Consider the following 230686-nt stretch of genomic DNA (forward strand, 5'->3'; position numbering starts at 1 on the left):
GGTTCTTTGTTTTGATTCGCCTCCACTAACCCCCCCCCCCCCCCCCGCCCTCTCCCCCCCCCCCCCCCCCCCCCCCCCCCCCCCCCCCCCCCCCGCCCGTGTGCAACCGGCGTCAGCAGCCCAGCAGTCGGCTGCCCAGGTAGGTCTCCACCTGGTCGAGCGACACGCGCTCCTGCTTCATCGTGTCGCGCTCGCGGACCGTCACCGCGTTGTCCTCGAGCGTGTCGAAGTCGACGGTCACGCAGAACGGCGTGCCGATCTCGTCCTGGCGGCGGTAGCGGCGGCCGATGGCGCCCGCGTCGTCGAACTCGATGTTCCAGTTGGCGCGCAGGGCGGTGGCCAGGCCCTTGGCCTTCGGGGACAGCTCGGGGTTGCGGGAGAGCGGCAGGACGGCGACCTTGACCGGCGCGAGGCGCGGGTCGAGCCGCATCACGGTGCGCTTCTCCATGACGCCCTTGGCGTTGGGCGCCTCGTCCTCGTTGTACGCGTCGAGCATGAAGGCCAGCATCGCGCGGTTGACACCGGCCGCGGGCTCGATGACGTACGGGAACCAGCGCTCGCCCGCCTCCTGGTCGAAGTAGGAGAGGTCCTGGCCGGACGCCTTGGAGTGCGAGGAGAGATCGTAGTCGGTGCGGTTGGCGACGCCCTCCAGCTCACTGAACTCCTGGCCGCCGAAGTTGAAGCGGTACTCGATGTCGGCGGTGCGCTTGGAGTAGTGGGAGAGCTTCTCCTTGGGGTGGTCGAACCACCGGATGTTCTCCTCCCGGATGCCCAGGCCCGTGTACCAGTTCCAGCGCTCCTGCATCCAGTACTCGTGCCACTTCTCGTCCTCGCCGGGCTTGACGAAGAACTCCATCTCCATCTGCTCGAACTCGCGGGTGCGGAAGATGAAGTTGCCCGGCGTGATCTCGTTGCGGAACGACTTGCCCATCTGGGCGATGCCGAACGGCGGCTTCTTGCGCGAAGTGGTCTGCACCTGGGCGAAGTTGGTGAAGATGCCCTGCGCGGTCTCGGGCCGCAGGTACGCCACCGAGCCCGCGTCCTGGGTCGGGCCGAGGTGGGTCTGGAGCATGCCGGAGAACTGCTTGGGCTCGGTGAAGGCGCCCTTGGTGCCGCAGTGCGGGCAGTTGATGTCGGCGAGGCCGTTGGCCGGGGGCTTGCCGTGCTTGGCCTCGTACGCCTCCTCCAGGTGGTCCGCGCGGTAGCGCTTGTGACAGGAGGTGCACTCGGTGAGCGGGTCGGAGAACGTGGCGACGTGGCCGGAGGCCACCCAGACCTCGGGGGCGAGGATCACCGACGAGTCGATTCCCACCACGTCCTCACGGGAGGTCACCATGGCGCGCCACCACTGGCGCTTGATGTTCTCCTTCAGCTCGACGCCCAGCGGCCCGTAGTCCCAGGCGGCCTTGGAGCCGCCGTAGATCTCACTGCTCGGGAAAACGAAGCCACGGCGCTTGCTCAGGCTGACGATGGTGTCGATCTTGTCGGCGGCCACGGTGCTCTCTTCAGTACGACGAAGCGGTCAGTTGCCTCAGATTACCGGCGGGTGCGGTCCCCTTATCAAATCCGTTCCGGAACCCGGCTCCAGGAACCCGGCCGGGAGCGGATCGCGGACCCCGCCCTACGGATATTGACAATCGTTTCCACATCAGATGAAAATGACAGTCATGAACATCCATCGCCGCCCGATATCCGCCGTCTCCGTCGCCGCCGCGGCCGTGCTCGGCCTGCTGGCACTGTCGGCCTGCTCCGGCGCCGACGCCTCCGAGAACACCTCGGGTGACTCCAAGAGCGGCGGAAAACTCAAGGTCACGGCCGCTTTCTACCCGCTGGAGTACCTGGCGGCGCAGATCGGCGCCGACCATGTCGCGGTGACCGACCTCACCAAGCCGGGCGTGGAGCCGCACGACCTGGAGCTGACGCCGAAGGAGACCGGCAGGCTCGGCCAGTCCGATGTGATCGTCTACCTCAAGGGCCTCCAGCCCGCCGTGGACGACGCCGTGAAGCTCTCCGGCGTCAAGCACAAGGTCGACGCCGCGTCGCTGACCACCCTGGAGTCCCACGGCACCGAGGTGGACGGCACGCACCACACGACCGGCGACAACGGCACCGGCGGCGGCAGCGAGGAAGGCGCGGGCGCCGACCCGCACATCTGGCTGGACCCGGTGAAGTACGCCGAGGTCGCCAAGGGCGTCGGCAAGGCGCTGGAGCAGGCCGACCCGGCGAACGCGGCGGCGTACGGCAAGAACACCGACGCGCTGGTCGCCCGGCTCACCGCCCTGGACACCGCATTCCGCGACGGCCTGAAGAACCGCGCCTCCGACACCTTCGTCACCACGCACGCCGCCTTCGGCTACCTCGCCGAGCGGTACGGGCTGGTCGAGGAGGCCATCAACGGCATCGACCCGGAGAGCGAGCCCAGCGCGGCGCGGGTCAAGGCGCTGCACGACCTGGTGAAGAGCAAGCACGTGTCGACCGTCTTCTTCGAGACGCTGGTCAGCGACGCCACCGCGAAGACCCTCGCGGGCGACCTGAGGCTGCGCACCGACGTCCTCGACCCGATCGAGGGCATCACCGACAAGTCCAAGGGCACCGACTACTTCCAGGTGCAGCGGAGCAATCTGACGGCCCTGCGCGCGGCGCTCGGCGCGAAGTGACGGAGGTCACCGCCATGGACCAGCAAGCCGTCGAAGCGGCCGGGGACACCGGCGCGGTCACGGACCCGGTCATCGCGCTCAGCGGCGCCACCGCCACCCTCGGCGCTCGCCCCGTACTGCGCGGCATCGACCTGACCGTCGGGCGCGGCGAGGTCGTGGCGCTCCTCGGCGCCAACGGCTCGGGCAAGTCCACGGCGGTGCGCGCGGTCATCGGCCAGGTGCCGCTGACCGGCGGCTCGCTGGAGCTGTTCGGTACGCCGCTGCGCCGCTTCCGGCAGTGGGCGCGGATCGGGTACGTGCCGCAGCGCACCACGGCGGCCGGCGGCGTGCCCGCGACCGTACGCGAGGTGGTCTCGGCCGGGCGGCTGGCCCGTACCCGGCTGCGGCCGATGCGCCGCGCCGACCGGGCGGCCGTGGACCGGGCCATCGCCGTCGTCGACCTCACCGACCGCGCGGGCGACTCCGTGGACGCGCTCTCCGGCGGCCAGCACCAGCGGGTGCTGATCGCCCGCGCGCTGGCCGGGGAGCCGGACCTGCTCATCATGGACGAGCCGATGGCGGGCGTGGACCTCGACAGCCAGCGCATCCTCGCGGCGACCCTGCGCGCCCAGGTCGCGGCGGGCACCACCGTCCTGCTGGTCCTGCACGAACTGGGGCCGCTGGAACCGCTGATCGACCGCGCGGTCGTGCTGCGCGACGGCTGCGTGACGTACGAGGGCGCGCCGCCGCGGGCACTGGGACAGCACGCCCTGCCGGGCCACGACCACGTACACCCGCACGCGGACACCTCGGCCGCGCCGGTCAGGACGGGACTGCTGAGCTGATGGAATTCCTCGACTACGCCTTCATGCAACGGGCCCTGATCGCCGCCGCGCTGGTCGGCCTCACCGCGCCGGCCATCGGGATCTACCTCGTGCAGCGACGGCAGGCCCTGATGGGCGACGGTATCGGCCATGTCGCGCTGACCGGCGTCGGCCTCGGCTTCCTCCTCCAGTCCAACCCGGTCTGGATGGCCACCGCCGTCTCGGTGGCGGGCGCCGTCGCGATGGAGCTGATCCGCTGGTACGGCAAGACGCGCGGCGACATCGCGCTGGCCATGCTCTTCTACGGCGGCATGGCGGGCGGTGTGATGCTGACCAGCCTCGCGCCGAACGGCTCCAACGCCAACCTGGAGACGTACCTGTTCGGTTCGATCACCACCGTCTCGCCGTCCGACATCACCACGATGTGCCTGCTGGCGGGCTTCGTCATGCTGGTGACCGTGGGCCTGCGGCGGCAGCTCTTCGCGGTGTCGCAGGACGAGGAGTTCGCGCGGGTCACCGGGCTGCCGGTGCGGCTGCTGAATCTGCTGGTCGCGGTCACGGCCGCGCTCACCGTCACGGTCGCGATGCGCGTGGTCGGGCTGCTGCTGGTCAGCGCGCTGATGGTGATCCCCGTCGCGGCGGCGCAGCAGGTCACCCGCAGCTTCCTGGTCACCTTCGTCAGCGCGGTGGCCATCGGCGTCACCGTGACGCTGTCCGGCACCGTCACCTCGTACTACGTGGACGTGCCGTCCGGTGCGACGATCGTCCTGATCACCATCGGGCTCTTCATCGTGCTCACCGCGCTCGCCACTCCGCTGGCCAGGAAACGCGCCAGGCGGGCCGCGGCGGAGCGGGAACGGTGCACCCTGGAGGTGGAGGTGCCCGCCGCCCGCGGCGCCGCCGACGAGGTACCCGCCTGAACGGAACGGCCTGGCACAATGGGCCGTCCGGACAGGTGCACGAAGCGACCCAGAAGGAGGCACCGGTGACCACCCATCCCGTACGTGGCCGCTCCACCCGGCAACGGGCCGCCGTGTCGGCCGCTCTCTCGGAGGTCGACGAATTCCGCAGCGCGCAGGATCTGCACGACATCCTGAAGCACCGCGGCGACTCCGTCGGGCTCACCACGGTCTACCGGACCCTTCAGTCGCTGGCCGACGCGGGCGAGATCGATGTCCTCCGGACCGGTGAGGGCGAGTCCGTCTACCGCCGCTGCTCCGGCGGCGGCCACCACCACCACCTCGTCTGCCGCGTCTGCGGCAAGGCCGTCGAGGTCGAGGGGCCCGCCGTCGAGAAGTGGGCCGACGCCGTCGCCGCCGAGCACGGCTTCGCCGATGTCGCCCACACCATGGAGATCTTCGGCACCTGCTCCGACTGCGTCGAGCACCCCCAGCCCTAGCCCACCCCCAAGGGCCTCCCCCGCCCTTCCCCGACCCCGCCCGGACGGCTCTTCCACCGGGGCGGTAGGCCGGTCTTTCCCGGGCGCGGCCCCCGGACGGCTCTTCCACCGGGGCGCCGGCCACGTGTTTTCAGGGGCGCGGGGAACTGCGCGCTCAGCCCCCAACGGTGGCGCGCCTTTGAGAACCGGCCCCAGCGGGGCAGTTGCTGTGTGTTTTCGGGCGAAAGCCCGGTGGGGGCTGGTCGCGCAGTTCCCCGCGCCCCCAAAAAAGCAGGCCCTGCGCAAGGGCACCGCGCGGCCGGGAAGATCGGGCCGCCGTCCGGGGCGGAGGAACCGTCCGGGGGCGGCCCCGGGAAGGATCGGGTCACCCCGCCCGGGAGGGGCTAGGCGCGTTGGTCGCCGGCGAGCTGGGCCTCGTTGGGGATGGCCCCGCCGAAGCGACGGTCGCGCGAGGCGTATTCGACGCAGGCCCGCCACAGATCGCGCCGGTCGAAATCGGGCCACAGCACGTCCTGGAAGACCATCTCGGCGTAACTGCTCTGCCAGAGCAGATAGTTGGAGGTGCGCTGCTCACCACTGGGACGCAGGAAGAGATCCACGTCGGGCATGTCGGCGTAGTAGAGATACTTGGCGAAGGTCTTCTCGTTGACCTTGGACGGGTCGAGCCGCCCGTCGGCGACATCACGGGCGATGGCCTGCGCCGCATCGGCGATCTCGGCGCGCCCCCCGTAGTTGACGCAGAAATACAGCGTCATCGCGTCATTGTCGACGGTCTGCTCCTGGGCGACCTGGAGCTCCTGCACGACGGACTTCCACATCTTGGGCATGCGCCCGACCCACCGGATGCGGATGCCGAGTTCGTCCATCTCGTCGCGGCGCCGCCGGATCACGTCCCGGTTGAAGTTCATCAGGAAGCGCACCTCCTCGGGCGAGCGCTTCCAGTTCTCGGTCGAGAAGGCGTACAGCGAGAGGTTCTTGACGCCGATCTCCAGGCAGCCCTTCAGCACGTCCAGGACGACGCCCTCGCCGACCCGGTGGCCCTCGGTGCGCGGCAGGCCGCGCTCCTTGGCCCAGCGGCCGTTGCCGTCCATGACGACGGCCACGTGCTTGGGCACCAGCTCGCTCTGGAGCTTCGGCGGACGCGCCCCCGACGGGTGCGGGTCGGGTGTCCGGTACGAGCTTCGGGAACGGGCCAGAATCCCGTGACGTGCCATGGTGGTACTTCTCCTCATGCCTTCTCGGCTCAGGTCTTCTCGACGAACCGCAGGGAGCGCAGTCCGCGCTCCAGGTGCCACTGGAGGTAGGCCGCCACCAGCCCGCTGCCCTCACGGCAGTGGCGCGGCTCGCAGGCGTCCGCGGTCTCCCAGTCGCCGCCCAGCAGCGCGCCGAGCAGTTCCAGTGACTCCCGTGAGGGTACGACGCTTCCCGGCACCCGGCAGTCGCCGCAGACGACTCCTCCCGCGCCGACCGAAAAGAACCGGTTGGGACCGGTCATACCGCATTTGGCACAGTCGTCGAAGCTGGGCGCGTATCCGTTGACGGCCAGCGACCGCAGCAGGAAGGCGTCGAGCACCAGCCGGGGCTCGTGGTCACCCGCCGCGAGCGTCCGCAGCGCGCCGACCAGCAGCAGATACTGCTGCACGGCGGGCTCGCCCTCGTGGTCGGTGAAGCGCTCCGCGGTCTCCAGCATCGCGGTGCCCGCGGTGTAGCGGTCGTAGTCGGTGACGATCGAGCCGCCGTACGGCGCGATCGTCTCGCCCTGTGTGCACAGCGGCAGACCGCGGCCGACCAGTTCCCCGCCGCGGACGAAGAACTGCACGTCGACGTGGCTGAACGGCTCCAGGCGCGCGCCGAACTTCGACTTCGTCCTGCGCACACCGCGGGCCACCGCCCGTACCCGTCCGTGCCGCCGGGTGAGCAGCGTGATGATCCGGTCCGCCTCACCCAGCTTCTGGGTGCGCAGCACGATGCCGTCGTCGCGGAACAGACTCATGGGCCCATTCTCGCGTACGGCGGGAGCGGTACGGCGACGGACGGCCGACCGGCCGCCGCCGGGCCCCGGCTCAGCGGTCGGCGCCGGGCGCGACCAGGCCGGACTCGTAGGCGGTGATGACGAGTTGGGCGCGGTCGCGGGCGCCGAGCTTGCCCATGATCCGGCTCACGTGCGTCTTGGCGGTGAGCGGGCTCAGGCCCAGCGCCTCACCGGTCTCCGCGTTGTTCAGGCCGCGCGCGACCAGCGTGAGGACTTCGCGCTCGCGCTCGGACAGCCCGCCGAGCCCGGCCGGGGCCGGGGCGCTGACCAGCGGCCGGTCCGGCAGCCGCAGCACCCGGGCGATCAGCCGCGCGGTGGGGCCGGGTGACAGCAGCGAGTCCCCGGCCGCCACGGTACGGATCGCGTCCAGCAGCTCCGCGGGCCTGGTGTCCTTGACCAGGAAGCCGGACGCGCCCGCGCGCAGCGCCGACACCACGTGCTGGTCGTCGTCGTAGGTGGTCAGTACGAGGATGCGCACACCCGCCAGGTCGTCGTCGGCGGCGATCCGCCGGGTGGCCTCGATGCCGTCGAGCTCCGGCATGCGGATGTCCATCACGATGACGTCGGCGCGGGCGCTGCGGGCCTGCTCGACCGCCTCCAGGCCGTTCGCCGCCTGCCCGACCACCTCCATGTCGCGGGCGGACTCCACCAGCATCGCGAACGCGGCCCGCACCAGCGTCTGGTCGTCGGCGAGCAGCACGCGGATCGGCGGCGGCGAGGTCATCTGTGGTCTCCCTGGTGATCGACGGTGAGCGGCAGCACGGCGCTGACCGCGAAGCCCGTACGGTCCTGGCGCGGCCCCGCGGTGAGGGTGCCGCCCACGCTGCGGGCGCGCTCGCGCATCCCGGCGATGCCGAAGCCCTCGGTACGCCCCTCGGCGCGGTTCGCGGGCGCGGGACCGCCGCAGGATCCGTCGTCCTCGATCAGCAGGTGCAGGGCCGTCTCCCGGCGGTCCACCCGTACGGTGATCAGCGGGCTCGGCACCCCCGCGTGCCGTACCGCGTTGGTGAGCGACTCCTGGACGATCCGGAAGGCCGCGGCGCCCACCGCGGGCGGCACCGGCGCGACGCCCACGGCGTCGCCCAGGTCCACCCGGGCCCCCGCCGCCTCGGCGGCCTTGGCGAGCGCCGGTATCCCCGCGAGGTCGGGCAGCGGGCCGTCGCCGTCCGCGCGCAGCACCCGCAGCGTCGTCCGCAGCTCGGCGCGGGCCTCCCGGCAGGTGTCGGCGATCGTGTCGAGCGCGGCGGCCACCGCCGTACGGTCGAGCCGGTCGGGGTCGGCGACCAGGATGTGCGCGGCCACCGACGTCTGCACGCCGATCAGGGTGATGCTGTGCGCGAGCAGGTCGTGCAGGTCGCGGGCGATCCGCAGCCGCTCCTCCGCGACCCGGCGGGCCGCCTCCTCCTCGCGGGTGCGCTCGGCGCGCTCGGCCCGCCCGACGATCGCGGCCACGTAGTTGCGGTGCATCCGCACCACCTCGCCCGCCACCGCGACCGCCACGATCCAGCCGGCGCTCTTGAGCATGTCGGTGCCCGCGTGCGGCGCGCTGATCGTCGACATGATGGCCGCCATCAGCGCGATCACCGTCGGCAGCAGCAGGAACGTACGCAACGGCGGCCCCGCGACCGCCAGCGCGTACAGCGCCACCATGCTCGACGGGATCGGCGCCACCTGGATGTTCTCCAGGTAGTGGTACGGCGCCACGAACGCCAGCATCCCGAGCATGCACACCAGCGGCGAACGCCGCCGCCACACTAGCACCAGCGCGCTGCCCACCAGCAGCGCCCAGCCCGCCAGGTCCGGCCGCCCGCTGGCCGGCTCCTCCGGCAGACAGCACGCCAGGAACGCCTCCACGGCGAACACGAGCGCGGCGAACGCCACGTCGGCGGGGGCGACCCGCGGTCCCGGCGCCGCCGGGATGCGCGGGGCGCGCAGAAGGTCCATGGTGAGCGCCACGGACCCATCCTCCCGGACGCGGGGTGCGCCGAGCCAGGTCACGGGGTCGCGGCGGGGCGCAGACGGGCCAGCGGTACGGCCCTGAGCCGCGGTACCGCCCACGGACGTGTGGTGACGTTCATGGGCTCCTCCGAAAGCCGAGGTCTTCTCCTACCGTCAGCTTCCTCCGCCGGGCTCGCCTTCCTCGTCCCGCCCAGGACCGATCCGGGGGCTACTCCCCCAGGAGTACGCCCCCCTTCACGCAGGGCCTCGGCTCCGTCAGGGGCGCTGGGGGGGCACCTTGAGAACTGGCCCTGCGCCAGGGCGCCCGCGGGCGGACCGCAGGTCAGAGGGCCGCGGCGGCTCCGGCGAGGAGGCGGTCGATGTCGGTGAGGGGCAGGGAGAGACAGCGGCCGACGGCTTCGAGGACTTCGCGTTCCGCAGGAAGGTAGGGCCCGTCGGCGAGGGCGATGTGGGCGCCCTGGAGGAGAACCCGCTCGCGCCCGAGCGGCTCGAGGTGGTCGGCCAGCGGCTCGAGCGCCTCGTGGAGCTCGATGGACAGCCAGCTCCCGCACCCGTCGACCTCGTCGGCGAAGGAGTCGGGCCCGAGGGGGGCACCCCCCGAGCCGGAGGCGCCGTACCGGCCCTCGTCGGCGACGATGGCGGCGAGCAGCCCGAGCAACTGGTCCTCGGTGCAGTCGGAGAACCCGGCGGAGCGCACGGCGCCGACGGCGGCCTCGCGGGCCGGGCGGCCGGTGGCGCCGCCCGCGGTGAGGACGGCGAGCGCGATGGTGTGCACGGCGTCCCGCAGCATCGCGGAGAAGCGGGTGGTGGTGGGCCGCAGCAGGACGTCGGAGGCGTACTGCCGGTGGCAGGCGGTGCACTCGATGACGGTGCCCGCGGGGCCCCGGCGCAGGACCGGCACATTGAGCACGGTCAGTCTGCGGGTGCCGGTTCTGCGGTGGTAGGCACGGTCGCCGCCGCAATCAGGGCAGAAGAACTCACCGTCGTCCTCGGTGTGCCACGCCGTTCGCACACCCCAGATACACAGCCTCAGCTTCATCACGCTGCACCCTCCGGCCGTTCGGCAACGCTGCCGCACTGCCGTGATGTTAGCCACAGTCGGCGGTCGCAGTCAGTACCGCGTAAGGGGCAATTGCCTTGCGAGGGTGCTCGAACCGGTCCGCCCGGGGGTTTTCGCCCCTCGGACGGACCGGGTGAACCGGGTCAATCCCGTCAGCGCGCGGCCCGGTTGACGGCCGAGACCAGCGCCTGCAACGACGCGCGGGTGGTGTTGGGGTCGACGCCGATCCCCCACAGCACCTTTCCGTCGATCGCGCACTCGATGTACGAGGCGGCCCGCGCGGAGGCGCCCTCGCTCATGGTGTGCTCGGAGTAGTCCAGGACACGGGCGTCGATGCCCACCCCGGCGAGCGCGTCGACGAAGGCCGAGATCGGGCCGTTGCCCGTACCGCTCAGGGTGGTCTCGACGCCGTCGACCACGGCCTCGACGGTGAGGGCGTCGGTGCCGTCGCTGGAGGTGGACGTCTGGGCGGAGCGCAGGGCGACCCGGCCCCACGGGTTGTCGCTGGTGGGCAGGTACTCGTCCTGGAAGACCGACCAGATCTGCGCGGGGGTGACCTCGCCGCCCTCGCTGTCGGTCTTGGCCTGGATGATCCGGGAGAACTCGATCTGCATGCGCCGCGGCAGGTCCAGCTTGTGGCCGTTCTTCAGCACGTACGCGACGCCGCCCTTGCCGGACTGCGAGTTGACGCGGATGACGGCCTCGTACGAGCGGCCGACGTCCTTGGGGTCGATCGGCAGGTACGGCACCGCCCACTCGATGTCGTCGACGGTCTTGCCCTCGGCGGCGGCGGTGGCCTCCATCGCCTCGAAGCCCTTCTTGATGGCGTCCTGGTGGGAGCCGGAGAAGGAGGTGTAGACCAGGTCGCCCGCGTAGGGGTGGCGCGGGTGGACCTCCATCTGGTTGCAGTACTCGGCGGTACGACGGATCTCGTCGATCTGCGAGAAGTCGATCTGCGGGTCGACGCCCTGGCTGAACAGGTTCATGCCCAGCGTCACCAGGTCGACGTTGCCGGTGCGCTCGCCCTGCCCGAACAGGCAGCCCTCGACCCGGTCCGCGCCGGCCATGAGCGCCAGTTCGGCGGCGGCCACGGCCGTACCGCGGTCGTTGTGCGGGTGCACGGACAGGCACACGTACTCGCGGCGGGACAGGTTCCGCGACATCCACTCGAAGCGGTCGGCGTGCGTGGAGGGGGTGGAACGCTCCACGGTGGCGGGCAGGTTGAGGATGATCTCGCGGCCCGGCTCGGGCTGCCAGACGTCCATCACGCCCTCGCAGACCTCCAGGGCGAAGTCCAGTTCGGTGTCGGTGAAGATCTCCGGGCTGTACTGGTAGCCGAAGACGGTGTCGTCGCCCAGGATCTTCTCGGCGTACTCCATCACCAGCCGGGTGCCGTCCACCGCGATCGCCTTGACCTGGTCACGGCTGCCGCGGAAGACGACGCGGCGGAAGACCGGCGCGGTCGCGTTGTACAGGTGGACGGTGGCGCGGGGTACGCCGCGCAGGGCCTCGACGGTGCGCTCGATGAGTTCCTCGCGCGCCTGGGTCAGGACGGAGACCGTCACGTCCTCGGGGATCGCGTCGCCCTCGATCAGGGAGCGTACGAAGTCGAAGTCGGTCTGGCCCGAGGACGGGAAGCCGATCTCGATCTCCTTGTAGCCCATGCGGACCAGCAGGTCGAACATCTCGCGCTTGCGGGTGGGCGACATGGGGTCGATCAGCGCCTGGTTGCCGTCGCGCAGGTCCGTGGAGAGCCAGCGGGGCGCCTGGGTGATGCGGGCGTTCGGCCAGGTGCGGTCGGCGATGTCCACGGCCTCGTAGTGGCCGTACTTGTGGACTGGCATCACGCTGGGGCGCTGGCGCGCGGTGGCCGTGGTGATGGGCGTGGGACGGCCGACGCGATTGGGGGTTGTCATGGGGCTCTGGCTCCTCGGGGGTCCGGCTGAGTGTCGGCCGACGGCGATGGCACGCCTGAACTCCGCGGGGAGGGGGTCGGCCTACGACTACAGGCCCTCGCCGCGGCAGCTAAGGAGAAGCAGCCCGAAACGCATGATGGGACGACCATAACCGAGGCGGCCGGAATCACGTAGCCGGTACGAAGATCCTCTCAGCATGCAAGATGCACGGTTCTGTCCACTCAAACCATGATCCTTCGCTCCTTTTCGTCAATCATCGTCGCAACCCGTGACAGCGACTGTGACGCGTGCCACATTGCCGCCATGACTGCCACGCATGCGCCCAACGCCGTCTTCTGCACGATCGTGCCGCCGCACGTGCTCGACAAGCTGTCCCGTTCCGAGGACTCCGGGGTCTCGGGACCCGCCCGCCGCACCCTGGAGCAGGACGCGCTGCAACGCACCAGGCGCCGCCTGACCACGGTGATCGGCGCCACCGCCGTCACCGGGGCCGCCGCCTCCGACCAGCCGCGACGGACCGTTCACGACGCCAAGCACCAGGACACGCTGCCGGGGCGCAAGGTGCGCGCCGAGGGCGCCAAGCCGTCCAAGGACGTGAGCGTCAACCGGGCGTACGACGCGCTCGGCGCGACCTTCGAGACGTATCTGAAGGCGTACGGGCGTCACTCGATCGACGACGCGGGCCTGCCGCTGGTGGCCAGCGTCCACTACCTACAGGGCTACAACAACGCCTTCTGGAACGGCCAGCAGATGGTCTTCGGGGACGGCGACGGCGAGATCTTCCTGGACTTCACCCTTCCGCTGGACGTGATCGGCCACGAGTTGACGCACGGCGTCACCCAGTACAGCGCCAACCTGGACTATTTCGGGCAGTCCGGCGCGCTCAACGAGTCCGTCTCCGATGTCTTCGGCAGCCTCATCAAGCAGTTCACACTCGGGCAGAGCGCGGAGCAGGCCGACTGGCTGATCGGCGCCGGGCTGCTCGCACCGGGCGTCGACGGCCACGCGCTGCGCTCGATGAAGGAGCCCGGCACCGCCTACGACGACCCGCGGCTCGGCAAGGACCCGCAGCCCGGCACGATGGACGGCTACGTCACCACCTCGCGCGACAACGGCGGCGTGCACATCAACTCGGGCATCCCCAACCACGCCTTCTACCTCCTGGCGGCCGAGCTGGGCGGCAACGCCTGGGAGCAGGCCGGGCAGATCTGGTACGACACCCTCACCGGCGGCTCGCTGTCGCCGCACGCCCAGTTCGCGGACTTCGCCGCGGCCACCGCCGCGGCGGCCAAGGCCCGCTACGGTGAAGGCGAGCAGCACCAGGCGGTGCTCTCGTCCTGGTCCCAGGTGGGCGTCGCTCCGGCCGCCGCCCCCGCGGCCGAGGTCCCCCGCCAGCAGCCCGGCCAGCCGCAGGAGGCGTGACACAGCCCATGCGTATCGAGGTGGTCCGCTCCGGCGGCTTCGCGGGCATCCCCCGCCACGCCGCCCTCGACACGGCGGGCCGCCCCGACGCGGGCCGCCTCACCTCCCTGGCCGAGGCCGTCCTGGCCGCTCCGCCGCCCTCGGGCCCCCCGGTCCCCGACGGCTTCACCTACGCCATCACCGCCGACGGCCGCACCGCCCACTGCGCCGACCCCCACCTGACCCCCGCCCAACGCGAACTGATCGAGGCGGTCCTGGGCGAGGGCGCGTAGGGTACCGGCGGAGCCGACCCGCTGAGCGGAGCCGCCCTGTGGAACCGACCCGCGAAGCCGACCCGCGAATCGATCGGAGGCGATCACCCTGCTCACGCTGGACCTGCACCCGATCTTCCGCAACAACCGCGACATCGACCTCGCCCTGCGCGAGACCCTCTTCAGGGCCGCGCGCACCGGCGTCGGCGTCGTCCAGATCATCCCCGGCAAGGGGTCGGGCCAGTTGAAGAAGCGCGTCCTGGCCTTCCTCGCCCAGAAGCACATCAAGAAGCTGTACGTCCGCGTCGAGACCGACGCCACCAACACCGGCCGCGTCCTGGTGCACTTGCGCTAGGTCTGGATCCGTCGGGTCGACCGCCGGTGCCACCCCGGCAGTAAATACGGTGCGGGCGGTATCACGGGCCGCGACGCCTGATCCGCCTTGCCTCGGAATTCCCCGTCGCCCACCGATCTCGCGCGTAAACTGAGTCCTTCCGCTCAGGCAATGGGCGCGGGTAGGGGGAAGACCGAGCGTGGATCAGCAATTTCGCGACTTCGCCAAGGCGTCGCCGAACTTCGGGCTGCTGTATCAGCACCAGCCGCTGCTCTCCCTCTACGGCGCCCTGGCCGAGGCGACCGTCTTCAGCAACCCCAACGCCTCTCTCGTCCAGGCGGGCCAGTTCGGCGAGATCCTCAGCGAGGAGCTGATCAACAAGATCGGCATGCGGGTCGAGGGCGACCGGCAGATCGACCGGCTCAGCGCGCTGACCCGCGCAGGCGTCCTGGTCGCGGAGATCCGCGACGACTTCGACCAGCTTCGCCGCGACCGGAACAAGGCCGCCCACAGCCACCTCTTCGACCGAGCACGAGCGCTCGCAGCCGTCCGCACCTGTTACAAGCTCGGGCTGTGGTTCCACGACGCCATTGAGGGTCGCAGGACGGTCGCCGAGTTCGTACCGCCGACCGAACCCGGCGGCAGTATGCAGGTCACCGACCCAGCCGAACTGACCGAGCTGCGAGAGGCGTTGAACGGTCACCGGCAGGCCCTCACTCAGGCCCGTACCCGGCTCGTCGCGTCCACCGACGCACTCGAAGCGGAGCGCAAGGCCCGCGCCGAGGCGGAGAATCTGATCGCCAGCGCCGAGGCCAACCGGACCGAACTCGAAACCCGGGTCGGGCAGCTCACCGCCCAGATCGCCGCGCTGCGGACTGACCAGCAGATCACGTACAAGACCCTCCGCCGCGAGCCGCGCAAGGTCGATCCCCAGCGCCGCGACGCGATCATCCACCGCGCACAGCGCCCGGCCCCGCTCAACGAGGTGCAGGCACGCGAGACCATCGACGCGATGCTGTCCACCGCGGGCTGGCTCGTCCAGGACCGCGCGGATGTCAATCCGCTCGCCGGCGAGGGCGTCGCCGTGCGGGAGTTCACCCTGTCCACTGGCCGCGCCGACTACGTCCTCTATGTGGGCGGGAAGATCGTCGGTGTGATCGAGGCCAAACGCGAGGGCGACCACCTCTCCAGCGCCGTCGAGCAGAACGACCGGTACGCGTCCGGCGTCCGCAAGGAACACCGCCTCGCCGTGTGGCGCGACGACGAGCCGTTCGCGTTCCGCTACGCCACCACCGGCACCGAGACATACTTCGTCAACCGCCTCGACCCCGACGCCCGCTCCCGTGAGGTCTTCTCCTTCCACCAGCCGGAGACCGTAGCCGCCTGGATGCGCCGCGCCGACGAGTCGCGCACCGCCCCAACCTTCCGCGCCGCCCTACGCCAACTGCCGACGCTGGAGCCCAACGGTCTCCGCCTGGCGCAGATCGAGGCGATCTCGGGCCTTGAGGAGTCGCTCGCGCACGACCGTCCCCGTGCCCTCATCCAGATGGCGACCGGTGCGGGCAAGACATTTGTCGCCGTCGCCGAGACCTACCGCCTGCTGAAGTACGCCAAGGCCCGCCGCGTCCTCTTCCTGGTCGACCGCAACAACCTCGGCAGGCAGGCGTTCGACGAGTTCAGGAAGTTCACCACCCCGGACGACGGCCGCAAACTCTCCGACATCTACAACGTGGACCGGCTCGGCGCCGCCGGTCTCAAAGACACCTCCTCCGTCGTCATCTGCACCATTCAGAAGATGTACTCGCTACTCCGGGGTGAACCCCTCGTCGATGACGACGAGGCGGACGACATCGCCGACAGCCTCGACACCGAAGCCTCCTACGCCACCGAGAAGCCGATCGAGGTCGCCTACAACTCGGACGTGCCGATCGAGTCCTTCGATCTGATCATCGTCGACGAGTGCCACCGTTCGATCTACGGACTGTGGCGTGGCGTGCTCGAATACTTCGATGCGCACCTGGTCGGGCTCACCGCCACCCCGACGCTCCAGACCCTGGGCTTCTTCGGCCGGAATCTGGTCTCCGAGTACACCTACCCGCAGGCCGTCGCGGACGGCGTGAACGTCGACTTCGACATCGTCCGCATGCACACCGACATCCGCGACGCAGGGTCCGTGACCATCGAGTCGGGGACCACCGTCAAGATCAAGGACCGCAAGACCCGCCGCCAGCGCTACGAAGCCCTGGACGACGACTTCTCCTACTCCACGCGGCAGATCGGCCGGTCCGTGGTGACCGTGGACGAGATCCGAGCGGTGCTCACCGCATACCGCGACAACTGGCAGCGCTGGTTCCCGGGCCGCGCCGAGCTGCCGAAGACGCTGATCTTCGCGGTCGGCGAGGACCACGCCGAGGACGTGCTCGCCCAGGTCAAGGAGGTCTTCTCCAAGAGCGACGATTTCGCGAAGAAGATCACGTACAAGTCTCGGCAGGCGGGTGACGACCCGGACGATCTGATCCGCGCGCTGCGCAACTCCCCGAGCCTGCGGGTCGCCGTCACCGTCGACATGATCGCCACAGGGACGGACGTGAAGGCCCTGGAGTGCGTGATCTTCCTGCGCGAGGTGCGCAGCGCCGTGCTCTTCGAGCAGATGAAGGGGCGCGGGGCTCGGACGATCGATCCGACGGAGTTGCAGGAGGTCACGCCGCAGGATCCAAAGGCCGGCGTGTCGGTGCCCGTACGGAAGGACCGCTTCGTCCTGGTGGACGCGGTGGGCGTGACGGATTCCCCTCTCGTCGACGCGAAACCGCTCGTCCCCGCAGGCGAGCGGCAGGTCTCGCTGGCCAAGCTGCTGGACAAGTCCGGTACCAGGTCCATCAGCGCCAGCGAGGCGGAGATCCTGGCGGGACGGCTGGCCCGCCTCAACCAGCAGCTCACCGCCGAGGAACGGGACGTCCTCACCCGGGCTGCGGACGGACGCACGCTCTCCGAGATCGCGGGCGCCATCGTCAAGGCGGTCGACCCCGACCGGCAGGAGGCCGCCCTTGCCGACGGGGGCCGCTCGGCAGCTCGGCAGTTGGTCGAGGACGCCATCGCCCCGCTCACGGCCAGCCCTGACCTGCGCCGCCACATCATCGAGATCCGCCGGGACAAGGACTACCTCATAGACGAGGTCACCGCCGTCAAGCTGACGGACGTGGTGGAAGTTCCCCGTGAGGAGCGCGCCCGGGAAGAGGTCGGCAAGTGGCGCAAGCTGCTGCACGACGAGCGGGACCGGATCGCGGCGGTCAACATCGCCCTGACCAGCCCCCGTTCCGTCTCCCCCGCCGAGGCCTACACCGCCCTGTCCGAGCTGGCCCTGGAGATCCACCGACCCCAGTACGCCTGGACCCCGCAGTCTCTCTGGACGTACTACGAGGACCTTGGCGTGGCAGCCCACCGCGCGGACGGCGAAGCCGGACCACCCGATCTGATCGCCATGATCCGCTTCGAGCTGGGCGTCGACGCCGAGCTCCGTCCATACCGAGATACGGTGGAGGCCCGCTTCGAAGGGTGGCTCCTCCGGCAGGAACAGGCGGGTGCGCGATTCTCCGAAGAGCAACTGTGGTGGCTGCGGTCCATCCGCGATGTCGTCGCGAGCGACGCGGGTATCAGTACCCGCGAGTTCAACGCGGAGCCTTTCCGCGCACGCGGCGGCGGCCGAGGCTTCGCGGCGGCTTTTGCGGAGCGGGACCCTCGGTCGTTGGTCAATGAGCTGAACAGGGAACTGGCTTGAGTGATATGGAACTTCCGGCGGGGTGGGAGTGGGCAACGCTTGGAGAGGTGGCCCAATCCGTCAAGAACGGAATGTACGTATCTCGCCCGGGCACCGTTCCCGACGGGGTGCCGATCCTACGCATCAGCGCGGTGCGCCCCATGCATCTGCGAACTGACGATCTTCGCTACACCGGACTGTCCTTGGATGAGGTCGAGGCGAAGGATGGAATCGCCAGACCAGGGGATCTTCTGTTCACCCGGTACAACGGAAACATCAACCTCGTCGGCGCCTGCGCCCGCGTTCCAGACCATGCACCCGTCGTGGCCTACCCGGATAAATTGATCCGGGTTTCAGTACGCGACGGAATCGACAGCCATTTCCTCTGCTATGTCTGGTCATGGGCGGATACGCAAGCCCAGCTGCGACAGCACGTGAAAACCACCGCAGGCCAGGCCGGGATCTCGGGCAGCTCCCTGAAAAACATCCGCCTCCCCATCGCACCCCTCGCCGAACAGCACCGCATCGTCGAGACCCTGGAGGACCACCTCTCCCGCCTGGATCAGGCCAGCGCGAACCTTGAGCATGCAAACGGATGGTCTCTTCCGCTCCGCCGGTCCCTGCTCTGGAACTTGCGCCAGCACGCGCTGCGCTCAGGTGCAACATGCCTATCCCTCGATTCCGTAGCTGACACGTCGCTAGGAAAGATGCTCGACTCCAAGAGAAACACCGGGCCCGAGACACCTTACCTTCGCAATATCAACGTCCGATGGGGCGACTTCGAGTTGGCAGATATCTCAACAGTTCCCATGCCAGCGGAGCAGTCAGAAAAATTCTCACTACGTCCCGGAGATTTGCTCGTATGCGAAGGCGGGGAACCCGGACGGTGCGCGATCTGGCCCGGATCGAAAACTCCGATGACATACCAAAAGGCCCTCCATCGCGTGCGTCCCACGGGCACGGTCAGTTCTAGATGGCTAGCCCTCATGATCGAGGAAGCCGTTCGCAACGGCCGTACAGCCCGCATGCTCACTGGCACGACAATTAAGCATCTACCTCAGGAGAAATTGCGCCGCCTTGAGATTCCGATCCCAACACGGGCCGTGCAGGATTATCTGATCGATAGCTACTCGAATTCCGAGCTACATATGGCTCGCCTTCAAACTGCGGCAGTAACAGCCACCCATCGCTCAAAGCACTTGCGAGCTGCCCTCCTCAACCGCGCGTTCGCTGGGCGCCTCGTCCCCCAAGACCCCGCCGACGAACCCGCGTCCGTGCTCCTCGACCGGATTCGGGCCGAGCGTGAGACCCAAGGCGGCAAGCCGAAGCGCACCCGCCGGGCCGTACCGAAGCAGCCCACCGTCGGCCCGGCGCCCGCCGCGAAGGCGAACCCCATTCCCACCGACGCCGTACAGCTGGAGTTCTAGGTGACCGCCGAAGCCCCCGAACAGGCCGCCACGCAGGCAAACGCCCAGGCAACTGCTCACACGAACAGCCTGGTCGCCAAGCTCTGGAACTACTGCAACGTCCTGCGGGACAACGGCCTGTCGACGATCGAGTACGTCGAGCAGCTCTCGTATCTCCTCTTCCTGAAAATGGCAGACGAGATCGCCAGCGACCCCTTCACGGAGGAGGAGGCGAAGGCCGTCGTACCGGCCGCGTACGACTGGCAGTCGCTTGTCACGAAGAAGGGCATCGAGCTTGAGGTCCACTACCGCAACACGCTGAGCGCACTCGCGCAGAACCCCGGCACCACGCTCGGCACGATCTTCGCGAAGTCGCAGAACCGCATCACCGAGCCCGCGCTGCTGGAAAAGCTGGTCGTGGATCTGATCGGTAAAGAGGACTGGACGATCCAGGGAACGGACCTCAAGGGCGACGCGTACGAGGGCCTGTTGGCGAAGGGTGCCGAGGACACCAAGACGGGCGCCGGTCAGTACTTCACCCCACGTGCGCTGATCGACGCGATGGTGGACGTGATGCAGCCGGGCCCCGACGACACCATCACCGACCCTGCCTGCGGGACGGGCGGGTTCCTGATCGCCGCGCAAAGCTACATCCGTGAGAACCACAAGCGGATGTCCCGCGAGCAGCGGCTCGGCCTCGGCGCGGGCAGCATCTGGGGCAACGAGCTGGTCACCGGCACCGCCCGGCTCGCCGCGATGAACATGCTGCTGCACGGCATCGGCGACGCCGACGGGGACTCCCTGATCACGGTCGGCGACGCCCTCGCCGACAAGCCCGCCCGGCATGCCTCCCTCGTTCTGGCAAACCCGCCGTTCGGCAAGAAGTCCGCGATCACGGTCGTCGGCACCGACGGGAAGGCCGAGCGCGAGGACATCTCTTACGAGCGGGACGACTTCCGCGCGACGACGACCAACAAGCAGCTCAACTTCCTTCAGCACATCATGTCGACGCTGGAGATGAACGGCCGCGCTGCAGTCGTACTGCCCGACAACGTCCTGTTCGAGGGCGGCGCCGGCGAGAAGATCCGCCGCCGCCTGCTGGACGAGTTCGACCTGCACACGATCCTGCGCCTGCCGACCGGCATCTTCTACGCGGGCGGGGTCAAGGCCAACGTCCTGTTCTTCGAGAAGAAGCCCCCGAAGGTCGACGGCGGCCACAACACCACCAAGACCTGGATCTACGACTTCCGCACCGGCAAGCACTTCACGCTCAAGCAGAACCCGCTCCGCCGCGCGGATCTGGAAGAGTTCGTCCATGCGTACGCGCCGGGCCAGCCCCGGTCCGCGCGTGAGGAGTTGGAGCCGAACGAGCGCTTCAAGGCCTACTCCTATGACGAGCTGATCGCCCGCGACAAGGTGAACCTCGACATCACGTGGATGAAGGACCCGTCCCTCGACGACGCTGACAGCCTGCTGCCGCCCGAGGTGATCGCCAAGGAGATCGTCGAGGACCTTCAGGCGGCGCTGAGCGAGTTCGCCGCCATCGCGGAGGCTCTCGGCGGTGAGGTCCTGGCCGATGCCGATGTGATCGAGCCCGGCGTCCCGGACTGATCGATTCAGCGAGTCGACTCGTCAATCGCCGTAGATCGGGAGGCCCGCGACGACGGACTTGCCCTGGGCGGAGCGCGGGACCACCGCCCACTCGGCGGTCAGGGCATCGACAAGCACCAGGCCCCTTCCCCCGCAGGAGTCGGGCCCTGGCGGCGAGAGCGCGGGCGTTCCAGCGCCTGGGTCCGATACCGCAATCCAGTAGTGGTTGTCGGCTGTCCAGAGGACGAGTTCGACCAGTTCCTCGTCCTCGGACCGAGCCCCGTAGCGCAGGGCGTTGGTGACGAGTTCGCTGGTCACCAGCCCCAAGTCGTGGCCGAGTTGGGACCGCAGGCTACCAGGCAGAGCTTCGGCCACGGCATGTCGGGCGCGACGTACCGAGCCGGCTTCCGCAGGAAACCGCCACAGGGCCGGTACGGGGGGAATGGACGGTAAGGCGGAGGCCGGCAGCGGCTGATACGGGAATCCGGGCATGGCTGACTCCTCTGTGAGCGTTTGGGTGTTGGTGGCGAGCCGCTGAGGCCGTGCCGGTGGCCTACCGCCCTGGTCGCGGGCACACCCGTCCCAAGGCAGGCAGGCATGCTCGCGCGGTGCGTTTCCGGTGTTGCCGTGTGCGAACTACGCGCTACCGCATGGGGCGCCAGAGCATTCTGGACGACAGCGCGCGTTCCTATGTGGGATACATCCACGAAGCGGCCCTCCGCATGCAGTTCGGCGGACGCGAGATCACGCAGGTACAACTCGACTACCTCTGCACCATGTCCGAACGCGAGAACATCACCCTGCGAGTAGTGCCATTTGAGTGCGGCGCCTTCCCCGGCGCAGGCCACGCCCTGCTCTACGCCGAGGGACCGGTACCTCAGCTCGACACCGTGCAACTCGACTCCGCGCACGGACCCGAGTTCACGCACGCCGAAGCCCAACTCGCCAAATACCGCGCACACCTCGACTGGATGGACGAACACTCCCTGAGCTCCGAGAAGTCCCGGGACTTCATCCACACCTTCGCGCGCCAACCCTAAGGAGCCCCATGTCGGACATCACTTGGGAAGACCCCTTCTGCGGCGAAGGCAACAACTGCTTCCGCCTCGGCACCGACTCCGACGGGAACGCGTACATCGCCGTCGCCGGCGACGAGGACCGTTACCTTACGGACTCCATAGAGGCCCTGCGCACCCTCATCCGCGAGGTCAAAGCGGGCAAGGCCGACCACTTGCTGTAATGGCCCAACGTCCTGATGACCTGGATTGCCTCGCCCTGCGGAGCAAGAGTCAGCTTGATCGGGACGGCCCATTCCCCAATCAGGTTGACTTGGCCTGGCTCCCACCAGGAACCTTGATGCGCAGATCTTGGTGAGGCAGGGGGAGCGAAGGCCCGTGGCAGTTCCGTATCCACAGACGCGCGAGTTCCAGGCGTTCAGGACCAACATCGAGTACGCCCGGAAGATGGTGGTGGCCGGGAAGAGCCTGGCCGCCTTCCAGTCGCCGCTGTTCGACATCGGGGACTTCTACCGCGCCGCGTGGGTGCAGGCAGTCAGCGCCATCGACCACTGGTTCCACGAGGAGTTGTACCGGCGGGTGGCGGAGCTGTCCGGACAGGACAGTCCTGGGATGCCGTATCAGCTCACGAAGTTCGAACTGCCTCTGGAGAAGGTCGAGGAGGTGCGGCGGGGTACGACGACCCTCGCCGACGCGGTCTCGGAACATGTGAGGGCGAAGTGGGCCAACGCCTCACTCCAGAACCCCCGCAAGATCAGTGAAGCGCTGAAGCTGGTGACCGAGGAGGACGTCTGGGCCAAGGCGGCCGTCCAGATCAACGCCTGGAACCACGGCCGTACCGCGATGACCGCCCAGAGCGTGAAGAAGCAGCACCTGACGATCACCGACCGCCGCAACAAGATCGCCCACGAGGCGGACCTTGTGGACGGAAGCCTCAAGCAGCGCCGCCCGATCACCGACGCGGACGTCACCGACGCCATTGACTGGACCGAGCGGATCGCGCTGGCCATCGCCACCGTTCTCGCCTAGGTCGGCATCCCCCTCCGTGCCGGTGCACCCCGGCGGCAACGGGCTTGCCCCCTCCGGGGTTGGGGTACGACCGTCCGGACGCGGCAAGAGCGGCCACCGGAACAGGGGCGGCGCCGCCCTGGCCTGAAGCGCCCTGTTCCGGGATAAACCGCGATCACGCTACGGTCTATACGGCCGGGTCCGGGCGGGTGCCGGAGGACCCTCGGACGTCGCTTGAGGAGACTGATGGCCCGCATCAACTTACGCGCCGCGTTCATGAGTGGCGTGGCCTCAACCGTGGCCGCACAGCAGGTGTTCACCAATCGGTCGGACGAGATGGCCGCGTTCACCCGATCATTGGAAGGCTTACACGCGTCGCTCGACGCGGCGGAGATCTCACCGGTAGCGGATCGGGCGCAGGGTCGGCGGAACGTTCTGACGTTCTACGGTGTCGGCGGCATAGGGAAGACCACGCTCTCGCATGAGTTGGAGCGACGCTTTCTAGCCGACAGCGATGCCCTGTCCGTACGAGTCGACCTGTCGGAGGACGGCGCCTGCGACATCGAGAGCCTGCTGCTGAGACTGCGCGCAGGGCTCGGTCGGCTCGGAAGCCGCTGGCCAGCGTTCGATCTGGCGCTGGCATCGTACTGGGCGCGTGCTCATCCCGGTGAGTCGCTGCAGGAGTTCCTCGACTCGTCACCCGCAATCCGCCGGGCATCGCGGAGCATCGGTCTCGGCGACCAGATCACCGAGAACGTCGGTGCGGTCGTCCCGGATCTCGGCGGCTTGACCGGGCTGGCGCAGCGCGCAGCGCTGCTGACCTACCGGGCTATTCGCGACCGCGTGCGTGAGGGTCGGCTCCTGACCGAGTGCGAGTTGTTCGCCGAACTGGTCGAGGCGGACGCCGACTACGAGACACTGTCGTTCTTCCCGTACCTCCTGGCCTGGGACTTGGAACGACAACGGCGACACGCGGAGCGACCACGGGTCTGCGTGTTCCTCGATACCTTCGAGGTGATCGACAGTCGTGCTGATCGCTCCGCCGCACGGTTCCTGCAGCGCTGCGTATACCTGATGCCCAACGTTCTGTTCGTTCTCACCGGCCGTAACCGAGTTGACTGGGCAGACACCGCTACGGGCGACGAACTCGACTTCACCGGAGCCGAGTGCTGGCCCAACCTGCACTTCAGCAACAACACGTCCGAGCCGCGCCAGCACCTCGTGGGCTACCTGTCGGACTCCGACGCCGACAGTTACCTACGAGAAGCGCTCACCCGAGACGGCGACCCGGCGATGTCGACGGCAGTACGCGAGCGCATCGTCTCCGGGGGCCAGGGACTCCCGTTGTACCTGGACCTGTCTGTCTCACACTTCGCCGAACTGTTGGCGCGCGAGCGGCAACCCGTCGTTGAAGACTTCGGCGGATCATTCACGGCGGTCGCCACGCGATCGATCAGGGATCTCCCACGCGAGGAGCGCGATCTGGTCCGTACGGCTGCGCTCATCGACCGTGTCGACGCGGAGTTACTCCGGGCGGGACAACCCTCGCTCCCGGACGGCCTTGTGGCGCGGTTCCTGCGGCGCCCCTTCCTGACACACGACGACGCATACGACCGTCCTTACTCGCTGCATCTGGCTCTCCGGCGCGCCATCCGAGAGGCGGACCGGGCCTTGCCGGACGGCTGGTCGGACCGGGACCGTGCCGAGGTCGCCGCCCGGCTGCTGCACCGATTGGGTGAAAGGCTCGGAGAGTCCGCCAGCCGGACGGTAACCGCGCGGGCCCTCGAATCCGGCCTCAAACTCTCCGGCGAATACGGCGTCTTCAGCGACTGGATGACACGGGCCGCACAGCGACTGGCAGAAGCCGGGCAGTGGATGGAACTCGGAGCAGGTCTCGCTCCGCACGAGTCCGGTGCCGCCGAGTTCCGTGCCATCCGTGCCGCCATACAAGGCGTACGGCTCCGCAGAACCGGCCACGCCAGCCAGTCCATCAACGTCCTGGACAGCGCGGCTATCGGTGTCGCACCGGGCAGCCTCACGGCTCAGATGGTGCGGCTGCATCTCGCGCATGCGCTCCGGAACCACGGCGACTACACCAGGGCGGCAGAGATCTACCGCAACCTGCTCGGCGGGGAGTTCGACGGCGCCGCCCGATACTGGCTTTCGGACTACGACTACCTCAACGGCCGGTTCACCACGGCTCTGACCACGTTGGAGACGCATCCCGGCCGAGACGCTGCCGACGAGGGTGAGCGGCTACGACTGATCGGGCACATCTGGCGAGTGAACGCCCGCTTCGACAAGGCCACAGAGGCATACACAGAGGCCGTCGCCCTGGCCAGAGCCGAGGGGCTCGCCGCCGCTGAGGCGAAGGCCCTGGCCAACCTGGCACAGACAGCCTGCTGGTCCGGGACTCTGGAAACCGTGGCCGAAGTTGCTGCCCAAGGGCGGGAGTTGCTCGATGTCGTGCCCAACCCAGTGGAGTTGGTCAAAATCCGGTCCGCCGAGGCTGTCTGCCACGCGATGGCAGGTGACTCCGCCGCCGCGCGAGCGGCGGTAACGCACACACGTGAGCTTGCAGACAGCATCGGCTACAGAGGCGGCCACAACCTGGCTGACGTGGCACAGATCCTGATCAGCACACTGACGGGCGACGCGGTTGGCGCACGCCGTACGCGTACCGATCTTGACGAGCGCACACGCACTTCAGGCGGCAACACATACTGGGTGCCCATCGTCACTACGTGGATCGAAGGGACGGAGCCGGCCGCCGCCCGACGCCCGGCAATCGACTGGGTCGATGGTTCTGCTGCTTCCTTGGGGCGTTGGGAGCAGCTCGTGAGGAGGGCGCTGTGAGCGGACGCGTGCGGGTCGGACTCGTCGGTGTGGGGGTCATCGCACAGACGCATCTCCAGGTCCTCGCCGACGACGACCGGTTCACCCTGGAGTTCACCGTCGACCCGAACCCGGGTGAGCCGGTCGACTTCCGGGGTGCGCAGCCGCCGCACTACGGGACGCTCAGCGCGGCACTGGAAAGGCACGATCCAGACCTCGCGGTGATCGCGACGCCCACCCATACTCATGGTGCGCTGACAATCGAGGTGCTCTCCCGGTCTACGGCCCGCGTGCTGGTCGAGAAGCCGCTCGTACACGATCTCGACTCGCTGGCCCGGCTGCGGGCTCTCGACGGCACGGTGGATGTCCAGGGCCGGGTGTTCACCGCGCACCACTTCGCCTTCTCCCCCGAGGTGCGTTGGGCGGCCGGGCAGATCACGGCACATCCCGACTGGGGTCCGGCCACCGGCATCACCATGGCCTTCTACGACCCGTACATCCTGCTCGGGCAACACGCCTTCGACTCGTACGGGACCAGTTGGATGGACTCAGGGGTCAACCAACTGAGTGTGCTCGCATGTCTCGTGGATCTCGGATCGCTGACGTCCGCCCAGGATTCGGACGGCGGTGTCAGCGCCTGGCACACCGTCTCGTACAACTCCCGAGGGACGACCGGGATGGCCCGGCTGCGCAGCGACTGGCGTACGGGGTCAAGCAGCAAGGAGACGGTCCTGACGTTCGCCGAATCCGGTGTGGATCTGTGGATCGACCACACCGCGATGACCGGCTTCGCAGCCCTGGGCGGCGAGTTGATCGCCTCGCACGGCAACGACGGCCGGACGCCAAGGAAGATCGCGCACTACCGTCCGCTCTACGAGAGTCTCATCTCCCCGTCCCCTGACCCGGTCCTCGGATTCGCCACGAGCGTGACGATCACCGAACTCCACCACGCGACGCCGAAGTGACCGAGTCGAGTGTCACGGATGTCATCGGCTGGACCGAGCAGATCGCGCTGGCCGTCGCCACGGTGCTCGGCTGAGGACGCGGAAAGGGCGGCGGGGCCGTGGGGCCTCGCCGCCCTTCCGGGGTGCGGTGGGTGGTGAAGTGCGCGATCAGTACGCGGAATTCACGTTGTCCATCGAGCCGTAGCGGTCGGCCGCGTAGTTGCAGGCGGCGGTGATGTTGGCTACCGGGTCGTAGATGTCCCACGAAGTACCGGACACGTGGTAGGTCTTGAAGGTCGGGTCGATCACCTGGAGCAGGCCCTTGGAGGGAATGCCGTTCCGGGCATTGATGTCCCAGTTGTTGATGGCCTTCGGGTTACCGCTGGACTCGCGGATGATGTTCTTGTGAATCCCGTTGTAGCTGGCGGGAATTCCCTTGGAGTGCAGGATGTCCAGCGACTGCTTGATCCAGCCGTCGAGGTTGTTCGAGTAGGACTTGGCGGCGGCCTTCACGGGCGTGGCGGCGGCGGCCTTCTTCGGCGCGGCGACGGGGGCGCGCTTGGTCGAGCGGTTCGCGGCGGACTTCTGCTTCGCGCGGTCGGCGGCGTCGGCCGCGGCCTTCTTCTTGGCGGCCTCGGCGTCCGCCTTCTTCTTCGCGGCGTCGGCCTGCTTGGCGGCCTCGGCCTTCTTCGCCGCGTTGGCCTGGTCGGTCTTCTTCTGTGCGGCGTCCCTGATGGACTTCTGCGACGCGAGGCCGGTCTGCGCGTTCAGGTCCTTGACCTGCGTACCGGTGGAGACCGAGAACCCGGCCGGGTTGCTCGCCGCGGTCGCCGAACCGGCACCTGCGGTCGCTTCCAGACCGGTCACGGTCAGCACGACCGCGGCAGCGGCGACAGCGCCGGCGGCCGTGATCTTGTGCTTCTTCGGCATCCGGTTGAACGCGGTGAACGTAGGGAGCTTCTTCGGGATCGTGGGGAGCTGCATTCGGGAATTACCTCTTCCTCCGTAGCGGACCAGTGAATTGTTAGAGGCGGGCAATTCAGAGGTCAAAGACCCCGTCTACGGATTGCATTCGTAGACGGGGTCGGGAGGAGGCGTTTTCCCGTCAATACGGGAGGCGCGGCGTACTAAGCGGCTTCGTATGTGACCTGCGTCCTATCGAGGGGATCACAAGGGGGTGCCCCCTCTGTCGCGGTGCGTGAAAGAGGGGGCACTTTGTGTGTCCGTCATATGTGGCGCCGGTCACTCAAAAGCGGGTGAATCGGGTGAAGCGGTCGCCAGCCGTCATCTCAGGCCGGTGGCGACCTCCTCCACCGCGCTGACCTGGGGCTTTCCCTCAGCCTCGGCCGAGGCGTCACCGTCAGCGGCCGGAGCGGGAGCAGAGGCGGCAGCGGCGGGGCGGAGCGTGGCCAGGACGAGCACGGCTCCGGCCAGCGCGGCAACCGCCGCGTAAAGGGAAATGCGGTCCAGGCCCGAGGCGTATCCGGCCCGCAGCGAGCCGCCGCCCGCGGTCGTGTCGCGCAGCCGCGAGGTGAAGACGGCGCCGAATACCGCGATGCCGAGCGTCATTCCGAGCTGGCGGAAGGTGTTGACGGCTGCGCCCGCCATGCCCGCGCGCTGCGGGGGCACGGCCTCCACGGCGGCCGAGACCAGGACGGGGGTGGCCAGCCCCGCGCCCACCCCGACGACCGCCAGGCCCGCGAAGAGGGCGGACTGCCCGGACGAGGCGTGCACGGACAGCCACAGCACCGCGCAGCCCGCCGCGATCAGGACGAGACCGCCGGCGATCGGCAGCCGGGGCGCGACGCGGTGCATGTGCCGGCCCGCGACGGCGGCTGCCAGGAAGGACGCTCCGGCCAGCGGCATCAGGGCCAGACCGCCGCGGATCGGGCTGAGGCCGAGGACGTTCTGGAGCCACAGCGAGAGGTAGACCAGGCCGCTGAAGGCCGCCGCCTGGTAGAGCAGGGCGCCGCCGAGCAGGCCGGAGAAGCTGGCGCGGCGCAGCAGCGCCAGGTCGAGCATGGGGTGCGCGGACCTGGCCTCGGCGACGACGAAGCCGATGACGGCCAGGGCGGCGACCGCGAAGGCGGTCAGGGTCAGCGACTCGGTCCAGCCGTGCTCGCCGCCGCGGATCAGCGCGTACGTGAGCGAGGCCGCCGCGAGGGTGAAGGCGGCGGCGCCCGGCAGGTCCAGGCGTCCGGCGCCGCGCCGCCCGGCGGGCAGCACCTTCAGGGTGAGCGCGACGGCGACGACCGCGATCGGCAGGTTGACCAGGAAGATCGCCTGCCAGCCGAAGCCCTGGGTGAGCAGGCCGCCGAGGATGGGCCCGGCAGCGGCGGCGGCGCCGTTGACCGCGCCCCAGACGCCGAAGGCGGTGCCGCGGTCGCGGCCGTGGTAGGTCGCGGACACCAGCGCGGCCGAGGTGGCGAACATCGCGGCGCCGCCCACGCCCTGCACGGCCCGCGCGGTGATCAGCGCGGCGGTGTTCGGCGACAGGGCAGCCGCCAGCGAGGCGAGGGCGAAGACGACGAGCCCGGCCGCGTAGATCCGCCGGTGTCCGAAGAGGTCGGCGAGCGAGCCCGCCACCATCAGCAGGGCGGCGAGGGCGAGCGCGTAGATGTCCATCACCCACTGCAAGGAGGTGAAGGACGCGTCGAGGTCGGACGCCATGCTCGGCAGGGCGACGTTCACGATGGTGACGTCGACCAGCAGGATGAAGGCGCCCAGGCAGATCGCCACGAGGGGCAGCCATTTGCGCATGGGTGGAACTCCGTTCGGGAGCGGACCTCGCGGGCCTGACGGACCTCAAGGGGTCCGCGAGTCCGGCGGATCGTGCGGATCGTGGGGTGCAGCGGTTCCCACGATCCGTGACGCCCGGTCCGCGCCACAGTCAGCGGCACCTTGGCGGCGGAATCCGACATCCCCTAGCCTTGTCCGATGGAATCCGACACGACATGGGACATGCTGGAGGGACTCGACGAGCTGGACCACCGGGTCGTGCACGCCCTCCAGATCGACGGCCGGGCGCCGTTCCGCCGGATCGGCGAGGTGCTCGGCGTCTCCGACCAGACCGTGGCCCGCCGCTACGGCCGCCTCCGCTCCAGCGGACTGCTGCGGGTGGTGGGCCTGACCGACCCGCACCGGATCGGTGTGACGCCGTGGTTCGTACGGGTGCGGTGCACCCCGGACGCGGCGGCCTCGGTCAGCGAGGCGCTGGCCCGGCGTACCGACACCCGCTGGGTCAGCCTCATCTCGGGCGGCACCGAGATCTTCTGCCTGGTGCAGGCCGCGCTCCCCCAGGGGGACGACTCGCTGCTGCTCCAGAAGCTGCCGCGCACACCGCGCGTGGTGCAGGTGACCGCGCAGGCGATGCTGCACGTCTTCTTCGGGCAGGATCTGAGCCCGGTGACCAAGGCGGGCTGGCTGAGCCCGGACGAGGCGCGGGCGCTGGTCGTGGCGGACGCGCAGGCCCCGGCCCCGGAGAGCACGGCGCCGTATCCGCTGGCCCCCGACGACCAGCCGCTGCTCGACGCGCTCGCGGTGGACGGCCGGACGCCCGCCGCCGAACTGGCCGAGGTCACCGGCTGGTCGCAGACGACGGTACGGCGGCGCATGTCGGAGCTGCGGGCGGCCGGGGTCCTCTACTACGACCTGGACTTCGACCGGCGCGCGCTCCAGCCCGCGCTGCGGACGGGGCTGTGGCTGGAGGTCGAGCCCGCCCGTCTGGCCGAGGTGGGGGCGGCGCTCGCCGCCCACCACGAGATCGCCTTCGCGGCGGCGACCACCGGCACGGCCAACGTCTACGCCTCCGTGAACTGCCAGGACGCCAGCGCGCTCTACCGCTATCTGACCGGGCCCGTCGCCGAACTGCCCGGCATCCGGCGCACCGAGACCTCGCCCCTGCACCGCACGATCAAGGGCGCGAGCCCCCTGCCCGCCCCCAGTGCCAGGACCCGCCTGGCGGACGCCGACCGCACCTGACCCGCCGCGGGCGGCCTACGGTCGGCGAACCGCGAGCCGGCCGCGGGTCAGAAGCCGAGCTTGCGGAGCTGCTTCGGGTCGCGCTGCCAGTCCTTGGCGACCTTCACATGGAGGTCGAGGAAGACCGGGGTGCCCAGCAGGGCCTCGATCTGGGTGCGGGACTTCATGCCGACCTCCTTCAGGCGGGCGCCCTTGGGGCCGATGATGATGCCCTTCTGGCTGGGCCGCTCGATGTAGAGGTTGGCGTGGATGTCGAGCAGCGGCCGGTTCTCGGGGCGGCCCTCGCGCGGCAGCATCTCCTCGACGACGACCGCGATGGAGTGCGGCAGTTCGTCGCGTACGCCTTCGAGCGCGGCCTCGCGGATCAGCTCGGCGACCATGACCTGCTCGGGCTCGTCGGTGAGGTCGCCCTCGGGGTAGAGCAGCGGGCCCTCCGGCAGCAGCGGCACCAGCAGGTCGGCCAGCAGCTCGACCTGGTCGCCGCCGGTCGCGGAGACCGGCACGATCTCGGCCCACTCGATGCCGATGTCGCGGCCGAGCTTGTCCACGGCGAGCAGCTGCTCGCGCAGCGTCTGTCCGTCGACCAGGTCGGTCTTGGTGACGATGGCGACCTTCGGCGTCTTCTTGATCCCGGCCAGCTCGCGCGCGATGAAGGTGTCGCCGGGGCCGAGCTTCTGGTCGGCGGGCAGGCAGAAGCCGATCACGTCGACCTCCGACCAGGTGGTGCGCACCACGTCGTTGAGCCGCTCGCCGAGCAGCGTGCGCGGCTTGTGCAGCCCCGGGGTGTCGACCAGCACGAGCTGGGCGTCCGGCCGGTGCACGATGCCGCGCACGGTGTGCCGGGTGGTCTGCGGCCGGTTGGAGGTGATCGCCACCTTCTGGCCGACCAGAGCGTTCGTGAGGGTGGACTTCCCGGCGTTGGGGCGGCCGACGAAACAGGCGAAACCGGACCGGTGCGGGGTGTCTGCGGGCTGGGTACGAGCGCTCATGCGCCCATTCTCCCCGAAGTCGGGGGTGCCTGAGCCCGCCCCCGCCCGTACGGCACCCGCCGGGGCCCTTCTCCGGCGGCCCGCGGGTGACGGCACGGTGATCCGCCGGAAACCCTCGCGCAACACGAAACACGGCGGAAACACGTATGCCCACAACCGGAAATACGCGCCCGTGACGCTCTTCCCCAGCCGTCCATGGAAGGGACTCCCCCGTGCTGCTCCTGTCCGCCGGTCAACCCGCGGTCGACGCGGGCGACACCGCCTGGCTGCTGGCCGCCACCGCGCTGGTCCTGCTGATGACCCCCGGCCTCGCGCTCTTCTACGGCGGCATGGTCCGCAGCAAGAGCGTCCTCAACATGTTCATGATGAGTTTCGTGTCGATCGCGCTGGTCACCGTGGTCTGGCTGACCGCCGGTTACACCCTCGCCTTCGGCCCCGACGCGGGCGGCCTCGGCCTGATCGGCGGCCTGGACCACCTCGGGATGCACGGCATCACCCCGACGACCGTCACCGGCCATGTGCCGACCCTGCTCTTCGCCGCCTTCCAGCTCACCTTCGCGATCGTCACCGCCGCGCTGATCAGCGGCGCCGTCGCGGACCGCGCGCGGTTCGGCGCGTGGGTGGTGTTCGTCCTGGTGTGGACGCTGGCCGTATACGTACCCGTCGCGCACTGGGTGTTCGGCACCGGCGGGTGGATCGTCGGCGAACTGGGCGCGCTGGACTTCGCGGGCGGCACCGTCGTGGAGGTGTGCTCGGGCTCCTCCGGGCTCGCGCTGGCGATCGTGCTCGGGCCCCGGCTCGGCTTCCGCAAGGACTCGATGCGCCCGCACAATCTGCCGCTGGTGCTGCTCGGCGCGGGCCTGCTCTGGTTCGGCTGGTTCGGCTTCAACGCCGGGTCCGCGCTCGGCGCCAACGGCCTGGCCGCCGCCGCCTTCGTCAACACCCAGGCGGCGGGCTGCGCCGGGCTGCTCGGCTGGCTGCTGGTCGAGAAGCGCAGGGACGGGCACGCCACCACCCTGGGCGCCGCGTCCGGCGCGGTCGCCGGTCTCGTCGCCATCACCCCGTCCTGCGGCAGCGTCGACATGGTGGGCGCGCTGGTCGTCGGGCTCTGCGCCGGGGTGCTCTGCTCGTACGCCGTGAGCTGGAAGTTCCGCTGGGGCGTGGACGATTCGCTCGACGTGGTCGGCGTCCACCTCGTCGGCGGCGTGGTCGGCACCCTGCTCATCGGCCTGCTCGCCACCGCCACCATGACCGGCGGCCCCGAGGGCCTGTTGTACGGCGGCGGCCTCGGCCAGCTCGGCAGACAGGCCGTCGCGGTCGCGGCGGTCGGGGCGTACGCCTTCGCCGTGACGTACGGCATCGGGCGGGCGATCGACCGGCTGATGGGCTTCCGGGCGAGCGAGGAGGAAGAACGGACCGGCCTCGACCTGACCGTGCACGCCGAGACCGCCTACGATCACGGCGTACTGACGCACGGCACGTCGCTCCCCGCGCACAAGGCCGCTGCTCACGTCCCGGACAGGAGCACCCTCGGATGAAGCTGGTCACCGCGGTCATCAAGCCGTTCAAACTGGACGACGTGAAGACCGCACTCCAGGAGATGGGCGTGCACGGCCTCACCGTCACCGAGGCCAGCGGCTACGGGCGCCAGCGCGGCCACACCGAGGTCTACCGCGGCGCCGAGTACCGGGTCGACCTCGTCCCCAAGGCCCGGGTGGAGGTGCTGGTCGAGGACGCCGACGTCGAGGCCGTCATCGAGACGCTCGTGGCCGCGGCCCGCACCGGCAAGATCGGTGACGGCAAGGTGTGGGCGGTGCCGGTCGAGACGGCCGTACGGGTCAGGACCGGGGAGCGCGGACCCGACGCGCTCTAGGGTGCGTCCCGCCACGCCGGACAGGCCCCAGGGCCTGTCCGGCGGATCACGAACGGCCCCTTCGACTCCTAGCCCGCGGTGACCGTGCTTCGGACCGTGCCGTCCGGGGCCGCGAGGATCACCGGCGTGGCCGGGCCGCCCAGGTCCCCGACGACGGCGCGGTCCCGGTCCGCGGCGGCGGTCTCCGCCGTGACCACGACGGCCGCCTCCAGCGAGGTCGCCCCGCTCGCCACCGCCATCGCCACCGCCGTCTGGAGCGCGCTGAGATTCAGCGACGCCAGCGCCACGGGGCCCGCCACATAGGTCCGGCCCATCTCGTCCCGTACCGCCGCGCCTTCCGGCGCGCCGTTACGGGCACGGACCGACCGGGCCAACGTGATGAGTTTCCGGTCTTCCGGGTCCACGGTCGCATCGCTCATGCGCCGACCTTATCCGCCGCCCCGCACACGCCTTCGCGGAGGTGGCCCCCGGTGTCGTCACCCTGGGTGGCCGAAGATGCGCGGACAGCGAACCGCGCTTAGCGTGGGTCGTGCAGTCCTCCTCGTCTGAGGTGATTCGATGCTTCTGCACCTGCCCTTCGTCATCGTCCTCGCCGTCGCGGCCTTCTTCCTGAAGCGGAAGGGCTCGATGAAGGCGACCCACGCTCTCGTCTGCGGTGCCTTCGGGTTCTATCTGGCGGACACGAGCCTGGCCACGTCGATCCAGGCGGCCAGCGCCAACCTGGTCTCGATGATCGGCACCTTCGGCACCTGAGGTCCCGAGAGCCTGAGGTCCCGAGAGCCTGAGGTCCCGAGTGCCCGAGAGCCCGGGTGCCCGAGTGCCCGAGACCCCGGCGATCCGGACCCGTCCGGGGGACCCGCGGGCCCGGAAATCCTCAGGCCCCCGCGGTCAGCTCGCCCGCTCGTCCACCGAGCGGAACGACCCGCGCCGCTGCTCCGGTGACGCCAGCCACTGGAGCTTGGCGGCCGTTTCGGTGTCCGGCAGCGGATTGTGCATCACGATGGTGAGGTCGGGGCGGGCCGGGATGCGCAGTTGGGTGCTCTCGAAGTGGAGGTCGCCCACGAGCGGGTGGCTCAGCTCCTTGACGAGCTGGCCGCTGGGCTGGACGTCGCCGAGCGCCCACAGCTCGGCGAATTCCGTGCTGACCGCCGCCAGTTCGGAGACGATCCGGTGGAAGCCCTCGTCGTCCGGGTACTCCGAGGCGGCGGCACGGTACTGGGCGACGATGGTCGCCGCCAGCGTCGCGTGCCGGTCGGCGCGGCCCCGGTAGACGGGGTCAGTGAAGAAGCTGACCAGGCAGTTCGTGTCGCGCGCGGTGAAGGCGAAGGTCTGCCGGGCCGGCTCGTTGAACGCCAGGATGTTCCAGTAGGCGTCCATGATGTGCGCGGGGAACGGCGACCAGGACTCGATCAGCCGGTAGAGCCCCTCGCAGAAGTCGGCGTCGGGCACCGCTTCCGGCAGCGGCGGATTGAGCCCGGCGAGCACGTACAGATGGCGCCGCTCCGGACCGGTCAGGCGCAGCACGCGCGCGACCGCGTCGAGGACCTGCGGGGAGACGGTGATGTCGCGTCCCTGTTCGAGCCACTGGTACCAGGACGCGCCGACCCCGGCCAGTACGGCGACCTCCTCGCGGCGCAGCCCCGGTGTGCGGCGCCGGGCGCCGCCGTCCGGGAGTCCGGCCTGCGCGGGCGAGATCCGGGCCCTGCGGGCCATCAGGAAGTCCCGCAGTTCCCGGCGGCGGTGCGGCTTCGACGACAACGGCGCGGACACGGTCTGTTCCACTCGCTCCCCCTCGGCCTGCGGCCTGGCTGGTGGTCCGGCCACCAGCATAAAGGGCGGCTCCCCACCGGCCCGTGGATCGCCGGAAGGTGGTCGCATGGCAACCGACACCACCGCGTCCCCTTCGAGCACGTCCGCCTCGGGCCCCGCCTCTTCGAGCACGTCCGCCTCGGGCCCCGCCTCGGGCACGACGGGCGCCCTGCGCGCCCCGGCTCCCCAACACCTCGGCATCCGCGCCAAACTGGTGCTCCTCGTGCTCTGCGCCGCCCAGTTCATGATCTCCCTGGACTTCTCCATCCTGAACGTGTCGCTGCCCGTCCTCGGCTCCGACCTCGGTATGAGCAGAGCCAATCTCCAGTGGGCGGTGACCGCCTTCGCGCTGCCGTCCGGCGGATTCCTGCTGCTCTTCGGCCGGATCGCCGACCTGTACGGGCGGCGCCGGCTGTTCCTGACCGGTCTCGCGGTCTTCGCCGCCGCCTCGCTGCTGGCCACCCTCGCCTGGAATCCGGCGGCCTTCCTGGCCGCGCGGGCCGTGCAGGGCCTGGGCGCGGCGGCCGTGGTGCCGACCGGCATGTCGCTGCTGACCACGACCTTCCCCGAAGGGCCGCTGCGGGAAAGGGCGTTGGGGATCAGCGGCACGCTGCTGTCGCTGGGCTTCACCATCGGCATGGTGATGGGCGGCACGCTCACCGACGCCTTCGGCTGGCGGTCCACGATGGCGCTGCTGGCCGCCGCGGGGGTCCTCGTCCTGGCCGCCGCGCCCGCGCTGCTCACCGAGTCGCGGCACCCGCGCCGCCCGCGGATCGACGTACCCGGCGCGGTCACCGTGACCGGCGGGCTGCTCGCGGGGATCTACGCGCTGTCCACGGCCGCGCAGCGCGGCTTCGGCGGCGCCGACGTGATCGCCGCCCTGGTGCTGGGCGTCGCGCTGCTGGCCGCCTTCGTGGCGGTGGAGTCGCGGGCCGCCGAGCCGCTGGTGTCGCTGCCGATGCTGCGCCGACGCACGGTGGCCTGGGGCAATCTGGCCGGGCTCGCCACCTTCTCGATGATGAGCACGGTGGTCTTCCTGCTCACCCTCTACCTCCAGGAGATCCGCGGCCTGTCGGCGTTCCGCACCGGCCTGGTCTTCGGTGTCCAGGGCGTGGCCGCGGCCGTCACGGGGATGACCGCGGCGCGGGTGATCGGCCGGATCGGCACCCGCGGCACGCTGCTGGCCGGTCTGGTCGTGCAGGGCGCGCTGACCGCCGTGCTGGTCCTGCTCGGCCCCGGCTCCTCCGGCACGTGGCTGGCGATGGCCGGGGTCACGCTGGCGTGCGTCGGCCACCTGTGGGTGATCGTCTCGTACGGGATCACCGCGACGTCCGGGCTGCCGGACCACGAACAGGGCCTGGCCACCGGACTAGTGACGAGCAGTCAGCAGATTGGTCTGACGGTCGGCATCCCGCTGCTCTCCGCGCTGGCGTCCAGCCGGGCGCACCTGCTGTCCGGTATCCACCTGGCGCTGGCGGTGGACGCGGCCGTACTGCTCGCGGTGGCGGTCATGGTCGCGGTGGGGCTCGGCCGCGGCCGTACCGCCGGGGTCTGAGCGGCCAGGGCTCAGCTCTCCGGGCGGTCCAGGACGCGCAGCCAGCGGCCGTCCGGCTGGCGGCGGGCGACCTGGACCCGGCCGCCCGTGCCGTCCTTCGGGCGGGTGGAGGTCAGCGCGAGGTCACCGCTGATCAGGGTGGGCAGCGGCTCCTCGACCTCGAAGACCGGCTTGGCGGCGAGCAGCCCCGCGTACAGCTCGCGCAGCGCCGCCGTGCCCCGCGACGGGCGGTCGATCGGGAAGGCGACCACCGCGTCCGGTTCGAAGAGCTCCAGAATCCCTTCCAGGTCACCGGAGTTGACCCGCTCCACGAACAGCCGGGCGATGTCCTCCGGGTGGGCGGCGTAAGCGCGGTTCTCGGTCATGGTGTGGCGCTCCCTCGTGTGCTCCTCGGTTCCCCCGCTGTCCATTCTCGACGGCCCCCGTCCATAAGTCCAAGATCTGGATCTTCTGCGAGCTAGCATGCCTGGTTATGGAACTGCGGCAGCTCGAATACTTCGTGACGGTGGCCGACGAGGCGGGATTCACCCGGGCGGCGACCGCCTTGCACGTGGCGCAACCGGGGATCAGCGCGCAGGTCAGACAGCTCGAACGGGAGCTGGGGCAGCCGCTGTTCGACCGCTCGGGCCGTACCGTGCGGCTCACCGAGGCCGGGCGCGCGGTGCTGCCGTACGCGCGGGCCGCGCTCGACGCCGTCGCCGGGGCGCGGCTGGCGGCGCAGGAGCTGACCGGGCTGGTACGCGGCCGGGTCGCGATCGGCACCGTCACCTCGCTGGGCGCCGACATGGACGTGCCGGGGATGCTCGCCGGTTTCCACGACGCGTATCCGGGCGTGGAGATCACGCTCGGCGAGGACACCTCGGACCGGCTGCTGGCCGGGCTGCGCGACGGGCGCTACGACCTGGCCTTCGCCGGGATCGCCGGGGAACCGCCCGAGGGCATCGGGACGCAGACGGTCATCGACGACGCGCTGGTGGCGGCCGTCGCGCCCGGCGACCCACTGGCCGGGCGCCGGACCATGCCCGTCAAGGCGCTCGACGGGCGGCCCCTGATCGTCCTGCCCACCGGCACCGGGCTGCGGGCCGCCGTCGACACCGCGTGCGCGGCGGCGGGCTTCACGCCCCGGATCGCCTTCGAGGCGGGCAACCCTGAAGTCCTCGCCGCCCTCGCGGAGCGCGGCCTCGGCGTCGCGCTCCTGCCGGCCGGTCTCGCCGCCTCACGCCCCGGCCTGCGCGTCCTGCCGCTGACCCGGCCCGCGGTCCGCTCCCGGCTGGCGCTGGCCTGGCGGGAGCACGCGGGCGCGTCCCCCGCCGCCAAGGCGTTCCTCGCCCACGCCCGCCGCTTCCTCGCCGAGCGCAGCCGCCCCTGACCGGCCGACCGTCCTCAGGAGCCCGGGGGTCTCAGGGCCCGGGGGTTTCAGGAGGCCGGGGGTCTCAGGGGCCCGGGGGTCTCAGGAGGCCGGGACCTCCGCGACCGGGTCGACCCGGACGGTGTGGATACGGTTGCGGCGGCCCGCGGGCGCCTCGGCCGTCAGCCGCAGCGCGGCCGTACCGCGGTCGCCCGACCCGTCCTCCGGCAGCGGCACCACCGTGGTGGCACCGGGGATCGGGACCCGGCCGAGGGACTTGGCGAGCAGCCCGCCCACCGTCTCGACGTCGTCGTCGTCGAGTTCCACCCCGTACAGGTCACCGAGGTCGCCGATGTCCAGGCGGGCCGTGACGCGGTACGAGCCCTCGCCCAACTCCTCGACCGGGGGCGTCTCGCGGTCGTACTCGTCGGTGATCTCGCCGACGATCTCCTCCAGGATGTCCTCGATGGTGACGATCCCGGCGGTCCCGCCGTACTCGTCGATCACCACGGCCACGTGGTTGCGCTCCTGCTGCATCTCGCGCAGCAGGTCCCCGGCGTTCTTGGTGTCGGGCACGAAGGACGCGGGCCTGATCAGCGTCGAGACCGGCTCGGACTCCGACTCCCGGTTGATGTGCACCCGGCGCGCCAGGTCCTTGAGGTAGACGAAGCCGACGACGTCGTCCTCGCTCTCCCCGGTCACCGGAATACGGGAGAAGCCGCTGCGCAGCGCCAGCGTCATGGCCTGACGGATCGTCTTGAACCGTTCGATCATGACCAGTTCGGGCCGCGGCACCATCACCTCGCGGACGATGGTGTCACCCAGTTCGAAGACCGAGTGCACCATCCGGCGCTCCTCGTCCTCGATCAGCGACTCGGACTCCGCGAGGTCCACCATCGCGCGCAGCTCGGCCTCGCTCGCGAACGGGCCGCGCTTGAAGCCCTTGCCGGGCGTCACCGCGTTGCCCAGCAGGATCAGCAGCCCCGGCACCGGGCCCATGACGCGGGCCAGCGGCAGCAGGACGTACGAGGCGGCGGTCGCGGTGTTCATCGGGTGCTGGCGGCCGATGGTGCGCGGCGAGACGCCGACGGCCACGTACGACACGAGCACCATGACGCCGATCGCGACGGCGAGGACTTCCCAGGTGCTGTCGAAGTGCCGGTCGCACACGACGGTGATCAGGACGGCCGCGGCCGTCTCGCAGCCGACCCGCAGCAGCAGGGCGACATTGAGGTAGCGGGTCGGGTCGGAGGCCACGGCCAGCAGATTGGCGGCGCCCTTGCGGCCGGAACGCAGCGCGTCCTCGGCGCGGAAGCGGGACACGCGGGCGATGGCGGTCTCGGCGCAGGCGGCGAGCCAGGCGACGACGACCAGGACAACAGCGGAGACGATCATGCGGAAGTCACCGTCGGCGTCAGTGGGTGGTGGGCGCGGGCGACGGGCCCTCGGCCCCTTGCTCGTCGCGCCAGCCGTCCAGAATGGCCTTCTGCAGACCGAACATCTCGGCCTTCTCGTCGGCTTCCTCGTGGTCGTAGCCCAGCAGGTGGAGGACGCCGTGGACGGTGAGCAGTTGCAGCTCCTCGTCCATGGAGTGCTTCGTCGGCGCCTCCTCCGCCTGCTTCTTGGCGACCTCGGGGCAGAGCACGATGTCGCCGAGCAGCCCCTGCGACGGCTCCTCGTCCTCTTTCCCCGGACGCAGCTCGTCCATCGGGAAGGACATGACATCCGTCGGCCCCGGCAGGTCCATCCACTGCATGTGGAGCTGCTCCATGGCGTCGGCGTCCACCACGATCACCGACAGTTCGGAGAGCGGGTGGATTCGCATGCGCTGAAGGGCGTAGCGGGCGGCGTCCAGGACCGCCCGCTCGTCGATCTCCCAGCCGGACTCGTTGTTGACGTCGATCGCCATGATGGTGAAGTGGTTACTTTCCGTTGGCACCGGTCGCGCCGGCGATGCTGTCGTCGTAGCGCTCGTAGGCGTCCACGATGCGTCCGACCAGCTTATGGCGCACCACGTCCGTGCTCGTCAGCCGGGAGAAGTGGATGTCCTCGATATCGGTGAGGATGTCCTGGATCTGCCGCAGCCCGCTCTTCGTCCCGTTCGGCAGGTCGACCTGCGTCACGTCACCGGTGATGACGATCTTCGAGTCGAAGCCGAGCCGGGTGAGGAACATCTTCATCTGCTCGGCGCTGGTGTTCTGCGCCTCGTCGAGGATGATGAACGCGTCATTGAGCGTGTTGTGCGTCAGCAGATAGTCCTCGGTGACGTAGAGCGAGTCGGCCGCCGCCACCTGGATGCACACCGCTTCCTCACGGCCCGCGGGCTCGATGCTGTCGATGAACCGCATGGGGCGGCCACCCCCGCCGGCCGCGTCATACGTGTCGCGCTTGCGGGCCAGCCGAAAGGGCTCGATGCCCTCGGGGAGCCGGATGTCGATGATGTGGGCGTCCCGGCGGTGCTGGATGTCCCGTCCCCCGGCCCTTCCGGGCTTCCGACCCTCGGCCGCACGTCGACGGGTGTACGCGACTCCGCCGAGCGACTGGACCAGCGCGATGACATCGTCCCTGAGCAGGATCGATGTCGTCGTGTACTGGATACGGCAGGTGCGATCCGACTGAGTGACCGGCCCTCCGTCGGAGTCCAGCAGACCCTGGAGCAGGGCCAGCCGGATCTCGGCGGAGTTGTTGAGATAACTGTCCGGCACGAACTTCGAGCCCGACGTGTTGCCGAGGAGGTCAAGGGTGCGCAGCGCCGCGGTCACCGGGTTCACGGTGGTGATGACATCGCCGGGTGTCCTGACACGGTTGAGCGTGTAGTCAGGCCCGCCCTTGTGCCGGACGGTCACGCCGGGCAACGCCGCTTCCAGAGCGGTGACGAGTTCCGGGTCGGCGGTGGCGAACGACGGTGTGGTGGAGCCGGTGAGGCACCCGTCTCCGAGCAGGAGACCGAGGGCGTACGGGTCCATCGGGACGTCGCGCTCCGGGAAGCACACCGGCGCCGTGAGCAACGGAAGCTCATACCGGCGGGCGTGGGCCGCGCGGAGGCTGCCGATCATCTCCTTGGTCTCCAGGACTCGCCACGGCTTGTCGCGGCGCTTGTCCGAAGCCGTCCTGACCGTCCACAAGTGGTCCCCGCAGGCCAGTGTCGAAGCCCCGTCCTGGGCCGTGACACGGTAGATGTCCTTCTCGCCCTGCGGGTAGACGCCGAGAACCGGGGTCGGTTCGCCGTCGGATCCGACGACGAGGTCACCGACCTGGAGGTCGCCGATCGGACGCCAACCGTCCGGTGTCAGCACCTTCGTGAAGACCGGCTGCGCCCTGCCGCGCATGTATGCCAGCGGGGCGACCTCGATCGTGCCCGCTGCCATCAGGCGGGGGATGGAGTCGGCGTCGAGCATGTCGTGCAGGGCGTCGTAGAGCGGGCGCAGGTACGGGTCGATCTTCTCGTAGAGGGTGCCGGGCAGGAAGCCGAGGCGTTCGCCGGCCTCGACCGCGGGGCGGGTGAGGATGATCCGGCTGACCTGCTTGGACTGGAGGGCCTGGACGGCCTTGGCCATGGCCAGGTAGGTCTTGCCGGTGCCCGCGGGGCCGATGCCGAAGACGATGGTGTGGGTGTCGATCGCGTCCACGTACCGCTTCTGGTTGAGCGTCTTGGGGCGGATCGTGCGGCCGCGGCTGGACAGGATGTTCTGCGTGAGGACCTGGGCGGGCGTCTCCGCGTCCGGGTCGACCGCCGTGCCGTTGGCCCTGAGCATGGCGATGGAGCGTTCCACCCCGTCCTCGGTCATCGGCTGGCCGGTGCGCAGCACCAGCATCATCTCGTCGAAGAGCCGCTGGACCAGGGCCACCTCGGGGGCTTCGCCGACGGCGCTGATCTCGTTGCCTCGGACGTGGATGTCGACGGCCGGGAACGCCTGCTCGATCACGCGGAGGAGAGCGTCTCCCGATCCCAGGACGGTCACCATGGGGTGCTTGGCCGGTACGACGAAGTGGGCGCGCGCCTGCTGCGGCGGCTGCGGCTGCTGCTTGGTCGGTGTCTGAGTCATGGGCCGGCGCTAGGGCCTGCTCATCCCGCTTTCTGCTGATCGGCAGGCCCGGAGGGGCCTGGGGGTTCCAAGCGTACGACGCCGCGCCGCGCCCGCCGAGGGGATTTGGCGGTGTGCCCGCGGCGGAAGGGGCACGGGGAGCCGCGTGGGCAGGGGCGCGGGCGAGGGTCCGGGCGGGGGCGCGGGGAGCGGCCCGCGGGCCGGGGCTCAGGCGGGGCGGAAGCCGACGGTGGGGACCGCGCGGCGCAGCGGCCAGGGCCGGGGGTCGGTGGGCAGCAGGGCGTCGAGGAAGGCGTAGCGGCCGAGCGGGGAGGCGGGGTCGCAGGGGCCCGGGTCCGCGGCGGCCCGCGCCCGCGCCTTCGTCTGCTGCCACCAGGCGGCGATCTCGGCCCAGCCGGGCGCGGACAGCGAGCCGCCGAACTCCTGCACGGACAGCGCCGCGCACAGCGACGCGAAGGCCAGCCGGTCGGCCAGCGGCCAGGCGGCGAGCGTGCCGGTCACGAATCCGGCGACGAAGACGTCGCCCGCGCCCGTGGGGTCCAGGGCCTCCACGATCAGGGCGGGCACCTCGGCCGTCTCGCCGCTGCCGGAGTCCACGGCGAAGGCGCCCTCGGAGCCGAGGGTCACCACCGCGAGCGGCACCCGTTCGGCCAGGGCCCTGGCGGCCTCGCGCGGGCAGGCCGTCCGGGTGTACCGCATGGCCTCCTCGGCGTTCGGCAGAAACGCGGCGCAGTGCCGTAGCCCATCCAGGTCTGCCGGGTCCCAGCGGCCGGTCTCGTCCCAGCCGACGTCCGCGAAGACCTTCGTCCCCGAGGCGGCGGCGGCCCCGATCCACTCCTGGTCCCGCTCCTGGTCGCCCGCCCTGCCGTGGTGCCCGAGCGACGCCACCGCCGCCCGCGCGGGCGGCGGGCAGGCGGGCACCGACTCCTGCGCGGGCGGCGCCTCGTGCCCGTGGCTGACCATCGTCCGCTCGCCCTCGTACGCCATCGACACCGTCACCGGCGAGTGCCAGCCGGGGATGCGCCGCGACGGCGCCAGGTCGATGCCCTCGCCCGACGACAGGCTGTCCCAGCAGTAGTCGCCGTACACGTCGTCCCCGAACGCCGCCGCCAGCGTCGTCCGCAGCCCGAGCCTCGCCAGCGCCGTCGCCATGTTCGCGATCCCGCCGGGGCTCGAACCCATCCCCCGCGCCCACGACTCGGTGCCGCGTACGGGCGCGCTGTCCAGTCCCGTGAAGATGATGTCCAGGAACACGGTGCCGGTCAGGTAGACGTCGGTCGCCGGGTCGCCCGCCGCGCGGAGCGTGCCGAGGGGGTCGAGAACGGGCATGTCGTCCATCCCGTCACTGTGCCACGGCGTCCGCGCCCGGGGCTGCACGTACCGCCACCTGATGTCGGTTGACGCACCGCGGGGCCGGTGGGCGCGGCGAGCCCCCGCCGGGGGAAGATCCGGGGGACGACATCAGCCAGGCAGGACGGAAGGTCACCGCGCATGCGCCTGACGATTCTGGGAGGCGGCGGCTTCCGCGTCCCCCTCGTGTACCGAGCCCTGCTCGACGACCCCACGGTCAGTGACGTCGTGCTGTACGACACGGACCCGCGGCGGCTGCGGGTGATCACGGCGGTGCTGGCGACGATGCCGGGCGGCCCGCCGGTGCGGGCGACGACGGACCTGGACGACGCCCTGCGCGGAGCGCGGTTCGTCTTCTCGGCGATCCGCGTCGGCGGCACCGCGGGCCGCGTCTCGGACGAGCGGGTGCCGCTGGCCGAGGGCGTGCTGGGCCAGGAGACGGTCGGCGCGGGCGGGGTGCTGTACGGGCTGCGGACGCTGCCGGTCGCGACGGCGGTGGCGGAACGGGTCAAGGCGGTGGCGCCGGACGCGTGGGTCATCAACTTCACGAATCCGGCCGGGATGGTGACCGAGGCGATGAGCCGGGTGCTGGGCCCGCGGGTGATCGGGATCTGCGACTCGCCGGTGGGGCTGGTGCGGCGGGCGGCGCGGGCGGCGGGCGCGGACCCGGACGGACCGGGCTTCGGCTACGACTACGTGGGCCTCAACCACCTCGGCTGGCTGCGGAAGTTGACGGTCGACGGTACGGACCTGCTGCCGGGCCTGCTGGCCGACCCGGCGGCGCTCGGCACCTTCGAGGAGGGCCGGCTCTTCGGCCCCGAGTGGCTGGGCGCGCTGGGCGCGCTGCCCAACGAGTATCTGCACTACTACTACTTCCGGCGCGAGTCGCTGGCCGCGGTGCGCGCCGCGGACGCCACGCGCGGTGAGTTCCTGGACCGGCAGCAGGGCGCGTTCTTCGTCGCGGCCGATGAACAGCCGGGCCGGGCGCAGGAGTTGTGGGAACGGACCCGGCTGGAGCGCGAGGAGACGTACATGGCGGACAGCCGTGCCGCGTCCGGCGGTTGGGAGCGCGACCCGCACGATCTGGACGGCGGCGGTTACGACCGGGTGGCGCTCGCGCTGATGCGGGCCATCGCGCGGGACGAGCGGACGACGCTGATCCTCAATGTGCCGGGCGGCGGGGCGGTGCCGTTCCTCGACCCGGAGGCCGTGGTCGAAGTGCCGTGCGAGGTCGGGGCGTTCGGGGCGAGGCCGCTGCCGGTGGCGGCGCCGGACGAGCACCAGGCGGGGCTGATGCTGGAGCTGAAGGCCGTGGAGCGGGCGGCGATCGAGGCGGCGGCCACCGGTTCGCGCCGGGCCGCGCTGCGGGCGCTCGCGCTGCACCCGCTGGTGGACTCCCCGGCGGTCGCGGCGCGAATCCTGGCGGCGGCGCTCCCCGACGACGGCCGACGCTGACGGGCGGGCGCCCGGCCGGCCCCATCCGGGCCGCCCGGCCCATCCGGCCCGCCCGGCGCAACGGCCTCTGAACTGCGGGTTAACTCAAGGGAAACGAGTTGACGGACCCCGCACTCGGTGCCACGCGCGTAGACCTCCCTTGACCAGCCAGGATCGACGGGTCTAGGTTCACCGGCACCAACCGAGCGTTGAAGGAGCACCGTCATGCCCCGAGCCCGACTCTCCGCCCGCACCCGCACCTTGGCCGTCGCCGTGGTCGCGGCGTCGCTGGGCGCCACGGTCTACGGAGTCGGCGTCGCCGGCGCCCACGATTCCGTGCCGCGCAGCGACAAGCAGATCCCCAACCTCACCGACGTGGTCAGTGAGATCAAGGCGTACTACGGCGACACCGTGGACGCCTCGGGCGAGCACTTCGCGTCGCCGAGCAGCAACTACGCCAAGCAGGTCGCGGGCATCGAGGCCAAGGCCAAGCAGTATCTGGCCCACGAGGTCGGCCACGGCGGCCACGGCGGCCACGCGGCCAAGCCCGCCATCGTGCTGGACGTCGACGACACCAGCCTGAACACGTACAACTACGAGCTGGAGGTGGGCTTCGCCTACACGCCCGCCAGCAACTCGGCGTACATCGCGAACAAGAACATGGACGCCGTCTTCGGCATGGAGAAGCTGACCAACTGGGCGGCGGACCAGGGCATCACGGTCTTCTGGGTCACCGGCCGCCCGGAGGCCCAGCGCGCCGACACCGTACGGAATCTGGCCGCCGTCGGCTACAAGCCGGCCGCCGACGCCGCGCACCTCTACCTGAAGAACGCGGCCAGCCCGCCGTCGTACCTGCCGTGCGGCTCGACGTGCACGACCATCGAGTACAAGTCCGGTACCCGCAAGCACATCGAGTCGCTCGGCTACAACATCGTCGGCAACTTCGGCGACCAGTACAGCGACCTGACCGGCGGCTACGCGGACAAGTCCTTCAAGCTGCCGAACCCGATGTACTTCCTGCCGTAGGACGCGAAGAGGCGTCAGCCGAACGCGTACGCCTCCACCTCGGCCAGGCACGCCGCCCTGCGCGGCTCGTCGTGGTCGAGGAAGGCGGCGAGGAACGAATTGCGGGCCAGGGTGCGCTCGTCCTCCTCGGTGAGAGCGAGGGCGGCGCGCACCGCCGCGAAGTTGTCGTCCGCGTAGCCACCGAAGTAGGCGGGGTCGTCGGAGTTGACGGTGACGCGCAGGCCCTCCGCGAGCATGCGCGGCAGCGGGTGGGCGGCCAGTGAACCGACGCAGCGCAGGCGGACGTTGGACAGCGGGCAGACCGTCAGCGGCACCTGCTCGCGGACCAGCCTGGCCACCAGCGCCGGGTCCTCAAGGCAGCGGATGCCGTGGTCGATCCGCTCCACGCCCAGCACGTCGAGGGCCTCGCCGATGTACGCGGGCGGCCCCTCCTCCCCCGCGTGCGCGACCCGCCGCAGCCCGGCCGCCGCAGCCCGGCCGCCGCAGCCCGCTCGTACACCTCGCGGAACTTCGCGGGCGGGTGCCCGACCTCCGCCGAGTCCAGGCCGACGCCGGTGATGAGGCCGGGGCCGGCGCCCGAGCCGAAGTACGGGCGCGCCGCCTCGAAGGTGTCCAGCGCCGACCGTTCGGACTCGTCCCGCAGGAAGCACATGATCAGGCCGCCGCTGATCCCGTGCCGCCGCCCCTCGCGCTCCAGCGCCCCGGCCAGGCCCTCCACGACCGTCCCGATCGGCACCCCGCGCGCGATGTGCGCCTGCGGGTCGAAGAACACCTCCGCGTGCCGTACGCCCTGCTCCGCCGCCCGCGCCAGATACGCGCCCATCAGCTCGGCGAAGTCCTCCTCGGTGCGCAGGACGGCCATCAGCGCGTAGTACAGGTCGAGGAAGGACTGGAGGTCGGTGAAGGAGTACGCCTGCCGCAGCGCCTGGGCCGTCGGGTACGGCAGCGCGACCCGGTTGCGCGCGGCGAGCTCGAAGGCCAGCTCGGGCTCCAGGGTGCCCTCGATGTGCAGGTGCAGTTCGGCCTTGGGGATGGGGAGCATGCCGGGGTTCGCTTTCAGGGGGTTCGGGCTCAGCGGCGGCGCGGGACCGGGACGCGGATCAGGTCGTGGGCGACGGTCAGCTCGCCCTGGTAACCGGCCGTCCTCGCCTGCCGTTCGAAGACGGCGGGATCGCCGTAGCGCTGCGAGAAGTGGGTGAGGACGAGGTGCCGTACGCCCGCGTCCCGTGCGACGGCGGCGGCCTGACCAGCCGTCAGATGGCCGTAGTCGGCGGCCAGTCCCTCGTCCTCGTCCAGGAAGGTCGACTCGATGACCAGCAGGTCGCAGCCCTCGGCGAGGGCGTGGACCCCGTCGCACAGCCGGGTGTCCATGACGAAGGCGAAGCGCTGGCCGCGCCGCACCTCGCTGACCTGGTCGAGCGTGACGCCGTTGAGACCGCCGTCGCGTTGCAGCCGGGCGATGTCGGGACCCGCGACACCGTGCTCGGCCAGCCGCTCGGGGAGCATCCGGCGGCCGTCGGGTTCGACGAGCCGGTAGCCGTACGACTCGACCGGGTGGGAGAGCCGGCGCGCCTCCAGCGTGAAGGCGGGGGTCGTGGCGAGCACCCCGTCGGCCGCGACCGGCGCCTCGCGCAGGTCGGCGGCCTCGTGGTAGGCGGTGGCGTACCGCAGCCGCTCGAAGAAGCGCTGCCCACTGGCCGGGTAGTGCGCGGTGACCGGGTGCGGGACGCGGTCGAGGCTGATCCGCTGGAGCACACCCGCCAGGCCCAGCGAGTGGTCGCCGTGGAAGTGCGTGACGCAGATCCGGGTGAGGTCGTGCGCCGCGACGCCCGCGTGCAGCATCTGCCGCTGGGTGCCCTCGCCGGGATCGAAGAGGATCGCCTCGCCGTCCCAGCGCAGGACGTACCCGTTGTGATTGCGGTGCCGGGTCGGCACCTGGCTGGCGGTGCCGAGGACGACCAGTTCGCGTACCGACAAAGGCCGGACCTCAGACCAGCCGCTGGAGGTCGCGCCCGCCGAGCACGTGGGCGTGCGCGTGGAAGACGGTCTGTCCGGCGCCGGGGCCGGTGTTGAAGACGATCCGGTAGCCCGTCGTGTCGACCTTCTCCTGCGCCGCGACCTCGCCCGCCTCGCGCAGCACGTCGGCGGCCACCAGGGGTTCGGCCGCCGCCAGGGCGGCGCCGTCCGGGTAGTGCACGCGGGGGATCACCAGGACGTGGGTCGGGGCCTGGGGGCTGATGTCGCGGAAGGCGACGGTGGTCTCGGTCTCACGCACGATCGTCGCGGGGATTTCGCCGGCCACGATCTTGCAGAACAGGCAGTTGGCCTGCGGCTCTCCCGCCATGGTGGCGGCCCCCTTTTCGTACGGATACGGGTCGTGTGCATGCTATCCGCCGCTTGTGGGTCGCCGCTGTGCGGCTTGTCTTTCCCGCCCACCCGCCCACCCGTGCGGGTGCTTTCTTCGTCTGCGGGTGCCGCTTGTGCCTCGTCGGTCCCGGCCCGGGGCACCTCCTCGGGCGACGAACCTGCGGCCACCTGCGCCTGCTTCTGCCCCTGCCCGTTCGTCCCCCTGCGGGGGCACCCCGCACCGACCCCTCCGGTCCGTCGGCGCCCGCCTGTCCGGTGGGGGTGGCCGGGGAAGGGGGGTGGGTGGCCTCGGGTACGTCGGCGTCCGACCCTCCGGCGGGGGTGGGCCGAGGGGGTGGGTGGGAGCCCGAACTCTGTGGATGCAGCTCCCGGCCGGGTTTGCGGTGCGCCAAGGTATCTCATAGCACCCGAATGGAAGTGGTACGTGGCGACGAATCACGCGCGCAAGACGGACAGCCACGCGGCGATCGTGGACCTGTTCGCGGGCCATCTTCCGGCGGCGGACCGGCGGTAGGGCTTCTCCCGGGTGGCGCCCGTGCCGGAGCTCTTCGCGGGGCGGCCCACGAAGGCCGTTGTCAGAGGAGATTGGCAAGATTGCGGCCATGAATGTCACTCCCGTCACTCCGCCACGGCCGATCGACGTTGTCGCGGTCTTTCCCGAACTGGCCCCACTGGCCCGCACGGCGACCCGCCTGCACCCCCGTCCCGGTGCGCCGACGCGGCACGACAGCTCGATCGGCGGGCCGCTGCTGTGGCCCGCCGACGAGCCGTGGCCGTACTGCGAGGAACCGCATGTGGTGGACGGCGTCAACCCGGTTCGGTCCCCAGCGGATCTGCGGCAGGAACGCCGGATCTTCGCCGGCGCGTACGGCCGGGACCTGAACGCCGAGGAACGGGAGGCCCTTGAACGGATCCGGCCCCCTCGGACGCGTCCAGTGTGGCTGGCGGTTCAGTCGTACGACGGCCCCATAGAGATGCTGCCCGTCGCGCAACTGTACGCACGCGACGTGCCCGATCTGCGGCCGCCGGAGGGCAAGGACCTTCTGCAGGTGCTGTGGTGCCCCTTCGATCATCCGATCATGCCCAGGACCCTGCTCGTCTGGCGCTCGGCAGCCGCTGTCACCGACGTCCTCGACACGCCCCCCGAGCCGCCCGCAGTGCAGTTCGACGGCTATCTGCCGGAGCCGAGCGTGCTCGAACCGGAGCAGATCACCGAGTATCCCGACCATCTGGAGCTGAGCGAAGAACTGCGGGAGCGGATCAGGCAGTGGAACGTGCCGCAGGCGGCGGAGGAGGACATGGACCCGGACACGTACTACGACTGCGCGCTGTCCAACGCACCCGGCTGGAAGGTCGGCGGCTGGCCCGCCTGGGACTCCACCGACCCCGACCCGGAACGCTGCTCCGAGTGCGGTACCCGTATGGAGGTCCTGATGACCGTCGCCACGTTCGAGGAAGGGGACGACGCCGGGAACAGCTGGTCTCCGCACCCCCACCCCGGTGCCGGACCGTACCCGGGCCACCGCGGCTACAACGCGACCGGGGTCCAGATAGGCAGCGGCTACCGGCAGCATCTGTTCGTCTGCACGGCGAATGCCGAACATCCGCACATCGAGTTGATGACGTAGCCCGCCCGCAGTGTGCTGCCGGTGCGTCACCGTGGGGGCATGCCGTGATGCAGGATGTCCGCGAAGCTCGCGGTCCCGGACACCCGACGGATTTGTTGACCTGCAGGAACGTGACCTCCGACGCATGGAGTTCCGCGCAGGTGAGCGCTTGTGTCTGAGCCTCGGTTTTGGGTAGCTCTGGGTCCTGGGCTGGGGCTGCGGGAGACGGTTGCCGTCGGTGGCTCCGGCTTGGACGAGGTTCTGTTCGTCGGCCTGCCGCGGTAGGAAGTGGCGGCAGGATCAGCGGTTTCGGAAACGTGTGGCCGCGGAGTTGAGCGGGGCCGACCGGGCTGAGTGCGTGGAGTGCGGGGCGACGTGGGTCGTGGGGGTGGATCGCCGTTCGAACGCGATCTACTGCTCGCGGCGGTGTGTGACCCGAACCTGGGGGGCGTGAAAGGAACCGTGTTCGTGATGGCCACCCCGGCCGACATGACCGACCGCAACGCGGCCAAGGAAGTCCTCTCTCGGCTGCGGCTCATGCGTCCCGAGATCACCATCGTCGGGGCCGACGGAATCGCTGATCACATGGGCCGCGATCACGCTCATGACCAGGCGCATCACCCGCCGAAGCTCCCAAGGAAGCGGACAGCCAGCTTCTCGCGAAGCCTCACGCGACTGATCATCTTCAACACGCCGGTCGGCGTGTTGACCACTACCTCGCCGGAGCCCGGCTGATCCCACCGGCGGAGGCGACCCACTCCCGCTCTGGCTCTGGTCGTCCGCCACCGGCCTGGACAGCGAGGACGTCGACGTGCGCTGGCAGGCGTTCTTGAGGAGGTTCGACATCGAGCACCTCCTCAGGCTGATGAAACAGACCCTCGGGTGGACCCGTCCGAAGCTGCGAACCCCCGAGGCCGGCGAGCGCTGGACCTGGCTGATCATCGCCGCCCACACCCAGATCCGCCTCCTGCGCGAGGCCGCCGCCGACTTACGCCACCCCTGGGAGAAGCCCGCCGGGCCCGGCCGACTCACCCCGGCCCAAGTCCGCCGGGGGTTCAGGAACCTCCGCCCGAACCTGCCTTGCCCGGCGCATGCACCCAAACCAAGCCAGCCGGGCCCCGGCAGGCCACCCGGCTCGAAAAACCGGCACCCCACCACCCGCTACGACGTGGGCAAGACCACCAGACGCCCCGAAAGCATCATCGAACGCGATCAACTCAGAGACGGAGTACAACGTCAGAATGGAACAGCCAGCCCGGCCTCGCGCAATCGAAGCAGTGCCACGTCCATGCACTCGGCGACCGAGGCCCCGTCCGCCCTCATCCCACCGCCCAGCGGCCCACCTGAAGCAGCGAACGTCCACGCCGGCTGACCGTCACGCATGCGCTCCGCGTCGACCCGGATCATGGCACCGACTCCCTGCTCGCCAAGCCACTCCAGGATGGACAGCGTCACGTCCTCGATGCCGCTGTCCAGATCCGCCTTGGGCCGCCGCCCCATCCCCTTGGCCATGACCACAACCCTACTCAGCAGCTGAACGAGTCGTGTCACGCACTCTCAAAGCGGCTCAGACCATAAAGAACAAGCTGAGCTTGCCATTTAATGTCCGGGGGATCATCGAGTCGGTGTCCCGGAAGCTCGAACCGGTATTGCGGTGTGCCCGAGAGTGTTGTGGTCACGCCAGTGGGCATCGCTACTGCTGGCGGGCGGGCCCTGGGCCCGGATCCTGTATCGCGGCTCGGTAGCGTCACCCTGGTGGACCTTAATCTTTTCAACAGCGTGCCCAATGGCCTGACGCCACGCGCCCGGTCGTTCGTCAGCTCGCACGGCGTCAAAGTAGACCTCCGATCCGTCGAGGTGCACAGGCAGTGGTGGCTGGAGCGAGCTATTCCAGCAGCGACGATCGACCGGATGGCGGCGTGTCAAGAACGTTGGGGCGGTCTGCTCCTGCCGCCTGCATCGCAGTACGACGGCGGCCCCAAGTTCTTCGATCCGGACTCGCCGGAAGGCTCTGCCTCCGAAGGGTGGTGGTTCGAAGCCGGACCGCAGCGTACCGCCGTCCCTTACTCGTTCATGATCGGACCAAATGATGAGTTCGGCATCCATGCGGACCGTTGGACGCCACTCCACGCGACCGTCGAGGGCTGGGTGGAGTCGCTCGCGCTGACTCACCACGCATCCATGTGGGCAAAGCAGATCACCAAGGTCACGGGCGATGATGTCGACGGCATCGACCTGGACGCCTACGAGCCGGTAGTAGAGGTGCGGGGCCTGGCCGACACGTGGTGGCGGGGAAGCGAATCGTTGGTGGCGATGTACACGGGTGAGGCTGAATCCCTCTCCTTTCCCAGAGCACGCACCGCGCTGATCTACTCGGGCCTTGACGACTGGGGACTGCGAGGTGGTTGAGGACGTCAGTGCCTGAGCGCTTCAAGAGGGGCGGCTTCCACCCAAACGGGGATTCTCCGGATAAAAGGTCGGCCTTCGCACAATCCTGAACTCAGCTACGGGGAACAGGGTTCGACTGGAGGCCGCAGTGCCGGGTTTGCTCCACCAGGACGCCCGCCAGCAGGCATTCGCGAGACTGTCACGTTTTCGGGGCGATTTCTACGACTCCCTCACCGCGCGGGGTGATGCGCTGTTCGAGCTGGCGGACGCGTTGCTGTGCACGGACGGACCGGTCAAGACCTCGGTGGACCTGTCGCTGGCGCCCGAGCACCGACGCGGACACGGCTCCCTCTATGCCGCGCTGAACAACGGTGCAGTCGACAGGGACCGGCTGCGACGGCGGTTGGCCGAGCTGCCGCGGGCGGCCGACGGCCGCCTGATCTTGGCGGTGGCCGTGAGCCCGTGGCTGCGGCCGGACGCCGGCACCGCGCCGGACCGTTCGTTCTGCCACACCTACGGACGGGACAAGGACGAGCACCGGATGATCCCAGGCTGGCCCTACTCGATCGTCGTCGCCCTGGAGAGCGGCCGGACCTCGTGGACCGCACCTCTGGACGCGGTCCGCCTCGAACCCGGCGCCGACGTCTGCGCCGTCACGGTCGCCCAGCTCCGCCGAGTCGTGGAGGAACTGGTCACAGCCGGGCGACCGCCCAAACATGGTGGTGAGTTCGTCTTCGGACAGCCCGACACCTGGGGCCAGGAACACGCGGTGACCGTCACCGAGACCCGACTCTACGGGAAGGCCACCGCCCGGGCCTGGGACCGGCTCCATCCCCGCCTCACGAAACGGGCGGCCTGGCTCGACCACGACGGCGAGCTGCCCCGTGCACCCAAACCGACCCGACCAGGACCAGGACGCCCTCCTGCCTCGAAGAACAGCACCATCGCCACCCGCCACGACGTGGGAAGAGTCCTCGCAACCGGCGAGCCGCACCAACGACCGGCCCATGCCGGCGTTTCGTCACTCGGTAAGGCCCATTTCGTCGGTACCTCTGGGTGGGGTCCGGGCCCTGCGCGACTGGCCGTCCGCCCAGGGCAGGCGAGGGGTGCGGGCCGGGCGGGGAGGGGTGGAGGGTTATGAGGGAGGCCGGGGATCGGGTGGGGGTGTCGGGGGCCAGCCGTGGAGGGAGATTGCCAGGCCGCCGTCGAGGTAGGAGCGGAGGGCGAGGTCGGTGGACGGGACCATGGGGGTGGGGAGGTCGGTGACGGGCGTCCAGCGGACCTGGCTGTGCTTGCCGGGCTCGCGGTTCTCCGGCTGGCCGTGCCAGGTGCGGGTGGCGAAGACCACGGTGAGGAATCCGGCCGGGGACTCCACGCCCCACGCGCCGTGCACGACGTGAGCGAGGGTCAGGTCGCCGGGGTCGACGGTGAGGCCGGTCTCCTCGTACAGCTCCCGGACGGCCGTGGCGGTGACCGGCTCCCCCGGGTCGCTCTTGCCGACCGGGAGGTCCCACATGCCCTGGCCGAATTTGGACCGCTCACCGCGCTGGAGCAGCAGGACCCGGTCGGCAACGGTGTCGTGGACGATGACGGCCGCGACGAGCAACGTCATGGAGTCGACAGCGGGCGGCAGCGCCGGGGGTCGGTCGCCAGGCTGAGACATCGAGGCTCCCTTCATACGGACCGGCACGAACAGATGAGGCATGCGGGGACCTCGGGTCCTCCCCTCCTGGGCCCCCCTCCCCCGGCAACCCCCACCGGACAGGCGGACGCCGACGGACCGGGAGGGGACGGGCCGGGGTGCCCCCGCAGAAATGCGGTGACAGGGAGGGTGCCGGATACAGGAGAGCAGGTAGCCGCGTTTCGAGGAGGTGCCCCGGACCGGCACCGACCAGGCACAAGCGGCACCCGCAGACGACAAAACACCCGCACGGGTGGGCGGGCGGGCAAAACCAGGCCCGAAGGGCCAACCGCCACCGACCCGATCAACCGCCCATACCCGGCAGCGCCGGCGGCCTCTTGGCCGGAGACTCCTCCAGCGCGGCAAGCGCCATGCCCACGGCAGTGTCAAGCTGCGGATCCCGCCCGCCAACCGAATCCTGCGGAGCGTGAACGACCTCGACGTCCGGATCAACCCCATGGTTCTCGACGCCCCAGCCGTACCCCTCCAACCAGAAGGCGTACTTCGGCTGCGTGACAGCCGTCCCGTCGACCAGGTGGTACCGGTTGTCGATGCCGATGACCCCGCCCCAGGTGCGGGTACCGACCACAGGCCCGATGCCGAGAGCCCGAATCGCGGCGTTGACGATATCCCCGTCGGACCCGGAGAACTCGTTGGCGACAGCCACAATCGGCCCCCGCGGGGCATCCTGCGGATAGCTGACCGGGTGCGCGTCGCGCGGCAGGTCCCAGCCGACGACCCGACGCGCCAGCTTCTCCACGACGAGCTGCGACGTATGGCCGCCGCGGTTCTCGCGGACGTCCACGACCAGGCCCTCGCGGGCGACCTCGACGCGCAGGTCGCGGTGGAGCTGCGCCCAGCCGCTGCCGACCATGTCGGGCACGTGCAGATAGCCCAGCCGGCCGCCGGACGCGCGGTGGACGTGGGCGCGGCGGCCGGCGACCCAGTCGTGGTAGCGCAGCGGTTCCTCGTCGGCGAGCGGTACGGCCACGACATGGCGTACGGGGCCGCCCGCGGCGGGGGCGACGGTCAGTTCCACCGGCTTGCCCGCGGTGCCGACCAGCAGCGGTCCCGGTCCCGTCACCGGGTCGACGCGGTGGCCGTCCACCGCCAGCAGGAGGTCGCCCGCGCGGACGGCGACGCCCGGCGCGGCCAGCGGGGAGCGGGCGTACGGGTCGGAGGACTCGCCGGGCAGCACCCGGTCGATCCGCCAACCGCCGTCCTCCGTACGGGAGATGTCCGCGCCGAGCAGACCCTGCCGGTGCAGCGGGTCGAAGTGGCCGCCGGACGGGATGACGTAGGCGTGCGAGGTGCCCAGTTCGCCGTGCAGCTCCCACAGCAGGTCGATCAGGTCGTCGTGGGTGGCGATCCGGTCGAGCAGCGGCCGGTAGCGCTCGCCCGCCGCCGCCCAGTCGACGCCGCCCATGTCGGCGCGCCAGAAGTTGTCGCGCATGAGCCGGTGCGTCTCGTCGTACATCTGCCGCCACTCGTCCTGCGGGCGGACGGTGACCCGGACCCGGGTCAGGTCGACGGTGACGGAGCCGCCGGACTCGTCGTCCGCGTCGGACTTGCTGTCGGCGGGCGTGATCCGCAGCCGCGATCCGTTGGTGAGCAGCACCTTGGCGCCGTCGCCGGTGACCGCGAAGGCGTCGGCGTCGTCGGCGATCTCCTCGATACGGAGCTGCGCCAGGTCGTACCGCTCCAGCACGGTGTTGGGCGGCTGGGCGTCCGGGGTGGCCAGGGCCGCGCCGAGCGCGCCGACCAGCGGGTGGCGCAGCCACAGCACACCGCCCTTGGCGGCGCGCAGCCCCGAGTAGTGCCCGGCCTCGACGGGGAAGGGCACGATCCGGTCGGCCAGGCCCTCCAGGTCGACGCGGGTGACGGGCATACGCGGCCGGTCGTCCTTCTTGCCCTCGCCGCCGCTCTCCTTCCCCGCGCCGTCCTGCTCCTCCTTGGCCGGGCCGTCCTGGTCGTCCTCGTCGGCGTCGTACGGGCGGCCGTGGCGCTGCGGGCCGAACGGCGAGGGCGTCGTCGCGCACAGCGTGATCAGGTGCGGGCGGCAGGCGTTGGGGAAGGACAGGTCGAAGACGTGCGCGTCGTAGACAGGGTCGAAGGCGCGCTCGGACAGGAACGCCAGGTGGCGGCCGTCGGCGGTGAAGGCGGGCGCGAAGTCGTTGAACCGCAGCGGGGTCGCGTCGGCCACCGACAGGTCGGCGGTGGCGGCGATCTTCAACTGCCGCAGTTCGCCGGGGCCCGGCTGCGACCAGGCGAGCCAGGCCGAGTCGGGTGAGAAGGCGAGGCCGGACGCGTCGCCCGAGTCGCCCGCGATCACCTCGCGCACCTCGCCGGTCTGCGTCTCGACCAGCAGCACCCGGCCGTCGTGCGAGGCGACGGCGATGCGGTGGCCGTCCGGCGAGACCTCCATGTGCAGCACCCGGCCCAGGCGGCCCGCGGCGAGCCTGCGCGGCGCGGTGCCGGCCGGCAGGCCGACGGCGGGGGCGACCTCCAGGGCGTCCTCGCCGTCCGCGTCGGTGACCCACACCACCTGCTGCTCGCCGTCGGCGCCGCCCTGCCCGAACACCCGCGGCAGCCGGGTACGGACGCCGGGGTCTGCCGCCAACGCCCGTGCCGGGCCGCCGCGGTGGGTCAGCCAGTGCGTGGTGCCGCGGATCTCCAGGGCGCTGCCCCGGCCGGTGTGGTCGGGGCGCGCGTCCCCGAGGTACCGGGCGGCGCGTACGGGGTACGGCCGCAGGTCGGCGCGCTGGCCGCCGAGGCGCACCTCGATCTCGCGCGGTGCCGCGTCGGCGTCGGTCAGGTCGTCCAGCAGGTGGACGCGGCCCCCGGCCATGTACGCCACGCGGGCGCCGTCGGTGGCGGCCTGCCGGGCGTAGAAGCCGTCGATGCCGTCCGCGGGGGTGTGGCGGCGCAGGCCGGTGCCGTCGGGCAGGCTCGAATAGAGCGCTCCGGCGCCTTCGTGGTCGGACAGGAACGCGATGCGGTCGCCGACCCACATCGGGCACTCGATGTTGCCGTCGAGGTCCTGGTGCACCCGCTCGAAGGCGCCGTCGCCCGCGCGGTCGATCCACAACTTGCCCGCCGTGCCGCCGCGGTAGCGCTTCCAGTGCGCGGCTTCCCTGCTCATCGTCGGCGACTGGATCAGCACCGCGCCGTCCGGGCCGTACGCGAGATCGCCGACCGGGCCGTACGGCAGGGTCCGCGCGGGCCCGCCGTCCAGCGGCACCGCCCGCGCCCATGTCCGCCGCGAGGACGCCTCGCCGTACGGCGTGACCGCGACCAGCTCGCCGTCCGGCGTCCACGTCCGCACGGCCGTCCGTACGTTGCCCCAGTACGTCAACCGGCTGGCCTGGCCGCCCTCCAGGGGCGCGGCGTGCACCTCGGGCGCCCCGTCCCTGGTCGACGTCCACGCCACCCACTCGCCGTCGGGCGAGACCCTGGGCCGTCCGACCGGCATGTTGTCCGCGCTCACCCGCCACGCCCGGCCGCCGTCCAGCGGCGCGACCCACACGTCGTCCTCGGCGGCGAACGCGAGCAAGTCGCCGTGCGGGTGCGGGTGTCGGAGGTAGGAGGGCTGCGGCGCGCTCGGGCGCGGCTGCCGCGTCACGTGCTGGTCGTGGTCGGTCACCACGCCAGCCTAGCGACGGCGATCATGTCTTCGCCGAGCAGTTTCCGAGACCTCGTACGTCGAAGACGGTCTTCTTTCCGACCCCCGCGGTCAGGTGGCCCTGGACGCACTTGTCGTCCAACTGCTTGGTCACCGTGCCCTTTACGGTGATCTTCTCGTCGTGGTCGGTCCGGCCGAGGCAGTCGACGTCGTCCTCGGTCCTGCCCGTCGTCGCGCTGCACGACAGCCAACTCACGTCAATGTTGTCCTTCTTGAGCGCCCGCGTCGCCAACTGGTCGGTCGTCGCCGACACCGCGCTCGCCCCCAGCCCGTCCGCCGGGTCGCATCCGCTGATCGTCATCGCCATCAGGGCGGCCGTCACGGCCATCCCCCCGGCTCCCCATGTCCCCATTCGTCCCATCCCCCCAACCTCCGCCCGCGACCGCCCTCCCGTAAATCCCCCGAAGGCAGGACCTTCCCCTTACGGGTGGCTGCCCCGCCCGTAAGGCCGGGTGGGTCGGAAGGTCAGGACCAGCGGCCGGTGCGGGCGAGGAGGACGGAGGCGGCGGCCACACCGGCGGTGGAGGTGCGCAGGACGGTGGGGCCCAGGCGATAGGCAGTGGCGGCGAGCGTGGCGATCTCCTCGGCGCAGACCCCGCCTTCCGGCCCGACGACGAGCACGACGGACCCGGACGCGGGCAGCGCGGCGGAGGCCAGCGCGGCCGAGCCCTCCTCATGGAGGACCCCGGCGAATTCGGCGCCGGCCAACAGCCCGGCGACCTGACGGGTCGTCATCAGGTCCGCCACGGAGGGAAATCGCAGGCGCCGCGCCTGCTTGGCGGCCTCCCGCGCGGTGGACCGCCACTTCGCCAGGGCCTTGGCGCCCCGGTCACCGCGCCACTGGGTGACACAGCGGGCCGCCGCCCAGGGAACGACGGCGTCGACCCCGGCCTCCGTCATGGTCTCGACGGCCAGCTCCCCGCGGTCCCCCTTGGGCAGCGCCTGGACGACGGTGATCCGCACGGCGGGCTCGGGTTCGACCCGCGTCTCGCGTACCTCGACGTCGAGCACGTCCTTGCCGGAGACGGCGGCGACCACCCCGTAGGCACCGCGCCCGCCCCCGTCCGTGAGGACGATCGCCTCGCCGGGCGTGAGGCGGCGCACGGAGACCGCGTGCCGCCCCTCAGGCCCGGTGAGGGTGACGGTGGACGGGGAGCCGTCCAGCGCGGCGGGTTCGACCAGGAAGACGGGGGCCGTCATGCGAGCGCCTCCCGGGCGGCGTGGAGTTCTTCGACGAGGAGTTCGACCAGGCGCCCGGCGGAGACGTCACGGGCCAGCCGATGGCCCTGACCGGCCCACAGGGCCATGCCCTGCGGATCGCCCGCCGCGGCGGCGGCCTTGCGCAGCCCGGACGTGAGGTGGTGGATCTGCGGGTATCCGGGCGGCGCGTACGGCCCGTGCTCGCGGATGAAGCGGTTGAGCAGCCCGCGCGCGGGCCGCCCGGAGAAGGCGCGGGTCAGTTCGGTGCGGGCGAAGACCGGATCGGTGACGGCCCGCTTGTGCAGCGGACTCGCCCCGGACTCCGGGCAGACCAGGAACGCCGTGCCGAGCTGCGCCGCGTCCGCGCCCGCCGCGAGCACCGCCGCGACCTGCCCGCCGCGCATCAGCCCGCCCGCCGCGATCAGCGGTAGCTGCACGGCCTCGCGTACCTGCGGCACCAGCGACAGCAGCCCGAAACCCGCGCCGTCGAGCTGCGGGTCGTCGCGGTGGGTGCCCTGGTGGCCGCCCGCCTCCACGCCCTGGACGCACACCGCGTCCGCCCCCGACCACTGGGCGGCCAGCGCCTCGGACGGCGAGGTCACCGTCACGACGGTGTACGTACCGGCCTTCGCGAAGGCGTCGAGCACCGAGCGCTCCGGGCACCCGAAGGTGAAGCTCACCATCGGCACCGGGTCCTCCAGCAGGATCGCGACCTTCGCGTCGTACGCGTCGTCGGTCCCGCTGTCCGGGTCGCCCAGCGGCGTCCCGTACCAGGCGGACTCGCCCGCCAGCTGCTCGGCGTACACCGCGACCGCGGACGGATCGGCCGTCGCGGGCTGCGGCATGAACAGATTCACCCCGAACGGGTGCGAGCTGAGATGCCGGACCTGCCGGATCTCCTCGTACATCGCCTCGGACGTCTTGTACCCGGCGGCCAGAAAGCCCAGGCCGCCCGCCGCCCCCACGGCCGCGGCGAGCTGCGGATTCGACGCGCCTCCGGCCATCGGCGCCTGAATGATCGGATACGCCGAGAACGACGAGAGATCGGTCAACGCGGACATGACGTTCATCGTGCCATGCCGCCTCCCGGCGAGGTGCGGTACCCCGTGCGGGGCGCGGCCCCCGCGTCCGCCTCACGTGAGGCGGTGCCTCGTTTTTCAGGGGCGCGGGGAACCGACAAGCCCCCGCCGGGCCGGTGGTCCGAGGACATACCGATCCGCCCCTCTGGGGCCGGTGGTGACCCGCGGGAGCCATTCGGCCGGTCCGCGGTTCCCCGCGCCCCTGAAAAGACCGGCTCACCCCCCCGAAGGGGGCACCCTCGTGCGGAGCGCGGGCGCGCTACCGCCCGTTGAAGGCGTCCTTCAGCCGGGAGAAGAGGCCCTGCTGGCCCGGCGCGAACTGCCCCAGGGGCCGCTCCTCGCCGCGCAGCACGGCGAGCTGCCGCAGCAGATTCTCCTGCTCGGCGTCGAGCTTGCTGGGGGTGAGGACTTCGACGTGCACGACGAGGTCGCCGCGCCCGCCGCCGCGCAGGTGCGTCACACCGCGCTGGTGGAGCGGGATGGACTGGCCGGACTGCGTGCCGGGCCTGATGTCGATCTCCTCCAGGCCGTCCAGCGTCTCCAGCGGGCACTTGGTGCCGAGGGACGCGGCCGTCATCGGGATGGTGACCGTGCAGTGCAGGTCGTCGCCGCGCCGCTGGAAGACCGGGTGCGGGACCTCGCGGATCTCGACGTAGAGGTCACCGGCCGGGCCGCCGCCGGGGCCGACCTCGCCCTCGCCCGCGAGCTGGATACGTGTGCCGTTGTCGACACCCGCGGGGATCTTGACGGTGAGCGTACGGCGGGAGCGGACCCGGCCGTCGCCCGCGCACTCGGGGCAGGGGGTGGGCACGACGGTGCCGAAGCCCTGGCACTGCGGGCAGGGCCTGGACGTCATGACCTGGCCGAGGAAGGACCGGGTGACCTGGGAGACCTCGCCGCGACCGCGGCACATGTCGCAGGTCTGCGCGGCGGTGCCGGGCGCGGCCCCCTCGCCGTTGCAGGTGCCGCAGGTCACGGCGGTGTCGACCTGGATGTCCTTGGTGGTGCCGAACGCGGCCTCGTCCAGCTCGATCTCCAGCCGGATCATCGCGTCCTGGCCGCGCCGGGTGCGCGAGCGCGGCCCGCGCTGCTGCGACTGCCCGAAGAAGGCGTCCATGATGTCGCTGAAGTTGCCGAAGCCCGCGCCGAAGCCGCCCGCGCCGCCTCCGCCACCGGCGGCCAGCGGATCGCCGCCGAGGTCGTAGACCTGCTTCTTCTGCGGGTCGGAGAGCACCTCGTAGGCGGCGTTGATCTCCTTGAACCGCTCCTGCGTCTTGGGGTCCGGATTGACGTCCGGGTGCAGCTCGCGGGCGAGCCGGCGGAACGCCTTCTTGATCTCGTCCGGGCCTGCGTCGCGGCGCACGCCGAGAACGGCGTAGTAGTCCGTGGCCACTTACGACTCCGCCAGGATCTGTCCGACGTAACGTGCCACTGCGCGTACCGCTCCCATCGTTCCGGGGTAGTCCATGCGGGTCGGTCCGACCACGCCGAGTTTGGCGACTGCCTCGTCGCCCGAACCGTAGCCGACCGCCACCACCGAAGTGGAATTGAGCCCCTCGTGAAAATTCTCATGACCGATCCGTACGGTCATGCCCGAATCCTTGGCCTCGCCGAGCAGTTTGAGGAGCACCATCTGCTCTTCGAGGGCTTCGAGCACCGGCCGGATCGTCAGCGGGAAGTCGTGGTTGAACCGGGTGAGATTCGCCGCGCCGCCGAGCATGATCCGCTCCTCGGTCTCCTCGACGAGCGTTTCGAGGAGCGTGGCGAGCACGGCGGTGACCGCGGGGCGGTCGTCCGGGTCGAAGCCGTCCGGCAGGTCCTGGACCAGCGGGGGCACGTCCGCGAAGCGGCGGCCGACGACCCGGCTGTTGAGCCGGGCGCGCAGGTCGCCGAGCACGGTCTCGCCGATCGGCGCGGAGCAGTCGATGAGCCGCTGTTCGACGCGGCCGGTGTCGGTGATCAGCACGAGCATCACGCGGGCGGGCGCCAGCGGCAGCAGTTCCACGTGCCGGACCGACGAGCGGGTCAGCGACGGGTACTGCACGACGGCGACCTGCCGGGTGAGCTGCGCGAGCAGCCGTACCGTACGGCCCACGACGTCGTCGAGGTCGACCGCGCCGTCCAGGAAGTTCTGGATCGCGCGGCGCTCGGCCGACGACAGCGGTTTGACGCCCGCGAGCTTGTCGACGAAGAGCCGGTAGCCCTTGTCGGTGGGAATGCGGCCAGCGCTGGTGTGCGGCTGGGCGATGTATCCCTCGTCCTCCAGGACCGCCATGTCGTTGCGCACGGTGGCGGGCGAGACGCCCAGCCGGTGCCGTTCGGTGAGCGCCTTGGAGCCGACCGGCTCCTCGGTCCCGACATAGTCCTGGACGATGGCACGCAGCACTTCGAGCCTGCGTTCGCTCAGCATCGCGCACCTCCAGCCGTATGGCCTCGTCCGTCTACCGGTCCTTAAAACCGCCCTGGCCTGGCACTCCTGCGTTTCGAGTGCCAGCCGCCCCGCAGCAAGTGTACGGCGAGGTAGCGAGGGCGAGGCAAGGGCACCGTACGGGTGGGCGAAGTGTGGCGGGATGGGCGGCGGTACGAGGCGACGGAGCGGCGGTCGGCGACGGGCGGCAGGGGACGGCGGCGGACGACGGGCGGCGCGGGCGCGGCGGCGATAGCGTCGGTCACGTGAGATCTGCGGAACCGGCGGAGCCGGTGGAGGGCACGGGGTGGGAGCAGCTGGCTCCCGGTGTCGCGCGGCGGCGGCTGCCGCATCTGGATGTGACCATCGGACTGGTGGTCGGCGACGACGGTGTGCTGCTGGTCGACACCGGCTCCACGCTGCGGGAGGGCGCCGAGCTGCGGGCCCAGGTCGAGGCGCTGACCGGCCGGACCGTCACCCATGTCGCGCTCACCCACGGCCATTTCGACCACGTCTTCGGCACGGCGGCCTTCCCCGGCGCCGAGGTGTACGGGCAGACGTCGCTGGCCGCGCTGCTGCGGCGCGAGCGGGAGGCGCTGCGCGAGTCGGCGGTCGCCTTCGGCACCGACCCGGCGGAGGCGGCGCGGGCCGCCGAGGCCCTGGTGCTGCCCGGCCACCCGGTCAGCGGTGAGTACGCCCTGGACCTGGGCCGCGACCGTCCGGTGCTGCTGGTCCACCCCGGCCCCGGCCACACCCGCAACGACCTGGTGGTGGTCGTGCCGGGCGCCACCCCGAGCGATCCCGCCGTGGTCTTCTGCGGCGACCTGGTCGAGGAGTCGGGCGAGCCGCAGGCCGACGACGACGCGGCGCCCGACCGCTGGCCCGGCACCCTGGACGCGCTGCTCGCCCTCGGCGGCGAGACGGCCCGTTACGTGCCCGGCCACGGCGCGGTGGTCGACGCCCGCTTCGTACGGGCCCAGCGCGACGCGCTGGCGGCCCGCTTCGGGTCCGTCGCGTAGCCGCCCTGGTTACGATCTCCCTCATGCGCAGCAGGAGTTACGACGACCCCGACCTCACTCCCCCGTGGAAGCGGAGTACGCCCGCGCCCGAGGTGGCCGCGGAGCGGGATCTGGTGGTCGAGGAGGTCGGCACCGGTTTCTGCGGGGCCGTGGTGCGGGTGGAGAAGACCGCCGAGGGGCTGACGGTCACGCTGGAGGACCGCTTCGGCAAGCACCGCGTCTTCCCGATGGAGCCGCGCGGCTTCCTCATCGACGGCAAGCAGGTCACCCTCGTCCGCCCGCAGGCGCCGGGCCCGCGCGGGCCCCTGCTGTCCGCCTCCGGCTCGATCGCGGTCACCGGCGCGAAGGCGCGGGTGGCGCGCGCCGGACGGATCTACGTCGAGGGCCGGCACGACGCCGAGCTGGTCGAACGCGTCTGGGGGCACGACCTGCGCGTCGAGGGCGTCGTGGTCGAGTACCTGGAGGGGGTGGACGACCTCCCGGCCATCGTCGACTCCTTCTCGCCGGGGCCCGACGCCCGCCTGGGCGTCCTGGTCGACCACCTGGTGCCGGGCTCCAAGGAGTCCCGTATCGCGGCGGCGGTCACCGGGGCGGACGTCCTGATCGTCGGCCACCCCTATATCGACGTGTGGGAGGCCGTGAAGCCGTCCTCCGTCGGCATCCGCGAGTGGCCGCGCGTCCCGCGCGGCGAGGACTGGAAGACGGGGGTCTGCCGCAGCCTCGGCTGGAACATGACGACGGGTGAGGCGTGGCAGCGCATCCTGGCCTCGGTCCACACCTACAAGGACCTCCAGCCGGAGCTGCTGGGCGCGGTCGAGCACTTGATCGACTTCGTGACGGCGCCGTAGGGAAACCGCCCCCCCGGGGCGGCTCCTAGTCGACCAGGTCCCTGACGACGGCGTCGGCCAGGAGTCGGCCGCGCAGGGTGAGGACGGCGCGGCCGTCCGCGTAAGGACCGGCCTCCAGGAGGCCGTCCGTTACCGCGCGGGCGGCGGCGCGGGCGCCCTCCTCGGCGAGGAGGTCGAGGGGGCAGCCGTCGGCGAGGCGCAGTTCCAGCAGGACGCGCTCGACGCGGCGGTCCTCCGCGGTGAGGATCTCCCGCCCGGCGCCGGGTGAGCGTCCTTCGCCGAGGGCCTGCGCGTAGGCGCCGGGGTGCTTGACGTTCCACCAGCGCACGCCGCCGACGTGGCTGTGGGCGCCGGGCCCCGCGCCCCACCAGTCGGCGCCGGTCCAGTACAGCTCGTTGTGGGTGCAGCGCCCGGCGGGGGTGGTGGCCCAGTTGGAGACCTCGTACCAGGTGAAGCCCGCGGCGGCCAGCCGCTCGTCCGCGATGAGGTAGCGGTCGGCGTGCACGTCGTCGTCGGTCATGGGCACCTCGCCGCGCCGGATCCGCCGGGCGAGCCGCGTGCCCTCCTCGACGATCAGCGCGTACGCGGACACGTGGTCGGGACCCGCGGCGACGGCCGCGTCCAGGGAGGCGCGCCAGTCGTCGTCGGACTCCCCCGGCGTGCCGTAGATCAGGTCGAGGTTGACGTGCTCGAATCCGGCGGCGCGCGCCTCGGCGACGCATGCCTCGGGCCGCCCAGGGGTATGGGTGCGGTCCAGCACCTTCAGTACGTGCTGCCGCGCGCTCTGCATCCCGAACGACACCCGGTTGAAGCCGCCCGCGCGCAGTTCCGCGAGGTAGCCGGGGTCGACGGACTCCGGGTTGGCCTCCGTGGTGATCTCGGCGCCGTCGGCGAGGCCGAATTCCTCGCGGATCGCGGCCAAGGCGCGGACGAGGTCGGCGGCGGGCAGCAGCGTCGGGGTGCCGCCGCCGACGAAGACCGTCTCGACCGGGCGCGGGTCGTCGCCCAGGACCTTCCTGGCCAGCCGGATCTCGTCGGTGAGCACGTCCGCGTAGTTCTCGCGGGAGGCCAGGGCGCCGCCCGAGCCGCGCAATTCGGTGGCGGTGTAGGTGTTGAAGTCGCAGTAGCCGCAGCGCGTCGCGCAGTACGGCACGTGCAGGTAGAAGCCGAGCGGCCGGTCCGCCGCCCCGTCGAGCGCGTGCGCGGGCAGCGTCCCGTCCGCGGGCACGGGCTCACCATCAGGCAGTACGGAAGGCATCTGTCCAGTATCCGGTACGCGCGAGGTGCCCGAATCCGCACGGTCGCCGGCCTCGCTCGGGTCGCGGTCCCGATCCCGCTCGGATGCCGGTCGCGGCCCCGCTCGGGTCCCGGTCCCGGCCCCGCTCGGACGCCGGTCCCGGCGCGCTCACCTCGCCTGGAGGACCAGCAGCGCCAGGTCGTCGGCGGGCGGCGCGTCGTCGTACTCGTGGACCGCGCGCCGGATGCGTTCCGCGACGGCGACGGCGTTCAGCCCCACGCAGCCGCCGAGCGCCGCCGCCAGGCCGTCGTCGTCGTCGAACTGCCGGTGCCCGCGGCGGCGTTCGGTGACGCCGTCGGTGACGCACAGCAGTGTCTCGCCGGGGGTGAGGTCGAAGGACTCGCAGTCGTACCGCGTGTCGTCGCCGATGCCGAGCAGCATCTGCGGGCTCGCGGCCTCGCGTACCCGCCCGTCCGGGGTGAGGACCAGCGGCAGCGGGTGGCCTGCCGAGGCGAGCGTGCAGCGGGCGCCGCGGCCTGTGGCGTACGGCACGATCTCGCCGTAGAGCAGCGACAGGAAGCGGGCCTGGCCGCCCTCCCAGTCGCCGGTCTCGCCGATCAGGGCGGTGGCGGCCTCGTCGGCGAGCGCCTTGTTGAGGCGGTCGAGGACGTCGGGGACGCCGTAGCCCTCGCGGGCCAGCAGCCGCAGGACCGGGCGGGCGATACCGGTCAGCGAGGCGGCCTCGGGGCCGTTGCCGCAGACGTCGCCGAGGGCGAAGCACCAGCGGCCGTCGCCCGCGGGGAACAGGTCGTAGAAGTCGCCGCCGACCCAGTCGCCGGCCGTGGGCTCGTACACCACGGCGTGGTCGACGCCGGGGATGCGGCCCGCGGCGGGCGGCAGCAGGCCGCGTTGCAGGACGGTGCTGATCATCGCCTGGCGGGCGTACTGCCGCGCGGTGTCCACGGCGAGCGCGACCCGGCGCCCGAAGTCCTCGACCAGGCCGACGACCTCGCCCGGCAGACCGAGCAGGCCGGTGCGGCCGAGCAGCAGCGTGCCGTGCCAGCGCCCGGCGGCGACCAGCGGTACGGCCAGCGCGCCGCCGTGCTCCCACATGTCGTCGGTGGCCGGCCAGGGCCACGGCATGGCGCCGCCGAGGCGGGTGCCGGAACGCAGGCCCGGCGGGGGCGGGGTTTTCTCCAGTACGGCGCGCAGGCCGTCGATACGGTGCTCCGCGCCGTGCCAGACGCTGGACAGCCGTGGCCGGCCGCCGGTCCCGTAGAGCCAGACCGCGCACCAGTCCGCGAGCCGCGGCACGAGGAGCTGGGTCGCCAGCACGGCCACGTTGTCCTCGTCGAGCTGGCCCGCGAGCAGGTCGGACGCCTCGGCGAGGAAGGACAGTGAGCCGCGGTTGATCCAGTCGGAGTCCGCTTTCCGGGCGGAGCCGGAGGGCGCGGGCGCCAGGATCTCGGCGGCCCGCAGGCCGCGCCGGAGCGGCTCCTCGCTCTCGTCTTCGCTCTCTTCACTTCCTGCGGCCGGGGGCGGGCCGGTGAGGTCGAGGCGGCACCAGACGGTTTTACGGTCGCGGCGGTAGCTGATGCCCCAGGCGTCGGACAGGGCGGCGACGAGTTGCAGGCCGCGACCGCCTTCCCTGTGGTCGCCGGGGTCCGGCCGGTCGTCGCCGCGCAGCACCCGTGCCGGGTACTGGTCGGACACCTCGATCACCAGACCGGGCTCCCGCGACCCGCTGTCCCCGAACGCCTCCGCCGCCGCCTGCGCTCTCGTCTCCAGTCGGCACAGGACGTCCACGGTGGTGCCCGCGTGGATCACCGCGTTGGTCACCAGCTCGCTGACCAGCAGGATCGCGTCGTCCACGACCTGTTCGGTGAACGCGGCGGCCTCCGGCAGGCCCTGGCTCGTCCAGTCGGCGAGCGCGGCCCGCAGGAAGCGCCGGGCGGCGCCCGCCGCGAGCTGATTGCCGGGCAGCGTGGTGCCGGAAGCGGTGCAGGTGCTGATACCGGCGCCGGTACGGGTGCTGGCGGTACGGGTGCCGGTGCCCTCGCGGGGGCGTGGCGGGTCGAGCCTCACAGGCGGCTCCCGAGGATGCGGCGACAACGCACACACCGTGACACACCGAACCCGTCCGAACGCGCCGCGTGACCCCCGGGGTCCCCCGAATCGGTCCCCGCCCGGCCAACTCCGGGCGCGGCGCGCCCGCGAGGGGTACCCTGCGCGCCGCTCGCGGAGGCTCTCGCGGAGGCTTACGCCTCGCGCGCTCCGGCGTACATCTCCTCGATCAGCGGGGCGAATTCGCGCTCGACGACCGGGCGCTTGAGCTTCAGGCTCGGGGTGAGGTCGCCGTGCTCGATGTCGAGGTCGCGCGGCAGGACGCGGAATTCGCGGATCTGCTGCCAGCGCTGGAGGTTGTCGTTGACGCGCTGGACGTAACCGGCGATGAGTTCGCGGACCTCGTCGGTGCCGACGACATCGGCGTACGAGCGGCCTTCGAGGCCGTGCTCCGCGGCCCAGACGAGGATGGTGGGCTCGTCGAGGGCGAGCAGCGCCGTACAGAAATTCCGGCCGCCGCCGACGACCAGGACGTTGCTGACGAAGGGGCACACCGCCTTGAACTGTCCCTCGACCTCGGCGGGCGCGATGTACTTGCCGCCCGAGGTCTTGATCAGGTCCTTCTTGCGGTCGGTGATCTTCAGGAAGCCGTCGGGCGACAGTTCGCCGATGTCGCCGGAGTGGAACCAGCCGTCGGACTCCAGCACCTCGGCGGTCTTCTCCGGCAGCCCGTGGTAGCCCTGCATGATGCCGGGGCCGCGCAGCAGGATCTCGCCGTCCTCGGCGATCCGGACCTCCAGGCCGGGCAGCGCCTTGCCGACGGTGCCGGTGCGGTAGGACTCGCCGGGGTTGACGAAGCTGGCGGCGCTGGACTCGGTGAGGCCGTAGCCCTCCAGGATGTGGATTCCGGCGCCGGAGAAGAAGTAGCCGATCTCGGGGGCGAGCGCGGCCGAGCCGGACACGCAGGCGCGCAGCTTCCCGCCGAACGCCTCGCGGATCTTGGCGTAGACGAGCTTGTCGGCGATCGCGTGCTTGGTGCGCAGGCCGACCGGCACGGTCGGGACACCGGTCAGCCGCATGCTGTTCTGCGCGGCCTTGGCGTACTCGCGGGCGACCTCGGCCGCCCACAGGAAGATCTTGTACTTGGCGCCGCCGCCCGCCCTGGCCTTGGCGGCGACCCCGTTGTAGACCTTCTCGAAGATCCTCGGCACGGCGGCCATGTAGGTCGGCTGGACGACCGGCAGATTCTCGATGATCTTGTCGACGCGGCCGTCGACGGCGGTGACGTGGCCGACGGTGATGTGCCCGGCGGTCAGCACCTTGCCGAAGACGTGCGCGAGGGGCAGCCACAGGTACTGCACGTCGTTCTCGTCGAGCAGCCCGATCGCCTCGATGGCGCGCGCCATGTACGCCCAGCAGTCCTGCGGCAGCCGGACGCCCTTGGGGCGGCCCGTGGTGCCGGAGGTGTAGATGAGGGTGGCGAGCTGGTCCTTGGTGATGGCGGCGACGGCGTCGGTGACGGCGGCCGGGTGCTGCTCCAGGTAGGCGGCGCCGCGCTTGATCAGCTCGTCGAGCGACAGCACCCAGCCGTCGCCGTCCGTGTCGGCCGCCCCGGCCGCGTCCATGACCACGACATGCGTCAGCTCGGGCAGCTCCGCGCGGCGCTCGCGGGCCTTGGCGAGCTGCGCCGCGTTCTCCGCGATCAGGACGCGGCTGCCGGAGTCGGCGAGGATGAACGCGGTCTCGTCGGCGTTGGTGCTCGGGTAGACGGTGGTGGTGGCCGCGCCCGCGCACAGGATGCCCAGGTCGGCGAGGATCCAGTCGACCGAGGTGTTGGACGAGATCGCCACCCGCTCCTCGGGCCGGATGCCGAGGTCCATCAGGCCGGCGGCGATGGCGTAGACCCGCTCGGCGGCGGCGCCCCAGGTGAGCGCCTGCCAGGTGTCGGGGCCCTGGCCGCTCTCGGACGGGACGGGGAAGCGGTACGCCTCCGCGTCGGGGGTCGCCGTCACGCGCTCCAGAAAGAGCGTCGCCACGGAGGGCGGCCGATTCTCGATCAACGTCTGTGTGTCGGTCACGACAACCTCCGGGCCCGCGCCTGTGTTCTTAACTCACCAGTAACCTACGTCGGATCAGGGTAGAGGGCCGACGCCCGGCGCGTAAGAGGGGAAGGCCCGCCGGTTGCCCCGGATGCCCCGTTCGCCTCATCCCCTGCCGCTTCGGCCCCGGACCCCGCCCCTCACCTGCTTCTTCTACTTCTTCGCCTTCGACTCGCCCTCGGAGTCGGTCGACAGGACGGCGATGAACGCCTCCTGCGGCACCTCCACGTTGCCGACCATCTTCATCCGCTTCTTGCCTTCCTTCTGCTTCTCCAGCAGCTTGCGCTTACGCGAGATGTCACCGCCGTAGCACTTGGCCAGCACGTCCTTGCGGATGGCGCGGACGGTCTCGCGGGCGATCACGCGGGCGCCGATGGCGGCCTGGATCGGCACCTCGAAGTTCTGCCGCGGGATCAGCTCGCGCAGCTTGGCCACCAGCCGGACGCCGTACGCGTACGCCTTGTCCTTGTGGGTGATCGCGGAGAAGGCGTCCACCTTGTCGCCGTGCAGCAGGATGTCGACCTTGACCAGGTCGGCGCTCTGCTCGCCGGTGGGCTCGTAGTCGAGCGAGGCGTAGCCGCGGGTCTTGGACTTCAGGTTGTCGAAGAAGTCGAAGACGATCTCGGCCAGCGGCAGGGTGTAGCGGATCTCGACCCGGTCCTCGGAGAGGTAGTCCATGCCGAGCAGCGAGCCGCGCCGGTTCTGGCACAGCTCCATGATCGCGCCGATGAACTCGGTGGGCGCCAGCACCGTCGCCCTGACCACCGGCTCGTAGACCTCGGCGATCTTGCCCTCGGGGAACTCGCTGGGGTTGGTGACCGTGTGCTCGGTGCGGTCCTCCATGACGACGCGGTAGACCACGTTGGGCGCGGTCGCGATCAGGTCGAGTCCGAATTCGCGCTCCAGGCGCTCGCGGATCACGTCGAGGTGCAGCAGGCCGAGGAAGCCGACGCGGAAGCCGAAGCCGAGGGCGGCGGACGTCTCCGGCTCGTAGACCAGCGCCGCGTCGTTGAGCTGGAGCTTGTCCAGCGCCTCGCGCAGCTCGGGGTAGTCGGAGCCGTCCAGCGGGTAGAGGCCGGAGAACACCATGGGCTTGGGGTCCTTGTAGCCGCCCAGCGCCTCGGTCGCGCCGCGGTTCAAGGTGGTGATGGTGTCACCGACCTTGGACTGCCGTACGTCCTTCACACCCGTGATCAGATAGCCGACCTCGCCGACGCCGAGGCCGTCGTGCGGCTTCATCTCGGGCGACGAGACGCCGATCTCCAGCAGTTCGTGGGTGGCGCCGGTGGACATCATCTTGATCCGCTCACGCTTGGTGAGCTGGCCGTCGATGACACGGACGTAGGTGACCACGCCCCGGTAGGAGTCGTAGACCGAGTCGAAGATCATCGCGCGGGCGGGCGCGTCGGCGACGCCGACCGGCGGCGGCACGTCCTGGACCACCCGGTCGAGCAGCGCGTCCACGCCGACGCCGGTCTTCGCCGAGACCTTGAGCACATCGGAGGGGTCGCAGCCGATGAGGTTGGCCAGCTCCTCGGAGAACTTCTCCGGCTGGGCGGCCGGCAGGTCGATCTTGTTCAGCACGGGAACGATCGTCAGGTCGTTCTCCATCGCCAGGTAGAGGTTGGCGAGGGTCTGCGCCTCGATGCCCTGCGCCGCGTCGACCAGCAGGACCGTGCCCTCGCAGGCGGCCAGTGACCGCGAGACCTCGTAGGTGAAGTCGACGTGGCCCGGGGTGTCGATCATGTTCAGGATGTGCGTGCTGCCGGTGCCGTCGCCCGTGGTCGGCGCCCAGGGCAGCCGGACGGCCTGCGACTTGATCGTGATGCCCCGCTCGCGCTCGATGTCCATCCGGTCGAGGTACTGGGCGCGCATCTGGCGTGCGTCGACGACGCCGGTGAGCTGGAGCATCCGGTCGGCGAGGGTGGACTTGCCGTGGTCGATGTGCGCGATGATGCAGAAGTTGCGGATCAACGCCGGGTCGGTACGGCTCGGCTCCGGCACATGGGAAGGGGTCGCGGGCACGCAGGGTCCATTTTCTCGGGTCGGGCGGGCTGGTTGCTCGGGGCGAGCGGGGCTGGCGTAAGGGCTATCGTCCCATGGTTGCGGCACCGGCACCGGTTTGGGCCGTCCTGTGAACGGCTGGTAGCCTGGAGCACTGTGCCTCGTGCCCTCTAACCCGAGGCATCTGCTCGTTTCAGTACCAAGCGGCAAACCCCGAGCAGCACACCCCAAGCAGCAACCCAAGTATCAATCGAACCTGAGAAGGCTCTTTCGTGGCGAACATCAAGTCCCAGATCAAGCGGAACAAGACCAACGAGAAGGCGCGCCTGCGCAACAAGGCCGTCAAGTCCGAGCTGAAGACCGCGATCCGTCGCACCCGCGAGGCCGTGGCCGCCGGTGACGCCGAGAAGGCCACCGAGGCCGCTCGTCTCGCCGCCAAGAAGCTCGACAAGGCCGTCAGCAAGGGCGTCATCCACAAGAACCAGGCCGCCAACAAGAAGTCGGCGCTGGCTCAGTCGGTCTCCGCTCTCTGATCTCCGCTCTTTCGATTCATCGCGGGCAACCGGACCCAGCGGCCCCTCTACCGCCCGGACCCGCACTTCGCACCACCGCGGTCGCGCACGATCTGCGTTCGCCACGCGGGCGCGACCGCACCCAGTGAGAGCACTGACGTGAACCGCCCGTCCGGGAGTCCCGGACGGGCGGTTCTGTTGTCCGAGGGCCGCTGTCGGAGGGGTGCTGCCGCTGCACGAGGGGCGCTGCACGAGGGCCGCTGTCCGAGGGGCGCGCGGTCCGGTCTCCGGTCAGGAGCGGGCGCGGGACGCCTGGGCGATGGTGACGACGGCCTTCTCCAGGGCGTAGGCGGGGTCGGCGCTGCCGCCCTTGACGGCGGCGTCGGCCTCGGCGACGGCCCGCAGGGCGGTCGAGACGCCGTCCGCGGACCAGCCGCGGATCTGCTGCCTGACCCGGTCGATCTTCCACGGCGGCATGCCGAGGTCCCTGGCGAGCTGGCCGGGGTTGGCGCCGCGCGGCGCGGAGGCGAGCTTGCCGATGGCGCGGACGCCGGAGGCCAGCGCGAAGGTGATGCCGGGCAGCGGCTGGCCGACGGACAGCGCCCAGCGCAGCCGCTCCAGCGCCTCCGCGGTACGGCCGGTGACGGCGAGGTCGGCGACCTCGAAGCCGGTGGCCTCGGCGCGGCCGGTGTAGTAGCGGGCGACCACGGCCGCGTCGATGGTGCCTTCGATGTCGGCGACGAGCTGCGCGCAGGCGCTCGCCAGCTCCCGCAGGTCGCTGCCGATCGAGTCGACCAGGGCCTGGGTGGCCTCGGGCGTCGCGGAGCGGCCCAGCGTACGGAACTCGCCGCGCACGAACGCCAGCCGGTCCGCGGGCTTCGTCATCTTCGGGCAGGCCACCTCGCGCGCCCCGGCTTTGCGCGCCGCGTCCAGCAGCGCCTTGCCCTTGGCGCCGCCCGCGTGCAGCAGGACCAGCGTGATCTCCTCGACGGGCGCGGCCAGATACGCCTTGACGTCCTTGACCGTGTCCGCCGACAGGTCCTGCGCGTTGCGCACCACCACGACCTTGCGCTCGGCGAACAGCGACGGGCTGGTCAGCTCCGCCAGCGTGCCCGGCTGGAGCGCCTCGGGGGCCAGATCCCGCACATCGGTGTCCGCGTCGGCCGCGCGGGCCGCCATGACCACCTCGCGCACGGCGCGGTCGAGCAGCAGGTCCTCCTGGCCCACGGCGAGCGTGAGCGGAGCGAGCGGGTCGTCTGAAGCAGTCTTCCTGGCCATCGCCGCCCAGCATCCCACGGGGGTCGGACATCGCCGCACCGCGTCGGGGACACTGGTGCGGTGAGCGACGTACGACATGTGCTGGTGCTGCCCGACCGCGACGCCGCGGAGGAGGTCGCCGAGCTGCTGACCGCGCGCTTCGCCCTGCGCGAGGAGCCGCACCTGGTCCGGGACGCCCTCGCGGGCGAGGACGACGCCGAGGACGCCCAGTGGCTGGTGGTCGTCGAGGACAGCGACGCCCGCCTCGACACGTCGGCGCTGGACGCGCTGGCCGCGCAGTTCGAGGGCTGGCTGGAGTAGCGGGGCGGGGTACGCGGGGCGGGGTACGCGGGGCGGCGTGCGCGGGCCTACGTCGCTGCCGCCGCCCTCCGATCCGCCGCCGCTTCCGTCTCCGCTTGCGCTTCCGCCGCCGGGTCGGGCTCCTCGTCGGGGAGTTCGCGTATGCGCGGTATCGGCGAGGGCAGCAGCCACAGCACGCTGAGCAGGCCGCCGACGGTGGCGATCCACAGCGTCGGGCGCAGTCCGATCGCGCTGCCGAGGGTGCCGCCGACGAGCGCGCCGAGCGGGCGGACACCGTAGTTGACGGTGCGGAAGGCGCCGCTGACCCGTGAGCGCAGGGCGTCGGGTATGACGGCGCTCTGCAAGGAGCCGCTGGCGATGTCGAGCAGCATCAGGCCGAAGCCGGAGGCGAATTCGGCGGCGAAGAAGGCGGCGAGCAGCATCGGTGTCGGCCCGGTCGCCAACGGGATCAGGATCAGCGGCGCGGGGAACCCTATGAATCCCAGGACCAGGGTCGGCCCGACCCCGATCGACCGGGCGATCCGTCCGGTGAGCACCGCGCCGATCACGCTGCCGACCGCGCCGGCCCCGATGGCCATGCCCAACAGCCCCGCGTTCAGGCCGAGTTGTTCGACGGCGTAGAGGATCACCAGGGTGTGGAAGACGAAGTTGAAGAAGTTCACCGTCGCAGCCGCCGCCGCGAGCGGGCGCAGCACGCGGGAGCGGACGATGAAGCGCAGCCCCGCCGTGAAGTGCCCTTTGCGTGGCGGCGCGGCCGGTGGTTCCACCGGGTCTATCCGCGCGAGCAGCACGGCCGAGACCAGATACGAGCAGGCGTCGGCGAGCAGCGCCAGCGGTGCGGCGAGCACCTGCACGAGCAGGCCGCCGACGCTGGGGCCCGCCACGAACGAGAAGGCCCGGCTGCCGCTGGTCAGCGAATTGCCCCGCACATACTCCTCGGGGCGCACCAGCGACACGAACAGCGTGGCGTTGCAGACGTCGAAGACGACGGCGAGCGTGCCGACGGCGAAGGCGACCGCGTAGAGCTGCGCCAGGGTGAGCACCCCGAGGGCGTAACCCACCGGGAGCGAGACCATCAGGGCCGCCCTCAGCAGGTCGACGGCGATCATGGTCCGCCTGCGGCGACCGCGGCGGTCGGCCCAGGCCCCGGCCGGGAGCGAGAACAGCAGCGCGGGCAGCAGGCCCGCCATCGACAGCCAGCCCATCTGGGCCGCGTCGGCGTGCAGCACGAGGACGGCGGCGAGCGGAATGGCCAGGAAGGTGATCTGGTCGCCGAGCAGCGAGACGGTCTGGCCCGTCCAGTACCGCCGGAAGGGGCGCTGCCTGAGCAGTTCCGGCACCACGACGCTCACCTCTCCTCGGGGTCGGGTTCCGGAGGGCGGCCGTCCTCGGGGTGCTCGGGGTGCTCGGGGTCGACGTAGCCAATCTGGAGGTAGGGCACCCGCCGGGCGCCCTCGGGGCGGCGGGCCGGGTCGTTGATCCGGTCGGCGTACCGGGCCAGGAGCGCGTCGATCTCCTCGCCGAGCGCGGTCAGTTCGTCGGGCGTCACATACAGGGACGTGTCCGTGAAGCGCTCGGCCTCCTGCCACTTCCGGGGCAGTGCGCCGCGCGTCTCGATGGCCCGCGTCATCCGGTGGAAGTAGTTCTCGGCGACGGCTACCGTCAGCGCCTCGGCCGCCGACGCGACCGCCGTGTCCTCGGAGTAGCCGGGCCAACTCGTGAACTCGGCCGTCGCCCGCCACGGCTTCTCCCGCCCGGGTCCTGGCGGTGCCTCTTCCACCAGGCCGTACTTGGCGAGTATCCGCAGGTGGTACGAGCAACTGGCGACGGATTCGCCGGTCAGCTCCGCCGCCCGCGTCGCCGTGAACGGCCCCTCGCGGCGGAGCAGCCCGACGAGCGACATCCGCGTGGGGTGCGCGTAGGCGCGCAGGGCGCGCGGGTCGGTGAGCTGGACCTTGGACTCCATCGGCTTGTCCTCCATGTATCTAAAGCTATCTTTAGAAAGCTTCCCTTACAAGCACTCCTTTACAAAGAATCCTTTACATCCCTGCCCCCTTCCCGGCCACGCTCGTCCGCAGCTCCCCCCGCCCGTCCTCGGCCACCGCGATCGACCCGTCGGTGTCCGTCCGCAGCACCACCGCCCCCAGCGCCCGCAGCGCCGCGACCGTCCGGGCCGCCGGGTGACCGTAGGGGTTGTCCGCGCCGACCGAGATCACCGCGAGCCGCGGCCGCACCCGGTCGAACAGCTCCTCGTCCTGATACGCCGAACCGTGGTGCCACAGCTTCCTTGGAGCACATCTACTCACCTACCTTTGACACCATGAAGGCCACCACCGCCAGGGTTCGCCGCGTCGGCATCTACGTCCGTATCTCCGATGACCGCGAGGGTGGCGGTCTAGGCGTGAAGCGCCAGGAGGACGACTGCCGCCTCGCGGCTGCCGCGCTCGGCTGGAAGGTCGTGGAGGTGTACGTCGACAACGACGTGACCGCCGCCGACCGCCGGAAGAAGCGCAAGGGCTACCTGCGGATGCTGGAGGACGTGAAGTCCGGCCACATCGACGCCGTGATCTCGTGGCACCCGGACCGCCTGTACCGCCAGCCCGCAGAGCTGGAGGACCTGATCATCGTCGTGGAGGACCACAAGACCGAGATCGCCACCGTCAAGGCGGGCGACCTCGACCTGAGCACCCCCACCGGCCGGCTCGTGGCCCGCATGCTCGGCGCCATCGCCAAGTACGAGGTCGAGCACAAGCAGGAGCGCATCCTCCGTAAGGTCGAGGAGCTGGTCGCCGAAGGGAAGATCCACAACGGCGGCCACCGGCCCTTCGGCTACATTCGGCTGTACGACGGTGAAGGTCCCCGGCGGAAGGTGCTCGGGGACATCCGCAACGAGGAAGAGGTGCCCTACGTCCGAGAGTGGGCCGACCGGGCGCTGGAGGGCGAGAAGGTGCACAGCCTGGTCATGGACGCCATCAGCAAGGGCGTGAAGACCACCACCGGGGGCGACTTCACGTATCAGGGGATGCGGGCCATGCTCATGTCCGCACGGATCTCGGGCCGCAAGGAGCACAAGGGCTCCATCAAGGGGAAGGCCGTCTGGCCTGCGATCATCTCGGTGGAGAAGAGCGACGCCCTCCGCGCCCTACTGGACAAGCAGTCGGAGGAGTGGAAGGCCGAGCACGGTGAGCGGGACTCAACGGCGCTGAAGTACCCGCTGAGCGGCCTGGTGAAGTGCACCTGCAAGGTGCCCCACGTGGTCGGCGAACCCTGCGACTGCACGGAGCAGGGCAGGCCGCACAAGAAGATGCGGACCGGTCAGCGCGGCGACAAGGACATGGCGATCTACACCTGTGTCCGTGACGGTGGAGGTTGCGGCGGCCGGACCATCCAGATCCCCGACCTGGAGCCCCTGATCGAGAAGCTCCTGTTCGCTCACCTGGAGGCCATCGAGGTCGCGGCCGAGGAGGACCCGGACGATCCCCGGCCCGAGCTAGAGGCGAAGCTCGCGCGCTGGGAGAGGCGGAAGGCCGAGCTGGAGGAAGAACTCCTGGACGGCGACCGCCCGGCCCGGGAGATCCAGGACGCCATCGATAAGCTCAACGGACGGATGGCCGACGCCCGCAAGAAGGCCGCGGTGTACGGCGTCAAGGCCAACCTGCTGGAGATCGGCGCCGCTGAGCTACGCAAGGCGTGGACGGACTACTCCGTTCCCCGGAAGCAATCGACCTACCGTGGTCTGATCCGGGAGATCCTCATCCACCCCGCGACCCGGCCCTTCAACGTGTGGAACCCGGACCGGGTCGAGGTCTTCTGGCGGTAGGCCGACTCCCGCGCGTCCACGATGCCCTGGGCGAAGCTCTCTGCCGTCTGGCTGAACTTGGTCTCCTGCCTAAGGGCCGGCGGCAGTTCGATGCCGTCCAGCGGATTGTCGTCCGGATGATGGAACAGCTCGATGCGCGAGTTCCACGCGAAGCGGCGGTTCAGCTCTTTCGCCACCCCGACATCCGCCGGGAACATACCGTCATGGCCACCCGGCGACATCATGATGATGGCCGCCTGCCGGTCGATGGGAACCATGATCGCAGCGGCGTTGGCTAGGCCGACGCCGCTCCACTCCGGTGCGGAGGGATCACGGAGCAAGGTGACGGGGTGGTCGGAGAGCAGCAGTGTTTCGTGCTCGAACCTGCACAGCTTCCACGAGCGGGCCATCATCCACTCGTAGGCGGTGACCATCGCTTGGCCCATGGTGAGCAGGTGGTCGTTGACCGGCAGCTCAATGTAGTTGCTGGAGAAGTCGGCCAGCCCGTCCCAGATGGCATCTACCTCCTCGTCCGGGACTGGACCCTCGCCCTGCGCCTCCATGCCACGGCGCACTTCGGGCTTCCCACCAGCGGCGATCTGAAATTTCCAGAGATAGTCGGCGATCTCGTTGTTCGCCTGCCGCACCGCCGGAATCCGCGCGTACTGGGCCGCGATCCACTCACCCAAGACCGCCCGGTCGGCCATCGGCAGGGGCCACACCCGACCGTCAATCACCCTCGTGATCACCCTGGCGGCCTGGTCTTCAAGTTCGGCCAACAAGTTCTCGATCGTGTCGTCACGCTGCCCGGTCTTGTCCTGCATCGAGTAGAAGTGGCTCCGGACGGTCGCGTCAGCGATGCCGATGAGCTTGGAGCCACTTCCGTCGAGCGGGACCCGCATGATCCGTTTGCCGTCCGCGAACCGCCGCAGCAGCAGGCGGGGGACGGTGTGATGGTGACGCTTCAGTTTCCGCTTGCCGGGCGTCTCAGACACCGGGTTGGCCCTTCCGCCATGGCGCCGCCGGGTCGGTCAAGGTGTCGAGGATCAGCTCACACCAGGTCACGGCCGCGTTGACGGTAAGCCGTGCATGACGGACTCCGAGTCCTGACGGCGCACTGGCCTGCCCATGGCCGCTACCGAATCCCTGGTTGCGCAGCTCTGCGACGCCAACGGCGATGTTCACGGCACCGGACAAGATCTTCTTGATCGCCTTGCTGCCGTCTGGCCCCTCGGGCGCGGAAGCCGCGTCGAGCCGCAGCTCCTTGTGCACCGTGCTGATCAAGGAGGGCAGTGCGGCGTTCTTGTCCACCTCGATGCCCAGTTCCCGCAGAGCAGTCTTGGCCGTTGCCTCGATGAGCTGCTTCGCCGCGCCGATGGCGCCCTGGGGATCGGTGGTGAGGTCGCGCCTGATCCGCTCCAGCTCGATGACGATCCCGGAGGCGTCGCTCAGATCGCTCAGGTCACGAGCGAGCAGCGGCGGACTCTGCCACGTGATCCGGCCGTTTTCGTCGAGGGCGAAGCCGTCCCGCTCCAGGCGGACCCGGATGTCCGCCAGCCAGTTGTCCGTCGTCCAACCCTGGTTCTTACAGGTGCGGATGAAGTCCTCGAAGACCAGCAGTGCTCGGCGAACGTGGCTCTCGTCCGCCCAGTCCACGCCTTCCGCGTAGAGCATGAACTCGGTCCGCCTCTGTCCCGGGTCGCTGTACTTCAGCTTCTCCGGCGGCACAGGGGCGAAGCCGTGGTCCTCCCACAGCTCGGCCACGATACGGACGGTCAGATCCGTGGCCAGCGAGCGGAAGGCGTTGCGGACTGCCGGACTCACCAGCTCCCGGCGGGCAGTGACGGTCATGGTCTGAAGATACGAGGATCGGCACGATACCCGCCGAGATTTTAAAATCCTGCTGGTTCAGGCGGCCTTGGCGCGCATCGCGGCCTTCGTCAGATCCACCTTGAGCCGCCGGAGCATTCGGGTCTGCGCCACCGTCAGCGGGGGTGCGGAGACCATCTGGCGCTCGACCCACGCCGCCTCTCTGCGCTCCCGCTCGACCCACCGGACCTGTTCGCGGACCAGGTTGTCGAGGAGCCGCTTCATGGCGGCCGACCGGACGGCCTTGCCGTTGACCACCACACCGCGCGGAACTGGCCTCCGGCCGCCGGGCGCCTCGGGGTCGATGAGGACGAGACCCTTCATACGAACACCACCCGCTTGAAGCGGTAACTGAGAGCGGTCTGCGAGACGCCGAAGTCCTGGGCCAGCGCCGTCTGAGACGTCCCCCCGATCCAGGCCACCATGGCCGCCATCACGTCCTCGTCCGAGAGCTTGGTGTTCGCGCCCCGGAGCGTGTTCTCCCTGGGCGTCACCGGCTCAAGGTGCTGCTCGAAGTTCACACAGTCACGCCGGGTGCAGCCGTTCGCCTTCACGTGATCGACCTGCATGCCCTCGGGGATCGGACCCACGAAGTGCTTGTACGCCCACCGATAGGCGCGCACCGTCTTGTTGTTGACCTTGAAGAGGCCATAGCCCTTGGGACACGTGCTGCCCGTCCAGATCCAGAAGGCGTCCGTCTTCTCGACGTACGACCAGAAGCGGGCCTCGTCGTCGTTCCGGATGAAGCAGGGAGCTGCCCCTCCCACATCGCCCCTACGCGAGCGCTGGTAGTGCATTCCGCACAGGTCCTGCCGGACTCTGCCCGTCTTGCCGCACCCCTCGATGCTGCATATACCGTGGGCCACATCGACTCCTCGTTAGTCGGTCACGCCCGGGGTGTTCGAGCACCCGCCGGGGTCTTTCGTTAGATGAAGATCGGCTGACCGGGCTCGTATCCGCTGTCGCCGACCACAGCACAGAGCGGCTCGCCGTCCTCGTGCGACCAGTCGGGAGCCGAACCCCAGGCGGGGTTCCAGCTCGTGGGCTCGACCTCGACGGCCGACTCACCGCACTCCTCGCAGCGCGCCTCCATCAGTCCTGCACCTCCGCCCTCAGCCAGCGGTCCGGGTGCTCCTCGGCCTCCCGGGCCACCAGGTCGTCCTTCTGGGCCTCGGTCAGGTCGGTGATGAGGTACACGGCACCACCGGACGGCTTGAACTCCGGAAGGTTGCTGAAGGCGTGGACGCTGTAGAGCCGCTCACCGTTGGCCGTCAGACGCTGCTCCCCTGCCATGAGGTCCGGCTGTCGTACATGAGCTGCTTGTTCTCGCGGCTCTGGACGAAGACGTCGATCGCCTCCGGCCCGGCGCCCCCGAAGTGGATGAGCTGCATCCCCTCGTGCGGATATCCGTAGGACCACGAGATGGCCCACTCGGAATCGAGCCTCAGCAGGGTGACCCGGTCACCGGAGGCGGTCTCGTAATGCGCCTTCTGCTCCCACTCGGTCTGCATCAGAGCCGCCCCTCCACGTCGCTGACGTCCTCGGGCTCCAGAAGCTCGTGATACGCCTGATCCGACAAGCTCCCCGGCGCGATGAACGGGCACTGGAATTCGCCGTCTTTGCAGGTCCAGCAGGACGCCACGGTCTCCCCCAGATTTTAAATTCTTCGCGGTTCAAAAATGGGCGAAGCCCCGCTGGGAGGGGATCTCAGCGGGGCCTGCTGCGGGGGCAGAGTAGCGGCTCTGGGGGCGCCTTCCAAAACTCTCTCCTGGATACCCCTGGAATTGTTGGAGAGGGTCTAGACCGGGAGCCAGTCGGACTCCCCGGACTCGTACTTCGACACGACCGTCATGAAGTCCTCGATTACGACGTTGAGGAGATACTCGGTCCGCCGGGGGTCGCCGTGGTCCAACTCGGCGATCTCGCGGGCCTCCTGCCGCCCCTTCTTCACCTGAGCCGTCAGCTTCAGCGTCCCCCGCTCCAGGCCGCGACGGTTGAACTCGAAGTGTCCGTCCTCCTTCGTGACCAACCCGTAGAACCCCATGACGTCCGTGAGTTGCTTCTTGGACAGCTTCCGGGCCTCGGCGGGCCGGATGTAGTCCTCCACCTTCTCCGGGATGACCACCACGGGGGCCTGGGCGGGTTCCTGGGGCACCGGCAGGACCTCGGGCTCCTCCGGGACCGGCACGGTCACTGTGGCCGCCCTTGTGGCCTCTAGGGCCTGGGGACGGAGCAGGTCGTCCAGCGAGGTGTCCCTCTGCTCGATGATCTGGCGAAGAAGGTCGTTCGACTCGCTCTGCCCGGCGATGAGCTGTTCCAGGAGGCCGTCAGTCGAAGTGCTCACCAGAGTGTCCACCTGGTGCTCACTCGGGTGAGCACCTTCCGGCTCATACCGCAACACGAAGCGCTCGGCACCGCGCCGCATGATGACGACCTCGTCACCTTGGCGGGCCTGGTCGAGCATCTTCCCTGCCTGGCTCCGCATGTCCTTTGCGTTATACGTGCTCATAGACCCAAGTGAACACCAGATGCTCATCTCAGACAAGTCAAATGAGCACTCAATGAGCACCTACCCCGCCGGTACCCCGAACAGCCGCTCCCGCATCTTGGCGAGCCGCCCCTGCTGCTCCTCCGCCCACGTCTCCGACGCCTCCATGTGGCCGCCCAGGGACGTCAGGCGAGGCGCCTGGACCCGCTGGGCCTCCCGAGCCGACCTGGCCTCCACCGGGGCGCCCAAGCCCTCCGGAGTGCTCGGCACGGGTCCGGCCTCCGACTCCTTGGCGAGCAGGTGCTCGTGGAGCTTCAGCTCGTCGCCCTCCTTGACCAGGGCCGCCCAGACCGGATCGGCGTCGGCCGGGAGGGGGTTGGCCGCGAGGTACTCCTCACGCCTGGGGTTGGCGGTCGAGTGGAGGTAGGCGATGCACCCGGCCGGAGTCCCCCTGCGGGCCGAGACCGCCTGGACCGCCAGATCCTTGGCGTGACGGGCCTTACGGATCCGGTCGTCCTGATAGCAGGTCTCCCACCACTCGCCGGTCATCCGGTAGTTCGACGCCCACTTGATCTCGTAGACGATCGAGCGGCACTGCCGGACCTTCCAGACCAGCAGGGGGTTGACCTTCTTCATGCGGGCCAGGAGGTCCTGGGCTCCCCGCTTCGACAGGCCCAGGAGGGCCGCCACGTCCCCCGTGGAGAGCACGACGTCCTCCAGACCGCACAGGACGGCCAGGACCCAGGCCCGGCGCCCCAGGGGCTCCACAGCCGCGTTTTTGGGCTTCTCCCCGTCGATCTCCGCCCAGAGGTCGATCCCCGGGTCCAGGGCGGCCAGGATCTTCCCGGAAGCCGTGGTGACGTTCAGCTCGCCCAGGGTGAACAGGGCCTTCATCCCCTGGTCCAGGGCCTCCTGTGCCCTCGCGCTGATACGCGCACTCAGGGGCGCATTACCCGTTGAGAGTTCGATCTTTCCCTCCTTCTCGTCCAGGAGAGAGGAGGATGAGGGGGAAGAGATCTTCAATGAGGTACTGCGCCCCTGAGTGCGCGTATCGGAGTACCTGATCTGCATGTCCTCGCGCTCCTCGACCAGCGGGGAGGAGACCCCCCGGGTCCTGGTCCAGAGGAAGCCGTACGTCGAGGTGCCGCCATCGGGGCCGGTGACCTCCCGGACGGTCCTGCTGGTGTTCCCGGACCACCGGGCCAGTCCCCGCGTCGCGCTGACGTAGGGGCGGGTGACGACCGTCCAGGCGATGGCCATCTCACACGACACCTCGGAGCGGCCCACGGAGCGCCTGGCCAGCTCGACGAGGTGGAGGGGGTTGATGCCCTCCGGCTTTTCCTGGAGATCGATGTGACCGGTGACGGCACGGCCGCTATTCTGGAGGGGCATCTTGCTCCCTGGGTCTGAGTCGTTCGGGGAGTCCGGTCTTCGGAGGAGTTGAGCCCTCCTGGACCAGCGGGATTTTAAAATCCCTTCGACTGAGCCCCCGGTTCCCGCCGGGGGCTTCGTCATCTCCGCCAGCATACGACCGTCCAGGGCCGGTCGAATTGCCCGATCGGCGTATGCAAAATCGTGACTACGGGAATCCTGGGTGCGGCCCGGCCGGCCCGCCAGATTTCTCCAACAATCCTTGCTAGGCGTACATATTTTAAAATCTATGGCCCGTCTTCGATGCCTACTGCATTTGCCCTCCTGCCGCCAGCACCTGTAAATTGGTCGCATTGCCATCACGGCGACACCGACTCCTCAGGAGGCCCAATCGGGCACCCCCAGGGGAGCCCTGGGGTACATCGACCCAGGAGCCCGCGCCATGGCGCCTCTCGACCTGAAGGTCATCCTCAACCGCTACACCCCCTCTCGCGCTCTCGTGGACGGCCGGCTCGCCGACGTCCTGATCCCCGAGCGCGCCTGGCACGACGCCCTGCTGGCGTCCCAGGGCGACGACCTGCTCGACCGCTGGAACCCGAAGGTCCGCCAGGACTTGGCCTCCCCCACCGTCTCGACCGACTGCTGGACCTGGACCGCTTCCACTGACCCCAGCGGATACGGCACCTTCGCGCTCGGCGGCCAGACCGTCCGGGCGCACATGATCGCCTGGGCCATCGAGCACGGCAGCCCCCCGTCGTACGCCTACGGTCCGCGCGGCTGGGAGCGCGTGGACCTTGGTCATCTGTGTCACGACCGGGACGCCTCATGCTCCGGCGGACCCGCCTGCGCCCACCGGCGATGCTGCAACCCCGAACACCTCGGTCTCCAGTTCCACTCCAGCAACGTCCGAGCTGGGCTGGCCGGAGACCACCACCGCCGCAAGGTCACGTGCCCGAGCGGTCACGCGTACGAGGAGTTCGGCCGCGCGTACACGAGCCCAGCCGGAGTGACGCGCCGCTACTGCCGGGCCTGCAAGTCCGGTGGCCGGGCCGTGGAGTTCGTCGGCGTTCGCAGGGCCGCCCCGGAGCTGGCGGTGACCGCGTGAGCCGCCCCCGCCTGCTACTCCTCGACGAGGAGCTGCTGCCCGTCGCCAGGATCGTCGGCCTGTTCCTCCGGATTCAGGACGACCCCCAGAGCACCGCCCAGGTCGCCGCTGAACTCGCGATCTCTGAGTCCACGGCGTTGCGGGCGCTGAAGGCCCTGACGGAGCGGGGCTGGGTCCGGAGGGTCCACACCCTGTGGGCGAGCACGGAGGACGGCGAATGATCGCCGTCATCGTCTTCCACGGCCTCGCCGCACTGATCGTGACCGTCTGGATGTCCTTGATCATCCGCGACCTGCGGAGGGCACGTTGACGCTCACCGCAGCCGACTTCTTCGCGGGCGCGGGCGGCTCCTCCCAGGGCATCCACGCGGTGCCCGGGGTCCAGGTCGTGCTCGCCGCGAACCACTGGGGCCTGGCCGTCCAGAGCCACGCGCTTAACTTCCCCGACACGGAGCACGACTGCGCCGACATCGCCCAGGTGGACTTCCGCCGGTACCCCCGCGTGGACATCCTCTGGGCGAGCCCGGAGTGCACGAATCACTCGATCGCCCAGGGCCGCCGGAAGACCCAGCACGACCAGGTCCCGGACGCCGAGGGCAACGTCCTCCCGCTCGAAGCCGGGGAGCGCAGCCGGGCCACGGCCTGGGACATCCCCCGGTACCTGGAGCGGATGATCCTGCGGGGCCGTCCGGTCCTGGGCGGGGTCGTCGAGAACGTCGTGGACTTCCGGCGCTGGGTGCTCTTCGACGCCTGGTACAAGGCAATGGAGGCTCTCGGCTACCGGCTCCACATCGTGTATCTCAACTCGGCCCACGCGCACTCCAGGACGTCCCTGTGGGCGCCGCAGAGCCGCGACCGGATGTACGTCACCTTCGTCCACAGCAGCGTCCGCAGGGCGCCCGACTGGGACAAGTGGTTGCGCCCCTTCGCCGTCTGTCCGGCCCACAGCACCATTCGTGCCCGGCAGTCCTTCAAGAAGGCGGGCGACCCTTGGGGCCGCTACCGGGCGCAGTACCAGTACGTGTGCCCGCTGGGCGGCTGCACCCTGGTCGCCGAGCCGCTGGCCCTCCCGGCGTCGGAGGCCATCGACTGGTCGCTGAAGAGCCAGAGAATCGGCGACCGCCTCCGGCCACTGGCCGCCAAGACGATGGCGCGGATCGAGGACGGCATCAAGCGGTACGCCCGTCCCCTGCTCGTACCTGTGGAGGGCCGCGACGGCAAGGAGGCCCGGCCGCTCGACGAGCCCGGCCGTACCCAGACCACCCGGCGGGAGACCGGGGTGCTGTTCACCCCGTTCATCGCCGAGCTGAGGGGCGGCAGCTCCAAGCACCGCTCGACAGCGGACCCGTTGGCCACCGTAACGGCCTCGGGTAATCACCACGGGCTCCTCATTCCGTACTACGGCGCCAGCCGCGTACGGACCGCGCAGGAGCCCGTGGGGACGCTGACAACGGTGGACCGGTACGCCCTCCTCGACGCCCAGATCAAGGTCGAGGACTGCCTGTTCCGGATGCTCCAGCCCGCGGAGATCGGCAGGGCCATGAGCTTCGGGGCCGACCACAAGGTGCTGGGCAACAAGCGCGAGCAGACCCGGCAGTACGGGAACGCGGTCACGCCCCCGGCCGCGGAGATCCTCGTCAGCGCCCTCACCGAGGCCATCACAAACGAGGTCCTCGAACCGGCGGTGGCGGCGTGAGCGAGACCTTCGAATGCCTGGTCTGCCAAGAGCACACAGAGCGCCCCACCTGCCCGCGCTGCTTCAGCCGACTGCGGCGGATGCTCGGCGAACTGCCCGAGCAGTACGTCCTCTTGTGCATGTCCCACCAGCCGCTGAAGACCGGCAGTGACGGGCGGAGCGGTCGAGCGGTACACGCCCCGCTGCCGGGCCGTCTGGACACCCTGAACCTCCTCGGCCCGGCCAGTCGTCACGGCGTCATGGACGAGGACCAGACCGGCCCAGTGCCGTTCCTGGAGGTCTTGGCGAGCTGGACCGAGGCGGTCACCGACGAGCGGCGGCTGACGCCCTGCCGCCGGAACGTGACGGCCATGGTTGACCGGCTGACGCGGCACCTGGAATGGATCTGTAACCAGAGCTTCGCCGGGGACTTCTTCGCGGAGATCGACGAGCTGCTGAAGGTCACCCGTCAGATCACCATGACGCAGCCCGTCATGGAGCTGCTGAGGGGCGTCGTCTGCCCGACCTGCGAGCGGTTCACGATGGTCCGCTACCGCCCCAGCGACTGGGCCGCGGAATGCCGGTTCTGCACGAGCGTCAAGCTGGACCAGCACGACTTCGACCTGTTGATCAAGAGGCAGGTGACGCAGCAGACAATCGGGGTCGCGGCCAAGACCTGACGATGTGACGGCCGTTGACGGTATCGTCAAAACAACAACTGAGCGGGGACCGCGCTAGCCGCCAAGCATGGGCGCGGTCCCCTAACCAACAGCGAGGGACTAGCTCGCCGTGGCTAACACGAACCGTATCGTCCTGCCCGAAAAGGCGGGACGACACCCTGAAATGACGCCTGTTGACGGCGTCTTCCGATCCCGCCAGAGTACCCAGATCGGCCTGGCCGCAGCAGCGGCCGTCATGACCGCCGCTTTGACGGCCGTCTCCTTCTGGCTCTCATACGAACATCTGCACGACGTCTCCGCCGCCCACCGGCTCCACGGAGCCCGCGCATGGGCCTGGCCCGCGACCATCGACAGCTTCATTGGCATCGGCGAGCTGTTGATCCTGCGTGCCTCCCTGATGCGCCGCGTGGACTGGTGGGCCATCGCGCTCACCTCCGCCGGGTCGATCGGGTCGATCGCCCTCAACGTCTCCGGCGTCGGCACAACCGCGTCCCTGCTGGACTACGTCGTCGCCGCAGTGCCGCCCGTGGCCGCCCTGCTCGCCTTCGCCGCCTTGATGCGCCAAGTCCACGACTTCCTCCTGTCCCGTCAGGGCCTGCCGATGGTGCCCGTCACCGTGCGGCCGGCTCTCCAGGAATCGTTGGAGACGGAGGCCGTCGAGAAGCCCGCTGCCGAGCCCGTCGTGACGCCTGAGCCGGAGCCCGTCACGGGCCTGACCCAGCGCGAGCAGATCGACGCGATTATCAGGGCGCTGTACGACTCGCTCGGCAACCGCCGTCCCGCGACCCGTCACATGCGCAAGGCCCTCGGTGACGCGGGCCTCCCGAACAGTGACGGCACCTGCCGCGAGGCCCGCAAGCGTGTCGAGCTGGCCGAGCCCCACCTGAAGTCCCTGCCGGACGCCATCGCCGCCTGACGGCGAGCCCACACCCCTTTCCCCGGGTGCGCTGTGCTCGCCGTCGGCTTGAGCACGCGCGCCTCCATGCCCTGGAGGGCGCAGTGAACACCCCTGAACCGCCGAACTACCCGCCGTACGCCTCGTGGAGCCCCGACCCCGAGGTCCACGTCCACATCACCACCGACAAGCCCGAGGAGCCCGGCTGGGACTGGAGCTGGATGCAGCTCACCACCAACACCTGGACGGCCGCCCTGGCCTTCATCCCGGCGAACATCTGGGCCAAGGTCCTCCACGACGTCGCCACCCAGCAGGGCCTGGATGGCGCGTGGTTCATGGGCGGGGCCTCGGTGCTCGTCACCGCCGTCCGCTTCGGCCAGCGCCGCAACTGGATGCGCCGGACCATGCTGTGGATCGCGGTCCTCGGCTGCATCTTCGCCCTGCCCGTGTTCGACGCGATGGTCCACGTCCTGACGGGCGGTGGCCGGTGAACGGCGTCACGACCACCACGGTCTCGCTGGGCAGCGTCGTCGTCGGCCTGTCCATCTGGGCCTGGCACCTGACGAAGTGGTGGAAGACCGGAGGCGGCAAGGGCGGACCCGGCCCCGGCGGTCCTGGGGTCGCCCGCGACCCGAAGGCCCTGCTGCCGCTCGTCACCAGCTCCGCCCTCGGCATGCTCGCCATCACGGCCACCGGGGGTCTGATCGGCACCGCCGCCGTGATGCTGCTGCACTCGACCAACACCCTCGGCAACTGGTCGCTGACGGCCGTCACGGGCACCGCGACGCCCTCAGTCACACGCTCCGGCCACAAGGGCCTGTCGCCCGGCGGGAGCGCCGCCCTGGTCGTCTACATCGTCGTCTTGGTCGCCCTGTGGAAGTCCGGCGCCAAGGTCTACAAGAACAAGATCGTCTCGGGCGTCGTCAGCGGCGTCATGCTCGGCCTGAGCGCCGGGTTCTCCGGCATCGCCGCCGCCGGAGTCGTCTCGCTGTTCAATGCGGCGGGCGACAAGCTGACGGGCCTGATGTGAGCGGGCTGAACAGCGCTGCCGAGCGCCTGGCGAAGGGGAGCAGCCTCCTCGCCAGGCGGATGGTCACGGGTATCGGCGCCTGGCTGAAGGCCGGGGAGACCGTCTCCGACTTCGTGGTCCGCGTCGTCTTCCTCGGCATCCCCGGCCTGATCGTCTGGGGACTCCTGAGCGTCTCCATGGCCTTCATGTGGGTGCTGGCCGCCTTGTGGATCGTCTCGGCCTGGCGGGCGGTCCCCCGGCCGGCCAAGAGCACCAAGCCCGGGAAGGACGCCGGACTCCACCCGGACGACATCGCCGAGCTGCTCCACGAGCTGGCGGGCGACGGCAACATCCACCTCTCCCGGATCCGCAAGCAGCTCGTCGAGGAGACGGGCCGTCGTTGGTCGGACGCGGACGTCCGCAAGCTCCTGGAGGCCGCGGGCATCACGACCCGGCATAGCGTCCGGGTGCCCGGCCACGGCGTCGCCGTGGGGGTCCACCGGGACGACATGCCGAGCCCCTCCCCCACCGCCTTCAGAAGTGCCCCGAGAGAGGTTGAAGTGGCTGGTCAGCACGCTACGGCTACAGCTACGCCGCCCACGGTCGAGGACCTCGGGGGAGGGGCTGGACGGGTCATCCGCCATCCCGATGAGCGCCGCCAGTACGACGTCCGCCCGGAGCCGGAGGAGGTGGAGTCCTGATGGAGTACTGCGAAAAGTGCGGATGGTGGACGAAGCCCCGCTGCGGCCACTGAGCAGTTGGCGGGATCGGCCCCATGGGGGTTGGTCCCGTCGGCATGATCGGGCCATGAGCACAGAGGTGAAGGCCGCCATCATCGGCCTCGTGGGTGTCGTGGTCGGTGCCGGGCTAACCATCTTTGGCGCCTGGCTCCAGCAACGCGGCCAAGTAAAGATAACGAAACGCGAACGAGCGGAACAGCGGGCGCTGTCACTAGGAGACACTGCGCTCACCGAAATTCTGAACCTGCGGAGGGCCGCCACCGAACCATTCATCGCGCCGACTGGATCAGGCGGTCGGGAAATCGGGCGCGCTTTGCGCAATCAGCTAAACGAGCGCATAGCACTACATGTTGCACCGGCACAGGTTGCCCTACTCACCCTGCCCGGCGCTGCCCCACTTCGAAATCGCATGGATGACGTGTTCCAGGTGCTCGAAAACTGGGAGCGCCTGGGCGGGGCATTGAGCACACGGAGAGCACAGGCGCTCGGAGCCATCAGGGAGGCAATCGACATCCTGTCCGCATTCCTACGAGGAGAGCCCCTACCGAATCCCTCGCTGGGATTCTCTTCGTCCCTCAGGGTATTGAGGGAGCAGGAGGAACGCGCCCGCCTGATGGCCGAGACCGAGGGCATGGTCGCTGACGACGACTAGCGCGCTGCGACAGCAGCTTGACGTCTTCACGCACCTGTCGCATAATCGCGATCAGCAGGACTTTTGTGTCTGCGCGCAGGCCCCGACCCCTCAGGACACCGGGGCCTTTTGCGTTCCCAGGGGAGGCCGCCGTGCAGGACGAGATCTGGCTGACAGTCAGGGAGGCGGCGCTCCTGGCGGGCGTCAGCTCCCAGACCGTCTACTCCTGGGAGCGCCGGGGCCACCTGAAGGTCGAGGGGCTCGACGAGCGGGGCCGAAAGCTGTACCGCCACCTCGCCGTCGCCCAAGCCGAGAAGGCTACCCGTGCCAAGGCAAAGCGCGTGCTCGCTACGCGGGACTAGGCGATTCCGCGATCAGGCTCAACTCCAGGTTCCTCAACCGCCACAGTCGAGTCCACGCGCAGATCCGGGAAAGTGGCACCCGACATCTTCATCACGAGTCCGACGAGAAGCCGGTCCCTCACAGACTGGTCATTAATCTGCCACAGCAAGTTTACCGCATCCTTCATGTCGCGCTCGGACTCCATATCGGCGTGGAGTAGATTGGTTTGTCCCTCCATATGTCTCAGCGCACTTGCTGCCTGACGGTTGAACAGCGTGCTGATAGATGTTGTCAGCACCCCGGCTAGCGTCGTCGTCACGGACGCCACCTGGCTCCCGTGCTCTCCGGCTCGAAAGATAGACAAAGCCACTCCCGATATCAGGACCACGCCACCGAGCACGGAGCAATACAGGCTTGCCGCGAAGCTACGTTTCGCCTGGAAAAGTCCGTGAACGTAGTACTCGATCAACAGCAAGCCGAAGCGATCTCGCTTCTCCTTGGGTGATTCCGATGAACTCGACAGCGGACTCCCGAAAATCGGCGATTCAGGATCAAGCGCCGATGCACCCTCTCCTCCGCGTTCGCGATCAGTACTTATCGATCCTTGATCTTCCGAACGACCTTCAAGTTTCGCACGTACCACCTCGTGCAAGTGATCAAGCCCGGCATCCAGGGCGGCATCAACCGCCCTGTCAGCTTTGGCGCTGATTCGAACAAAGATTAGAACAAGGATGATCACAGGCACCGCGATAGCCGCTGCTTCCAAGTCCTTCATCACACCGGCATCCTGACAGCCTCGCACCCGTCGTGGCAGGCGATTAGCCCTGACCGGTCACCCGTCGTCCCGCATACGCGAGGGGGTGAGTCGGCCATGGCCCGTACCTTCACCCGCGAGGACGAGGAGCGGCTGCGTCAGCTCCACGCTGACGGCGTCAGCCGCAACGACATCGCCCGTCAGATGGAGTGGTCGGTCGGCACGATCACCAACCACGCGAACCGCCTCGGGCTGGCCTTCGACAGGGCCGCCACCCGAGCGGCCACTGACGCCCGTCAGATCGACCTGACGGACCGGCGTCAGCGGAACATCCAGGCGGCGTACGACCTCGCCGAGGAAGCACACTCACGGGCCTTCGAGCAGTACGAGTTGACGGGCTTCGACCACCTCGGCAATCCCGTCACCCACTTCGTACGCCGACCACCCGCGCGGGAGTTCAAGGACTTCACCCAGTCGTTCTCTACGGCCCTGAACGCGGCTGTACGCCTCGAACAGGTCAACGCCGGGGATGCCGGACGGGACGAGGCCCAGGGGCTCCTGCGGGGGCTTGGTGACGCCATGACGGCTGCTGCTGACGCCCTCGCCCAGGACATGGGGATCGGCGATGCAGCCGACTACGGCGGCTAGGTACGCACCCCTCCTGGAGCGGTTCTCCCCCAAGCAGGTCCTGAGCATCACCGCGGCGAACCGCAGGATCTCCCTCTGGGAAGGCGCGGTCTCCTCCGGGAAGACGATCGCCTCCCTGTGGGCCTGGGTGATGTTCGTCCGCGAGGCGTCCACCACGGGCGAACTGGTGATGGTCGGCAAGACCCGCGACTCCGTATACCGCAACGCCCTCCAGCCGCTTATGAACCCGGAGATCTTCGGGGAGCTGGCGCTCCAGGTCGATTACAACTCCGGAGCCCCGACCGCGAAGATCTTCGGCCGCCTGGTGCACGTCATCGGCGCCAACGACATCAAGTCGGAGTCCAAGATCCGGGGCATGACGTGCGCGGGTGCGTACGTCGATGAGGCCACGCTGCTCCCCGAGCCGTTCTGGGACATGCTCCTGACCCGCATGCGGGTACGGGGTGCCCGGATCTACGCCACGACGAACCCCGACTCGCCGGCCCACTGGCTCAAGGCGAAGTTCATCGACCTGCCAGAGCAGCGCCGGTCGATGAAGGTCTTCTCCTTCACGCTCGACGACAACATCCACCTGGATGCCGAGTACGTCGCACACATCAAGGCCAGCAACGTCGGCTTGTTCTACAAGCGGTTCATCCTCGGCCAGTGGGTCGCCGCCCAGGGCGCGATCTACGACATGTTCGAGGAGTCCCGGCACGTCGTGGACATCGTCCCGGCGATCCGGCAGTGGATAGCCGTCGGCATCGACTACGGCACCTCGAACCCGACCCACGCCGTTCTGCTGGGGCTCGGGGTCGACGACTGCCTATACGTCACGAGCGAGTGGCGGTACGACGCGCGGGCCCAGCAGCGGCAGCTCACCGACGTCGAGACCTCCGAGCAGCTTGTCCTCTGGCTTAGGGGGCTTCAGCCGCCGGGGAGCCGGGACAGGGGCGTACAGCCGATGTTCACGGTCGTCGATCCCTCGGCGGCCTCGTTCCACGCGCAGCTCCGCCGGGACGGACTCCACCCGGTGCCCGCGCACAACAAGGTGCTTTCCGGCATCCGGCTCGTGTCCAATCTCCTCGCCTCCGACCGTCTGCGGATCCATCGCGGTTGCGCCCACCTCCTCAAGGAGATCCAGGGCTACGTCTGGGACGAGAAGGCCGCCCTCCTCGGCGAGGACAAACCACTGAAGCAGAACGACCACGGCGCAGACGCCCTCCGCTACGCGATCAAGACCACCCAGCACATCTGGCGGTCCTCGATCGACATCACGGTGAAGGAGGCGGCGTAGTGGGCACTGCATGGCCTCCCCCGGACCTCGCCGAGGTCTTCGCCCAGCAGGACGTCTGGAGCGCCTGGTACGCCGGAACTCCCGAGGGTCTGACCGAGGCGTACCTCAACTCCCCCAACGACATGACGATCCGGCGGCGCAAAGGTTTCCTCGCCCGCCTGGGCCGATGGTTCTGGGGTCAGCCCACTCCCCTCGGTGAACGGCCCTCCAAGCTCCATGTGCCGCTTGCCGGTGCCATCGCGGCCACCAGCGCCAACCTGCTCTTCGGGTCCCCGCTGAACCTCACGGTGGACTACGAGGCGACCCAGGAGCGCCTGGACCAGCTCGCCGACGACACCACGTACGCCGTTCTCCGGGAAGCGGCGGAGGTCTCGGCAGCCCTCGGCGGCGTCTATCTCCGGGTGGTGTGGGACCAGAGCGTCCAGGACAAGCCGTGGCTCGTCGCAGCCTCCCCGGACATCGCGGTCCCCGAGTGGAAGTGGGGCCGGTTGAGCGCCGTCACCTTCTGGAACGTGATCCGCGAGGATGCCAACACCGTGGTGCGGCAGCTCGAACGGCATGAGCCCGGCTGGATACGGCACTCCGTGTGGGTCGGCTCGGCGAACGAGCTGGGGACGCAGATGTCCCTGGCGGACTTCCCAGAGACCGCCGACCTCGCGGAGCTGGTGGTCGACGGCGACGGCATCCCCACGGGGACGCTGAAGCTCACCGCGGCCTACGTCCCGAACCTCAAGCCGAACAAGCTGTGGCGGCACCTGCCCGCAGCGGCCCACCTCGGCCGATCCGACTTCTCCGGCGTCGAGCCGCTGATGGACGCACTCGACGAGGCGTACAGCGACTGGATGCGGGACCTGCGGCTCGGCAAGGCCCGGCTGCTGGTCGGCACCGAGGTGCTCGACAACCTCGGCAAGGGCAAGGGCGCGGCCTTCGACATCGAGCGCGAGCTGTTCACCCCGCTCGCCCTCGCGCCCGGTGAGGACAAGGGCTCGGTCATCGAGCAGGTCCAGTTCGCCATCCGCACCGAGGAGCACCGCGCTCTGTGTGCCGAATTGGCGGAGCGCATCATCCTGGGCGCGGGCTACAGCCTCCAGACCTTCGGAGTGGCGGGCGAGGTCGTCGCCACGGCCACGGAGATCTCAGCGCGTGAGCGTCAGTCGCTGACCACCCGGGCGAACAAGACGAGCTACTGGCGTCCGGCCCTCGCGCACCTCTTCGGCGTTCTCCTGGAGATCGACCGTGCCGTCTTCGGCACTCCGGTCATTCCCCAGGTACCGCACGTGGAGTTCGCGGACGTCGTGAGTCCCGACCCCAACGAGGTTGCCCAGCAGCTCAATTTGCTCAGCGCGGCGGGGGCGGTCTCGACGTACGAGAAGGTGCGCCGCCTCAACCCCGACTGGCGGGACGAGCAGGTCCTCGAAGAGGTCGCCCGCATCCGGGAGGAAGCCGTCCCGGCTACGGCGCCGACTGCACCTCCAGGACCTCCCGAGGACGTTCCGGCAGCCGCCTAGGAGGCTTCCGGGGTGCCGCCGCAGACGAGGCAGGCCGTCTCCCCCCGGCTCTCCGCCTCAGCCACCGTGACGCTCTTCACGGAGTGCAGCTCGTAGTCCTGGGCGAGGCCGCCCACCTGCCCGCTGAGCAGCGCGTGACAGTCCTCGGTTGCGTGGTACCGGTCGCCTTCGTCGCTCATCCACACGTTCTGGGTCATGCGGCGCAACGTACCCGCTCCTCCACACGACGTCAGCAGGCCGGACTGGATCTGCTGAGCCCGCATGGGCACCCCCACCCGACAAGGGAGCACCACCATGGCGACCCCCGCAGAGCCCGGCACGGGCGCGGACACCACCGTCACCAACCCGGAGGGCACCGCTCCCCCGGTGAACAACCCGCCCGAGCCCGCCAAGGACGACAAGGGCACCCAGAGCGGCGATACGAACTGGCAGGCCGAGGCCGAGAAGTGGAAGGCCCAGGCCCGCAAGCACGAGGACCGCTCGAAGAGCACCACCACCGAACTCCAGCGGCAGTCCGCCCTGTTGGCCAAGCTCGCCGAGAAGGCGGGCATCGAGCTGGACGACGGCAAGGCCGACCCGGACAAGCTCGCCCAGCAGCTCACCGCCACGCAGGGCAAGGCCCGGCAGAGCGCCGTGGAGCTGGCCGTCTACCAGGCCGCCACCAAGCACAGCGCGGATGCCAACGCCCTGCTCGACAGCCGGGGCTTCCTGAAGCAGGTCGAGGACCTCGACCCGGACGCCGACGACTTCGCCACGAAGGTCGGCGACGCCATCAAGGCCGCTGTCGAGTCCAACCCGAAGCTCAAGACCGCGGCACAGGCCCCTCCCGCGCGCAGCGGGACGGAGCTGTCCGGGCGCGGTGAGGGAGCACGGAAGCCCACCAACCTCGCCGACGCCGTGGCAGCACGGATGCGCGGCAACTGATCGAAGGAAGAGCCCATGCCCGTCACCCTCAGCGAGGCGAAGAACAACGCGACGGACGCCGTTGACGTCCAGGTCATCGACGAGTTCCGCAAGGAGAGTGCCGTCCTGGACGCGCTCACCTTCGACGACGTCGTGAACCCTGCCGGTGGCGGCGCGACCCTGACCTACGGCTACCGGCGTCTGGTCACCCAGCCCACCGCGGCCTTCCGCGCGCTCAACACCGAGTACGCACCCAGCAACGTCCAGACCCAGCGCTACAGCGTCGATCTGGCCGTGCTGGGTGGCAGCTTCGAGGTGGACCGCGTCATCGCCAAGGTCGGTCCGGCCGCCTCCGGCGCCGTCGCACTGAACATGTCGCAGAAGATCAAGGCGACCAAGACCCGCTTCCAGGACGCCGTCATCAACGGTGACGTGGACAACGGGGACGACGCGGACGCCGAGAACGGCTTCGACGGCCTCGACAAGGCCCTGCGCGGCTCGGACACCGAGTTCCGCGCCACCGAGACCACCGACTGGTCGGACTTCGACACCAACCCGGCCTCGGCTCAGGTAGCCCTCGACGCACTCGACGAGTGGCTGTCCATGCTCGACGGCGCCCCGACGATGATCCTGGGCAACACCAAGGCCCTGGCGCGTGTGCGGGCCCTGTCGCGGCGTGCCGGGGTCTACACCCGCAACCCCGTGGACGGTCTGCTCGGCCCGGGTGGCCGGCCGATCGTGCGGGAGCAGTACGGCGACATCGTGTTCGTGGACCCGGGCGAGAAGGCGGGTACCTCGTCCCCGATCATCCCGATCGGCACCCGCGACCCCGACAGCTCCACCTGGACCGTGGAGATCACCGGCTCGCCCACGGGCGGCACCTACACGGTCAGCGTGACCGTGGGCGGCAGCACCCAGACCACCGCAGGCATCGCCTACAACGCCACGGCCTCCACCGTGCAGACCGCCATCACGGGGCTGTCCAACGTGGGCACCGGCAACGCCACGGTCACGGGCACCACCGTGAAGACCCTCACCTTCACCGGTGACCTCGCACACCTGTCGGTCGGTGTGACCGCTTCCGGCGCGTCCCTGACCGGCGGCACCTCGCCCGGCGTCACCGTCACCCAGACCGGCGACAACTCCGTCTCGGGCCTCACCGACCTGTACGCGGTCCGCATGGGCCTGGACGGCTTCCACGGCGTCAGCACCGTCGGCGGCCAGATCGTCTCCCACTACCTGCCGGACTTCACCACCGCTGGCGCGGTGAAGAAGGGCGAGGTCGAGATGGGCCCGATCGCCGTGGTCCTGAAGGCCACCAAGGCGGCGGCCGTCTTCCGCAACGTCAAGGTCCAGTAGGAGGACGGTATGGCCAGGACCGAACTGACCCCTCAGCGCTTCGCCGTGCTGGGGCTCGCGCCCACCTACGTGTCCCCGGACGCGGCGGGCGTCTCCTTCCGCTCCAGCGGCAGGCAAATGCTCCACATCAAGAACGCCTCCGGCGCCTCGATCACCGTGACGCTGAAGATCGGCCGGACCGTCCAGGGCCAGTCCGTCACGTCGCCGACTGCCACGGTGGGCGCCGGGGCGGACAAGTTCTTCGGGCCGTTCCCGGACGACTTCGACCAGCCCGACAACACGGGCACCGTGTTCGTAGACCTGTCGGCCGTCGCCAGCGTCACGGTGGCCTGTCTGACCCTGTGACGGGAGGCGTCATGCCGTACGCCACCGTCGAGGAGTTCACCAACTTCCTCGACCCCGACCCCGTCCCGGCCAACGCGGCCCGGCTGCTGGCCAACGCCTCCCGGAAGCTCGACCAGCTCCTCATCGGCGCGGTGTACGCGACCATTGACGGTCTGCCCACCAACCCCGAGCTGGCGGACGTCTTCCGAGACGCGGTGTGCCTCCAGGCCCAGTACATCGCCGACTTGGGCGACGAGACGGGCGCCAACGCCAACGTCTCCGAACTGTCCGTCGGCAATCAGAAGATGGTCCGGGCGCTGTCCCTGGTCGGATCGGGCACGTCACGGGTCTCGCCGGACGTGGTCGCGCTTCTCCAGACCGAGGGCCTTGTTCCGGTCCACCCGCACATCTGGGGGGTGTCCGTGTGCTCCTGATGAGCAACGTCACCGCCACCGTGGTCGCCAGGCCGGAGCAGATCCGGGACCGCCAGAACAATCTGGTGCCCGGCGACTGGTCCACGGCCAGCAGAACGCCGTACGCCGCGATGCTCCAGCCGCTCAGCTCCACGGAGACCGTGCAGCAGGGCGACCAGGTCGCCACCGACCAGCAGTGCTTCCTTCCGCCCGAGGCGGTGGTGAGCGAGTACGACCGGGTGGAGATCGACGGCGTCACGTACGAGGTCACCGGGCGGCCGGGCCGGGAGCAGGGTGCGGGACCTCTGGCGGTCCTCAGTCACCTTACGCTCGTCCTGCGGGAGGTGACCGGCTGATGGGTGCCTTCAAGGCCGATGACGCCGCCATCGCCTCCCTCGTCCACGAGCAGTTCGTCCAGGACGACCTGCACGAGCGGGCTGACCGGGTCGTGACCGTGGCGCAGACCAACGCGCCCGTCCGCACCGGGCATTACCGCGATTCCATCCACGCCCAGGACGCGGCCGACGGCTCCGTCCTGATCCTCTCGGACGTCGAGTACGCCGCCGTGATCGAGCTGGGCACCCGGGACGAGACCCGCCCGGCTCACCACGTCATCGGCACTGCGCTCGACGCAGCAAGGGACTGATCATGCCCAAGCTCAAGCTCGTCTTCGCCTACAAGGGCAAGCGGCCCGGCGATGTCGTGGACGTCCCGGACGACTCCGTCGGCGACCTCGTGAGAGCCGGTATCGGGCACCTGGAGGGTGCTGAGCCTGTCCTGCGGCTGGGCCATCTCCCCCAGGTCGTCCAGCCCGTCCAGGACGCCCCTGCGCCCGCCAGGCGGCAGCCCAAGCCCAAGGCCGAGCAGCGGGACACCCTGCCGACCGAATAGGAGACCGCGGTGACCGAGCCTCTGACGGCGCTGGTCTTCTCCGACGTCGAGGCGATGGTCATCAACCAGCTCCTGGACGTCACCGGCTACCAGGCCGCGACCATCCGGCCCGGCGGGGACGACTTCACCGCCGCTCTCCCCTTCGTCTGGGTCGCCCGGATCGGCGGCGTACGGACCACCGGAACCCTCGGTGGCCGCCGCTTGCACGACGAGGCCCGCATCTCCCTGGACGTCTACGCCGCCTCTCGTGTGGAGACCACCGACGCGATGGCCCGGGTCAGGGCCGCCGTCGAGCAAATGCAGGGCACCACCCGGGACGGCGGCCTCGTGCTGCGCACCTGGGAGGAGAGCGGGCCAGCCATCCGGCCCGAAGAGCCCAACACGAACGTCACGCGCATCGGCTACACCGCCGGACTGCGCGTTCGCCCCGCCTGACCCGCGACCCGCCTGGGCCTCTCCAGGCTGAACTTTCGACACAGGAGAAGCTATGGCTGATGAGACCCAGGTCAGGGTCGGCGTCAAGGGCCTGTTCTACGTGGCCCCCGTCGGCACCACCTCGCCCACCGACCCCTACTCGGTCTGGGGTGACGGCTGGCTGGACGCCGGATACGTCACCGAGGACGGCCTGAACGAGGCGCTCAACGAGAACCGGCAGACCTTCAAGGCGTGGGGCCGTCAGGACCCGGTCCGGACCCAGGTGACCGACCGCGAGACCAAGTTCAAGGTCACCTTCATGCAGACCAGCGCCCTGACGCTGGCGCTGTACTACGGCGTGGACATGGCCGACATGACCACCTCGGGCACGGCCGGGACCCAGTTCCTGGCCTTCAACGAGCCGGACACCACCGAGTCGATGTCGTACGCGCTCGGCATGGACGTGTTGGACGGCGAGTACCCGAAGCGGATCATCGTCGCCCGCGCCGAGGTCTCCGAGAAGGGCGACCTGCCGCACAAGTCGGACTCGGTGCAGAACTACGAGCTGACGTTCTCCTCGCTGACCGCCCCCGGAGGCGCGGCCTCGATCGTCCGCATGTTCGGGCAGGTCCCGCTTCCGAGCTGACCCGACATGCAGTGGTTCACCGCATAGACGGTGAAATCCGCATCGACCACTGGCCGGAGTGTCCTTCGCGGGTCTGCGCTCCGGCCAGTGCATTGACCCGCGCGACCCGCGAGAGCTGAGGAACGCCATGAGCAAGCCCAACCGCAAGCGCATCAACCTGGGGACCCTGCGTGCCCAGCGCCTGGAGGCCAGCGGCGCCAAGGAACTGGAGGTCGAACTCGACGACGAGCGGTTCGTCTTTCCCCTCTCCCCCTGGTGGCCGATGAAGGTCGTCAAGAAGATCCGTTCGCTGACGGATGGCGACAAGGACGTCACCAAGATCCTGTCGCTGATCTCCTCCCAGGAGCAGGTGGACCGCCTCCTGGAACTAGGCATGACTCTGGGTGACTTCGAGGACATCATGAAGGCGCTCAACGAGGACGCCGGAGTGACCCCGGGGGAATCGACCAGCTCCTCCGAGTGATCGAGGAGCACCCCTCCGACCTGCGGGCTGACATCGCCCGGTACTTCCCCGGCCGCTCGCTCAACGAGTTTCACCGCAACGAGACCGGCAACGGCTCGATGAGCTGGCTAGAGCTGTGGGAGTTCTTCCTCGCTCTGCCATCGGACTCCATGACCTACTCGGCCATGTCCGGTGACCATTCCCGACGGCGGTGGACCGAGCTGGAGCACATGCTCGCCACAAGCCTGACGATCCAGCACCAGAACGTGCGGATGCTCCTCGCGGTGAACGGCACGAAGCAGAGCGAGCTGCCCCCGCTCCTAGAGTGGAGCAGGCCCGATCTCCGCTCTTTGGAGCAGATCGCTGAAGAAGAGGCCCGAGAGGCCGAACTCGCCCGACGTCAGGCCGCGTTCCGTGCCGCCACCAGGCCGGGAGCGAACGACGCGGAGTACGCCCGGAAGCTCGAACAGGCCCGGGAAGAGCACCTGCGCCTGATGCACCACCCCGACTGAGCCGGCCAACGGCCCGAGACGTCGAGGGGGATGCGATGCCCACCAACGTCGGCTCGGTCGTCGCCTCCGTCGTTCCGGACGTCTCGGGCTTCGCCTCCCAGGCGAACTCCTCGCTCACCCCGTCCGTCGAGCGGCTCGGCCGAGACCTGGGGCAGAAGCTCTCCCGGTCTCTGACCGGAGCGCTCGACTTCTCGGGCATCGACGCCGCCCTACGCCGCTCCCTGGACGCGGCTGAGGGCACCGCCACGCTCAAGGGCCGCACCATCGGCCAGCGGTACGGCCGTGCTCTCCGGGCTGCCGTAGACAGCGAGCTGGGCGGCGTCCAGAACGCTCTGGACGTCCGAATCACCCCGGTCATCAACCGGGACGCCTACCGGGCCGTCCAGGCCGACCTGGACGTCCTCACGCGGCCCCGCACGGTCACCATCAACGCCGACGCGGACACCCGCGTCGCGGCCGACGAGCTGGCCAACCTCGTCCGTGCCCGTACGGCGACGATCAATGCCGACGCGGACACCGCTGCGGCAGCGACACGTCTCGCGGACCTGGCCCGTACGCGCACAGCGACAGTCCGGGCGGACGTCGATTCCTCGGCCATCTCCCGCATCGTCGCGTCTGCCACCTCGGCTGGGGACGCGGTTGGGGGTCTGGCGTCCAAGGCACTGCTCCTGGGCGCCGCCATCCCCGTCGCGGGGTCCTTGGCCAACGTCATCGCGGCCATCGCGCCTGCGGCAGCCCTGGCGATTCCGGCTGTTGCGACCCTCGGCTCGGTCTTCGGCGCCATCAAGCTCGGCACGGCCGGGCTCGGCAACGCCTTTAAGGCCGCCTTCGCCCCGGCGGACGCTACCAAGGCGGTCGGCGCGGCCAACCAGATCTCCGGCGCCGAGGAGGCGGTCCGGAAGGCCGTCGAGCAGGTCGGCGTCGCCCGGGAGAACGCGGCTGCCGCCAACCAGGCGGCTTCGCGCTCCGTCACCTCCGCCGAGCGCGACCTCACCTTGGCCCAGGTCTCGGCCCGGCAGGCGCAGCAAGACCTCAACGACGCCCGGGTTCAGGCGCAGAAGGATCTCCTCGACCTTCAGAACCAGCTCAAGCACTCGGTCCTCGACGAGCGGGCAGCAGTCCTGGCCGTCGCGGATGCCAAGGATGCGCTGGACAAGGTTCTCGCCAACCCGAACGCAACCGAGCGGCAGCGCCAGGAAGCGCAACTCGCGTACGACCAGGCCGCGCAGAACCTGGCCGACCAGAAGCAGAAGACCAAGGACTTTCAGGCCCAGGAGGCCGCCGCCCAGAAGGCGGGGGTCGAGGGGTCCAAGGGCGTCATCGCGGCCAAGAAGGCCCAGGCCCAGGCGACTCAGGACATCCGGGACAAGGAGCGGGCGCTCTCCGACGCCCGCACTGCTGCGGCGAAGACGGCGCGGGACGGCGCCCGGTCGATCGCGGATGCCCAGCGTGCCGTTGCCGACGCTCAGCAGCGTGTTGTCGATGCCCAGGCGTCGGCCGTCTCGCAGACCTCGGCGCTCGACACATCGCTGAGCAAGCTCAGCCCGAACGCCCGCGGCTTCGTCGCGTCGGTCAAGGGCCTCAAGCCCGCCTGGGACTCCATGCAACTCGGGGTACAGGACCGTCTGTTCGCTGGGATCGGCGGTCGGCTCACGACGGTGGGTCGTCGGGTCCTCCCGATTCTGCGCAGCGGACTCACCGGCGCTGCCGGGATCCTGAACACCGTCGCCAAGAACGCGCTGTCGGCGGTGGACAACCTCGCCAAGACGGGGACGCTCCGGAAGGTCTTCGACGGGGCGACGTCGTCCCTCAAGCCGCTCGCGCGGATCCCCGGCCAGATCGTCACGGGATTCGGCGAGGTCGCCGTTGCCGCGCAGCCCGCCTTCCAGCGGGTCACCACGGCGGCGGGCGGCGTCATCGACCGCCTTGCGGTCAAGCTCTCCGGCGCCTTCAAGTCCGGCTCCCTGGAGAAGGCGATCAGCACGGCCGTCGATCTGATCGGCGAGCTGGGCGACGTCGGCAAGAACGTCTTCTCCATCCTCGGCTCGGTCCTCTCGGCCGGGGCCGACACCGGAGGGGGCACGCTCGGCGTCCTCAAGACGGTCACGTCGGAGATCGCCGACATCGTTTCGAGCCCGCAGGTCCAAGGCGGGCTGAAGGCGTTCTTCACGGTTGTCGGCACGCTGGCCTCGACCGTTGCACCGCTGCTCGGCAAGGCGCTTCTTGCTGTCGGCGTCGTCATCGGCCAACTCGGTCCGCCCGTAGTGGAGTTGATCGGGTACCTCGGCTCCGGGCTGAACGACGCCTTCGTCATGCTCCGGCCCCTGATGGGGCCGGTGGCCGACGCGGGCCGCCGGATCTGGCAGTCCCTCAAGCCGCTGGCGCCGCTCCTGCTCGACATCGGCTCGTACATCCTGAACGACCTGGTCGGCGGGCTGAGCGCGGTGACACCGGTCGCGGCCGATCTGGTCAGCAGTGCGCTGGTGCCGGTCACCGTCTTCCTCGGGTTCGTCGATCGCCACAAGGTGGTCTTCGGCTCCGTCACTGCCGGGGTCCTCGCAATCGTCGCGGCGATGAAGCTGTGGGCGCTGGGCCAGGCGGCCGTTGTCCTGGCCACGACGGCCTGGACGGCGGCGCAGGCCGCTCTCACAACGGTCATGAGCACCAACCCGATCATCCTGGTGGTGCTGGCGGTCGCTGCTCTGGCCGCCGGGATCATCTACGCGTACAAGCACAGCGAGACCTTCCGGACCATCGTGCAGGGCGCGTTCAAGGCCGTGAAGGACGCGGCCCTCGCGGTCATCGGCTGGTTCACCGGCAGCTTCGTACCGTTCTTCACCAAGACCATTCCGGGCGCCTTCACCTCCACGCTGAACTGGGTCAAGGGCCACTGGCCGTTGATCCTCGGCGTCATCACCGGCCCGATCGGCCTGGCCACGGTGTACGTGGTCAAGCACTGGCAGCAGATCCGGGACGGCATCGCCAGCGCCTGGAACGCCACCTACAGCCACACGCTCGGGCCGATGAAGACGTTCTTCACCAGCACGGCGCCGGGCTGGGTGTCCAGCTTCAAGGACAAGGTGGTCGGCTTCTTCGAGTCGGCGGTGTCCGGCGTGGACACGGCCTGGGGGAAGCTCCAGGGCGTCGCCAGAAAGCCGGTGAAGTTCCTCATCGAGACCGTCTTCAACGACGGTCTGCGGGCCGTCTGGAACAACACGGCGGCCCGGCTCCCCGGCATCGGCAAGATCGGCGCGATGAAGCTCCCCAAGGGCTTCGCGTCCGGCGGCATCCTCCCGGGCTACACCCCGGGCCGGGACGTCCACCGGTTCATATCGCCGACCGGCGGCATGCTCGACCTCTCCGGCGGCGAGGCCATCATGCGGCCGGAGGTCACCCGGGCCGTCGGCCGAGGGGGTATCAACGCCCTCAACGCCGCAGCCCGCCAGGGAGGTGTGGCCGGGGTCCAGGCCCTCCTGGGCAACGGGCTTCCACGGCGCGCCTTCTGGGGCGGAGGCATCTGGGACAGCATCACCGACAACCCGGTGAGCAACACTGTCAAGGGTGCCGTCGGCGCCGGAGCGGATCTGCTGCACACTGCGGCGGACTGGGCTCGCGGCGGCGTCGCGGCGGCAGCGGAGAAGACGCTCAAGACGGTGCTCCGCGTCAAGTCCCTCACGGTCAACCCGAAGGACACAGTCTGGTCGAAGATCGTCGGGGACATCCCGGTGGTCCTGGCCTCCAAGATCGTGAGCTTCATCCGGGGCAAGGAGGGCAGCGCGGCCGGAAGCTCGGCGGCGCTGAAGGGTTACAAACCCTCGGCGGGCGTCAAGCAGTGGATCCCCACGGTGATCCAGGCGCTTGCCCTGGTGAATCAGCCGTCCTCGCTGCTCAACTCCACGCTGCGCCGCATGCAGCAGGAGTCCGGCGGCAACCCCACGATCGTCAACCGGACGGACAGCAACTGGCAGGCGGGACACCCGTCCGTCGGCCTGATGCAGGTCATCGCCGGGACGTTCCGGGCCTACGCCGGGGCGTACAAGAACCGAGGCCCGTTCTCCTACGGCGTCTCGGTTGATCCCCTGGCGAACCTCTACGCCTCCATGCGGTACGCGCTTTCGGCCTACGGCTCCCTGTCGAAGGCGTACGACCGCCCCGGCGGCTACGCGAGCGGCGGATACCCGCAGGCCGGGGAGACCGCCTGGGTCGGCGAGGAGGGGCCGGAACTGGTCCGCTTCAAGCGGCCAGCTCAAGTCCACTCGACAGCGGAGTCGATGCGTATCGCCCGCCAGATGAGCGCCCAGGCCGCCCCGGCCGCCCGCGAGGAGCGAGTGCGGGACGTCCACCTGCACACGAGCACGACGGAGAAGCCGACCAAGCAGGCGGTCCGGGACGCGCTGCGCGACTACGCCGCGCTGTACGGCCCGCAAATCGCCTTCTGACCGGACCCAGAGGAGGCGCACGTGCCGATCTTCGTACGCCCCTCCGGGACTCCGCCGGGCGGCATCAACCCTCCCCCGGCCTTCCCGCTGGAGGTGCCGGACATCTCCTGGACCGACGCCCAGGGGCGTACCACGCTTCTGTCGGACTGGGAGACCGGCTGGATTCTCCAGCCGGGCATCCGCGGCCTCGACATGCCGGTGCCCGACCTCTACCGGGACGCTTCTCCCGGCATCGACGGTGACGCCGTCCGGGGGCTGCGGATGCAGCCGCGCGAGATCTTCCTCCCGGTGACGTTCTTCGACGTCTCCCGGTCCACGTTCATGGACCGCAAGCGCACCTTCATGGCGACGCTGAATCCGTACCTCGGCCCCGGCACCCTGACCGTCACCGAGGCCGACGGCAGCTTCCGCACGATCAGCTCGGTGTACGTCTCCGGCGCCGAGGGCGACACGGGCCAGGACGTCTCGGGGATGCGGTGGCAGACCGTCGGCCTGACGTTCTCGTGCCCCAGCCCGTACTGGCTCGGGGACTCGCAGCACATGGAGTTCAACGCCCCGGCGACCGGGAAGTTCTTCCCGGTCCTCCCGCTGGTGGTCCGCGACTCCCAGGTCTTCGGCGACACCACAATCACCAACGCGGGCGACGCTGCCGCATCCCCGGTATGGACGATCCATGGGCCAGCCACGTCGGTGGCCATCAGCAACACCACGACCGGGCTGAGCTTCTCGCTGACGGCCTCGCTCGGCTCCAGTGACGTCCTGGTCATCGACACCCGGGATCGGGTGCAGAAGGCCGTGCTGAACGGCTTCACGAACTGGTGGCCCAACCTCTCCGCCAACTCTGCGCTGTGGAGCCTGGCGCCCGGCCTCAACGACGTCTCGCTGTCGATGGTCGGCACCGACACCCCTTCGTACGTACACCTGGACTACCAGCCGCGTTTCCTGACCGCGTAGGAGGCGACGGTGGACTTCCGTACTCCTCCACTTACAGTGCAGGTTCGGTGCAACAGCACCCTGGACATCCTCAGCGTGATCAGCGAGTTCACCTCGGTGGCGATCACGCCCCGGTTCAACGCCGTCGGCGCGTACGTCCTCAACATCTCGGCCGCTTCGCCTCAGGCCGACTTCTTGATCCCCGGCAACGGCCTGGTGATCCGGCGCGGCTCCACTGTGCTGATGTCCGGGCCGATCCGCGAGCCGAACTGGTCACTCTCGGACACCGACGGCGGCGCCGGGGTCCTGACGGTCAACGGCGTGGACGACATGACGCTGCTGGCCGGAACGACTTGCTGGCCGAATCCCACGGCGGTTCCCGGCTCCCAGACCGATCCGGTGTACAAGATCTCCGCCGTGGCGGCCGAGACGGCCATGCGGACCCTGGTCAACCTCAACATCGGCCCGGGTGCCCAGACGTCCCGGAAGATCACGAACCTCACGCTGGCCGCCGACGGCACCCACGGGTCGAGCATCACCAAGCAGCTCAACCAGTTCGACAACCTGCTGGCCGTGCTCCAGGACATCGCCAAGACGGCCGGACTCGGCTTCCGTATCGTCCAGGTGAGCGGCTCGCTCCAGTTCCAGGTGTATGAGCCGGCCGACCGCTCGGGCACCGCCAAGTTCTCCATAGCGCTGGGCAACCTCCTCGGCGCTTCGTACTCCGTGACCGCGCCGACCTGCACCAAGGCCGTTGTCGTGGCCGGAGGGACCGACAGCGCCCGGGTCGTGAAGGTCTACACGCGGCCGGACTCGACCTTCCCCGGCCCGCTGATCGAGCAGTTCGTGGACCAGACGTCCGTGGACAGCACGGCAGCCGACCGGGACGCGCAGATGGACCAGGCCGCTGACGAGGCGCTCACCTCCGGAGCAGCGCAGGCCAACTTGACGATGACCCCGATCGACACCCCGCTGCTCCAGTTCGGAGTGGACTACACGGTCGGCGACATCGTCTCGTGCCAGGTCCGGGACGACTTCTTCTCCGACGTCGTCCGCGAGGTCGGCATCACCTACGACTCCCAGGGCGGCTACGTCGCTCAGGCCGTCATCGGCTCCTCGGACTCCACGAACAACCAGGACTTCGTGGCTCGGCAGTTCTCGTACATCACCCGCATTTTCAACCGGCTCCGGCGTTTGGAAACGCGCAAGCCTTCGTGATCTGGAGGTCTTCATGACGCAGTCGTCGTTCCCGTTCGGCTCGTCGAGCATCACCACCGAAGACCAGTGGTCCTCGATGTTCCGTATGGCCCAGGTGGACGGAGTCCTCGCCAGCGACCCGACGGGTACTAACCTGCGGGTCGGCGGCTCCAACGCCTCCACGGTCGCCGTGGCCGCTGGAGAGGCGTGGGTGCAGGGCACGTACTACTCGAACAGCGCGAGCCTGAACGTGTCGGTGCCCAGCAACTCCGGCGGCGGCTCGGCACGCAAGGACCTGGTCGTCCTGCGGCGCGACCCGTCGGCGGATGTGACTTCGGTCCAATACAAGACCGGCGGCGCGGGGTTCCCATCCGTGACCCAGACCCTCAACGGCACTTGGGAGATCCCGCTCGCGCAGGTCACGGTGGCTCCTGGAGCGTCTGTCGTGGCCCCGTCCGGGGTGGTGGACCAGCGCTGGTTCCTGGGGCGTCCTGTGACCCTCAGCAACTCCGGCGCCCGGCCGCCCGCGGCCAAGGGACAACTCATCGTCGAGGGCAAGAGCGTGTTCCTCGGCAACGGCGTGAGCTTCGAACTTCTCGCCACGGCCGGGGCCGACACAGGTTGGAAGACCGTTGGCCTGAATGGCATCGTCAGCGGGGGAGCTGGAGGCGCGGCCCCGAGTTACCGGGTGAAGGACGGCATGGTCTACATGCGGGGCATCGTGAACCACCGGTTTGTTGACTTCCCAGGCGGAGTCTTCACCATCGTCGCCACCCTCCCGGCCGAGGCGCGTCCTTCCTCTACCCGTTACCACCTTGTTCCCACGGAATGGGGGGCGTCGCAGTCCGCTCGTCTGGAGGTAGCCCCCGACGGCACCGCCAAGGTGGGCATTCTCGCGGGCAGTTCGCCTTCTTTCATTTCTCTCGACGGCGTCAGCTACTCGCTCTGACCTACCTTTCGACCCCGGCAGCGTCCGGGGTCTCTTCATGCGCGGCTTCGCCGCAGAACGGGAGACCCGCGTGGCCCGCCACCTCTTCGGCCTCGGCACCAGCGACTTCGCCATGCAGCCCGTCGGTACTGCCCTTGAGCTGGTACCCGGCGCCGTGGGGACTGTCTGGGACTCGCTGACCGGTGGTACCCAAGTTGCCGACCTCACCGATCTGAACAACTCCCCCATCACGACGCTGGAGGCCGACGACAACGCACAGGTGGGCTTCTACGGCCCTGACGATGTCACCTCCCTATATGTGGACTTCGGCTTCGGCCTGCGGCTCCTGATGACGGCCACGGACATCGGCGATGAGGTTGAGGCCCTCCAGCACAGCAAGGTGGACCACGCCGAATTGCCGTACCTCAGTGTCAAGATGTACGGAGCCGTCGGCGACGGGGCCACCGACGACACCGCGGCGATCCGTGCAGCCATCGCCGCCTGCCCGCGCGGTGGCACGGTCTTTTTCCCGCCCGGCCTGTTCCGGATTTCCGGCCAGCTCGTCCTGCCGCCCCGTACTACCCTGCGCGGCGTCTACGCTCCGCACTGGCCGCAGTACGCCCGCGACACCCCGCAGCTCCCCTCGGGCATCAAGGCGATGTCGGGGTTCGGGGACGCCGCAATGATCCGCATTCTCGACAAGGCCCAGGGCGGATACGCAGAAAATTACATGTCAGCCGCCCGGATCACCGACCTCACCATCGACGGCGGCAACTTCGGGGTCGGCGTTGACGGCATCTACGCCACCGGCGAGGTCGTAGACGTCCGGCTGAGCAACGTCTGCGTCAACAACGTCACCGGCCACGGCATCCGCACCGACAGCGCCTCCGCCAAGCACGCCAAGGGCTGGCAGCTCAACAACGTCTCCGCACACAGTTGCGGCGGCTCCGGCTACCACCATGCCAATTCCGGCGGCGCCGATTTCGCCATCACCGACATGACCTACACGGGCTGCTGGGCCGGGGCCAACGTCAGCGACGGATGGCACGTCGAGTCCGGCATCAGCATCGACTGGCTCGCCTGCCGGTCGGAATTCAACGCCGGATACGGCTACTACGCCGCAGGATCGTCGCGTCTGAGGTGGCTGGACTGCGACACGGACCGCTCCAAGAAGAGCGGCTGGCGGCTGGAGTGCACCGGCAACGGTCAGCGCTCGATCATCCTCGCCGGGTGCGTGGCCAATCGGGACGGCGCCAATGACGACGTCACGGCGGCCGGATATGCCGGTATCGACATCGTGGGCACCAGCGGAACCGCCCACAACCCGGTGACACTCACCGGGTGCGTGATCAACGTGAACCACAACGACCAGGGAACTGGGATCTACTGCCCGGACTACGGGCTGAAGATGACCTATGCCCCGCAGGTGTCTGTGACGGGATCTCTACTCAATGGCACAGTGGCGGCGATCCTGGACTCCCAGAAGCAGGTCGTGTTCGACAGCACCACCCGTCAGAACGTCACCGACCCGGCGACAGGCACGTCCACGTTGGAACAGGCCAATATCCTCCGGATCAACGGTCTTACGGGGACCAACCGCGACATCGAGTTCTGGACCTCGACCAGCGGTAAGCGCTGGGCTGTGCGCGCATCATCGTCAGCAGAGTCGGGGGCGAACGCGGGCACGAACTTCAACATCGCCAGGTATGACGACAGCGGTACGGTGATCGACGTCCCCGTGACGATCACCCGGTCATCGGGTGATGTGACTTTTACCGGGGACCTCGTCGCCAACACCGCCGGAAAGGGGCTGAAGATCAAGGAGGGCACCAACGCCCGGATGGGCACGGCCACTCTGGTCGCCGGAACCGTGACGGTGTCCACCACAGCAGTGATGAGCAGCTCCAGGATCTTCCTGACCGTCCAGTCCGGGGGCGGAACGGTGGGGTTCCTGCGAGTGTCCGCAAGGGCTAGCGGGACTTCGTTCACCATCACCTCGTCCAGCAGCACCGACACGTCCACCGTCGCCTGGATGATCGTGGAACCTGCCTGACAGCCCCGAGCCGGCCCCAGGATTCCTTGGAGTAACTGGTCGCGCTGGTAGTACATGGGGCGCTAGCGTCCATCCATGGACGAATCGCTCTCCTACGAGAGCCTGTTTGCCGGGGCGAAGAAATTCGCCAAGCTCGCGCTCCAAGCACACCGTGACCAGGACGAAGAGCTGTTCGTGCTGCTGGCAGGCGTCAGCGCTGAGCGCCTCCTGAAGGCCACCCTGGCCAACGTCAACCCTGTGCTCCTGATGGAGATGGGTGCGTTCAAAGACGACAGGGCACTGCTTCACTTCGCGGGGCTCCGGCCTTCTGGAGAGAAGGTACGGACCGTCAGCTCGTCGGCAGCGCTCGGAAGGATACGGGCGGCCGGATGGCTGCCGAAAGATCCTGAACTGGACGAGTTGATTGAGTTGCGTAACGGCGTGGCTCATCTCGGTCCGGCCGCTTCGGACAGCGCCGACGTCTTGGCCACGTTCGGTCGGACGACCAACAGGCTGCTGACGCATCTCGGGTTGGACATCGCCGAGTACTGGGGCGAGTGGCACTCTGTCATCCACATCTCACTCAACGACCAACTCGAAAAGGTCGAGCGGGACGTAAAACGGCGCATCGAACAGGCACGTCATCGATACGCGGAGCGCATCAAGGGTCTGCCAGAGAGCGCCGTGCAGCTCCTCAAAGATCAGGCCGCACTGAAGGGACTCATCGGGTATCCCACAGAAGAGAGTGGTCCCATCCTGTTTGGCCGCGCCACTTGTGCCGCATGCCAGAACCCTCACGCCGTGGTGCTACTGGCCACACGCCAATTGGGCGCTGGTGACCGAGGCGGACGCCGCGCAGCCTATGCAGGGTACGGATGCAGCCTGTGCTCGCTTCCGCTGGCAACCATCGAACAGCTCGATGCTTCCGGCGTCGACATCATGGACGACGTTCAGCTCCCTGACGTTCCACTATTGCGGGTGGAGGCCCAAATCAACGAGTGGCTGGGGACTCTAGGAGAACGAGCTGAGCAGGCCACGACCCCGCCTGCCTCTTGACCAACCCGCCCCAAGCCCCGGCCGACCAGCCGGGGCTTCTTCATGCTCGCGTACCGCCAGACGCGCCCCTGATCGCACGACCACCAAGGGGGCCTGTTGATCTACACCCTCACGACCATCCTGGCGGCAGCCAGTGACGAGCCCTCGAACGACATCGTGAACAAGCTCATCACCTGGGGGCCCGGCGGGATCGTCGTGCTGCTCTTCCTGCTCGGACTGATCGTCCCGAAGACGACGGTGGACATGTGGCGCGAGCAGCTCGCCAAGGAGCAGGAAGCGCACCGCAAGACCCGCGAGGCCCTCGACCGGGCCGTCCAGCAGGGCGACGCGGCCCGCGAGCAGGCGAACACCCTCCTCACGCTGCTGCACGAACTCGGACACGGAGGAAACCGACCAGGAGTGACCTATGCGCCTTCCCAAGATCCTGCGCCGCTCGGCTCTGGAGGAGGCCCGCAAGGCCACTGACGCCTCCCTCCGGCAGGCAGACCGCGATCTGGCGAAGGCGAAGGCCGACCTCCGGGAGTCCCGGCAGCTCGAAGTCCGTATCCGCGAGCACAACACCGCCAACCACTTCGACACCTGGCTGGAGTCGATCATCTACCAGCGGCGGGAGGCCAGATGACCTCCTTCTTCCTCTACACCCTGTACGGCCTGGGCCTCGGACTCTCCGGGGCCTTTCTGCTGCTCCACCGCCCTCGGGAGTGGATGCGGCCCGTGTCGCTGCTCGTCTCGGGCTGCGCCGTCCTGCCCGGCCTCTCCATGGCCCGCGCGCTGATCCTCACGATCATGCGGGGCGGCCCGCAGCCCTCCCACGGGCTCCTCGACACCGCGATCTCCCTGGGTCTCCTGGCGGCCGTCGTCGCCTGGCAGGCCCTCCTCCTGGTCGTCTTCCTGCGCTTCCGGCGCTGGGCGCCCACTGCGCCCCTGGAAGTCGTCCTTCCCCCGCCAGAGCACTGAACCACTTGGAGGTATCCATGGCCGAGATCTGGATGCCCGGTGCCGAGAGACACGACATCGGCGACCACGCCCCGACCGACGGCGGCCCCGCCAAGGCAATCGCGCACATCACGTTCGACCGGAACGCGACCCAGGCCAAGCCGATCGACCTGGTCCCGTACGAGAACCTCCGCTCGTACTTCACCGGAGGTGGCAAGGGCGTCGCGCCCCACGTCCTCTGGGACCCGTTCACCGGCCGCATCTCGCAGTTCCTCCCGGCGAACTCCCGGTCCTTCTCCGTGGAAGACCACCCCGGCGGCACCCGCACCAACCGGGCGGGCTCGGTCGTGCTCCAGATCGAGGCGCTGTTCTTCCCCTGGTGCCGGTACGACGGCAAGGCGTACGAGCACCTGACCGACACCCCGCTCAAGGGCTGGGACACCCTGCACACCTGGATCAAGTCCTGGGGCGTGCCGGACGTCTGGCCCATGGGGCGGCCGACCTCGTTCACCTCGAACCGGTCGGAGTCCACCTGGGAGACCCACGCGGGCTGGTACGCGCACGCCCAGGTCCCGGAGAACTCCCACACCGACCCCGGGACCTGGCCCGCGTTCCCGGCCCCGCCGAAGGGCACCACGGGCTCCAACGTGCCCGCCAAGGCCCTCCAGCCGTTCCCGGGCGCCGCGTTCTTCATGAGCGGCTCCAGGCCCGCCCTGGGCAAGTCCAGCGCCATCTTCACGGCCATGGGCAAGCGGCTGGTCGCCGAGGGCTGCGGCCGGTACAAGGTCGGCCCCAGCCCGAAGCTCGGCCAGACAGACGTGGACTCGTACCAGGCGTTTCAGCGCAAGCTCGGCTACACCGGCTCGGCCGCCACCTGGCCGCCCGGCCCGGCTTCCTGGGCGAAGCTCCAGGTCCCGAAGGTGGTGTGACCGTGGCCGGACTGCTCGCCAAGCTCAAGGTCGAGGCAAAGGTCATCGCCTCCACCACCGCGGCCTTCGTCGCCTCGGTGGCCGTGGGTCTGATCAACCAGGTGCAGGACAAGCACGCGCTGCTCGAATCGCTGCCCAGCGTCCTCCAGTTCGTGATCCTGGCGGTGGCACCGACGGCCGTCACGTTCCTGGCCGGCTACGCCGCGAAGCACACCCCTCGATCCCCCGACGGCCCGTAGCGTCGGGTCCTCCTGGTCTCTGGCAGGACCAACCGCGCCCCCTCATCTCCTCTGGGAGATGAGGGGGCGCTTTCGTCGTTTGGCCTGCTGAGCCGCTGCTGTTTGGCAAGAATCCCGCCATGGATGCGGGCGTAGCAGCAGTAGTAGGTGCGGCAATTGGCGGTGGTCTGGCCACGGCCACCGCGATCGGGACGAGCTGGTTCCAGCTCCGCCTTGCCCGATTGCAGGGCGCTGCATAGGAGACGGAAGCTGCTCGCCAGCGCCGCTTTGAGAGCTTGCGAGAACGACGCGAGCCGCGACAGAGGGCATACGCCGAGTTCCTTGCCGCTGGTCGATCGGTCTTGGAGAAGGTCAATGTCGAGGACTCCGAGTCGTGGGCGCGGGTCCGTACTGCTGTAACGAACCTGCACCGCGCGAGAGCAACCGTCGCCGTCGCCGGTCCTGCCGAGGTCGCACGGGCGGCAGGACGCCTAGCCAATGCATGCGATCTGCTGCTGAGCCCCGGGGAACGGCCATCTCGGCCGCCGAACCTTGGCGATGCTATGCGTCTCGCCATCACTGAGATCGGACGGTTCGAGGTGATCGCGCGCAGCGCGCTGGAGGACGACGGAAGCGGGATCCCCGCCGTTGAAGAGGTCCCTTCAGAGAATCAGTGACCCCATGCTGCTGATGCACGGTTGACCCCGGTGTCCCGATAGGCGACCGTCGTAGAAGTCCGTAGAAACCAGAGGGATCGGGGAGATCCATGACGCTACGGTTCATCGCTAAGGACCCGAACACGAACGGCGACAACTGCCCGACGGTGTGGGTGGACGCCGAGACGAACGACCTGGTCATCCAAGGCTGGCGTGCCGACGACGACACGGAGCGGGAGTGCCTGGAGACCGGTAGCATCCCCGCCACCGAGGCCGTCGTCCGGCTCCCCGCGCGCATGGTGGCCGCCATCAGGGAGGCGTGTGATGTCGCAGACGGTTCCGCCGTTCGCTGACCTGCTGGCGGGGTGCCGCTCGTCGGCCATCCACCTGGAGACCCGGGATGTGTACGGCGTCACCGACGAGGACGAGGACTTCGTGGCGTGGAAGGCGGGCCGCAGGCATACGCCGGAGACCCGTGACCAGTGGTGGAATGCCTTCCACGACGCGGTGGCCCAGGCCGTGGCCGGTGGGGTCTCCGTGCGCCGGGCCAGGATCGTCTCCGAGCCGGTCACCGAGTACATCCGGTACGAGCACTCGTGCACCTTCCAGAACATGCTGGCGGGCGAGGAGGTTCGCTGGCTGCCGCGCCGCCTGGCCTCGGACCTGTTGATCCCGGGCAACGACTTCTGGGTCTTCGACGACGCCTTGATTCGCTTCGGCCTCTTCTCCGGCGACGGCGCCTTCGTGGGACACACCCTGACCGACGACCCTGGGGTCATCAAGAACGTGACCGGCGCCTTCGAGGGCGTCTGGGAGAGGGCCATCCCCCACGAGCGGTTCACGGTCTGACCTGCTGAAGCAACGACATGTCCGAATCACCATCAGCAGCCGTTCAAGCTGCGCGGCGTCAACTCGCCGCCCGCCTCCGCGAGATCCGTAAGAGCGCGGGCCTGACGTCCACCGAGCTTGCACAGCGGCTGGACTGGTACCCCTCGAAGGTCTCGCGCATCGAGCACGCCAGGACCCCGCCGTCGGTACCCGACATCCGGGCCTGGTGCGGGGCCTGTGACGCCGCGCATGAGGCGGACGATCTGGTGGCCTCGGCTCAGTCCGCCGACTCCCTGTACGTCGAGTGGCGACGCGTACAGCGCACCGGGCTCCGGCAGCTCCAGGAGAAGCGGGCCGAGCTGTACGAGCGCACCAGCTTCTTCCGGGTGTACTGCTCGAACGTCATCCCCGGGCTCTTCCAGACGCCCGCCTACGCCACCGCGCTGCTCTCGTCCATCTCGGAGTTCCACCGGGCTCCGAACGACGTGGAGGAGGCCGTGGCGGCCCGCATGGAGCGGTCCAGGGTGCTGTTCACGGGTGGCAGGCGGTTCGCGGTACTGGTCGAGGAATCCGTCCTGCGGTACCGGATCGGCGATCCGCAGACCATGGCCGGCCAACTGGGCTACCTGCTCACCCTGATGTCCGTGCCCTCCATCAGCTTGGGCATCATCCCGTTCACCGCCACCCGGCCGGTCTGGCCCCTGGAGACCTTCAACGTCTTCGACGACGTGCGTGTCCACGTCGAGCTACTGTCGGCCGCGGTGAAGGTGACTGCCCCGAGCGAGGTCGAGCAATACATCAGGGCTCACCGTGAGTTGGGGACCCAAGCGGTCTTCGGGGCTCCCGCGCGGGAGTTGGTCACCGAGGCGATTAACCACCTCGGGTAGCACGCGTAGAAATCCGTAGAAAATCGTTGAGGCCCTGACAGCGTCATCCCTACGGTCAGCAGACACCAACTCGCTCCCACCGAGGTCCTGATGCTTGTGAGCACCGTAGCGCGCCCCAAAGGACATCCCGGGTACACACAGACCTTGCCGTGCTCCGCCGAAAGCGCGGTGGTCGCACGCATGCTCGTACGCACCGCATTGAGCGTCTGGGGAGCCGAACATCTCGCCGACGACGGCGCCCTGATCGTCACCGAACTGGTCGCCAATGCGGCCCAGCACACCAGCGGCCACCTCATCCGCGTCTCGGTCAACCGCCCAGCACCGGACGTCTTCCGCGTCGAGGTCGTGGACAGGTCCCGCAAGCTCCCCGCACGCCGGGAGGCGGACCTCCTGGAAGAGCGAGGGAGAGGGCTGGCGATGATCGACAGGCTCACCGACCGATGGGGAACAGACCTCCTGCCGTTCGGCAAGCGGGTCTGGGGCGTTCTGAAGAACGAGGAGAGGCCATGACCCACGAAGACCTCACACCGTCCGGACCGTGGGTCGGCGATCTGGTCCATGACCCGGTCACGGGACGGAACGCCATCCTCTCCGACGTCCACAGCGACGGAACGTACCTGCTGCGCCCGGTGAACGGCCCTGGCGAATGGCGCGCCCCCACCCCGGCGAAGCTCCGGGTCATCACGAAACGAACCGACCGAACCGACTGGTAGGGGAAGAACCTCCCATGACCGGCACTCCCATACACCCAGCCCCGCCCCACGCCGAGTCCTCGACCGCGTTACCCGACCTCGGGCAGTGCTGGACCATCACGGCAACGACCGGGCACACCGTCACCGGCTACCTGCCCACGTGGGCGGCCAAGGACCCCAGCGAGACCGATGTGCCCATTGAGCTTCTCGCCGCCCGGGTCAGCGACCTCAACCACTACACGGAGTTCGAGGGCCAGACCGTCCGCGTCGAGACCACCGAGGGGACGAGCCAGCAGGCGGCTGACGAGCAACTGCTCTTCGGCAGCATCGGCTGCTACCCGTACGCCGAAGACCCCCAGTCCCGTGTACCCACGGCCAGCATCAACATCACCGCCGCCTGCTGGATCGGCGACCTCGACCCCGACGGGCTCGCCCAGTTCACCGCCAAGCTCCGGGCCCAGGCGGACCGCCTCGACCACGAGGTACTGCCCATGCTGCTCGCCGCCCGCGCCGACTGGGCCACCCACCACAGCCCGGACCCGACGCTCTGACCCCTCTCAGACGGCCCCGGTCTCCGCATCCCCCTGCGGCGGCCGGGGCCTTTGTGGAGCGGATGCCCTACGGCAGTTCCAGGTCCATACGGTGCTGCCGGAGCGGCCAGCACCGGGCGATGGCCTGGAAGTCCTTGTCCACGTGGATCACCGCAAGATCCCGGGCACAAGCGGTGGCGGCCAGCATGAGGTCCACCGGACCGGCTGACCTATGACAGCCCGCGTTCGTGAGGGCTTCCTGAATACCACGTGCCAAGTCGTAGGCATCAACGTCCGGCACTACGATCTCGAAAACCCTTTCTAAACGACGCAGCAGCGCCGGTCTAGCCGTTGCGCGCTGAGCCGAGTGCATAACCTCGAACTCGTTCAATTTAACAAGGCCGACTTGGCCACCCTCAATCACCTGGCGCCACTCGGGGTACTTGTCCGGACCCTGGAAGAAGCGGGCCACAGCAGAGGTGTCAATCAGATATGAGATCAATCTGACGACTCCCCTTCGTTGCCCTGACCGGATGCGCGAAGTTCGACTTCAACATCCTCGATGGAGTCAAACTCATCACCTTCGCCCCAGTGCACCTTCATGGACATAGGCCGAATCTCGAAAGTATGACTTCCGCCAGCGTTCGTGCGGGCAGAAGCCAAGATGCTTGACATCTCTGAGCGCAGATGATGTAGATCCAGAAAAGTCGAACCCAATACCGAACCGGTGCCCGCATCCACGGGAGGCAAGTGCACGAGAAAATCCACAGGGGCATGCGGTCCCTCCCGTGCCATCTCGCGAGTTAGTTCATCTGCTGCTTCATATAGGTGCTCCCATCGCAAGCTACGCAACTCCCTGCGATCGAGACCTTCGCGCCCGGCAGCCATCTGGGTAGCCCAGGTTTTTGCGAGACTATTTGATCTCTTAGTCGACAGCTCAGACTGAGCACGACCTCTCGCGGCAAAAACTGGCCTAAGGGGATCTGAACTATCCTCAGGGGCATCGACAGGAGATTGCGAGTCATCCTGCCCCAGAATACTCAGATCCAACTCACCGGATTCCACCATCCCCGCGATTTCATCGATGGCACGCGCCCGACCCGTCCGTCGAACCACTTCCGCGAGGGCAGCGTGAACCGTTTCTTTAATCGTCGAGGTACCCAGCACTGCCTTGGCGGACTCCAGCAGCTCGTGATCAATGTCGACAGTTGTCTTAGGCATAAGTCTCCGTAAACGTCTCCACGCCAGATGAGGTGCGCCGCAGGCGCAGTCGGTTCAGGGCCAGGCCCACAAACGGATGGTCTAATCCGAGGTCAACCACGAGCCGACACCCTCAACCAAACCCCACACGGCCTCCCGCAAGCACGGTTACTCTGCTTCGCCTCAGTCGTTCACCGCCCTCTGACCTGGACTATATGTCTATGACGGTACTGCCAGCCATATCGTGACGCCATAGCGGCGGCGGTTGGCGTGACGAGGGCCTCTCGTCCTCTCCGCCCACCAAGCCGATGGCCTGCGGCTTCACGGAACAACTCTCAAGTAGGTAGGTCTCAAAGAATTTGTGGTGCGCCACCTTCAGGACATCGACCCGCGGCAGATCCGGCGCCTGCGCCAACAGCCGCTCCTGCGCGGCCGGTTCCAGGTCGCCCATCAGCAGCAGCGTCAGACCTCCGGTGCGGACCAGCAGCGCCACACTGGCGTCGTTCGGCCCGTTGTCGGGCAGCGCCGCCGCACTGGGCGGCGGCCACAGCACCCGCCACTCCAGCGGGCCGAGACCGCGCCGCTCCCCCGCCGCCGCGAGCACCATCGGCACCCCGGCCGCCGCCGCTTCCCGCCGTACGGCCACGGCCTGCCGCGGCGGCTCGCCCAGCACCGTCGTCTCGATCGCGCCCACCCTGCGGCCCCGCAGCACTCCCGGCAGACCGTCCACGTGGTCGGCGTGGAAGTGCGTCAGGATCAGCAGCGGCACGGAGGTGACGCGCAGGTCCCGCAGGCAGCGGTCGACCTTGTCCGGCTCCGGCCCCGCGTCCACCACGACCGCCGCGCCCGGCCCCGCCGACAGCGCCAGGGCGTCGCCCTGCCCGACGTCGCACATCGCGAACCGCCAGCCGCCCGGCGGCCAGCCCGCCACGAACCTCGGCAGATCCACCGGCCGCACCAGCGCGAGCAGCAGCAGGAACGCGCACACCACGCACAGCCACGGCCTGCGCCGCAGCACCCCGCCGCCGACCACGACGGCCGTCGTCAGCACCGCCAGCAGCGCCGCGCCCGCCCAGCCGCCCGGCCAGGCGACCTCGGCGCCCGGCAGCGCGGCGCCGTGCCGGGCCACCGCCGCGATCCAGCCGGTCGGCCAGCCCGCGAGCCACGCCAGCGCGCGGGCGGCGGGCAACGCGACCGGGGCGAGCGCCAGTGCCCCGAACCCGAGGACCGTGGCCGGACCCACCGCCGGTTCCGCCAGCAGATTGCACGGCACCGCGACCAGGCTGAGGCGAGCCGACAGCAGCACGATCACCGGGCCGCACACCGCCTGCGCGGCCCCCGCCGCCGCCAGCGCCTCTGCCAGCCTCGGCGGCACCCCCCTGGCCCGTAACGCCTCGCTCCAGCGGGGCGCCAGCGTCAACAGCGCGCCCGTGGCGAGCACCGACAGCGCGAAGCCGTAGGAGCGGGCCAGCTCCGGCTCGTACAGCACCAGCAGCAGCACCGCCGCGGCCAGCGCCGGGAGCAGGGACCGGCGGCGGCCGGTGCCGATGGCCAGCAGCGTGATCAGCCCGCAGGCGGCGGCCCGCAACACGCTCGGGTCCGGGCGGCAGACCAGTACGAATCCGAGCGTCAGGCCCGTGCCGAGCAGCGCCGTCAGCCGGAGCGGCAGCCCCAAGGAGGCGGCCAGGCCGCGTCGTTCGGCCCTGATCGCCACACCCGGCGGTCCGATCAGCAGGATCAGGACGATCGTGAGGTTGCCTCCGGAGACGGCCGTGAGGTGAGTGAGGTCGGTGGCCCGGAAGGCGGCCTTCAGGTCGGGTGTGAGGCCCGTGGTGTCGCCCACGACCAGCCCCGGCAGCAGCGCTCGGGCGTCCGCGGGCAGTGGGCGGCTCGCCTCCCGCAGGCCGGCGCGGAGTCGGCCCGCGACGCGCTGCGGCAGGCTCGGCGGTGCCAGGACGCGCGGCGGTCCCTGCGCCTTGAGCAGGGCGGCGGCCCTGTCCCCCGGCCGGTCCGCCGGGGCCAGCCGGGCCGTGACCGCGATCGTCGTGGACGGCAGCAGCTTCAGCCACCGCCCGATGTCCCCCTCGGCCAGCACCACCACCGGCGTCCGGACGCGCGTGCCGCCGACCCGTAACGCCTCTCCCCCGACGACGGCCGTCCGTGGCGCCTGGGCGGCTCCCCGTACCCGTGGGCGGGCCTCCGTCGGGTCGCCTGTCACCCGCAGCTCGACCTCCGCCACCGCCCCGCGCTCGGCCATCCCCGCCACCGGCCCCCGATACCGGTCCGCCTCCCCGAGCACGGCCGCGCCCGCCCCCACCGCCCCGCACAGCACCACCGCCGCCAGCGCCGCCCCCAACTCCCGCCGCCCGCCGCCCCTCACGCCTGCCTCCACCAACAGCGCCGCGCCCGCGAGGAGCGCCGCCAGCACCACCCCGGTCCCGACGCGCGTCCCCAGCCCCGGCCCGACCGCCGCCCCGCCCCACGCCGCGACCGCGGGGCACACCAACCGCCAATCCGGCGGTCCCTCCTGCCGTGGGTTCGCGGCCCCGAGCCGCGAAGCCGCCGCCGCGTGCACAGCGGCCCGCTCGCTCGCCGCGGGCCCAGCGCCCTCCGGGTCGTCGCTGCCGGGCACGGGGCGGGTCATGGGTGGACCAGGGGCTTGAGGGTGGTGAATTTGCGGTCACCGATGCCGGGGACTTGGCGCAGTTGGTCGACGGAGGTGAAGGAGCCGTGCCGGGTGCGGAAGTCGAGGATGTGCTGGGCGAGGACGGGGCCGACGCCGGGCAGGGCGTCGAGTTGGGCGGCGGTGGCGGAGTTGAGGCTGACCGGGGAGCCGGGGGCGGCGGCGGGGTCGCCGGGATCGGCCGGGGCACCGGGGGCCGGGGCGATGCCGACCAGGATCTGTTCGCCGTCGGTGAGGGGGCGGGCGAGGTTGAGGGTGCTGGTGTCCGTGCCGGGGAGGGCGCCGCCGGCGGCAGAGAGGGCGTCGGCGACGCGCGAGCCGGACGGAAGCCGCCGTAGCCCCGGCTTGGCGACCTTGCCCGCGATGTCCACGGTGAGTTTCGGCGCGGGGGTGGTCGTGGCCGCCGACGCCATGGCCGAGGCGCCCACGGCCGTCAGCGGCCTCCCCGACGACGACAGCGGCGGCGGCACCGCGATCGTCCGGGGGCGGCCCGCCACGAAGTGCTGCACCGCGAGGCCACCCGCGATGACCAGTACGGCCACCAACGCCAGCACCGTCTTGAACTCCAGCCCGCAGCGGACGAAGAGCCAGGTGCGCAGGCGTCGTACCGGACCGGTCGGTTCCTCGGCCGCCGCGGGCCGCTCGGACAGAGGCAGCGGCAGCGGCAGCGGCTCAGGCGAGGGCTTGGCCGAGGGCTCAAGCGTGGACTCAGGCGTGGACTCAGGCGACGACCCCGACCGTTCCGGTGGTTCCGACCGCGCCCCCGGCGGCCCTTCCCGCGCGCCGCGCTCCACCGCCGTACCGAACAGCGCGGCGGCGCGTTCGCGCACCTCGGCCGGGTCGGGGCCGGACTTTCGTTGCGGACGGATGGCGGTGCGGATCGGTTCCAGAGAGTTCATGGGTCCGATGCTGGACCCGATCACCGCCGAAAGACGATCTTGGTCTGAATCTGTGGACAACTCGGCGATTGTGGATAACTCCGTCACCCGTGAGGGTGATTCAGGCCCCCGGCCGACGGCCCCGCCGACCGCTCACACCGCGCGCATCGCGCAGGCCGCGCACACCGCTCACACCGCTCACACCGCTCACACCGCTCACACCGCTCACACCGCTCACACCGCGCAGGTCGCCCACGCCGCCGAAGCCCCATGCCCCCAACGGGCACCCACCCCGCTCAGTGCGGCGAGATGACGACCCCGAGCAGCCCCGGCCCGGTGTGCGCGCCGATCACCGCGCCCACCTCGCTGACCACCAGGTCGTCGAGGCCCGGCACCCGCTCCCGCAGCCGGTCCGCGAGGGCCGCCGCGCGGTCGGCCGAGGCGAGGTGGTGGACGGCGAGGGTCACCCGGCGGGTGCCCGCCTGCTCGACGACGATCTCCTCCAGCCGGGTGATCGCCTTGGAGGCCGTCCTGACCTTCTCCATCAGCTCGATCCGGCCGTCGACGAGGCGCAGCAGCGGCTTCACGGCGAGTGCGGAACCGAACAGCGCCTGGGCGGCGCCGATCCGGCCGCCCCGGCGCAGATAGTCCAGCGTGTCGACGTAGAAGTACGCGGAGGTGGCGTCGGCCCGCTTCTCGGCGGCGGCGACGATGCCGTCCGGGGTGCCGCCCGCTTCCGCCGTCTCGGCCGCCGCGAGGACGGTGAAGCCGAGCGCCATCGCGACCATTCCGGTGTCGACCACCCGCACCGGTACCGCCGCCTCCTTCGCCGCGAGCAGCGCCGCGTCGTAGGTGCCGGAGAACTCGCCGGACAGGTGGAGCGAGACGATCGCCTCCGCGCCCGCGTCCGCGACGGCCTCGTAGACGGCGGCGAATTCGGCCGGGGACGGACGGGAGGTGGTGACCGGATGTCGCCGCTGGAGGGCTCGTGCCACGGCGGGGGCGGAGATTTCGGTGCCCTCTTCGAGGGCTTCGTCGCCGATGACCACGGTGAGCGGCACGACGGAGATGTTGTGCCGGCGCACGGCCTCGGGGTGGAGGTAGGCCGTGGAATCCGTGACGATGGCGACATGCGGGGACATGACGGGGAGGTTACCGGTGCGCAGGTCGGGGCGGTACTCGGGCCCTCACTGCCGGGCGGGCCGCTCTCCCCCGGCTGCCGCCGGGAGGTGCCCCACAAACGCCTGACGGGCTGATGGTTCGCTTCCGGCGCCCCGCCCCAGCCCCGGGGCCCGCCCGCACACGCCGGACGGGTTGACGCGTCGCTTCTGGCACCCCCGCCAGGCTCGGGCTTCGGCCGCACACGCCGGACGGGCCGCATTCGGCTTCTGGCGGCCCGCCAAAGGCTCACCCCTGGCGGCCCTCCGAGGGCTCACGCCTGGCGGCCCTCCGAGGGCTCACGCCTGGCGGCCCTCCGAGGGCTCACGCCTGCCACAACCGCCAACGGCTCACCCCTGACACCCCGCCAACAGCTCACCCCTCGCACCCCGCCAAAGGGCCTACTCCGCAGTCGGGCTCAGCTTCGGCGGAGCCGCCGGCTCCCAGTGGCGGAGGGCGGCCGATTCGATGTCGATCTGGTGGCGGAGGGCGGTGAGGTCGTCGGAGGCGAACTGGTGGGCGCGGTCCTGGGCGGCCCAGCGCAGGGAGTCCGCGGAGTGGGTGATGCGGTGGGCGCGGGTGGAGAGGTCGGGGAGGAGCGCGGCGAGGCGGGCTCGGTCGGGCTCGCGCTCCAGGAGGGCCAGCTCGCGGTCGAGGGTGCGGGCGTGGTCGTTGAGGCGCGCCATGAGACCGGCGGCCTCCGTCAGCGACGGGTCGTGTTCGAGGGCGCGGAAGGTGCTGTCGATGGCGGTGCGCAGGTCGATACGGAGCTGCGCGACCTGGCCCGCGGGGCCGGTGGTGGTGTAGCGGCGGGCCTTGAGCTGGGTGTCCTCGATGGCGCGGCGCGCCTGGGCCGAGGCGCGGGCGACACCGCGGCGCGCGGCGCGCACCGTCTTGACGGTGGCCACGACCCCGAGCGTGACGAAGGCGAGGAAGAGCACCAGGACGACGAAGCCTGCGATTTCCACGGGCGCTCTCCTCCAACCTCGAACGGCGGACACTCCACCATCCACCGTAGACGTCTCCACCGTAAACGGGAGGGGCAGGCCGCGGGATCCGGCCGATCCCCCAACCTGCCCCTTAAGGGTCGCCCTCCGCGAGGCGGCGCCCCCTGCGAAGAAGCCGCCGCCTCACACCACGATGTTGACCAGCTTCGGCGCCCGCACGATCACCTTGCGCACCGCCGCACCGCCCAGCGCCGCGACGACGGCCGGGTCGGCCAGCGCCTGAGCCTCCAGCTCGGTGTCGGAAATGGTCGGAGGAACCTCCAACCGTGCCCTGACCTTGCCCTTGATCTGGACGACGCACACGACGGCCTCGTCCTGCGCCAGGGCGGGGTCGGCGACCGGGAAGGGCTCGTGCACCAGGGAGGAAGTGTGTCCCAGCCTGCTCCACAGCTCCTCGGCGATGTGCGGCGCCAGGGGCGCGATCAGCAGCACCAGGGGCTCGGCGATGGCGCGCGGCACGGGGCCGCCCGTCTTCGTCAGGTGGTTGTTCAGTTCGGTGATCTTGGCGATGGCGGTGTTGAAGCGCAGGCCCGCCATATCGCCAGTGACACCGTCGATCGCCTTGTGCAGCGCGCGCAGCGTGGCCTCGTCGGGCTCGGCCTCGGAGACGGTCACCGCGCCGGTGGCCTCGTCCACGACATTGCGCCACAGGCGCTGCAACAGCCGGTACTGGCCGACGACCGCGCGGGTGTCCCAGGGGCGGGAGACATCCAGCGGGCCCATCGCCATCTCGTACAGGCGCAGGGTGTCGGCGCCGTATTCGGCGCAGATCTCGTCGGGCGTCACGGCGTTCTTCAGGGACTTGCCCATCTTGCCCAGCACACGGCTGACGGGCTCGCCCTGGTAGAACCAGCCGCCGTCCCGCTCCTCGACCTCGACGGCGGGCACCGCGATGCCGCGCGCGTCACGGTAGACGAACGCCTGGATCATGCCCTGGTTGAACAGCCGGTGGAACGGCTCCACGGACGAGACGTGGCCCAGGTCGTGCAGCACCTTGTGCCAGAAACGGGCGTACAGCAGGTGCAGCACCGCGTGCTCGGCGCCGCCGACGTACAGGTCGACGCCGCCCGCGGGCTGCCCCTCGCGCGGGCCCATCCAGTACTGCTCGATGGCCGGGTCGACCAGCCGCTCGCTGTTGTGCGGGTCCAGGTAGCGCAGCTCGTACCAGCAGGAACCGGCCCAGTTGGGCATGGTGTTGGTCTCGCGGCGGTACGTGCGGACGCCGTCGCCCAGGTCCAGCTCGACCGTCACCCAGTCCTCGTTGCGCGACAGCGGCGGCTCCGGGGAGGTGTCCGCGTCGTCGGGGTCGAAGGTGCGGGGGCTGTAGTCGTCGACCTCGGGCAGGGCGACGGGCAGCATCGAGTCGGGCAGCGCGTGCACGACGCCGTCCTCGTCGTAGACGACGGGGAAGGGCTCGCCCCAGTAGCGCTGACGGCTGAACAGCCAGTCGCGCAGCCGGTAGTTGACGGTGCCCTCGCCGATGCCGCGCTCGGCCAGCCAGGCGGTGATCACGGCCTTCGCCTCGACCACGCCCAAGCCGTCCAGGGACACCCCGGACCCGGCCGAGTTGACGATCGTCGCGTCGTACGACCCGAAGGCGTCGTCCCACTGGGCAGGGTCGGTGCCGCGGCCGTCGGTGGGGGCCACGACACAGCGCATCGGCAGTTCGAAGGCGCGGGCGAAGGCGAAGTCGCGGGCGTCGTGGGCGGGCACGGCCATGATGGCGCCGGTGCCGTAGCCCATCAGCACGTAGTCCGCGATGAAGACGGGGACATTTTCACCGCTGACGGGGTTTACGGCGAAGGCGCCGGTAAAGACGCCGGTCTTCTCCTTGGCGTCGGCCTGCCGCTCCACGTCGGACTTCGAGGAGGCGAATTTGCGGTAGGCGGCGACGGCCTCGGCGGGCGTGGCGTGGCCGCCGGTCCACACCTGGTGGGTGCCCTCGGGCCAGGCGTCGGGGACGATCGCGTCCACCAGGTCGTGCTCGGGGGCCAGCACCATATAGGTGGCGCCGAACAGCGTGTCCTGACGGGTGGTGAAGACCGTGATCGGGCGGTCGGCGCCGGCCACGGGGAAGTCGACGCGCGCGCCTTCGCTGCGCCCGATCCAGTTGCGCTGCTGCTGCTTGATGGCCTCGGGCCAGTCCAGCAGGTCCAGGTCGTCCAGCAGCCGGTCGGCGTACGCGGTGATGCGCATCATCCACTGGCGCAGATTGGCCTTGAAGACGGGGAAGTTGCCGCGCTCGGAACGGCCGTCGGCGGTGACCTCCTCGTTGGCCAGCACGGTGCCCAGTCCGGGGCACCAGTTGACCGGCGACTGGGCGACGTACGCCAGCCGGTGGCCGTCCAGGACACCGGCGCGCTCGGCGACGGTCAGCTCCGCCCACGCGCGGCCGTCGGGGGTCGCGCGGACGCCGCCCTCGTACTGCTCGACCAGCTCGCTGATCGGGCGGGCGCGGGCGGCCTCCTCGTCGTACCAGGAGTTGAAGATCCGCAGGAAGATCCACTGGGTCCAGCGGTAGTACTCCGGGTCGATCGTGGCGAAGGAGCGGCGCTTGTCGTGGCCCAGGCCCAGCCGCCGCAGTTGCGCCGTCATCGTGACGATGTTGGCCTCGGTGGTGACCCGCGGGTGGGTGCCGGTCTGTACGGCGTACTGCTCGGCGGGCAGGCCGAAGGCGTCGAAGCCCAGGGTGTGCAGCACATTGTGGCCGGTCATCCGCTGGTGGCGGGCGTAGACGTCGGTCGCGATGTAGCCCAGCGGGTGGCCGACGTGCAGTCCCGCGCCCGAGGGGTACGGGAACATGTCCATGATGAATTTCTTGGGGCGCGCGGCCGTCTCGGGGTCGCCGTCCAGGTCACCGCTGGGGTTCGGCGCCTCGTAGGTGCCGTGGGCCTGCCAGAAGTCCTGCCAGCGGCCCTCGATGTCCGCGGCCAGTTCGGCCGTGTAGCGGTGGGGCGCAGCCGTCTCGGCGGCCGGGGTGATCTCGCTCATCGTCCTCGGTACTCCATCGATGTCTTGACGGCTGCGGCCCGGAAGCCTGCTGCCCGTCGCTGCCTGCGGAAACAAAAAAGCCCCTCGCGCAGGAGGGGTGCCGCACTGACGGGGTTCTCGGTCAGCGCGGCTCGCTAAGCAGGAGGCTCACAGCTCGCATGGCATCAGGTTACCGCAGCGGGGGCGGGGCCCGCACCGAGGATCGCTCCCCGGTACGGGCCCCGCTTCACCGCGTCCGAAACGCTTCCGAAGCGCGTCCGCACGCCTCGGATCCGCGCCGGATCGGCGTAGAACCATGTCCGAAACGCGGAGGCGCGTCGGATCAAAACCGCGTCACACCGTTCTCAGAACCGCGTCACACCGTTCAGTGCTTGCCGTTCTTCTTCGGCGGCAGGTACGACTTCACGTAGTCGGCACCCGGGGTGCCGACGCCGGTGACGTCGTCGTAGCCGACCGTGGCGTGCAGCGACGCGTCCGCACCGAGGGTACGGAGCGAGGTGATCGTGCCGTCCGAGGCGTCGAAGGCGTTCGCGAAGTCGACACGCACGACGGCGAGACCCTGGCCCTGGCCCAGCGGGTGGTCGGTCACGTCGTGGTACGCGGACGTGCCGTACTTGTTGTAGATGAGCGGGTTGGCGAAGCCGATCGCGATGCCGTTACGGGCCTGCTGCGACAGCGCCTGGACGCCCGCGATCACCGGCGCGGCGAGCGAGGTGCCGCCGATCCGGTACTCGCTGTACTGGAGCGACCCGTCGGGGAAGGTCTGGGTCTGACCGACGAGGAAGCCGGTGTTCGGGTCGGCGACCGCGGCGATGTCGGGCTCGACACGCTGCTTGACGGTGCCGCCGTTGGCGAGCGCCAGCGAGTCGGGGACGACGCCGCGCTGGTAGTACGGCTGCGCGTACAGCTTGCTGGTGCCGCCGCCCGCGCCCGAGGTGTACGGGCCGGGGAAGCCCACCCAGGACTTGCCGTCGGCCGACAGCGGGGCGCGCTCGGTGCCCCAGCCGGTCTCCCACTTGTACTTGTCGTTCTTGCCGACCGCCAGCGAGGTGCCGCCGACGGAGGTGGCCCAGTCGGAGTTTCCGGGGGTGTCGGCCTGCTTCACACCGGTGGAGGCGACGTTGTCGCCGTTGTCACCGGAGGAGAAGTAGAAGCCGATGCCCTCGACAGCGCCCTGCTGGAAGACCTGGTCGTAGGCCGCGGCCACGTCCGGGGTCTCGTTGGCCTCGACGTCGCCCCACGAGTTGGAGACGATGTCGGCCAGGTGGCCGTCCACGACCTTGTTGAGCGTGTCGAGGAAGTCGTCGTCGTAGCAGGAGGCCGCGCCGAGGTAGACGATGTTCGCGTCGGGGGCGACCGCGTGCACGGCCTCGACGTCGAGCGTCTCCTCGCCGTACCAGCCGGACGCGCCGCACTCGTCGGTGTTGGTGAACTCGCTCGGCAGGACCTGCGAGAGCTGGCCCTTCTTGTACTTCTGGTCGCCGTTGCGCTTGGCGTACTGCGAGGCGTCGGCGGCGATGGTCGGCGAGGCGTACGCGTCGGTGATGGCCACCGTCACGCCCTTGCCGGTGTACTTGCCGGCGCCGTACGCGGCACGGAGCTGCTCACCGGTGTAGCCCTTGATCGCGTAAGGCGCCTTGGTGCCGTACGCGTTGGGGAGCTTGTTGTTGGTGTTCGAGCCGAAGTACGTGGAGAAGGGTCCGGCGTTCTTGAAGACCGCGTCCGGAGGCGGCAGCGTGTCGTCGTGGCTGGACTTCTTGGGTGCGTTGTCCAGGCCGGTGACGGTCAGCACCGCGCCCTTGAGCGAGGCGGGCGCGGACGCCGTGGTCGCCGGGGCGTGGTAAGTGTGGCCCGCCTTGGAGTAGTTGTGGAGCTGGGTGCCGAAAGCCTTCTCCGCGGCGGCCACGTCACCGGTCACGGCGATGTAGTGCTGGGAGGTCGCGGTCACCTTCAGGCCGGAGGACTTCAGCCAGTCGGTGACCTCGGCTATCTGGGCCTTCGTCGCACCGTAACGCGACTGGGTCTGCGCGGTGGTCAGATAGTGACCGTAGTCAGCCGAGTTCGGATCCGAGACGGACTTGGCGTAGGCCGCGAGGCCCTTCGCGTCCCGTCCGGCCAGATAGACGCGGACGGACACCTTGCCGGTGTTCGCGGTCGCGCCCTTGTCTGCCTGGGTGGTGGCCCACTGCGGCTTGGTGCCGGAGAGGAGTTGGCGTCCGCTGGGCTGGTCGGCCGTGGCGGACTGGGTGCCAAGCGCGAGCGCGCCGGCGACCAGGGGCAGCGCGGCGGCCGCCACCAGTCCCACACGCGTTCTCTTGCGCTCAAATCTCATGAAACCCCCATGCGAAGCGAGTTGTCGCGAAGTGCGGTGTCGCCGCTATCCGTACGGCTCGTACCGCAGAGCGACACTCTTTCGCTGATCGGTTCATGTCAGGGGCATGGTTTTCCCAAGAGCGGGTCAAGGAACGGTAGCCACCGCCCGTCGTGCGTATGGCCGTTCAGGTCGCGTGCCCGATCGGGCACGGGGCCCGTCGGGGCCGCCCGCCCGGTCAGGCGGGGTGCTCGTCCAGCTTCTGGAACAGTCGGTGGAAGCGCAAGGTCGATCCCGCGGGAACGTCGGGAAGTTCACGCGACCGCAATCGCCAGGCGGCCACGACCGCGGCCGTCAACTCCGTACGGCAGGTGTCGCGGTCCATCTCCGGCACGCCCTGACTCTTGGCGTAGGAGCGGTACATGACCATGTCCCGCTCGGTACGCGGGCTGACCGGCCAGCCGCGCAGCAGCGTCTCGACCGCGCGCACCCCGCGCGCGAACCGCTCGTCCCCGGTGCGCGCGGCCAGGGCCTTGAACCCCGGTACGAAACCGGCCATCCGCCACTCGACGTCCCGCTCGTCGCGCAGCGGATCGGCCCACGCCAGATCGGCCAGCGACACCGCGGTGAGCCAGCAGGCGATCTCAGGGCGGCCGGACTTGCCCTCCGCGATCGACCACTCGTAGAAGAACCGCCGGGCCGCCTCACGGGAGTTGACCATCGTACGGATCCGGCCGACATGCTCCTGCGCGACCGCCGTCAGCTCGTCGTTCATGGCGTTGTGCCGCAGCACCACGACGAGGTTGACCACCCGGCGCAGGTCGTCGGGCTCCTCCTCCACGGCCGCGCGGGCGGAGCCGATCGCGTACTCGGGCGAGCTGCTCAGCTTCTGCGACATGTACCGGAACTCCTTGGCGTCCAGGCCGCTTCCGGGCCGGGTCGCCACGCGGATGCCGACGCGGGTCAGGCGCGCGTAGATGTCCTTCATGTCGACGCCGAGGCTGCGGGCGACGCGCAGCGCCGACTCGGCGACCGCGCGGTGCCTGACGAGCAGCCGGTCGCCCGCGCGGGCCGCCGCCGCCTCCTCGCCGAGCGGGATGACGATCTCCTCCTCGACCCGGCTCACGTCGATGTTGAGCGCCTCGGCGAGCAGCCGCGGCGACATCTCCCGCACATTGATGCCGTGCAGGGCGGCGATCATGAAGAAGGCGTACGCGAGCGTGCGGCCGTTGCTCAACGGGTAGTGGACCAGGCGTCCGAGCATCTGCTGCACATGGCCGTCGAGCCGGTCGCCGACGCGGACCCGGAGCATGCCGCCGAGCAGCGCGCCGTCCTCCAGGCTGGCCTCCTCGCCGCGGACCGCCGCGAGCAGCGCCGCCACGCGGTCCTCGACCTGGTTGTACGAGGCGAGCTGGCCGAGCGCCTGCGACCGCGTCCACGCCTCGACGATCTCCCGCGCGTCCACGCCGTCCTTGCCGAGGCCGCGCAGGGCGATCCGCTTCGGCGTGACGTTCAGCGTGTTCCACGGCAGCGAGTCGGCCCTGACGGCCCGCCAGTCGGTGTCCCGCGCGGCCAGCAGGAAGTGCAGGTCCGAGCGGCCCTCAAGCCGCCGCAGGACGTCGAAGCAGCCGGTCGCGATCTTCTCCGCGTCGTCCGAGACGAAGAGCGTGTTGCGGTCCGGGTCCAGCTCCGCGATCCACTTCAGGTCCAGGGTGTCGCCGGAGTCCCGCCAGTACACCCGCCAGTCCTCGTGGCTGCTCGCGAGATCGACGGCGACCTGCCGGATCAGCGTCGACTTGCCCTCGCCGCTGGGGCCCACCACCAGGTGCACGGTGCTCGCCGAGCCGCGCTCGTACAGCAGATTCCCGGTGATACGCGAGACCGCCTCGCGGCGCGGCACGTCCGCCAGCACCGTCTCCCAGGTCGGCAGGGCACCGTCGAAGTAGCGGACCAGACTCTCCCGCGAGGCCTCGCGCCGACCGGCGAGGAACTCACGGTCGATCAACTGCCAGTCCAGCTGGTCCAAGAGGTCTCTCCCCCGTCGCTTCCGCCCTGTGCGCCCAGGGTAGTTGACCAGCCGTCAGGCCGGTCGGGTGACGGATTCCGCGGCCGGTCAGAACAGACCGGGCTCGCGGCCGGTCCGAAGCCGCGCCCCGCGGACGCCGCAGGAGCCGGCCGCCGCGCAACGGAAAAGAGCGAGATCCGTCCGCCATCTGCGGACAGGTCTCGCTCTCTCACTCGTGGAGCTACGGGGAATTGAACCCCGGACCTCTTGCATGCCATGCAAGCGCTCTACCAACTGAGCTACAGCCCCGCGTGGTGTCGGGCGGTGGGCCCGGCGACTCGGGATACATTACACGGCCGCGGGCCGGGACCGCCAACTCGTTTCCGGCCGGTGGCGGGCCTCCGACCTCGGAGTTCCGTGACGGCGGGAGGAGCGTGGTGGCGTGGGCGCGGTACGGCGGCGGCGGGCGGCGGCGGTGACCGCGGCCGGGGTCGGCTGCCTCGCGTCCTTCGCCGGATTCTGGGCGGCGCAGCGCGGCGCGCACGTGTCGATGATCGACCTCATGGTGTACCGGGCCGAGGGCCTGACGGTACGCGGCGGCGGTGACCTGTACGCGATGCGGGCGACGTACGCGCGGCTGCCGACGACGTATCCGCCGTTCGCCGCGCTGCTGTTCGTGCCGCTGACGTGGCTGCGGCCCGGAGCGATGCGGACGGCGGCGACGGCCGGGAATCTGCTGCTGCTGGTGGCGCTGGTCGCGCTGTCGCTGCGGCTGGCCGGCCGTCCGGTACGCGCGCCGCGGGCCGCGGTGGTGCTCGCCGTGGCCGCGGCGGCGGTGTGGTGCGAGCCGGTGTGGACGACCCTGCGCTACGGGCAGGTCAATCTGCTGCTCGCGGTGCTGGTGCTGTGGGACCTGACCCGCCCTGCCGCGCACCGCTGGGCGGGGGCCGGGATCGGGATCGCCGCCGGGATCAAGCTGACGCCCGCGCTCTTCGCCGTCTTCCTGGCCGTGGCGGGGGCGGCGGCGCTGCGCCGGGAGGGAAGCGGCGCGCCCTATGTGCGGCGCGCGCTGGTGGCGGGCGGCACCTTCGCCGGTACGGTCGCGGTCGCGGCGCTCGCGCTGCCGTACGACTCGCGGCGGTTCTGGACGGGGGTGGTGCTCGCGCCGGACCGGGTCGGCTTCGGCGAGGACACCGCCAATCAGTCGCTGCGCGGGGTGGTCGCCCGGTTCCAGCACACCGGGGACCCGGGGACGGTCTGGCTGGCGGGCGCCGCCGTGGCGGGTCTGGCCGGGCTCGCGGTGGCCGTCGCGGCGCTGCTGGCCGGGGACCGGCTGCCGTACGGGCCCGCGTGGGCGGCGGTGGCCTGCGCCATGACGGCGCTGCTGGTCAGTCCGGTGTCGTGGTCGCACCACTGGGTGTGGGCGGTGCCGATACTGGTGCTGCTCGGCTCCGAGGCGCTGCGCCGCGGGGACTGGCGGTGGGCGGCCGGGACGGCCGCGGCCTGCGGTCTCTTCTGCTCCTTCGCGCTGTGGGCGGTGCCGCACGGCCCCGGACGGCTGGAGCTGCGGCAGAGCGGCCCGCAGATACTGCTGTCGGCCGGTTATCCGCTGGCGGCCGTGGCGTTCCTGGCGCTGGCGGGCACGCTGGCCGTCCGCGCGCTGTACACCATGCCCTCCAGGCGCGTGTCAACCGCCGAAAGCCGTCGTCCGGCGCCGATTCCGGAGGCGGCTCCCGACCCCGCGGCGCCCCTGGTCACGGCGCCCGCCCCCGCTCCGGCCGCCCCGGCCGCTCCGGCCGGAAGTTCATGAATCCTCAACATTTCCGGGGCGGATCCGCGGTTACGGTGGCTTTCGGCCGACTACGAGCCCCGCCGCCGGACGAGCCTGGAGACCGCTTTGACCACCGCGTTCGACCCCCTCGACCTCGGCGGTGTGCGGCTGCCGAACCGTATCGTCATGGCACCGATGACCCGCAGCAGGGCGTACGGTCCCGGACTCGCCCCGACCGACGCCGCCGTGCGCTACTACGCGCAGCGCGCCTCCGCCGGGCTGATCGTCACCGAGGGCACCCAGCCCTCCCCCGTCGGCCAGGGCTATCCCGACACTCCCGGTCTGCACAGCGACGAGCAGATCGCCGCCTGGCGCCGGGTCACCGACGCCGTGCACGCGGCGGGCGGCCGGATCTTCGCGCAGCTCATGCACACCGGCCGGATCGGCCACCCCTCCCTGCTGCCCGACGGCCTCGTACCGGTCGGCGCCTCGGCCGTCGCCGCCCAGGGCACGGTGTACACGCGGGACGGGCCGAAGGAGTTCGTCGTCCCCGAGGAGCTGACCGAGGACGGCATCCGGCAGACCGTGGCCGACCACGCCGCCGCGGCCCGCAACGCGATCACGGCGGGCTTCGACGGTGTCGAGGTGCACGCGGCCAACGGCTATCTGGCGCACCAGTTCCTCGCGCCCAACTCCAATGTCCGCACCGACGACTGGGGCGGCTCCCCCGAACGCCGGATACGGTTCGCGGTCGAGCTGGTCACGGCGGTGGCCGGGGCGATCGGCGCCGACCGTACGGGCCTGCGCGTCTCGCCCGGCAATCCGCTCGGCGACCTCCACGAGCCGGAGCCGGGACCGACGTATGTCGCGCTGGTCCAGGCGATCGAAGCGGTCGGCCCCGCGTATCTGCACCTCATCGAGAACGACGACCGGGCGCTCACCCTGGAGCTGCGCAAACGCTTCTCCGGCGCCCTCATCCTCAACGCCCGTACGGTCGGCCGCCCTTCGGGCCCGGAGGAGCTGGCGCTGATCGAGGACGGCACCGCCGACATGCTCTCGTACGGCGCCCTCTTCCTCGCCAACCCCGACCTGCCGCGCAGGCTCCGCGCGGGCGGACCGTTCAACACCCCGGACCGGGCCACGTATTACGGCGGCGACGAGCGCGGCTACACCGACTACCCGTCCCTGGACGCGGAGGCCGCGCAGGACGCGTAGGACGCACCGGCACAGGCCCCGTGCCTCAGGCCCGGCGCCGCCCGCTCCGCCGCCACTCGACCGCGACCACGGCGCCGACCGACGACACCGCCGCCATGGCCGCCGACGTCACGGCGTAGGCGTGGGCCGAGGGGTGGGCGCCGGGCAGGTCGAGCCGGTTGAGGTAGAGCGTGCCGAGGGTGGCGACGCCGAGGAGCTGGCCGAGCTGGGTGACGGTGGCGAGCAGGCCGCTGGCCTCCGCCGCGTCGCGCGGCGCGACCTTGCCGAGCGCCAGGGTGAGCGTCGGGCTGAAGGCGAGGCCGAGTCCGGCGCCCAGGGGCAGCAGCCTGCCGTAGAGCAGCGCCCCGCCGTGGCCGCCGCCGCGCAGCGCGAGCCCGAGGCCCGCGAAGGACCCGGCCGCGACCAGCAGGCCCGCCGGGGCGAGCCACGGCCGCCAGGACACCGGCAGCCGACGCCAGTTGAGGCCGACGGCGCCGAACGTGACCGCGCAGGTCGCGAAGGTCAGACCGGTGCGCAGCGCGCTGTCGCCGAGGCCCGACTGGAGGTGCAGGGCGATGGCGAAGAGGAATCCCGCGTTGGCCGCCATCGTCAGCGAGATCACCGTCACCGCGCGCGGCATGCCCGGCGCCCGCAGCACACGCGCGGACACCAGCGGGGCGCCGCCGCGCCGGGCGAGCCGCGCTTCGAGCACCGTGAAGAGCGCGAAGAGCAGCACACTCAGGCCCAGCGAGAACCAGTCCCACAGCGGCCAGCCCTCCTCCTGCCCGAGGACGAGCGGCACGGTGAGCAGCGTCACCGCGGCGCCGAGCACGACCAGGCCCGGCAGGTCGAGACCCCGCCGCACCACCCCCGCCGCCCCCGGGGTCCCGGCAGCCGTGGCCGCGCCGGGCAGGCGGGTCAAGGTCTTCCGGCACCACGCGGTCGGCACCGTCAATCTGTCGTCCAGCTCGCTGAGCATCGACGGCATGGCCGAGCACCGCATCGTCGTCTACACCCCGCTCGGCGCGCAGGACACCCGCCGGATCGAGCGCCTGCGCGCCATCCCCGACCCGGTCGTCGGCTGCCCCGAGCACGGCCGCCCGCTCTCCGAGATCCTGCGCGAGAAGGCCGAGCAGGCCACGCGGGAGGGCCGGAACGCAGAGGTCCCGCTCCCCCGGTGAGGGAACGGGACCTTCGTACGTCGCGTGTGGACCCTGTCCCCGGGTACTCCCGCCTCGGCGCCCGGCCCGGCCGACCCCACGGTGGCGAAGCCCCCGCGGCGCGAGGCGCAGCCGGGCAGAAACGACAGAGGGCGGAGTGACTCGCGTTATCCGCGAGCACACTCCGCCCTCGACCTTGTGGAGCTACGGGGAATTGAACCCCGGACCTCTTGCATGCCATGCAAGCGCTCTACCAACTGAGCTACAGCCCCGCGTCAGCGCGGGTTTCCCCGGCGACGAGAAGAAGCATAGCCGGTGAGCGCGCCGGAAACGAAATCCGCTGCACCGCCGCGCGCGGACGCGTCCCGGACCCGGTCGAGGGCCGTCCGGAGGCCGCCGCGAGCACGGTCCGGCGCGCGCTCAGGTGTCGTCGCCGAGGACCGGCTCCGGCAGGGTGCCCGCGTTGTGCTCAAGGAGACGCCAGCCGCGGGCGCCCTCGCCGAGGACGGACCAGCAGCAGTTCGTCAGGCCGCCGAGCGACTCCCAGCTCGTGGACTCCAGGCCGAGCAGCCGTCCGATGGTGGTGCGGATGGTGCCGCCGTGGCTGACGACGACGAGGACGCCGTCGTCGGCGAGCTTGTCGGCGGCGGTCAGCACCACGGGGGCGGCCCGGTCGGCGACCTCGGTCTCCAGCTCGCCGCCGCCGCGCCGCACCGGCTCGCCGCGCTTCCAGGCCGCGTACTGCTCGCCGTAGCGCTCGACGATCTCGGCGTGGGTCAGGCCCTGCCAGGCTCCGGCGAAGGTCTCGCGCAGGCCCTCGTAGTGCGTGACCGGCAGGTGGGTCACCGCGGCAAGCTCCGCGGCGGTGCCCGCGGCCCGACGCAGGTCGGAGGCGATGATCGCGTCCGGCCGCAGCGCCGCGAGCAGCCGGGCGGCGCGGCGCGCCTGCGCCGTGCCCTCGGCGGTCAGCTCGATGTCGGTGTTGCCCTGGAAGCGCTGTTCGAGATTCCAGGCCGTCTGGCCGTGCCGCCAGAGCACGATCCGGCGGCCACGGCCGCCCTTGTTCCCGTTCAGTTCAGGTCTCCCTCGTCCTGCGCCTCCTGCGCCTGGGCGTGCTCGGCGCCCTTGCCGCGGGTCGCGACCGCGTCCTGCGGCAGCTCGATCTCCGGGCAGTCCTTCCACAGCCGCTCCAGGGCGTAGAAGACCCGCTCCTCTGAGTGCTGCACGTGCACCACGATGTCGATGTAGTCGAGCAGCACCCAGCGGCCGTCCCGCTCGCCCTCGCGCCGCACCGGCTTGGCGTCCAGCTCCTTGGCCAGGGTCTCCTCGATGCCGTCGACGATGGCCTTGACCTGTCGGTCGTTGGGCGCGGAGGCCACCAGGAAGGTGTCGGTGATGGAGAGGACGTCGCTGACGTCGTAGGCGATGATGTCGTGCGCGAGCTTGTCGGCCGCGGCCTGGGCGGCGGTACGGGTCAGCTCGATGGAACGGTCCGTGGCGGTCACTGAGGAGACTTTCGGGTCGGGGGCTGGTCACCCAAGGGTCTCACGACCCTCGGACAGCCCCCGACCCCTTTTCGATCACCGCGCGCCGGTCACCACGGGCCGGTGACCGCGCGCCGGTCACCATGCGCCGATCGCCGCGGACCGGTCACCACGCTCGGTCACCGGCGACCGGAGCCCGCGGCGGGCGCTCACTGGCCCGTCTGCTTGTAGTCCTTGCCGAGCACCACCGAGATGTCCGCGGTCGCCGGCACCGTGCCCTTCTTCACCGCGCTCGCGGGCAGCCCCAGGGTGGACGCGACGTCCTTGGCCGCGGCCAGCCGCGCGTCGTCGCCGTAGACGATCTGCGAGAGGGCCTGGGACTTGTCCGCCGTGCCGCCCGGCACATAGGTGTACGTGCCGCCGTTGACGATCGCGGCCTGCGCCATCGGGCCCGACTTCTTGTCGCCGGTGGCGTCCTTGATCTGCACGCGGGCCTGCGCGGTCGCGTCGGAGGTCTTGACCGTGCCGCCGAGGATGTCCTTGACGACGCTGTCGCTGGTCTTCGCGGTGAGCGTGCCGTCCTTCTGCACCGGCAGCATCGCCGTGTCGTACGCGCCGGTCTTGGCCAGCTCCGCGAGCTGCGCGAGCGACGCGCCGAGCTGCTGGTCGGTCAGTGACGGGTCGAGGATCTGGGCCAGCGACTGGACGGTCTTGGTCGCGGACGCCGCGTCGCTGGGCATCTTCTTCAGCAGCGCCTGCATGACCTGCCCGAAGCGGCTGAGCTGCTTGGTCTGCGGCTCGCCCGGCGCGAGGTAGGTGGCGTACGCGACGGCCGCCTGGCCGGTCAGCTCGGTCTGCTTGCCCTGCCGGACGAGCGTCTTGTCCTTGTCCTTGCCGGTGCCCTTCACCTCGGCGTCGGTGTCGACGTAGACGTCGCCGAGCGAGTCGACCAGCAGTTCCAGATACGGGGTGTCCAGCCGCCAGGTGCCCTTGATGTCGGAGCCGAGCAGCGAGTTGAGGGCGTCCCTGGTCGGGCCGACGCCGTCGCCGACCGCCTTGTCCAGGGTGGTCGACGTGCCGTCCTCGGTGGTGACGTTGAGGGAGTTGGGCAGCAGGACCGTCGTACCGCGGCCCTTGGTCTCGTTGTCCACCAGGAGCGCGGTGGCGGGCGCGCCCTTGTCGACCGGCATCAGGTGCACGACTATGACGTCGCGCTTCTGCGCGCCGCCCGCCGCCGCGGCCGGGCCCTTCGAGTCGCCGAGGCCGGGCAGCTTGCCCGCCTGCCACAGGTAGCCGACGCCGCCGAGCATCGCGAGCACGACCAGCAGGATCAGGCCGACCTTGCGGTTCTTGCCGCGCCGCTTGGCCTCCTCGCGGCGCTCGGTGCGCGACTCGGAGAACTTCAGCCAGTCGATGACCTCTTCCGACTCCTCCGAGTCCTCGTCGATGAAGGCGAACTGCTCGGTCAGATACTGCCCGTCGGGCCCCTTCGCCCCGCCCGCGGCGGCCGGCGCCTGCCGCGTCCCGGGCTCCTCGTGGAAGACCGGCTGCTGCCCGGTGTCGTACACGGGCGGCTGCTGCCCTGTCTCGTACACCGGCGGCTGCTGCCCGGTCTCGTACACGGCGTGCCGGCCGGTGTCGTAGACCGGTTGCTGGCCCGTGTCGTAGACGGGCTGCTGTTGACCGGTGTCGTAGACCGGCTGCTGCCGGCCCGTGTCGTGGACCGCGTGCTGGCCGGTGTCGTACACGGGGGGCTGCTGGCCGGTCTCGTAGACGGTGTGCTGCCCGGTGTCGTACGCCTGCGGCTGCCCCGCGCCGTAACCCTGGCCCTGTCCCTGGCTCTGGCCCGGCGCGTGGCCCTGGCCCTGGCCGTAGCCGCCGGGGCCCGGTCCCTGTTCGTAGTACGGCTGTTGGGGCTGCTGCGGGATCCAGCCCTGCTGCTGGCCGGCGTAGGTCTGCGAGGGGTCGCCGTAGTACGGGTCCTGGTAACCGGGGTGCGGCTGCTGCTGGGGGACGTGCGGCGGCGCCTGCTGAGCGGCCTGCTGCTGCGGCTGCTGCCCCTGTTGCTGCTGCGCGGGATGGGGCTGTGCGTACGGGTCGTAACCGTAGGGCTGCTGCTGGTAGTAGGGGTCTTGCGCGTAAGGGTCTCTCTCGTTCTCAGGACCGCCCTCGGCTTGCTGCCAACGGGGGTTTGCGTCGTTCACGAGGAACCCCTTCACGTGGTTCGTTGCGGAGCTACCCGGTCGCGTCCCGGTACAGCGCGCGTTTGTCGATGTAGCGCACTACACCGTCCGGAACCAAGTACCAGACAGGATCCCCCTTGGCCACCCGCTGGCGGCAGTCCGTGGAGGAGATCGCCAGCGCCGGGACCTCCACGAGCGAGACACCGCCCTCGGGGAAGCCCGGGTCCGACAGCGTATGCCCGGGGCGTGTGACCCCGATGAAGTGCGCGAGAGAGAACAGTTCCTCCGCGTCCCGCCAGGAGAAGATCTGGGAGAGCGCGTCGGCACCGGTGATGAAGAACAGCTCGGCGCCCGGGTGCTCGGCGCGCAGATCGCGCAGGGTGTCGATGGTGTACGTCTTGCCCGCGCGGTCGATGTCGCTGCGGCTCACCGAGAACTGCGGGTTGGACGCGGTGGCGATCACCGTCATCAGGTAGCGGTCCTCGGCGGCCGACACCTTCTGGTCGCTCTTCTGCCACGGCTGGCCGGTCGGCACGAAGACCACCTCATCGAGGTGGAAGAGGCTGACGACCTCGCTGGCGGCGACCAGGTGACCGTGGTGGATGGGGTCGAAGGTGCCGCCCATCACCCCGATGCGGTGCTTCGCGTCCGGCATGGTCAGTCCCGGTTGAAGCGGGTCACGATCCACAGCAGGAGCAGCAGGGCGGCCAGTGCGCCGAAGCCGGTCACGTACGGGCTGAGGCTGTTGTGGTTGCCGCCCCCCTCGGCGAGTGTGGTCAGGGCGGAGGCTGCGTTGGACGACATGATCAGCGGGACCCTTTGCGATATCGGGGACGGGGGAGAAGACTCTCGGCACATCGTACGGGCGGGCGGAAGGGAACTTCGCGCAGGCTCCGCGCGTCCAGAGTATGTACCGGTTGGCTATCAGGGGGTTGGGCCAGTATGTCCGTGCCGAATGGACCGAACGACACGCAGGACGGTCAGAAGAACCTGCCGGGGCGCAACCGCAAGCGCTTCCCCGGTATCTCGTCGCGGGCGTACGAGCACCCGGCCGACAAGTCCGCGCTGGTGGCGCTCCGCAAGCTCAGCGGCTTCGACACGGTCTTCAAGGCGCTCAGCGGTCTGCTGCCCGAGCGGTCGCTGCGGCTGCTGTTCCTGTCGGACTCGGTGCGGGTCAGCGACGAGCAGTTCGCGCATCTCAACGCGATGCTACGGGACGCCTGTTACATCCTGGACATGGAAAAGGTCCCGGCGATGTACGTGACGCAGGACCCGCAGCCCAACGCGATGTGCATCGGCATGGACGAGCCGATCATCGTGGTCACCACCGGCCTGGTCGAGCTGCTCGACGAGGAGGAGATGCGGGCGGTCGTCGGCCACGAGGTGGGCCACGCGCTGTCCGGCCACTCGGTGTACCGGACGATACTGCTCTTCCTCACCAGCCTGGCGCTGCGCGTGGCGTGGATCCCGCTGGGCAATCTGGCGATCCTCGCGATCGTCACCGCGCTGCGCGAGTGGTTCCGCAAGTCGGAACTGTCCGCGGACCGCGCCGGTCTGCTGGTCGGTCAGGACGTGCAGGCGTCGATGCGCGGTCTGATGAAGATCGCGGGCGGCAACCATCTGCACGAGATGAACGTGGACGCGTTCTTGAAGCAGGCCGACGAGTTCGAGGCGGCGGGCGATCTGCGCGACTCGGTGCTGAAGATCCTCAACGTGCTGCCGCGCAGTCACCCGTTCACCACGGTGCGCGCCGCCGAGCTGCGCAAGTGGGCGGGCAGCCGGGACTACCAGCGGCTGATGGACGGCCACTACCCGCGGCGCGAGGAGGACAAGGACACCTCGGTGTACGACTCCTTCAAGGAGTCCGCGACGCATTACGCCGATACGGTGAAGAGCAGCAAGGACCCGCTGATGGGGCTGATCCGGGACATCTCGTCCGGGGCGGGCGACATCGGCGGCAAGCTGCGCGACCGCTTCACAGGCTCGGGCTCGACGAACGGGGCGGCGGGGGCGTCAGAAGGCTCGGGCGACTCGCCCGAGGACTCGGGGCCGCCGTCCGAGCCGCAGCCGGGGATGGGCTGACCGAGGGGCTTCCCGGCGCGCCGGGCGCGCCCGCGGCGCCCCGCGGCAGCCATGTGGCGTTCGGCAGCACGCCCGGCGCCGTCGTGCTGCTCGGCCGCACGCCCGGCGCCGTCGTGCTCGCGGTGGCCGGCGGCTGCCCGGTGGTGGCGTCGGTCAGCGGGGCGCAGACCGCGCCGACCGGCCGGTCGTGGCGGTACGGATCGGCTCCGGCGACCGCGCCGGGCGCCGACTGGCCGGCCAGTATCGGCCGGAAGTAGTTCTGTACGGCCGCGCCGCAGGCCAGCGGTCCCGCCGCCACATCGGCCTGGACGACCTGGATCTGGCGCTGGCGCAGGTCGGCGTGGCTGAAGCGGAATCGCATCTGGCGGCGCACGGTGAACAGCGACACGGCGTTGTCGGCGAATCCCGGCCGGTACAGCGCGTAGACGAAGGTGTGGTCCGCGGCGATCTCCAGCTCGTCGTCGCCGGTCTCGGTGGCGTCCAGGGTGCCCTGCACGCGGATGCCGTCCCGGACCAGCCGCACCCGCGCCGCCGGGTCGAAGCGGACCAGCCAGCCGGTCGCCTCGTGGGTGCCGTCGGTGTACGGCCGGGTCAGGCTGCTGTCGAACTGGTCGAGCTGTCCGGGGTCGAGCAGGGCGCGGACACTGCTCACATCGCCGCCGGTGACCGTCTCCTGATTGATCGACGAGTCGGTCAGATAGAGCTTCGCGGTGCTGAAGGCCTGCGTCACCTCGCCCACGCCGTAGTCGCCGATCCGGTGGATCGCGGGCATCGTGATGCCCTCGGCGCCGACCCGGTACGCCTCCGCGCGCTGTCCGCGGAAGGGCTCGGTCGCGGAGACCGAGGCGACCTTGCCGGACGGGACCAGCGGGATGACGGTGGCCCTGAGCTGTTCCGTGGCGTCCTGGCCGCGGCCCTTGTAGGGGTGCCTGACGCCCATGTAGATGGCGAAGCCGAAGGCGACGACGATGAGCGTGATGAGGGCGACCGCCTGCCGGGCGAGGCCGCGCGGCAGCGCGTGCCGGACGCGGACCGCCCGGTCGGCGTCGTCCAGCCGCTCCTGGGCGGAGAACTCCTGGATCCGGGCAGCCCGGACGAACGACTCGTCGAACACGACGGATCGGTACTCGTCCTCACCGCCTCCGGGGACGCCCTCGGGCGTGCCCTCAGGAGGATTTCCAGGCCCGCTCATATCACAAGGTTAAGTCTCTGGGCGTGCGAATAAACGCCCTGGTACCGGTCAACTTATGACAGGAGATCAGGGAAGCCGGTTCGCGGCGACCGGAGGCAGGCTGCTCTGTGTGCCGACCGGGCCGCTGGACGGCGGGGGGACCACCGGTGGTCGGGTCGCGCCGCCCGCGCCGCGGTAGACCGCGGCGAAGGTCAGGGCGACCACCCCTATGCCCATGACCACGGCCAGGGCCCAGGCCACCGGACGGTGCCAGCGGGTACTGCTCCCGCGGTACGGCCGTCCGGCCGGGTAGAGGTCGTCGGAATCCGGTACTCCCGCTTCGTCCAGTTCGGGGACAGCGGCGTGAGCACCGGCTCGATTCCGACCCGGCCAGCCGGGCGGTAGCGCGGGACCTTCGGCGACGGCAAGCATCCGTTCCTTGGCCGAGGGCTCATGGAACAGAGCGGACCGTACGAATTCTTCGTCGAGGACTACGGAGGCGAACTCGTCATCGTCCGGCATCTGTCCAGAGTAATGCGGAAGTTGGTCCTTTGGGCAGGGGAATCCGGACTGTCTGTGGGCCGTCCGGAGGACACTTCCGCGTGTCGGCGGGTGTCAGCGGATGTGTCCGTCACCCGTGACGACGTACTTGGTGGAGGTCAGTTCCGGCAGTCCCATGGGGCCGCGGGCGTGCAGTTTCTGGGTCGAGATGCCGATTTCGGCGCCGAAGCCGAACTGGCCGCCGTCCGTGAACCGGGTCGAGGCGTTGACCAGCACCGCGGCGGCGTCCACCCGCTGGGTGAAGCGGCGCGCGGCGGCCTGCGAGGACGTCACGATCGCCTCGGTGTGGCCGGAGGACCACAGCCGGATGTGCTCGACGGCCGCGTCCAGGCTCTCCACGACCCCGGCGGCGATGTCGTAGGACAGATACTCCGTCTCCCAGTCCTCCGCGGTGGCGGGCACGACGGTGGCCTTGCTGCCGCTGCTCTCGGCCAGCGCCTGCACCCGCGGGTCGCCGTGCACGGTGACCCCGGCCTCGGCGAGCGCGTCCAGCGCGCGCGGCAGGAAGCGGTCGGCGATGTCGCGGTGCACCAGCAGGGTCTCCGCCGAGTTGCAGACGCTGGGGCGCTGTGCCTTGGAGTTGATCAGCACCTCCACGGCCATGTCGATGTCCGCCTCGGCGTCCACGTACACATGGCAGTTGCCGGTGCCGGTCTCGATCACCGGAACGGTCGAACCCTCGACGACGGTACGGATCAGGGCGGCGCCGCCGCGCGGGATCAGCACGTCGACCATGCCGCGGGCGCGCATCAGCTCGGTGACGGAATCGCGGCTCTCGCCGGGCACGAGCTGGACGGCGTCGGCGGGCAGTCCCGCGCCGCCGACCGCGTCGCGCAGCACGGTGATGAGAGCGGTGTTGGAGGCGTACGCGGAGGAGGAGCCGCGCAGCAGCACCGCGTTCCCCGACTTCAGGCAGAGCGCGGCGGCGTCGACCGTCACGTTGGGCCTGGCCTCGTAGATGATGCCGACGACGCCGAGCGGGACGCGGACCTGCCGCAGCTCCAGGCCGTTGGGCAGGGTGGAGCCGCGCAGCACCTCGCCGACCGGGTCGGGCAGCCCCGCCACGTGCCGGACGTCGGCGGCGATGGCCGCGACCCGCTCACGGGTGAGGGTGAGCCGGTCCACGACGGTGTCGCCGGTCCCGGCCGCGCGGGCCCGCGCCACGTCCTCGGCGTTGGCCGCGACGATCTCCTGGGTGCGGACGATCAGCGCGTCCGCGATGGCCAGCAGGGCGTCGTCCTTGACGGACCGCGGCAGCGGGGCCAGGTCCGCGGCGGCGGCCCGCGCGCGGTACGCGGCGAGCAGCACGGGGGACTTGGGCAGCGGCGAGGGCAGCGGCGGGTGGGTCATGGAAGCAGGGTACCGGCCCGCCACCGGCCGGTTGGCAGGTCCCGCGACAGTGCTCCGCGGGGACGGGCCCTAGAACGGGTGTACGCCCACCGGGACGGCCGGCGGCGGTCCGTAGCCCTCCGCGACGCGCTGGTGGTAGGTCGCGCGGTCGATGACTTCCAGGCCGACGGTCTCCCAGGGCGGCAGGCCCGCCGTCGAGCGGTGCTCGCCCCACAGCCGCAGCGCGATGGCGGCGGCGTCGTGCAGGTCGCGGGCCTCCTCCCAGTAGCGGATCTCCGCGTGGTCGGTGGCGTACCGGCTGGTGAGCAGGAAGGGGTGGTCGTGGGCGAGCTGCTCAAGACCGCGTCTGACCTCGGTCAGCGGGGTCTCGGGGCCCGAGACGCTGAGCGTGACGTGCCACAGCCGGGATATCGCTCGTTCGGCGGGGAGCGCTTCCCGCTCGGGGTCCCCGTCGATGTCGTCACTGATGTCGTTGCCGACGCTGACCAGCGTGCGTTCCCCCGTACCCCTGGTCAATGGCCCTGGGCGCCCTCGTCTCACCGGCGGCCTCCCTGTGGGTTGCGTTCCGCGAGCGTCGTCCGCACCGGTAAGCGCTGACGACTCCTCCGCATCAAAGTTGACCAGGCTCCGGCGGGCCGCGGGGGCGTTTTCGGCAAGAAGGCCCGAACCAAGGTCCTGAGGAGATCCCCGGACATTGACCGGGGAGTCAAGGGTTCCGGGGGCTCAGGGGCGCAGAAGTACCAGGTCGTCACGGTGGACGACCTCGCGTTCGTAGGCGGGGCCGAGTTCGACGGCGAGGTCGCGGGTGGAGCGGCCGAGCAGCCGGGGCAGTTCGCGGGCGTCGAAGTTGACCAGTCCGCGGGCGACCGCGTGCCCGGCCTCGTCGAGCAGGTCGACGGGGTCGCCCGCGACGAAGTCGCCGTCCACGGCGGTGACCCCGGCGGGCAGCAGCGAGCTGTGCCGCTCGGTGACCGCGCGGACCGCCCCGGCGTCCAGCCGCAGCGCGCCGCGCGGGGTGGAGGCGTGCGCGAGCCACAGCAGCCGGTCGGCGGAGCGTTTGCCGGTGCGGTGGAAGTGGGTGCCGGTGGGGCGCCCGGCCAGCGCGTCGGCGGCGTGCACGGCGGAGGTGAGGACGACGGGGATGCCCGCCTCGGCGGCGATCCTGGCGGCCTCGACCTTGGTGACCATGCCGCCGGTGCCGACCCCGGCCTTGCCCGCGCTGCCGATGGTGACGCCCGCCAGGTCCTCGGGTCCGGCGACCTCGGTGAGCAGGGTCGCGCCCGGCGTACGCGGGTCGCCGTCGTAGAGGCCGTCGACGTCGGAGAGCAGGACCAGCAGGTCGGCGCGGACGAGGTGGGCGACGAGGGCGGCGAGCCGGTCGTTGTCGCCGAAGCGGATCTCGTCGGTGGCGACGGTGTCGTTCTCGTTGACCACCGGGAGGGCGCCCATGGCCAGCAGCTGGTCGAGGGTGCGGTAGGCGTTGCGGTAGTGGGCGCGGCGGCTGACGTCGTCCGAGGTGAGCAGCACCTGGCCGACGCGGACGCCGTACCGGGCGAAGGAGGCGGTGTAGCGGGCGACGAGCAGGCCCTGGCCGACGCTGGCGGCGGCCTGCTGCCTGGCCAGGTCGCGGGGGCGGCTGGCCAGGCCGAGCGGGGCGAGTCCCGCGGCGATGGCGCCGGAGGAGACCAGGACGATCTCCTTGTCCGGCCGGCCGCCCGGTCCCGCGCTCGCGCCGGTGCCCGAGCCGCGGACCGAGGCCAGGACGTCGACGAGCGCGTCCACCCGGTCGGCGTCCAGTCCCCCGGCGGCCGTGGTCAGCGACGACGAGCCGACCTTGACCACGACCCTGCGGGCCTCCACCACGTCCTGCCGTGCCGTTGTCACGTACGTCCCTCGTATCGCCGCTGTCACGCCTGTCCCGAACCGGCGCTCCGGCCGGTGCCCGTCGCGCGCCCCGGCCCCCGGCCGTCTCCGGTCCGTTTCCGGTCCCTCTCCCTCTCCGGTCCGTCTCCGGTCCCTCTCCGGCCCGTTTCCGGATCGCGTCCGGAAGACCGGCTACCGCGGCGGGTGCTGGAGCTGCCAGGCCGCCCAGGCCGAGGTGACCATCGCGCGCACGTCGTACTGGGCGGTCCAGCCCAGCTCCCTGCCGATCGCCTCGGCGGAGGCCACGACACGGGCCGGGTCGCCCGCGCGGCGCGGGGCCAGTTCGGGTTCCAGCTCAGTGTGACCGGAGACCTCGCGGATCAGGTCGACCATCTCGGCCACCGAGACGCCCTGGCCGCTGCCGATGTTCAGCACCAGCGACGCCTCGGGGTCGCGGGTCAGGCGGCGGGCGGCGGCCAGGTGCGCGCCGGCCACGTCCTGGACGTGGACGTAGTCGCGCACGCAGGTGCCGTCGGGCGTCGGGTAGTCGGTTCCGAAGATCAGCGGGCGGCGGCCCTGCGAGATCCGCTGGAAGACCAGCGGGACGATGTTGGCGGCGCCGCGGTCGCCCAGCTCGGGCGCGGCGGTGCCCGCCACGTTGAAGTAGCGCAGCGACGCGGTGGCCATGCCGTGCGCCCGGCCGGCCGCGGCGATCAGCCACTCCCCCGCGAGCTTGCTCTCGCCGTACGGGCTCATCGGCGCGCAGGGCGTGTCCTCGGTGACCAGTTCGACGTCCGGCATGCCGTACACCGCGGCGGAGGAGGAGAAGACGAAGCGCCGCACGCGCGCGTCGACCGCCGCCTCCAGCAGGGTCTGAAGGCCGGTCAGATTCTCCCGGTAGTAGAAGAGCGGTCGCTCGACGGACTCGGCGACCTGCTTGCGGGCGGCGATGTGCACGATGCCCTCGACCGCGTGCGCGGCCAGCACCCGGTCGAGCGCGGCCCGGTCCAGGACGCTGGCGCGCTCCACCGGAACTCCGGACGGCAGCCGTTCGGTGTCACCGGCGGTGAGGTCGTCGAGGACGACCACCTTTTCTCCGCCGTCCACCATCGATTTGACGACATGCGATCCGATGTATCCGGCTCCGCCGGTGATCAGCCAGGTCATCGCCCCAGTCTAGTCGGCGTTGCCGCGGTGAATTCAGGGGCGCTCGATCGGCACGCGGTCTAAGGTCTGTCGGACCCCTCACCTAGACTCGCCGCGTCCGAACCGGACGGGTCTTCGCATCGGGTTCGGCATTCATCACACTCACATCCCAGGGGGGATTGTGTCCGAAGCACAGCCGGTGCGCTTTTCCAAGCGCCGCCGCCTCGTCGCGGTGTGCACCACCGGCGTCCTCGCTCTCGGCGCTCTGGCGCTGAGCACGAACGCGCAGGCCGACAGCGGCCCGCAGCACAGGATCACCCGGCCGACGGCGCCCAGCGGGCCCGCGCCGACGCTCACGCTGCCCAAGCAGGCCAAGCAGTACTCCACGAAGGCGGCGGCGGGGCCGCTGCGGTACGACCCGGACGGGGACGGCTACGCCGACCAGCTCTACCGGGGCAACAACCGGCACTACTACAACTTGCTCACCAAGGACAACGACGACGACGGCGACCTCGGCGCCAGCAGCGACGGCACCCTGTACAAGGACGTCCTCACCCCGGGCAGCCTGGACGGGCAGGGCACCGGCATCCTCGCGCTGACCAACTCGGGCCGCCTGTCGTACTTCGGGGCGGGGAGCTTCCCCAACGGCGCCGCGCGGTGGACCGGCACCGGCTGGTACGTCTACAACAAGCTGGTCGCGACCGACGACATCACGGGGGACGGCAAGCCCGACATCGTCGCGCGCACGCCGGCCGGTCAGCTCTATCTGTACGAGGGCACCGGCAACGCTTCCGCTCCGTTCAAGGGCAAGGTGCTCGTCGGTTCCGGCTGGAACCAGTACGACCAGCTCACCAGCCCCGGTGACATGAACGGCGACGGCATCAGCGACCTGATCGCCCGTAAGACGGACGGCACGCTGTACTTCTACGCCGGTACGGGCAACGCCGCCGGTCCGTACGCGGCCCGCGTCGCCATCGGCACGGGCTGGAACGCGTACAACCAGCTCGTCGGCACCGGTGACGGCTCGGTCCTGGCGAGGGCCACGAATGGCACTCTCTACATCTACCGGCAGAACGGCGCGGGCGGTTTCGCGCCCAAGCAGGGCGGCTACAAAGACTGGAACGTGGAGCTGTTCGCGGGCGCGGGTTCCAACCCGGCCTACGGCAAGAAGGAGCTCTACGGTCTGTCGACCGGCGGCACCTTCTACTGGTACTACACCAACAACAACGGGACGCTCGCCGCGCGCCAGCAGGTGTCGGGCGGCTCGGGGGGGTACAGCACCTTCGCACTGGCCTCGTCGCTGGGTGACTACGGGTACGCCGACCTGCTGTTCCGGGACGGCACCAACCTGTGGAACCTGGATTCCGACGTGAGCAGCCCGCTGGCCACCGGCTGGGGCGGCTACAACCTCTTCGTCGGCCCCGGTGACCTCAGCGGTGACGGCAAGGGCGACCTGCTGGCCCGTGACACCTCGGGCAACCTGTACCTCTACCGGGGCCAGGGCAACGGCGCGGCGCTGACCGGCCGCCTGCTGGTCGGTCCCGGCTGGGGTGCGTACAACGCCATCGTGGGCGCCGGTGACTTCACCGGTGACGGCCTGGCGGACATCGTCGCGCGCACCGGCGACGGCACGCTCTACCTGTACAAGGGGACGGGCGTCAGCTCCCGCCCGTTCGAGACCCGCGTGAAGATCGGCACGGGCTGGAACCGCTACAACAAGCTGGCGTCGCCGGGCGACATGGACGGTGACGGCCGCGCCGACCTGCTCGGTGTGGACGCCAGCGGCAATCTGTTCAGCTACAGCTCCACCGGCACGGGCCAGTTCAAGGCTCCGGTGAAGCAGGGCGGCGGCTGGAACGGCTACAGCCGTCTGTTCTGAGACGTCCTGTGGTGTCCGCCGCCTGTTGAGTGGACGGACGAGGGCGCCCGCACCTTCCCGGTGCGGGCGCCCTCGCGCGTCACGGCCGACAACCCGTGCTATCTCGTGGCCAGTTGGGTGAACGTGCCGGTGCCGTGGACGCGGGTGACGCCCGGGGTGGCGTTCACCGTGAAGGAGACCAGGGCCGTACGGTCGGTGCCCGCGACGAGCACGTCGGGGCGGCCGACCGCGAAGGGCTCCGTCGGGGTACTGGCTGTGGCGGCGGCCGGTCCCTTGCCGTATTCACCGTGCACCAGCAGCGCGTTGCCGAAGTCGGCGCGTACGGCCAGCAGCGGGTTGGTCTCCGCGCCCCGGCCGCTGAGCAGGGCGACCGGGCCGAAGCCCGCGTCGCGCACGGCGGAGGCCGGAATCCAGCGACCATGCCGTCCCGCGGTGAGGCGTTCGACCGCGATCTCGGCGGTCTCCGGCCTGCGGAAGGCCAGCAGCAGCGAACCGTCCGCCGCGGTCACCGCTTCGGGCACCTCGCCGGGCACGCCCGTGTGCCGCAGGGGACGGCCGACCAGTTCGGCGCTCGGGGTGGACTGAGTCCACTGGTGGACCCCTTGGTGGCCCGCGGCGAAGACGTGGATCCGGCCGTCGTGGTCGACGGTCGCGGTCAGTCCCTCCTGGACCTGGCCGCCGGCGAGTTGCTGCCACGGCGACCACTGACCGGAGGCGTCGCGGACCCGCGTGCTCAGACCTTTGGAGGCGTTGCGGACGAAGACGTGGATCCGGCCGTCCTTGCCGATCACAGCGGTCGGCGGCCCGACCCTGCGGCCGCGGACCGGATTCGCCTCGGGGCTGCCGAGGCTGCGCCAGCCCCGGATCGCCCGGTCGCCGTCTTCGCCGGCGGACTTGCCCGAGGCACCCACCTGCTGGTCGAGCACCACGACCTCCCGGGTGTTGTCGCCCGGCGCGGCCGACAGACCGGAGAAGCGCAGGCCGAACAGCAGATGGTGGCCGTGCTTGTCGGTGACGACGCTGAGCGCGGGGGTCAGCGGGCCCCCGCCGAGGTCCTCAGGCGCATTCCAGTGTCCGCTTGCCGGCGCGGTCTCGGTCCAGCGGGCGGCCCGGGTGCCGAGCACGCCGTACACGGTGAGCCTGCCGTCCTTGGCGGCCACCGCCTGCGGACCAGAGGTCGGGTAGCGGTAGTGGGTGCTGCGGACCCAGCCGCGCGGGGACTTCAGCGCGTCGCCCTGGCCGACGCTGTAGTCACCGCAGCCGCCGCTGTCGCCGCACTTCCAGCCCGGAGCGCCGCCGTACACATCGAGCACGTCCGCCTTGAAGCGGACGGTGGCCTGCGGGAGATTGTGCGGCCAGCGCTGGTTGTAGTAGCCGCGGTAGGCCTCGGTGAGGAAGGTCGGGACCGGGCCGCCGCTCGCCGCGGCCTTCTCGGTCCACTGCGCCATGGCCCGCCAGGTGAACAGCGCGGTGGCGGTGTGGTCACGGTGGTCGGAGTAGCCGACCTGGTCGCTGTCGCGCGGGTACCGCGCGTTGTGGACCTGGATGTCCGGGTCGGGGTCCATGGTGCGGATCAGCGTCGGCCGGAAGGTGGTGAACAGGAAGGCGAGCGTGTCGATCAGCGTCTGCCGGTCGAAGGTGTGGGCGGCGCGTACCGGGCCGTCGGGCAGCGGTACCGTCCGTACCGTCCCGTCCACGGCCCAGAGCTTGTCGATGCCGAAGGTGCCGCCGCCGCGCACCGGAGTGTGCATGTCGATCCGCAGGAAGACCAACTCGGCCCGCCTGCCGTCGTGTTCGAGGGTGTTGACCTCGGCGGCGCCGCCGTGAGGCAGGGCGAGCGCGGTACGCGTCCACGGCGTGAAGATCTCCGCGCCGAGCATCCGCGCGTACGCCTGCCGCAGCCCCTGCTGCCGCGCGGAGACGTACGCGGGTACGTTCGCCAGCGGGCGCGGGTGGCCGGGGGCGCGGTTCACGCCGAAGGAGTCGCCGCTGGTCACGTAGACCGTGACGACCGGCACATGACGGTCGAGGGTGGCGGCGGTGTCCGGATTCATGAAGTACAGGTCGTCGTCGGGGTGCGCGACCACCTGCATCACGAGCGGTGCGGCGGGGGCGCCGAAGGTGACCCGCGCGGAGGCGGGCAGTACACCGCCGGTCGGGGGCGGCCCGAAGACGACCGGCGCTCCCGTCATCCTCGGCTTGGCCGCGGTGCTCCGACCCGTACAACCCGCGACCGTGGCCGCCGCGAGTGCGCCCGCCATCGAACCCACCACGACCCGGCGTCCGGGACCCCTGCTTGCTTGTTCCAGCATTCGGTCCAACGTTCCGGCTCCGTTCACCTCTCGTGTGATCATTTCGACCACCCGCTGCACAAGAGGGACAATTTCGAGCCGGGGTTTCTTCGCTTTGATGTGACCGTCATCACATGCCCGGGTCAGGCAAGTACCGGAAGCAAAAGCCGAAAAGGCCGGAATGCATTGACCTGCGGAACCGGCTGGTCAGCCGCATGAAAAAGGGGAGCCGGACTCACCGTGAGTGAGTCCGGCTCCCCGAATCGGAATGGCGCGCCCCGGTTACTCCGGGTGTCGCAACTGCCAGCCCGCCCAGGCCGAGGCCACCATCTCGCGCACGTCGTAGACGGCCTTCCAGCCCAGTTCCCTGCCGATCGCGTCGGCGGACGCCACGACCCTGGCCGGGTCGCCGGGCCGACGCGCGGTGACCTCCGGGGCGATCCCGGTGTGACCCGAGATCTCCTGGATGATGCCGACCATCTCGGCCACGGAGACGCCCTCGCCCCGGCCGATGTTCAGCACCAGGGCCGCCTTCGAGTCCTCGGTGAGCCGGCGGGCGGCGGCGACGTGCGCGGACGCGATGTCCTCGACGTGGATGTAGTCGCGGATGCAGGTGCCGTCCGGCGTCGGGTAGTCGTCGCCGAAGATCAGCGGAGTCCGGCCGCGGGAGAGCCGGTCGAAGACCATCGGCACCAGGTTGAAGATCCCCGGGTCGCCCAGCTCAGGGGCGGCCGCGCCCGCGACGTTGAAGTAGCGCAACGACGCGGTGGCCATCCCGTGCGCCCGCCCGACCGCGGTGACCAGCCACTCGCCGGCCAACTTGGTCTCGCCGTACGGGCTCATCGGCTCGCACGGGGTCTGCTCGGTGACCAGGTCCACGTCGGGCATTCCGTATACGGCCGCGGAAGACGACAGGACGAAGCGCTGCACCCGCGCCTCGACGGCGGCCTCGAGTACGGTCCGCAGACCCTCGACGTTCTCCCGGTAGTACCACAGCGGGCGCTCGACGGACTCTCCGACCTGCTTCTTCGCCGCGATGTGCACGATGCCCCGGACGTCGTGTTCGCTCAGCGTCCGGTCGAGCAGCGCCCGGTCCAGGACGGTGCCGCGTACCAACGGCACACCGGCCGGCAGGCGTTCGGGATCTCCGGTGCTCAGATCGTCGACGACGACCACCTGCTGTCCATCGGCAACGAGCGCCCTGACAACGTGCGAACCGATATAACCAGCGCCGCCGGTAATCATCCAGGTCATGGCCGAACCCTACCAACGGCGACCACGGGGAAGACCTGCCGGACCGAGCCGCCGCTCAGGGCGCGCACGGCAAGCGGGGCCGCACGGACGACTCCGGGAATCGACTCGGCGTTCCCGCCGCGTTCACCCGCTGTGCGATCATTTCCACCGCCTCGACTCACAGCGGGTGGCAGTGACACGGCTCCGGCGGAACCAGTGATCCACTTCACACATTCGATTGGCCCGCAGGTGAACAGCCATGGTCAGGAATTGCAACATTCGGCCAACTTGCTGATGTTTGGCATCCTTGACAGGATGCGTTGGCTGACCAATGAGAATGGGAGACACGTGCGCCGTGAGTGATTCGCTCCTGCCCTACGCGGTGGGCGCGGTAAAGCGCGCCCGCACCCTGGCGGTACGAGCCCGCCGCAAGGTCGAGCGGATGAACACTGTGCCCGCGCTCGGTACAGGCATCAGACCGCGACCGATGATCACCCCGGTCCACCTCTCAGTGCTCGGCGGCCGCACGCTGAACCTCGCGGTGCCCTTCTCCCGGCACACCGCCGACCCCTCCGCGGCCCGCCTCGAACTGATCCACGGCAACCATCGGGTCAGTGTCGACCTCGCCCTGGAGCCGGAGTCCGACACGTCCCTGCTGCTCACCGCGACGGTACCGCTGCGGTACACCGAAGGTGAGAACGACACGGGGCGCGGGCTGCTGCTCAGTGCGGGGCTCTGGCGGTTCTGTGTCGTCGTCACGGACGAGGGCGGTCGTGAGACCAGATCCGACCTGGCCGCCCTGGCGTTCGCCGCGGTGCACGGCCCGATGCTCCCGACCTCGCCGTCCGAGTCCAGCGGCGCGGTCTTCCGGCCGGTGCGCTCGGTGGACGGCCGCGCCATGCTCAAGGTCACAGCCCCCGCCCACCAGGCCGAACTCGTCAGATTCGACCTGCTCTGGGACCGGGTGACCGTACACGGCCGACTGCTGGCCGCACGGCACCCGGTGACCGAGTACACCGCCGAGGTCGTACGCCGGGGAGCCAACAAATCCGTCTCGGCGGCGCTCGATTGGGACGGCGACAACTTCACCTTCGACCTGCCGTTGCGAGCCATGACCGACGGTCCGGGCGTCCAGCGCACCTGGGACGTCCAACTGCGCGGGGGGCGCGCCAAGCTGAAGGTCGCCAAGCGGCTCACCCAGGTGCGTCATCCCAAGCAGGTCTTCCGGACTCCCTTTCGCATCATCGCCCTGGACGACGGTTCCTTGACCCGTGCGCACGTCTATCTCACGCCTGCCGGTGCCCTTGCGGTGGCCTGCGCGGCCATCGGAACCAACGAGGACGCATGAAGATCACATTTCTGCTCACCTGGGGCGACGAGATGGGCGGCACGGAAATGGCCGCCTACACCCAGGCGATCCATCTCTCCGCCCGGCACGAAGTCGAAGTGCTGAGCGTCTTCAAGACCCGCCTGGAGCCGTTCTTCGCGGAGGCGAAGCAGATCAAGCGGCGCTACCTGGTGGACAGGACCGGCGCCTACGGGCGTCCGGTACGCCGCAGCACGCTGGACGAGGAAGCGTGCAGGACGCTGCAGTCGCTGCCCAGCGAACTGATCAAGCCGGTCTGGGAGAACACCTTCGACCAGCTCTCCGACATCGAGATGACCGCCGCGCTGCCCGCGCTCGACTGCGATGTGCTGATCACCACCTCCCCGGCCCTGATGGCCGCCGCCGCGGAACTGGCTCCGGCCCGTGTGGTGACCGTGCACGAAGAGCACCGCGCTTCCCAACTGCGCGGCGTAGCCGGTGAACCGCTGCTGGTGTACGGCCCGCGGATCGACGCCCTGGTGTCGCTGACCGAGCGCACGAACGACTGGTTCGCCGACTCGCTCGGCGACGCGGCGCCCGAGCTCGTCACCATTCCCAACGCGGTGTCCGACGGCTACCGCCCGCGCTCCGACCTCCAGAACAAGGTCATCGTGCTGGCCGCCCGCATGACCCCGGAAAAACAGCTCAACCACGCCATCCAGGCGTTCCACCAGATCTCCGGCGACTTCCCCGACTGGAAGCTCCGGATATTCGGCGACGGCCCCCAGGAAGTGCGGCTGCGCCAGCTCGTCGAAGGATTCGGCCTGCAACTGCGGGTCGAACTGGTGGGCCGCTCGCAGCAGATGGACGAGGAGTGGGCCAAGGCCGGGCTCTGTGTCCTGCCCTCGCGCAACGAAGCCTTCCCGCTGGTGCTCCTGGAGATGTTCGCCGCCGGTGTGCCGGTAGTGGCCTACGACATCGTCACCGGCCCGGCCGAGATCATCAGGCACGACGTGGACGGGCTGCTGGTGCCGCCCGGTGAGATCGACCTGCTGGCCGAGGCGATGGCCCGGCTGATCGGTGACGAGCAGACTCGGCACGCCTTCGGCAAGGCGGCGCGCGAGGGCGTCTACGAGCGCTTCAGCGGTGAGGACATCACCGCCCGCTGGGAGGAGTTGTTCACCCGGCTGGTGGCCGAGCGTGACAACCCGCAGCGCCTGGGACGACGTGCCGACCGGGCGGCGCTGCGGGTGGTGGCGGGCGGCACGCGCAACTTCACCGTGGCCGCGCCCGTCTCGCCGCTGGCGAATTCCACCGACGAGCAGAAGGCCCGGGAGGTGATGATTCAGGCGCAGGACCGCAAGCTGGTGCGCTCCGCGGGGCGGCTCGCCGAGGTCCGCGACGACGTCAACGGGCCCCAAATGCTCGCGACCAACCTGGAGATCAGCGCCACCGTCCTTGAGGACGTCGGCATTCCGTACGTCCTGCTGCGGGCCGACGGCGTCCAGCACCGGCTCGCGGTACCGGTCGAGGAACGGCCCCGGGTGCTTGAGGCGCTGGCCACCGCCCTGCACGGCAAGGCGGTCTACGCCGAGCTGATCTCCCCGCGTGGCGCCGCGCCCGGAGCGGTGCTGGCGGAACGGCTGCGGGACGTCGGCGAGGTGGCCGGGCTGCGGATCTTCAAGCCGGTGGTCACCGGCAGCCGTACCCTGCGCTACGGGCCCGCGTACGGCTGCAGCGTGGAGTTCTGGTCCGTCGACGAGGAAGACGGCTGGCGTTCCACCCCACGGGCGACGACGCTGCTTGGGCGCCGGTTGCCGTCCCTCGAACCCACCGCGAAGCTGCGGGTGGGCGAGCGGGACTACCCGACGCTCTCGCAGTTCACCAAGCAGTTGATGTGGGATGTCGACCAGCCCATCGACGTCGTCTACACCTGGGTGGACGGCGACGACACCGCATGGCAGGACCGCCGCAACGAGGCGCGCCGCCGACGCGGACTGCCGGTCTCGGAGAACACGGACGTCGACAACGGCGACGTGAGGTTCCGCAACCGCGACGAACTGCGCTACTCACTGCGGTCGCTGGAGATGTACGCGCCCTGGGTGCGCAACATCTATCTGGTGACCGACGACCAGGTGCCGCCCTGGCTCGACACGTCGTGCCCCGATGTGAAGGTGGTGAGCCACCGGGACATCTTCGCCGACCCGAGTTGCCTGCCCACCTTCAACTCGCACGCCATCGAGAGCCAGATCCACCGGATCGACGGCCTGTCCGAGCACTTCCTTTATCTCAACGACGACGTCTTCATGGGCCGCCCGGTCACACCCGAGCTGTTCTTCCTCAGCAACGGCATGGCGAATTTCTTCCGGTCGCCGACCGCCGTACCGCCGACCGAGCCGTCGGACGAGGACGAGGGCTACTTCGCAGCGGCCAAGAACAACCGCAAGCTGCTGGAGGACGCCTTCGGACGGACCGCCACGCAGAGCTTCCTGCACACGCCGCACGCGCTGCGCCGCAGCGTGCTCGCGGAGATCGGCGAGAGGTTCCCGGAGGAGGTGGCCAGGACCGCGGCCAACCCCTTCCGCGGCAACAGCGACCTGTCGATCACGTCGTCGCTGCACCACCACTACGGCTACCTGACCGGCCGCTGCGCGCCCGGCAGGATCTCGTGCAGCTACGTCAACGTCGGCAACTACGACCACCACTCGGTGCTCGGCCGACTGCTCGCGTCCCGCAACTACGATGTCTTCTGCATCGGCGAGTCGCCCGACGCCGAGGTGCCCGCCGAGGAGCAGGCGCGCGTGATGTACGCCTTCCTCAACGCCTACTACCCCGTGAAGTCCCGCTTCGAGCGGGACTGAACGGGGCAGGCACCGGCGACAGCCCGCCCGGTGCCGGGCTACTCCTTCTCGAAGGGGCTCGGCACCGGGAAGTACGCGTCGAGGAACGGGGTGATCAGGTCCTTCTGGCCGGTCGCGTCGTTCTCCGTGGAGACCGTGTCGTTGATGCAGAAGACGGTCTTGTCGCGGTTGGCGAGCAGCCGGCCGAGCCGGGTCTCGGTCCAGGGGTGGGTCAGGTCCAGGTAGGTGTACGGCAGGTCGTTGGACGGGATCGCGCGCCTGGTGTGGAAGGCGTAGTAGTGGTGCAGCGACGAGGCGACGGAGATGTCGTCCATGCTGCGGAAGTGGCTGGACTCGGTGTGCCGGTACTCGGCGGCGAACTCGTCCTCGATCTCGTCCAGGACGCTGCGCCGCAGGGCGTGCGGCATGTGCTTCATCTTCTGCACGAGGACGGCGCCGTAGCGCTCCTCGATCAGCCGCCGGTTGTTCTTCCCGGCCGCCGCGACCGGCGGGTCGGCCTCCGTCTTCTCGCCCAGCGGCACCAGCGCGGGTGAGGGGAAGAACTTCGTCAGGCCGTTGGCGAGGAAGAAGTCCTGCGGCGTCACCTCGTTGCCGAGCAGCACGTCGTCGTTGAAGTACAGGAAGTGCTCCGACAGGCCCTCGATGTGGTGCAGTTGGCTCTCGATGGCGTGCGAGTTGAAGGTCGGCAGCGAGCCGGGCGAGCGGAAGATCTGCCGGTGGCTGACCACCTCGATGCCGGGGTGCTCGGTCTTCAGCCAGGACGGCGTCTGGTCGTCGGTGACCAGGAAGATCTTCCGGACCCACGGCGCGTACATGTGCAACGAGCGCAGTGAGTACCGCAGTTCGTCACGGCTGAGGTAGCGCGCCGCGTTGGCCGCCTCGTCGTGGTACGCCGCGCCGGTGAAGTCCGCGCGGCGGCGCAGCCACGCCGGGTCCGCGCCGTCCACCCAGGTGTAGACGACGTCGACCGGGAAGCGGATCTCGTCGGTGGTGTGGATCGCGAAGTGCTCGCGGGTACGGACCTCGAAGCGCGGGCCCGCGCCGGTGTCGCGCGGCGCGAGGTCGGTGAAGAACGCCTCGGGCGCCTGCACGGTCTTGGCGTCGGCGGGGACGGCCTCGGCGAATTTGCCGGGGCGCGGCGCCACGAGCGCGCCGTCCTCCTCGCGCCAGAACTCGATGTCGCAGCCGTAGCGGGTGCCGAGCGCCAGGCCCTTGCTCTCGTCGGTGCGGTACCAGGTGAGGCGGAAGACCCCGGCGCCCGCCAGACGGCGCCAGGACGGCTGCTCGTAGCCCGGCAGCGACTCCTCGGGCACCGGGGAGTTCCCCTTGACCGCGGTCACGTAGCCGGGCTCCTCGGCGCACAGCGCGGTCAGCGCGGCGAGCACCGCCTCCCGGTCGCTCTCGTGGACGGCCACGGCCGAGGCGGTGTGCGAGCGGCCCCGTACGCAGAAGTGGTCGAGACCGGCGGCGGACAGGCAGCCGAGGACCGCGTCGAGGTTGGCCCTGCGGGCCGCCAGCGGGGTCACGCCGGGGACGATCAGCGCGACCTTCGCCTCGCGGTTGACCGTGATCACCGTGCGGTCCGGACGGTCCACCAGCGCCTGGTGGCGCTTGCCGACCCTGGCCGCCCTGGCCCGCTCGGCGGCGGCGGTCGCGCCCGCGATGCGCAGCTTCACCTGCTTGCGCAAGTCCGAGTCGACGCGGGAGGCGATCTTCCGTCGGGCGCTCTCCGGTACTGCTCGTCGGTAGACCCCCAGCAGTCGGGGTGCCTCGGGATTACGCACGGCGGGCGGCTCCTCATCGATTGCGGGGCCCGCCGCGACGCGGGCCGTTGACGTACGACGACGGCCCGTACGGTGGTCCGGGCCGATACCTCAAGTATGCCTTGCGTTCTCCAAGGAGCCGCGTGCGGTATACCTGTCCGGAACTCCGGCCGCGCGCGACGTTACACGTAATGCGGAATCAGGAATTCGGTTGCCCATCGTTGGGTGAATTCTTCATTGAGCCGCAAGGGCGCTTCGCGTAACTTTCCCCGACGCCTTGTTCGGCGCCCAAAGCAGGGCCACGGGCCGTCCTACGCTGACGCAGAGCGTGCGGGATCACGTGCGGATCCGTCCGCCGGGACCGCACTCGCCCAGCACTCACTCAGCACTCACTCAGCACTTACCCAGCACTCGCCCTGAATCCGCACCGCATCCGCCCTGCATCCGCGTACGGCGCCGAAAGTGATCTCATGCGACTGTCGATCGTAGTTCCCTGCTACAACGAAGAAGCCGTGATCGAGCTCTTCGACGTACGCATCCGGGAGACCCTCACGGCGCTCTCCGTCGATTACGAGCTGTGCTACGTCGACGACGGCAGCTCCGACCGCACCCTGGAGCGGCTGCGGGCCCTGGCCGAGAACCGCGAGGCGAGCACGCGATACGTGTCCTTCAGCCGGAACTTCGGCAAGGAGGCGGGCATCCTGGCCGGGCTCAAGGAGACGACCGGGGACGCGGTGGTCGTGATGGACGCCGACCTCCAGCACCCGCCGGAGCTGATCGCGCGCATGCTGGAGCTGCACCGCGCCGGGCACGACCAGGTGATCGCGCGACGCACCCGCGAGGGCGACAAGAAGCTGCGCACGGCCGCCAGCCGGCTCTACTACCGGATGATCAACAAGTGGGTGGACGTCGAACTGACCGACGGCGTCGGGGACTTCCGGCTGCTGTCGCGGCGCGCGGTCGACGCGCTGCTCGCGATGCCGGAGTACAACCGCTTCTCCAAGGGCCTTTTCTCCTGGATCGGCTTCGACACCGTCACCTTCGACTACCGCAATGCCGCGCGGGAGGCGGGCGAGACGAAGTGGCACTTCGGCGCGCTCATCAATTACGGCATGGACGGGCTGATCTCGTTCAACAACCGGCCGTTGCGGCTGGCCATCTATCTGGGAATGGCGCTCAGTGCCGTCGCGGCGGCGTATGCCGTGGTCGTCACCGTCATGGCGATGATCAAGGGGCCCGACGCGCCCGGTTATGTGACGCTGCTCGTCGCCGTCGTCGGTCTGGGCGGGCTCCAGATGCTGATGCTGGGGTTGATAGGCGAGTACATTGGGCGCATCTACTACGAGACTAAGCGACGGCCGCACTTCCTGGTCAAGGAGACGAACGCGCCGCGGGCCTTCGGGGTGGCACGGCAGGCCGGCGCCGCACCGACGAGCGCGTCGCTGCCCCGGATGGAGATCCGTTGAGCCTGGCCGGCACCCGCTCACCGCAACTGCTCCAGATCGTGCGGTTCGCCCTCGTGGGCGGGGTCAACACCGCCACCTTCTACGGGTTCTACCTGGCCCTGCACCCGTGGATGCCGTACTTCGCCGCGTACACCCTGGCGTTCGTGCTCAGCATGATCGGGTCGTTCTTCCTGAACACGTACTTCACGTACCGGACGCGGCCCACCTGGCGGAAGTTCCTGCTCTTCCCGCTGACCAACCTGACCAATTACGTGGTCACGAGCGTCGGCGTCTACGCCCTCGTGGAGTGGGCGGGCATGAACGACAAGATCGCCCCGCTGGCCGCCGCGGCAGCCGCCATCCCCTTCACCTACCTGCTGAGCCGCCGGATTCTCACCCCGCCGTCCGCGCTCGCCGAGCCCGACCCGAACCGCCCCTCCCCGGCCCACGCGGACGCCTGACCCACCCCGACCGGCCCCCTTCCCAGGGGGCCGGTCGCGCGTTTACTTGAACGGGTCGAAGCCGTGGTACTCCTCTTCGGCGTCGTCGCGCTCGGCCTGCTTGTCGCGGCGGCGGGTGACGGCGGCGCGGGGGGCGTCGAAACGGTGGTCCTCGCCGCGGCGGCCGAGCATTTCGGCGCCTGCGGCCATGCTGGGCTCCCAGTCGAAGACGACGGCGTCCTCGTCGGGGCCGATGGCGACGGCGTCGCCGGCGTTGGCGCCGGCCTTGAGGAGGGCGTCCTCGACGCCGAGGCGGTTGAGGCGGTCGGCGAGGTAGCCGACGGCCTCGTCGTTGGAGAAGTCGGTCTGGCGGACCCAGCGTTCGGGCTTCTCGCCGTGCACGCGGTACAGGCTCTCGCCGTCGTGGGTGACGGTGAACCCGGCGTCGTCGACGGCCTGCGGGCGGATGACGACGCGGGTGGACTCCTCCACCGGCTTGGCGGCCCGCGTCTCGGCGACGATCTTCGCCAGGGCGAACGACAGCTCGCGCAGCCCCTCGTGGGAGACGGCCGACACCTCGAAGACCTGGTAGCCGCGGCTCTCCAGCTCCGGCCTGATGATCTCGGCGAGGTCGCGCCCGTCGGGCACGTCGATCTTGTTGAGCACGATCAGCCGCGGCCGGTCCTCCAACCCGCCGCCGTACGCCCGCAGTTCCTCCTCGATGATGTCGAGGTCGCTGGCGGGGTCGCGGTCGGACTCCAGCGTCGCGGTGTCCAGCACGTGCACGAGCACCGAGCAGCGCTCGACGTGCCGCAGGAACTCCAGGCCGAGGCCCTTGCCCTGGCTGGCGCCGGGGATCAGACCCGGTACGTCCGCGATCGTGTAGACGGTCGAACCGGCCGTCACCACACCGAGGTTGGGCACCAGCGTGGTGAACGGGTAGTCGGCGATCTTCGGCTTGGCGGCCGACAGCACCGAGATCAGCGAGGACTTGCCCGCGCTCGGGTAGCCGACCAGCGCCACGTCCGCGACCGTCTTCAGTTCCAGGACGATGTCCCGCGCCACACCGGGCTCGCCGAGCAGCGCGAAGCCGGGCGCCTTGCGGCGGGCCGAGGCCAGCGCCGCGTTGCCGAGGCCGCCGCGACCGCCCTGGCCCGCGATGAAAGTGGTGCCCTGGCCGACGAGGTCGGCCAGCACATTGCCGTCCTTGTCCTGCACGACCGTGCCGTCGGGCACCGGCAGCACCAGGTCCGTACCCTCCTTGCCCGACCGGTTGCCGCCCTCGCCGGGCTTGCCGTTGGTCGCCTTGCGGTGCGGGCTGTGGTGGTAGTCGAGCAGCGTCGTGACGTCCTGGTCGACGACGAGGATCACGTCGCCGCCCCGGCCGCCGTTCCCGCCGTCGGGGCCGCCCAGCGGCTTGAACTTCTCCCGGTGAACGGAGGCGCAGCCGTGGCCTCCGTTACCCGCGGCGACATGCAGCTCGACGCGGTCCACGAAGGTGGTCATGGCATTCCTCCAGATACGTACGGGGTGGTGCGGATGTGCACGGGGTGGTGCGGTACGCGCGCTTTCACGCGTTCCAAGACGTAACACGCCGAGGGCGGCCCCGCTTCCCTGGTCGGGAAGCGAGGTCCGCCCTCGGAGGTGAAACTGTGTCGCTCTACGGTGCCTGGATCAGGCGGCCGGAACGATGTTCACTACACGACGCCCACGCTTGGTGCCGAACTCGACCGCACCGGCGGAGAGGGCGAACAGCGTGTCGTCCTTGCCGATGCCGACGCCGGAGCCGGGGTGGAAGTGCGTGCCGCGCTGGCGGACGATGATCTCACCGGCGTTGACGACCTGGCCGCCGAAGCGCTTGACGCCGAGCCGCTGAGCGTTGGAGTCGCGACCGTTCCGAGTGGACGATGCGCCCTTCTTGTGTGCCATCTCTCCTCAGTCCCTTACTTCGCAGCCGTGGGGATGCCGGTGATCTTCAGCGCCGTGTACTGCTGGCGGTGACCCTGGCGACGGCGGTAGCCGGTCTTGTTCTTGTAGCGCAGGATGTCGATCTTCTGGCCCTTGTGGTGGTCCACGATCTCGGCCTCGACCTTGACACCGGCCAGCACCCACGGGTCGCTGGTGACGGCGTCGCCGTCGACGACGAGCAGCGTCGAGAGCTCGATCGCGTCGCCCACCTTGCCCGTGGGAATCTTGTCAACCTCAACGATGTCGCCGACAGCCACCTTGTGCTGACGACCACCGCTACGCACGATTGCGTACACGCGGATCTCACTCTCTCGCTCTTGAAATCGGACCCCTGATGCCAGCCGTCCCGATGGTGCGCGGGGGGCCTCTCCCGGCGGACCGGGAGGGATTTGCTCAGAAGTGGGCGCACAAACGCCGAAGGTCAAGACTACGGAGGGCCTCCGGCCCGGTCAAATCCGCCCTCCCGCACCCGTGAACGGTCGCGCGCCCCGTCACGGCACCGGCAAAGTGCGCTGCCATCGCGCAAGGGCATGTTTTTAGGGGCGCGGGGAACGGCGCGGCCGGCCCCCACCGGGCTGTCAGCCCGAAGACCAGCGCATCTGCCCCGCTGGGGCCGGTTCCTGGGCCGCGCCACCGCCGGTGGCCGAGCGCGCGGTTCCCCGCGCCCCCGGCGGGGCACAGCCCACCCGCAGGGTGGACACGCGTGGCCCGCGCCCGGGGCAGGGCGCGGGCCACGCGGGGCCGGACTACTCGGAGGGCGCGGCCGACTTCTTGGCGGCAGCCTTCTTCGTGGTCGTCTTCTTGGCCGCGACCTTCTTCGTCGCCGTCTTCTTGGCGGCAGCCTTCTTCGTGGCGGCCTTGCGCGGCGCCCGCTTCTTGGGCTCCGCGTCAGCGGCATCGGCGGCCGGTGCCTCGGCCGGGACGACCACGACAGCCGCGTCGTCGGCGCCCGAAGGCGACCCGGCGGGAGCCGTCACCTTGCGCGTGGCACGACGACGGGCGCGCGCCGGGGGCTCCGTGGAGACCTCGGGCTCGGGCGCGGCCTCGACCGGGGCCGTGGGGGCCTCGGCGGGGACGACCACGACGGCGGCGTCCTCGGAGACCGCGGGAGACCCGGCGGGAGCCGTCACCTTGCGGGTGGCGCGACGACGGGCGCGGGCCGGGGGCTCCGTGGAGACCTCGGGCTCGACGGTCGGCGCCTGCTCGATGACGGGCTCGCTGACCGGGACGACCACGACGGCCGGTTCCGGCTCGTGGTCGGCCGCGGGCGGCGCGCCCGCGGGCGAGGTGGCCTTACGGGCGCCGCGCCGCCGGGAGCGGCCGCGGCTGCCGTGGGCGGCGGCCTCGGCCTCGGCCGCGGTGCCGAACCACTCCTCCTCGGGGTCGCCGACGGTCGGCACCAACTCGGCCTCGCCGACCTCGATCGGCTCCAGCTCGGGCAGTTCGTCGGCCGAGTCGACCGAGTCGGCGTCGTCCGCGTCTGCCTCCAGCACGTGCTCGTTCTCGTGCTCGTGGTCGTGACCGTCGCCCGCCGCGCCGCCGTTGCCGGACTTGCCGCGCCGCTTGCGCTTGCCGCCGCCACCGCCGGTGGTGGTCGCCTGGTCCATGTGGACGATGACGCCGCGCCCGTTGCAGTGCACGCAGGTCTCGGAGAAGGACTCCAGCAGGCCCTGGCCGACCCGCTTGCGGGTCATCTGCACCAGGCCGAGCGAGGTGACCTCGGCCACCTGGTGCTTGGTCCGGTCCCGGCCCAGGCACTCCAGCAGCCGCCGCATGACCAGGTCGCGGTTGGACTCCAGGACCATGTCGATGAAGTCGATGACGACGATGCCGCCGAGGTCCCGCAGCCTGAGCTGGCGGACGATCTCCTCGGCCGCCTCCAGGTTGTTGCGGGTGACGGTCTCCTCCAGGTTGCCGCCCTGCCCGGTGAACTTGCCGGTGTTGACGTCGACCACGACCATCGCCTCGGTCTTGTCGATCACCAGCGAACCGCCGGACGGCAGCCACACCTTGCGGTCCAGCGCCTTCAGAAGCTGCTCGTCGATGCGGTACGTCGCGAAGACGTCGATCTCCGAGGTCCAGCGCGACAGCCGGTCCGCCAGGTCGGGCGCGACGTGGGTGACGTACTCGTGGATCGTGCTCCACGCCTCGTCACCGCTGACGATGACCTTCGAGAAGTCCTCGTTGAAGATGTCGCGGACGACGCGGACGGTCATGTCCGGCTCGCCGTAGAGCAGCGTCGGCGCGTTGCCGCTCTTGGCCTTCTTCTGGATGTCCTCCCACTGTGCCTGGAGGCGTTCGACGTCGCGGCGCAGCTCGTCCTCGCTGGCGCCCTCCGCGGCGGTGCGGACGATGACGCCCGCGTCCTCGGGGACGATCTTCTTGAGGATGGTCTTCAGCCGGGCCCGCTCGGTGTCGGGGAGCTTGCGGCTGATGCCGGTCATCGAGCCCTCGGGCACGTACACCAGGTAGCGGCCGGGCAGCGAGACCTGGCTGGTCAGGCGGGCGCCCTTGTGGCCGATCGGGTCCTTCGTCACCTGGACGAGGACCGGCTGGCCGGACTTGAGGGCGGACTCGATACGGCGCGGGCCGTTGCCCATGCCGAGCGCCTCGAAGTTGACCTCGCCCGCGTACAGGACGGCGTTGCGGCCCTTGCCGATGTCGACGAACGCGGCCTCCATGGACGGCAGCACGTTCTGCACCTTGCCCAGGTAGACGTTGCCGACGTAGCTGGTGGCCTGCTCCTTGTTGACGTAGTGCTCGACGAGGACGTTGTCCTCCAGCACGCCGATCTGGGTGCGCTCGCCGTTCTGCCGGACCACCATGACGCGCTCGACGGCCTCGCGGCGCGCCAGGAACTCCGCCTCGGTGATGATCGGCACGCGGCGGCGACCCTGCTCGCGGCCCTCCCGGCGGCGCTGCTTCTTGGCCTCCAGGCGCGTGGAGCCCTTGATGGACTGCACCTCGTCGGCGCCGGTGCCGCCACCGGACTCCGACTTCTGGCGCGGCTCGCGGACCTTGACGACCGTGCGCTCCGGGTCGTCGCCGCCGTTGGCGGAGTCGTCGGCGCCGGAGTCGGAACCGCGACGGCGACGGCGCCTGCGGCGACGGCTGGTGCTGGAACCCGAGCCGTGGTCGTCGTCGTGCGCCGACTCGTCGGCGGAGTCCTCCTCGTCGTCGCCCTCGGACGACTCGTCCTCGTCGTCGGAGGACGCGGTGTCCTCGTGCTCGCTGGACTCGCCCCGGCGACGGCGGCGACCGCCGCGGCGGCGACGGCGGGACGGGCGGTCATCGCCGTCGTGCTCGCCGTCGGCGTCCGCGTCGTTGTCCTGCTCGTCGTCCGCGTCGGGGTCGGCCTCGTCCACGTCCACGGCGGTGGCCGCCTCGGCGGTCACCGGCTCCGCGGCGGAGCCGCCACGGCGACGGCGACGACGGCGCGGGCCGCTGTCCCGCTCCTCGGTCTCGTCCTCGTCGGCGACGGCGGGTTCCTCCGCGACGGCACCGGCCGCCACAGGCTCGGCCGTGGGCGCCTGGAAGACCGGCGGCTGGAAGACGGCCGTCGGCGGACGCGACGCCCTGCGGCGTCCGCGCGCCGGGCGCTCCTCGGTCCTGACCTCAAGGGTGATGGACGCGACGGGGATGCCGAACGCCTCGGCGAGGGCGGCCACCGCGTTGGCGTTCGCCTCCTCGACCGTCTGGCCGTAGCCGCGGATTTCGTACGCGTCATCGACCTCGACGTTCCACTCGTCGCCGTCCTGGAGCGCCTTCCCGGTGTACTCGAAGCGCTCTTCCGGCGTGTCGTGCGCACTGGCGGTGACGGTGTCGCTCTCGGCCTCGGCCTCGTCCCGCGGTGCCAGCGCGCCCGGCTTCAGCCGCCGGGAGCCGTCGCCCGCGGAGAACGTCGCCGCAGGGGCTCCGGCCGTGCGCTTGCGCGACCGCCGGGCGCGCGGCTCCGGCTCGGCGGCCGGGGCGGGCGGCGCCACGGGCGCCGCGGGTGCGGGGGCCTCGGCGATCTCGCCCGCGGTGCCGTCGGCGGCGGGCGCCTCGGCGGGCGCGGCCACCTTGCGCGTGGCACGGCGGCGGGCACGCGGCGGGGCCGCGTCCCCAGCGGGGGCCTCGGCGGCGGCGGGGGCCTCGGCGGCGGGCTCGGCGGTCACCGCGGCGGGCGTACCGCCGTCAGGGGCATCGCCCGCAGCGGTCTCGTCGGCGGTGGAGGCGGCCGGGGCCGCCACCTTGCGCGTGGCGCGACGGCGGGCACGCGGCGGGGCCGCGTCCCCAGCGGGGGCCTCGGCGGCGGGCTCGGCGGTCGCCGGGGCGGCCGTACCGCCGTCAGGGGCATCGTTCGAGGCGGGCTCGTCCGCCGTCGAGGCGGCCGGGGCCGCCACCTTGCGCGTGGCCCGGCGGCGAGCGCGCGGCGGCGCGGCGGGGGCCTCGTCGGAGGCGGCGGTGTCGTCAGCGGCGGGGCCGGACGCCGCGGCGGTGTCCGTACCGCCGTCAGGGGCATCGCCCGCAGCGGTCTCGTCGGCGGTGGACGCGGCCGGGGCCGCCACCTTGCGCGTGGCGCGACGGCGAGCGCGCGGCGGGGCGGCTGCCTCGGACGCGGAGGCGTCGTCGGAGGCCGGAGCCAGGCTCTCGGCGGTCTCGGAGCTCATGGGGGCGGCCGTGGCGCCGTCGGAGGCGGCCTCGTCACCGGCGGTCACGGCCGGAGCGGCGACCTTGCGGGTGGCGCGGCGGCGGGCGCGCGGCGGGGCGGCCGCCTCGGACGCGGAGGCGTCGTCGGAGGCCGGAGCCGGGGGCTGGGCCGCGGGCTCGGCGGTGGCGGAGCTGCCGGCGGCGTCGGTCGGGGGGCCCGCGGGGCGGGAGGCGGCCCGGCGGCGGCGCGGCGGCGCGGCCTCGGCGGCGGGCTCGGATGTGGGAGTGGGTTCGTTGGAGTCGGTCTGGTCGTGCATTCGGGCAATGCTCCCGTCGAGCTCCCGGGCGCCGCGTCCATGTCCGGTGCGGCGGGCCGCTTGGTCGCGGTGCCGCTGTCCGGGGGCGCGGGCGCCGCACGGGAGCTGCTGTGTCGCTCGTCGGCACCGCGTCGGCGGGTCGACGAAAGTCTCATGTGGTCTGCGGCGCCGGACCCGGGTGGCTCCCTGGTGCGTCGGCGACGCGTGACGACGTGGCTACGCGGACCCGGCAGGTACCGTCACAGCGTCGCGATCATGCGCGAGCGGGTCGGTGACCGTGCCGGACTCCTCGTCGAGCGGCCCCTGCGCCAGCCTGGTCACCGCTGCGGGGACCGGCGGCGCGAGGTCGGCCGTCGCATGGAGGCCGGACAGTACGTCGTCGGGCCGTACGGCAGGTGTCAGGTGCCGTACAACCAGCCGCAGTATCGCACAGGCGCGGTCCTGCGGCCTATCGGCACCCTGTTCGGACATGTCCGCGTCGTGCCCGGCGCCGTTGTCCGGCGTGTCGTCGACGACTTCCAGGCGCGTGACGGCGCCGCGGGTGTCGAACGTGCGGATGCCGTTCTTCGTCTTGCGCTGTACTTCCACGGTCTCCGCGGCGAGGAACGCCGCGACGGCCTGTCGTGCCTCGGCCGGGTCGACACCGTCGAGCCTGACCTGCCAGACGGACGCCTCGAGGCGTTCGGCGAGTCCCGAGGTCCGGGCCTCGACCGCCTCGATGACGTCGAGTCCCGCGGGCAGCGACTCGTCGAGCAGCAGCCGCAGCTTCTCCGGGTCGACGCTGCGCGCGAGGGCGATCTCCAGATACTCCGCCTCGCTGCCGACGCCGGTGGGTGCGGCGTTGGCGTACGACACCTTGGGGTGCGGGGTGAAGCCCGCCGAGTACGCCATCGGCACCTCGGCGCGGCGCAGGGCCCGCTCGAAGGCGCGCTGGAAGTCGCGGTGGCTGGTGAACCGGAGGCGGCCACGCTTGGTGTAGCGCAGTCGAATGCGCTGCACCGCCGGTGCGGGCGGCGGACCTTCGGGCTGTCGCTTGCCCAGTGTCGTTCAGTCCCTCGTGCGTACTCGTGTCCCGGGAGCCCGTCACCGGGCCCGCTTGTCTTTTACAAGGTTACGCCGCGTCGCGCGTTGCTGTTGACGGGTGACCCCCGCCCTGTGGACAACCCGGGGTCGACAGTCTCGGGGGAACGCCCTGAACCGGTGCCGGTCCCCCGCTCAGCGGTGGGTCGGCGGACGCCGCTTGGCGAGGTCGGGGCCGGGCTGCTTACGGTGGCGGGCCGCCGGCCGGGGCAGCGCTCGCGTGGCGTGCGCGCTTGCCACCAGCGCGTCGGCGGGATCGGGCGCCTCTGATACGTCGGCCGCGTCCGTCGCCGGTGCCGGGCCGAACGCCCCCGGCTCGTACCCGGCCCGCCGCGGCGGCAGCCGCCGCTCGGCGGCGCCGACCGGATCGCCGAAGAGCGCCCTGCGGGTCTCGGCGCGCAACTCGCGCAGCGAGCGGCGGGCGTCGGCGACCGCGTCCTTGACCGGCTGCCGGACCGCGCGCCGGTACCAGCGGCCCGCGGCCCGTACGGCGCGCAGTGCGGGAGCGCCGGTCCGGCTCCAGACCCAGGCGGCGGGGACCGCGATCAGCACGCGGGCCAGCCACGCGACGCCGCGGCCGACGGCGCGCGAGACATAGCCGGTCACCCGCCAGGCGTGGCCGAGCGCCGCGCCGATCTCGCGTGCGACCGGGACGACGACGCGCCGCCACACGAAGCCGACCGGCAGCACGACCAGGGTTCTGACCAGCCAGAGCAGGCCGAGCCACGTCATCCGCAGCGTCCACGCGAGGCCGCGGCCGACCGGCGTGAGCACGTACCGCCACAGCGCCGCCAGCGGCCACACCAGCGCGTACCGCACGAAGAAGACGACAGCCGCGGCGAGTGCGAGGGCGACGGGCACCAGCAGGGAGTGCCAGAGCCAGCGGGCGGGCACGGCCAGGAGGTAGTGGCCGAGCCAGGAGGCGCCCGCGCCCAGGCCCGCGCCGAGGGTCAGCAGCGTCCAGCGGACGGCGCGGCCGACGGGCGCGAGGACGTACGTGTAGAGGGCGGTCAGGGGGACGACGAGCAGCCAGTGCGCGAGCAGTCCCGTGCCGGTGCCGAGCATGCGCAGTATCCAGGCGGCGGCGTGGCCGAGCGGCACGAGCACGTACCGCCACAGGGCGACGAGCGGGACGACGACCAGGTAGCGGGTCAGGAAGACGGCCGGGATCACCACCAGGGTGCGCACCGCCCAGGCGAGCGCGGCGCCGAGGACCCGCAGCGGCGGGAGCAGCAGGCGGCGCCATGTCCAGCGCAGTCCGGCCGAGGTCGCGCGCCCGGCCGTCGCGAGCGCGTCCCAGAGCAGGCGCAGCGGCAGCACGACGGCGAAGGCGACGAGACGGACCGGCATACGTATGGCGACGGTCAGGCAGCCGTCGCCGCTCCCCCGCGGGTGTTCCAGAGCCATGCGGTGAACCTACCCGCAGGGCTTGGCGGGTTGGCGTACCGCGCGGTGTCCGCAGCCGGATCGGCACCCGGCGGATACCGCCCGGAGACGTCGCGCGGCGGCGGCCGGGGGCGTGGCACGGCCGCGCGCACGGGCCGGGGCGCGGCTCGACGTGCTCCGGCGAGCACTCCTGCGAGTACGGCTCCACGCACGCCTCGAAGCGCGGCTCGCGGCACCGCGCGAAAACGCTCCGCCACGGCGCGGGCCAGGGGCCTTGCGCAGGTCCCGCCCCGTCAAGTCGTCGGCGGCGCGCATGTGTTGGGGATGCGCGGGTCTTGTCAACAAATCGAATGACGTGCGTAAACCGTTGACAAGCCGGTGACACGATCGCAACATGTGACTCGCAAAAAGCTGGTCAATGCTCTCTCAATTCTTCACATCTGTATGCAACTTCACGGCAGGAGCCGCCTCGCGTCCTGCGAACCCCGCGCGTCCCGCGCGTCGTCCGCGCTCTCTCGTTCCGACTGAACAGAGGACACATGAAACGGAAACAGCTCAGCCGTCGGCTGATCACCGGCCTGGTCACCGCCGGTCTGATCGCCATCGGGCTCCTGCCACTGTCCGGGGCCGCCGCCGCGGCCGACCGGCCCAACCTCGCCTCGGGGAAGGCCGCTTCGTCGAGCGGCGCGGTGGGCGGATACCCCGCCTCCGCGGTCACCGACGGCAACCAGGGCACGTACTGGGAAGGGCCGAACAACACCTTCCCGCAGTGGGTGCAGATCGACCTCGGCGGCAGCGGTGCCGCCGTCGACCAGGTGGTGCTCAAGCTGCCGGCCGGCTGGGAGGCGCGCACCGAGACCATCGCGGTGCAGGGCAGCACCGACGGCGCCGCCTTCAGCACGCTGTCCGCCGCGCAGGGCCGCACCTTCAACCCGGCTTCCGCCAACACCGTGACGGTCGACTTCAGCGCCGCGACGGTCCGCTACGTACGGCTGAACATCACCGCCAACACCGCGTGGCCGGCCGCGCAGATATCCGAGCTGGAGATCCACGGCACGACGGTCACCGACCCCGGCGGCCCCGGCCCCGGCGATCCCGGCCCCGGTGACGGCACGGGCAAGGACCTGGCGCGCGGCAAGCCGATCGAGGCGTCCTCGACGGCCCAGTCCTTCGTCGCGCCCAACGCCAACGACGGCCAGGTCGGCAGCTACTGGGAGTCCAACGGCTTCCCGTCGACGCTGACGGTCAAGCTCGGTTCCGACGCCGACATCACCTCCGTCGTCGTCAAGCTCAACCCCGACGCCGCGTGGGGTCCGCGCACGCAGAACATCCAGGTGCTCGGGCGCGGCCAGAGCGCGACCGGCTTCACCTCGCTGAAGGCCAGGGCGGACTACGCGTTCAGCCCGTCGAGCAACCAGAACACCGTGACCATCCCGGTCACCGGCCGGGCCGCCGACCTCCAGCTCGGGTTCTTCTCCAACTCCGGCGCCCCGGGCGGCCAGGTCGCCGAGGTGCAGGTCATCGGCGTACCCGCGCCCAACCCCGACCTGACCGTCACCGCGCTGTCGTGGACCCCGACCGCCCCGGTCGAGACCGACACCGTGAACGTCAGCGCCACCGTGAAGAACATCGGCAGCGCCGCGTCGCCCGCGACCACCGTCAATGTCAGCGTCGGCGGTGTCGTCGCGGGCAGCGCCCCGGTGGCCGCCCTCGCCGCCGGTGCGTCCGCCACCGTCCAGGTCGCCGTCGGCAAGCGGGCGGTGGGCAGCTACACCGTCTCGGCCGTGGTCGACCCCAATGGCACCGTCATCGAGCAGAGCAAGGACAACAACAGCCTCGCCTCACCGACGAAGCTGGTCGTCGCACAGGCGCCGGGCCCCGACCTCGAAGTGCTCGGCATCACCTCCAACCCGGCCAGCCCCGCGGTCGGCGCGGCCGTCTCCTTCACCGTCTCGGTGCACAACCGCGGCACCACCTCGACGGGCGTCGCCACCGTCACCCGCCTCACCGTGGGCGGCACCACGCTCGACACCAGCACCCCGGCGATCGCCGCGGGCGCGACCGTCACCGTGAACGTCACCGGCACCTGGACCGCGACCAGCGGCGGCGCCACCCTCGTCGCGACCGCGGACGCCACCAACGTCGTCGCCGAGACCAACGAGACCAACAACACCTTCTCCCGCTCGATCGTGGTCGGGCGCGGCGCGGCCGTCCCGTACACCGAGTACGAGGCCGAGGCCGCCACGTACCAGGGCACGCTCCTGGAGACCGACCCGCTGCGCACCTTCGGCCACACCAACTTCGCGACCGAGTCCTCGGGCCGCAAGTCGGTACGGCTGAACACCACCGGTCAGTTCGTGGAGTTCACCTCCACCAACCCGACCAACTCGATCGTGGTGCGCAACTCGATCCCCGACGCCGCGAACGGCGGCGGCATCGAGGCCACGATCAGCCTCTACATCAACAACACGTTCAACCGGAAGATCACCCTTTCCTCGAAGCACAGTTGGCTGTACGGCAACACCGACGGCCCCGAGGCGCTGACCAACTCGCCGCAGGCGGACGCCCGTCGGCTGTTCGACGAGTCCAACGCGCTGCTGTCGACGACGTATCCGGTGGGCACCAAATTCCGCCTCCAGCGGGACGCGACCGACACGGCGTCGTTCTACGTCATCGACCTGATCGACCTGGAGCAGGTGGCGCCGCCGAAGGCCAAGCCCGCCGAGTGCACGTCGATCACCGAGTACGGCGCGATCCCGGACGACGGGATCGAGGACACCGCCGCGATCCAGCGGGCCGTGACCGCCAACCAGAACGGCCTCATCAACTGCGTGTGGATCCCGGCGGGCCAGTGGCGCCAGGAGAAGAAGATCCTCACCGAGGACCCGCTGCACCGCGGCCAGTACAACCAGGTCGGCATCAGCAACGTCACGATCCGCGGCGCGGGCATGTGGTACTCGCAGCTCTACTCGCTGATCCAGCCGCAGGACGCCGTGGGCAGCATCAACCACCCGCACGAGGGCAACTTCGGCTTCGACATCGACAACAACACGCAGATCTCCGACATCGCGATCTTCGGCTCCGGCCGGATCCGCGGCGGTGACGGCAACGCCGAGGGCGGCGTGGGCCTCAACGGCCGGTTCGGCAAGAACACCAAGATCAGCAACGTGTGGATCGAGCACGCCAACGTCGGTGTCTGGGTCGGCCGCGACTACGACAACATCCCCGCCCTGTGGGGACCGGCGGACGGCCTCGAATTCAGCGGGATGCGCATCCGCGACACCTACGCCGACGGCATCAACTTCACCAACGGCACCCGTAATTCGAAGGTCTTCAACTCCTCCTTCCGCACCACGGGCGACGACTCGCTCGCGGTCTGGGCCAACAAGTACGTCAAGGACCAGTCCGTCGACATCGCGCACGACAACCACTTCGTGAACAACACCATCCAGTTGCCCTGGCGCGCCAACGGCCTGGCCATCTACGGCGGTTACGGCAACACCATCGAGAACAACCTCGTCTACGACACGATGAACTACCCGGCGATCATGCTGGCCACCGACCACGACCCGCTGCCGTTCTCCGGCCAGACGCTGATCGCCAACAACGGCATCCAGCGCGGCGGCGGCGTCTTCTGGGGCGAGGCGCAGAAGTTCGGGGCCATCACCCTGTTCGCCTCCACCAGTGACATCACCGGCGTCACCATCCGGGACACCGACATCGCCGACTCCACCTACGACGGGATCCAGTTCAAGAACGGCGGCGGCGCCATGCCGGGCGTCACCATCAGCAACGTCACCATCGACAAGTCCAACAACGGCGCCGGGATCCGCGCCCAGGGCGGCGCGCGGGGCAGCGCCAATCTGTCCCACGTCACCATCACCAACTCCGCCAACGGCAGCGTCCTCATCGAGCCCGGATCGCAGTACGTGATCAACGGCTCGTAATCGAAGGCTCTCGCCCCCCGAAAAAACCCGTGGCCCCGCACGCGTCCTGCGTGCGGGGCCACGGGCCGTGTCGCGCTACCTCGCGGCGGCGCCGACCGTCACTTCACGACCGACAGCGGCAGCAGCTTCTGCCCCGTCGGGCCGACCTGGATGTGGGTGTCCATCTGCAGGCATATAGATACGGCCACAAAACAAATACCATGCTGGCATGACAGGACGAGACGGCAAGCAGACCATGGCCGAGCGGAAGCGTTCGCCTAGGGACATCGAATGGTCCGAGGGCGACCTCGCTCTGCTGGAAGAGCTGAAGAAGGCCGAAGCACAGCTCCCCGCAGACGCGCCGCGCGCCTTGTTGTCCGTGCGCCTGTCGGTTCTCACCGAAGAGACGACCTCACCCGTCCGTCAGGAACTCGACCTGCGAATACTCGCCAGGGACATGGGCTGCCGTGTCGTCGGTGTGGCCAGCGATCTCAACGTGAGCGCGACGAAGGTGCCGCCCTGGAAGCGTAAGCACCTCGGCCAGTGGCTCAACGACCGCTCCCCCGAATTCGACGTACTGCTCTTCTGGAAGCTCGACCGGTTCGTCCGCCGCCTCTCGGACCTGGCGGCCATGATCGACTGGTGCCTGAAGTACGGGAAGAATCTCGTCTCCAAGAACGACAGCATCGACCTGACAACCACGGCCGGGAAGATCATGGTGACGATCATTGGCGGCATCGCTGAGATCGAGGCCACCAACACCAGCACGCGTGTCACGAGCCTCTGGGACTACGCCAAGTCCCAGAGTGAATGGTTGGTAGGGAAGCCCGCGTACGGATACGTCACCGCACGGGACGAGAACGGGAAAGCCGTCCTCCGGATCGATGAAGACGCGCACCGCGCGTTGCACTGGTGTCGGCGGGCCGCCATGAGGACGAACGCCGCCTCAGCCCGGCGCATGGTCGCAGTGCTGGTGAGGGCAGGCTTGTGCGGGGCCGGCCTCACGCCCTCAACACTGCTCCGCAGGCTGAGGAATCCCGCGCTCATGGGCTATCGGGTCGAGGAGGACAAGACCGGTGGCAAGCGACGTTCGAAGGCCGTTCTCGGTAAGGACGGCAAGCCGATCCGGGTCGCGGAGGGCATTTTCACCGAGGACGAGTTCGCCTCCTTGCAGAGCGCCCTCGACAAGTACTCGAAAGACCAGCCTGCTCGCCGGCCGGGCGGAGCCACCAAGTTCCTCGGAGTCCTGATCTGCCCCGACTGCGAGACCAACATCACCGTCCAGAAGACGACCAACTCCTACGGCTCCTACAGCTACCTGCGCTGCGGTGGCTGCAAGAGTGGCGGCCTCGGCGCGCCGAACCCCGAAGAGGTCTACGCCCAATTGGCCCATGACGTGCTGTCCGTGATCGGCGACTACCCCGTCGAGACGCGCGAGTACGCCCAGGGCGAGGAAGCGCGGAAGGAGGTCAAGCGACTCGAAGAGTCCGTGGCCTACTACATGCGCGAGCTTGAGCCTGGCGGCCGTTTCATGAAGACACGCTTCACCAGGGAGCAGGCGGAAGCGACTCTCGACAAGCTGATCTCCGATCTGGAAGCGATCGACCCCGAGACCACCAAGGACCGCTGGGTCACCGTCCACAACGGCAAGACCTACCGCGAGCAGTGGGAGAGCGGCGGCATGGAAGCCATGGCCGAGGACCTCCTCCGCGTGGGCATCAAGTGCGAGGTCACCCGCACCAAGATCCCCCACGTCCGCGCCCCCGAGGTCCACCTCCGCCTCCTCATCCCCAAGGACGTACGTGCCCGTCTCGTCCGCAAGGAAGACGACTTCGCCGCAAAGTTCTGAACGGCGCTCGGACTGACAAGGCGGCCCGCTACGCGGACCCCCGGCGGCTGGCCCAACACTCACCGACCGCCTGTTTTAGGTCACGCGGCAGTTGAGCAGGGCTTCATGCCCGGATAGCGACAGGCGCGGCTATGCGGCCTTCTGCCGGGCAAGTTCCTGTGCCCGCTCGTAGACCTCGCGTGCGTGATGGTTCTTCAGGTGAGGACGGAGACGACGACGGAGAGCGCCGAAATGCTCATCAGCGCGCGAGGATGAGAGGCGCTCGTAATCGTCGAGGAAGTTGGACCAGGTGGCGCAGGAAGCCTCCAGGTGGCCGACTTCGAGCTGACGCTGTGCGAGCAAGCCGTTGGCGTGCGCCCGCCCCTGCTTCTCAATAGGAGGACGGACGCGGTTGGAATCCTGCATGGCCGCGATGGACCCGGGCACGTCGCCAAGGGCGTAGAGCACGCTGGACACGTGGAAGAAATAGGCAGCCTGGTCGTAGCCGCCAATGGCGTCACGCCGGTTGTCGGCCTTAGAAAGCGCCGCCTGAGTCTCCGCGAGACGGGCGAAGGCGAGCCGTTTGTCCTTGACGAGGGCCGCGCCTTGCGCCTGCTGCCCGGACAGGAATGCTTGCAGCCGCGGTCCTGCTTTCGGCGCTGCCTCCGCCGCGGAGTCGGCGAGTTCCAACGATCGCTTCCCGTGCTTGAGGTTGGCAGCCTGAAGGGCCATACCGCGAAGGGTGCGGCAGTAGGTGACATGGTCCTCGGCGTCGGCGGCCAAGTGGAGGGCTTGTACGTAGTAGCGCTGGCCGAGCCCGTGCGCCTTCTCGTACATGGCCATCCAGCCGGTGAGGTACACGAGGTCGGACGCGGCGGCGAGCATGTCCTTGCGGACGGTCTCGGAGGCATCGGCCCGCAGATACGGCGCGACCGTGTTCACGAGGAACGCCGCAGCCATCGGGCGGGCGTGTCCTCCGCCAAGCTCATCAAGGATGTCCGCGATGCGGTCGGTCATCGTTCGAACCGTGGCAACCTCGCCCGCTCCGATCCGAGTTGCGCGGCCGGTCGCATGTGCCTCGGAACGGCCCGCCAGGTCGATGTAGGCCGGGATCGGCAGCGCGGCTGCATAGAGCGTCGTCGTGAAGAACTTCCGCCGAGAGGGGTCCATGTCTTCTCTCCCGATAGTGACCAGTCCCTCCACAGTGTCCCCGGGCATGGTCAGCGCCGCGAGAGTCGCTGTTTCGGCCACCGAAGGCGGTAAGCCAGCTTCGGCATGGGTGACTGGCCGGCCCAACCGACGGGAGAACGCCTCCAAGATCAACGGGCGCCATTTCGCCTGTGGGCGCGTACCTGAGAGCCACTTGTTGACATTGCTCTTGTCACAGCTCACCGGAACGCCCGCTTCGGAGGCAGCCCGATTCACTGCGGCGGCCAGCTCGACCTGGGACCACCGGGCCTCGCTCAGAAGGGCTTTGAGACCTTGGTTCGGCTCGTGCTCAGCCATGCTGCCACTCTCCGCGGGTGGACGAACTTTCCACGCTTTCCACTTCGCACGCCGCCCCAACGGTACCGCTCTCCGTACGCAGACGGTTGCGTAGTGCGTGCAACCAGTCAGGGCGCGAGCGGCAGTTCGACTCGCGGCACGGGAGAGCGCACGGAGGACAGTGATGGCAAGCGACTACGCCAACCGGACCAGGTTGGACCTGGCCTGCGAGCCATCCGCCCCCGGTCTCGCCAGGCGTCACGCACAAGAGGTCCTTGAAAGCTGGGGCCTCCCCGACGAGGTCGTACAGGACGCCCTTACCGTCATCTCGGAGTTGACAGGCAGCGCGGTTCGCCACGCGGGCGAGCCGACCGAGCAGGAGTCCGCAGGGCACCGTCGATCTATGGTCCGCACGTGCCTCCTGACCCTGTGGATCAGCACAGGCCGCCTGTACGTCGCGGTCCAGGACCAGAGCGACGAACCACCCGAACTGCGGCCCGCCTCCCTGGACGCCGAGAGCGGACGCGGACTTCAGATCGTCGCCGGCCTCACCGAAGGCGCGTGGGGATTCGAGAGGGCTGCGCCCGTTGGCAAGACCGTCTGGGCAAGTCTGCGACTTGCCGCCTCGTTGCGAGCGGACAAACAACGGTCCAGGACGCCCCGGCGGGAGACGCTACCTGCCTCGCTTTGCGTAACAGCCGGGCATACGGGCGTTCACGCATGACGCCTGACCTGGACCCGCTCAGGCCGTGTCCCGAACCGCGCCCGTCCACTTCAGAGGAACATGCCGTGACCATTTCCACCCCCAACATCAACTCCATCGCTCCGCCCACGCCCAGGCACCGGTCCATCTGCTCGGCCCTGACCGTCCTGCCCGAACCACTCGCCCTCACGGCCCTGGCATGGTCCGGATACCGCCACGACATGACTGCTGACATCCGGGACCTGCGCTGCACCCTCGAACGTCACACCAGCGGCGACCACTACGCAATGGTCCTCGACATCGCCGACAACACCGCCGTCTGGAGCCGGTGGCCTCCGAACAGCACCCCGGCCATTCTGCTGATCCTCCCGGACTGCCCGGCCACCCATCCCACGCATGGCGGCTGTAGCGAATACGAGGGCCACCCCGACGGCCACACATGGCAGATCCACGATCCCTGGAACCCCCCTCACCGGCTGACCGGAGGAATGAACGATGCTTCATGACCTGATCGTGAGCCCGTTCCTTGACGGATATCTGGCCTTACGGCCTGGCAGCGCGGCAGGGGCACGTCTGCCCGAGGCCGGCTACGAGGAACTACGCGCCCTCGTCGGCAACGACTCCCCGGTCCCATCGTGGTTTGCCGAGACGGTCGCGCAGGTGTGGGGTCGGGACCTGGTCGGCAAGCCTGTATCGAAGGCGGTGCTGGTCCGCGAGCGCTCGTCCTACGGCTTCTCCAAGGCGAGCTGGGAGATCAACCTCGGCTGCAACTTCGCCTGCACGCATTGCTACTTGGGCCTGAAGGAGTTCTCCGGCCTCACATGGGAGGAGAAGGTCAGGCTCCTCGACATCATGCGGGACGCGGGCGTGGTCTGGCTCCAGATCACCGGCGGCGAACCCACCATCGACAAGCACTTCCAGGACGCCTACCGGTACGCCTACTCGCTGGGGATGATGCTCACCGTTTCCACGAACGCGTCCCGGTTGTGGGAGAAATCGCTGCTGGCGATGTTCGAGGAGTGCCCCGCCTACCGCCTTGTTGTCAGCGTGTACGGGGCGACCGAGGAGAGCTTTGACCGGCTCACACAACGGCGCGGCGCTTGGAAGGCGTTCAAACGCGGAATGGACGCCGCACGTGAAGCTGACCTGCCTGTGCGGCTCAACATCATCGTCACCAACGACAACGCCCACGAGACAGACGCCATGGTGGCCCTCGCCGAGGAATGGGGCCTGAAGCACCACGTCTTCAGCAACATGACGCCCACCATCTACGGCGGTCCGGAAAGCCTGCTGGCCCAGTCCAGCAGCCACCTGCGCGAACGCAGCGCCTTCACCGGATGCAACGCCGGAGTGACGTTCTTCCACGCCGACCCACACGCCAAGGTGAGCATCTGCAAGGTCGGCCGCGACGACCAGATCGACCTCATGGCCGAGGGTCTTGAGGGCTTGCGTCGGCTGCCCGCGATCTCCGACGCCCTGATGCTTCGCACCGGGGGCTGCGAGGGCTGCCAGCTCTCCGGCACATGCAAGGTGTGCCGGCCGCTGGCCAAGCAGTTCCAGGAGGCGAAGGCTCCACTGATCAACTACTGCCAGCACGGAATGCCCAAGGAGATGGTGCAACCATGACCGCAGTCGCCGTAAAGATCCGGCCCAGGCCGCCCGTGATCCGCCCCGAGGAGTCCGCCGCCACGGTCGCAACTCCCGTGGTGATCACCGTCGCCGACATGGACGACGTGATGGACTCCGTGAAGTGCTCCTGCAACGCGGGCGACGACAACCCCCACTGACGTTCCACTGAACCCGCTCGGGCCCTGGCAGATCATGCCGGGGCCTGAGCCGTCCATCCCCGCCGCAAGTAAGGTGCGACCCATGCGCTTCCGTTGGGACTGGCTCCGCCCAGTGGTAACGGCCCCCTACGTCCCCACCATCGGCCCAGTACACCCGTCCGTCCTCACCGACGACCTCTTCGCCGACACAATGAGGGCCGCGGGCAGCCGCCGGTTCCTCCCGTATGACAAGGATCTCCGCTGGTCCGACAGCAAGGACGAGAGCGTGCTGACCGACGCCGTCGTACACCGCCCCGGGGAAACGCTGATCCCCACCCACTTGGCCCGTGGCACAGGAACGATCAAGGTCTATGCGTACGGAGTCGAGCCCGGTAGCCACATCGCCGCCGCCGAACTGGCCCAGAAACTCGCCGCGGACCACGGCGCGAGCAGGGCCCGAGTCGTACGCTTCCTCGGCCCCGAATACGCCAACCGCTTCGCCCAAGGCGTCAGGATTCAGCTCAAGGACTTCACCGACGGGACATGCCCACCCCCTGCGCGCCCGCTCACCGTCTCCGCCGACCTGTCCCCCCACCTACGCGAAGACTTCGCCTGCTTCTCAAAGGAAATGGCGAACGACGGATTCGCCTTCCTCCACACACAGATGCAAACGGGCACAGTCGGCCCCGTACTCGTGGCTACGACGGCCGGCCGGGTCGCAGGAGCCATCGGCCCCATGGAGATCAGGCCCGACGCGATCGGCCAGCCCCAGCTCATGCCCCAGTACTTCGGAGTCCGCTCCGAGCACCGGGGGTACGGGTTCGGGCGCGCACTCTGGCGCGCCGCCATGCGGTGGGGTCAAGAGAACGGAGCCGAGTACCAGCTGCTTCAAACCGAAGTCGGCGGCGTGTCAGACACTCTCTGCCAAGCCGAAGGTCTGAAGTCCCTCGGCTTCGTCGTCACCACGCCAGCCCGTTGAAACACGCTTCCGGCCACTCCCTGACGGCGAAGACGGCGCACAGAGACCGCGTCGATCGCCCTCTCCGGAAGCGCGTGACTGCTGGAGTCACACCCACTCGATACTGCTCTTGACTCGACCGGCCTTGCCCTCCGGGCCCGGACCAGGCAGAGGTGTCGTGAGCGTAGACCGCGGTTCTGCCTTCACTGAGGTCGAGACGCCGAAGCAAGACCAAACCTCGGTCGCCTCGGCGTCCGTCATGTCGCCGAGTAAGTCGGCGATCTTACTCGGGGCGTCACTCATCTCAGTGCGTATGACCGTGCTCCGCAGGCGCCGGACCTGCGTTCTTGACCGCCAGGGGCAGCAGCTTCTGGCCGGTCGGGCCTACTTGTACCCATGTATCCATCTGCGGGCAGACACCGCAGTCGAAGCACGGCGTCCAGCGGCAGTCGTCGACCTCGGTCTCGTCCAGGGCGTCCTGCCAGTCCTCCCACAGCCAGTCCTTGTCGAGACCGGAGTCCAGGTGGTCCCAGGGCAGGACCTCCTCGGCGGTGCGCTCGCGGGTGGTGTACCAGGACAGGTCGACGCCGAAGGCGGGCAGCTCGGCTTCGGCGGCGCGCAGCCAGCGGTCGTAGCTGAAGTGCTCGCGCCAGCCGTCGAACCGGCCGCCGTCCTCGTAGACGGCCCGGATGACGGCCGACACCCGGCGGTCGCCGCGGGAGAGCAGGCCCTCGATGATGCCGGGCTTGCCGTCGTGGTAGCGGAAGCCGATGTTGCGGCCGTACTTCTTGTCGCCGCGGATCGCGTCGCGCAGCTTCTCCAGCCGGGCGTCGGTCTCCTCCACGCCGAGCTGCGGGGCCCACTGGAAGGGGGTGTGCGGCTTGGGCACGAACCCGCCGATGGAGACCGTGCAGCGGATGTCGTTCTGCCCGGTGACCTCGCGGCCCTTGGCGATGACCTTCTTCGCCATGTCGGCGATCTGGAGGACGTCCTCGTCGGTCTCGGTGGGCAGCCCGCACATGAAGTAGAGCTTCACCTGCCGCCAGCCGTTGCCGTACGCGGTGGCCACGGTACGGATCAGGTCCTCTTCCGAGACCATCTTGTTAATGACCTTGCGGATCCGCTCGGAGCCGCCCTCGGGGGCGAAGGTCAGACCGGAGCGGCGGCCGTTGCGGGTCAGCTCGTTGGCCAGGTCGATGTTGAAGGCGTCGACGCGGGTGGACGGCAGGGACAGGCCGATCTTGTCGTCCTCGTACCGGTCGGCGAGGCCCTTGGCGACCTCGGCGATCTCGGTGTGGTCGGCGGAGGACAGCGAGAGCAGGCCGACCTCCTCGAAGCCGGTGGCCTTCAGGCCCTTCTCGACCATCTCGCCGATCCCGGTGATGGACCGCTCGCGCACCGGGCGGGTGATCATGCCCGCCTGGCAGAAGCGGCAGCCGCGGGTGCAGCCGCGGAAGATCTCCACCGACATCCGCTCGTGCACGGTCTCGGCCAGCGGCACCAGCGGCTGCTTGGGGTACGGCCACTCGTCGAGGTCCATCACGGTGTGCTTGGACACCCGCCACGGCACGCCGCTGCGGTTGGGCACGACGCGGGAGATCCGGCCGTCGGCCAGATACTCCACGTCGTAGAAGCGCGGCACGTACACCCCGCCGGTCCTCGCCAGCCGCAGCAGCACCTCGTCCCGGCCGCCGGGACGGCCCTCGGCCTTCCACGCGCGGATGACCTCGGTCATCTCCAGGACGGCCTGCTCGCCGTCCCCGATGACGGCCGCGTCGATGAAGTCGGCGATCGGCTCGGGGTTGAACGCGGCGTGGCCGCCCGCCAGCACGATCGGGTCGTCCAGCGTGCGGTCGGCGGCGAGCAGCGGGATGCCCGACAGGTCGAGCGCGGTGAGCATGTTGGTGTAGCCCAGCTCCGTGGAGAAGCTGAGGCCGAACACGTCGAAGGCGCGGACCGGGCGGTGCGCGTCGACCGTGAACTGCGGCACATCGTGCTCGCGCATCAGCGCTTCGAGGTCGGGCCACACGCTGTACGTGCGCTCGGCCAGGACGCCCTCGCGCTCGTTGAGCACCTCGTAGAGGATCATGACACCCTGGTTGGGCAGGCCCACCTCGTACGCGTCCGGGTACATCAGCACCCAGCGGACGTCGGTGCTGTCCCACTCCTTGACGGTGGAGTTCAGCTCGCCGCCGACGTACTGGATCGGCTTCTGGACGTGCGGGAGAAGTGCTTCCAAGCGCGGGAAGACCGACTCGACAGGCATCTCGGCGACTCTCATCAGACGGCTGGGACTCCCCCGGCCGGCGGCGTGGGGGCTGGGTGACCCTCAAGGGTACCCGTGTCTCGCGGCGGCCCGGGCCCGCTCATCCGTCACGGCCCCACCGCGCCCGGGCCCCGGCTCAGATGTCGCGGTCCGCCGACCGCCAGACATCCGGCAGTTCCGCCTCCACGGCCGCCGCTCTGGCCCGCTCGGCCGCGATCAGCGCCGTGTACGCCTCGGTGGGCTCCCCCGCCGCCCGTGCCTCCCGCGCGGTACGGCCGAGCGCCGCCCGGCACATCACGCTGTCCTGGTGCTCGCCGAGGAGCTGCTGGACGGACTTCATCCGGCCGGTGTGGGCGGCGGCCCGCTTGCCGAGCACCGGCTGCGCGGCCTCGCCGCAGTAGCGGGCGCGCTTGGCGGATTTGCGGGCCTCGTGCAGCGCGATGTCGCGGTCGTCGCCTGGCGGCAGCGCCAGCGCGGCCTGGATCTGCCGCCGCAGCCGCAGGTGGTCGCGGCCCACGGCGGCGGTGGCGGCCTCGTGGGCGGGCGCGGCGGCCGACACCAGGAACGGCGGCAGCACGAGCAGCGCCTCCAGGCGGTCGAGCAGCGCGAAGTAGCGGATCCCGTTCAGCACCCGGACCAGGGCCGCGTGGGAGCGCGCGTGGCTGTCGGCGGCCAGGCCCCGCAGCCGGTCGCGTACGGCCGCGGTGACCAGCGCGGGGTCGGCCTCGGCGAGCAGCCCGTCCACGCGGTCCGCGAGGACCTCGCGGTCGCGTTCGGTGCCGAGGACGGCGGCCAGCCACTTCAGCTCCGCGCCGAGCGGGTCGGTGGCACCGCGGTCCAGCTCCCTGCGGAAGCTCTTGAGGGCGCTGCGGGCCCTGCGGGTGGCGACCCGCATCCGGTGCACGGCGTCCTCCTGGTCGCGCCGCACCAGCGGGTCGAGCGCGAGGATCGCGGTGAGCTGTTCGCGCAGGTACCCGGTGGCGACCTCGCCCGCGGTGGCGGGGGTGCCGGGCGGCGCGGGCGGTTCGGCGAGCCGGTCGCCGAGCGCGCGGGCCAGTTTGGAGCGGGAGGCCGAGCGGCGCTGTCCCGCCGCCGTCAGCCGTTCCTCGACGGCGTCCAGCAGGGCGGGCGGGCCGCGCATCAGCTCGACCTCGGTCTCGGTCCAGCTCGGGCCGTCCGCCCCCGCGTCGGCGTCGGCGCCGGTCTCGTACGCACCGGTCTCGTCGGCACCCGCCTCGTAAGCACCCGCCTCGTACGCGCCCGCCTCGTACACATACGCCCGGACCTCGTCGTGGGCGATCTCGGCGAGCGCGCCGCCCTCCGCGTCCAGCAGCAGGGTCCGGTGCCGGGTGGTGCGCAGCCGGACCACCGGGTTCAGCGGGCGGCCCCTGAGCAGCGCGGCGACCTCGGTACGCAGCTCCTCGGGCGGGGCGTCGTCGGCGGCGCCCAGCGGGACACGGACCTCGGTGCGGGTGTCGGGCTCGCCGGTGGGCAGTTTCAGGTGCCAGCCCGCGTCCTCGCCCCCGGTACGGCGGCGGAGCGTGGTGCGGTGGGCGGCCAGCGCGAGGCCGGCGGTGTCGTAGTAGACGGCGTCGAGGAGGACGGGGTCCAGGCGCCGGATTCCGGCGACGGACGGCAGTCCTTCGAGGTCGGGAGGCGTCAGGGAGCGGCCGGGGCCGTCACCGGCCTCGTACTTGCGTTCGGTCTCGCGCACTCGCTGACCCATGCTCGACGGTAACCGGGCACCCCGCCCGCGAGCAATGGCGCGGCCGGCCGGGACGGGATCCGCGGACCCCTTCCGACCGGCCGGGCCCGCGCGTCACGCCGACATCGGCCGCTGCATCCGTACGGACTGCAACAGACCTATGGCCACACAGTTGGCGAACATCGATGATCCGCCGTACGACACAAAGGGCAAGGGGATACCCGCGACCGGCATGATGCCCAGCGTCATGCCGATGTTCTCGAAGGACTGGAAGGCGAACCAGGCGACGATTCCGGCGGCGACGATCGTGCCGTACAGGTCGGTGGCATTGCGGGCGATGGCGCAGGCCCGCCACAGGATGAGGCCGATCAGCGCGATGATCAGGGCGGCGCCGAGGAAGCCCAGTTCCTCGCCCGCGACCGAGAAGACGAAGTCCGTCTGCTGCTCGGGCACGAACTGCCCGGTGGTCTGGCTGCCGTGGAACAGGCCCTTGCCGAGCAGGCCGCCGGAGCCGATGGCGATCCGCGCCTGGCTGGTGTTGTAGCCGACGCCCGCCGGGTCCAGGGCGGGGTTGGCGAAGGCCGCGAAGCGGTCGATCTGGTACTTGTCCAGGATGCCGAGCTGCCAGACGGCGAGGGCGCCGCCGATCCCGGCGGCGATCAGGCCGAACACCCAGCGGTTGGACGCGCCGGAGGAGAGCAGCACCCCGAGCACGATCGCCGCCATCACCATCACCGAGCCGAGGTCCGGCATCATCATGATGATCAGGATCGGCAGCGCGGCCAGGCCCAGCGACTGGAGCACGGTCCGGTGGTCCGGATGCTCGCGGTCGCCCGCGTCCACCCGCGCGGACAGCACCATCGCCATGCCGAGGATGATCGCGACCTTCACGAATTCCGACGGCTGGAGCGAGAAGCCGCCGCCGATCACGATCCACGAGTGCGCGCCGTTGACGGTCGAGCCGAGCGGGCTGAGCACCGCGAGGATGCCGAGGATCGCCAGCACGTAGTAGAACGGCACGATGCCGCGCATCCTGCGGTGCCCTATGACGACGACACCGATCGCGAGACCCGCGCCGATCCCGGCGTTCATCAGGTGCCGCATCAGGAAGTAGTACTGGTCGCCGTGGGTGAGATTGGTGCGGTTGCGGGTCGCGGAGTACACCAGCATCGTGCCGATGGCGGTCAGCGCGAGGGACGCGAAGAGCAGCACCCAGTCCATCCGGCGCGCTATCGAGTCGCGGGCGAAGAGCTTGCCCAGCGTGGACCGCTCGGGGGTGAAGCGGCGGATCGAGTAGCTGTTGGTGGCACTCATGACCAGGATTTCCTGCCCTGCAGCAGCTTCTCGGTGCGGGTCGGGGTGAGGGCCGCGAGCACCGGGCCCGGGTCGCCCGGCGTGCCGTGCTGCGACGGCGTCAAGGTGGTGTCGGACGCGGGCACGACGACGCCGTCACCGGAGATCTTCGGCAGCGCGGCGACCGGCTTGGGCATGATGCCCTTGCTCGCGTCGATCTTCGGGCCGTCCTTCTCGATGCCGTACATCGCCTCGTAGATCCGGCGGACCGCGGTGCCCGAGGCGCCGGAGCCGGTACCGGCCTGCGAGATCGTCATCACGATCGTGTAGTCCTTGGTGTACGTGGTCAGCCACGAGGTCGTCTGCTTGCCGGAGACCTCGGCGGTACCGGTCTTGGCGTGCAGCGTGATCTTGTCCTGCGGCCAGCCGGCGAACTTCCAGTTGGCCGTACCGTCCGTGACGACGCCCGCGGTGGCCTTGTTGATGTACTTCAGCGTCGACTTGGAGTCGGGCAGCTTGCCCGCCACCTTCGGCTTGATCGGCGTGACGGTCTTGCCGTCCGCGCTGACCACGGCCTTCCCTATGGTCGGCTGGTACAGCGTGCCGCCGTTGGCGAGCGCCGCGTAGATCCGGGCCATCTGGATCGGCGTGACGAGCGTGTCGCCCTGGCCGATCGCGTAGTTGACGGAGTCACCGGCGCGCAGCACGTAACCGTCGGTGCAGTTCTCCCGCGCGATGGCGGTGGCCAGGTCGTTCTTCTTACTGGTCTTCTTGAGCTTGCACCAGTAGTCCTTCATCGCGTCGTAGTAGCTCTGCTTCCACTGACGGTCGGGGACGCGGCCGGTGACCTCGCCCGGCAGGTCGATGCCGGTCTTGGCGCCGAGGCCGAACTGGTGGGCGGTCTTGTAGAACCAGTCCTTGGGGTGCTTGGGGTCGGTGCCGCCGTCCTTCTGCCACTGGTCGTACGCGATGCCGTAGAACACGGTGTCGCAGGAGACCTCCAGGGCGCGGCCGAGCGAGATGTCGCCGAAGCTCTCGTTCTCGAAGTTCTTGAAGACCTGGTTGCCGATGGTCATCGACGAGGTGCAGGGGTAGCCGCCGTTGATGTCGTAACCGGCGTTGACGGCCGCCGAGGTGGACACCACCTTGAAGGTGGAGCCGGGCGCCGACTGGCCCTGCGTGGCGCGGTTGAGCAGCGGGTAGTTGGACTCGGTCTCGTTGAGCGCCTTGTAGTCCTTGGCGGAGATCCCGCCGACCCACTCGTTGGGGTCGTAGGTGGGGGCGCTGGCCATGGCGATGACCTGGCCGGTGTTGTTGTCCAGGACGACGGCCGCGCCGGAGTCGGCCTTGTAGTTCTGGTGGGTGATGCTGTCGTACGTCTTGCGCGCGTCGGCCATGGCCTGCGCGAGTTCCTTCTCGGTGAGCGCCTGGACCTTGGAGTCGATGCTGGTCACCAGGTTCGCGCCGGGCTGCGCCGGGGTGTCGCCCGCCTTGCCGATCACCCGGCCGAGGTTGTCGACCTCGTAGCGGGTCACGCCCGCCTTGCCGCGCAACTGCGCGTCGTAGACGCTCTCCAGGCCGGAGCGGCCGATCTGGTCGGAGCGCTGGAGCGGCGCCTCGGTCTTCTCCGAGGCGGTCAGCTCCGCGTCGGTGACCGGCGACAGATAGCCGAGGACCTGCGCGGTGTTCGCCTTGGAAGGGCTGGGGTAGCGGCGTACGGCGGTGGGCTCGGCGGTGACGCCGGGGAAGTCCTCGCGCCGCTCCATGATCTGGAGCGCCTGCTGGGTGGTGGCCTCGTCGGTGATCGGGATCGGCTGGTACGGCGACCCGTTCCAGCACGGCTTGGGCGTCTTCGCGTCGCACAGCCGCACCTTGTCGGTGACTTCCTTGGGGGTCAGCCCGAGGACACCGGCGAGCCGGGTCAGTACGGCCAGGCCGTCGTCGCGCTGCTTGAGCAGGTCGGTACGGGAGGCGGAGACCACCAGGCGCGTCTGGTTGTCGGCGAGCGGCACACCGCGGTCGTCGAGGATCGAGCCGCGGACGGCCGGGGTGACGACCTGCTGGATGTGGTTGTTCGCGGCCTTCTGGTCGTACTCCTGGCCGTTGCGGATCTGGAGGTACCACAGGCGTCCGCCGAGGGTGAGCAGCAGGGACACCACGAGGATCTGGAGGATCACCAGGCGGATCGTGACCCGGGAGGTGCGCCCGGTCTCCGGGATGTTGCTCACCTTCTGGCCCCCCTGGGCATCGAGGCCATCGTCTTGGCCCGGCCGAACAGGCCGCGCTGCGGGCTGATCCCGGAACCGGTCCTGGTACGGGTGGGCCGGGTGCGCAGCGCGCTGCCGCCGAAGCCGCCGGTCGGGTCCTCGGTGAGCGGATCGTGGTCGAAGCGTCTGGCCAGGGCCATCACGAGCGGCACCACGAAGGGCGCGAGCAGCAGGTCGTAGACGGTCGCGGTGAACACCAGTTTGGGCAGGCCCACGTGGGCGCCCGCGGTGTCGCCGACGAGGCTGCCGACGCCCGCGTACAGAAGCGTGGTGCCGACGGCCGCGCCGATCACGACGAGCATGGGTCCGGCGGCCGTGCGCAGTTGGCCGCTCTCGGGCTTGGCGAGTCCCGCCAGGTAGCCGATGACGCACAGCACGAGCGCGTAGCGGCCGACCGCGTGGTCGGCCGGTGGCGCGAGGTCGGCGAGCAGTCCCGCGCCGAAGCCGACCAGGCAGCCGCCGACGTGGCCGTAGGCGATGGCCAGGCCGAGCACGGTCAGCAGCAGCAGGTCGGGGACCGCGCCGGGCAGGTGCAGCCGGGCCAGCACGCTGACCTGGGCGACCATGGCGATCACCACGAGGACGGTGGAGAGCACGATCCGGTTGAGGCGCACGGTGTCTCAGCCCCTCTTGCCGTTGCTTGTCGTATTTTCCGTGGTGCCGGCCGTGGTGCCGGGGGTGGTGCCGCCGGTCGGGGTCGAGCCGGGCTTGGGCGTGGATGTGGGCTTCGGCTTGGGCGACGGGGTCGGCTTCGGCGGCAGCACGCTGTCGCGCGGGTCGGCACGCGGGCCCTGGACGACGACACCGACGATGTCCAGCCGGGTGAAGCCGACGAACGGCTGCACCTGGACGGTCTTGGTGAGGTTGCCGCCCGAGGGGTCGACGCCGACGACCTTGCCGACCGGCACGCCCGGCACGAACGGCTTGCCCGCCTCGGAGCCGAAGGTGACCAGCCGGTCGCCGTTGTGCACCGTGGCCTTGCCGTTGAGGAGCTGCACGCGCATCGGCTGGTTGCCCTGGCCGGTGGCGAAGCCCAGCTCCATGGAGCCCTCCATGCGGGTGCCCACGGTGAAGTCCGGGTCGTTGGCGAGCAGCACCGTGGAGGTGGAGGGGCCGACGGTGGTGACCCGGCCGACCAGGCCGTCACCGTCGATGACCGTCATGTCGCGGGTGACGCCGTCCTTGCTGCCCGCGTCGATGGTGACCGTCCAGGAGAATCCCTGCGCGGCTCCTATCGCGATGACCTGCGCGCCCTTGATGGCGTACTGCCCGGCGCCCGCGGTCTTCAGCAGCTTGTCCAGCTCCGCCGCCCGGTTACGGGTGACGTCCTTGCTGCCGAGCTGCTGCTTGAGCGCCTCGTTCTCGCGTTGCAGGCGGCTGATGGTGCTGTTGCGTCCGCCGGAGTCGCGGACCGCGTCTATGGCGTTGCCCACCGGGTCGACAACGCCTGACACGGAGTTCTCGACGGGGCCGAAGACGGACTGCGCCGCCTGCCGTGGCCGGTCGAGCGGTGAGTCCTCACCGCCCCTGATGTCCACGGTGATCAGCGCGAACGCGATCACCACCAGCAGCACCAGCAGAAGCCGGCTCTCTCGTGTGTCCCTCACGGGCGCCAGTCCGTGCCTTCCTCATCGGACCTGCCGCCGCTGTGCACCGCGGCCGGTCAGAGCTTGTGGGGCGGGTTCCCGCCGTCGCTGCGGGCGACCGGTGAGCCCGTGTGCTGCCCGTGCCTCATCTGCGTGGCGAGGAGTCGAGCACCTGCTGGAGTGCCTCGAATTCCTCGACGCACTTGCCCGCGCCCAGCGCCACGCAGTCCAGCGGCGACTCGGCGATGTGAATGGGCATTCCCGTCTCGTGCCGCAGCCGCTCGTCCAGGCCGCGCAGCAGCGCGCCGCCGCCGGCCAGCACGATCCCGCGGTCCATGATGTCGCCGGACAGCTCGGGCGGGCACTTGTCCAGGGTGGTCTTCACCGCGTCGACGATCGCGTTGACCGGCTCCTCGATGGCCTTGCGCACCTCGGCCGCGGAGATCACCACGGTCTTGGGCAGGCCGCTGACCAGGTCACGGCCGCGGATCTCGGTGTGCTCGTCGTCGTCCTTGGAGGCGAAGGCGGAGCCGATGGTGAGCTTGATCTGCTCCGCGGTCCGCTCACCGAGCAGGAGGCTGTACTCCTTCTTGATGTGCTGGATGATCGCGTTGTCCAGCTCGTCACCCGCGACGCGGATGGACTGGGCGGTGACGATGCCGCCGAGGCTGATCACCGCGACCTCGGTGGTGCCGCCGCCGATGTCCACCACCATGTTGCCGGTGGCCTCGTGCACCGGGAGCCCGGCGCCGATCGCCGCCGCCATCGGCTCCTCGATGATGTGCACGGTACGGGCGCCGGCCTGCGTGGTCGCCTCGATGACGGCGCGTCGCTCGACTCCGGTGATGCCGGAGGGCACGCAGACGACCACCCGCGGGCGGGCCAGGTACCGCCGCTTGTGGATCTTGAGGATGAAGTAGCGCAGCATGCGCTCGGTGATCTCGAAGTCGGCGATGACGCCGTCCTTCAGGGGGCGCACCGCGACGATGTTGCCGGGGGTGCGGCCGATCATCTTCTTGGCCTCGGAACCGACCGCGAGGATGCCGCCGGTGTTGGTGTTGACGGCCACGACCGACGGCTCGTTCAGGACGATCCCGCGGCCCCTGACGTACACCAGCGTGTTGGCCGTCCCGAGGTCGACTGCCATGTCACGGCCGATGAACGACATGTTGTTCGCCATGTGGATACGTCTGGCCTTCCCGAGCTTGAGCGGAGATTCCATCGTAGTCGCGCCCGGCGGGGCACGGGGTCGGGGTTCCGACGTCATTGTCATCAGAACACACAGCGGACCTCTGTAATGGTGACGCCGTGTCGGGGTGTTTGGTTCCCGATCGCCGACGGCATATGCCCGGGGCGGCGGGATTCCCCCGGGCGCCTGGTCCGACGGGGCGTCAGCAACGGTACTCCGTACCCGAACAGCCAGGTCCCGGGATTAGGCCAGACCGGGGAAGAAGATCTTGATCTCGCGCTCGGCGGACTCCTCGGAGTCCGAGGCGTGGATCAGATTCTCCCGGACAATCGTCCCGAAGTCCCCCCGAATGGAGCCCGGCGCGGCGGCGATCGGGTCGGTCGGACCGGCCAGCGCGCGGACGCCCTCGATGACCCGCTCGCCCTCGACGACCATCGCGACCGCGGGGCCCGACGCCATGAAGTCCATCAGCGGCTCGTAGAACGGGCGGCCGACGTGCTCGGCGTAGTGCTGCTCCAGCGTGCCGCGGTCCAGGGTGCGCAGTTCGAGCGCGGCGACGGTCCAGCCCGCCTTGCGTTCGATGCGGCCGACGACCTCGCCGATCAGGCCGCGGCGGACGGTGTCCGGCTTGAGAAGGACAAGGGTGCGCTGCGACACGGGACGGCTCCTGCTGTGTGCGGTCTACGGGTTCGGTGTACGGGTTCTCTGTACGGGTGCGGTGTGCGGCCGGCGGGGTGCGGCCGCGGGGGGCGCGGCCGTATGGGCTCCGGCCGGCGGGGTGCGAAGTACGACGAGCCTACAAGGGCGGGCGGTGCCCGGCGGACACCGGGCCGGGACGGACGGGACGGACGGTGCCGCTGGGGTCACGCTTCCTGGGCCCGCGCACGGTCTTGTGCCTGCGCCTCGGCCTGCGCCGCGTGCCGGGCCTTCAGGACGTCCACCTTGCGCCCGTAGTGGATCGCCGCCCACCACAGACCGGCGAAGATCACGCCGAGGAAGAACATCGTGCCGACCCAGTACCCGCTGACCACCAGCGCGGCCTGGAGCACCCAGCCGACGGTCAGCGCGCCCGGCCGGGTGAGCATCCCGCACAGCAGCACGCACAGCGCCATGGCGATCCCGCACACCGTCCAGACGGTGCCCATCGACAGGTCGGGATGCTTCATCGCGACCAGACCGGCGAAGCCGATGACGAAGAACTCGCCGATCAGCGTGCTCGCGCACAGCGTCCGCATCGTCCCGCCCCCTTCACTTGCGGCCCAGCAGCAGCCGGGCCTCTCCGACGGTGATGACGGAACCGGTGACCAGCACTCCGGCCCCGGAGAACTCGCCCTCGTCCTCGGCGAGCGTGATCGCCGCCTCCAGCGCGTCGTCCAGCCTCGGCTCGACCTGCACCCGGTCGTCCCCGAACACCTCGACGGCCAGCGCCGCCAATTCGTCCACGTCCATCGCGCGGTGCGTCGAGTTACGGGTGACGACGACCTCGGAGAAGACCGGCTCGAACGCCTCCAGCAGCCCGCGTACGTCCTTGTCGCCGCTCGGCCCGACCACACCGACCAGGTGCGTGAAGCCGAACGCCTCACCGACCGCGGCCGCCGCGGCGGCCGCGCCCGCCGGATTGTGCGCCGCGTCCAGGACCACGGTGGGGCTGCGGCGCACCACCTCCAGGCGGCCGGGCGAGGTGACCGAGGCGAACGCGGCCCGCACGGTGTCCATGTCGAGGGTGCGCGACTGGGTGCTGCCGATGCCGAAGAACGCCTCGACGGCGGCCAGCGCGACCGCCGCGTTGTGCGCCTGGTGCTCGCCGTGCAGTGGCAGGAAGACCTGTTCGTACTCGCCGCCCAGGCCGCGCAGCGTCAGCAGTTGCCCGCCGACGGCGACCTCGCGGTGCACGACGCCGAACTCCATGCCCTCGCGGGCGACCGTCGCGTCCGCCTCCACGGCCCGCTTGAGCAGCGTCTGCGCCGCGTCGGCGGGCTGCTGGGCCAGGACGGCGGTGGCGTTCTTCTTGATGATGCCGCTCTTCTCCACCGCGATCTCGCCGGGCGTGGAGCCCAGCCGGTCGGTGTGGTCGAGCGCGATCGGGGTGACCACGGCGACCTGGCCGTCCACCACGTTGGTGGCGTCCCAGCCGCCGCCCATGCCGACCTCGACCACCGCGACGTCGACCGGCGCGTCCGCGAAGGCCGCGTACGCCATCCCGGTGAGCACCTCGAAGAACGACAGCCGGTGCGGCTGCGCGTCGTCCACCATGCCGACGAAGGGCTGGATGTCGCGGTAGGTCTCGATGAACCGCTCGGCGGAGATCGGCGCGCCGTCCAGGCTGATCCGCTCGGTGACGGACTGCACGTGCGGGCTGGTGTAGCGGCCGGTGCGCAGGTCGAAGGAGAGCAGCAGCCGCTCGATCATCCGGGCGGTGCTGGTCTTGCCGTTGGTGCCGGTGATGTGGATCGCCGGGTAGGCGCGCTGCGGGTCGCCGAGGACGTCCATCAGCGCCGTGATCCGGTCGAGCGAGGGCTCCAGCTTCGTCTCGGGCCAGCGGCCGAGCAGCTCCTCCTCGACCGTGCGCAGCTCCCGGTCGACGGCGGGGTCCGCGGGCCGCGCCGGTACGTCGTCCTCGGCCGCGACCGGGCTGACACCGGCCCGCAGCGTCCGGCTGCCCGCCTCGATGACGGCCAGGTCGGCCTCGCGGAGGGTACCGTCGGCCGCCCCGTCCGCGTCCTCGACGTCGTCGTCCACGTCGTAGGCGGTGTCCTGGATTTCGTACGCGTCGTCTTCGGGGCCGTCGCCGTTGTGCGGGTGCTCGCTCACAGCGCCCAGTCTACGGAGCCCGCGAGCGGAAACGGCCACGGGCCCGGACCGCGGGTGCGCGGTCCGGGCCCGTGGCACACGGTGGCCCTTCGGGGCGGGCGGCCCTCGGTGCGGTCAGGCCGAAGGGAGGGCCGCGATCTGCGCGGTGATCCGGGCGATGTCGGCCTCGGCGGTCGCCAGCCGCGTACGGATCTTGGCCACCACCGGCTCGGGCGCCTTGCCGAGGAACGCCTCGTTGCCCAGCTTCTTCTCGGCGTCGGCCTTCTCCTTCTCGGCCAGGCCGAGGTCCTTGGTGAGCCGCTTGCGCTCGGCCGGAACGTCGATCGTGCCGGACAGGTCGAGCGCGACCGTGGCGCCCGCGACCGGCAGCGTCGCGGTGGCGTGGAAGTCCTCGCCCGCGGGCTGGAGCCGGAGCACCTGGCGGATGGCGTCCTCGTGCGGCGCGAGCAGCGTCCCGTCCAGGGTCAGCAGCGCCGGGACCTTCTGGCCGGGCTGGAGCCCCTGGTCGGAGCGGAAGCGGCGGACCTCGGTGACCACCCGCTGGACCTCGGCGATCTCCGCCTCGGCCGCCGCGTCCCGGAAGCCGCTGTCGCTCGGCCAGTCCGCGACGACCAGCGACTCGCCGCCGGTCAGCGTCGTCCACAGCGTCTCGGTGACGAAGGGGACGATCGGGTGCAGCAGCCGCAGCATCACGTCCAGGACCTCGCCCAGGACCCGCCCGGAGACCCGGGCGCCGTCGCCGCCCGCGAAGAAGACGGTCTTGGACAGCTCCACGTACCAGTCGAAGACCTCGTCCCACGCGAAGTGGTAGAGGCTGTCGCTGAGCTTCGCGAACTGGTAGTCGTCGTACAGGCCGTTGACCTCGGCGACGACCGTGTTCAGCCGGGACAGGATCCACCGGTCGGTGGCCGACAGCTCCTCGGGCGCGGGCAGCGGGCCCTGGACCGTGGCGCCGTTCATCAGCGCGAAGCGCGTGGCGTTCCAGATCTTGTTGGCGAAGTTGCGGGACGCCTGGACCCAGTCCTCGCCGATCGGCACGTCCGCGCCGGGGTTGGCGCCGCGGGCCAGGGTGAAGCGGACGGCGTCCGAGCCGTATTTGTCCATCCAGTCCAGCGGGTCCACCGAGTTGGGGTTGGACTTGGACATCTTCTTGCCGAACTCGTCGCGGACCAGGCCGGTCAGCGCGATGGTGTGGAACGGCGGGGTGCCGTCCATCGCGTACAGGCCGAACATCATCATCCGGGCGACCCAGAAGAAGATGATGTCGTGCCCGGTGAGCAGGACGTCGGTCGGATAGAACTTCTCCAGATCCGGCGTCTGTTCGGGCCAGCCCAGCGTGGAGAACGGCCACAGGGCGGACGAGAACCAGGTGTCCAGGACGTCGGAGTCCTGCGTCCAGCCCTCGCCGGACGGCACCTCGTCGTCCGGTCCGACGCAGATCTGCTGGCCGTTCGGCCCGTACCAGACGGGGATGCGGTGGCCCCACCACAACTGGCGCGAGATGCACCAGTCGTGCATGTTGTCGACCCAGTCGAAGTACCGCTTGTTCAGCTCCGGCGGGTGGATCCTGACCCGGCCGTCGCGGACCGCGTCGCCGGACGCCTTCGCCAGCGGCTCGACCCTGACCCACCACTGGAGGGACAGCCGCGGCTCGATGGTGGTCTTGCAGCGCGAGCAGTGGCCGACGGAGTGGACGTAAGGACGCTTCTCCGCGACGATCCGGCCCTGTTCGCGCAGCGCCTCGACGATCGCGGACCGCGCCTCGAAGCGGTCCAGGCCCTGGAAGGGGCCGGGCGCGGTGATGACCGCGCGCTCGTCCATGACGGTCAGCGACTCCAGGCCGTGCCGCTGGCCGATCGCGAAGTCGTTCGGGTCGTGCGCGGGCGTCACCTTGACGGCGCCGGTGCCGAACTCCGGGTCGACGTGCGTGTCCGCGACGACCGGGATCGTCCGGTCGGTGAGCGGCAGCTTGATCCGCTTGCCGACCAGGTGCCGGTACCGCTCGTCGTCCGGGTGGACGGCGACGGCGGTGTCGCCGAGCATCGTCTCGACGCGGGTGGTCGCCACGACGACCGTCTCGTCGCCCTCGCCGTACTTCAGCGAGACCAACTCGCCGTCGTCGTCCTGGTAGTCGACCTCGATGTCCGAGATCGCCGTCATACAGCGCGGACACCAGTTGATGATCCGCTCGGCGCGGTAGATCAGCTCGTCGTCGTACAGCTTCTTGAAGATGGTCTGGACGGCCTTGGACAGGCCCTCGTCCATGGTGAAGCGCTCGCGGGACCAGTCCACGCCGTCGCCGAGGCGGCGCATCTGGCCGAGGATCCGGCCGCCGTACTCCTCTTTCCACTGCCAGACGCGGTCGACGAACGCCTCGCGGCCGATGTCGTGCCGGGACTTGCCCTCGTCGGCGAGCTGCTGCTCGACCTTGTTCTGGGTGGCGATGCCCGCGTGGTCCATGCCGGGCAGCCACAGCGACTCGTAACCCTGCATCCGCTTGCGGCGGGTGAGGGCGTCCATCAGCGTGTGCTGGAAGGCGTGACCCAGGTGGAGCGTGCCCGTGACGTTCGGCGGCGGGATGACGATGGTGTACGCGGGCTTGTCGCTCTTCGCGTCCGCCTCGAAGTAGCCGCGTTCTACCCAGCGCTCGTACAGCGCCCCCTCTACCTCGGCCGGCGTGTAGGTCGTCGGCAGTTCGGGGGTGCTGTGCGGCCCGCGGTCGGGGCTCTGCTGAGAGTTGTCGGTCACGGCACGATTCTACGGTGGCGGACCATCCCGTTACGAATCCGTATCGCCCCCGCTGTAAGAACCCGATAAAGGATCGGCGAGGATGGTCCGACGGTCGTAAACGAGGGGACCACCTGACATGAGTGACAACCAGCCGCCGCCGAACCCGTACGGGCACCAGCCCCAGCAGGGCGGATACGGGCAGCCGCAGCCGCAGCAGCCGCAGCAGGGCGGATACGGGCAGCCGCAGCAAGGTGGTTACGGCCAGCCGCCGCAGCAGCCGTACGGCCAGCCCCAGGGGCAGCCCGGTTACGGCTACCCCCAGCAGGGCCCGCCGCAGCAGGCGCCGTACGGGCAGCCGCAGCAGCAGCCGGGGTACGGCTACGGCGGCCAGCCGCCCGTGCCGCCGCAGGGCGGTGGCGGCGGGAAGCGCACCGGGATCATCATCGGCGCCGTGGTGGCGCTGGTCGCGATCGGCGCCGGGGTCTTCTTCCTCACCAAGGGCAGTGACGGCGACAACAGCGCCAACAGCGCCAACGGCGGCAAGGGCGGCGGCAAGAGCACCGTCAAGAACGACGGCAAACAGTACAAGCTCATCACGCCCGAGACCGTCGCGGAGACGTACAAGAAGTCGAAGGACGCGGACACCGGCGACGGCTTCGACGCCAAGGACGTCACGCTGCTCAAGACGCTCGGCGTCACCGACCCCCAGCAGGTCAGCTCGGGCTACACCAGCGGGTCCCAACTCACCGGCAAGCTGCTGGAGTTCAGCGGTGTCTACGGCAAGGTCGCGGACCCGCAGAAGGTGGTCGACGGCATGTTCGCCGACCTCAAGAAGCAGGCCGCCGACGACAAGGAATCCGGCGGCGGCAAGACCGAACTGGTCGGCAGCCCGCAGAAGGTGCAGCCCGCGGGCATGGACGACGCCGTCATGTCGTGCCAGAACACCAAGTACACCGAGGGCAGCAAGTCGTTCACCACACCGATCTGCCTGTGGGCCGACTACAGCACCGTCGGCTACACCCTGCCGGTCGACCTGGCGACGGCCACCACCGGCGTCGGCAGCGGCATGCCGATCGACGAGGCGGCGGCGCTCACCGCGAAGGTCCGCAAGGACGTGCGCGTCCCGCTCAACTGACGCCGTACGCCGACGCGTTCGGCGTGAGCGTTCCGCGGTCAGCCGTTCCGCGGAGCCGTTCCGCGCAGACGGAAGGGGGCGCCCGGATCCACCGGGCGCCCCCTTCGCGTGTGCTCGTATCTGTGGCGCTACGCGCTCTTCTGCTCGCCCTTGCCGACGATGCGCGGCTCACGCGGCACCAGCGTCGGGTTGACGTTGGAGTGCACGACATCGGCCGTGATGACGACCCGGGCCACGTCCTTGCGGGACGGCACCTCGTACATCACCGACTGGAGGACTTCCTCCATGATGGCCCGCAGACCGCGGGCGCCGGTCTGCCGCAGGATCGCCTGGTCCGCGATGGACTCCAGCGCGCCGTGCTCGAACTCCAGCTCCACACCGTCGAGTTCGAAGAGTTTTTGATACTGCTTCACCAGCGCGTTGCGCGGCTCGACCAGAATCTGGAGGAGCGCCTCGCGGTCGAGGTTGTGCACGCTGGTGATGACGGGCAGCCGTCCGATGAACTCGGGGATCATGCCGAACTTGACCAGGTCCTCGGGCATGATCTCGGAGAACTGGTCGGCCATGTCCAGCTCGCGCTTGGAGCGGATGGTCGCACCGAAGCCGATGCCCTTGGCGCCCGCGCGGGACTCGATGATCTTCTCCAGACCGGAGAAGGCACCGCCCACGATGAACAGCACGTTCGTGGTGTCGATCTGGATGAACTCCTGGTGCGGGTGCTTGCGCCCGCCCTGCGGCGGCACCGAGGCCGTCGTGCCCTCCAGGATCTTCAGCAGCGCCTGCTGCACGCCCTCGCCGGACACATCGCGGGTGATCGACGGATTCTCGCTCTTGCGGGCGACCTTGTCGATCTCGTCGATGTAGATGATCCCGGTCTCGGCCTTCTTGACGTCGTAGTCCGCCGCCTGGATCAGCTTCAGCAGGATGTTCTCGACGTCCTCGCCCACGTAACCGGCCTCGGTGAGGGCGGTCGCGTCCGCGATGGCGAACGGCACGTTGAGCATGCGGGCCAGCGTCTGGGCCAGCAGCGTCTTGCCGGAGCCCGTCGGGCCGAGCAGCAGGATGTTGGACTTCGCCAGCTCGATCGCGTCGTCGTGCCCGCGGCCGGCGTTCTCACCCGCCTGGACCCGCTTGTAGTGGTTGTACACCGCGACCGACAGGGCCTTTTTCGCGGGCGTCTGCCCGACCACGTAGCCCTCGAGGAACTCGTAGATCTCCCGCGGCTTGGGCAGGTCCTCCCAGCGCACCTCGGAGGACTCGGCCAGCTCCTCCTCGATGATCTCGTTGCAGAGATCGATGCACTCGTCGCAGATGTACACACCAGGGCCTGCGATGAGCTTCTTCACCTGCTTCTGGCTCTTTCCGCAGAATGAGCACTTCAGCAGGTCGCCGCCGTCACCGATGCGTGCCACGAGGTGTTTCCCCTTCGCCTGGGATCCGCCGAGATCAACGGAGCCTGGTGCTTCTCTCATCGACGGTACCTTGCCGCGACCCCCGTGTGGGCCCCCCTTGGACGTACTCACTCAGTGGAGTCCAAGGAGGGCCACCCGCGCGACCGGTCCGTTGTCCGACTGTGTTCAGACCGTCACAGAGGTCTTGCGGGTCGAGACGATCTGGTCGACCAGCCCGTAGGCCAGCGACTCCTCGGCGGTAAGGATCTTGTCCCGCTCGATGTCGTCGCGGATCTGCTCGATCGGCGTCGTGGAGTGCTTGGCCAGCATCTCTTCGAGCTGCTGCCGCATCCGGATGATCTCGTTGGCGGCGATCTCCAGGTCGGAGACCTGCCCGCGGCCGGTCTCGCTGTACGGCTGGTGGATCAGCACCCGCGCGTTCGGCAGCGCCATCCGCTTGCCGGGGCTGCCGGCGGCCAGCAGGACCGCGGCGGCGGACGCCGCCTGGCCCATGCAGACCGTCTGGATGTCCGGCTTCACGAACTGCATCGTGTCGTAGATCGCCGTCAGCGCGGTGAAGGAGCCGCCGGGGCTGTTGATGTAGACCGAGATGTCCCGGTCGGGGTCCATGGACTCCAGGCACAGGAGCTGCGCCATGACGTCGTTGGCCGACGCGTCGTCGATCTGCACGCCGAGGAAGATCACGCGCTCCTCGAAGAGCTTCGCGTACGGGTCGTACTCGCGCACGCCCTGCGAGGTGCGCTCGACGAAGCGCGGAATGATGTAGCGGGCCTCGGCACCGAACACACCGGGCCGCTCGGCCTCGGTGCGCTCGTACAGGCCGCTGCCGGGGAAGTTCATGCTGTTCACGTCCACCGTCCTGGTGATGATGCGGAAGCTGGGTGCTGTCGGCTGGGGTTCCTGAACGGATCAGGCGCCGGTGCCGCCACCGCCCGGGACCTCCGTGGCGGACAGCATGACGCCGTCCAGCAGGCCGTACTCCTTGGCCTCCTCGGCGGAGAACCAGCGGTCGCGGTCGGAGTCCTTGGTGATCTGGTCGAAGCTCTGCCCGGAGTGCTGGGCGATCAGCTCGGCCATGCGGCGCTTGGTGTGCAGCAACTGCTCGGCCTGGATCTTGATGTCGGTGGCGGAGCCGCCGAGACCCGCGGAGGGCTGGTGCATCAGGATGCGGGTGTTCGGCAGGGCGAAGCGCTTGCCGGGGGTGCCCGCGGTCAGCAGGAACTGGCCCATCGAGGCGGCCATGCCCATGGCGATCGTCACGACGTCGTTCTTGATGAACTGCATCGTGTCGTAGATCGCCATACCGGCGGTCACGGAGCCGCCGGGGCTGTTGATGTAGAGGAAGATGTCCTTGTCCGGCTCGGCTGCCAGGAGAAGGAGCTGGGCGGTGATCTTGTTGGCGATGTCATCGTCGACCGCCTGGCCGAGGAAGATGATTCGCTCGCCGAGCAGTCGGTTGTAGACCTGGTCGCCGAGGCCACCGAGAGTCGGCTCGCCGGCGGCGGAAGGCATCGGAGTCGTCACGTATCCACCTGCTCGTTGTCGGACGGCCGTGAAGCCGTCACAGGGTCTTCGTCCGGGCCGGGGCCGACCCCTTCTGGTGCCGAGCCCCCGCCCTCCTACTTACGGACCCTAACGCGCAGGTGGGGCCCAGCAATCCCCTACGCGGAACTGTTCGCTGCCAGCGGAGACCAAGACGCCGCGCCGGCACAGGGGGTTGGTGGCCCGGCCCGGACGTGCCTGCGCGTTCACCTCGCGGAGGCGGGTGCTTCGAGGGGCGCGGGGAACCGCGCGACACGTCCCCACCGGCCGGCGGTCCGAGAACAACCGTGACTGCCCTCTCCGGGGCCGGTGGTGACATGCAGCCGTCGTCGTGGCTGATCGCGCGGTTCCCCGCGCCCCTGACGGGGCTCAGGCCTGCTCGACAGGCTCCGGCTTCTCGTCGGCGGCCTCGGCGGCCTCGACGGCCTCGACGGCCTCAACCGTCTCGCCGTCCTCGTCCTCTTCGTCCTCGAGGTCCACGACCTCACCGTTGGTGTCCGTGACCTTGACGGACTCCACGACGACCGCGAGCGCCTTGCCGCGGGCGACCTCGCCGACGAGCATCGGCACCTGGCCGCCTTCGACGACGGCCTGGGCGAACTGGTCGGGAGACATCCCGGAGGTCGCCGCACGGCGCATGAGGTGCTCGGTCAGCTCCTCCTGGTTGACGGAGAGCTTCTCCTTGTTGACCAGCTCGTCCAGCAGGAACTGGGTCTTGATGCCCTTGACCGCCTGGGCCTCGAGCTCCGCGTCGTACTCCTCGCGCGTCTTGCCCTCGCGCTCCAGGTACGTGTCCCAGTCCAGACCCATCTGCGGGAACTGGTGGTGCTCCAGGTTGTGGGTCCTGGTCTCGATCTCGTCCTTGAGCAGCTTCTCCGGGATCGGCACCTCGGACAGCTCGATGAGCGCGTCGAGGACCTTCTCCTGGGCGGCGGTCGCCTGGTCGTACTGCTTCATCCGCTCCAGGCGCTTGCGGCTGTCCGCGCGCAGCTCCTCAAGGGTGTCGAACTCACTCGCGAGCTGGGCGAAGTCGTCGTCCAGGGCGGGCAGTTCGCGGGCCTGTACGTCGGAGACGTCGACCTTGACCTCGGCGGCGCTGCCGGCGGCGGAGCCGCCCTTCAGCTCGGAGGTGAAGGTGGCGGAGCCACCGGCCTCCAGGCCGATGACGGCCTCGTCGATGCCGTCGAGGAGCTGGCCGGAGCCGATGGTGTAGCTGACGCCCTTGGCGACGCCGTCCTCCAGCACCTCGCCGTCGACGGAGGCTTCGAGGTCGACGATCACGACGTCGCCCTCGGCCGCCGCGCGCTCGACCGTGGTGGTCGAGGCGAAGCGGTCACGGAGCTGCTCCAGCGAGGTGTCGACGTCCTCGTCGGTGACCTCGACGGCGTCCACGACGACCTCGATGCCGGAGTAGTCCGGGATCTCGATCGCGGGGCGGATGTCCACCTCGGCGGTGAACTTCAGCTCGTCACCGTCGTTGAACTCGGTGATGTCGACGTCGGGCTGGCCGAGTACGTTCAGCTCACCCTCGTTGACCGCCTCCGTGTAGAACTTCGGCAGCGCGTCGTTGATGGCCTCTTCGAGGACCGCGCCACGGCCGAACCGCTGGTCGATGACGCGCGCAGGGATCTTGCCCTTGCGGAAGCCCGGCACCGTGACCTGCTGGTTGATCTTCTTGTACGCCGCGTCGAGGCTGGGCTTGAGCTCCTCGAAGGGCACCTCGACAGTGAGTCGAACCCGAGTCGGGTTCAGAGTCTCGACGGCGCTCTTCACGGTTGGGTCTCCTTGGGGGCTTTACGTTGATGGGGGCGGCCGGATCATCCGGTGATCTCGCCGGATCGTCCGGTGATCTCGTCCGGCAAGCAGTACACGGCATGCCGCGCGCTCGGTCGCCAGCGGCCCATCCTACCGGTACCACAATGCGCACGGTCCGGGCCTTCGTGCCCCGGCCCCCAGAATCCCCTCGGGATCGCGGAACCGCTGGTCGGGGTGGCCGGATTCGAACCGACGGCCTTCCGCTCCCAAAGCGGACGCGCTACCAAGCTGCGCCACACCCCGCTGGTGCGACACGTAGAGTACATGCCCCCGTACGCGTGGGCAGCCGGTATTCCCCCGCCGGTTCACCGGTTCGACCGGCTACTATCCGATGTGCCACAATCACTGGCGCATCACACTCCCGCGGGCGTAGCTCAATGGTAGAGCCCTAGTCTTCCAAACTAGCTACGCGGGTTCGATTCCCGTCGCCCGCTCCACGGCCTCCGGCCCGGTCGGTACCACTCGACCGGTGCCCGGGGGCTTTCTGTTTCCCCGGGCCGCGACCGGCGCCGGGACCGGCCCGGGTCGGCCGGGGTCGGCCCGGGTCGGCCCGGGGCGGCCCGGATCGGCTCGGGTCGGCCCGGGTCGGCCTTCTAGTCGACCGGGATGCCCTGGGGGGACTTGATGCGCTTCATGATCATCTGGGAGTTGACGTCGCTGACGCCCGGCAGGTCGATGAGCTGGTCGGTCCAGAAGCGCTCGTAGGCGTCGGAGTCGGCGACGGCGATGCGCAGGAGGCAGCCGGGGGCGCCGTAGAGGCGGTAGGCCTCGACGACGTCGGGGGTGGACTGGACCTCGGCCTCGAAGGCGGCGACGGAGGCGCGGTCGCGGCGGACCTCGACGGAGGCGAAGACCTCGAAGCCGCGGCCGACGGCGGCCGGGGCGACGACCGCGCGGTAGGTCTCGATCACTCCGTCGTCCTCCAGCTGCCGCACCCGGCGCAGGCACGGGGAGGGCGTGAGGCCGACCCGCTGGGCCAGTTCCTGGTTGCTCAGCCGGCCGTCGGCCTGGAGCTCGCGCAAGATTCGTCTGTCGATGGCGTCCATGGTGGCAATACCTACCACTCGGTGGCCGAATACCGATCGGTACGAGCAATCAAATGTCAGGTCTACGCGCATATCATTGCACCGGGTGCAGAGTGGGTAAGTGTCACCCCGAGGAGTGGGGACATCCGGCGGCGTCCGGAGAGCCCCGCGCGAACGCACCGGACGCGCACAATCAGACGGAGGCGAAGGCATCGTGCGACACGTCGTGGTCATCAGCACCGGGGGCACCATAGCCAGCCGATGGCAGGGCGACGGGTACGCGGCGGAGGCGGCAGGGCAGGAAGTGCTCGCCGCCGGCGCGGTGCCCGAGGGCGTCGAGGTCCGGGTGGTGGACCTGTTCACCGTCAACAGCTCGCGCCTGACCACCGACCACCAGCTGCGGCTGCTGCACGCCGTGCACGAGGTGCTGGCCGATCCGGCGGTGGACGGCGTGGTGGTCACCCACGGCACCGACACCCTGGAGGAGTCCGCCTTCTTCCTCGACCTCTTCCACGGCGACCGCCGCCCGGTGGTCTTCACCGGCGCGCAGAAGCCGCTGGACGCGGAGGACGGCGACGCGGCGGGCAATCTGTACGACGCGCTGCTGACCGCGGCCACCGGCCGCGACATCGGCGCGGTGATCGTCTTCGCGGGCCAGGTCTGGGCCGCCCGCGGCACCGTCAAGCAGCACACCGTGGACGCGCACGCCTTCGGCGCGCCGGACGGACTGCCGCTGGGCCGCGTCGAGTTCGGCCGGGTGACGTGGGGCCGCCGCCGTCCGCGCCCCGAGCCGCTGCCGCTGCCCGCGCCCGGCGCCGTACCGCCGCGGGTGGACGTCCTGATGCACCACAGCGACGGCGACACCGTGCTCTTCGAGGCGGCGCTGGGCGCGGGCGCGCGCGGCGTCGTCGTGGTCGGCACGGGCGCGGGGAACGCGAATCCGCAGGTCGCGGAGGCGGTACGGAAGGCGACGGCGGACGGCGTCCTGGTCGCGGTCAGCACGCGGGTCGCGGCGGGCGCGGTGGCGCCGCTCTACACCGGCGGCGGGGCGGTCGACCTGGTGGCGGCGGGCGGGCTGCTGGCGGGCACTCTGCGTCCCGGCCAGACACGTATCGCGGTGCTGGCGACGCTGCTCTCGCTCACGTCGCCGTCCTCGGACCTCCCCCGCCTGCCCTCGGAGCAGGACGGACGGTCCGGCACGGGCACCGCCACCGCCGCGTTGCGGCGGATTCTGGAGGCGGCCCCGCAGGCGCTGCCCGCGTCAGAGCTTTATCTGGTTGATGGTGTCGGCAAGTGAGGTCAGGAATCGGTTGACCGACGGCGCCATGTTGGTGGAGGCGAGGAAGAAACCGAAGAGGGCCGCCACTATCGCCGGACCCACCTTGATGCTCTTCCCCCGGATCATGACCACCAGGATGATCGCCAGCAACAGCACTACGGACAGGGAGATGGCCACAGCGGTTCACTTCCTCTTCACGGTACGCCTCGCCGGTCCGGGAGCATGGAGCCGCGCCCCCGCCCCGCCCGGTCCCATGGTGCCATCGGGGAACGACAGTTGGACCCGAAGGCCCATAGTCCCATTCCCGTCGGCTAGTCCCTGCACACCACGAGTAGCGCCCGGTCGTCGTTGACATCCTTGGCGACCGCTTCGATCAACCGCCAGGCGGAGCCCCGGAATCCGGTCGCCACGAAGCGGTCCGCCTCGCCGATCAGCCGGTCGATGCCCTCGGAGATGTCCTTGTCCGGCGTCTCCACCAGGCCGTCCGTGAACAGCATGAGGACGTCCCCCGAGCGCAACGTCCCCTTCACGCCGTGGAATTCGGCCCCGTCGTAGACCCCGAGCAGCGGGCCCTCCGCGGCCTTCTCCTCCCACCGGCCGCTGCCCGCGTGCAGTTGCACCCCTGGGAGGTGCCCGGCGGACAGCAGTTCGTAGTCGCCGCTCTCCAGGTCGAGCACCAGGTGCACGGAAGTGGCGAAGCCCTCGTCCCAATTCTGCCGGAGCAGATAGCCGTTGGCCGCGGTGAGGAAGGAGTGCGGCGGCAGCGAGCCGAGCAGGCCGCCGAAGGCGCCGGACAGCAGCAGCGAGCGGGAGGCGGCGTCCATGCCCTTGCCGGAGACGTCGGTGAGCACGGCCTCCAGCGTCCGGCCGCCGACCGAACCGCGGGTGGCCACCACGAAGTCGCCGGAGAAGGACTGGCCGCCCGCCGGACGCAGCGCCATCTCGGCGTGCCAGCCCGCGGGCAGCCGCGGCAGTCTGCTCTGGACCCTGATCCGCTCCCTGAGGTCGAAGAGCATGGTGTGGCCGCCCCGCCAGGGCACGCCGACCCGCGCCCTGAACTGGGCGATGACCAGGCCGGTGAGCGCCACCGCGGTGACCACCAGGACGGTGCCGGGCGTGACGCGGGCCGGGCCCTCGCGGTACGGGCCGAGCGCCGCGGATTCCGCGACCAGCGCGACGGCGGAGGCCGCGTAGAGGAGCAGCAGGCTGGAGGGGCGCAGCAGCAGGCCGCCGGTGAGGATCGGCAGGACCAGGGAGCTGGGCGGGCACCAGACGGGCAGGCTCACGGTGGTGTACGCCAGCGCGGGGACGGTGAGGATCAGTACGGTGAGGCCGACCCAGTCGGAGGCGCCGCCGCGGAAGTAGTCGACCCCGGCCCTGCGCACACCGAGCCGGGCCCGGTGCAGCCATCTGCTCCACCGCAGCCCGAGCCCCTCGCCCGCGACGCCCTTTGCCATGTCTTGGCGACCCTATCGACCGTTCGCCCCGCCGTGCAGGGCGGATACCCCCCGACCTGTCACGTAGACGGCGGAAATACGTTCGCCCGCGGACGGCGCGGCTGGTAGGCAGGGCCTATGACGACGGAACTGCGGGTGCTGGAACGGGACGACTGGGAAGAGTTCTACGGCCGCCTGGAGCGGGCTTTCGGCGGGCCGGCCGAGCCCCCGGAGGAGCGGGGGCTGTGGCGTGAACTGACCGAGCTGGAAAGGTCGTTGGCGGTGTGGGACGGCGGGGAGATCGTCGGCACCGCGGGCGCCTTCTCGTTCCGTGTGACGGTGCCCGGCGGGGCGTCGCTGCCCGCCGCGGGCGTGACCATGGTGAGCGTGCAGCCGACGCACCGCCGCCGCGGTGTGCTGACCTCGATGATGCGCAGGCAGCTCGACGACGTGCGCGAGGGACCCGAACCGGTCGCCGTGCTGACCGCGTCGGAACCGGCGATCTACGGCCGGTTCGGCTATGGCACGGGCACGTTGCAGCTCCGCGGCAACGTCGACACGACCAGGACCGCCGTCAGGGCCCTGCCGGGCGTGGACGACGTACGGCTGCGGCTGGTGCCGCTGGAGGCGGCGGGCGAGGCGTGCGAGGCCGTCTACGCGCGGGTGGTGCCGACCCGGCCCGGCATGCTGGCCAGGCGGCCCGGCTGGGAGCGGGTGCCGCTCCTCGACGCCCCGGCGAGCCGGGACGGCGCGGGCGAGCGGCTGTGCGTGGTGGCCGAGGTGGACGGTGAGGTACGCGGTTACGCGCGCTACTCGGTGAAGCTGTCGTGGAGTTCCTTCGGTCCCGACAACATCGTGAAGCTGAGCGACGTCGAGGCGCTGGACCCGGTGGTCTACGCGGCGCTGTGGCGCTATCTGTCCTCCATCGACCTCACCTCGCGGGTGGCGTTCTACAACCGGCCGGTCGACGACCCGCTGCTGCACCTCCTGTCCGACGTACGCCGCGGTGAACTGGCCTTCCGCGACAGCCTGCACGTGCGCCTGGTGAATCTCGGCGAGGCGCTGGAGGCGCGGACGTACACCGCCCCGGTGGATGTGGTGCTGGAGGTGGAGGACGCCTTCTGCCCCTGGAACGCCGGGCGTTGGCGGCTGTCGGGCGACGCGAAGGGCGCGACGTGCGAGCGGACCGCGGACGCGGCCGACCTGGCGCTGTCCGTCAAGGAGTTGGGCGCGGCCTACCTGGGCGGGCCGACGCTGCGCGGGCAGGCGGAGGCGGGGCTGGTACGTGAACTGCGGCCGGGGGCGCTGGCGGAGGCGTCCAGGGCGTTCCGCGGGGACGTCGAGCCGTGGCTGCCGCACGGCTTCTGAGATCCGTCAGCTCACCAGCGGATGCGCGGGCTGGCAGACCGGGCACCAGAAGAGATTGCGGGCCGCGAGCGGCCGGGTGCTGATCCCGGTGCCGCACACCAGGCAGGGCTGTCCGGTGCGCCGGTAGACGTACACCTCGCCGCCGTGGTCGTCCTGGCGCGGCGGGCGGCCCATCGCCTCGGGGGTGTGCTCGGGGCGCACGGTGTCGATCCGGTTGGTCCGTACGCCCTCGCGCATCAGCGTCACCAGATCGGACCACATCGCGTCCCACCGCTGACGCGGCAGTTCACGCCCCGGCAGGAACGGGTCGACGCCGTGCCGGAAGAGCACTTCGGCGCGGTAGACGTTGCCGACGCCCGCGATGACCTTCTGGTCCATCAGCAGCGCGGCGACGCTGATCCGGGAGCGGGACAGCCGCTGCCACACCCGCTCCGGGTCGTCGCCCGGCCGCAGCGGGTCGGGGCCGAGGCGGTCGTGTATCGCCCGCTTCTCCGGCTCGGTGATCAGCTCGCAGGCGGCCGGGCCGCGCAGATCCGCCCAGTGCGCGCGGTTCGCCAGCCGCAGCCGTACGGTGTCGGTCGGCGGGGGCGCCTTGCCGTCGCCGAAGGTGACCTTGCCGATCAGGCCGAGGTGGATGTGCACCCAGCCGGTCGCGCCGAAGCCCAGGAACAGGTGCTTGCCGTGGGCCTCGGCGCTGTCCAGCACCTGCCGGTCGACGAGCGCGGCGCTGTCGGAGAACTTGCCCTGCGGGCTGCTCGCCCGGACCGCCCCGCCGCCGAACCGCTCGCGGTGGTCGGCGGCCAGGCGGTGGATCGTGTGGCCTTCCGGCATCGCCCGCGTCAGCCCTGGCGGGGGTGGTGGTCCGGGACCGGCGGCAGCTCGCCGGTGGCCTCGTACGCGCTCAGCATGTCGATACGGCGCTGGTGGCGCTCCTCGTGCGAGTACGGGGTGGTGAGGAAGATCTCCACGAATTTCGTGGCCTCCGCCTCGGTGTGCATCCGGCCGCCGATGCTCAGCACGTTCGCGTCGTTGTGCTCCCGCGCCAGCGACGCGGTCTGCTCGCTCCACGCCAGCGCCGCGCGGACGCCCTTGACCTTGTTCGCGGCGATCTGCTCGCCGTTGCCCGACCCGCCGATCACGATGCCGAGGCTGCCCGGCTCCCCCGCCGCGCCCTCGGCCGCCCGCAGGCAGAACGGCGGGTAGTCGTCCACCGCGTCGTAGATGTGCGGCCCGCAGTCCACGGGCTCGTGGCCGTGGACGGTCAGCCACTCCACGAGGTGGTTCTTGAGTTCAAAACCGGCATGATCGGACCCGAGGTAAACGCGCATGCGATGAGTTTTGCATGTCCGGCGGGCCGGAGCGGGAGTGCCCTACCGGGTGAGCCGCCAGGCCGCGGGGAGCAGGCCCATCGCCAGGACGGCCTTGAGCGCGTCGCCCAGGAGGTACGGGGTCAGGCCGAGGGAGACGGCCTGGGACGCGGACAGATGGGCGGACCAGGCGAGGTAGGGGACGCCGATCGCGTAGATCACCGCGGAGCCGAGGACCATGACGCCCGCGGTGCGCGCGACGGTGCGGTCTCCGCCGCGGCGGGCGAGGGCGCCGACCACGCCGGAGGCCAGGAGCATGCCGAGGATGTAGCCGAAGCTGGGCATGGACCAGCCGGAGGCGCCCTCGGAGAACCAGGGGAGCCCGGCGACACCCGCGGCGGCGTACAGGGCGAGGGCGGCGAAGCCGCGGCGGGCGCCGAGGGCGGTGCCGACCAGCAGCGCGGCGAAGGTCTGGCCGGTGACCGGGACGGGCGAGCCGTGCACCGGGACCGAGAGCTGCGCGGCCAGGCCGGTGAGCACGGCGCCGCCGACGACCAGGGCGGTGTCGCGGACGCGCGAGGCGGGCAGCAGGTCGGCCAGGACCGCTCCGGGGGCTCGGGAAACGGCGACGGATTCGGCGGTGGTCATCGGTACTCCGCGGGGTGAGGACGGTCGGGGACACCGTGACGCTAACGCAGCGGCCGAGCGTGATCATCGTGAGAAGGGAACAAAGCCGCGAGCGACCGGTTGGAGACTTCCGTGCACCGTCAAGTTATCGGCGCGGTCCGGGGAGTCGGGGAGTTTCGGCAGGTCGCGTGAGGCATCTCACGTCCGTGACATGCGTCGGGGCGGGACCTCGCGGGCCCGCCCCGACTGCCGTGCCGGTCAACGTCACTTGTGGGGTTCGATCAGATCCCACCGGTTGCCGTAGAGGTCCTGGAAGACCACGACCGCGCCGTACGGCTCGTAGCGCGGCTCCTCCTCGAAGACGACCCCGGCGGCGACCATCCGTTTGTAGTCGCCGTCGAAGTCGTCGGTGGTGAGGAAGAGGCCGACCCGGCCGCCGGTCTGGTCGCCCACGCGGTCCGCCTGGGCGAGGTTGCCCGCGCGGGCGAGCAGCAGCGCCGTCTCGGACGAGCCGCGGGGCGCGACCACCACCCACCGGCCGCCGTCCGCGCGGGGCGTGTCCTCGCGCAGCTCGAAGCCGAGCGCGCGGGTGTAGAAGTCGATGGCCTCGTCGTAGTCACGCACGACGAGCGCCACCAGCCCTAGATGTGCCATCGGCGCGGCACCCCGTCCCGAACCCGGTCCCCCGCGCTCACTCGAAGCTCGGGCCCTTGGTGCGGGTGCGCTTGATCTCGTAGAAGCCGGGGATCGAGGCGACCAGCAAGGTGCCGTCCCAGAGCTTGGCGGCCTCCTCGCCGCGCGGGGTGGGGGTGACGACCGGGCCGAAGAAGGCGATCTGCTCGCCGTCGTCGCCGGGGACGGCGATGACGGGGGTGCCGACCTCCTGGCCGACCTTGTCGATGCCTTCCTTGTGGGAGGCGCGCAGCTCGGTGTCGTACTCGTCGGAGTCCGCGTAGTCGGCGAGGTCGGCGGGCAGGCCGACCTCTTCGAGCGCGGCGACGAGGGTCTCGCGGGTCTTGGGCAGGCCCTGGTTGTGGAAGCGGGTGCCGAGGGCGGTGTAGAGCCGGCCCACGTACTCCTCGCCGTACTTCTGCTGGGCGGCGACGACGACCCGGATCGGGCCCCACGCGTCGCGCAGGAAGGTGGCGTACTCCTCGGGAAGCGTGTCGAGCTTGTCCTCGTTGAGCACCGCCAGGCTCATGGCGTGCCAGCGCACCTCGACCGGGCGGACCTTCTCGACCTCCAGCATCCAGCGGGAGGTCATCCACGCCCAGGGGCACAGCGGGTCGAACCAGAAGTCGGCCGGGGTCTTGTCGTTGCCTGGCCGGTTGTCGGTCTCGGGGGCGGTCGCGGTCACTGCGTACTCCTCGAACGGATCGTGCCGGGGCGTGCCGGGCGGCACGGGGGGCATGTGGGCTCACGGGGACATGAGTCCTCTGTCGCACAACGCGCGACCGGCGCGACGGCATTCCCCGTACCCCTCCCCCGTACGCCCCCCGTGGGAGGATGCGGGACGCTGTGACCACCCGGGAGACCCCCGGGGCCGCCCATGAGCCCACAGACCCGCGGGGCCTGTGAGAACAGACAAAGGAGTCGCCCGTGCCCGGCGAGAACCTCAGCCGCGAGGAGGCCCGTGAGCGGGCCTCGATCCTGTCCGTCGAGCGCTACGACGTGGCCCTCGACGTACGGTCGGCGGTGGACCCGGCCGACGCGGGCGGGGACCGCACCTTCCGGTCGACGACCGTGATCGACTTCCGGTGCTCGCGACCCGGCGCCTCGTCCTTCGCGGACCTGCTCGCCCCGGCCGTCACCTCCGTCCGGCTCAACGGCCGGGAGCTGGACCCGGCGGCCGTCTTCGACGGCACCCGGATCGCGCTGGACGACCTCGCGGAGCGCAACACCCTCGTGGTCGACGCGCGTTGCGCGTACAGCAGGACCGGCGAGGGGCTGCACCGCTTCGAGGACCCGGAGGACGGCGAGGTCTATCTGTACACGCAGTACGAGCCCGCCGACGCGCGCCGCGTCTTCGCCAACTTCGAACAGCCCGACCTGAAGGCGCCGTTCACCTTCCAGGTGACCGCGCCCGAGGGCTGGACGGTGCTGAGCAACAGCGAGCGGGACGGCGAGCCGGTGCCGTACGAGGGCGACGGCGGCGGCGCGGTGTCGCGCTTCCTGCCGACGCAGCCGATCTCGACGTACATCACGGCGGTCGTCGCGGGCCCGTACCACGTGGAGCACGACCACTACTCGCGGACCTTCGAGGACCGGGCGGTGCTCGACGTGCCGTTGAGCGCGCTGTGCCGCAGGTCGCTGGCCCGGCACTTCGACGCGGACGAGATCTTCACGGTCACCAAGCAGGGCCTGGACTTCTTCCACGACAACTTCGACTACCCGTACCCCTTCGGGAAGTACGACCAGGCGTTCGTGCCCGAGTACAACATCGGCGCGATGGAGAACCCCGGATGTGTCACCTTCCGGGAGGAGTTCGTCTTCCGCGGCAAGGTCACCCGCGCGTCGTACGAGGGCCGGGCCAACGTCATCCTGCACGAGATGGCGCACATGTGGTTCGGCGACCTGGTCACCATGCGCTGGTGGGACGACCTGTGGCTGAAGGAGTCCTTCGCGGACTTCATGGGCGCCTTCGCGATGGTGGAGGCCACGCAGTACGACGCCGGGTGGATCACCTTCGCCAACCGGCGCAAGGCGTGGGCGTACCGCGCCGACCAACTCCCCTCCACGCACCCGGTGGTCGCCGACATCCGCGACCTCCAGGACGCGAAGCTGAACTTCGACGGCATCACGTACTCCAAGGGCGCCTCGGTGCTCAAGCAACTCGTGGCGTACGTGGGCCGGGACGCCTTCCTGGAGGCGGCGCGCCGGTACTTCAAGCGGCACGCGTACGGCAACACCACGCTCGCCGACCTGCTGGCGGTGCTGGCCGAGACCTCGGGCCGCGACATGGCGCAGTGGTCGCGCGCGTGGCTGGAGACGGCGGGCGTCAACTCCCTGACCCCGCAGGTGGTCTACGGCGCGGACGGGAAGATCACCGAGCTGTCGGTGCTCCAGACCGCCGCCGAGTCGCACCCCGAACTGCGCCCGCACCGCGTCGCGGTGGGCCTGTACCGGCGGGTGCCGGGCGGCGCGCTCGAACGGTACGCGCGGGTCGAGACCGACGTGTCGGGTCCGGTGACCGTGGTGGACGGCCTGACCGGCCAGGACCGGCCCGAGCTGGTGCTGGTCAACGACGACGACCTGACGTACTGCAAGATCCGCTTCGACGAGGTGTCGCTGGACACGCTCCGCGCCCATCTCGGCGACCTCACCGACCCGTTGGCGCGAGCGCTGGCGTGGTCGGCGGTGTGGAATCTGACCCGTGACGGGCTGATGCCCGCCCGTGACTACCTCGGTCTCGTGCTGCTCTTCGCGGGCTCCGAGAGCGACATCGGGGTGCTCCAGTCGCTGCACCAGCAGGCGCGCTCCGCGCTGTCGCACTACGTGGCACCCGACCACCGCGAGGAGGCCGCCAGGTCGCTCGCCGAGGGCGCGCTGCGGGAGCTGCGGCAGGCGGAGCCGGGCAGCGGCCACCAGTTGGCGTGGGCGCGGTTCTTCTCCTCCGTGGCCTCGTCGGCGGCCGATCTCCAGTTGCTGCGCGGGCTGTTGGACGGCTCGGCGAAGATCGACGGGCTCGACGTCGACCAGGAACTGCGCTGGACCTTCCTCGAGACCCTCACCGCCGAGGGCGACGCGGACGCGGCGGCGGTCGCGGCCGAGCGCTCCCGCGACGACACCGCCTCCGGTCACCGGCACGAGGTGCGCTGCCTGGCCGCGCGGCCCTCCGCGCAGGTCAAGGCGGCGGCCTGGGCCGATGTCGTGGACTCCGACCGGCTCTCCAACGCCTTGGTCGAGGCCACCATCGCGGGCTTCGCGCAGCCGGGGCAGCGGGGGTTGACGGCGCCGTACGTCGAGCCGTACTTCGCCTCGATCGAGCGCGTCTGGGGCGAGCGGTCGATTGAGATCGGCATGGCGGTGGTGCGGGGTCTGTTCCCGCACCACCAGGGTCCTGAGGCGCTGACCGCGGCCGACGCGTGGCTCTCCTCCCGCGCCGACGCGGCGCCCGCCTTGCGGCGCTTGGTCGTTGAGTCGCGCGACGACCTCGCGCGGGCGCTCCGCGCGCAGTCCCTGCGGTGAGCTGACGGGGGGGTGTCTTTGCCCGCCCGCCCACCCGTGCGGGTGCTTTTTCGTCTGCGGGTGCCGCTTGTGCCTGGCCGGTGCCGGTCCGGGGCACCTCCTCGAAATGCGGCTGCCTGCTCTTTGCTCATCCGGTGCCGTTCTTGTCACCGCATTTCTGCGGGGGCACCCCGGCCCGTCCCCTTCCGGTACGTCGGCGTCCGACGGTCCGGTGGGGGTGCCGGGGAGGGGGGTGGGTGGGCTCGGGTACGTCGGCGTCCGCCTGTCCGGTGTGGTGGCGGACGGGGGTGGGTGGGGGCCAGGCCCTGCGCCCCGCCAACCTCTCGGCGGGGTGAGCGAAAGGCGGTGAGTGGGGGTGCGGGCCCTGCGCCCCCCGACCTCCCGGCGGGGTGGGCGAAACGCGGTGGGTGGGGGTGCGGGCCCTGCGCCCCCCGACCTCCCGGCGGGGTGGGCGAAAGGCGGTGAGTGGGGGTGCGGGCCCTGCGCCCCCCCGACCTCCCGGCGGGGCGGAGACAGGCGGTCTCCGCCGGTCCCCACAGCGGAGGGACACCTCCCCCAGTTACAGCGCACGGGCGGACGCCGATGTAATGGAGCCCGCCCACCCCCTCGCCGCCCCCACCGGCCAGGCGGAGGCCAACGGACCGGGACCCACCCACCCCCGCCCCGGCACCACAGCGGACCGTCGGCTGTCCCCGCACCTCAGCCCACCCACCCCCTTCCCCGGCAACCCCCACCGGCAGGCGGACGCCGACGTACCGGGAGGGGACGGGCCGGGGTGCCCCCGCAGAAATACGTTGACGGCCGGGTGCCGGATTCGCGAAGGCCAGGTGGTACGGATTTCGAGGAGGTGCCCCGGCCCGGCACCGACCAGGCACAAGCGGCACCCGCAGACGACAAAACACCCGCACGGGTGGGCGGGCGGGAAAGAGCAGGCCCCCGGAGGGGGTCACCCGAATAGGTGAAAAGGTAAGCTCGGCATCCGAACACGTGGACTTTAGCCCAGGCTTGTCCGGGTTTGTCGACGGGCGTGTAACAGCGGTTAGTGACGGGGCCGGCGGCGGGAACGACCACGGCATGAGCATCGAGAACCCCCACTCACACCGCACCGCCGACCACCTCCGCACCGCCCACAGCGTCTTGACGGTTCGTCAGCTCAGGGAGCGCGGCGTGACACCGGGCGTGATCGCGGAGCGGTGCCGCCCGGGAGGGCCGTGGCAACAGGTGCTGCCGCAGGTGTACCTGCTGCACTCCGGGCCCCCGAACAGCGCGGAGCGCCTGGAGGCGGCGCTGCTGTACGCGGGCCGCGATCCGGGAGCGCACGGCCCGCTCGGCGGCGGCCGGGAGGCGATGGTGACCGGGCTGGCCGCCCTCGCCCTGCACCGCTTCTCTTCGGTGCCGCCGCTGCCGGGGCTGCCCCGGATCGACGTCCTGGTGCCGCGGCAGCGCAGGCTGCGCGACGCGGGCGACGTGGCGATCCGCAGGACCAACGCGCTGCCCCGCCCGCAGGAGGTCGCCGGACTGCCCTGCGCGCCGGTGCCGCGCGCCCTGGCCGACGCGGTCGCGGAGCTGGACGACGCCGAGACGGTGCGGCGGTTGCTGACCGAGGCGGTGCGCGGCGGGCACTGCGACGCGGGCGCCGTACTGGAGGAGCTGGAGCACGCGCGGCTGCTGGACCGGCCGCAGGTGGCGGCGGCGCTGGACGCGTTGCTCGCCGAGGGCCGGTCGGTCGCCGAGGACCGGCTGATCGCGATGGTGCGCCGCCACGCACTGCCCGACCCGGTGTGGAACGTCGACCTGCGGCTGCCGGGCGGCCCGCCGCTGGGCGGGGTCGACGCGTACTGGCCGGAGCACGCGGTGGCGGTGGAGATCGACGCGCGCACCGTACGGCCGGGCACGGCGGCGGGCGAGGACGGCCACGACGACGTATACGCGACGGACGCGTACGGGGACGGCGACGCGTACGGACCGGGCGGCACGTACGGTCCCGGCGGCGCCTTCGACCAGCTCTTCGACCGGGCCTTCGAGCACGGTTTCGAGAACGCCGAGGACGACGCCGTGTGGTCGCGCTACGCCCGTGAGCGGGAGCGTCTGGAGGCGCTGGGCATCACCGTCATCCACCTCACTCCGGCCAAGCTGAGGGACTCCGCCGAGCAGCAGGCGGCGATCGTCAGGACCGCGCTGATGGCGTCCGCCGACCGGACACCCGCCGCGTATGTGGTGGTCACCCCGAGGTGACCACCCGTCACACGAGGAAGCGGGGTCCCGGTGATTTACCCCGACCCGTACCGTATTCGTCCTGATGGCGGTTGGCGGAAACACGTCATGCCCAGACCATTGGACGGTCAACACTCCCCAAAGGGGAGTCAATTCCAGCAATGTGAGCGATCGACCGGCTCCGTTTTCCGAACAGACCACCTCGGTCCGAACAGGGATGCCCATGCCACTCGCTCACATTCCCGGCAAGAGACGCGCGGCCCGTATCGCGCTGGCCGCGGGTCTGGTTGCCGCGCTGTCGGCCGCCGGGCCCGCGCTTGCGATCGCGGACGCGCCCGCCTCGCCCTCCTCCACCCCCGCGCCCGGCCCCGGCTCGCCGGACAAGGGCGCCGCCGACAAGGGCGGAGCCGCGGACAAACTCGGGTCCGCGGACGCCTCGCTGCTGGCCAAGGCCAAGGCGGACGGCGACAAGAACGTCACCTTCATGGTCGCCACCAAGCCCGGCAGCACCGGCCAGGTCGCCGACAAGCTGGACGCGCAGGGCGCCAGCGTGGGTCTGCGGTACGACAAGATCGGCTATGTGCGGGCCACCGTGCCGACCGGCAAGGCGGACCAGGCCATCGCGGCGGCGCAGAAGCTGTCCTCGGTCATCGCGATCGACCTCAAGCAGGAGATCAAGCTCGACGACCCGACCCCGGCGGCGGACACCACCGCGGCGGCGGCCAAGAACGGGAAGGCGTCGGCCACGACGTACCCCGGTCCCGGCAAGGACACCCCGGCCAAGAACCCGTACCAGCCGGCGTTCGAGACCGGCGCGGTCGACTTCGTCAAGGACAACCCGAAGTACGACGGCCGCGGCGTGACCATCGGCATCCTGGACTCGGGTGTGGACATCGGCCACCCGGCGCTCCAGAAGACCACCACCGGTGAGCGCAAGATCGTCGACTGGATCACCGCGACCGACCCGATCCTCGACGGCGACGCCACCTGGCGCCCGATGGTGACCGCGGTCTCCGGCCCGGCCTTCACCTCCTCGGGACGCACCTGGAAGGCGCCCGCGGGGAACTACTACTTCAGCACGTTCGCCGAATCCGCCACCATCGGCGGCGACATGAACGGCGACCTGAACCGCGACGGCGACACCACCGACAAGTGGGGCGTGCTGTACGACCCGGCCGCCGGTACGGTCCGCGTGGACCTGAACGACAACGGCGACTTCACGGACGACACCGCGATGAAGCCGTACAAGGACGGTTTCCAGATCGGCCACTTCGGCACCGACAACCCGGCGACGCCGATCTCCGAGTCGATCCCGTTCACCGTCGAGATCCGCAAGAACGTGCCCATGGACCCCTACGGCGGGACCTGGGTCGGCAAGACCGCGGACTTCGTGAACTTCGGCCTCGTGGAGTCCGAGCACGGCACGCACGTGGCGGGCATCACCTCCGCCAACAGCCTGTTCGGCGGCAAGATGAACGGCGCGGCGCCCGGCGCGAAGATCGTCTCCTCGCGCGCCTGCACCTGGAGCGGCGGCTGCACCAGCATCGCGCTCACCGAGGGCATGATCGACCTGGTCGTCAACCGGCACGTGGACGTGGTCAACATGTCCATCGGCGGTCTCGGCGCCCTCAACGACGGTGCCAGCGCCCGCGACCAGCTCTACAAGGAGCTGATCGACACCTACGGCATACAGCTCGTGATCTCCGCGGGCAACGACGGCCCCGGCGTCAACACCATCGGCGACCCCGGCCTCGCGGACCACGTGCTCAGCGTCGGCGCGTCCATCTCCAAGGAGACCTGGGCGGCCAACTACGGCTCGCAGATGACCGTTCCGTACTCGATGATGCCTTTCTCCTCGCGCGGCCCGCGTGAGGACGGCGGCCTCGCCCCGGTCATCACCGCGCCCGGCGCGTCCATCAACACCATCCCGACCTGGGAGCCGGGCGGGCCGGTGAAGGAGGCGGGCTACACCCTGCCGCCCGGCTACGCGATGCTCCAGGGCACCTCGATGGCGTCCCCGCAGGCCGCCGGAGCCTCCGCGCTGCTGCTGTCCGCGGCCAAGGCCAAGCACCTGACGGTCAGCCCCGCGCAGCTCCGTACCGCGCTGACCAGCACCGCCAAGTCGATCCCCGGCACGCAGACCATCGACCAGGGCGCCGGTCTCATCGCCGTCGGCCCGGCCTGGAACCTGCTCAAGCAGGGCGGCAAGACCAACACGTACACGGTCAAGGCGCCGGTCAACACGGTGCTGAAGGACTACCTCGTCACCCCGGGCTTCGGCACCGGCGTGTACGACCGTGAAGGCGGCCTCCAGGCCGGGCAGTCGCGGACGTACGACGTCACCGTGACCCGTACCAGCGGTCCGGTCTACGCCCAACTGCACACGCTCACCTGGGCGCACAACGACGGCACGTTCAAGGTGGCCAGCCCGCTGGTGCTGCTGCCGCTGAACAAGCCGGTCACCGTGAAGGTCACCGCGAAGCCGAAGTCGGTGGGCGCGCACAGCGCGTTGCTGAACATCGACGACCCGCTGACCCGCGGCATCGACTCGCAGATGTCGGCCGCGGTGCTCGTCTCCACCCCGGTCGCGGGCCCGTCGTACACGCTGACCCGCTCCGGCAGCATCGAGCGCGACACCACGAGGTCGTACTTCGTGAAGGTCCCGGCGGGCGCGACCTCGCTGGAGGTCGCCATGGACGGGCTCAAGACCGGCAGCCAGACCCGGTTCCTGACGATGCACCCGTACGGTGTGCCGCTGGACTCGACCCAGACCATCGACTGCTACCCGAACTACGACAACCCCAACAACAAGTGCCGCCCGGACGTGCGCTCCTACGCCAACCCGATGCCGGGCGTGTGGGAGATCGCGGTCGAGGCGCGCCGCACCTCGCCGCAGCTCGACAACCCGTACAACCTGTCGGTGACGCTGCTCGGCGTGGCCTTCGACCCGGCGGTCAAGACGGTTCCCGAGGCCAAGGTCGGCACGCCGACCCCGGTCGACTGGACGGTCACCAACGGCTTCGCCCCGATCCAGGGCAAGCTCAAGGGCGGCCCGCTCGGCTCGGCGTTCACCGCCAAGCCGACGATCGCCGACGGTGACACGCAGACCACCACCTTGACGCTCGGCCCCGGCGCCTCCCGGCTCGACGTGTCGATCGGCGGGACGTCCGACACGGCCGCCGACCTCGACCTGTACGTCTACCGGGACGGGGTGCTCGTCGCGCAGTCCGCCAGCGGCGGCTCCGACGAGCGGGTCAGCCTGGCCAACCCGCCCGCGGGCACGTACACCTTCGAGGTGGACGCCTACGCCGTACCGGCGGGGACGACCACCTACGACTACGAGGACGTCTACTTCTCCGACGCCCTCGGTACGGTCACGGTGGACGACACCACCACCGTCAACCTGCCGCACGGCGCCTCCGCCAAGGTCTCGGCCTCGCTCCTGGCCTCGGCCGCGGCGCCCGAGGGACGCAAGTTCTTCGGTGAGGTGCAACTGCTCAACGCGCGCGGCTCGGTCGCGGGCAAGGGCAGCGTGATCATCACGAAGACGACGCCGTAACGGAGTTGTCCTTCGGGGGGTGGGGGGGGGGGGGGGGTGGGGCCCCCCCCCCCCCCCCCCCCACCCCCACCCCCCCCCCCCCCCACCCCCCCCCCCCCCCCCCCACCCCCCCCCCCCCCCCCCCCCCCCCCCCCCCGGGCCCCCGCCGCCCGGCACGGGCAACGGCCCCGCCCCCCAGCCGCCGCCCGGCACCCGCACTCGCACTTCCGCCTTCTGGAGGCACCGATGACCGCAGGCCCCGTCCTGCCCCGCAGCCCGCTCCCCGGCGACCCGCCGCCCGCCGGGCACCCGCGCCGGGACACCGGACTCTCCCGCCGTGACGTCCTGCGCCGCGGCACAGGACTGCTCTCCGGCGCCGCCGCGGGCGCGCTGCTCGCGGGCTGCGGCACCGGCGAGAGCGACGGCGTGGGCGCGGACGGCCGGGTCACCGTCGAGCTGTGGCACGGCCAGACCGACACCGGCCGCGCCGCGATCCAGCAACTGGTGGCCGAGTTCAACCGCACCCACCCGAAGATCAGGGTCGACCCCGGCGGCGGCGTCCTGTCCGACGCCATGCTCCAGAAGGTCACCGCCGCGCTCGCCTCCGGCTCGTACCCCGACATCGCCTACATCTTCGGCTCGGACCTGGCCAGCATCGCCCGCAGCCCCAAGGTCGTGGACCTCACGGCGACGATGGCCCACGGCCCCACCCCCTGGAACGACTTCTGGACCCCGGCCCGCGAGGCCGTCACCGTCAACAAGCGGGTACGCGCCGCGCCCGCGCTCATCGACTCGCTCGCCGTCGTCTGCAACAAGAAGCTCTTCGCCCGCGCCGGAGTGCCGCTGCCCGAGCCCGGCTGGACCTGGGACGAGTTCACGGCCACCGCGAAGAAGCTCACCAGCCACGCCGACGGCACCTTCGGCACCGGCTGGCCGGGCGTCGGCGACGAGGACACCGTCTGGCGGATCTGGCCGATGATCTGGGACCTCGGCGGCGAGGTCATCTCCGCCGACGGCCACGGCATCGGCTTCGAGGACACCGGCGTCCGCGCCCTGGAGACCATCGCCACCCTCGCCTCCGACAAGAGCGTCTACATCGACCCCAAGCCCGGCAGCGAGCAGATGTACCAGGTCTTCCTCTCCGGCCGGATGGGCATGGTCCCCACCGGCCCCTGGCAACTGCCCGACGTCATCCAGGCCAAGATCGACTACCACGTCGTCCCGCTGCCCAGCTACAGCGGGAAAGAGGTCACCATCTCCGGGCCCGACACCTGGACGGTCTTCGACAACGGCTCGGCGCGCGTCGCCGCCGCCCGCACCTTCGTCGAGTGGCTGATCCAGCCGCCGCAGGACGTGCGATGGGACATCCAGGCCGGCAGCCTCCCGCTCAGCCGCAGCACCCAGGCGCTGCCCGCGTGGCAGGACCGCAGCTCCCGCACGGAGGGTCTGTCGGTCTTCACCAAGGCCCTGGAGACCGCGCGGGTACGCCCCGCCCACCCCGCCTACCCGCAGATCTCCGAGGCGCTCGGCCAGGCGATCACCGCGGTGCTGCTCGGGCGCAGCACCCCCGCCAAGGCACTGCGCGACTGTGCGCACGAAGCCAACGCCGCACTGCTCATCCCGCGTTGAGGAGACCCATGTCGAGAACCACGCCGCGGCTGCTGCCCCGGCACAGGCCGGGCCCCGCGCAGCGCCGCCCCGCCCCGCTCACCCTGTCCGACCAGGACCGCGACCGCGAGCACGCACAGCAACTGCGCGCCCGGCGCCGCAGGCTGCGCGGCGAGTCCGCGACCGCGTGGACCTTCATCGCGCCCTCGATCGTGGTCATCCTCGGCCTCAGCGTCGTCCCCGTGGTCTGGTCGCTGCTGCTGTCCTTCCGCGCGGACGACCTGGTCACCCCCAGCCGCTGGGTGGGCCTGGCCAACTACCGGGCCCTGTCCAAGGACCCGCACTTCAGCCAGGCGGTGCGCAACACCCTGGAGTACACCGCGCTGTACGTCCCGCTGAGCATGCTGCTGGGCCTGGCGCTCGCCCTCGCGCTCAACCGGCGCATCCGGCTCGTCGGCGTCTACCGCACCCTGATCTTCGTACCGTTCGTCATCTCGGCCACCGCCCAGGGCGTGCTGTTCTCCTTCATCCTCGACCCGCAGTTCGGCGCCGCCAACTCCGTACTGCACTCCATCGGCGTCTCCCCGCAGGGGTTCCTCACCGATCCGTCGCAGGCCCTCCTCGTCCTCGTCGCGATCTCCCTGTGGAGCGGCACCGGCTTCTGCGTCGTGGTCTACCTCGCCGCGCTCCAGGACGTGCCGCAGTCCCTCATCGAGGCCGCCAGACTCGACGGGGCGGGACGCCGCCAACTGCTGCGCCACGTTGTGCTGCCGACGCTCACCCCGGTCAACGTCTTCCTGCTGCTGTGGCAGACCATCAACTCCCTCCAGGTCTTCGACCTCGTCTACGTCACCACCAAGGGCGGACCGCTCGGCTCCACCACCGTGATCGTCTACTTCATCTGGGAGCAGGCGTTCAAGAACTTCACCGCCGGTTACGGGGCAGCCGCCGCCTACGTGCTCGCGCTCGCCCTGCTGGTGATCGCGGTCGGCACGCGGGCCCTGCGCCGCCGCGAGCCCGTACGCCTCGAAGGAGCCCCGCGATGACCGTCACCTCAGCCCTGCCCGACGCGGCGCCGCCCGGCGCCGGGAACGCCGACGCCCCGCGGCCGAGCGCGCCCCGCCCCCGGCGGTCGCGGCTGCCCTTCAGCGGCTGGCACCTGCTGCTCGCCCCGCTCGCCCTGCTCTTCGCGGTCCCGCTGATCTGGCTGCTGGTCAGCTCGGTGATGAGCAACGCCGAGATCAACCGCTTCCCGCCCGCGCTGTGGCCCTCCCACATCGACCTCGGCGGCTACCGCTACGTGCTCGGCAACGCGCTGTTCCCGCGCTGGTTCGCCAACTCGCTGATCGTCTCCGTCGTCGCGGTCGTCTCCAACCTCGTCTTCGGCGCGCTCGGCGGATACGCCTTCGCCCGGATGCGGTTCGCCGGCTCGCGCACCCTGCTGGTGCTGATGCTGGCCACCATGGCGATCCCGTTCCAGCTCACCATGATCCCGACCTTCCTGGTGATGAAGCGGCTCGGCCTGATCGACACCCTCGGCGCGCTCATCGTGCCGTCGCTGGTCACGCCCTTCGCGGTCTTCCTGCTGCGGCAGTTCTTCCTCTCGCTGCCCAGGGAGCTGGAGGAGGCCGCGTGGATCGACGGCTGCTCACGGCTGCGCGTACTGCTGCTCATCGTGCTGCCGCTGTCGCGGCCCGCGCTGAGCACGGTCGCGGTGCTGACCTTCCTCGGCACCTGGAACGACCTGACCTGGCCGCTGATCGCCATCAACCACGACACGCAGTACACGCTGCAACTCGGCCTGACCACCTTCCAGGGCCTGCACCACACCCGCTGGTCCGCGGTGATGGCGGGCAACGTCCTGACCGTCCTGCCGGTGCTGCTCGCCTTCCTCGCGGCGCAGAAGCAGTTCATCCAGTCGATCACCTCCAGCGGCCTGAAGGGCTGACGGGACACCGCCCCGTCGCCCGAGGACGGACGGACCCGCTCCGTCGCCCGAAGGGATGACGGGACACCGCCCGGACTCCCGCCGCCGGACTTCCGCCCCACCACCACAGAAAGCCAGCTCATGCCGGACACGTTCGACCTGCTCGTCATCGGGGACGCCAATCCCGACATCGTCCTGGGGCCGCTGGACGCCCCGCTCGCCTTCGGCCAGCGCGAACAGCTCGTCCCCACCGGCCTGCTGACCCTCGGCGGCTCCGCCGCGATCATGGCGTGCGGCGCCGCCCGGCTCGGCCTGAAGGTCGCCATCGCCGGCCGGATCGGCGACGACGACACCGGCCGGTACGTCCGTACCGCCCTGGCCGAGCGCGGCGTCGACACCGCGGCGCTGCGGGTGGACCCGGACCTGCCGACGCCGCTGACCACCGTGCTCACCCGCGGCGACGACCGTGCCATCCTCACCGCGCCCGGCACCCTCACGGCCACCGTCGGCGCCGACGTGCCCCAGGCGCTGCTCGCGCACAGCCGCCATGTGCACGCCGCCTCGTACTTCCTGCTGCCGGGACTCGCGACCGCGCTGCCCGACCTCTTCCGCACCGCCCGCGCGCACGGCGCCACCACCTCGCTCGACACCAACGACGACCCGGCGGGCGACTGGGACCCGGCCGGAATCGCCGCGCTGCTCCCCGTCACCGACATCCTGCTGCCGAACGCCAGGGAGGCGTGCGCCCTGGCGGCCGGCGGGGAGACCGCGTCCGGTGACCCCGAGGCGCACGGGAAGATCCCGGCGGGGGACCCCGAGCCCGCCGACGTCGAGCGGGCCGCGGCCCTGCTCGCCGCGCGCGGTCCGCTGGTGGTGGTGAAGAACGGCGCGGACGGCGCCCTGGCCCACGACGGCCGCGGCCCGCTGCGCGCCCCCGCCGTCCCCGTACGGCCGCTCGACACCGTCGGCGCGGGCGACAGCTTCGACGCCGGCTTCGTCGCCGCCACCCTGGCGGGCCTGCCCCTGGCAGCCGCCCTCGCCCTGGCCGCCGCCTGCGGCGCCCTGTCCACCCGAGCGCACGGCGGCACCACCGCCCAACCCACCTGGGACGAGGCGCTCGGCGCCTCCCGCGCCGCCACCACCCGCAACGGAAAGAACCCGTCATGAGCACAGCCAGCACCACACCCCGCACGACGACCAGCGGCGCCACCCGTACGACCAAGATCGCCTTCATCGGTGCCGGAAGCGTCGTCTTCACCCAGGGCCTGCTCGCCGACCTCTTCGCCTTCCCCGAGCTCAAGGACGTGCACATCGCGCTGCACGACATCGACGCCGAGCGGCTGGCCACCGCCGACGGGGCCGCACGGCACATCGCGGCCGAGCGCGGCGCGGCGCCGCTGATCACCGCGCACGCCGAGCGCCGCGCGGCCCTGGAAGGCGCCGACTTCGTCATCAACATCATCCAGGTCGGCATGGGCGAGGCGACCCGCACCGACTTCGACGTCCCCGCCCGCCACGGCCTGCGCCAGACCATCGGCGACACCCTCGGCGTCGGCGGCATCTTCCGCGCGCTGCGCACCTTCCCCGTCCTGCGGGAACTCGGCCGGGACATCGCGGAGGTCTGCCCCGACGCCTGGCTGCTCAACTACACCAACCCGATGGCGATGAACGTGCAGTACCTCGCCGAGGCCACCGGACTGACCCGGGTCGTCGGCCTGTGCCACTCGGTGTACTGGACGATGCACGACCTCGCGGAACTGCTGCGCATCCCGCTGGAAGAGGTCACCTACCACGCGGCGGGCGTCAACCACCAGGCGTGGGTGCTGCGCTTCGAGTACCAGGGCGAGGACGTCTACCCGCGGCTCGACGCGCTCATCGCGCAGGACCCGCAACTGCGCCGCAGGGTCCGCGTCGACATGTACCGGCGGCTCGGCTACTACCCGACCGAGACCAGCGAGCACTCCTCCGAGTACGTGCCCTGGTACCTGCACCACGACAGCGAGATCGAGCGGCTGCGGCTGCCCGTCGGCGCGTACCTCGGCATCGTGGACGAGAACGTCGCCGCGTACGAGAAGACCCGCGCCGCGCTCGCCGCCGGACTCCCGCTGCCGGTCGAGGGCACGATGGAGTACGCGCCGCAGGTGATCCACAGCATCACCACCGGCACCCCGCGCACCATCTACGGCAATGTGCCCAACCACGGCCTCATCGACGACCTCCCGGCCGCCGGTACGGTCGAAGTGCCGTGCCTGGTCGACGCGTTGGGCGTCCAGCCCACCCGGATCGGCGCGCTGCCGCCGCAGTGCGCCGCGCTGAACCGCACCTACCTCAGCACCACCGACCTCGTCGTCCGCGCCGCGATCGAGGGCGACCCCCGCCACATCCGGCACGCCGCCATGACCGACCCGGCGACGGCCGCCTCGCTCCCCGTCGAACGGATCTGGGAGCTGTGCGACGACATGGTGCGCGCCCACGGTGACGCGCTCCAGCCGGAGTTGCGAGCCGTCCTGGGCACGTGAGGCGGCGGGCCGCGCGCCGGGCCGGTGGGCTGAGTCGGCCCGACGCGGCCCGGCTCCACTCGGCTCGGCTCCACTCGGCTCGGCTCGGCCCGGTTCGGTTCGGTTCGACGGGGCTCGGCTCAGTGCGCGAGGGCGCTCATCAGGTGGCGCATGGCCCGGATGAGCGCCGGGCGCAGCGCGATGGTGTCGGCGGGGGTCGCCTCGATGGGGGAGCCGTCGGCGTTCAACGGGCGGGCGGCCACGCCGTTCCACTGCTTGATGCCGTCCACGCTGAGCGAGAAGACGGCGCCGCCGTGCCGGACGGTGACGGCCTGCCGCGCGGTGCCGTAGATCGTGAACGCCTGGTCGCCGAGGCCGCGCAGCGCCCTGGTGACCTCGGGCGAGTCGGTCATGAACAGGAAGTCGCCGGAACCCGCGGTCGTGGGGTCGGGGACGATCACATGCGAGAGGTCCGCGAATTCGGCGTGGACGTCGGACTTCTTGTGCAGGTCGACGGTGACGGTGACCGTGTACGTCGTCTCCCAGTCGCCGCTCCCGGTCACCGACGTGGTCAGGGTGCAGGCGGCGTGATCGAGGGCGGGACCCTTGGTGATCACGGGGATGCCCTGGAGGAATTCGGTGCCGAAGGCGTCGGACAGCGGCTGGAGATTGTCGCTGGTGCACGGGTTGTCCGCGAGGTGATAGCCGTGCAGGTCCGGCCGCGGGCCGCCGTAACCGGTGAACTGGAGGACCGCGAGCCAGACCGCCGACGCCGTGACGACGCCGCCGAGCGCCCACAGCACGCGGCCCCGGCGTCCCTCGGGCCGTGGCCGCCAGGGCTTGAGGGTCGGGCCCCTGTCCTCGCCGCCGTGACCGCCGCCCGTGTCGCGGACGCGGTACGGGTCCGCGGGGGAGCGCGGCGGCGGGAGGCGGGTGCGCAGCCGGGAGAGCGCGGAGCGCAGCGACGGCGGCGCGTGACCCGCGCCGCTCAGGATGTCGGGGGCGGGGCGGTCGGGCTCCGGCTCCTCGACCATCTCCGGCTCGGTGATCATGCCGAATCCCCTCGTCGCGGTGTGCCGGACACTGTACGGCGGGGCGGACGCCGCATCGGGACCCCTGCTCCCAGGCTGCCCATGGGCGGCGGCGGGTAACAGGCGGGTTCGCGCCAGGGGGGATCGGGGCCGGACGGGTGCGGTGCCGGGGAGTGCGGGCCGGGCGTCGGGCCGCGGTCAGCCGCCGGTCTCCGCGCCGCCGCCGTCCCCGTTCTCCGAGAGGTCCGCGTCGACCCCGTTCGCGCGGGCGATCCGGAGCGCGTCGTCCAACTCGTCGCAGGCCACGGCCAACGCGTACGCGTCCCCCGCCCGCCCCGCGGCGGCCACCGCCTCCCGAGCCACGCGCACCCGCTCCAGCATCGCCTCGGCGAAACCGTCCACCCGGACCTCCATCCGACGTCATCGGCCGCCCTCCGCCCTGGCCCCGATCGCACGGAGAGCCAAGGGAGATCGCGGATCTCCGGACATGCTAACGACGCCGCCGCGGCCCGGCGCCACCCGAACCCCCGTATGGCGTAGGGCGGTTCGGCCCGCTTCACCTGCTGTCCAAGGTCCGTCCACCGCCCGTCCGCGCTCAGGTCGGACGGTGGACGGACGGCGTGCGAGCCGGGGCGGCGGCGGACCTCCGGGCACGGCGGAAATCGGTGTCGCGCGCGCCGGTCGATGGACATGATCGGATCAGCGGACAGCATGAGAATCGCACCGACGCGCCGGTGCCCACGGCCGTCAACCGGCGCCGCGCCGGGGCGAATTGACAGAGTTAGGCATGCCTAACCTAGGCTCGTCGCGCCCCTGGTCACCGGTCGTCCCACGACCGTCGGCCCGAACGACTGCGCGCCCGGAAGTGGACCCCCATGCGGCTCTATGTGCTGGCTCTGAACCCGACCGACTCGGTCACCGAGGGATTCCTCCCGGCCGCCCGCCGCCTCGGCCTGGACGTCACGGTCCTCACCGACCAGCCCGCCGCGCACCGGGCCGCGTACGGAGACGATCCGGCGGTCGACGTCCTGGAGTGCGACGTACGCGACTTCCGCGCCGTCATCACCCGCGTCTCCGCCTATCGGCCGCCGGACGCCGTCTTCACCAACAGCGACCACCTCCAGGTCCAAGCCGCCCTGGTCGCCGACTACTTCGGCCTGCCCGCCAAGAGCTGGCAGGCCGCGCTGCGCACCAAGGACAAGGCCGAGACGCGCCGGGTCCTGGCCGCCTCGGGCGTCGACACGGTGTGGTCGGCGCAGTTGCCCGCGGGCCAGGACCCGGCGGCCTGCCTCGCCGGACTCGACGTGCCGTACCCCTGCGTCGTCAAACCGCGCGAGGGCGTGGCGAGCGAGGACGTCGTACGCGCCGAGGACCCGGCGGACCTGGAGCGCCGCGTCCGGCGGATCCAGGCCGACCGGCCGGGCGCCGCACTGGTCGTGGAGGAGTTCCTGCCCGGCGAACTGCTCACCCTGGAAACCCTCGGCGACGGTACGACGCGCCATGTGCTGGGCGGCTTCCGCACCACGCTGTCCCCGCCGCCGTACTTCATCGAGGAGCGGCTGACCTTCGTCCCCGCGCACCCCGCGCCCGTCGTCGACCAGGTCCTCGCCCAACTCGACGCCCTCGGTGTCGGATTCGGCGCCTGTCACACCGAATTCGTGCTGCACGAAGGGTGCGCGCGCCTGATCGAGGTCAACTACCGCGCCATCGGCGACCAGTGCGACCTGCTGCTGGCCGAACTGCTCGACCTGCCGCTCTTCGAACACATCCTCCGCACCCATCTGGGCGAATCCCTCCCGGCCGACCTGCGCACCGCGACCGGCCGCGCGGCCCGGCTCGACTACCCCTACGCGCGGCAGGCGGGCACCCTCACCGCCGCCCCCGGCCCGGCCGACCTGACGGCCGACGGCGTGCGCCTGACCTACCGGCCGTTGCGGGCAGTCGGCGAACGGCATCCGCTGCACCGCACCAACCGCGACCTGCTGGGCGTCGTCCGGGCCATCGGACCCGACGAGGACGCCGTGGAGCGGGCCGTCACCGGCTTCCTCGCCGAGCACCGCTGGGAGATCACCCCGTGACGGTGACCGGCCGGGCCGTCGGAGACGAAGAACGCGCCCTGCTGCTCGACGTGTTGAGCACGCTGCTGCGCGAGGACGTCGTGCGCCTGCGCACCGGCAGCGCCCTCGTACGCCGCCCCGACGGCGACTGGCTGCGACTGCCGGTCCCCGAGGCCGATGCGGACGTGCCGCCGCTGCCGCTGCCGCTGCCGCTGCCCGTGACCGACCCGGCAGGGGAGGAGTCGGCGCTCCTGGTGCCGGTCACGGCGGACGGCTTCCAGAGCGAGTACGCCGCCCGGCTTCCGCTGCTGCTCCAGGAGCCCGGCGGGCGGGAGTTGACGACCGGCGAGGACGTCCTGGCGGCGCTGCGCGCTCTCGCGGCGCCCGAGGACCGCGCGGGCTTCACCGCCTTCGCGACCGAGTACCGGGACGCGCTGACCGCCCTGCGGCTGCGGACCGCGACCCGCGCCGACACCGTGGCCCGGCTCACCGCACGCCACGGCGGTGACCCCGCCGGGTGGACCGGACTCACCGGCGCCCTCGCGTACGACACCCTGGCCGCCCGGCACGGCCACCCGGTGCACCCGACCTCCGCCGCCCGCAGCGGACTGACGGAACGTCAACTCCTCGCCCACGCGCCCGAATTCGCGCCGCGCTTCGCCCTGCGCTGGCTCGCCCTGCCCAGGGAGGCCGTCACCGTGCAGGGCGCGGACGGCGATCGGGCACCCGACGGCCTCGGCCTCGGCGTTCTGCGGCCGTCCGCCCTCACCCTCGGCCTGCCGCAGGAGCTGGACGGCACCCATGTCGCCTTCCCCGTCCACCCCCTCACGGCGGACGGCCCGCTGCGGGACGCGCTGCGCGCCACCGGCCTCGACGGCAGGTCCGTACTGGCCGACCGTACGTACCTGGACGTGGCGCCCACACTGTCGACCCGCACCGTCGCGGTCCTCGCCGACCCCGGCACCCACCTCAAACTGCCCCTGGCCACCTCGACGTTGGGGCTGCTCAACCGGCGCACGATCAAACCGGGCAGCCTGATCGACGGCGCGGCCGGGCAGCGGCTGCTGGAGGCGGTGACCGCGCGCGAACCGCGCTTCCGCGACAGCGTGCTGCACGCCGACGAGACCCGGTTCGCGCACGCGGGCCACGAACTCCTCGCCGTGCTCGTCCGCCGCCACCCGCCCGGCCTCGACGGCTGCGCCGTCCTGCCCATGGCCGCGCTGCTCGCCGAGGCCCCCGACGGCCGGCCGGTCATCGACCACCTCGCCGACCGCTACTACGGCGGTGACCCGCTCACCCTGCTCGACGCGGTCCTCACCCTGCTCCTCGACTGGCAGACCACGCTCTTCGGATACGGCATCGCCCTGGAGTCCCACCAGCAGAACATCTCGCTGCTCCTGGACGACCCCGAAGGCCGCACCCGGCTGCGCCTGCTCCTCAAGGACGACGACGGCCTGCGCGTCAACCGCGTGCGGCTGCGCGCGGCCCTCGGCCCCGACGCGCCGGAGCGCGCCGCCTTCGACGACCCGCGCATCCTGGTCGACGACGACGGCCCGGTGGCCGACCTGTTCACCACCATCACCGTCCATCTGTGCGCGGGCGCCTACGCGTTCGCCCTCGCGCGGCTCGGCCGCGCCCCGCTGGAAGACCTGCTCGACCGCGTACGCGACCTGCTCGACCGGGCCGCGCGGCGGCTCGGCACCGGGCCGGGCGAAGCGGGCGAGACCCTGCGCGCGCGTGTGCTCGACGCACCGCGCCTGCCCGTCAAAGCGATGGTGAGCGCGGGCACGCTGCTCACCAAGGACCGCTCAGGAGCCACCGACATCAACAAGCACTACACCACCGGACCCAACTACCTTCTGCGGAGCCGTTGATGACGCTGCCCACCATCACCGGACCCGCCGACTGCGCCCGGCACGCGGGACTGCCCGACGCGGACCGGGCCGTGGCCCACACCCTGCTGAACTGCCTGCTCCGCGAGGTGTCGGGGCCCGAGCACCAGACCGCCGTCATCGACGGTCGCCTGCTGGTACGGCTGCCCCGCACCGGAGTACGGCTGCGGGTCGCGCTGCGCCGCACCTCACTGCTCGGCGCGCACCGCTTCGATGGGCCGGTCACGGAACAGACCGGCCACGACGACTGGACCGAGATCGACTGGCGACGGCTGGCCGAACACACCCACGCCGAGCTGACCTCGCTCACCGGCGTGCCCAACGACGAATTCCTCGACCAGGTGGAGTCCAGCCACCACGGAGTCGCCACCGCGCTGTGCGCCCCGCGCCCCGTCGCGGCCGGGCTCCCGCTCGCCGGATACCTCGCCTCCGAACAGTCGCTCGTCTACGGCCACCGCTTCCACCCGGCCCCCAAGTCCCGTGGCGGCGACCCCGGTTCATGGGCCGCCTACGCACCGGAGACCTCGGCGTCCTTCCCGCTGCGGCTGCTCGCCGTGCGCGAGGATCTGACCGTCCAGGAGTGCGCCGAGCCCGGCGCCACCGACCCGCTGGACCGGCTCGCGGCCGTGCCCACGGGTTACCGGCTGCTGCCCGCCCACCCCTGGCAGTACGACCTGCTGCGCCGCCACCCCGTGCTGCGCGCCGCCCTGGACCGCCGCGACGTGCTGGACCTGGGCCCCGGCAGGACCCGCTTCGCCGCCACCGCCTCCGTCCGCACCCTCTACGACGGCGACACCTTCCTCAAATTCAGCCTCAATGTGCGGATCACCAACTGCCTCCGCAAGAACGCCAGTTACGAGCTGGCCGGGGCCGTCGCCCTGACCCGGATGCTGCGGCCCGCCTTCGCCGACCTCGCCGCCCGCTTCCCCGGCGCCGACGTACTGCGCGAGCC

General features: G+C 70.4%; 204 protein-coding genes, 4 tRNA genes and 4 pseudogenes (1 of these 212 only partly in view). 105 read left to right on the forward strand and 107 right to left on the reverse strand.

Going from position 1 to position 230686, the window contains the following annotated elements; genetic code table 11:
• Positions 1-112 precede the first annotated feature (112 nt).
• Entirely contained in the window at positions 113-1495 is a 1383-nt protein-coding gene (locus ACZ37P_RS08500) for a glycine--tRNA ligase (protein ID WP_355344566.1), read from the reverse strand.
• Positions 1496-1667: 172 nt separating this feature from the next.
• On the opposite strand from ACZ37P_RS08500, the gene ACZ37P_RS08505 reads away from it, so the two are divergent.
• From ACZ37P_RS08505 to ACZ37P_RS08520, 4 genes are all read left to right on the forward strand, one after another.
• Complete coding sequence (locus ACZ37P_RS08505) at positions 1668-2657, forward strand: metal ABC transporter substrate-binding protein (RefSeq protein WP_401304396.1); 990 nt, start codon at positions 1668-1670, stop codon at positions 2655-2657.
• Between the two features lie 14 nt (positions 2658-2671).
• The gene (locus ACZ37P_RS08510; protein WP_391047465.1) at positions 2672-3481 is read left to right on the forward strand and encodes a metal ABC transporter ATP-binding protein; all 810 of its coding nucleotides are present in this window, start codon (positions 2672-2674) and stop codon (positions 3479-3481) included.
• Entirely contained in the window at positions 3481-4380 is a 900-nt protein-coding gene (locus ACZ37P_RS08515; protein ID WP_355344557.1) for a metal ABC transporter permease, read from the forward strand. The genes ACZ37P_RS08510 and ACZ37P_RS08515 overlap by 1 nt, the downstream gene beginning before the upstream one ends.
• Positions 4381-4445: 65 nt before the next feature.
• On the forward strand, positions 4446-4859 hold the full coding sequence (locus ACZ37P_RS08520) for a Fur family transcriptional regulator (protein ID WP_355344554.1): 414 nt from the start codon (positions 4446-4448) through the stop codon (positions 4857-4859).
• Positions 4860-5242: 383 nt separating this feature from the next.
• Here ACZ37P_RS08520 and ACZ37P_RS08525 read toward each other — a convergent pair whose 3' ends face one another.
• From ACZ37P_RS08525 to leuA, 6 genes are all read right to left on the reverse strand, one after another.
• On the reverse strand, positions 5243-6073 hold the full coding sequence (locus ACZ37P_RS08525) for an isoprenyl transferase (RefSeq protein WP_188280782.1): 831 nt from the start codon (positions 6071-6073) through the stop codon (positions 5243-5245).
• Positions 6074-6102: 29 nt separating this feature from the next.
• The gene (gene recO / locus ACZ37P_RS08530) at positions 6103-6852 is read right to left on the reverse strand and encodes a DNA repair protein RecO (RefSeq protein WP_355344550.1); all 750 of its coding nucleotides are present in this window, start codon (positions 6850-6852) and stop codon (positions 6103-6105) included.
• A 70-nt stretch (positions 6853-6922) separates the two neighbouring features.
• Positions 6923-7615: a response regulator transcription factor gene (locus ACZ37P_RS08535; protein WP_355344548.1), complete on the reverse strand. Its 693-nt coding sequence runs from the start codon at positions 7613-7615 to the stop codon at positions 6923-6925.
• A complete protein-coding gene (locus ACZ37P_RS08540) occupies positions 7612-8835 on the reverse strand; it encodes a sensor histidine kinase (RefSeq protein WP_391047656.1) in 1224 nt (407 codons plus the stop codon). Before ACZ37P_RS08540 ends, ACZ37P_RS08535 begins: the two co-directional genes overlap by 4 nt.
• Before the next feature lie 337 nt (positions 8836-9172).
• Positions 9173-9889, reverse strand: a complete 717-nt coding sequence (locus tag ACZ37P_RS08545; protein ID WP_391047470.1) for a TerB family tellurite resistance protein — start codon at positions 9887-9889, stop codon at positions 9173-9175.
• 173 nt (positions 9890-10062) lie between these two features.
• Positions 10063-11826 (reverse strand): 2-isopropylmalate synthase, encoded by a 1764-nt coding sequence (gene leuA, locus ACZ37P_RS08550; protein ID WP_401853322.1) that lies wholly within the window; start codon positions 11824-11826, stop codon positions 10063-10065.
• A gap of 303 nt (positions 11827-12129) precedes the next feature.
• Between leuA and ACZ37P_RS08555 the strand changes: the two genes are divergently transcribed.
• The 6 genes from ACZ37P_RS08555 to ACZ37P_RS08580 all read left to right on the forward strand — a co-directional run bounded on the left by ACZ37P_RS08555 (position 12130) and on the right by ACZ37P_RS08580 (position 20604).
• The gene (locus ACZ37P_RS08555) at positions 12130-13248 is read left to right on the forward strand and encodes a M4 family metallopeptidase (protein WP_467345621.1); all 1119 of its coding nucleotides are present in this window, start codon (positions 12130-12132) and stop codon (positions 13246-13248) included.
• An 8-nt stretch (positions 13249-13256) separates the two neighbouring features.
• On the forward strand, positions 13257-13520 hold the full coding sequence (locus ACZ37P_RS08560; RefSeq protein ID WP_355344843.1) for a protealysin inhibitor emfourin: 264 nt from the start codon (positions 13257-13259) through the stop codon (positions 13518-13520).
• 103 nt (positions 13521-13623) lie between these two features.
• A complete protein-coding gene (locus ACZ37P_RS08565) occupies positions 13624-13854 on the forward strand; it encodes a Smr/MutS family protein (protein WP_467345863.1) in 231 nt (76 codons plus the stop codon).
• Between the two features lie 178 nt (positions 13855-14032).
• On the forward strand, positions 14033-17608 hold the full coding sequence (locus tag ACZ37P_RS08570; protein WP_467345623.1) for a DEAD/DEAH box helicase family protein: 3576 nt from the start codon (positions 14033-14035) through the stop codon (positions 17606-17608).
• A 5-nt stretch (positions 17609-17613) separates the two neighbouring features.
• Entirely contained in the window at positions 17614-19014 is a 1401-nt protein-coding gene (locus ACZ37P_RS08575; protein ID WP_467345865.1) for a restriction endonuclease subunit S, read from the forward strand.
• A complete protein-coding gene (locus tag ACZ37P_RS08580; RefSeq protein ID WP_467345624.1) occupies positions 19015-20604 on the forward strand; it encodes a type I restriction-modification system subunit M in 1590 nt (529 codons plus the stop codon). It abuts the gene before it with no gap.
• A gap of 21 nt (positions 20605-20625) precedes the next feature.
• Here the strand turns inward: ACZ37P_RS08580 and ACZ37P_RS08585 are convergent, their stop codons facing one another.
• The gene (locus tag ACZ37P_RS08585) at positions 20626-21075 is read right to left on the reverse strand and encodes an ATP-binding protein (RefSeq protein ID WP_467345625.1); all 450 of its coding nucleotides are present in this window, start codon (positions 21073-21075) and stop codon (positions 20626-20628) included.
• A 137-nt stretch (positions 21076-21212) separates the two neighbouring features.
• Here ACZ37P_RS08585 and ACZ37P_RS08590 point away from each other — a divergent pair, with 137 nt between their 5' ends.
• From ACZ37P_RS08590 to ACZ37P_RS08610, 5 genes are all read left to right on the forward strand, one after another.
• Complete coding sequence (locus ACZ37P_RS08590) at positions 21213-21623, forward strand: DUF5753 domain-containing protein (protein WP_467345628.1); 411 nt, start codon at positions 21213-21215, stop codon at positions 21621-21623.
• Positions 21624-21631: 8 nt separating this feature from the next.
• Positions 21632-21823, forward strand: a complete 192-nt coding sequence (locus ACZ37P_RS08595; RefSeq protein ID WP_467345630.1) for a hypothetical protein — start codon at positions 21632-21634, stop codon at positions 21821-21823.
• A gap of 154 nt (positions 21824-21977) precedes the next feature.
• A complete protein-coding gene (locus ACZ37P_RS08600; RefSeq protein WP_391116739.1) occupies positions 21978-22628 on the forward strand; it encodes a hypothetical protein in 651 nt (216 codons plus the stop codon).
• A gap of 225 nt (positions 22629-22853) precedes the next feature.
• On the forward strand, positions 22854-25463 hold the full coding sequence (locus ACZ37P_RS08605; protein ID WP_467345633.1) for a hypothetical protein: 2610 nt from the start codon (positions 22854-22856) through the stop codon (positions 25461-25463).
• Entirely contained in the window at positions 25460-26407 is a 948-nt protein-coding gene (locus tag ACZ37P_RS08610) for a Gfo/Idh/MocA family oxidoreductase (RefSeq protein ID WP_467345635.1), read from the forward strand. The genes ACZ37P_RS08605 and ACZ37P_RS08610 overlap by 4 nt, the downstream gene beginning before the upstream one ends.
• 147 nt (positions 26408-26554) lie before the next feature.
• Here ACZ37P_RS08610 and ACZ37P_RS08615 read toward each other — a convergent pair whose 3' ends face one another.
• Positions 26555-27370, reverse strand: a complete 816-nt coding sequence (locus ACZ37P_RS08615) for a transglycosylase SLT domain-containing protein (protein WP_355344534.1) — start codon at positions 27368-27370, stop codon at positions 26555-26557.
• A gap of 300 nt (positions 27371-27670) precedes the next feature.
• Complete coding sequence (locus ACZ37P_RS08620; RefSeq protein WP_467345637.1) at positions 27671-29146, reverse strand: MFS transporter; 1476 nt, start codon at positions 29144-29146, stop codon at positions 27671-27673.
• A gap of 177 nt (positions 29147-29323) precedes the next feature.
• On the opposite strand from ACZ37P_RS08620, the gene ACZ37P_RS08625 reads away from it, so the two are divergent.
• On the forward strand, positions 29324-30367 hold the full coding sequence (locus ACZ37P_RS08625; protein WP_401715448.1) for an Lrp/AsnC family transcriptional regulator: 1044 nt from the start codon (positions 29324-29326) through the stop codon (positions 30365-30367).
• Positions 30368-30414: 47 nt separating this feature from the next.
• Here the strand turns inward: ACZ37P_RS08625 and era are convergent, their stop codons facing one another.
• Entirely contained in the window at positions 30415-31356 is a 942-nt protein-coding gene (gene era / locus ACZ37P_RS08630; protein WP_355344525.1) for a GTPase Era, read from the reverse strand.
• Between the two features lie 212 nt (positions 31357-31568).
• On the opposite strand from era, the gene ACZ37P_RS08635 reads away from it, so the two are divergent.
• On the forward strand, positions 31569-32894 hold the full coding sequence (locus ACZ37P_RS08635) for an ammonium transporter (protein ID WP_391047480.1): 1326 nt from the start codon (positions 31569-31571) through the stop codon (positions 32892-32894).
• Complete coding sequence (locus ACZ37P_RS08640) at positions 32891-33229, forward strand: P-II family nitrogen regulator (protein ID WP_355344523.1); 339 nt, start codon at positions 32891-32893, stop codon at positions 33227-33229. The genes ACZ37P_RS08635 and ACZ37P_RS08640 overlap by 4 nt, the downstream gene beginning before the upstream one ends.
• A 68-nt stretch (positions 33230-33297) precedes the next feature.
• Here ACZ37P_RS08640 and ACZ37P_RS08645 read toward each other — a convergent pair whose 3' ends face one another.
• Complete coding sequence (locus ACZ37P_RS08645) at positions 33298-33648, reverse strand: cytidine deaminase (RefSeq protein ID WP_355344520.1); 351 nt, start codon at positions 33646-33648, stop codon at positions 33298-33300.
• Between the two features lie 139 nt (positions 33649-33787).
• Here ACZ37P_RS08645 and ACZ37P_RS08650 point away from each other — a divergent pair, with 139 nt between their 5' ends.
• Entirely contained in the window at positions 33788-33982 is a 195-nt protein-coding gene (locus ACZ37P_RS08650; protein ID WP_355344517.1) for a hypothetical protein, read from the forward strand.
• Between the two features lie 135 nt (positions 33983-34117).
• Here the strand turns inward: ACZ37P_RS08650 and ACZ37P_RS08655 are convergent, their stop codons facing one another.
• Positions 34118-34942 carry a helix-turn-helix transcriptional regulator gene (locus tag ACZ37P_RS08655; RefSeq protein ID WP_401715844.1) on the reverse strand — a complete coding sequence of 275 codons (825 nt, stop codon included), beginning with the start codon at positions 34940-34942 and terminating at the stop codon, positions 34118-34120.
• 163 nt (positions 34943-35105) lie between these two features.
• Here ACZ37P_RS08655 and ACZ37P_RS08660 point away from each other — a divergent pair, with 163 nt between their 5' ends.
• Positions 35106-36593 (forward strand): MFS transporter, encoded by a 1488-nt coding sequence (locus ACZ37P_RS08660; RefSeq protein WP_467345642.1) that lies wholly within the window; start codon positions 35106-35108, stop codon positions 36591-36593.
• 11 nt (positions 36594-36604) lie between these two features.
• On the opposite strand, the gene ACZ37P_RS08665 is transcribed toward ACZ37P_RS08660, so the two are convergent.
• Positions 36605-36958: a YybH family protein gene (locus ACZ37P_RS08665; protein ID WP_391047486.1), complete on the reverse strand. Its 354-nt coding sequence runs from the start codon at positions 36956-36958 to the stop codon at positions 36605-36607.
• A 107-nt stretch (positions 36959-37065) separates the two neighbouring features.
• Between ACZ37P_RS08665 and ACZ37P_RS08670 the strand changes: the two genes are divergently transcribed.
• Positions 37066-37962 carry a LysR family transcriptional regulator gene (locus tag ACZ37P_RS08670; protein WP_467345643.1) on the forward strand — a complete coding sequence of 299 codons (897 nt, stop codon included), beginning with the start codon at positions 37066-37068 and terminating at the stop codon, positions 37960-37962.
• Positions 37963-38043: 81 nt separating this feature from the next.
• Here the strand turns inward: ACZ37P_RS08670 and ACZ37P_RS08675 are convergent, their stop codons facing one another.
• The 4 genes from ACZ37P_RS08675 to ACZ37P_RS08690 form a co-directional block, all read right to left on the reverse strand.
• Positions 38044-39336, reverse strand: a complete 1293-nt coding sequence (locus ACZ37P_RS08675; protein ID WP_391047492.1) for a hemolysin family protein — start codon at positions 39334-39336, stop codon at positions 38044-38046.
• A 19-nt stretch (positions 39337-39355) separates the two neighbouring features.
• The gene (ybeY, locus tag ACZ37P_RS08680; protein WP_355344834.1) at positions 39356-39850 is read right to left on the reverse strand and encodes an rRNA maturation RNase YbeY; all 495 of its coding nucleotides are present in this window, start codon (positions 39848-39850) and stop codon (positions 39356-39358) included.
• Between the two features lie 13 nt (positions 39851-39863).
• On the reverse strand, positions 39864-41987 hold the full coding sequence (locus tag ACZ37P_RS08685) for a PhoH family protein (protein ID WP_467345645.1): 2124 nt from the start codon (positions 41985-41987) through the stop codon (positions 39864-39866).
• A gap of 207 nt (positions 41988-42194) precedes the next feature.
• Positions 42195-43325 carry a carbohydrate kinase family protein gene (locus ACZ37P_RS08690; RefSeq protein ID WP_391047496.1) on the reverse strand — a complete coding sequence of 377 codons (1131 nt, stop codon included), beginning with the start codon at positions 43323-43325 and terminating at the stop codon, positions 42195-42197.
• Between the two features lie 153 nt (positions 43326-43478).
• Between ACZ37P_RS08690 and ACZ37P_RS08695 the strand changes: the two genes are divergently transcribed.
• Both ACZ37P_RS08695 and ACZ37P_RS08700 read left to right on the forward strand, forming a co-directional pair.
• Entirely contained in the window at positions 43479-44792 is a 1314-nt protein-coding gene (locus tag ACZ37P_RS08695; RefSeq protein WP_401853341.1) for a family 4 glycosyl hydrolase, read from the forward strand.
• A 204-nt stretch (positions 44793-44996) separates the two neighbouring features.
• On the forward strand, positions 44997-45797 hold the full coding sequence (locus ACZ37P_RS08700; protein ID WP_401304435.1) for an HAD family acid phosphatase: 801 nt from the start codon (positions 44997-44999) through the stop codon (positions 45795-45797).
• A 14-nt stretch (positions 45798-45811) separates the two neighbouring features.
• On the opposite strand, the pseudogene ACZ37P_RS08705 reads toward ACZ37P_RS08700, so the two are convergent.
• The 3 genes and pseudogenes from ACZ37P_RS08705 to ACZ37P_RS08715 form a co-directional block, all read right to left on the reverse strand.
• Positions 45812-46839 (reverse strand): annotated as a pseudogene (locus ACZ37P_RS08705) (adenosine deaminase).
• Positions 46840-46868: 29 nt separating this feature from the next.
• Positions 46869-47774, reverse strand: a complete 906-nt coding sequence (locus tag ACZ37P_RS08710) for a ribonuclease Z (protein WP_467345646.1) — start codon at positions 47772-47774, stop codon at positions 46869-46871.
• 10 nt (positions 47775-47784) lie between these two features.
• The gene (locus ACZ37P_RS08715; RefSeq protein ID WP_355344491.1) at positions 47785-48141 is read right to left on the reverse strand and encodes a histidine triad nucleotide-binding protein; all 357 of its coding nucleotides are present in this window, start codon (positions 48139-48141) and stop codon (positions 47785-47787) included.
• Between the two features lie 625 nt (positions 48142-48766).
• On the opposite strand from ACZ37P_RS08715, the gene ACZ37P_RS08720 reads away from it, so the two are divergent.
• The 3 genes and pseudogenes from ACZ37P_RS08720 to ACZ37P_RS08730 form a co-directional block, all read left to right on the forward strand.
• Entirely contained in the window at positions 48767-49792 is a 1026-nt protein-coding gene (locus ACZ37P_RS08720) for a hypothetical protein (RefSeq protein WP_467345649.1), read from the forward strand.
• Between the two features lie 441 nt (positions 49793-50233).
• Positions 50234-50341: pseudogene (locus ACZ37P_RS08725) on the forward strand (IS5-like element IS4811 family transposase); the annotation flags it as partial.
• Between the two features lie 172 nt (positions 50342-50513).
• Positions 50514-50993 (forward strand): annotated as a pseudogene (locus tag ACZ37P_RS08730) (NF041680 family putative transposase); the annotation flags it as partial.
• A gap of 14 nt (positions 50994-51007) precedes the next feature.
• Here the strand turns inward: ACZ37P_RS08730 and ACZ37P_RS08735 are convergent.
• A complete protein-coding gene (locus tag ACZ37P_RS08735; RefSeq protein ID WP_391160286.1) occupies positions 51008-51283 on the reverse strand; it encodes a hypothetical protein in 276 nt (91 codons plus the stop codon).
• Positions 51284-51526: 243 nt separating this feature from the next.
• Between ACZ37P_RS08735 and ACZ37P_RS08740 the strand changes: the two genes are divergently transcribed.
• Positions 51527-52180: a hypothetical protein gene (locus ACZ37P_RS08740; RefSeq protein WP_467345651.1), complete on the forward strand. Its 654-nt coding sequence runs from the start codon at positions 51527-51529 to the stop codon at positions 52178-52180.
• 127 nt (positions 52181-52307) lie between these two features.
• Positions 52308-53042, forward strand: a pseudogene (locus ACZ37P_RS08745) (transposase); the annotation flags it as partial.
• Positions 53043-53294: 252 nt separating this feature from the next.
• Here ACZ37P_RS08745 and ACZ37P_RS08750 read toward each other — a convergent pair.
• The 7 genes from ACZ37P_RS08750 to hrcA all read right to left on the reverse strand — a co-directional run bounded on the left by ACZ37P_RS08750 (position 53295) and on the right by hrcA (position 62211).
• Entirely contained in the window at positions 53295-53822 is a 528-nt protein-coding gene (locus tag ACZ37P_RS08750) for an NUDIX domain-containing protein (RefSeq protein WP_467345652.1), read from the reverse strand.
• Between the two features lie 322 nt (positions 53823-54144).
• A complete protein-coding gene (locus ACZ37P_RS08755; protein WP_467345653.1) occupies positions 54145-57483 on the reverse strand; it encodes a S41 family peptidase in 3339 nt (1112 codons plus the stop codon).
• 22 nt (positions 57484-57505) lie between these two features.
• Entirely contained in the window at positions 57506-57850 is a 345-nt protein-coding gene (locus tag ACZ37P_RS08760) for a hypothetical protein (protein WP_467345654.1), read from the reverse strand.
• A gap of 137 nt (positions 57851-57987) precedes the next feature.
• A complete protein-coding gene (locus ACZ37P_RS08765) occupies positions 57988-58722 on the reverse strand; it encodes a 16S rRNA (uracil(1498)-N(3))-methyltransferase (RefSeq protein ID WP_467345656.1) in 735 nt (244 codons plus the stop codon).
• Positions 58719-59792 (reverse strand): nitronate monooxygenase, encoded by a 1074-nt coding sequence (locus ACZ37P_RS08770; protein ID WP_391047520.1) that lies wholly within the window; start codon positions 59790-59792, stop codon positions 58719-58721. The genes ACZ37P_RS08765 and ACZ37P_RS08770 overlap by 4 nt, the downstream gene beginning before the upstream one ends.
• Positions 59793-60060: 268 nt before the next feature.
• Positions 60061-61194: a molecular chaperone DnaJ gene (gene dnaJ, locus ACZ37P_RS08775; RefSeq protein ID WP_355348854.1), complete on the reverse strand. Its 1134-nt coding sequence runs from the start codon at positions 61192-61194 to the stop codon at positions 60061-60063.
• Complete coding sequence (gene hrcA / locus ACZ37P_RS08780; protein ID WP_355348857.1) at positions 61195-62211, reverse strand: heat-inducible transcriptional repressor HrcA; 1017 nt, start codon at positions 62209-62211, stop codon at positions 61195-61197.
• A 263-nt stretch (positions 62212-62474) separates the two neighbouring features.
• Here hrcA and ACZ37P_RS08785 point away from each other — a divergent pair, with 263 nt between their 5' ends.
• Together ACZ37P_RS08785 and ACZ37P_RS08790 are read left to right on the forward strand one after the other, a co-directional pair.
• A complete protein-coding gene (locus ACZ37P_RS08785) occupies positions 62475-63227 on the forward strand; it encodes an MBL fold metallo-hydrolase (RefSeq protein ID WP_391047523.1) in 753 nt (250 codons plus the stop codon).
• A 23-nt stretch (positions 63228-63250) separates the two neighbouring features.
• A complete protein-coding gene (locus tag ACZ37P_RS08790) occupies positions 63251-64075 on the forward strand; it encodes a DUF3097 domain-containing protein (protein WP_467345658.1) in 825 nt (274 codons plus the stop codon).
• A gap of 25 nt (positions 64076-64100) precedes the next feature.
• Here ACZ37P_RS08790 and hemW read toward each other — a convergent pair whose 3' ends face one another.
• The 4 genes from hemW to lepA all read right to left on the reverse strand — a co-directional run bounded on the left by hemW (position 64101) and on the right by lepA (position 71500).
• Positions 64101-65333, reverse strand: coding sequence for a radical SAM family heme chaperone HemW (gene hemW / locus ACZ37P_RS08795; RefSeq protein ID WP_467345660.1), 1233 nt, complete (start codon positions 65331-65333; stop codon positions 64101-64103).
• Between the two features lie 147 nt (positions 65334-65480).
• Complete coding sequence (locus ACZ37P_RS08800) at positions 65481-67397, reverse strand: SpoIIE family protein phosphatase (RefSeq protein ID WP_467345661.1); 1917 nt, start codon at positions 67395-67397, stop codon at positions 65481-65483.
• Positions 67398-67570: 173 nt separating this feature from the next.
• Entirely contained in the window at positions 67571-69454 is a 1884-nt protein-coding gene (locus tag ACZ37P_RS08805) for an AMP-dependent synthetase/ligase (protein ID WP_467345662.1), read from the reverse strand.
• A gap of 174 nt (positions 69455-69628) precedes the next feature.
• Positions 69629-71500: a translation elongation factor 4 gene (gene lepA / locus ACZ37P_RS08810; protein ID WP_355348872.1), complete on the reverse strand. Its 1872-nt coding sequence runs from the start codon at positions 71498-71500 to the stop codon at positions 69629-69631.
• Positions 71501-71751: 251 nt separating this feature from the next.
• Between lepA and rpsT the strand changes: the two genes are divergently transcribed.
• Positions 71752-72012, forward strand: a complete 261-nt coding sequence (gene rpsT / locus ACZ37P_RS08815) for a 30S ribosomal protein S20 (protein WP_188280821.1) — start codon at positions 71752-71754, stop codon at positions 72010-72012.
• A 270-nt stretch (positions 72013-72282) separates the two neighbouring features.
• Here the strand turns inward: rpsT and holA are convergent, their stop codons facing one another.
• Positions 72283-73269 (reverse strand): DNA polymerase III subunit delta, encoded by a 987-nt coding sequence (gene holA, locus ACZ37P_RS08820; protein WP_355348876.1) that lies wholly within the window; start codon positions 73267-73269, stop codon positions 72283-72285.
• Positions 73270-73329: 60 nt separating this feature from the next.
• Between holA and ACZ37P_RS08825 the strand changes: the two genes are divergently transcribed.
• Positions 73330-73569: a hypothetical protein gene (locus ACZ37P_RS08825; protein WP_391047534.1), complete on the forward strand. Its 240-nt coding sequence runs from the start codon at positions 73330-73332 to the stop codon at positions 73567-73569.
• A gap of 47 nt (positions 73570-73616) precedes the next feature.
• Here the strand turns inward: ACZ37P_RS08825 and ACZ37P_RS08830 are convergent, their stop codons facing one another.
• The 3 genes from ACZ37P_RS08830 to ACZ37P_RS08840 are packed head-to-tail and all read right to left on the reverse strand — an operon-like array spanning position 73617 to position 75875.
• The gene (locus ACZ37P_RS08830) at positions 73617-74921 is read right to left on the reverse strand and encodes an MFS transporter (RefSeq protein WP_467345665.1); all 1305 of its coding nucleotides are present in this window, start codon (positions 74919-74921) and stop codon (positions 73617-73619) included.
• Positions 74918-75550, reverse strand: a complete 633-nt coding sequence (locus ACZ37P_RS08835; protein ID WP_355348885.1) for a winged helix-turn-helix domain-containing protein — start codon at positions 75548-75550, stop codon at positions 74918-74920. Before ACZ37P_RS08835 ends, ACZ37P_RS08830 begins: the two co-directional genes overlap by 4 nt.
• A gap of 58 nt (positions 75551-75608) precedes the next feature.
• Positions 75609-75875, reverse strand: coding sequence for a ComEC/Rec2 family competence protein (locus ACZ37P_RS08840; RefSeq protein ID WP_467345667.1), 267 nt, complete (start codon positions 75873-75875; stop codon positions 75609-75611).
• 14 nt (positions 75876-75889) lie between these two features.
• On the opposite strand from ACZ37P_RS08840, the gene ACZ37P_RS08845 reads away from it, so the two are divergent.
• A complete protein-coding gene (locus ACZ37P_RS08845) occupies positions 75890-77389 on the forward strand; it encodes a recombinase family protein (protein ID WP_467345669.1) in 1500 nt (499 codons plus the stop codon).
• Here the strand turns inward: ACZ37P_RS08845 and ACZ37P_RS08850 are convergent.
• The 9 genes from ACZ37P_RS08850 to ACZ37P_RS08890 all read right to left on the reverse strand — a co-directional run bounded on the left by ACZ37P_RS08850 (position 77296) and on the right by ACZ37P_RS08890 (position 83117).
• A complete protein-coding gene (locus tag ACZ37P_RS08850) occupies positions 77296-78363 on the reverse strand; it encodes a DUF4238 domain-containing protein (RefSeq protein ID WP_467345670.1) in 1068 nt (355 codons plus the stop codon). The genes ACZ37P_RS08845 and ACZ37P_RS08850 overlap by 94 nt on opposite strands.
• A complete protein-coding gene (locus tag ACZ37P_RS08855; protein ID WP_467345671.1) occupies positions 78356-79219 on the reverse strand; it encodes an abortive infection family protein in 864 nt (287 codons plus the stop codon). Before ACZ37P_RS08855 ends, ACZ37P_RS08850 begins: the two co-directional genes overlap by 8 nt.
• Positions 79220-79276: 57 nt before the next feature.
• Entirely contained in the window at positions 79277-79561 is a 285-nt protein-coding gene (locus ACZ37P_RS08860; protein WP_467345672.1) for a hypothetical protein, read from the reverse strand.
• Positions 79558-80103 (reverse strand): HNH endonuclease signature motif containing protein, encoded by a 546-nt coding sequence (locus tag ACZ37P_RS08865; protein WP_467345674.1) that lies wholly within the window; start codon positions 80101-80103, stop codon positions 79558-79560. Before ACZ37P_RS08865 ends, ACZ37P_RS08860 begins: the two co-directional genes overlap by 4 nt.
• Before the next feature lie 59 nt (positions 80104-80162).
• On the reverse strand, positions 80163-80330 hold the full coding sequence (locus ACZ37P_RS08870; protein ID WP_467345676.1) for a hypothetical protein: 168 nt from the start codon (positions 80328-80330) through the stop codon (positions 80163-80165).
• The gene (locus ACZ37P_RS08875) at positions 80330-80530 is read right to left on the reverse strand and encodes a hypothetical protein (RefSeq protein ID WP_467345678.1); all 201 of its coding nucleotides are present in this window, start codon (positions 80528-80530) and stop codon (positions 80330-80332) included. Before ACZ37P_RS08875 ends, ACZ37P_RS08870 begins: the two co-directional genes overlap by 1 nt.
• Entirely contained in the window at positions 80509-80748 is a 240-nt protein-coding gene (locus ACZ37P_RS08880) for a hypothetical protein (protein WP_467345680.1), read from the reverse strand. Before ACZ37P_RS08880 ends, ACZ37P_RS08875 begins: the two co-directional genes overlap by 22 nt.
• 287 nt (positions 80749-81035) lie before the next feature.
• Complete coding sequence (locus ACZ37P_RS08885; protein WP_467345681.1) at positions 81036-81581, reverse strand: hypothetical protein; 546 nt, start codon at positions 81579-81581, stop codon at positions 81036-81038.
• Positions 81582-81806: 225 nt separating this feature from the next.
• Positions 81807-83117, reverse strand: a complete 1311-nt coding sequence (locus tag ACZ37P_RS08890; protein ID WP_467345682.1) for a hypothetical protein — start codon at positions 83115-83117, stop codon at positions 81807-81809.
• A 421-nt stretch (positions 83118-83538) separates the two neighbouring features.
• Between ACZ37P_RS08890 and ACZ37P_RS08895 the strand changes: the two genes are divergently transcribed.
• From ACZ37P_RS08895 to ACZ37P_RS08940, 10 genes are all read left to right on the forward strand, one after another.
• Complete coding sequence (locus ACZ37P_RS08895) at positions 83539-84201, forward strand: hypothetical protein (protein ID WP_467345684.1); 663 nt, start codon at positions 83539-83541, stop codon at positions 84199-84201.
• Positions 84198-84422 (forward strand): helix-turn-helix domain-containing protein, encoded by a 225-nt coding sequence (locus ACZ37P_RS08900; protein WP_467345686.1) that lies wholly within the window; start codon positions 84198-84200, stop codon positions 84420-84422. Before ACZ37P_RS08895 ends, ACZ37P_RS08900 begins: the two co-directional genes overlap by 4 nt.
• Positions 84423-84507: 85 nt before the next feature.
• A complete protein-coding gene (locus tag ACZ37P_RS08905; protein WP_467345687.1) occupies positions 84508-85896 on the forward strand; it encodes a DNA cytosine methyltransferase in 1389 nt (462 codons plus the stop codon).
• Positions 85893-86555, forward strand: a complete 663-nt coding sequence (locus ACZ37P_RS08910; protein WP_467345689.1) for a hypothetical protein — start codon at positions 85893-85895, stop codon at positions 86553-86555. The genes ACZ37P_RS08905 and ACZ37P_RS08910 overlap by 4 nt, the downstream gene beginning before the upstream one ends.
• Positions 86556-86790: 235 nt before the next feature.
• Positions 86791-87471, forward strand: a complete 681-nt coding sequence (locus tag ACZ37P_RS08915) for a DUF2637 domain-containing protein (protein WP_467345690.1) — start codon at positions 86791-86793, stop codon at positions 87469-87471.
• 83 nt (positions 87472-87554) lie between these two features.
• Positions 87555-87941 (forward strand): hypothetical protein, encoded by a 387-nt coding sequence (locus ACZ37P_RS08920; RefSeq protein ID WP_467345691.1) that lies wholly within the window; start codon positions 87555-87557, stop codon positions 87939-87941.
• A complete protein-coding gene (locus ACZ37P_RS08925; RefSeq protein ID WP_467345692.1) occupies positions 87938-88480 on the forward strand; it encodes a hypothetical protein in 543 nt (180 codons plus the stop codon). Before ACZ37P_RS08920 ends, ACZ37P_RS08925 begins: the two co-directional genes overlap by 4 nt.
• Complete coding sequence (locus ACZ37P_RS08930; protein WP_467345693.1) at positions 88477-89160, forward strand: hypothetical protein; 684 nt, start codon at positions 88477-88479, stop codon at positions 89158-89160. The genes ACZ37P_RS08925 and ACZ37P_RS08930 overlap by 4 nt, the downstream gene beginning before the upstream one ends.
• Before the next feature lie 106 nt (positions 89161-89266).
• Positions 89267-89851, forward strand: a complete 585-nt coding sequence (locus tag ACZ37P_RS08935; RefSeq protein WP_467345695.1) for a hypothetical protein — start codon at positions 89267-89269, stop codon at positions 89849-89851.
• Between the two features lie 131 nt (positions 89852-89982).
• Complete coding sequence (locus ACZ37P_RS08940; RefSeq protein WP_467345697.1) at positions 89983-90192, forward strand: helix-turn-helix domain-containing protein; 210 nt, start codon at positions 89983-89985, stop codon at positions 90190-90192.
• Here the strand turns inward: ACZ37P_RS08940 and ACZ37P_RS08945 are convergent.
• Positions 90189-90947 (reverse strand): TRADD-N-associated membrane domain-containing protein, encoded by a 759-nt coding sequence (locus ACZ37P_RS08945; protein WP_467345699.1) that lies wholly within the window; start codon positions 90945-90947, stop codon positions 90189-90191. The genes ACZ37P_RS08940 and ACZ37P_RS08945 overlap by 4 nt on opposite strands.
• Positions 90948-91043: 96 nt before the next feature.
• On the opposite strand from ACZ37P_RS08945, the gene ACZ37P_RS08950 reads away from it, so the two are divergent.
• Genes ACZ37P_RS08950 through ACZ37P_RS08960 form a run of 3 tightly spaced genes read left to right on the forward strand, consistent with a single transcriptional unit; the run spans position 91044 to position 94358 of the window.
• The gene (locus tag ACZ37P_RS08950; RefSeq protein ID WP_467345700.1) at positions 91044-91574 is read left to right on the forward strand and encodes a hypothetical protein; all 531 of its coding nucleotides are present in this window, start codon (positions 91044-91046) and stop codon (positions 91572-91574) included.
• Positions 91552-92850: a PBSX family phage terminase large subunit gene (locus ACZ37P_RS08955; protein ID WP_467345701.1), complete on the forward strand. Its 1299-nt coding sequence runs from the start codon at positions 91552-91554 to the stop codon at positions 92848-92850. The genes ACZ37P_RS08950 and ACZ37P_RS08955 overlap by 23 nt, the downstream gene beginning before the upstream one ends.
• Positions 92850-94358, forward strand: a complete 1509-nt coding sequence (locus tag ACZ37P_RS08960; RefSeq protein ID WP_467345702.1) for a phage portal protein — start codon at positions 92850-92852, stop codon at positions 94356-94358. The genes ACZ37P_RS08955 and ACZ37P_RS08960 overlap by 1 nt, the downstream gene beginning before the upstream one ends.
• Here the strand turns inward: ACZ37P_RS08960 and ACZ37P_RS08965 are convergent.
• Entirely contained in the window at positions 94355-94555 is a 201-nt protein-coding gene (locus ACZ37P_RS08965) for a hypothetical protein (RefSeq protein WP_467345703.1), read from the reverse strand. The two genes, ACZ37P_RS08960 and ACZ37P_RS08965, sit on opposite strands and share 4 nt — an antisense overlap.
• Before the next feature lie 97 nt (positions 94556-94652).
• On the opposite strand from ACZ37P_RS08965, the gene ACZ37P_RS08970 reads away from it, so the two are divergent.
• From ACZ37P_RS08970 to ACZ37P_RS09105, 28 genes are all read left to right on the forward strand, one after another.
• Positions 94653-95282: a hypothetical protein gene (locus ACZ37P_RS08970; protein WP_467345704.1), complete on the forward strand. Its 630-nt coding sequence runs from the start codon at positions 94653-94655 to the stop codon at positions 95280-95282.
• A gap of 15 nt (positions 95283-95297) precedes the next feature.
• Entirely contained in the window at positions 95298-96620 is a 1323-nt protein-coding gene (locus tag ACZ37P_RS08975) for a major capsid protein (protein WP_467345705.1), read from the forward strand.
• Between the two features lie 9 nt (positions 96621-96629).
• On the forward strand, positions 96630-96965 hold the full coding sequence (locus ACZ37P_RS08980) for a hypothetical protein (RefSeq protein WP_467345707.1): 336 nt from the start codon (positions 96630-96632) through the stop codon (positions 96963-96965).
• Positions 96966-96976: 11 nt separating this feature from the next.
• Positions 96977-97378: a head-tail connector protein gene (locus ACZ37P_RS08985; RefSeq protein ID WP_467345708.1), complete on the forward strand. Its 402-nt coding sequence runs from the start codon at positions 96977-96979 to the stop codon at positions 97376-97378.
• Entirely contained in the window at positions 97378-97713 is a 336-nt protein-coding gene (locus ACZ37P_RS08990; protein ID WP_467345709.1) for a hypothetical protein, read from the forward strand. The genes ACZ37P_RS08985 and ACZ37P_RS08990 overlap by 1 nt, the downstream gene beginning before the upstream one ends.
• A complete protein-coding gene (locus ACZ37P_RS08995; RefSeq protein ID WP_467345710.1) occupies positions 97713-98003 on the forward strand; it encodes an HK97 gp10 family phage protein in 291 nt (96 codons plus the stop codon). Before ACZ37P_RS08990 ends, ACZ37P_RS08995 begins: the two co-directional genes overlap by 1 nt.
• 2 nt (positions 98004-98005) lie before the next feature.
• Positions 98006-98248: a hypothetical protein gene (locus ACZ37P_RS09000; protein ID WP_467345712.1), complete on the forward strand. Its 243-nt coding sequence runs from the start codon at positions 98006-98008 to the stop codon at positions 98246-98248.
• Between the two features lie 9 nt (positions 98249-98257).
• Positions 98258-98683, forward strand: a complete 426-nt coding sequence (locus tag ACZ37P_RS09005) for a hypothetical protein (protein WP_467345714.1) — start codon at positions 98258-98260, stop codon at positions 98681-98683.
• A gap of 52 nt (positions 98684-98735) precedes the next feature.
• Positions 98736-99308 carry a phage tail tube protein gene (locus ACZ37P_RS09010; RefSeq protein ID WP_467345716.1) on the forward strand — a complete coding sequence of 191 codons (573 nt, stop codon included), beginning with the start codon at positions 98736-98738 and terminating at the stop codon, positions 99306-99308.
• A 127-nt stretch (positions 99309-99435) separates the two neighbouring features.
• Positions 99436-99771, forward strand: coding sequence for a hypothetical protein (locus ACZ37P_RS09015; protein ID WP_467345718.1), 336 nt, complete (start codon positions 99436-99438; stop codon positions 99769-99771).
• Positions 99768-100262: a hypothetical protein gene (locus ACZ37P_RS09020; protein ID WP_467345720.1), complete on the forward strand. Its 495-nt coding sequence runs from the start codon at positions 99768-99770 to the stop codon at positions 100260-100262. The genes ACZ37P_RS09015 and ACZ37P_RS09020 overlap by 4 nt, the downstream gene beginning before the upstream one ends.
• Positions 100263-100297: 35 nt before the next feature.
• Positions 100298-104701: a transglycosylase SLT domain-containing protein gene (locus ACZ37P_RS09025; protein ID WP_467345722.1), complete on the forward strand. Its 4404-nt coding sequence runs from the start codon at positions 100298-100300 to the stop codon at positions 104699-104701.
• Between the two features lie 21 nt (positions 104702-104722).
• On the forward strand, positions 104723-105655 hold the full coding sequence (locus ACZ37P_RS09030) for a phage distal tail protein (RefSeq protein ID WP_467345724.1): 933 nt from the start codon (positions 104723-104725) through the stop codon (positions 105653-105655).
• A 36-nt stretch (positions 105656-105691) separates the two neighbouring features.
• Positions 105692-106852: a siphovirus ReqiPepy6 Gp37-like family protein gene (locus ACZ37P_RS09035; RefSeq protein ID WP_467345725.1), complete on the forward strand. Its 1161-nt coding sequence runs from the start codon at positions 105692-105694 to the stop codon at positions 106850-106852.
• 13 nt (positions 106853-106865) lie between these two features.
• Entirely contained in the window at positions 106866-107780 is a 915-nt protein-coding gene (locus ACZ37P_RS09040) for a hypothetical protein (protein ID WP_467345726.1), read from the forward strand.
• Positions 107781-107817: 37 nt separating this feature from the next.
• On the forward strand, positions 107818-109812 hold the full coding sequence (locus tag ACZ37P_RS09045; protein WP_467345727.1) for a glycosyl hydrolase family 28-related protein: 1995 nt from the start codon (positions 107818-107820) through the stop codon (positions 109810-109812).
• A gap of 75 nt (positions 109813-109887) precedes the next feature.
• Positions 109888-110847, forward strand: a complete 960-nt coding sequence (locus ACZ37P_RS09050; protein ID WP_467345728.1) for a hypothetical protein — start codon at positions 109888-109890, stop codon at positions 110845-110847.
• Positions 110848-110943: 96 nt separating this feature from the next.
• Positions 110944-111312 carry a hypothetical protein gene (locus ACZ37P_RS09055; RefSeq protein WP_467345729.1) on the forward strand — a complete coding sequence of 123 codons (369 nt, stop codon included), beginning with the start codon at positions 110944-110946 and terminating at the stop codon, positions 111310-111312.
• The gene (locus tag ACZ37P_RS09060; RefSeq protein WP_467345731.1) at positions 111254-111469 is read left to right on the forward strand and encodes a DUF7620 family protein; all 216 of its coding nucleotides are present in this window, start codon (positions 111254-111256) and stop codon (positions 111467-111469) included. Before ACZ37P_RS09055 ends, ACZ37P_RS09060 begins: the two co-directional genes overlap by 59 nt.
• Complete coding sequence (locus ACZ37P_RS09065; protein WP_467345733.1) at positions 111466-111804, forward strand: hypothetical protein; 339 nt, start codon at positions 111466-111468, stop codon at positions 111802-111804. Before ACZ37P_RS09060 ends, ACZ37P_RS09065 begins: the two co-directional genes overlap by 4 nt.
• A 17-nt stretch (positions 111805-111821) precedes the next feature.
• Positions 111822-112712, forward strand: coding sequence for a peptidoglycan-binding protein (locus ACZ37P_RS09070; RefSeq protein ID WP_467345734.1), 891 nt, complete (start codon positions 111822-111824; stop codon positions 112710-112712).
• The gene (locus tag ACZ37P_RS09075) at positions 112709-112951 is read left to right on the forward strand and encodes a holin (protein WP_467345736.1); all 243 of its coding nucleotides are present in this window, start codon (positions 112709-112711) and stop codon (positions 112949-112951) included. The genes ACZ37P_RS09070 and ACZ37P_RS09075 overlap by 4 nt, the downstream gene beginning before the upstream one ends.
• A 745-nt stretch (positions 112952-113696) precedes the next feature.
• Positions 113697-113939, forward strand: a complete 243-nt coding sequence (locus tag ACZ37P_RS09080) for a hypothetical protein (protein WP_467345738.1) — start codon at positions 113697-113699, stop codon at positions 113937-113939.
• Complete coding sequence (locus ACZ37P_RS09085; protein ID WP_467345740.1) at positions 113911-114435, forward strand: DUF6879 family protein; 525 nt, start codon at positions 113911-113913, stop codon at positions 114433-114435. Before ACZ37P_RS09080 ends, ACZ37P_RS09085 begins: the two co-directional genes overlap by 29 nt.
• A 17-nt stretch (positions 114436-114452) precedes the next feature.
• On the forward strand, positions 114453-115301 hold the full coding sequence (locus tag ACZ37P_RS09090; RefSeq protein ID WP_467345741.1) for a helix-turn-helix domain-containing protein: 849 nt from the start codon (positions 114453-114455) through the stop codon (positions 115299-115301).
• Between the two features lie 180 nt (positions 115302-115481).
• A complete protein-coding gene (locus ACZ37P_RS09095) occupies positions 115482-115811 on the forward strand; it encodes an ATP-binding protein (protein WP_467345742.1) in 330 nt (109 codons plus the stop codon).
• Positions 115808-116014: a hypothetical protein gene (locus tag ACZ37P_RS09100; protein ID WP_467345744.1), complete on the forward strand. Its 207-nt coding sequence runs from the start codon at positions 115808-115810 to the stop codon at positions 116012-116014. The genes ACZ37P_RS09095 and ACZ37P_RS09100 overlap by 4 nt, the downstream gene beginning before the upstream one ends.
• Positions 116015-116028: 14 nt before the next feature.
• On the forward strand, positions 116029-116544 hold the full coding sequence (locus tag ACZ37P_RS09105) for a DUF6907 domain-containing protein (RefSeq protein ID WP_467345746.1): 516 nt from the start codon (positions 116029-116031) through the stop codon (positions 116542-116544).
• Between the two features lie 67 nt (positions 116545-116611).
• Here the strand turns inward: ACZ37P_RS09105 and ACZ37P_RS09110 are convergent, their stop codons facing one another.
• From ACZ37P_RS09110 to ACZ37P_RS09155, 10 genes are all read right to left on the reverse strand, one after another.
• Positions 116612-117025 (reverse strand): PIN domain-containing protein, encoded by a 414-nt coding sequence (locus tag ACZ37P_RS09110; RefSeq protein WP_467345747.1) that lies wholly within the window; start codon positions 117023-117025, stop codon positions 116612-116614.
• The gene (locus tag ACZ37P_RS09115) at positions 117022-117744 is read right to left on the reverse strand and encodes a type II toxin-antitoxin system VapB family antitoxin (RefSeq protein WP_467345748.1); all 723 of its coding nucleotides are present in this window, start codon (positions 117742-117744) and stop codon (positions 117022-117024) included. Before ACZ37P_RS09115 ends, ACZ37P_RS09110 begins: the two co-directional genes overlap by 4 nt.
• A gap of 190 nt (positions 117745-117934) precedes the next feature.
• Entirely contained in the window at positions 117935-120367 is a 2433-nt protein-coding gene (locus tag ACZ37P_RS09120) for a ComEC/Rec2 family competence protein (protein ID WP_467345749.1), read from the reverse strand.
• Complete coding sequence (locus tag ACZ37P_RS09125; RefSeq protein WP_467345751.1) at positions 120364-121305, reverse strand: ComEA family DNA-binding protein; 942 nt, start codon at positions 121303-121305, stop codon at positions 120364-120366. The genes ACZ37P_RS09120 and ACZ37P_RS09125 overlap by 4 nt, the downstream gene beginning before the upstream one ends.
• A 275-nt stretch (positions 121306-121580) precedes the next feature.
• On the reverse strand, positions 121581-122426 hold the full coding sequence (locus tag ACZ37P_RS09130; RefSeq protein ID WP_467345753.1) for a DegV family protein: 846 nt from the start codon (positions 122424-122426) through the stop codon (positions 121581-121583).
• Between the two features lie 417 nt (positions 122427-122843).
• Positions 122844-123410: a hypothetical protein gene (locus ACZ37P_RS09135; RefSeq protein WP_355348897.1), complete on the reverse strand. Its 567-nt coding sequence runs from the start codon at positions 123408-123410 to the stop codon at positions 122844-122846.
• Between the two features lie 162 nt (positions 123411-123572).
• Positions 123573-126440, reverse strand: a complete 2868-nt coding sequence (leuS, locus tag ACZ37P_RS09140) for a leucine--tRNA ligase (protein WP_467345755.1) — start codon at positions 126438-126440, stop codon at positions 123573-123575.
• A 364-nt stretch (positions 126441-126804) separates the two neighbouring features.
• The gene (locus tag ACZ37P_RS09145; RefSeq protein WP_355348903.1) at positions 126805-128772 is read right to left on the reverse strand and encodes a S53 family peptidase; all 1968 of its coding nucleotides are present in this window, start codon (positions 128770-128772) and stop codon (positions 126805-126807) included.
• 217 nt (positions 128773-128989) lie between these two features.
• The gene (locus tag ACZ37P_RS09150) at positions 128990-130777 is read right to left on the reverse strand and encodes a P-loop NTPase (RefSeq protein ID WP_355348906.1); all 1788 of its coding nucleotides are present in this window, start codon (positions 130775-130777) and stop codon (positions 128990-128992) included.
• 215 nt (positions 130778-130992) lie between these two features.
• Positions 130993-131065: transfer RNA gene (locus ACZ37P_RS09155), tRNA-Ala, on the reverse strand.
• Between the two features lie 133 nt (positions 131066-131198).
• Between ACZ37P_RS09155 and ACZ37P_RS09160 the strand changes: the two genes are divergently transcribed.
• Both ACZ37P_RS09160 and ACZ37P_RS09165 read left to right on the forward strand, forming a co-directional pair.
• Entirely contained in the window at positions 131199-132566 is a 1368-nt protein-coding gene (locus ACZ37P_RS09160) for a glycosyltransferase 87 family protein (protein ID WP_467345756.1), read from the forward strand.
• 87 nt (positions 132567-132653) lie between these two features.
• Positions 132654-133742 (forward strand): alkene reductase, encoded by a 1089-nt coding sequence (locus ACZ37P_RS09165; RefSeq protein ID WP_467345758.1) that lies wholly within the window; start codon positions 132654-132656, stop codon positions 133740-133742.
• Positions 133743-133767: 25 nt separating this feature from the next.
• On the opposite strand, the gene ACZ37P_RS09170 is transcribed toward ACZ37P_RS09165, so the two are convergent.
• Positions 133768-134643, reverse strand: coding sequence for an MFS transporter (locus ACZ37P_RS09170; protein WP_467345760.1), 876 nt, complete (start codon positions 134641-134643; stop codon positions 133768-133770).
• On the opposite strand from ACZ37P_RS09170, the gene ACZ37P_RS09175 reads away from it, so the two are divergent.
• Complete coding sequence (locus ACZ37P_RS09175) at positions 134618-134902, forward strand: hypothetical protein (protein WP_467345761.1); 285 nt, start codon at positions 134618-134620, stop codon at positions 134900-134902. The genes ACZ37P_RS09170 and ACZ37P_RS09175 overlap by 26 nt on opposite strands.
• Before the next feature lie 178 nt (positions 134903-135080).
• Here the strand turns inward: ACZ37P_RS09175 and ACZ37P_RS09180 are convergent.
• The 6 genes from ACZ37P_RS09180 to ACZ37P_RS09205 form a co-directional block, all read right to left on the reverse strand.
• Positions 135081-135153, reverse strand: a tRNA-Ala gene (locus ACZ37P_RS09180).
• A 148-nt stretch (positions 135154-135301) separates the two neighbouring features.
• Positions 135302-135955 carry a histidine phosphatase family protein gene (locus tag ACZ37P_RS09185; protein ID WP_467345868.1) on the reverse strand — a complete coding sequence of 218 codons (654 nt, stop codon included), beginning with the start codon at positions 135953-135955 and terminating at the stop codon, positions 135302-135304.
• Positions 135952-136386, reverse strand: coding sequence for a ribosome silencing factor (gene rsfS, locus ACZ37P_RS09190; protein WP_355348921.1), 435 nt, complete (start codon positions 136384-136386; stop codon positions 135952-135954). Before rsfS ends, ACZ37P_RS09185 begins: the two co-directional genes overlap by 4 nt.
• Before the next feature lie 188 nt (positions 136387-136574).
• The gene (locus ACZ37P_RS09195; RefSeq protein WP_467345762.1) at positions 136575-138569 is read right to left on the reverse strand and encodes an LCP family protein; all 1995 of its coding nucleotides are present in this window, start codon (positions 138567-138569) and stop codon (positions 136575-136577) included.
• 31 nt (positions 138570-138600) lie between these two features.
• The gene (nadD, locus tag ACZ37P_RS09200; protein ID WP_355348927.1) at positions 138601-139203 is read right to left on the reverse strand and encodes a nicotinate-nucleotide adenylyltransferase; all 603 of its coding nucleotides are present in this window, start codon (positions 139201-139203) and stop codon (positions 138601-138603) included.
• Positions 139204-139205: 2 nt separating this feature from the next.
• Positions 139206-139352 carry a hypothetical protein gene (locus ACZ37P_RS09205; RefSeq protein WP_355348984.1) on the reverse strand — a complete coding sequence of 49 codons (147 nt, stop codon included), beginning with the start codon at positions 139350-139352 and terminating at the stop codon, positions 139206-139208.
• A 144-nt stretch (positions 139353-139496) separates the two neighbouring features.
• Here ACZ37P_RS09205 and ACZ37P_RS09210 point away from each other — a divergent pair, with 144 nt between their 5' ends.
• Complete coding sequence (locus ACZ37P_RS09210) at positions 139497-140630, forward strand: M48 family metallopeptidase (protein WP_355348930.1); 1134 nt, start codon at positions 139497-139499, stop codon at positions 140628-140630.
• On the opposite strand, the gene ACZ37P_RS09215 is transcribed toward ACZ37P_RS09210, so the two are convergent.
• From ACZ37P_RS09215 to galE (ACZ37P_RS09240), 6 genes are all read right to left on the reverse strand, one after another.
• Positions 140524-141822 carry an SCO2583 family membrane protein gene (locus ACZ37P_RS09215; RefSeq protein ID WP_391160330.1) on the reverse strand — a complete coding sequence of 433 codons (1299 nt, stop codon included), beginning with the start codon at positions 141820-141822 and terminating at the stop codon, positions 140524-140526. The two genes, ACZ37P_RS09210 and ACZ37P_RS09215, sit on opposite strands and share 107 nt — an antisense overlap.
• Before the next feature lie 66 nt (positions 141823-141888).
• Positions 141889-142323: an SCO2583/SCO2584 N-terminal domain-containing protein gene (locus ACZ37P_RS09220; RefSeq protein WP_188283116.1), complete on the reverse strand. Its 435-nt coding sequence runs from the start codon at positions 142321-142323 to the stop codon at positions 141889-141891.
• 93 nt (positions 142324-142416) lie between these two features.
• Positions 142417-143712, reverse strand: a complete 1296-nt coding sequence (locus ACZ37P_RS09225; protein WP_355348936.1) for a glutamate-5-semialdehyde dehydrogenase — start codon at positions 143710-143712, stop codon at positions 142417-142419.
• A 69-nt stretch (positions 143713-143781) separates the two neighbouring features.
• Entirely contained in the window at positions 143782-144252 is a 471-nt protein-coding gene (locus ACZ37P_RS09230) for a hypothetical protein (protein ID WP_355348939.1), read from the reverse strand.
• A gap of 183 nt (positions 144253-144435) precedes the next feature.
• Complete coding sequence (gene proB, locus ACZ37P_RS09235) at positions 144436-145596, reverse strand: glutamate 5-kinase (protein WP_355348942.1); 1161 nt, start codon at positions 145594-145596, stop codon at positions 144436-144438.
• 171 nt (positions 145597-145767) lie between these two features.
• Positions 145768-146742 (reverse strand): UDP-glucose 4-epimerase GalE, encoded by a 975-nt coding sequence (gene galE, locus ACZ37P_RS09240; protein WP_355348945.1) that lies wholly within the window; start codon positions 146740-146742, stop codon positions 145768-145770.
• Positions 146743-146902: 160 nt separating this feature from the next.
• Between galE (ACZ37P_RS09240) and ACZ37P_RS09245 the strand changes: the two genes are divergently transcribed.
• Positions 146903-148600 (forward strand): FG-GAP-like repeat-containing protein, encoded by a 1698-nt coding sequence (locus ACZ37P_RS09245; protein ID WP_467345765.1) that lies wholly within the window; start codon positions 146903-146905, stop codon positions 148598-148600.
• 98 nt (positions 148601-148698) lie between these two features.
• On the opposite strand, the gene ACZ37P_RS09250 is transcribed toward ACZ37P_RS09245, so the two are convergent.
• Together ACZ37P_RS09250 and galE (ACZ37P_RS09255) are read right to left on the reverse strand one after the other, a co-directional pair.
• Entirely contained in the window at positions 148699-150912 is a 2214-nt protein-coding gene (locus tag ACZ37P_RS09250; protein ID WP_467345766.1) for a PIG-L family deacetylase, read from the reverse strand.
• A 261-nt stretch (positions 150913-151173) separates the two neighbouring features.
• The gene (gene galE / locus ACZ37P_RS09255) at positions 151174-152145 is read right to left on the reverse strand and encodes a UDP-glucose 4-epimerase GalE (protein ID WP_391047568.1); all 972 of its coding nucleotides are present in this window, start codon (positions 152143-152145) and stop codon (positions 151174-151176) included.
• Positions 152146-152479: 334 nt separating this feature from the next.
• On the opposite strand from galE (ACZ37P_RS09255), the gene ACZ37P_RS09260 reads away from it, so the two are divergent.
• Both ACZ37P_RS09260 and ACZ37P_RS09265 read left to right on the forward strand, forming a co-directional pair.
• Positions 152480-153472 (forward strand): hypothetical protein, encoded by a 993-nt coding sequence (locus tag ACZ37P_RS09260; protein ID WP_391160342.1) that lies wholly within the window; start codon positions 152480-152482, stop codon positions 153470-153472.
• A complete protein-coding gene (locus tag ACZ37P_RS09265) occupies positions 153469-156291 on the forward strand; it encodes a stealth conserved region 3 domain-containing protein (protein ID WP_391047571.1) in 2823 nt (940 codons plus the stop codon). Before ACZ37P_RS09260 ends, ACZ37P_RS09265 begins: the two co-directional genes overlap by 4 nt.
• A 38-nt stretch (positions 156292-156329) precedes the next feature.
• Here the strand turns inward: ACZ37P_RS09265 and ACZ37P_RS09270 are convergent, their stop codons facing one another.
• Positions 156330-158075, reverse strand: a complete 1746-nt coding sequence (locus ACZ37P_RS09270; protein WP_355348962.1) for a stealth family protein — start codon at positions 158073-158075, stop codon at positions 156330-156332.
• 449 nt (positions 158076-158524) lie between these two features.
• Here ACZ37P_RS09270 and ACZ37P_RS09275 point away from each other — a divergent pair, with 449 nt between their 5' ends.
• Positions 158525-159520, forward strand: coding sequence for a glycosyltransferase family 2 protein (locus tag ACZ37P_RS09275; RefSeq protein ID WP_355348965.1), 996 nt, complete (start codon positions 158525-158527; stop codon positions 159518-159520).
• Positions 159517-159960 (forward strand): GtrA family protein, encoded by a 444-nt coding sequence (locus tag ACZ37P_RS09280; RefSeq protein ID WP_355348968.1) that lies wholly within the window; start codon positions 159517-159519, stop codon positions 159958-159960. Before ACZ37P_RS09275 ends, ACZ37P_RS09280 begins: the two co-directional genes overlap by 4 nt.
• A gap of 42 nt (positions 159961-160002) precedes the next feature.
• Here the strand turns inward: ACZ37P_RS09280 and obgE are convergent, their stop codons facing one another.
• The 6 genes from obgE to ACZ37P_RS09310 form a co-directional block, all read right to left on the reverse strand.
• Entirely contained in the window at positions 160003-161445 is a 1443-nt protein-coding gene (gene obgE / locus ACZ37P_RS09285) for a GTPase ObgE (RefSeq protein WP_355348971.1), read from the reverse strand.
• A gap of 168 nt (positions 161446-161613) precedes the next feature.
• Entirely contained in the window at positions 161614-161868 is a 255-nt protein-coding gene (gene rpmA, locus ACZ37P_RS09290; protein ID WP_031514533.1) for a 50S ribosomal protein L27, read from the reverse strand.
• Positions 161869-161882: 14 nt separating this feature from the next.
• A complete protein-coding gene (gene rplU, locus ACZ37P_RS09295; protein ID WP_355348975.1) occupies positions 161883-162203 on the reverse strand; it encodes a 50S ribosomal protein L21 in 321 nt (106 codons plus the stop codon).
• 450 nt (positions 162204-162653) lie between these two features.
• Entirely contained in the window at positions 162654-166856 is a 4203-nt protein-coding gene (locus tag ACZ37P_RS09300) for an Rne/Rng family ribonuclease (protein WP_467345768.1), read from the reverse strand.
• Positions 166857-167072: 216 nt separating this feature from the next.
• Complete coding sequence (locus tag ACZ37P_RS09305) at positions 167073-167855, reverse strand: TIGR03936 family radical SAM-associated protein (RefSeq protein WP_355349564.1); 783 nt, start codon at positions 167853-167855, stop codon at positions 167073-167075.
• A gap of 216 nt (positions 167856-168071) precedes the next feature.
• Positions 168072-169343, reverse strand: coding sequence for a hypothetical protein (locus ACZ37P_RS09310; RefSeq protein ID WP_467345771.1), 1272 nt, complete (start codon positions 169341-169343; stop codon positions 168072-168074).
• Positions 169344-169861: 518 nt separating this feature from the next.
• On the opposite strand from ACZ37P_RS09310, the gene ACZ37P_RS09315 reads away from it, so the two are divergent.
• Positions 169862-173269: a CARDB domain-containing protein gene (locus ACZ37P_RS09315; protein WP_467345772.1), complete on the forward strand. Its 3408-nt coding sequence runs from the start codon at positions 169862-169864 to the stop codon at positions 173267-173269.
• A 208-nt stretch (positions 173270-173477) separates the two neighbouring features.
• Positions 173478-175097 carry a recombinase family protein gene (locus ACZ37P_RS09320; protein ID WP_467345774.1) on the forward strand — a complete coding sequence of 540 codons (1620 nt, stop codon included), beginning with the start codon at positions 173478-173480 and terminating at the stop codon, positions 175095-175097.
• Between the two features lie 129 nt (positions 175098-175226).
• Here the strand turns inward: ACZ37P_RS09320 and ACZ37P_RS09325 are convergent, their stop codons facing one another.
• Positions 175227-176582, reverse strand: a complete 1356-nt coding sequence (locus ACZ37P_RS09325) for a hypothetical protein (RefSeq protein ID WP_467345776.1) — start codon at positions 176580-176582, stop codon at positions 175227-175229.
• 163 nt (positions 176583-176745) lie between these two features.
• Between ACZ37P_RS09325 and ACZ37P_RS09330 the strand changes: the two genes are divergently transcribed.
• The 5 genes from ACZ37P_RS09330 to ACZ37P_RS09350 all read left to right on the forward strand — a co-directional run bounded on the left by ACZ37P_RS09330 (position 176746) and on the right by ACZ37P_RS09350 (position 180009).
• A complete protein-coding gene (locus ACZ37P_RS09330; protein ID WP_467345778.1) occupies positions 176746-177285 on the forward strand; it encodes an ATP-binding protein in 540 nt (179 codons plus the stop codon).
• Positions 177286-177350: 65 nt separating this feature from the next.
• A complete protein-coding gene (locus ACZ37P_RS09335; protein WP_467345780.1) occupies positions 177351-177770 on the forward strand; it encodes a hypothetical protein in 420 nt (139 codons plus the stop codon).
• Entirely contained in the window at positions 177760-178890 is a 1131-nt protein-coding gene (locus ACZ37P_RS09340; protein WP_467345782.1) for a radical SAM protein, read from the forward strand. The genes ACZ37P_RS09335 and ACZ37P_RS09340 overlap by 11 nt, the downstream gene beginning before the upstream one ends.
• Positions 178887-179051: a hypothetical protein gene (locus ACZ37P_RS09345; RefSeq protein ID WP_467345784.1), complete on the forward strand. Its 165-nt coding sequence runs from the start codon at positions 178887-178889 to the stop codon at positions 179049-179051. Before ACZ37P_RS09340 ends, ACZ37P_RS09345 begins: the two co-directional genes overlap by 4 nt.
• Positions 179052-179133: 82 nt before the next feature.
• Entirely contained in the window at positions 179134-180009 is an 876-nt protein-coding gene (locus tag ACZ37P_RS09350) for a GNAT family N-acetyltransferase (protein ID WP_467345786.1), read from the forward strand.
• Positions 180010-180292: 283 nt separating this feature from the next.
• Here the strand turns inward: ACZ37P_RS09350 and ACZ37P_RS09355 are convergent, their stop codons facing one another.
• The 11 genes from ACZ37P_RS09355 to ACZ37P_RS09405 form a co-directional block, all read right to left on the reverse strand.
• Positions 180293-182254: a TIGR03960 family B12-binding radical SAM protein gene (locus ACZ37P_RS09355; protein WP_467345788.1), complete on the reverse strand. Its 1962-nt coding sequence runs from the start codon at positions 182252-182254 to the stop codon at positions 180293-180295.
• A 136-nt stretch (positions 182255-182390) separates the two neighbouring features.
• A complete protein-coding gene (locus ACZ37P_RS09360) occupies positions 182391-183980 on the reverse strand; it encodes a CYTH and CHAD domain-containing protein (protein ID WP_467345789.1) in 1590 nt (529 codons plus the stop codon).
• A 93-nt stretch (positions 183981-184073) separates the two neighbouring features.
• On the reverse strand, positions 184074-185273 hold the full coding sequence (gene rodA / locus ACZ37P_RS09365; protein ID WP_355349549.1) for a rod shape-determining protein RodA: 1200 nt from the start codon (positions 185271-185273) through the stop codon (positions 184074-184076).
• Complete coding sequence (mrdA, locus tag ACZ37P_RS09370) at positions 185270-187480, reverse strand: penicillin-binding protein 2 (RefSeq protein ID WP_355349546.1); 2211 nt, start codon at positions 187478-187480, stop codon at positions 185270-185272. The genes rodA and mrdA overlap by 4 nt, the downstream gene beginning before the upstream one ends.
• The gene (gene mreD / locus ACZ37P_RS09375) at positions 187477-188133 is read right to left on the reverse strand and encodes a rod shape-determining protein MreD (RefSeq protein WP_391047608.1); all 657 of its coding nucleotides are present in this window, start codon (positions 188131-188133) and stop codon (positions 187477-187479) included. Before mreD ends, mrdA begins: the two co-directional genes overlap by 4 nt.
• A gap of 6 nt (positions 188134-188139) precedes the next feature.
• Positions 188140-189126 carry a rod shape-determining protein MreC gene (gene mreC / locus ACZ37P_RS09380; protein ID WP_355349540.1) on the reverse strand — a complete coding sequence of 329 codons (987 nt, stop codon included), beginning with the start codon at positions 189124-189126 and terminating at the stop codon, positions 188140-188142.
• A 124-nt stretch (positions 189127-189250) separates the two neighbouring features.
• A complete protein-coding gene (locus ACZ37P_RS09385) occupies positions 189251-190273 on the reverse strand; it encodes a rod shape-determining protein (RefSeq protein WP_355349577.1) in 1023 nt (340 codons plus the stop codon).
• A gap of 264 nt (positions 190274-190537) precedes the next feature.
• Positions 190538-190951, reverse strand: coding sequence for a nucleoside-diphosphate kinase (ndk, locus tag ACZ37P_RS09390; protein ID WP_188282321.1), 414 nt, complete (start codon positions 190949-190951; stop codon positions 190538-190540).
• 206 nt (positions 190952-191157) lie between these two features.
• Complete coding sequence (locus tag ACZ37P_RS09395) at positions 191158-191529, reverse strand: DUF4233 domain-containing protein (protein ID WP_467345790.1); 372 nt, start codon at positions 191527-191529, stop codon at positions 191158-191160.
• A 13-nt stretch (positions 191530-191542) separates the two neighbouring features.
• A complete protein-coding gene (gene folC, locus ACZ37P_RS09400; protein WP_401304554.1) occupies positions 191543-193105 on the reverse strand; it encodes a bifunctional tetrahydrofolate synthase/dihydrofolate synthase in 1563 nt (520 codons plus the stop codon).
• A gap of 114 nt (positions 193106-193219) precedes the next feature.
• Positions 193220-195853: a valine--tRNA ligase gene (locus tag ACZ37P_RS09405; RefSeq protein ID WP_391160356.1), complete on the reverse strand. Its 2634-nt coding sequence runs from the start codon at positions 195851-195853 to the stop codon at positions 193220-193222.
• A 118-nt stretch (positions 195854-195971) separates the two neighbouring features.
• Between ACZ37P_RS09405 and ACZ37P_RS09410 the strand changes: the two genes are divergently transcribed.
• Positions 195972-196970 (forward strand): hypothetical protein, encoded by a 999-nt coding sequence (locus ACZ37P_RS09410; protein ID WP_391160358.1) that lies wholly within the window; start codon positions 195972-195974, stop codon positions 196968-196970.
• Positions 196971-197098: 128 nt separating this feature from the next.
• Here ACZ37P_RS09410 and clpX read toward each other — a convergent pair whose 3' ends face one another.
• The 5 genes from clpX to ACZ37P_RS09435 form a co-directional block, all read right to left on the reverse strand.
• Positions 197099-198382, reverse strand: coding sequence for an ATP-dependent Clp protease ATP-binding subunit ClpX (gene clpX, locus ACZ37P_RS09415; RefSeq protein ID WP_188282316.1), 1284 nt, complete (start codon positions 198380-198382; stop codon positions 197099-197101).
• 165 nt (positions 198383-198547) lie between these two features.
• Positions 198548-199222: an ATP-dependent Clp protease proteolytic subunit gene (locus tag ACZ37P_RS09420; RefSeq protein ID WP_223187111.1), complete on the reverse strand. Its 675-nt coding sequence runs from the start codon at positions 199220-199222 to the stop codon at positions 198548-198550.
• A gap of 69 nt (positions 199223-199291) precedes the next feature.
• Complete coding sequence (locus tag ACZ37P_RS09425; RefSeq protein WP_355349570.1) at positions 199292-199894, reverse strand: ATP-dependent Clp protease proteolytic subunit; 603 nt, start codon at positions 199892-199894, stop codon at positions 199292-199294.
• Between the two features lie 399 nt (positions 199895-200293).
• A complete protein-coding gene (tig, locus tag ACZ37P_RS09430; RefSeq protein ID WP_467345794.1) occupies positions 200294-201697 on the reverse strand; it encodes a trigger factor in 1404 nt (467 codons plus the stop codon).
• Positions 201698-201905: 208 nt separating this feature from the next.
• Positions 201906-201982 (reverse strand) — tRNA-Pro (locus tag ACZ37P_RS09435).
• A 120-nt stretch (positions 201983-202102) separates the two neighbouring features.
• Between ACZ37P_RS09435 and ACZ37P_RS09440 the strand changes: the two genes are divergently transcribed.
• Positions 202103-202176, forward strand: a tRNA-Gly gene (locus tag ACZ37P_RS09440).
• A gap of 156 nt (positions 202177-202332) precedes the next feature.
• Here ACZ37P_RS09440 and ACZ37P_RS09445 read toward each other — a convergent pair.
• A complete protein-coding gene (locus ACZ37P_RS09445) occupies positions 202333-202785 on the reverse strand; it encodes an Lrp/AsnC family transcriptional regulator (protein WP_355349524.1) in 453 nt (150 codons plus the stop codon).
• A 193-nt stretch (positions 202786-202978) separates the two neighbouring features.
• Here ACZ37P_RS09445 and ACZ37P_RS09450 point away from each other — a divergent pair, with 193 nt between their 5' ends.
• Complete coding sequence (locus ACZ37P_RS09450; RefSeq protein ID WP_355349521.1) at positions 202979-204061, forward strand: asparaginase; 1083 nt, start codon at positions 202979-202981, stop codon at positions 204059-204061.
• Here the strand turns inward: ACZ37P_RS09450 and ACZ37P_RS09455 are convergent.
• Together ACZ37P_RS09455 and ACZ37P_RS09460 are read right to left on the reverse strand one after the other, a co-directional pair.
• Positions 204026-204220: a hypothetical protein gene (locus ACZ37P_RS09455; RefSeq protein WP_093715861.1), complete on the reverse strand. Its 195-nt coding sequence runs from the start codon at positions 204218-204220 to the stop codon at positions 204026-204028. The two genes, ACZ37P_RS09450 and ACZ37P_RS09455, sit on opposite strands and share 36 nt — an antisense overlap.
• Positions 204221-204354: 134 nt before the next feature.
• Entirely contained in the window at positions 204355-205500 is a 1146-nt protein-coding gene (locus ACZ37P_RS09460) for a PP2C family protein-serine/threonine phosphatase (RefSeq protein ID WP_355349518.1), read from the reverse strand.
• Positions 205501-205617: 117 nt separating this feature from the next.
• Here ACZ37P_RS09460 and ACZ37P_RS09465 point away from each other — a divergent pair, with 117 nt between their 5' ends.
• Entirely contained in the window at positions 205618-206847 is a 1230-nt protein-coding gene (locus ACZ37P_RS09465) for a GNAT family N-acetyltransferase (protein ID WP_401304564.1), read from the forward strand.
• Positions 206848-206853: 6 nt separating this feature from the next.
• On the opposite strand, the gene ACZ37P_RS09470 is transcribed toward ACZ37P_RS09465, so the two are convergent.
• From ACZ37P_RS09470 to ACZ37P_RS09490, 5 genes are all read right to left on the reverse strand, one after another.
• The gene (locus tag ACZ37P_RS09470; protein ID WP_467345796.1) at positions 206854-207678 is read right to left on the reverse strand and encodes an Fpg/Nei family DNA glycosylase; all 825 of its coding nucleotides are present in this window, start codon (positions 207676-207678) and stop codon (positions 206854-206856) included.
• Positions 207679-207686: 8 nt separating this feature from the next.
• Entirely contained in the window at positions 207687-208175 is a 489-nt protein-coding gene (locus ACZ37P_RS09475) for a ribose-5-phosphate isomerase (RefSeq protein ID WP_391160362.1), read from the reverse strand.
• 42 nt (positions 208176-208217) lie between these two features.
• Positions 208218-208802 (reverse strand): biotin transporter BioY, encoded by a 585-nt coding sequence (locus ACZ37P_RS09480; protein WP_355349506.1) that lies wholly within the window; start codon positions 208800-208802, stop codon positions 208218-208220.
• 243 nt (positions 208803-209045) lie between these two features.
• Entirely contained in the window at positions 209046-209435 is a 390-nt protein-coding gene (locus ACZ37P_RS09485; protein ID WP_355349503.1) for a VOC family protein, read from the reverse strand.
• Between the two features lie 37 nt (positions 209436-209472).
• Positions 209473-210138, reverse strand: coding sequence for a DsbA family oxidoreductase (locus tag ACZ37P_RS09490; RefSeq protein WP_355349500.1), 666 nt, complete (start codon positions 210136-210138; stop codon positions 209473-209475).
• A gap of 242 nt (positions 210139-210380) precedes the next feature.
• On the opposite strand from ACZ37P_RS09490, the gene pepN reads away from it, so the two are divergent.
• The 8 genes from pepN (at position 210381) to melA (ending at position 224775) form a co-directional block, all read left to right on the forward strand.
• The gene (gene pepN, locus ACZ37P_RS09495) at positions 210381-212969 is read left to right on the forward strand and encodes an aminopeptidase N (RefSeq protein ID WP_467345798.1); all 2589 of its coding nucleotides are present in this window, start codon (positions 210381-210383) and stop codon (positions 212967-212969) included.
• Between the two features lie 1074 nt (positions 212970-214043).
• Positions 214044-215204, forward strand: a complete 1161-nt coding sequence (locus tag ACZ37P_RS09500; RefSeq protein ID WP_467345800.1) for a hypothetical protein — start codon at positions 214044-214046, stop codon at positions 215202-215204.
• Positions 215205-215406: 202 nt separating this feature from the next.
• Positions 215407-218742, forward strand: coding sequence for a S8 family serine peptidase (locus ACZ37P_RS09505; protein WP_391047636.1), 3336 nt, complete (start codon positions 215407-215409; stop codon positions 218740-218742).
• A gap of 225 nt (positions 218743-218967) precedes the next feature.
• Entirely contained in the window at positions 218968-220350 is a 1383-nt protein-coding gene (locus ACZ37P_RS09510) for an ABC transporter substrate-binding protein (protein ID WP_401310835.1), read from the forward strand.
• 8 nt (positions 220351-220358) lie between these two features.
• A complete protein-coding gene (locus tag ACZ37P_RS09515) occupies positions 220359-221375 on the forward strand; it encodes a carbohydrate ABC transporter permease (protein WP_355345765.1) in 1017 nt (338 codons plus the stop codon).
• Positions 221372-222277, forward strand: a complete 906-nt coding sequence (locus tag ACZ37P_RS09520; RefSeq protein WP_467345802.1) for a carbohydrate ABC transporter permease — start codon at positions 221372-221374, stop codon at positions 222275-222277. Before ACZ37P_RS09515 ends, ACZ37P_RS09520 begins: the two co-directional genes overlap by 4 nt.
• Positions 222278-222397: 120 nt before the next feature.
• Positions 222398-223423, forward strand: a complete 1026-nt coding sequence (locus tag ACZ37P_RS09525; RefSeq protein WP_467345804.1) for a carbohydrate kinase family protein — start codon at positions 222398-222400, stop codon at positions 223421-223423.
• Positions 223420-224775 (forward strand): alpha-glucosidase/alpha-galactosidase, encoded by a 1356-nt coding sequence (melA, locus tag ACZ37P_RS09530; RefSeq protein WP_355345756.1) that lies wholly within the window; start codon positions 223420-223422, stop codon positions 224773-224775. The genes ACZ37P_RS09525 and melA overlap by 4 nt, the downstream gene beginning before the upstream one ends.
• Before the next feature lie 119 nt (positions 224776-224894).
• On the opposite strand, the gene ACZ37P_RS09535 is transcribed toward melA, so the two are convergent.
• Positions 224895-225806, reverse strand: a complete 912-nt coding sequence (locus tag ACZ37P_RS09535) for a hypothetical protein (protein WP_391045492.1) — start codon at positions 225804-225806, stop codon at positions 224895-224897.
• Between the two features lie 177 nt (positions 225807-225983).
• Positions 225984-226187, reverse strand: a complete 204-nt coding sequence (locus ACZ37P_RS09540) for a hypothetical protein (protein WP_467345806.1) — start codon at positions 226185-226187, stop codon at positions 225984-225986.
• A 473-nt stretch (positions 226188-226660) separates the two neighbouring features.
• Here ACZ37P_RS09540 and ACZ37P_RS09545 point away from each other — a divergent pair, with 473 nt between their 5' ends.
• The 3 genes in view from ACZ37P_RS09545 to ACZ37P_RS09555 are tightly spaced (each overlapping or abutting the next) and all read left to right on the forward strand, a layout consistent with a single transcriptional unit that may run on beyond the window.
• Positions 226661-227863 (forward strand): ATP-grasp domain-containing protein, encoded by a 1203-nt coding sequence (locus ACZ37P_RS09545; protein WP_467345807.1) that lies wholly within the window; start codon positions 226661-226663, stop codon positions 227861-227863.
• Positions 227860-229716 carry an IucA/IucC family protein gene (locus ACZ37P_RS09550; RefSeq protein WP_467345808.1) on the forward strand — a complete coding sequence of 619 codons (1857 nt, stop codon included), beginning with the start codon at positions 227860-227862 and terminating at the stop codon, positions 229714-229716. Before ACZ37P_RS09545 ends, ACZ37P_RS09550 begins: the two co-directional genes overlap by 4 nt.
• Positions 229716-230686, forward strand: partial view of an IucA/IucC family protein gene (locus ACZ37P_RS09555; RefSeq protein WP_467345809.1) — the 5' portion only. Its footprint extends 853 nt past the window's final position; only the first 971 of its 1824 coding nucleotides appear in the window; it begins with the start codon at positions 229716-229718; its stop codon lies beyond the right edge, outside the window. Before ACZ37P_RS09550 ends, ACZ37P_RS09555 begins: the two co-directional genes overlap by 1 nt.

This window comes from Streptomyces sp. NPDC024632, assembly GCF_055559175.1.

Bases quoted from the DNA above. Each gene is read 5' to 3' on its own strand.
- ACZ37P_RS08505 (WP_401304396.1), top strand. From the start codon at position 1,668: ATGAACATCCATCGCCGCCCGATATCCGCCGTCTCCGTCGCCGCCGCG.
- ACZ37P_RS08510 (WP_391047465.1), top strand. From the start codon at position 2,672: ATGGACCAGCAAGCCGTCGAAGCGGCCGGGGACACCGGCGCGGTCACG.
- ACZ37P_RS08515 (WP_355344557.1), top strand. From the start codon at position 3,481: ATGGAATTCCTCGACTACGCCTTCATGCAACGGGCCCTGATCGCCGCC.
- ACZ37P_RS08525 (WP_188280782.1), bottom strand. From the start codon at position 6,073: ATGGCACGTCACGGGATTCTGGCCCGTTCCCGAAGCTCGTACCGGACA.
- recO (WP_355344550.1), bottom strand. From the start codon at position 6,852: ATGAGTCTGTTCCGCGACGACGGCATCGTGCTGCGCACCCAGAAGCTG.
- ACZ37P_RS08535 (WP_355344548.1), bottom strand. From the start codon at position 7,615: ATGACCTCGCCGCCGCCGATCCGCGTGCTGCTCGCCGACGACCAGACG.
- ACZ37P_RS08540 (WP_391047656.1), bottom strand. From the start codon at position 8,835: ATGGACCTTCTGCGCGCCCCGCGCATCCCGGCGGCGCCGGGACCGCGG.
- ACZ37P_RS08545 (WP_391047470.1), bottom strand. From the start codon at position 9,889: ATGAAGCTGAGGCTGTGTATCTGGGGTGTGCGAACGGCGTGGCACACC.
- leuA (WP_401853322.1), bottom strand. From the start codon at position 11,826: ATGACAACCCCCAATCGCGTCGGCCGTCCCACGCCCATCACCACGGCC.
- ACZ37P_RS08555 (WP_467345621.1), top strand. From the start codon at position 12,130: ATGACTGCCACGCATGCGCCCAACGCCGTCTTCTGCACGATCGTGCCG.
- ACZ37P_RS08560 (WP_355344843.1), top strand. From the start codon at position 13,257: ATGCGTATCGAGGTGGTCCGCTCCGGCGGCTTCGCGGGCATCCCCCGC.
- ACZ37P_RS08575 (WP_467345865.1), top strand. From the start codon at position 17,614: ATGGAACTTCCGGCGGGGTGGGAGTGGGCAACGCTTGGAGAGGTGGCC.
- ACZ37P_RS08585 (WP_467345625.1), bottom strand. From the start codon at position 21,075: ATGCCCGGATTCCCGTATCAGCCGCTGCCGGCCTCCGCCTTACCGTCC.
- ACZ37P_RS08595 (WP_467345630.1), top strand. From the start codon at position 21,632: ATGTCGGACATCACTTGGGAAGACCCCTTCTGCGGCGAAGGCAACAAC.
- ACZ37P_RS08605 (WP_467345633.1), top strand. From the start codon at position 22,854: ATGGCCCGCATCAACTTACGCGCCGCGTTCATGAGTGGCGTGGCCTCA.
- ACZ37P_RS08615 (WP_355344534.1), bottom strand. From the start codon at position 27,370: ATGCAGCTCCCCACGATCCCGAAGAAGCTCCCTACGTTCACCGCGTTC.
- ACZ37P_RS08620 (WP_467345637.1), bottom strand. From the start codon at position 29,146: ATGCGCAAATGGCTGCCCCTCGTGGCGATCTGCCTGGGCGCCTTCATC.
- ACZ37P_RS08625 (WP_401715448.1), top strand. From the start codon at position 29,324: ATGGAATCCGACACGACATGGGACATGCTGGAGGGACTCGACGAGCTG.
- era (WP_355344525.1), bottom strand. From the start codon at position 31,356: ATGAGCGCTCGTACCCAGCCCGCAGACACCCCGCACCGGTCCGGTTTC.
- ACZ37P_RS08640 (WP_355344523.1), top strand. From the start codon at position 32,891: ATGAAGCTGGTCACCGCGGTCATCAAGCCGTTCAAACTGGACGACGTG.
- ACZ37P_RS08645 (WP_355344520.1), bottom strand. From the start codon at position 33,648: ATGAGCGATGCGACCGTGGACCCGGAAGACCGGAAACTCATCACGTTG.
- ACZ37P_RS08650 (WP_355344517.1), top strand. From the start codon at position 33,788: ATGCTTCTGCACCTGCCCTTCGTCATCGTCCTCGCCGTCGCGGCCTTC.
- ACZ37P_RS08655 (WP_401715844.1), bottom strand. From the start codon at position 34,942: ATGGCCCGCAGGGCCCGGATCTCGCCCGCGCAGGCCGGACTCCCGGAC.
- ACZ37P_RS08660 (WP_467345642.1), top strand. From the start codon at position 35,106: ATGGCAACCGACACCACCGCGTCCCCTTCGAGCACGTCCGCCTCGGGC.
- ACZ37P_RS08665 (WP_391047486.1), bottom strand. From the start codon at position 36,958: ATGACCGAGAACCGCGCTTACGCCGCCCACCCGGAGGACATCGCCCGG.
- ACZ37P_RS08670 (WP_467345643.1), top strand. From the start codon at position 37,066: ATGGAACTGCGGCAGCTCGAATACTTCGTGACGGTGGCCGACGAGGCG.
- ACZ37P_RS08675 (WP_391047492.1), bottom strand. From the start codon at position 39,336: ATGATCGTCTCCGCTGTTGTCCTGGTCGTCGTCGCCTGGCTCGCCGCC.
- ybeY (WP_355344834.1), bottom strand. From the start codon at position 39,850: ATGGCGATCGACGTCAACAACGAGTCCGGCTGGGAGATCGACGAGCGG.
- ACZ37P_RS08685 (WP_467345645.1), bottom strand. From the start codon at position 41,987: ATGACTCAGACACCGACCAAGCAGCAGCCGCAGCCGCCGCAGCAGGCG.
- ACZ37P_RS08690 (WP_391047496.1), bottom strand. From the start codon at position 43,325: ATGGACGACATGCCCGTTCTCGACCCCCTCGGCACGCTCCGCGCGGCG.
- ACZ37P_RS08695 (WP_401853341.1), top strand. From the start codon at position 43,479: ATGCGCCTGACGATTCTGGGAGGCGGCGGCTTCCGCGTCCCCCTCGTG.
- ACZ37P_RS08700 (WP_401304435.1), top strand. From the start codon at position 44,997: ATGCCCCGAGCCCGACTCTCCGCCCGCACCCGCACCTTGGCCGTCGCC.
- ACZ37P_RS08715 (WP_355344491.1), bottom strand. From the start codon at position 48,141: ATGGCGGGAGAGCCGCAGGCCAACTGCCTGTTCTGCAAGATCGTGGCC.
- ACZ37P_RS08720 (WP_467345649.1), top strand. From the start codon at position 48,767: ATGAATGTCACTCCCGTCACTCCGCCACGGCCGATCGACGTTGTCGCG.
- ACZ37P_RS08735 (WP_391160286.1), bottom strand. From the start codon at position 51,283: ATGGCCAAGGGGATGGGGCGGCGGCCCAAGGCGGATCTGGACAGCGGC.
- ACZ37P_RS08750 (WP_467345652.1), bottom strand. From the start codon at position 53,822: ATGTCTCAGCCTGGCGACCGACCCCCGGCGCTGCCGCCCGCTGTCGAC.
- ACZ37P_RS08760 (WP_467345654.1), bottom strand. From the start codon at position 57,850: ATGGCCGTGACGGCCGCCCTGATGGCGATGACGATCAGCGGATGCGAC.
- ACZ37P_RS08765 (WP_467345656.1), bottom strand. From the start codon at position 58,722: ATGACGGCCCCCGTCTTCCTGGTCGAACCCGCCGCGCTGGACGGCTCC.
- ACZ37P_RS08770 (WP_391047520.1), bottom strand. From the start codon at position 59,792: ATGAACGTCATGTCCGCGTTGACCGATCTCTCGTCGTTCTCGGCGTAT.
- hrcA (WP_355348857.1), bottom strand. From the start codon at position 62,211: ATGCTGAGCGAACGCAGGCTCGAAGTGCTGCGTGCCATCGTCCAGGAC.
- ACZ37P_RS08790 (WP_467345658.1), top strand. From the start codon at position 63,251: ATGCGCAGCAGGAGTTACGACGACCCCGACCTCACTCCCCCGTGGAAG.
- hemW (WP_467345660.1), bottom strand. From the start codon at position 65,333: ATGCCTTCCGTACTGCCTGATGGTGAGCCCGTGCCCGCGGACGGGACG.
- holA (WP_355348876.1), bottom strand. From the start codon at position 73,269: ATGGCCAGGAAGACTGCTTCAGACGACCCGCTCGCTCCGCTCACGCTC.
- ACZ37P_RS08835 (WP_355348885.1), bottom strand. From the start codon at position 75,550: ATGGAGGACAAGCCGATGGAGTCCAAGGTCCAGCTCACCGACCCGCGC.
- ACZ37P_RS08845 (WP_467345669.1), top strand. From the start codon at position 75,890: ATGAAGGCCACCACCGCCAGGGTTCGCCGCGTCGGCATCTACGTCCGT.
- ACZ37P_RS08855 (WP_467345671.1), bottom strand. From the start codon at position 79,219: ATGACCGTCACTGCCCGCCGGGAGCTGGTGAGTCCGGCAGTCCGCAAC.
- ACZ37P_RS08860 (WP_467345672.1), bottom strand. From the start codon at position 79,561: ATGAAGGGTCTCGTCCTCATCGACCCCGAGGCGCCCGGCGGCCGGAGG.
- ACZ37P_RS08870 (WP_467345676.1), bottom strand. From the start codon at position 80,330: ATGGAGGCGCGCTGCGAGGAGTGCGGTGAGTCGGCCGTCGAGGTCGAG.
- ACZ37P_RS08875 (WP_467345678.1), bottom strand. From the start codon at position 80,530: ATGGCAGGGGAGCAGCGTCTGACGGCCAACGGTGAGCGGCTCTACAGC.
- ACZ37P_RS08880 (WP_467345680.1), bottom strand. From the start codon at position 80,748: ATGCAGACCGAGTGGGAGCAGAAGGCGCATTACGAGACCGCCTCCGGT.
- ACZ37P_RS08890 (WP_467345682.1), bottom strand. From the start codon at position 83,117: ATGCCCCTCCAGAATAGCGGCCGTGCCGTCACCGGTCACATCGATCTC.
- ACZ37P_RS08895 (WP_467345684.1), top strand. From the start codon at position 83,539: ATGGCGCCTCTCGACCTGAAGGTCATCCTCAACCGCTACACCCCCTCT.
- ACZ37P_RS08915 (WP_467345690.1), top strand. From the start codon at position 86,791: ATGACCGCCGCTTTGACGGCCGTCTCCTTCTGGCTCTCATACGAACAT.
- ACZ37P_RS08935 (WP_467345695.1), top strand. From the start codon at position 89,267: ATGAGCACAGAGGTGAAGGCCGCCATCATCGGCCTCGTGGGTGTCGTG.
- ACZ37P_RS08945 (WP_467345699.1), bottom strand. From the start codon at position 90,947: ATGAAGGACTTGGAAGCAGCGGCTATCGCGGTGCCTGTGATCATCCTT.
- ACZ37P_RS08950 (WP_467345700.1), top strand. From the start codon at position 91,044: ATGGCCCGTACCTTCACCCGCGAGGACGAGGAGCGGCTGCGTCAGCTC.
- ACZ37P_RS08955 (WP_467345701.1), top strand. From the start codon at position 91,552: ATGCAGCCGACTACGGCGGCTAGGTACGCACCCCTCCTGGAGCGGTTC.
- ACZ37P_RS08965 (WP_467345703.1), bottom strand. From the start codon at position 94,555: ATGACCCAGAACGTGTGGATGAGCGACGAAGGCGACCGGTACCACGCA.
- ACZ37P_RS08970 (WP_467345704.1), top strand. From the start codon at position 94,653: ATGGCGACCCCCGCAGAGCCCGGCACGGGCGCGGACACCACCGTCACC.
- ACZ37P_RS08975 (WP_467345705.1), top strand. From the start codon at position 95,298: ATGCCCGTCACCCTCAGCGAGGCGAAGAACAACGCGACGGACGCCGTT.
- ACZ37P_RS08980 (WP_467345707.1), top strand. From the start codon at position 96,630: ATGGCCAGGACCGAACTGACCCCTCAGCGCTTCGCCGTGCTGGGGCTC.
- ACZ37P_RS08985 (WP_467345708.1), top strand. From the start codon at position 96,977: ATGCCGTACGCCACCGTCGAGGAGTTCACCAACTTCCTCGACCCCGAC.
- ACZ37P_RS08990 (WP_467345709.1), top strand. From the start codon at position 97,378: ATGAGCAACGTCACCGCCACCGTGGTCGCCAGGCCGGAGCAGATCCGG.
- ACZ37P_RS08995 (WP_467345710.1), top strand. From the start codon at position 97,713: ATGGGTGCCTTCAAGGCCGATGACGCCGCCATCGCCTCCCTCGTCCAC.
- ACZ37P_RS09000 (WP_467345712.1), top strand. From the start codon at position 98,006: ATGCCCAAGCTCAAGCTCGTCTTCGCCTACAAGGGCAAGCGGCCCGGC.
- ACZ37P_RS09010 (WP_467345716.1), top strand. From the start codon at position 98,736: ATGGCTGATGAGACCCAGGTCAGGGTCGGCGTCAAGGGCCTGTTCTAC.
- ACZ37P_RS09015 (WP_467345718.1), top strand. From the start codon at position 99,436: ATGAGCAAGCCCAACCGCAAGCGCATCAACCTGGGGACCCTGCGTGCC.
- ACZ37P_RS09025 (WP_467345722.1), top strand. From the start codon at position 100,298: ATGCCCACCAACGTCGGCTCGGTCGTCGCCTCCGTCGTTCCGGACGTC.
- ACZ37P_RS09040 (WP_467345726.1), top strand. From the start codon at position 106,866: ATGACGCAGTCGTCGTTCCCGTTCGGCTCGTCGAGCATCACCACCGAA.
- ACZ37P_RS09045 (WP_467345727.1), top strand. From the start codon at position 107,818: ATGCGCGGCTTCGCCGCAGAACGGGAGACCCGCGTGGCCCGCCACCTC.
- ACZ37P_RS09050 (WP_467345728.1), top strand. From the start codon at position 109,888: ATGGACGAATCGCTCTCCTACGAGAGCCTGTTTGCCGGGGCGAAGAAA.
- ACZ37P_RS09060 (WP_467345731.1), top strand. From the start codon at position 111,254: ATGCGCCTTCCCAAGATCCTGCGCCGCTCGGCTCTGGAGGAGGCCCGC.
- ACZ37P_RS09065 (WP_467345733.1), top strand. From the start codon at position 111,466: ATGACCTCCTTCTTCCTCTACACCCTGTACGGCCTGGGCCTCGGACTC.
- ACZ37P_RS09070 (WP_467345734.1), top strand. From the start codon at position 111,822: ATGGCCGAGATCTGGATGCCCGGTGCCGAGAGACACGACATCGGCGAC.
- ACZ37P_RS09080 (WP_467345738.1), top strand. From the start codon at position 113,697: ATGACGCTACGGTTCATCGCTAAGGACCCGAACACGAACGGCGACAAC.
- ACZ37P_RS09085 (WP_467345740.1), top strand. From the start codon at position 113,911: ATGTCGCAGACGGTTCCGCCGTTCGCTGACCTGCTGGCGGGGTGCCGC.
- ACZ37P_RS09090 (WP_467345741.1), top strand. From the start codon at position 114,453: ATGTCCGAATCACCATCAGCAGCCGTTCAAGCTGCGCGGCGTCAACTC.
- ACZ37P_RS09095 (WP_467345742.1), top strand. From the start codon at position 115,482: ATGCTCGTACGCACCGCATTGAGCGTCTGGGGAGCCGAACATCTCGCC.
- ACZ37P_RS09100 (WP_467345744.1), top strand. From the start codon at position 115,808: ATGACCCACGAAGACCTCACACCGTCCGGACCGTGGGTCGGCGATCTG.
- ACZ37P_RS09105 (WP_467345746.1), top strand. From the start codon at position 116,029: ATGACCGGCACTCCCATACACCCAGCCCCGCCCCACGCCGAGTCCTCG.
- ACZ37P_RS09115 (WP_467345748.1), bottom strand. From the start codon at position 117,744: ATGCCTAAGACAACTGTCGACATTGATCACGAGCTGCTGGAGTCCGCC.
- ACZ37P_RS09120 (WP_467345749.1), bottom strand. From the start codon at position 120,367: ATGACCCGCCCCGTGCCCGGCAGCGACGACCCGGAGGGCGCTGGGCCC.
- ACZ37P_RS09125 (WP_467345751.1), bottom strand. From the start codon at position 121,305: ATGAACTCTCTGGAACCGATCCGCACCGCCATCCGTCCGCAACGAAAG.
- ACZ37P_RS09130 (WP_467345753.1), bottom strand. From the start codon at position 122,426: ATGTCCCCGCATGTCGCCATCGTCACGGATTCCACGGCCTACCTCCAC.
- leuS (WP_467345755.1), bottom strand. From the start codon at position 126,440: ATGAGCGAGATCACCCCGGCCGCCGAGACGGCTGCGCCCCACCGCTAC.
- ACZ37P_RS09145 (WP_355348903.1), bottom strand. From the start codon at position 128,772: ATGAGATTTGAGCGCAAGAGAACGCGTGTGGGACTGGTGGCGGCCGCC.
- nadD (WP_355348927.1), bottom strand. From the start codon at position 139,203: ATGCCGGACGCGAAGCACCGCATCGGGGTGATGGGCGGCACCTTCGAC.
- ACZ37P_RS09205 (WP_355348984.1), bottom strand. From the start codon at position 139,352: ATGTCGTCCAACGCAGCCTCCGCCCTGACCACACTCGCCGAGGGGGGC.
- ACZ37P_RS09215 (WP_391160330.1), bottom strand. From the start codon at position 141,822: ATGAGCGGGCCTGGAAATCCTCCTGAGGGCACGCCCGAGGGCGTCCCC.
- ACZ37P_RS09220 (WP_188283116.1), bottom strand. From the start codon at position 142,323: ATGCCGGACGATGACGAGTTCGCCTCCGTAGTCCTCGACGAAGAATTC.
- ACZ37P_RS09225 (WP_355348936.1), bottom strand. From the start codon at position 143,712: ATGACCCACCCGCCGCTGCCCTCGCCGCTGCCCAAGTCCCCCGTGCTG.
- galE (WP_355348945.1), bottom strand. From the start codon at position 146,742: ATGACCTGGCTGATCACCGGCGGAGCCGGATACATCGGATCGCATGTC.
- ACZ37P_RS09250 (WP_467345766.1), bottom strand. From the start codon at position 150,912: ATGCTGGAACAAGCAAGCAGGGGTCCCGGACGCCGGGTCGTGGTGGGT.
- galE (WP_391047568.1), bottom strand. From the start codon at position 152,145: ATGACCTGGATGATTACCGGCGGCGCTGGTTATATCGGTTCGCACGTT.
- ACZ37P_RS09265 (WP_391047571.1), top strand. From the start codon at position 153,469: ATGAAGATCACATTTCTGCTCACCTGGGGCGACGAGATGGGCGGCACG.
- ACZ37P_RS09275 (WP_355348965.1), top strand. From the start codon at position 158,525: ATGCGACTGTCGATCGTAGTTCCCTGCTACAACGAAGAAGCCGTGATC.
- obgE (WP_355348971.1), bottom strand. From the start codon at position 161,445: ATGACCACCTTCGTGGACCGCGTCGAGCTGCATGTCGCCGCGGGTAAC.
- rpmA (WP_031514533.1), bottom strand. From the start codon at position 161,868: ATGGCACACAAGAAGGGCGCATCGTCCACTCGGAACGGTCGCGACTCC.
- ACZ37P_RS09300 (WP_467345768.1), bottom strand. From the start codon at position 166,856: ATGCACGACCAGACCGACTCCAACGAACCCACTCCCACATCCGAGCCC.
- ACZ37P_RS09310 (WP_467345771.1), bottom strand. From the start codon at position 169,343: ATGGCTCTGGAACACCCGCGGGGGAGCGGCGACGGCTGCCTGACCGTC.
- ACZ37P_RS09315 (WP_467345772.1), top strand. From the start codon at position 169,862: ATGAAACGGAAACAGCTCAGCCGTCGGCTGATCACCGGCCTGGTCACC.
- ACZ37P_RS09320 (WP_467345774.1), top strand. From the start codon at position 173,478: ATGACAGGACGAGACGGCAAGCAGACCATGGCCGAGCGGAAGCGTTCG.
- ACZ37P_RS09325 (WP_467345776.1), bottom strand. From the start codon at position 176,582: ATGGCTGAGCACGAGCCGAACCAAGGTCTCAAAGCCCTTCTGAGCGAG.
- ACZ37P_RS09330 (WP_467345778.1), top strand. From the start codon at position 176,746: ATGGCAAGCGACTACGCCAACCGGACCAGGTTGGACCTGGCCTGCGAG.
- ACZ37P_RS09340 (WP_467345782.1), top strand. From the start codon at position 177,760: ATGCTTCATGACCTGATCGTGAGCCCGTTCCTTGACGGATATCTGGCC.
- ACZ37P_RS09345 (WP_467345784.1), top strand. From the start codon at position 178,887: ATGACCGCAGTCGCCGTAAAGATCCGGCCCAGGCCGCCCGTGATCCGC.
- ACZ37P_RS09350 (WP_467345786.1), top strand. From the start codon at position 179,134: ATGCGCTTCCGTTGGGACTGGCTCCGCCCAGTGGTAACGGCCCCCTAC.
- ACZ37P_RS09355 (WP_467345788.1), bottom strand. From the start codon at position 182,254: ATGCCTGTCGAGTCGGTCTTCCCGCGCTTGGAAGCACTTCTCCCGCAC.
- ACZ37P_RS09360 (WP_467345789.1), bottom strand. From the start codon at position 183,980: ATGGGTCAGCGAGTGCGCGAGACCGAACGCAAGTACGAGGCCGGTGAC.
- rodA (WP_355349549.1), bottom strand. From the start codon at position 185,273: ATGAGTGCCACCAACAGCTACTCGATCCGCCGCTTCACCCCCGAGCGG.
- ACZ37P_RS09385 (WP_355349577.1), bottom strand. From the start codon at position 190,273: ATGTCGTTCATCGGCCGTGACATGGCAGTCGACCTCGGGACGGCCAAC.
- ACZ37P_RS09395 (WP_467345790.1), bottom strand. From the start codon at position 191,529: ATGCGGACGCTGTGCGCGAGCACGCTGATCGGCGAGTTCTTCGTCATC.
- ACZ37P_RS09410 (WP_391160358.1), top strand. From the start codon at position 195,972: ATGAGTGACAACCAGCCGCCGCCGAACCCGTACGGGCACCAGCCCCAG.
- ACZ37P_RS09420 (WP_223187111.1), bottom strand. From the start codon at position 199,222: ATGAACTTCCCCGGCAGCGGCCTGTACGAGCGCACCGAGGCCGAGCGG.
- ACZ37P_RS09425 (WP_355349570.1), bottom strand. From the start codon at position 199,894: ATGCCTTCCGCCGCCGGCGAGCCGACTCTCGGTGGCCTCGGCGACCAG.
- ACZ37P_RS09445 (WP_355349524.1), bottom strand. From the start codon at position 202,785: ATGGACGCCATCGACAGACGAATCTTGCGCGAGCTCCAGGCCGACGGC.
- ACZ37P_RS09460 (WP_355349518.1), bottom strand. From the start codon at position 205,500: ATGGCAAAGGGCGTCGCGGGCGAGGGGCTCGGGCTGCGGTGGAGCAGA.
- ACZ37P_RS09465 (WP_401304564.1), top strand. From the start codon at position 205,618: ATGACGACGGAACTGCGGGTGCTGGAACGGGACGACTGGGAAGAGTTC.
- ACZ37P_RS09470 (WP_467345796.1), bottom strand. From the start codon at position 207,678: ATGCCGGAAGGCCACACGATCCACCGCCTGGCCGCCGACCACCGCGAG.
- ACZ37P_RS09475 (WP_391160362.1), bottom strand. From the start codon at position 208,175: ATGCGCGTTTACCTCGGGTCCGATCATGCCGGTTTTGAACTCAAGAAC.
- ACZ37P_RS09480 (WP_355349506.1), bottom strand. From the start codon at position 208,802: ATGACCACCGCCGAATCCGTCGCCGTTTCCCGAGCCCCCGGAGCGGTC.
- ACZ37P_RS09485 (WP_355349503.1), bottom strand. From the start codon at position 209,435: ATGGCACATCTAGGGCTGGTGGCGCTCGTCGTGCGTGACTACGACGAG.
- ACZ37P_RS09500 (WP_467345800.1), top strand. From the start codon at position 214,044: ATGAGCATCGAGAACCCCCACTCACACCGCACCGCCGACCACCTCCGC.
- ACZ37P_RS09505 (WP_391047636.1), top strand. From the start codon at position 215,407: ATGCCACTCGCTCACATTCCCGGCAAGAGACGCGCGGCCCGTATCGCG.
- ACZ37P_RS09510 (WP_401310835.1), top strand. From the start codon at position 218,968: ATGACCGCAGGCCCCGTCCTGCCCCGCAGCCCGCTCCCCGGCGACCCG.
- ACZ37P_RS09515 (WP_355345765.1), top strand. From the start codon at position 220,359: ATGTCGAGAACCACGCCGCGGCTGCTGCCCCGGCACAGGCCGGGCCCC.
- ACZ37P_RS09520 (WP_467345802.1), top strand. From the start codon at position 221,372: ATGACCGTCACCTCAGCCCTGCCCGACGCGGCGCCGCCCGGCGCCGGG.
- ACZ37P_RS09525 (WP_467345804.1), top strand. From the start codon at position 222,398: ATGCCGGACACGTTCGACCTGCTCGTCATCGGGGACGCCAATCCCGAC.
- melA (WP_355345756.1), top strand. From the start codon at position 223,420: ATGAGCACAGCCAGCACCACACCCCGCACGACGACCAGCGGCGCCACC.
- ACZ37P_RS09535 (WP_391045492.1), bottom strand. From the start codon at position 225,806: ATGATCACCGAGCCGGAGATGGTCGAGGAGCCGGAGCCCGACCGCCCC.
- ACZ37P_RS09545 (WP_467345807.1), top strand. From the start codon at position 226,661: ATGCGGCTCTATGTGCTGGCTCTGAACCCGACCGACTCGGTCACCGAG.